This window comes from Azospirillum sp. 11R-A, from assembly GCF_049472615.1.
Lineage (GTDB): Bacteria > Pseudomonadota > Alphaproteobacteria > Azospirillales > Azospirillaceae > Azospirillum > Azospirillum palustre.
On the sequence record NZ_JBCEBL010000015.1, the window covers coordinates 1 to 175,449 of the forward strand.

Below are 175,449 nucleotides of genomic sequence, written 5' to 3' on the forward strand. Positions count from 1 at the left end.
ACTTCCGCACCGTCTCGTGGCTCACGGTGATGCCGCGGGCCGCCAGCATCTCTTCGACCATGCGCAGGCTCAAGGGGAAGCGGAAGTACAGCCACACCGCCGTCGCGATGACCTCGGCGGGAAAGCGGTAGCCGGCGTAGCGGCGATCACGGGGCGTCGTCATGACGACCCTATACCCATACCTTTTCCGCCATGCCACCGTCGACTTGACGGTGCCATCGACACGGTGCAAAGCTCGATCAGCCACACCCTGCTGGCCGATTTCGAGAACCTAACCCTGACCGGCTCGGCCGCCCTCACCGGCACCGGCACCGGCACCGCGGCCAACAACCTGCTGATCGGCAACAGCGGCGCGAATCTGCTGACCGGGCTGGAGGGCGATGACACGCTGAATGGCGGTAGCGGGCCCGATACCCTGGTCGGCGGCACCGGCAACGACCTCTACGTCGTCGATAGCGCGGGTGACGTAGTGGTCGAGCTGGAGGGCGAGGGCACCGACACGGTGAACGCCTCGGTCAGCTGGACCCTGGGCGCCAATGTCGAGAACCTGACACTGACCGGCTCTGCCGCCATCAATGCCAGCGGCAACGCGCTCGACAACCTGCTGACCGGCGGCCTCGGCAACGACACGCTCAGCGGCGGCGATGGGGCCGACACCCTGGATGGAGGAGCGGGAAGCAACCTGCTGATTGGCGGGGCCGGCAACGACGTCTATCTCGTCGGCGGCTTTGGCGATCAGGTGGTCGAGCTGGCCGGCGAGGGCATCGACGAGGTGCGGACCGCCCTGACCGGCTACATCCTGACCGAGGGGGTGGAAGCCCTGACCTATACCGGCATGGCGGCGTTCGCCGGCACCGGCAATGTGCTGGACAACCTGATCGCGGGTGGTGCGGGCGCCAACACGCTGGATGGCGGGTTCGGTGCCGACACCCTGATCGGCGGGCTCGGCGATGATGTCTATGTGGTCGACAGCGTCGGCGACACGGTGATCGAAGGCGCCGACGCTGGCATCGACGAGGTTCGCACCACCCTGTCGGCCTTCACGCTGGCCGACAACGTGGAGCGGCTGGTGCTCCAGGGCGGCGGCGACGCCAGTGGCATCGGCAACGGGCTGGACAACTGGCTGGTGGGGAATGCCGGGAATGACACGCTCGACGGCGGCGCCGGCAACGACACGCTTCTGGGCGGTTTGGGCAACGACGTGCTGACCGGCGGCAGCGGCGCCGATCTGTTCGCGTTCGTCTCGGGGGACAGCCAGGACACGATCACCGACTTCGACGCGGCGCAGGGCGACCGGATCGGTCTGGCGGCCGGCCAGAGCTACAGCGTGGACACCAACGGCAACGGCGACGCGGTGATCGTCTACGGTACCAGCGACATCGTCACCCTGGCCGGCATCCAGCCCGCTGCGGTGTCGAGCGCCTGGTTCGTGACGCTCTGAACCGGCAGGGGGGAGGTTCCGGCCTCCCCCGCTTGTTGGCTCAGGCCCCAACTCCTGCCGGTTGTCCGTCAAAGAGTGATAAAGCGAACATTCTGATCTGGAAATATCAGAATGTCGCGGAGGTGAGAGACAAATGCCTGAAGCGGCAAGCTCGCCATCAATCAGAAATGTGGGAGTATGCAGCTGAAATACTCTAATTGACCATACTGGTTTCCGACGGTTTTGGCGTCACTGAACTTACGATTGGTCATTGCGTCAAAGACGACGATAAGGTCATTGCCTGCGCTAGAATCATTCTGGAATGAAATGGCAAAGTTCTGATACGCTAATCAATGATTTTGTGCCTTTACAGCCGTCAACGCTCGGGACAGAACTCGCGCTCTGGGTGTATAAAAACACTCACAAAATATACAGCCTGCCATCGTTGTTTCCAAGTTTTCACTGAACTAATTTATGGTTCCAAAACGGCCTCCAGAGACTATTTTATGGTTCCAGCGTTGCGTTTTATGGTTCCAGATTTCGCCGATTCCCCAATGAAATCAAAGGGCCGGAATTGCATTTTATGGTTCCTTCCAGACAACATTCTGTTCCTGAATTTCAGTCGTCCAGTTTTGGCTCACCTATGTTTCAAGGGCCGTAGAAGAAAATTGAACTGCATTTGAATATCACCATAATAAATTTGAATCAATAAAAGTTTCACTGAGAGAAAGTCCACCAAAATTCCGTGATCTTAATTACTATATTCCCATCAAAAAATCTGTAAGTTAGAATAATCTGGACCCAGTATGCCAAATTCTGGTGATAATTCCCATAAGTCTATCACTGATGACCAGTTTGTTGCGGAGAAAAATCAACTATCCTTCCGATAAGTGCTTTTTGCGAGAGGCTGCTATGGGATGTGACGCGCACATTGCGTGTCTCTGGTGCTCGGGCCTGCTTTTTATGCGCTGAGTTCAAGACTGAGCGTTTCTCCTATCCGGTCATCACGCCATCTGCAGCGCGCGGAATTTTTGAGGCTGTTTATTGGCGTCCCAGACTGCTTTGGGTCATCGACCAAATTCATGTGCTCAAACCGATTCGCTTTCAGTCGCTGACAGGCAACGAGATCGGTGACCGCGTCTCGGCTATTTCCGTACGCCATGCAAAGCAGAGCGGTGATATTCAAAGTTTGCCGTAGAACGCCGCGGACATCCGGCAGCGCCGTGCCACGACTTTCTTGGTTGACGTCGATTATTTGATTTCCGCTCGCCTTCGTCTGACGGATGATGCGCCAAGCAGTGACAGGCTGGATGAACCCCTTACCATCTTTCGTTGCCGGGCCCGGCGCGGCCAGTATTTCCGCTCGCCTTATCTTGGCACCCGCGAATTTCCGGCCGACGTTGTGCTGTGGGAAGAGCGGGTGCCTGAGCATCAGTTGCCCGATGACCAGCGCGACCGTGATCTCGGCCCGATGCTGCTCGACATCGACTACGCCAACAATCACGCCGCCCGGTTTTTCCACGCTATTCTGCGCGACGGCGTCATCAGCGTTCCGCCCTTTGTCGCGGCGGTACGGCCATGACGGTCCTCGCCTCTCTCACCTCCCATTACGGTCGGCTGGAACGTCGCTGCGATGTCCCCTCCTTCGGTTTCACGCGTGAGCGCATTGCCTTCGGGCTGGTGCTGTCGGCAGACGGTGAGCCCGTCGCCTGTGACGACCTCCGCCTTTCCACTGACGGACGGAACCGCGGCGGCGGGCAGGCGATGACGGTCCCACGCTCCTTCACGCGATCCGGCATCAAGCTCCGGCCCTTCTTCCTCTGGGACAACAGTCACTTCGTTCTCGGGCTCGGCAGCCCGCCGAAGGGCACGGAACCATCCGCTCACCCTGCCCGTACCGAGGCCTTCCGTGATTGGCACGAGCGGCTGCTGGATGGCACCGAGGATCCTGGCCTCCTGGCGGTCTTGCGCTTTCTGCGTGTCAATCGGCTTGAGATAGGGACCCTGGATCGGCACGGAAAAGGGACCCCCTGATCTGGCGAGGACTTGTCGTCCAGGTAGTCCATGGAGGGGACCCGCGCGTGCCGCGCAGTGCCCTCATCTGCGACGGAGCGGCACGCGTGGGGAGGCGCTGTGGATCCACCTGGGCGACATCGGGGGGGGAAGTCAGGCGCGGTTCTTGAAGCGCCAGCTTTCGTTGCCGGTCTTGAGGATCTCGCAGTGGTGGGTGAGGCGATCGAGCAAGGCGGTGGTCATCTTGGCGTCACCGAAGACCGACGGCCATTCCCCGAACGCCAGGTTGGTGGTGACGATCACGGAACTGCGCTCGTAAAGCCTGCTGATCAGGTGGAACAGCAACTGGCCGCCGGATTGGGCAAACGGGAGGTAGCCGAGTTCGTCGAGAACGATGAAATCCATGCGTGCGAGGTGGTCGGCCAAACGGCCCTGCCGGCCAGCCCGGGTTTCGGCTTCCAGGCGGTTGACGAGGTCGACCACGTTGAAGAAGCGCGCCCGGGAGCCGGCCCGGATGCAGGCCCGGGTGATCGCTACGGCGAGATGGGTCTTGCCGGTCCCGGTGCCGCCGACCAGGACGACGTTACGCTGCTGGGCGAGAAAAGCGCCGCCGGCGAGATCGCGCACCAGGGTTTCGTTGACCGGCGTATCGTCGAAGACGAAATCGTCGATGTCCCTGGCGAGCGGCAGCTTGGCGATGGTGATCTGGTACTTGATCGAGCGCGCCTGTTTTTCGGAGATTTCGGCAGCAAGCAGGTCGCCGACCACCCGTTGCGGCTCGTGCTGGCGCTTGACGGCGGTGGCGATGAGTTCGTCGTAGGCGGCCTTCATGCCGTAGAGCTTGAGTTCGCTCATGGTGGCCAGGATCTCGGAACGCTCCATCATAGGGGTCTCCTCAGGCTGTCGTAGCGGGCGCAATCGGCGGCCGGCTCGTGCCGGAGCCGCAGGACGTCGGAGGTCATGATCGTGATCGGCGCCGCCGGTTCCCGGCGCCGGGCCAGGATGTTGAGAATGACGGCAGCGGAATGGACGCCCTCGCGCAAGGCCTCGGCGCAGGCCGCCTCGACGGCCGGCAGCCCGTCGCTCAGCACGGCGCCGAGAATGTCCACCATCTGCCGGTCGCCGTCCTCGACGGCGGCGAGCTTGCGCTGAACGCGCTCCAGACCGGCCGGCAGGACCCAATCCTTGAACGGTGCCCCATTGCGCAAGGCCCCCGGTTTGCGCGCCAGGACCGGAACATAGTGCCAGGGATCGAACACCGTTCTGTCGCGCCCGAAGCACCGGGCGTGTTCACCGACAATTCGTCCATCCTGGCGCAGTTCGATCCGCTCGGCATAGGCGCGGATTTCCACCGGACGCCCCACCGCGCCGGCCGCGACCGAATACTTGTTGTTGTCGAAGCGCACCAGACAGGTCTTGGAAACCGAGGCTGGCACGGCATGGAAGCCGTCGAACCGTCCGGCATAGGGAACAAGGCTCGGCCGTTCTGCCTCGAACATCTCCCAGACCGTCCGCTCCCGTATTTCGGGATGGCGATGCGCCTTGGCGTGGGCGACGCAGCGGTCCAGGAGCAAGCCGTTGAGTTCCTCGTAGCTCTTCACCCGCAGCCGGGGAGTGAAGAAGCGCTCGCGGACCAAGCCGACCTGGTTCTCGACCTGTCCCTTTTCCCAGCCCGACGCCGGGGTGCAGGCGACCGGATCGACCAGATAGTGGCTGCACATCTGCAGGAAGCGCCGGTTGTAGACACGCTCCTTGCCGGCGAAGATCGTGTCGACCGCCGTCTTCATGTTGTCGTAGATGCCCCGCGTACAGGCTCCCTTGAAGAAGGCAAAGGCCCGGTCGTGGGCGTCGAACACCATCTCCTGGCTTTCGCGCGGATAGGCCCGCACGAACAGCATCCGGCTGTGGCACAGGCGGACATGGGCCACCTTCACCGTGACTGTCGTTCCGTTGATCAGGACGACCTCATGGCTCCAATCGAACTGGTAGGCCTCGCCTGGCGCAAAGCTCAACGGCACGTAGGTCTGGGCGACGGAGGGGCCCTGCTCCTGCCGCCAAACCCGGGCATAACGACGGACAGCGTCGTAGCCGCCTTCATAGCCGCGCGACCGTAACGTTTCGAACAGCCGGACCAGCGTCAGACGCTCCCGTGATGCTTTCCCCTCGTTGGCCAGCAACAGAGCATCCAGTTCTTCACGCCAGGGGCCGATCTTCGGCAAAAGCTGGTTCGTGCGCGTGTAGCGGAACTCCGTGGCCTCCGACCGGACACCTTCCGCACGACCTTCCGGGACAGCCCGAACTCCCGGCAGATCACCTCGATCGGCTTCTGCTGCACGAAGTAGGCACGACGGATCTTCGCGATCGTTTCCACAATCAGCATCCCTCGACAGGCCTCCATGTCCTCCATGGCGGCCAGTGTGGACCAAAAGCTTCGGGGGTCCCGTTTGGATGCCGATCACCCCCTATACGGGGTCCTTATTCCATGCCGATTCACACGCAAGGTCGCCTGAACGAGAACTTTTCAGGGCGGAGCCCGTCAACGCGCACAGTTCTGCACCAACGTCACACGCCATTCAGGAGGAGCTGGAAGACCGGGCAAGGCGCCGATGCTGAGTTCTGGAGCGTGGTGAAAGATGCGGCCGGTTGTGGTCCGGCTCACATCGGCGGCGGGCGGGGTCGGCTAGGGTCATGTCATCGAGACAACCCGCCGGATGCACCGCACCGGCCCCACCCAGGAGACCACATCATGATCCGCACCTCCCTGCTCGCCGGCTTCGCCACCCTGGCCCTGCTCGCCGCCCCCGCCATGGCGCAGAATGTGTCCAACCTGTCGAACACCGCGGCCGGCATCGGCAATGGCGCCACCCAGAGCGTCACGACGATGCAGCGCAGCGGCGGGCTGTTCGGCGGTCCGAACGCGGCGAACGTCTCGAACCTCGCCGCCGGTATCGGCAACACCGCCAGCCAGGGCGTGCTGGTCGGCCAGCGCAGCAGCGGGCTGTTCCCCGGCGGCTCGGCCGCCAACGTGTCGAACACCGCGGCGGGCATCGGCAACTCGGCGATGCAGGGCGTGACGGTGCTCCAGCGCTCCGGCGGCCGGACGCCTTTCGCCGCCCCGAACCTTGCCAACGTGCAGAACCTCGCCGCCGGCATCGGCAACTCCGCCGGCCAGGGCGCCCTCGTCCGCCAGCGCTGAGCACCGGGTTACGTCTCATTCCTCCCCGACTTTGGCCCATAACCTCGGCCCACGGCCTCGGCCCCGAGCGGTTCACCCGCCGGGGCCTTCTCTTTGCCTGCTTCAGGCAAGGCCGGTCAGTTCTTCAGCTTGTAGCCCGTGCGGAAAATCCACCACACGACGGCAAGGCAGATCGCCAGCAACAGGGCGGTCATGCCGAGGCTCAATGCGACGGGCATATCGGCGGCGCCGTAGAAGCTCCAGCGGAAGCCGCTGACCAGATAGACGACCGGATTGAACAGGGTGACCGTCTGCCAGAACGGCGGCAGCATGTTGATTGAATAGAAGCTCCCGCCCAGGAAAGCGAGCGGCGTCACGATCAGCATCGGCACGATCTGCAGCTTTTCCCAGCCGTCGGCCCAGATGCCCAGAATGAAACCGAGCAGGCTGAAGGTCACCGACGTCAGCACGAGGAAGGCGATCATCCAGACCGGGTGCGCGATGGAAAAATCCACGAACAGCCGCGCCGTCAGCAGGATCAGCGTTCCAAGGATGAGGGACTTGGTCGCCGCCGCGCCGACATAGCCGATCACCGTCTCGAAGGCGGAGACGGGGGCCGACAGCAGCTCGTAGATCGTGCCGGAATAGCGTGGCATGTAGATGCCGAAGGATGCGTTCGATACGCTTTCCGTCAGCACCGACATCATGACGAGGCCGGGGACGAGGAACGCGCCGTAGCTGACGCCCTCGATCGATGCGAAACGCCCGCCGATTGCCGCCCCGAAGACGACGAAATACAGCGAGGTGGAGATCACCGGGCCGGCGATGCTCTGCGCCAGCGTGCGCCAGGTGCGGGCCAGCTCGAAGAGATAGATGGCCTTGATCGCATGAAGGTTCATGCCCGCTCCCTCACCAGATTGACGAAGATCTCCTCCAGGGAGCTCTCTTCGGTGCGCAGGTTCGTGTAGGTGATGCCGTGGTCGCCCAGCTTGCGGAGAAGCCCGGCGATGCCGGTGCGCTCCTGCTGCGTGTCGAAGCTGTAGACCAGTTCCCGCCCGCCCTCCGACAGGGTCAGGGGATAGTCGGCGAGTTCGGCCGGGATGGCGTTCAAGGGGCTCTGCAATTGCAGGGTCAGCTGCCGCTTCCCCAGCTTCTGCATCAACGCGGCCTTTTCCTCCACCAGGACGATCCGGCCGCCGGAGATCACGCCGATGCTGTCGGCCATCTCCTCCGCCTCCTCGATATAGTGGGTGGTCAGGATGATGGTGACGCCGCTGTCGCGCAGGCGCCCGATCATCTCCCACATGCCGCGGCGAAGCTCCACATCCACGCCGGCGGTCGGCTCGTCCAGGAACAGGATGCGCGGCTCGTGCGACAGCGCCTTGGCGATCAGCACGCGCCGCTTCATGCCGCCGGACAGCGCCATGACCTTGGTGTCCTTCTTGTCCCACAGGGACAAATCCTTCAGGATCCTCTCGATCACCGCGGGGTTGGGCGGCTTGCCGAACAGGCCCCGGCTGAAGCTGACGGTCGCCCGGACGCTCTCGAACGACTCGGTCGTCAGTTCCTGGGGGACCAGACCGATCAGGGACCGCGCGGCGCGCCAGTCGCGCCGGATGTCGTGGCCGTCCACCGTCACGCTGCCCGATGTCGCCCGGACGATGCCGCAGACGATGCTGATCAGCGTCGTCTTGCCGGCACCGTTCGGACCGAGCAGCGCCAGGATCTCGCCGCGGCGGATGTCGAGATCGACTCCTTTCAGGGCCTGGAAGCCGGATGCGTAGGTCTTCGTCAACCCACGAATCTCAATTATAGGATGCATATCTTTCCTCGGCTTGGGGCCAATTCCCGGCTGCGGACGCCACCAGGGCGGGGCCACCATAGCGCCGTGCGGCGCCCGGCGGAATTTTACCTGAGTGGTAGGACCCGGCGCAGGGCGACCTCGAACAGGGCGCCGCGTTCCGACGGCAGCAGGGCGATGCGTCCGCCATGCGCATCCACCAGCCCCCGCGCGATGGTGAGGCCAAGACCGGTGCCGCTGCGGTCGCGCGCGGTGGTGAAGAAGGGGACGAAGACGCGGTCGGCGTTCGCCGGCGAGATGCCCGGCCCGTCGTCGGCGACCCGCAGGATCGCCCGCCCGCCCTCGGCCCGCAGGGTGACGGTCACCCGCGCATCCGCGCCGGCATGGTGCCTCGCATTCTCGATCAGGTTCGCCAGAACGCTTTCCAGCGACTCCTGACCCATGGCGACCGGCAGCGACGCCGGCAGGGACGTATCCGCGCCATGGCGCTCGGCCAGACGGGCGGCGACCGGAACGGCGTCGGTCACCGCATCGTCGGTCACGGTCATCACGTCGGCACGGGCCAACTCCAGCAAGCGGCGGACGAGGCGGGACAGCCGCCCGGCCTCGGCGTCCATGTTGGCGAGGAAGCGGTCCCGGTCTTCGGGAGGCATGCTGTCCATATGGTCGCGCAGCAGCTCGACGGTGCCGCGGATGGTGGTCAGCGGAGTCTTGAACTCGTGCGAGACATGGGCGGCGAAGTCGCGGATGTAGTCGGCCCGCTCCTCCAGCGTCCTGGCCATCCGGGTCAGCGCGTCCGACAGTTCGGCGACCTCGCGCACCACCGGGCGGGGCAGCGGGACCATCACGCCCCGTTCGCCGTCCGCCGTGCGCTTCGCCAGCTCCGTGACCGCCCGGAGCGGGCGGGCGATGGCGACCGTCCCCAGCCGCGCCAGCACGCCCACCGACACCAGCAGCAGCACCGCCAGTCCGGCGAGGTGCCAGCGCTTGCCGTAGAGGGTGTCGGCGATGCTGCGCGGCGTGCGCGACACCACCACCACGCCGACGACGCGCCCGTCGTCGAGCACGGGCTGGGCGGTGAAGACCCGCACCGACCGGCTGCGGTCCGGCACGGCCGGGCTGTCCGAACCGGACCGGTAGCCGATTCTCTCTTGGCCGGGGCGGTCATGGCTCGTGCGTTCGCGCAGGACGCTGGCGGCCTCGCCGGTCAGGGCGCGGCGGACCTCGTCCTGCCGTTCCAGGGACAGCCCCATCTCCTCGCCGGTGCTGGCGACGACCACCCCCTGGCGATCGGTGACCCTCATGCCGGCCAGGGTGATGCGCTGCGCGTCGCGCAGGATCGGGCCGAGCGTCGATCCGGCAATGGCGGCGGACGGGTCGCTCGCCGCCGCCGGGACCGGATCGGGGGCGGGGGGAAGGATCGGATCCTCGGCCAGATCGAGGCTGGCGAAGCGGGGCGTCCAGGGCGGATCGAAGCCCGGCGGGCGTGTCCAGGCCGGATCGACCGGAGGGCCGAGGTCCTCCGCACGTCCGCCGGCCCGGCGCCAGGCGTCGCGGTAGAAGGCCGCGACCACTCCGGCCTGGGCGATCAGTTCGGATTCGGTCTGGCGGATCAAGGCGCTTTCGTAGAGACGGAGGATCCACAGGCCGCTCAGCGGCAGGACCAATGCCGCCACCGTCATCACCAGCAGAACGGTCGCAATCGACGGCCGCCGTCCGGACGGCGACCTCCCGAATGGCGATTTCATCGGCAGTCCGACAGCTTGTAGCCCAACCCATGCACGGTCTCGACCGGAGCGCCGCCAACGGCCTGGAATTTGGCCCGGACCCGGCGGATGTGGCTGTCCACCGTGCGGTCGGCGACATAGCGTTCGGTGGCATAGGCGCCGTCCATCAGGGCGTCGCGGCTGAACACCTTTCCCGGCCGGTCGGCGAGGGTGCGCAGAAGACCGAACTCGGTGGCGGTCAGCACCACCTCCGTCTCGTCCCAGAAGGCGCGCACGCCGTCCAGGTCCAGCCGCAGGCGGTTGTGGCGGAGGACCGGGTCCGGCACCTCCTGCACCGTGGGCTCCGGCGGGACCGTCCGCCGCAGCACCGCCTTGACCCGCGCCGTCAGCTCGCGCGGCGAGAAGGGCTTGGTGACGTAATCGTCGCCCCCCAGTTCGAGGCCGAGAATCCGGTCGATCTCGTCGTCGCGCGACGACAGGAAGATGATGGGGACCCGGCTGTCCCGGCGCAGCCGGCGGCAGACCTCGGTACCGTCCATCTCCGGCATGCCGATGTCGAGCAGGATCAGGTCGGGGGAGTCCGCCTGGGCCAGCGCCAGCCCCTGGACGCCGTCCCCGGCCTCGACCACGGCGAAGCCCTCCCGGTTCAGGGCAAAGCGGACGATGTCGCGGATGTGGGGATCGTCGTCGATCAGCAGGATCTTGGTCATGGCAGCGCAAGCCTATCCGATAATCTGCACAAGTTCTGCACAGAGATTCCTTCCCGCCTGCACGGCCGCGTCATCACTGCGGCATGCCGGGACGCCACGCTGTGGGCCTGTTTCCCATCCCCCCGTGGAGTGTCCGAATGACCGTGCCGTCCGACAACCCGGCCGCTTCTTCACTTGGCCCCGCAATAGCGGGAGCCAGCCCCCCACCCGCACGCCGGAACCGCCGGTCCGCGAAGTTCCTGCAGATCGTCCTGCTTCTGGTGGTGACCCTCATCGCCGGGCTGCCGGTCTCCGGCATCATCGGCGAACGCTCGGATAGGCAGGCCGAGATGCAGGAGGAGCTGGCGCGGAGCTGGAGTCCGGAACAGACCGTGCGGACGCCGGTCCTGGCGGTTCCCTATCTCGCCGCCGACGGCAAGACCCGCGGTTACCTGAAGATCGTGCCCGCGACCCTGGCGACGCAGGCGGCCCTGGCGCCCGAGCGCAAGAAGCGCGGCCTGTTCTCCGCGACCGTCTACACCGCGGCGCTGGAGATGACCGGCAGCTTCGCGGTCCCGTCCGCGTCCAGCCTGGAGAAGCTGGTCGGGCGCGGCGGCTCCATCTCCTGGCAGGACAGCGTCTTCCTGCTCCAGCTGTCGGGGCTGGCCGGCATGACGACCGAGGACCGCGTGGTCTGGAACGGAGAGACCATCCCCTGGCGCGGCTGCCACGAGCTGGTCGCCCGCGCCGAGGACTGCTGGGGCGCCGCGCTCGCCGCCCGTCCAACCATCGCGGCTGCCCCCGCGGCAAGTGTGGAAATGAAGTTCCAGGCGACGGTGACGCTGCGCGGCACCGGGGCCTTCCATCAGACCCTGGACGGCCGGCAGGCGACGGCAGCCATCAAGGCGCCATGGCCGACGCCGAGCTTCGTCGGCACCGTGCTGCCGTCCGACCCGACCGTGACCGCCGATGCCTTCGAGGCGCGGTGGACCGTTTCCGACTATTCCAGGCCGCCGCTCCGCTCCGACGCGGCGCTGCTGGACTCCGCCGAAGCCCAGTATCTCCCCTCGGTCGGTGTCGAGCTGCTGGAGGCGGTTCCCACCTACCGCATGATCAACCGCGCCTCGAAATACGCCAGTCTCTTCGTCGTGCTGTCCTTCACGGTCTATGGGCTGTTCGAGCTTCTCTCGAGCGTGCGCATCCACATCGTCCAGTATGGCCTGCTCGGGCTGTCGATGACGCTGTTCTCCCTTCTGCTGGTGTCCTTCGCCGAACCGTTCGGCTATGTCGCCGGCTACTGGATCAGCGCGGCACTCGTCCTGGTCCAGGCGACGGCCTACACCGCGGCGGTCACCCGGCGCGCGAGGTCAACCCTGGTCTTCGCGGCGGCGCTGGCCAGCCTGTTCGCCTTCCTCCACCTCCTCATCGGGCTGGAAAACTACTCCCTGCTGGTGGGGACGATCGCCCTGTTCCTGGTCCTGTCGGCGGTCATGGCCGTCACCCAGCGCGTGGACTGGCAGGGAGATGAGTCGTGAGGGCTTTTGCCCGGTGGGTCGGCGGCCTGCTGGCTCTCGCCAGTGCCAACATCCACGATCCCTACCTGACCCCGGTCAAGGGCTAGGCCCGGCGCTTCCCGCCGAACCGCGTCAGCCCTTTATGGCTCCTTTCGGACGCGCGCGGTATGATCGGTGCCCGGCTTGTGAGAGAGCATCGATGCGCATACTGGTTATCGAGGATGCCGAGGACTTGGCCGACGCGGTCGTCGACAGCCTGCGCGGTCTCGGGCATGCCGTCGATTGGGCGGCCGACGGCCATCAGGCCGAGGATCTTCTCCGCACCGAGACCTATCAACTGGTCATACTGGACGTGATGCTGCCGGGACCGGACGGGCAGGCACTGCTCGGCCAGATGCGCCGCCGGGGGAATCGGACGCCGGTGCTGGTCACCACGGCACGGTCGCAGATCGACACCAAGATCCACATGCTCGATCTCGGCGCCGACGATTACATCGTGAAGCCGTTCGACCTGCGCGAACTGGAGGCGCGGTGCCGCGCCCTGCTGCGCCGGTCGCACGGGATGGCCTCGTCCGAGACCGTCATCGGCAATCTGGCGTTCGACACGGCACGGCGGACGGTCTCCATCGACGGCCGGCCCCTCGACCTCAGCGCGCGGGAGTTCAGGCTGCTGGAACTGTTCCTTGGCAACATGGGGCGCGTGCTGACCAGGACCGCGCTCATCGACCAGCTCTTCGACCTGGAGCAGGCCGTCACCCCGAACGCGGTGGAGATGTCGGTTTCCCGGCTGCGGCGCAAGCTTGAGGGCGCTTCGGTGGTGATCCGCACCGTCCACGGCGTCGGCTATGTGGGTGAAAAGCAAAATGCCGAATGAGGGTCGCGCCGTGGCGGGAGGCTCGCTGCGCCGACGCCTGCTGACCCGGATGTTCGTGGTTCTCGGCGTCGTAACGCTGATCCTGTTCCTGTTCGTCCGCACTTACGCGCGCGAGGCGGCGGACAGTGCCTATGACCAGCTCCTGTCGGCCTCCGCCCTGTCCATCGCCGACGCCGTGCGGGTGGAGAACGGCGCCATCACGGTCGATCTTCCCTATTCCTCGCTCAGCGTTCTGGGCACGGCCCGGCACGACCGCGTCTTCTACAAGGTGATGGCGCCGGGCGGCCTGATCGTCACCGGCTACGAGGATCTGCCCGGCGCCACGGTGCACGACGACACGCCGGTGTTCCAGAACGCCGTCTACAGCGATGCTCCGGTGCGGATCGCGGTCACAGGGCGTTTCATCAGCGGCGTGGCCCGGTCGGGATGGGTGACGGTGGTGGTCGCCCAGACCCGCGAGGCACGCGATCTGCTGGCCTCCCGTCTGGTCGCCAACTCCTTCGCCCCCATCGCCTTCGCCGTGGTCGTCGGCGCCCTTCTGCTCTGGTTCGGCGTCCGTCAGGCGCTGGTGCCCCTGGGCTTCCTTGAATCGCTGATCCGCGCCCGGCCTCCACAGGATTTCTCCCCGATCGACGCTCCGGTGCCGACCGAGGTCGGGCAACTGCTGGCCGCGATCAACCAGCTGATGATCCGCTTCAAGGCCAACCTGGATTCCACCCAGTCCTTCCTGGCCGACGCGGCGCATCAGATCCGCACCCCCCTGGCGGCGCTGCGGTCGCAGGCCGAACTGGCGCGGCGCGAGGCGGATGTCGAGCGGCTGCGGAACCGCGTCGAGCGCATCCACCGCAATGCGGTCGAGGCGAGCGAGCTGACCACACAGCTGCTCAATCATGCGACCGTCGTCCATCGCGCCGAGGCGGTCCAGCCCCAGGTGGTGGACCTCGACGCGCTGCTCCGGCAGATCGTCCAGCAGATGGCCGGCCGGCCCGACGCGCCCCCCATCGCCCTGGCGCGCGAGCCGGCCGAGGGGGACGCGCTGCTGCACGGCGACCCCGTGACCCTGCGGGAAGCCCTGACCAACCTGCTCGACAATGCAGTCAAATACGGCGGTGCCAACCCCGTCGAGGTGCTCGTGCGGCCGGGAACCGGCGATTACGGCCCGCTGGTGGAGATCGCCGACCGCGGTCCTGGCATACCGGACGGGGAGAAATCCAAGGTGTTCGAGCGCTTCAGCCGCGGGCGGCTGTCCAAGGGGATCGCCGGCAGCGGCCTCGGCCTTTCCATCGCCGCGGCAGTGGCGGAGGCCCATCATGCGGCCCTGTCGCTGCACGACCGCCCCGGCGGCGGGCTGGTCGTCCGGCTGGAATTCCCGGCCCCCGCCCAGCCCGGCGAGGGAGCCGCGAACGGCATCCCGGCCGGGCGGCGCCTGCTTCCCCTGATCCTGTTGCTGGCGGTGGCCTTGCCGCTGGTCGCCGCTGGGCCTGCGCGGGCGCTGGAGCCGGTCCTTTATCCTGCACCCGCGGGCCCCACCCCCGCAGGCGGCACGGAGCGCCTGCGCATCGACGCGGCGACCGACCGGCCGGCGATCGAGCCGCTGATCCGGGATTTCCAGCGGGAGAACCCGACGGTCACCATCGAATTCCGGGAGATGAACACCGGCGAGCTGTACGATTCCGTCGTCAAGCGGGCCGCCGGCGACGTGCCGGACCTCGTCATCAGCTCCGCCTCCGGCCTGCAGGTGAAGCTGGTCAATGACGGGCACGCGCGCCGCTACAGCTCCCCGGCGACGCAGGCGCTTCCGGACTGGGCGAACTGGCGCAGCGCCGCCTTCGGCTTCACCCAGGAGCCGGCGGCCATCGTCTACAACCGCGATCTGGTGCCGGCGGAGGACGTGCCGCGTTCCCGCGAGGATCTGATCCATCTGCTGCGCGACCGCAAGGAGCGCTACCGCGGCCGGGTGGTGACCTACAATGTCGAGGAGAGCGGCATCGGCTATCTGTTCGCGACGCAGGACTCCGTCCTGACCAGCCAGTTCTGGCAACTCGCCGACGCGCTCGGCGAAAATCAGGCCAGGCAGATGTGCTGCACATCGGACATGGTCGACGCAATCGAGCGCGGCGAGACCTACATCGGCTACAATCTGCTGGGCTCCTACGCGCGGGAGCGGCAGATCCATGGCGCCCACATCGGGATCGTCCTGCCGTCCGACTACACGCTGGTCATGACGCGCGTCGCCCTCATCCCGCAGCGGGCGAGCGCTCCCGAATTGGCCGGGCGCTTCATCGATTACCTGCTGTCGGAGCGCGGGCAGTCGGTGGTCGCCGGCAGCACCGCCTTCTACTCGATCCAGCCGACGGTCGGCGGCCCGATGTCGGCGACCCATCTCCAGGAGGAGATGCGCGGCCCGACACAACGGATCGGGCTCGGCCCCGCCCTGCTGGTCTATATGGACCATCTGAAGCGCGCCCGTTTTCTCCAGCAGTGGAAGGCGTTCCTGCATCAGCCCTGAAGGCAAAGACACGGGCGCAGGCAAAAAAAGGCCCGGGGACGACCCGGGCCAGTTCGTGCCGATGCGGGACCCGCCGGGCGGTCAGCTTCCCGGCAGCGAATGGACGTTGGCGATGAACAGGTCCTGCCAGTTCGCCGGCTTGGTCTTGATCGAGCCGACGCGGCCCATGAAGTTGGCGAACTGCATGACGCCGTTGGGGGTGGTCGAGAACTTGGTGTCCGGATCCTTGATCATCCGTTCGACCTCCTCGGCCGACAGCTTGGCCTTGGCCGATTGGACATAGATCGTCGCGGCGCGTGCCGGCTCGTCGGCGATCAGCTTGTCGGCCTCCTCCAGCGCCGCGAGGAAGGCGGCGGTCAGCTTCGGGTTGGCGTCGATGAAGCGCTTGGGCGCATAGACGAGGTCGAGCGAGATGTTGCCGAGCACGTCGACCGAGTTCATCACCCGATGCACCTGCGGGTTTTCCAGCTCCATGAAGGAATAGGGCGGCGAGCCGAGATGGCTGTTCACCTCGGTCTTGCCGGAGACGAGCGACGTGTAGGCTTCCGGATGCGGCAGGCCGACCGTCATCGGGTCGAGCTTGGCGTAATTGTCGTCGCCGAACTCCTTGGCGACCGCCATCTGCAACACGACCGCCGACAGCGAGGTCTTGATGCCCGGCAGGGCGATCTTGTCCTTCGCGGTGAAGTCCTTCAGCGACTTGATGTTGGGGTTGTTGGTGTTGAGGTACAGCGAGGTGGCGCTGAGCCCGGCCAGCCCCGACACCTCCAGCTTGGCATTGCCCTTCACCTTCGCCCACAGCGTCAGGAAGCCGGGCACGCCGATGGCGGCGATGTCCAGATTGCCGGAGATCATGGCGTCGTTGATGACGTTGCCGCCGTCCAGCTCCAGCCAGCCGACCTTGACGTCGCCGAGGCCGGCCGCCTTGGCCTGCTTCTCCAGGAGCTTTTCATGCTCCATGACGATCATCGGCAGGTAGAGGATGCCATAGCCCTTGGAGATGTGGAGTTCCGGGGCTTCGGCGCAGGCCGGGCCGGTCGCCAGCACCCCCGAAGCCAGGGCGACGAGCGCCGTCGCCAGGACGCCGGCCCGGCGCAGGGTCGCGAATGCGGTCATGAAGAGTCCTCCCATAAGAATTCTTGCTGTTGGGATCAGTGCTGCATGCCCCAGCGGCGGATGGTGCGCCGCTCGATGGTGGCGAAGACGCCGTTCTCGACGACGAGACCGATCAGGATCACGGTGAACAGGCCGGCGAAGACGTTGGCCGTTTCCAGCTGGTTGCGGTTCTCGAAGATGTACCAGCCGAGCCCGCCGGAGCCGGAGCTGACGCCGAACACCAGTTCCGCCGCGATCAGCGTGCGCCAGGCGAAGGCCCAGCCCACCTTCAGGCCGGTCAGGATCGACGGGAAGGCCGCCGGGATCAGGATGTGGCGGACCAGCCCCAGGCCGCTCAGCCCATAGTTCCGGCCGACCATGCGCAGCGTGTTGGAGACGGAGCGGAAACCGGCATGGGTGTTGAGCGCGATGGCCCACAGCACGGAATGGACCAGCACGAAGATCACGCTGCCGGAGCCGAGCCCGAACCAGATCAGCGCCAGCGGCAGCAGGGCGATGGCCGGCAGCGGGTTCAGCATGGAGGTCATCGTCTCCAGAAGATCGGTGCCGATCTGCGAGCCGATGGCGACGGTGGTCAGCAGCGCCGCCAGCAGGATGCCCATGGCATAGCCGATCACCAGCGTCTGCAGCGAGACCAGCGTGCGCGCCGGGATGATGCCGTTGCCGAGGTCGGCGACGAAGGCCTCCAGCATCGCCGTGAAGGGCGGAAACAGCAGCGGGTTGTCGAGCCAGCGGCCGTAGACCTCCCAGATCACTGCGAGCGCCAGCAGGATCAGCCCCTTGCGCAGCAGCGGCACGCGGTACAGCCGCTCCCACGCGCTCAAGGGCTTTTCGACATCGGCGATGACGGTCGAGCGGGAGACGTCGCGGACGATCTCCGGACGCTCGACGAGGATGGACTGCATGGTGGACTGCATGGTCATGGCGGGCCTCAGTGGACGAACAGCATGTCGTTGATGCGGGCTTCCAGCTCCGCCTGGGCGGCGGTGCCGAGCTGCTCCGGCGGGATGCTGTTCAGTTCGGCCTTCACCTGTCCCGGATGCGGCGACAGCAGCAGGATGCGGGTGCCGACGCGGATCGCCTCCTCGATGGAGTGGGTCACGAACAGGACGGTGAATTTGGTGTCGTCCCACAGGCGCAGCAGTTCGTCCTGCATGCGGCGGCGGGTCAGGGCGTCGAGCGCGGCATAGGGCTCGTCCATCAGCAGGACGTCGGGCTCCATCGCCATGCCGCGGGCGATGGCGACGCGCTGCTTCATGCCGCCGGACAGTGTGTGCGGGAAGCTGTGCGCGAATTTCGCCAGACCGACCTTGTTGATGTAATGGTCGGTCCGCTCCGCCGCCTCCGCCCCCTTGGCACGGCCGCTGGTGGTCAGCGCGAACAGCACATTCTCGCGCACGCTCTTCCAGGGCAGCAGCTGGTCGAATTCCTGAAACACCATCATGCGGTCGGGACCGGGCTTGGTCACTTCGTGCCCGTTCAGCCGGATGGCGCCCTCCACCGGCTCCAGATAACCGCCGATGGCTTTCAACAGGGTGGATTTTCCACAGCCGGAGGGCCCGAGCAGAACATAGCGGTCGGATTTGAAGACCTGGAAATCGACCCGGTAGGTCGCGGTCACCAGATGATCCGTGGTCTTGTACTGCAAGGTGACGCCGGATACCTCCAGCAGCGGGGTAGCCGGAACCGTGGCAGCCACCGGATCGGCCGGGGCACCCACGGCACCCACTGGGGCGGGACGGACCGTCTGCGACGTCCTGCTCATCGTTTCCTCCAACACAGCCTGTCGTTTTGCTGATGCCGCGCATTGCGGCTCTTGCTGACAGTATGTGGGCGAAACCTGACAGCTTCCTGACGTGACCGGTGGTGTCAGGATGGCGAGCGGGAGGGCTTTGTCACGAAAACTGGGCCGGCGCGCAGCAAACTTCTATTTCCCGACAGGCTCACGCCGCAGCGGTCTCTGGTGGCGAACATACGAGATCGGCGTCTTCGGAGGAACGTACCCTCATCGCCTGGCCGCCGCCAAGGTTGGCGTGACAATGCCCCCGCCACTTCATCGCACATCCGGTGCGCTGCCTGCCGGGCGCGCCGTATCATCCTCCCCCCAGGTTTGCGCCGACCTACCGGCCGTCCATTTACCGGCCATTCAGCGCCCGCACCGCCATCGCGGCGGCGGCGGCCCGGTTCTCGACGCCGAGCTTCGCATAGATCTGCTCCAGATGCTTGTCGACCGTGCGCGGACTGAGGCCGAGGATTTCGGCGATGTCGCGGTTCGGCTTGCCGTTGGCGACCCACATCAGCACCTCCGCCTCGCGCGGGGTCAGCGACAGCTTGTCCTTCAGAAGCCTGTCTTCGCCGGCACCGGATTCCTCGGCCAGCTGCAGCAGGATCTCGTCGGGGCCGGTCTGGCCGACCGGGCTGAGGCGCAGGCGGCGGCCGTCGGCAAGGGTGGCGATCACCACGCTGTCCGGCTTGCGCCCGGCGCCGCCGGCCTGACGGTCGGCCAGCCAGCGGCGCGCCTCCTCCGGCAGCGAGACGCCGGTGGCGTGGCCGTCGGCGGAGGAGGTGCCGAAGGCGGCCTCCAGCATGCGGGTGGTCTGCGGCGTGCACCACAACACCTCGCCCCGGTGGTTGGCGGCCAGCAGGGTGCGGCCGGTGACGTCCAGCGCCGCCCGCGTGCTCTGGGCGACACGGGCGTTGGCGAGATGGGCGTACATGCGGGCGATCAGCGTTTCGGCGACGATCGGCTTGGTGACGTAATCGACCCCGCCGGCGGCGAAGCCCTTCAGGATATGCTCCGTCTCGGTGAGGCCGGTCATGAAGATGACGGGGACATGGGCGACCTGGCTGCTGCGCTTCAGCTGGCGGCAGGTCTCGAAGCCGTCCAGCCCCGGCATGATGGCGTCCATCAGGATCACGTCGGGGGTCACCTGCTCCAGCAGGGCCAGCGCCTTGCGGCCGTCCAGCGCGACCAGCACGGTCACCCCGGCCTCCTCCAGCGCGTCGGTCAGGAAGCTGAGGGCTTCGGGCGAATCGTCGACGACGAGGACGACGTCACGCGGTCTGGTTACGGATTTCATCGTCATGGCTGGCATCGTCATGGCTGTCATCGCGGTACACCGCCTCCAGCGCGGCCATATACTGGTTCAGGTCGTAATTGCTGACGAGCGTGCGCATGCGGCCGACGAAGCGCTCCAGCTCCGGATGGGCGGCGGCGATCTCGGCCAGCTTGGCCTGCATGCCGCGGACATAGCCGATGCGGCCCAGATGGATCAGCTCGGCGATGTGGTGCTGCGGCGGCAGTTCGGACGCGGCGAAATCCGCCGGGCCGTCGTCCGCGCCGGCCGGCGCGTCATACTCCCAGTCGATGCCGCGCAGCCGGCCGATGCAGGCGAGCAGCTTCGGGATGGACACCGGCTTGGCGACGAAGCCGTCATGCGGCTGGCTCCTGTCGGCGCCGGTCCCGGCCCCCTCGCCTGTGGCGGGACGGTCCTCCCGCGTGTCGGCCGACACCAGGACGATGGTGGTGTCGCCATGGCCGGAGGCACGCAGGCGCTTCGCCACCTCCAGCCCGTTCATGCCGGGCATCGAGATGTCGAGCAGCAGGATGTCCGGCCGGTGCCGCTCCGCCATGGCGAGGCAGGTCGGACCGTCTGTCGCCTTGAAGACGGTGAAGCCAAGCTCCGCCAGCAGATCGGCCAGCAGGTTGCGGTGGGCGAGGTCGTCGTCGGTGACCAGCACGGTCAGGCGCCCCCCGCGATAGCCGCGGATCGGAAGATCGGGCTGGGACGAGGCGGTCGACAGCATCGCCGCCGACATCATCAGCCGCACCCGGAACAGGCTGCCGGCGCCGGGCGTGCTGGTCACGGTGATCTCGCCGCCCATCACCTGGGTCAGCAGCTTGGTGATGGTCAGGCCGAGCCCCATGCCGGGCACCATCGGGTTGGCGGCCGAGCCGCGTTCGAAGGGCTGGAAGATGCGCTCCAGATCGGCCGCGGCAATGCCGGGACCGGTGTCCTCGACTTCGAACTCGGCGATCTGGCTGCGGTGGCGAACGCGCAGGCAGACGGCGCCGCTGTCGGTGAACTTGATGGCGTTGGACAGCAGGTTGATCAGGATCTGGCGGATGCGGCCCTCGTCGGTGAAGACCACCGGCGGCAGATCCTCCGGCGCCTCGAAGCGGAAGGCGATGCCCTTGGCCTCCGCCTGGAGGTGGAACATGCCGACGAGCTGGTCGAGCAGATCGCCGAAGCGCACCTCCGCCCGGTTCAGCTGCAACCGGCCGCTCTCGATCTTCGACACATCCAGCAGCCCGTCCAGCAGTCCGGACAGATGCTCGGCGCTGCGGCGGATGACGCGCACCGCATCCACCCGGTGCGGCGGCATGGCCGGATCGCGCTCCAGCATCTGCGAATAGCCGAAGATGGCGCTCAGGGGCGTGCGGAACTCGTGGCCGATGCCGACCAGATAGCGGCTCTTGGCGAGGTTCGCCGCCTCCGCCGCCTCCTTCGCCTTCTGAAGCTGGGCGTCGGTGCGCTCGTGCGCCTCGATCTCGCGCATCAGCAGGTCGGTCTGCCTGTGCGTCTCCTCCTGCGCCACCTTGCGGCTTTCACGCGCCAGCACGAACAGCCAGGTGGCGACGCCGGCCACGATCATCAGGATGAAGAAGACCTTCCACAGCGTGCTGCGGATCAGCGCCTGCGCCTCGGCATTGACCGACGCGACCTCGACATAGACCAGCGACAGCACGGCGCCGATGGCGAGCGCCAGCATCAGCAGGACGCCGAGATAATGGCCGAGCCGGGCCTTCAGCGCCGTGGCGGCGCGCGGCGGCAGGATGGCGTCGAGCGCGTGGCGCAGCTGCACGCCCAGCCGCGCGTCCTTCTTGCAGCCGTCGCCGCAGCGGGCATCCAGCGAACAGCAGAGCGAGCAGATCGCCCCGGCATAGACCGGGCAGAAGGCCATGTCGTCGGGTTCGAAGGCGTGCTGGCAGATGCGGCAGCGGATCGCCTCCTCGCCGTTCCAGTCCTCGAAGGGGCGGCGGGCGATGTAGTAGCGGCCGCGGGTCGCCCAGGCGATGGCGGGGGCGGCGAGGAAGGCGGCGGCGAAGGCGAGGAAGGGGGCGCAGACCTTCAGCGTCGTCCCCAGCCCGCCCAGGAAGGCCAGCATCGACAGCACCGTCGCCAGCAGCATGGCGCCGACGCCGACCGGGTTGATGTCGTAGAGATGGGCGCGCTTGAACTCGACATGGCGCGGGCTGAGGCCGAGCGGCTTGTTCACCACCAGATCGGCGACCAGCGCGCCGATCCAGGAGGCGGCGACGCTGGAATAGAGCCCGAGCACCGGCTCCAGCGTCTTGTAGATGCCCAGCTCCATCAGCATCAGGCCGATGACGACGTTGAACACCACCCACACCACCCGGCCGGGGTGGCTGTGGGTCAGGCGCGAGAAGAAGTTCGACCAGGCGATGGAGCCGGCATAGGTGTTGGTGACGTTGATCTTCAGCTGCGACAGCACGACGAACAGGCCGGTGAGGCCCAGCGCCAGCTGCGGCGACGGCGTCACATACTGGAAGGCGACGAGATACATCCGCGTCGGCTCCGCCGCCAGCTCCAGCGGCACGGCGTTCTGCAACGCCAGCACCACCAGGAAGGAGCCCAGCAGAAGCTTGATCGTGCCGATGACGATCCAGCCCGGCCCGGCCGCCACCAGCGCCGTCCACCAGTACAGTTTCTTGCGGCCTTTCGCGTCGGGGTCGTAGGGCAGGAAGCGGATGAAGTCGACCTGCTCGCCGATCTGCGCCAGCAGCGAGAACACCACCGACGCCGCGGCGCCGAACAGCATCGGGTCGAAGCCCCCGCCACCCCCGCCGGCGCCCGCATCCGGCGCCCGGCCGGGAAAGCGGGTCCAGGCGGCGAAGGCCTCGCCGTCCTGGACGGCGATGAACAGGAAGGGGAGGGCGTGCAGCGCCAGCCACAGCGGCTGGGTCCAGAGCTGGAGGCGGCTGATGACGGTGAAGCCGTAGGCGACCAGCGGAATCACCAGCAGCGAGCTGACGACGTAACCGGCGGCCAGCGGCAGGCCGAACGCCATCTCCAGCGCCGTCGCCATGATCGCCGCCTCGATGGCGAAGAAGATGAAGGTGAAGGAGGCGTAGATCAGCGACGTGATGGTGGAGCCGATATAGCCGAAGCCGGCGCCGCGCGTCAGCAGATCCATGTCCACGCCATAGCGGCTGGCGTAATAGCTGATCGGCAGGGCGCTGGCGAAGATCAGGGCGGCGGCGGTCAGGATGGCGAGGAGCGCGTTGGTGAAGCCGTAATTCAGGGTGACCGCCCCGCCGATGGCCTCCAGCGCCAGGAAGGAGATCGAGCCGAGCGCGGTGTTGGCGACGCGCAACGGAGACCAGCGCCGCGCCTTCCGCGCGGTGAAGCGCAGCGCGTAATCCTCCAGCGTCTGGTTGGCGACCCACCTGTTGTAGGTCCGCCGGACCGCGATCACCCTCTGGCGCCCCGCCATCGGCCCCATTCGCCCTCCGTGAAATCAGTTTGCGGTACAGATTGTTTTAAGATTTCCCCTGATTCGCCGCTCTCATAGTAAAATCGGCTGTTCCGCCAGTCTGTCAGAAATAAAGGCACCGAACAACAAGGGCTGAGGATCGGTATAGTCTGCGAGAGGACACGGAGGCGTCACTCGCTTTTGGGTGGTTGCGAGCGCCGGATCGAATTCGGACTGTCGCGATTTTATAACGATTTGCCGCCCGCCACCCCTATACGCAAATCCACGTATTGCTGCACCGCACCGTTCGGCCAACCATCGGGGCGTCCTGTCGCGGATGGTTCCGCCAACTCCCCCCGAAAAAAAGCGCCTTTCAAAACAGCCGTCCCCCGGTTGCGGGCGGTCTTTGCAGGGCGACAACGGCCAACATCAGGAGGTTTCATGTCCTCGGACAAGATCGATGCGGACAAGCTCACCGGCGGCGCTCACTCGCCGCTCCGCCGCAAGCTCCTCCTCGGCATGGCGGCGCTGCCGGCCATCGGCCTGCTGCCGCGCGGCGCGCTGGCCCAGGCGCTGCCGACCGACGCCGTCAACACGACGAAGCTGGCCGTCACCGACAGCACGGTGAAGGTCGGCATCCTGCATTCCACCACCGGCACCATGGCGATCTCGGAGACCGGGTCGGTGCAGGCCGAGAAGCTGGCCATCGCCCAGATCAACGAGATGGGCGGCGTGCTGGGCCGCAAGATCGAGGTGATCCAGGAGGACGGCGCCAGCGACTGGCCGACCTTCGCCGAAAAGGCGCGCAAGCTGCTGGTCGAGGACAAGGTGGCGGCGGTGTTCGGCTGCTGGACGTCCGCCTCGCGCAAGGCGGTGCTGCCGGTGTTCGAGCAGTATAACGGCATGCTCTATTACCCGACCTTCTACGAAGGGCTGGAGCAGTCGAAGAACGTCATCTACACCGGGCAGGAAGCCACCCAGCAGATCCTGGCCGGGCTCGACTGGGTGACGAAGGAGAAGGGGGCGAAGAGCTTCTTCCTGATCGGCTCCGACTATATCTGGCCGCGCACCTCCAACAAGATCGCCCGCAAGCACATCGAGATGCATGGGCAGAAGGTGGTCGGCGAGGAGTATTTCCCGCTCGGCCACACCCAGTTCAATTCGGTCATCAACAAGATCAAGCTGACCAAGCCGGACGTGATCTACGCCTCGGTCGTCGGCGGGTCGAACGTCGCCTTCTACAAGCAGCTGAAGGCGGCCGGCATCGACCTGAACAAGCAGACGCTGATGACCATCTCCGTCACCGAGGACGAGATGCTGGGCATCGGCGGCGAGAACATCGCCGGCGCCTATGCCTGCATGAAGTATTTCCAGTCGCTGAAGAACCCCAACAACGAGAAGTTCGTCGCCGCCTTCAAGAAGATGTGGGGCGGGGAGAGCGTGATCGGCGACGTCACCCAGGCGGGCTATCTCGGCCCCTGGCTGTGGAAGCTGACGGCGGAGAAGGCCAAGAGCTTCGACATCGACAAGATCGCCGCCGCGTCGGCCGGCATCGAGTTCACCGGCGCGCCGGAAGGCTATGTCCGCATCCACGAGAACCATCATTTGTGGAGCAAGACGCGCGTCGGCCGCGCCCGCACCGACGGCCAGTTCGACGTCGTCTTCGAGACCGCCGACCTGATCGAGCCGAACCCCTTCCCCAAGGGCTACCAGTAAGCGGCGGCGGGGCTGGACCTGCCCCCGCTCCGGCTTTTCCCCGTCCAACGGCGGCGGGCCGGAGCGGGGGTCTCTCTGACGGGAGTTCCCATCATGTTCGAGGGCTACAGCCTGGCCGAGCTCGGGTCGATCTTTGCCATGCAGGGATTCGCGGGGCTCATCCTGTTTTCCGTTTTCGTGCTGATGGCGCTGGGCCTCGCCATCATCTTCGGGCAGATGGGCGTCATCAACATGGCGCACGGGGAGTTCATGATCCTCGGCGCCTACGTGACCTATCTCTGCTCCAACTTCATCTCCAGCACCGCGCCGGCGCTGTTCCCGGCCTATTTCTTCATCGCCATGGCGCTGGCCTTCCTCGCCAGCGGGGCGCTGGGGATGCTGGTGGAGTGGGCGATGATCCGCTTCCTCTACCGCCGGCCGCTCGACACGCTGCTGGCGACCTGGGGGCTGAGCCTGATCCTCCAGCAGATCTTCCGCTCCGTCTTCGGCGCGCGCGAGGTCGGCGTGGTGTTGCCCGACTGGCTGATGGGCTCCGTCGCCGTCACCGACACCATTGAGGTGCCGATCAACGGCCTGTTCGTCATGGGCCTGACCATGACCATCACCGTCGTGATCTATGCCGTGATGTTCCGCTCGCGCTGGGGCCAGGGCGTGCGGGCGGTGATGCAGAACCGGGTGATGGCCGGCGCCGTCGGTATCAACACCGAGAAGGTCGACCGCTACACCTTCGGTCTCGGCTGCGGCATCGCCGGGGTGGCGGGCAGCGCCTTCACCATGGTGGGCTCCACCGGGCCGACCTCCGGCCAGCTCTACATCGTCGACACCTTCCTGGTGGTGGTGTTCGGCGGCGCCCAGAGCCTGATCGGCACCATCGCATCTGCCTTCACCATCAGCCAGGCGCAGTCGACGATGGAGTTCTTCCTCAGCGGTTCGACCGCCAAGGTTCTGACCCTGCTGACCGTCGTCGTGATCCTGATGCTGCGCCCGCAGGGCCTGTTCGTCCTCAAAGTCCGCCGCTGAGGAGGCATATCCATGACGCGCACCCCACACAGTCTCCCTCGGGGCCGCCTTCTCGGGCGCATCGACGGCGACATCGCGGGCATCCTGCTGCTGGCCGCCCTGCTGATCGTCGTCCTGCCGCTGGGGCTCGACATCTTCCGGCTGAACATGGTCGGCAAATACCTGACCTACGCCTTCGTGGCGCTCGGCCTCGTGCTGTGCTGGGGCAGCGCCGGCATCCTGTCGCTGGGGCAGGGCATCTTCTTCGGCATCGGCGGCTATTGCATGGCGATGTTCCTGAAGCTGGAGGCCTCCAGCCCGGAAGCGACCAAGATCCAGTCCACCCCAGGCATCCCCGACTTCATGGACTGGAACCAGCTGAAGGCGCTGCCCTGGTTCTGGGAGCCGTTCCACAGCCTGACCTTCGCCACCGTCGCGGTGGTGGCGGTCCCGGCGCTGCTGGCCTTCATCGTCGGGCTGGCGATGTTCAAGCGGCGGGTCGGCGGCGTCTATTTCGCCATCATCACCCAGGCCTTCGCCGCCATCCTGACCATCCTGATCGTCGGCCAGCAGGGCTACACCGGCGGCATCAACGGCATCACCGATCTCCGCACGCTGAAGGGCTGGGACATCCGCACCGACGAGGCGAAGCTGGTGCTGTACTTCGTCAACGCCGCCTTGCTGATCGGCTGCATCCTGCTCTGCCTCTATGTCCGCCGCTCCAAGCTGGGCCGCATCCTGGTGGCGCTGCGCGACAAGGAGGACCGGGTCCGCTTCTCCGGCTACGACGTCGCCAACTTCAAGATCTTCGTCTTCTGCTTCGCGGCGGCGCTGTCGGCGGTGGGGGGCGCCATGTTCACGCTCCAGGTCGGCTTCATGTCGCCGTCGTTCGTCGGCATCGTGCCCTCCATCGAGATGGTCATCTACTGCGCGGTCGGCGGCCGGCTGTCGCTGCTGGGCGCGGTCTACGGCACGCTGCTGGTCAACTGGGCCAAGACGATGCTGTCGGAGAGTTTCCCGGAGCTGTGGCTGTTCGCCATGGGCGCCCTGTTCATCGGCGTGGTGATGGTGTTCCCCAACGGGCTGGCCGGGCTCTACCAGCAGTTCATCGCCCCCAGGCTCGGTCGCCTCCTGCCCCGCACGGGGTCCGGTGCCGGCGCGCCGATCATCCCGCCGCACACCGCCGCCGACTGAGGAGGGACGGATCCCATGGCGAACCCCACCGATTACCTGCTGGCGGTCGAAGGGCTGACCGTCTCCTTCGACGGGTTCAAGGCGGTCAACGACCTGTCCTTCTACGTCGACAGCAACGAGATCCACGTCATCATCGGCCCGAACGGCGCCGGCAAGACCACGGTGCTCGACCTGATCTGCGGACGGACCAGGGCGTCCGGCGGCTCCATCAAGTTCCGCAACCGGGAATTGACGGCGATGAAGGAGCACCAGATCGTCACCGCCGGGGTCGGGCGGAAGTTCCAGAACCCGTCGATCTACGACGACCTGACGGTGTTCGAGAATTTGGAAATCTCCTATCCCCGCGGCCGCAGCGTGTTCGGCGCGCTGGCCTTCAAGCGCGACGCCGCGGTGCGCGAGCGGGTGGCCGAGATCGCCGAGATGATCTTCCTGGCCGACCATCTCGACCAGCGCGCCGAATATCTCAGCCACGGCCAGAAGCAGTGGTTGGAGATCGGCATGCTGCTGATCCAGGACCCCGAGCTGCTGATGCTGGACGAGCCGGTCGCCGGCATGAGCGTCAACGAGCGCAAGAAGACCGCCGAGCTTCTCAACAAGATCATCCAGAACCGGTCGGTGCTGGTGATCGAGCACGACATGAAGTTCGTCGAGGACATCGCCCACCGCGTCACCGTGCTGCACCAGGGGAAGATCCTGTCGGAAGGCAGCATGGAGCGGGTGAAGAACGACCCCAAGGTCGTCGAAGTCTATCTCGGGCATTGATTCATTCGGGCCAGAGTCATTTGGGCCATTGACCGGAGGAACCGACATGCTGTCCGTCAATCAACTGCGCGTGTCCTACGGCGAGAGCGAGGTTCTGCACGGGCTGGACTTCACGGTGGCGCCGGGCGAGATCGTCGCCGTCATGGGCCGCAACGGCATGGGCAAGACGACGCTGATGAAGTCGCTGATGGGGATCGTGCCGGCCCGGTCCGGCGCCGTCCGCATCGGCGGGACCGAGATCACCGGTCTCAAGAGCTACGAGCGGGTGGCGAAGGGCGTCGCCTATGTCCCGCAGGGCCGCATGATCTTCCCGGCGATGACCGTGCAGGAGAACATCGAAACCGGCCTGACCGTCCATGGCGGGCGCAGCGTGCCGGGCGATCTCTACGAGCTGTTCCCGGTGCTGCTGGAGATGAAGGGCCGGCGCGGCGGCAACCTGTCGGGCGGCCAGCAGCAGCAGCTCGCCATCGCGCGCGCCCTGGCGACCAAGCCGAAAGTCCTGCTGCTGGACGAGCCGACCGAAGGCATCCAGCCGTCGATCATCCGCGAGATGGCCCGCACCCTGCGCCGCATCCGCGACGAGAAGGGGTTGAGCATCGTCGTGTCGGAGCAGGTGCTGAGCTTCGCGCTCGACATCGCCGACCGCGTGCTGGTGATCGAGAACGGCGAGATCGTCCACGAGGACAGCCGCGACCGCATCGACGAGGCGAAGGTCGCGCGGCTGCTGTCGGTCTGACCGCCCGGCAGGTTGCCGTCCCTCCGCCTTTCCGCATCCCGCCTCTCCACCGCAGAGGGAAGCGCCATGACTCCCGCGAAGTCCGCATCCACCGCCTGTGCCGTGGTCGCCCTGTTGTCCGCCATGGCGGTGCCGCTGACCGGTTCGACCGGCGTGGCGACCGCCGGCCTCGTCGTTTCCGCGGCGCTGGCCGCCGCCGCCGCTACCTTCGCGCACCGGCGGGACGCTGCGCTCGGCTCGCTCGGCACCCGCGCCGCGGCACTGTCCGGTTCGGGCGGTGGCACAGGCGGTGGCGCGGGCGGCGACCCGGTGCGGGAGCTTGCCGACGCGCTCGACCGCATCGCCGCCGCCGCGGAGCTGCGCGACGCGCGGGAGGCGGAGCGCGAGGCCGAACGCAAGGCGACCGAGGAGCGCGCCGCCCGGCTGGAGGCGCTGACCCGCGCCTTCGAGAGCAAGGTCGGCCGGCTTGTGCAGACCGTCTCGTCGGCCGCCGCCGAGATGACCGGCACCGCCACGGCGATGAGCGAGACCGCCGGGCGCAGCAACCGGCTGTCGGCGGCGATGTCGCAATCCTCGGCCCAGGCGTCGATGAACGTCCAGACCGTGGCGACGGCGACGGAGGAGCTGTCGGCCTCGATCCAGGAGATCGGCCGGCAGGTGGCGTCATCGGCCGCCATCGCCGGCAAGGCGGTCGCCGACACCCGCCGCACCGACACGGTGGTGCAGAGCCTGGCCGACAGCGCCGGGCGGATTGGGCAGGTGATCGGGCTGATCCAGGGCATCGCCGGCCAGACCAACCTGCTGGCGCTGAACGCCACCATCGAGGCGGCGCGGGCGGGGGAGGCCGGCAAGGGCTTCGCCGTCGTCGCCAGCGAGGTCAAGACGCTGGCCAACCAGACCGCCAGGGCGACGGAGGACATCGCCACCCAGGTCGGCGCCATCCAGTCGGCGACGGCCGAGGCGGTGGCCGCCATCCGCTCCATCGCCGGCACCATCGCCGAGATCAACGAGATCGCCGCCGCCATCGCCGCCGCGGTCGAACAGCAGGGGGCGGCCACCGGCGAGATCGCCCGCAACGTGCAGGAGGCGGCGCGCGGCACCGAAAGCGTGGCATCCAACATCGCCGGCGTCTCGGAGGCAGCCTCCGACACCGGCGTGGCGGCCGGGCAGGTGCTGGGCGTCGCCTCCCAGGTCGCCGGCCATGCCGACGAGCTGAGCCGCGAGGTCAACAATTTCCTGGCGGAGGTCAGCCTGCAAGCGGCGCTGCGCCGCCGCGCCTCGGTTGCCGGGCGGATGGCGGTGGCCACGGTGCGGCGCACCCAGGGGTTGGCGCCCGGTGCACCGGCCACCGCCGCGGTGAACAGGAGCGGCATCGCCGTCACCGACGAGGCGGTGAAGGTCGGCATCCTGCATTCCGTCACCGGCACCATGGCGCTGAGCGAAGGCGGGTCGATCCAGGCCGAGATGCTGGCGATCCAGCAGATCAACGAGGCCGGCGGCGTGCTGGGCCGGCGGATCGAGATCGCGCAGGAGGACGGCGCCAGCGACTGGCCGATCTTCGCCGCCCGCGCCGATAAGCTGCTGGCGCAGGACAGGGTGGCGGCGATCTTCGGCTGCTGGACCTCCGCCTCGCGCAAGGAGGTGCTGCCGGTGCTGGAGAAGCACGACGGCCTGCTCTACTACCCGACCTTCTACGAGGGGCTGGAGCAGTCGAAACACGTCATCTACACCGGGCAGGAGGCGACGCAGCAGATCCTGGCCGGGCTGGACTGGGTGATGCGCGAGAAGGGGGCGAAGAGCTTCTTCCTGATCGGGTCCGACTATATCTGGCCGCGCGCCTCCAACGCCATCGCCCGCCGCCACATCGAGGCCAAGGGCTGCCGCGTCGTCGGCGAGGAGTATGCCGAACTCGGCGACACCCGTTTCGAGACCATCGTCGCACGGATCAAGGCGGCCAAGCCCGACGTGATCTACGCCATCGTCGTCGGCGGCTCCAACGTCGCCTTCTACAAGCAGCTGAAGGCGGCCGGGATCGAGCTGGACCGTCAGATCCTGATGACCAACAGCGTCACCGAGGACGAGATGATGGGCATCGGCGGCGAGAACATCGCCGGGGCCTTCACCTGCGCCAAATATTTCCAGAGCCTGGAGCTGCCGGCCAACCGCGCCTTCGTCGCCGCCTTCAAGGCGATGTGGGGGGCGGACAGCGTCATCGGCGACGTCACCCACAACGCCTGGCTCGGCCCCTGGCTGTGGAAGCTGGCGGTGGAGAAGGCCGGCAGCTTCGACGTGGCGCGCGTCGTCGCCGCCTCGCCCGGCATCGAGTTCGCCGGAGCGCCGGCCGGTCCCCTGCGCATCCACGAGAACCATCACCTGTGGACCCGGACCCGCATCGGCCGCGCCCGGCGCGACGGCCAGTTCGACGTGGTCTTCGAGACCCGGGACCTCATCGAGCCGAACCCCTTCCCGGACGGCTTCCGGGAGCTGGCGGCCTGAGTTCCGCACTCCGCGTCCTGCCGCCTTTCCCCGTCACCCATCAGTCCATCGATAAGGAAGAGCAAACCATGGCTGACACCCTGATCAAGGCCGACCTGTCGCAGTCTCCCTACGAGAACGACATGATCCACAACCGCTGGCATCCGGACATCCCGATGGCGGTGACGGTGAAGCCGGGCGACGACTTCATCCTGGAATGCTACGACTGGACCGGCGGCCAGATCAAAAACGACGACGATGCCGCCGACGTGCGCGACGTCGACCTCAGCCAGGTCCATTTCCTGTCCGGCCCGGTCGGGGTCGAGGGGGCGGAGCCGGGCGACCTGCTGGTGGTCGACCTGCTGGACATCGGCGCCTTCCCGCAGCAGCAGTGGGGCTTCAACGGCTTCTTCTCCAAACAGAACGGCGGCGGCTTCCTGACCGAGCATTTCCCGCTGGCCCAGAAGTCGATCTGGGACTTCGAGGGCATGTTCACCAAGTCGCGCCACATCCCCGGCGTGCGCTTCGCCGGGCTGATCCATCCCGGCCTGATCGGCTGCCTGCCGTCGCACGACCTGCTGGCCAAGTGGAACAAGCGCGAGCAGGCGCTGATCGACACCAACCCGACCCGCGTCCCCGGCCTCGCCAACCCGCCCTATGCGCCGACCGCCCATATGGGCCGGCTGAAGGGCGACGCCCGCGACAAGGCGGCGGCGGAGGGCGCCCGCACCGTGCCGCCGCGCGAGCATGGCGGCAACTGCGACATCAAGGATCTGTCGCGCGGCTCGCGCATCTATTTCCCGGTCTATGTGAAGGGCGCCGGCCTGTCGATGGGCGACCTGCATTTCAGCCAGGGCGACGGCGAGATCACCTTCTGCGGCGCCATCGAGATGGCGGGCTGGGCGCACCTGAAGGTGAACCTGATCAAGGACGGCATGGCGAAGTACGGGATCAGGAATCCGATCTTCAAGCCGAGCCCGATCGTCCCGACCTACAACGACTACCTGATCTTCGAGGGCATCTCGGTCGACGAGGCGGGCGAGCAGCATTACCTGGACGTCCATGTCGCCTACCGTCAGGCCTGCCTGAATGCCATCGAATACCTGAAGAAGTTCGGCTATTCCGGCGCCCAGGCCTATTCGATCCTCGGCACCGCCCCGGTGCAGGGCCACATCAGCGGCGTGGTCGACGTGCCCAACGCCTGCGCCACCCTGTTCCTGCCGACGCAGATCTTCGATTTCGACATCACGCCCAACGCCGACGGCCCGACCAAGTTCATCAGCGGCGACGTCGACATGCCGGTCGCGCCGGACCGCGTGTAACCAAGCAAGGGGAGGCGGCGCCATGCCGATGTACGACTACGAGTGCCCGACCTGCGGCGACTTCACCGAGATGCGGCCGATGGCGGAAAGCAGCCTGCCGCGGCCCTGCCCCTCCTGCGAGGTGCCGTCGCGGCGGGTGATCCGCAGGACGCCAGCCTTCTCCACCGTCTCCGCCGCGACCAGGACGGCACACGCCACCAACGAGCGCAGCGCCGACCGGCCGAGCCTGCTGTCCGAGGTCGGGCCTAAGCATAAGCATGGCCCGGGCTGCGGCTGCGGAAGCGGCGGCGGAAAGGGGCGGTCGGTGCTGCGTACCTCCGACGGGGCGAAGGGGTTTCCGACGGCAAGGCCGTGGATGATCAGCCACTGACCCATCGGGAACGGAGGCCCCGTCAACCTGTCGGCCGACCGGTTGACGGGGCCTCCGATGGAGACACGGAAAGAGCAGGATGGCAGCCCGCTGCCCGTGCAATCACCGGATCGTCCGGGATGGCGTCGGTGCGAAAATCGGTTGGCGGTTGGCGAGAAATGGCTTTCCGGGTAACGATCACTCCCCCGCGAGTACGATCACCCCAGCCACGATGATCGCCGTTCCAACCAAGCGGCGAACGGTCATCGGCTCGCCGAGCACCCACCAGCCGGCGAAGGCGACGAGAGCGAAGCCGAATGCGAGAAAAGGATAGGCGAATGACGCATCCGCCCTGCTCAGCACCCGCAGCCAGACGAGCAGACTGAAGCCGTAGCAGGCGAGCCCGCCGAGGATGGCCGGGTGCCGGATCATAGCGGCAAGGCTTCCGGTTCCCAATGGATCGCTTACGCCGAATCCCTGCCGGGCGCCCCACCGCAGCATAATCTGCGCGGACGCGTTGAGCGTCACGCTGGTCAGGATCAGACCGAGCAATATGCTGCGGCTCATGGGAGGCGCACCATGGTACCGGGAGACGCAGGGTCGAGATGGGCGAGTTCCGCCATGCCCTCGGCGAACCCGATGCGCGGGCGCCAATCGAAGCGGTTGCACAGCCGCGAGGAATCGGCGGTGATGTGACGCACGTCGCCCAACCGGTACTGCCCCGTCACCACGGGAGGCGGGCCGTTCAGCGCCCTGGACAGCGCCTCGGCCATGTCGCCGACCGTGCGTGGCGTGCCGGATCCCACATTGTAGGCCGCGACCCCGGCCGTCTGTCCTTCGCAGGCGGTGACGGTGGCGGAGGCCACGTCGCGGACATGCACGAAGTCCCGTCTCTGCCGGCCATCCTCGAAGACCCGCGGCGCCGCGCCGCGCCGCAGCGCGGAGGTGAAGATGGAGGCGACGCCGGCATAGGGGGTGTCGCGCGGCATGCCGGGCCCGTAGACGTTGTGATAGCGCATCATTGCGACCGTACCGCCTGTCGACCGCGCCCAGTTGGCGGCGTAGAATTCCTGCGCCGCCTTGCTGGTGGCGTAGGCGTTGCGCGGGTCGAACGGCGTGTCCTCGGCGACCAGCAGGTTTTCGAGCGGTTGGCCGCAGAGCGGGCAGGGCGGTTCGAACCGCTGCTGCACCAGCGCGCTTTCCAGCCGCGGCGCCGGCCGGACCCGTCCATGCTCGGCACAATGGCCGAAGCCCTCGCCATAGACCACCATCGAACTGGCGAGCGTCAGACGGGATACGCCGGCGCGGGCCATCGCCACCAGAAGCTCGGCCGTGCCGACCTCGTTGGAGGAGGCGTAGTCGGGCATGTCGCCGATGGCGACGCCCAGCCCGACCTTGGCGGCGAGATGGATAACGGTGTCGACGCCGGCGACGGCCCGGTCGAGAATCGCGGCGTCCCGCACGTCGCCGATCAGCGCCTCGACGCCAGCCGGCGCGGCCCAGGCCGTTGGGGTGGGGTGCACGTCGGGACGCAGCGAGTCCAGGACACGCACCTCGTGGTCCCGGCGCAGAAGCTCGGCCAGCACATGCCCGCCGATGAAACCGGCCCCGCCAGTGAGGAGAACGCGCATGTCTTTACCTCCGAACCATGGTCTGCGTCGGCCGGCCTCCGGCGTCGGCGGGCTTGGCGTTCACGGGCTTGGCGTTGTCGGGCTGCCGCCATGCAAGGCGGAGGAAGGTGGTCCCGATCTTCCAGGCGGCGGACAGGCTGGCGGCGAGGTTGCCGGACACCTTCGACCGGCCGCCGCGCCGGCAGCGGTGATCGACCGGGATCTCCCGGCAACGCAGGCCGGCCGCCGCCCGCATCTGCATCTCCAGGTTCCAGCCGTAGGTTTCCTCGGTCATGCCCAGCGCGCGCAGGCGGTCGACCCGCATCGCGCGCAAGGGCGACATGTCGGTGAAACGGACCCGGTAGGTCAGCCGCAGCAGCGCCCCGGCGATCCATCCCGCCACGATCTGCTGCGGCGTCATCGAGCCGCGCTCGCGTCGCCCGCGCAGGCGCGAGCCCATGACGAAGTCCGCCTCGCCGTCGGCGACCGGCCGGATGACCTGCGGGATGAAGCCGGGCACGTCGCTGCCGTCGCCGTCGAGGAAACAGACGATCTCCGTTCCGGGCCGGACGGCGGCCAGCCCGGCGGCGCAGGCGCGGCCGTAGCCGCGCACCGGCTGGATCACGACACGGGCGCCCGCCGCGGCGGCCCGCTCGGCGGTCCGGTCGGTGGAACCGTTGTCGACGACGATGACCTCGCCGACGCCCTCGGCCATCGCCTCCCGCACCACGTCGGCGATGGAGTCCTCCTCGTCGAGGCAGGGGATGACGACGGCCACGGTTTCAAGCGGCTGGGCGCTGCTCATGACGCCATCGCCGTCTGGCGGCGTCGCACGAACGCGCGGGTGCGTGGCGCCTCCTGCATCGGCCAACCCGCGGCGGAGAAGGGCGGTGGCCGGCCGTCGAGTTCATCCTCCAGCATGGCGTAGGACCGGGCATCGTCCACGTCGTACCAGGGGTCGAGCGCGATCACCGGAATGCCGAGCGTGCGCGCCCGCTCAAGCGTCAGGCTGTAGACCGTGTCGGTGCTCCAGGGGATGTCCACGAACAGTCCGGGATGGGGCCGCGACAGGCCGATGAGCGTGTAGCCGCCGTCGAGTGCCGGGCTGATGACGGCGTTGTCGCCGGACTTGAGCGCCTGGACCGCGGCGCGGAGGATGTGGCGCGGCAGGGTCGGGCTGTCGGAGTTGACGAGGATGGCGCCGGCATGGCCCTGCGCCAGAAGGTCGGTGATGCCCCGGTCCAGCCGCCGGCCCAGATCCCCCTCGCCCTGGAGGACCAGCCCGAATCCGTCGGGAAGCAGGTGCCGCAGCTCCTCTTCGGAGCCCGCCGGGGTATAGACCGCATAGCCGGGCGCGTCGCCCCCCTCTGACAGGCCGGCGATGGTCGCGGCCAGATCGGCGATGAAGCAGCCGGAGATTTCGGCACAGTCCTCCGGCGGCAGGGGCGGCGACAGCCGGGTCTTGGACTTGCCGGGGCTGGGCGTCTTGCAGATGATGGCCACCGCTATGGTCGTCATGGGTCGGGTCTCCGCCGGAATGAGGGAGGACTGATCAGCTGATGGGGGCGAGCGCCTGCTCCAGGTCGCCGAACAGGTCGTCCGGGTCTTCGAGCCCGACCGACAGGCGCAGCAGATCGTCGGGGCAGGGCGATCCCTCGCCCTCGATCGAGGACCGGTGCTCGATGAGGCTTTCGATGCCGCCGAAGGAGGTCGCCCGCCGCCAGAGATGGACATTGGCCGCCACCTTCACCGCCGCCGCCGCCCCGCCCCTGACGCGGATGGACAGCATGCCGCCGAAGCCGCCGGACATCTGGCGGGCGGCGATGGCGTGGCCGGGATGGTCGGCAAGGCCGGGATAGAGCACGGTGGACAGCGCCGGATGGCTGGCCAGCCGGCCGGCCAGGGTCGCGGCGCTGCGGCTCTGCTCGCGCACCCGCAGGTCGAGCGTCCGCAGGCCGCGCATCAAGAGCCAGGCGTCGAACGGACCGGGCGTCGTGCCGTGCTGGTCGCGGATGGCCGCGATCCGGTCCCACAAACCCGATGGGGCCGAGGCCGCGAGGGCGCCGGCGACCACATCGGAGTGACCGTTGAGGTATTTGGTCGCGGAATGCATCACGATGTCGGCGCCGCAATCGAGCGGCCGGGTCAGCACGGGCGTGACAGCCGTGGAATCGACGCAGACCAACGCACCCGCGCGGTGCGCAAGTTCGGCGACGGCGGCGATGTCGGTGACGGTCCAGAGCGGGTTGCTCGGCGTTTCGATCCAGACAATGCCGGTGCGGCCCGGCCGGATGGCGCGGCCGACGGCGTCGAGGTCGGCCATGTCGGCGAAGGTCACCTCGTGCCCGTAGCGATGGGCCTCGGCGAGCCAGACATGCAGCCCCCAATACATGTGCCGCGGAGCGACGATGTGGGTGGGCGACGCCGCCAGGAACAGGGTGGTGGCGGCCGCCATGCCCGAGCCGAAGAGCAGCGCCTCGCGGGCGTGTTCCAGGTCGGCGATCTGACGCTCCGCCTGCTGGACCGACGCGTTGTCCTTGCGCCCGTAGACGTGGCCGGAGCTGTAGCCGTTGTCCGCGTCGCGCACGTAGGTGGCGCTCACGTCGATGGGCGGCGTCAGCGAGGCGGCCAGGGAACGGCCGGCGCCCAGGGCCCGCGCTGTCAGCGTGCGTGGCATCGGTGTGCGTGGCGTCAAGATTGAGGGCCTCAGGATGTTGCTCCGGTGGTCGCCGATGGGGGGGATCGTGGGGCGAAACGGATGGCTCATGGGGGGATACGGTGGTTGGCGGCCCGTCGTTACAGCCCGGTCGGATTTATTTCGGGGCCGTGTTCAGTTGCCTGCCATCCGGGGGTCGGCACTGTAGATCCGCCACAGGCCGGGTTCGGTTTCGGCGAGGCGGTAGAAGGGGCTTGCGGCGAAGGGGTCATGGCTCCAGGCGCCGTCGAAGACCGTGACCGCCACCACGTCGCAGCGATGGGTCCGTGCGAGTGCCCGGATGTCGTCCGGCGTCCCGTCACCGGCGAAGACCCGTCGGAACTGGTCGGCGACCGCCGTCCGCCGCTCGGACGACAGGGCGGCGAAGGCGATGGCCAGTTCGTTCCCGGCGAAGCAGGATCGGCGGTTGGCGAACAGCGCCCAGGACAAATTCACCGGCCAGGGCGTCATGTCGGCGAACAAGGCGGGGTTGCTGGCGACCCGGGCGTCGGGCGGCGCATGGCGCCGGACCGCCTGCCACAGGGCCGGCGACCGCGCGAACGCGGCGGCCGAGGGGGAGGGCTTGCCCACCAGATTCTCGGTGGCGAGGCGCAGCCCGTCGGGCAGCGTCGCCGTCGCGGCGGCCATCGCCAGGACCAAAGGGAGCGCCGCCCGCCGCTCCATGCAGCGGGCCAGCCCGGCCGCGGCGGCGGCCGTCAGCACCATCAGACCGGGCAGCACGGCACGCCAGCCGAGATCGTTGTTCACACCGGTTGTGCTGACGAGCAGCCAGCCCGTGCCGAGGCTGGCTGCCGTCAGGATGGCGAGGGCGCGGACGAGCGGGCCATCCGGCGGCGCGTCCGGCCGTGCCGCCATCCGCGCGAGCGTGATGGCCCCCGCGAGATAGACGAGCGGAAACTCGACGACCAGCAGCACCAGCCAGTAGGCCGGCACGTCGAGCACCCGGCCGAGCGGTTGGGGCAGGGCAGGCCCCAGCACTTCGAAGGGATCGATGGCGATGAGACGGCCGCCACCCCGGGCAACGGCGCTGCGATACTGCTCGACCAGAAGCGGGGAGGCGATGGCGATGGCGACGACCGCCGCGATGCCGCCGAGCAGGAGGAAGGTCCCCGCCCCGCCGGCCGGGTGGGAGCGAGCCGGGCGGGAGCGTGCCAGGAAAAGGGCGCATCCGGCGGCGGCCAGGGCGAAGACCACCCCGCCGACCCAGATCGAACTCTGGTAGGCCGCCGCCGCCAGCAGCGCCAGGGTGACGGTCGTGAGCGCTCCGGGCTGCCGGGCGAGCCGGACCATGGTCATCACCGCCACCACGACGCAGCCCGCGGCCTGGACATGGTGCGGGCTCCAGCTTGTCTGGAACAGCCATCCGGCGAGCCCGGTGGCAGGCTGCAGCCAGTGTTCAAGCGTCTCCTCACCGACCATTGCGGCCAGGACCGGCCGCAGCGAACCAAGGCCGCTGAGGCCGATCGCGAGGAAGGGGGCGAGGCTGCTGCCGCTGAAGTGACAGGCGAGCCCGGCCATCAGCAGCAGGGTCGAGAAGGCGGTCAGCCAGCTTGCCGCCGCGTCGGCCTCCCAGCCGGTCGCGCCGGTGAGTTGGGCAAGCTGCGCGGCGCCGAACTGCCAGAGATAGTAGTAGGCGACCCCGGCCGGCGCCTCCGCCCCGCCATAGACCGGGTTGACCGGCGGAACGCCCTCCCGGACGATCTGGTCGATCAGCGCGATCTTCGCGTGATCGAAGAGTGCCGGCGCCACGGCGACGCCGTCGCCGGTGAATTTCGGCAGCACCGCAAGCGCCGGTCCGGCCGCCATGATCGCGGCGGCGAGACAGACCCACAGGGTGAGGGGCGGGATGCTTTGGTCGCTCCCGCTGCCGTCTCGACGGCCCCGCAGGAGCCCGGCCGCACAGATCAGGGCCACGGCGCCGACGGTCGCAACGGGCGAGAATCCGACGACGAGCGAGAGCAGCAGGGCCAGGGCGTTCTGCACCGCCCAGCCCAGGACGGGCGCCAGCGCCAAGGCGACGGCACGGTCGAACGCCAGCGACCGCGCGAGCGCGTAGCCGCTGGCCATCCACAGGACAAGGCCGGTCGCGATGCAGAGGGCGGCGAGGGACAGCGAAGGCACGATTTATCCGGCTTCCGGCATGGTCAAAGCCCGCTGAACCAGTTGAAGCCCTGCTTCTCCCAGAAACCGGGTGAGTAGCTGTTGGTGACCTCGATGGCACGGATCCATTTCGGGTTCTTGAAGCCGAGCTTCACCGCCGTGCGCAGGCGCAGAGGAAAGCCGAAGGGATCGGTGATCGGCTCGCCCGCGTATCTGGTGGCCAGGATGGTCTGGGGGTGCAGAGCCGAGGGCATGTCGATGCTCTCCATGTAATCGTCGTTCCCGTGGAAGACGACGTATCTGGCGGTCAGGTCCGCCCCCACCCGTGTGAGGAAGTCGCGGAGGTTGGGTCCCGACCACTGGCCGATGTAATCCCAGCCCTCGACGCAGATGTGCTTGATGATTTCTTCCTGTTCCGGCAGGGCGTAGATCCGCTCCAGGCTCCAGGGCCGCTTGTCGGCGATCAGTCCGCTCAGCTCCAGGTTCCAGCCGTCGATGTCGACCGGCTTCAGGTCCTCGATCTCGTAATAGGCGTTGAAGCGCGGCGGCTTCACGACCTGGGACGCGGCATAGGTCGGTGCCAGCTTGTTCGGATCGAACAGCAGGGCCTGGACCCCGTCGTTGAAGCCGGACACAGCCCGGAGAACGGTTTGGACGGCATCGCGGTCGGAGATGTTGCAGCCGGTCAGCATCGTCAGGGCGCCGAGGCTGAGGGTGCCGCGCAGCAGCTTGCGGCGGTCGATCGTCTCGACGAGTCCGCGGTGTTCGGCGAGGATGCTCCGGTCCGGTCCGCGTTGCGGCCGGAAGAGCGAGGTGAAGGGGCGGCGCAGAGGCATGGTCGGCATCCGTCACGGGTTCGAGGCTTGGGAGGGCGTCACCGGAGTCTCCCGGTCGGCATCGAGGCGCGGTCCGCCGGTCAGCATGCCGAGAAGGGTCCGCGGCACCAGGATCGCCAGCGAGACATGGACCAGGACGAACAGCAGGATGGCCGTCATTCCGGCGAAATGGGCCAGACGCGCCCCCTGGAAGTCGTAGAAGAGCGTCACGAGGAAAGAGAATTGCACCGGCTTCCAGATGGCGAGGCCGGAAACGACCTGAAGCGCCACCACGAGGATCACGCCGACATAGAGACTCTTCTGGACGGCGTTGTAGTGGGTGAGGTCGGCGTGCTTGAGGCGGAATCTCAAGGCGGCCACGGCCTCGCGGACCAGTTCACGCGGAGATATCGGGAAAAACAGCCGGCGGAACCGGCCGGACAGGATGCCGTAGGTCAGATAGGCGAGCCCGTTCAGCACCAGGATCCACATGCCCAGGAAATGCCATTGCAGGGCGTGCTGCGCCCATATGCCGAGCACGATCTCCTCGGGGAAATGCAGAAAGCCGAACAGAACCTCGTCGTTGTAGATCTTCCATCCGCTCATGATCATGACGATCATCGCCGCCGCGTTCGTCCAATGCATCAGCCTGACCACAAGCGGATGCATGATTCTTGAAGATTTCATTTTCGGTTATCTCCTTATTTATTTGGAAGATATTTATATTCTACGTCGAATATTGACGTAGATCGTTGGATGATCTATTTCTTTGTTCAAATCTTCCAGTTTTCCATGAGGCATCATCATGCGATCCGCCATGGCTGTCCTTTTTCTCGCTGCGATGACTCTGGGCCCGATCCGAAGCCCGGCCCATGCCGACGATGCCAAGCCCAAGCGAGCGGAGGGAGGAGCCCACACCCAGATGCAGCCGGAGACGGACAGCTCGACGCCGGAGGAGCGGATGAAGCGGCGCTTCCCGCAGAAAGTCCGGGTCGGCGATCTGCGGGGACTTCCCCTGCTCGACGAGGACGATCGTACGCTTGGCCATGTGACGGAGGTGGTTCGGATGCCGAACGGCAGGATCGTGCTGGTGTCGCGGTGCGACGACTGGTTCGGCCACGGCGGGCGTCTGGTCGGCATCCCCATCGAGACGGTGGCGATCCTCGCGCGGCACCTGAATGTCCTGGACATTCCCAGGAAGGATTTCCCCTCGCTTCCCAGCTGGAAAGAGGCGGACGGCGCCGTGATCGCCGACGACGACATCATCCGCATCGCCATCTCCCGCCGTTGAGGACGGGCGCCCCCCGTTGCGCCGTGCGCCATCAATGTGTCCGGTCGGCATTCCCGATCTCCGCGTTCCCTGGGGCGGGGAGACCGGTCCATCGAGGCCGGGAGTATCCCCCTTCAGGTCCTTACGCCGCGAAGCACGGGTTCGTTACAAAGCCTGCGTTGGCAAAAACACACGGAAACCGGAAGCTGAAAGCCGTACGAGCGCGCAGGCCGGCTTTCTGCCGATCACGCCTTTGTGACCGACGGTGATTTCGCGATTCGGATCGGGTGCAATACAATGAAGCCTCGGCCTGACCGCCATCGCATCCGGACCGGGGGACGAGCATGTGGAACCAGGGATTGGAGCAGGAATGGGCGGACCTGATGCGTATGGCGCTGGCAGGCGATTCCGGTGCCTACCGCCAGTTCCTGCTCTGCATCACTCCGCATCTGCGGGCGATGGCGCGGTCGCGCTGCCGGGCATTGGGGGCGCCGGACAGCGAGACCGAGGACATCGTGCAGGAGGTTCTGCTGGCGATCCATCTCAAGCGTGGGAGTTGGGATTCGTCACGGCCGATCGGTCCCTGGATTGGGGCGATCGTCCGCAATAAGATCATCGATGCGCTGCGCCGGAGGGGCCGGCGGACGAATGTGCCGATTGAGGACGTCATGGACACGTTAGCGGCCGAGGAGCAGGCCGGGGGCTTGGCGCAGCTGGACATCGACAGCCATCTGGCCACCCTGAAGCGGCGCCAGCAGGACATCGTCCGCTCGATCTCTATCGATGGCGACAGCATCCGCGAAACGGCCAACCGCTTCAAGATGACCGAGGGCGCAGTGCGCGTCGCGCTGCACCGGGCGCTGAAGTCCCTGGCGCAGCTGTGCCGGATCCAGTCGACATGAGGACGGAGGATTTGATCGACCGGCTGGCGCTCGACCCGCCGCCGCGTTTCGGCTTCGGTACGGCCTTCCTGACGGCGACCCTGCTGAGCATTCTCGTTGCCGGCGGCGTCTTCCTCGCCGTGATCGGGATCCGGCCGGACATCGGACGGGCGGCGGAGAGCGCACGTTTCCTGTTCAAGTTTGTCGCGACGATGCCGTTGGCCCTGGGTGCCCTGGGCGTCGCCCTGCGCCTGAGCCGGCCGGGAATGGCGGCTGGCGGTTGGCGGCTGGTGCTTGGCGCCGTTCCGGTCCTCCTGGCGGCTGCGGTCGCGCTGGAGCTTCATCAGGTTCCGGCGACCCTTTGGCAGTCGCGCCTCGTCGGCGCCAACGCCGGCTTCTGCCTGAGCCTGATCCCTCTGATGGCCATTGGGCCGCTTGCCCTCCTGATCGGCGTGATGCGGCGGGGCGCTCCGGAGCGGCCGGCGCTGGCGGGCGGGTTCGCCGGTCTGGCAGCGGGCGGCATCGCGGCCACCTTCTACGCGTTGCATTGCCCCGACGACAGCCCGCTTTTCGTGGCGGCTTGGTATTCCGCCGCCATCCTCGTCATGGGGGTTGCGGGCTGTCTCGCCGGACGCCGGTTCCTGAAATGGTGAACCGCACCGGCGGTTCTGCGCAGGCACACGGCTTGGTTCGTCGCTTAGAGTCTGTCTGATGCTTATTGAAGCACCAGACAGACTCTAACCTTTTGGTTTTCCGTGTGATTCACGCTTCAAGCGATTCCGCTTGAACCGATCACACTCTAAAGGACGAGGTTGTGATCGCCGGAGATCAGGCGGCCGCCGTCCGGCTGGCGCCGCGCAGGGCCGGCAGCATGTCCTCGGGTTCGGGGCGGCGGGTGTAGTCCGGATTGACCTCGGCGTAGAGGATCGTGCCATCCTGGCCGATGACGAAGCGGGCCGGCATCGGCAGGGTCCAGCTCGGGTCGCCGTTGAACGCCGGCAGGTCGTTCTTCAGCCCCTTGTAGAGTTCGACCAGATAATCGGGCAGCGCAAAGCGCAGGCCGAACGCGGCGGCGACGTCGTTGTGCGGATCCGAGAGGATCGGGAAGCCGAGCGCGTTCTGGCGCACCGACTTGCGGCTGTTCGGGGCAGTCTGTGGCGAAATGGCGAGCAGGTTTGCTCCGAGCGATTGGAAGGCGTGCCGCGGACTCCGGCCGACCTCGCCGATCATGATGCGGTGGTCTATAGCCAGCTCAGCAACGGCTGGGCATTCCGGCAGGGCGGGACCGAAGCGTCGGTCGTGGTGCGCGGCCGCCTACGGGTCAGCGCGGCGGAAGGGATCCGGGCAGCGGTTCTGGCCGATCTGGGGCTGGCGGTCGCGTCCGACTGGATGTTCGGTCCCGAGCTGGCCGACGGGTCGGTGCGGCGCGTGCTGGAAGACTGGACGCTGCCGCCGATCGATTTGTGGGCGGTGTTCCCCACCGGCCGGCTGGCCAGCACCAAGGCGCGCGCCTTCGCGGAGTTCGTCGCCGGCATCGTGAACGGCGAAGGGGCGCCGGCGGAGGAAGCGGACTTGTGTGGAGGTCATTCCCAGCAGGATCATTCCCAGGAGGCATAGGCATTAGTCGCGCGGCCCGCCTACGCGCCGCCCCCGCAATGGGTCAGGGTCCGTCCCGTCGGAACAAGGAACCGTCACCATGACCCAGTTCACCAGCCACACCCTCGACACCGCCCCGGATGCCGCAAAGCCGATTTTCGAGAGCGTGAAGGCCGCTTTCGGCTTCGTGCCCAACCTGCAGTCCTATATGGCGGAATCGCCGGAACTGCTGGCCGGCTACACGGCGCTGTGGGACCTGTTCTCCAGGACCACGCTCACCACGTATGAGCAGCAGGTCGTCTATCTGACCGCCAATTTCGAGAACGAGTGCCACTACTGCATGGCCGGCCACACCACGCTCGCCCGGATGCAGAAGATGGGCGAGGACGTGATCGCCGCGCTGCGCGCCGGCAGCGAACTGCCCGATACCCGGCTGGAGGCGCTGCACCGCTTCGCCACGCTGGTGGTGCGCAATCGCGGCTGGGTCGCCGACGCGGACGTCGATGCCTTCCTGGCGGCCGGCTTCACCCGCCGCAACGTGCTGGAGGTAGTGCTCGGCGTCGCCACCAAGGTGATGAGCAACTACACCAACCACATCACCCACACGCCGCTCGACGCCTTCATGAAGGGCAACGAGTGGAGCAAGCCCGCCGTCGCCCGACGCAAGGCACAGCGCTGTTCCTGTCCCCATCCGACAGGTCCCATTCCCACAATCGATCCATACGGAGCTGACATGATTCTCTCTGGGAAACCCGGCCTGTCGCAGTCTCAAGCGCCGGAGGTGTCGATCGGGTCGGCTGATTCCGGTTTGTTCAATCCGGTGAGCAGATGCTCGATGAAGCTGCGCACCTTCGGCGAGACGTGGCGGGTCGCCGGGTAGACGACATGGATGGCCTCGTCCGTCACCTCCAGTTCGGACAGGAGCGGGACGAGGCGGCCGGCGCGGATGTCCTCCTCGACGATGAAGTCGGCCAGCCGCGCCAGCCCCAGCCCGCCCACCGCGGCATGGCGCAGCAGCCACAGGCTGTCGGCCTGGAAACTGCCGGACGGCCGCAGGATCTCGCGCCGGTCGCCGGCCATGAATTCCCATTCCGTCCGTCCGGAACCCGACAGCAGCGTCAGGCACTCATGACGGACGAGATCGGCCGGCGACTGCGGTACGCCACGCCGCTCCAGATAGTCCGGACTGGCCACCACATGGCGGCGCAACGGCCGCAGCCGGCGGGCGATCAGGCTGGAGTCGGCCAGCCGTCCGGCGCGGATCGCCAGATCGAACCCCTCCTCGACCAGCCGCTGCACGCGGTCGTTCAGGCTGACCTCCAGCGACACGCCGGGGTAACGGCGCAGATAGGAGGCCAGCAGCGGCGCCACCCGCATCTGCCCGAACAGCACCGGCATGGTGATGCGCAAGGTGCCGCGCGGCTCCTCACCCATCTCGGTCAGCGACTGTTCCGCTTCGTCCAACGCCGCCAGGATGGCGCGGGCCCGCAGGCAGAAGGTGGCGCCGGCGTCGGTCAGCGCGATCCGCCGCGTCGTGCGCGCCAGCAGGCGGGTGCCCAGCCGGTTCTCCATCTGGGCGATGCGCCGGCTGATCGCCGACGCGGAGAGACCCAGCCGCTCCGCCGCCGCAGACAGGCTGCCGCTGTCCACCACCTCGACCAGCACCGTCAGATCATCCAGCCGGTCCATGCGTCCTCCGCGTCCATTAGGCCCGTGCGCATTCTTGCGTTCTGCGCAAAGATATTGTGCGTGTCCCCATATGTTTCACAAGTCCGGCTTTTGACAGGATCGGAGCAACGGACACGCCGGCAGGGAATTGCCCAATGCGCCTTCAACGCCAACTCCGCAACATCCGGGCGCAGGCCGGCAAGACCCTGCCACCGCGGGTGATGGCGATGATGGACCGGGTCATTGCCGATCTGAAGGCGCGCGGGGTCGAGCTGGGGGCGTTGCGCCCCGGACTTCAGGCTCCCGACTTCGCCCTGCCGAACCATTTGGGCCGCACGGTCTCCCTCTACGAGACGCTGGAACGGGGGCCGGTCATCCTGCTGTTCTATCGCGGCGAGTGGTGTCCCTATTGTTGCGCCCAGCTCAGGGCCATGCAGCTGGCGCTGCCGCAATTGACCGCCGGGGGCGCCCGGCTGGTGGCGGTGTCGCCCGAATTGCCCGACCACAGCCTGACGCTGGCGGAGCGCAACGCGCTGGATTTCGACATCCTGTCCGACCAGGGGGCGATGGTGGCCCGCAGCTACGGCCTCGTCTTCCGTGTGCCGGACGAGCTGCGCGATCTCTACCGCGACCGCGGCCTCGACCTCAACGCCCGCCAGGGCCGCCCGCCCGGAGAGCCCTGGCAGCTGCCGATCCCGGCGACCTACCTGCTGTCGCCAAGCGGCGTCGTGCGCTTCGCCGCCATCGACGCCGACTTCACCCAACGCCCGGAGCCGCAGGCGCTCGTCGATCTGCTGCACGACCGCGTCCCGGCGTCCTGACCGGCGCCAGCCTTTCCAAAACCCCAGTCATCCCGCAACGGAGGAACACGACCATGACCGCCACCAAGACCCCCGCGAAGACGTTGGCCCTGCTCCCGATCGCCGGCGCCCTGGCCGGCGCGCTTACCGGTGCCATGGCCCTGATGGCCGGCCCGGCCGCCGCGCAGTCCAACATGGAGAAATGCTATGGCATCTCCAAGCCGGGCGAGAATGGCTGCGCCCATGCCAAGGGCCTGCATTCCTGCGCCGGCAACAGCAACCTGACCTTCGACGGCGGCGACTGGAAACTGGTGAAGGCCGGCTCCTGTGCCGAGGAAATGGGATCGCTGAAGCCGTTCGACGGCGCCAACACCAAGAAGAAGGGCTGAGGCGATGGCCGCGGCGGCGCCCTCCACGCTCCCCCGGCCGGTGCCGGTCGCCGCCGGCATCGGCCTGCGCGAGCCGCATCGGGAGGCGTTCGTCGCGGCCGGCTGTCCCATTCCCTGGCCCATCCCCTGGGTCGAGATCCATCCGGAAAACTATCTGGTTCCCGGCGGCCCGCGTCTGGCCGGCATCTTGCGGGTCCGCCGCGACATGGCCGTGAGCTGCCACGGCGTCGGCCTGTCGCTGGGCAGTGCCGGCGGTCTCGACCCCGACCATCTGATGCGGCTGCGTGCCCTCTACGACCGGCTGGAGCCGGGGCTGATCTCCGAACATCTGTCCTGGAGCGTCACCGACGCCATCTACCTCAACGACCTGCTGCCGCTGCCCTATACCGAGGACAGCCTGGACCGGGTCCGCCGCAACATCGACCACGCCCAGGACGCTTTCGGCCGGCGCATCCTGGTCGAGAATCCGGCGGCCTGCCTCGCCTTCGCCGACAGCCTCATTCCCGAAGCCGAATTCCTGGCGGAACTGGCCGCCCGCACCGGCTGCGGCCTGCTGCTCGACGTCAACAACCTCTACGTTTCCTCGGCCAATCTCGGCTTCGACCCGTCGGCATGGCTCGACGCCATCCCGGCGGAGGCGGTCGGTGAACTGCATCTGGCCGGTCACGCCCGCATGACGCTCGGCGGCGAGGAGCTGCTGATCGACGACCATGGCAGCGCGGTCGGCGAGCCCGTGATGGCGCTCTGCGCCGAGGTGCTGGACCGCATCGGCCCGCGGCCGGTGCTGATCGAATGGGACAACGACCTGCCGCCGCTCGACGGGCTTCTGGCCGAGGCGGGCAGGGCGCAGCGGCTGCTCGATGCCCGGATGCGGCAAGTTCAAACGCCGGCAAAGATCGCGGAGGTCCATCGTGCCGGCTGACGCGAAACTTGCTGGTTTTCAGCGCGACTTCGCCGCCTATCTGCTGCGCGGCGATCCGGCGGTCGCCGGGGCCCTGCGCCCGGATTTGCCGGCCGGGCGGCTGGCGGTCTACCGCAACACGGTGATGGGGTCGCTGGCCGCCGTTCTCGGCCATGCCCATCCCACCCTGCGTCGGGTACTGGGCGCCCAATCGGGCGAGCAGCCCTTCACCATGCTCGCCTGCCGCTTCGCGGCGGAGGCACCGCCCCGCCTGCCAATGCTGTGGAGCTACGGCGCCGGCTTCGCCGATTGGCTTGCCGATCTTGAACCGGCCGCCGAAATCCCAGCCTGGGCGCCCGACCTCGCCCGGCTCGACTGGGCGATGCACGAGGCGCTGTTCGCCGCCGACGCCGAACCGCTCGACCTCGCCCGCCTCGCCGCCATCCCGCCGGACCAGGCGGGCTCCCTGCGGCTGGCGCCGCACCCGTCGCTGCGGCTGGTGCGGTCGGGCTGGAACATCCATGCGCTGTGGAAGGATGCCGCCGCGACACCGGCGCCCCTGCCGGAAGCGGTCCTGATCGGCCGGGTTCCCGGCGACGGAGACGATTGCGGCGAAGGCGAGGTGCGCTGCACCCGGCTGACCGCGGCCGACGGCGCGCTCGCCGCCGGGCTGCTGGCCGGTGCCACCCTGGATGAGGCCACCGCGGACGAGGCGGCCGCCGGCGCCGACCTCCAATCCCTGCTGGCGCTGCTGTTGCAGAACCGGCTGCTGGCCGGCTTCGCGCTGGACCGGCCTCCCTCCCTCACCGGACGCGAAGGGAACGACCCATGACGTCATCGCCCGCAAGTCCCCGGACGCCTTCCTGGGCGCAGCATCCCTCCGGGCTCGCCCGGCTGTCGGACCTCCGCGACCATGGCGCCGGATGGCTCGACCGGTATGCGGCCCCCCTGCTCGACCTTGCCGTCCGGCTGACGATGGCGCCGATCTTCTTCCGCTCCGGCCTGCAGAAGGTCGGCGACTGGCCGGCCACCCTCTTCCTGTTCCAGGAGGAATACCGGGTGCCGCTGCTGCCGCCGGATATCGCCGCCCTGCTGGCCGCCGCCACCGAGCTGACCATGCCGGTCCTGCTGGTGCTGGGTCTGGCGACGCGGCTGGCGGCGCTGCCGCTGCTGGCGATGGCGCTGACGATCCAGTTCGTGCTGGGTGCCGCAAACCCGGCCTTCAGCAACCCGCAGCATTATTTCTGGATGCTGCTCCTCGCCGGCCTGATCGTTCGCGGCGGCGGACGGCTGTCGGTCGACCGCTGGCTCCTTCACCTCAGCCGCCGCCGGATGGGAGACCGTCAATGACCGCCGTCGAAAACAGGCACCAGAACAGGTTTCCGCTCTCCGCTCACCGGCGGATCGCCCGGCTCGGCTGGCTGCTGTCGTCCGGGCTGGTCGCCGTGCTGGCGCTGGTGCTGGCGGTCAGCCTCGTCACCGTGCAGGGCATCCGGCAGGTCGACGAGCGCTGGAACGCCTACGACCTGGGCGCCGCGGCCAAGGCCGACGCCCTGTCCGACCTGCGCGGCGCGCTGGGCTTCGGCGGGGTGATCCACCGCTTCGGCGACTATCTGCTGACGGGCGATCCCGCCCGCGCCGCCGACGTCCGGCAGAGCCTGAAATCCGCTGCCGCCAATCTGGAGGTCTACCGCTATGCCGGCGAGCTGAGCGTGGCGGAAGAAAAGGCCCTCGACAGCATCGCCGCGGCGATGGCGCAAATGGACAGCAAGCTGACGGAGGCGGAGGCCGCGGTGGCGGCGCACACCCCGCTCGACCGGCTGGCCCGCACCGCGGCACTCGACACCGCGCCGGCGGTGGCGGCGATGCGGACGCTGAACGGCGAGCTGACGCGGGCGCGCGCCGCTCTCGGCGAGGCCAACCGCCAGGGAATCGCCGGGCTGACCGGCACGGTGCTGACCGGCGGCAGCGTGGCGCTGGTGCTGCTGGTCGCCATCGCCGGCCTGTTCCTGTGGTTCACCCATCACCGCATCGTCCGTCCGCTGGCCCGGCTTGCCGCCCATATGCAGCGGCTGGCCGGCGGCGATCTGGACGGCGCCGTGCCGCTGGTCGGCCGCCGCGACGAAATCGGCGCCATGGCCGGCACCGTCGAGGTGTTCCGCGACGGGCTGGTCCGGCTGCGCGCCGCCGGGGATCGCGAACGTGCCGAAGCCGAAGAGGCCCGCCGGCGCCAGGAGGCGCTGGAACGCAACCTTCGTTCCTTCGAGGCGGAGATCGGCACGCTGGCCGCCGCGCTGGCCGGGCGGGCCGGCACGCTTCACCGCACCGGGCAGGATCTGGCCTCCTCCTCCAGCCGGACCATCGGCAGCACGCAGGAGGTCTCGGCCGCCGCCGCCCGCACCGCCGGAACGGTCCAGGCGGTCGCCGCCGCCACCGAGGAGCTGTCGGCCTCCATCGCCGGGATCGGCCAGCGGGTGCAGGGCTCGGTCGCCATGACCACGGCGGCGGTCGAACAGGCCGACCGCTCCTCCGCCACCGTCGCCAGCCTCGCCGAGGCGGTGCAGCGCATCGGCGAGGTGGTCGGGCTGATCAACGCCATCGCCAGCCAGACCAACCTCCTGGCGCTGAACGCCACCATCGAGGCCGCCCGCGCCGGCGAGGCCGGCAAGGGCTTCGCCGTGGTGGCGCAGGAGGTGAAGAACCTCGCCAACCAGACCGCCCGGGCGACCGAGGACATCACCCAGCAGATCGCGACGATCCGCAGCGCCACCGACGGCGCGGTCGACGCCATCCAGGGCATCGGCGGCAGCCTGGGGCAGGTCTGCCGCATGGCGCAGGAGATCGCCGACGCCGTCACCCAGCAGGACGAGGCGACGCGCGAGATCGCCCGCAACATCCAGGAGACCGCCGGTGCGGCCGGCGCGGTCAGCGCCGCGATTTCCGAGGTTGCACAGGCAGCCGAACAGGCCGGAATGGTTGCGGAAAGCATGTTCTCCTCCGCACAATCGCTCGGCAGCGAGACCAAGCGGCTGGAAGGGGCGGCGCACAGCTTCTCCCAGGCGTTGCGCGCGTGATTTCCAGAGGGTGGGGGGAAGACCGGGGTGACCGACATCGTCAGTGAAGAGTCCGGAGCCCTGCCCGGTGGCATGCATGACAGAGCAGGCCCCGGAAGCGGCTCCGGAACGGGCCGCCGGACCCTGACCATCGCCCGCTCGGCGCTGCTGCTGGCGGCGGCCCTGGTCGTCTGTCTGGCCGTGATGCTGGCGGTCGGGCTGCAACTGATGCAGGGCATGGACAGGGTGGCCGACGGCTGGCGCGATTACGACCTGCAGGCCGCCACCAAGTCGGACGCGCTGTCGGAGGTCCGCGGGCATCTCGGCCTGGGCGGCGTCATCGACCATTTCCGCGAGGGCGCGCAGGCCGGCACGGCAGGCCATGCGGCAGGCGACCATGCGGCGCTGGACCGCGCCCTGGCGCTGTCGCGGGCCAATCTTGCGATCTACCGCGACATCGTCACCCCCGGCGAGGACGAGGCGCGGGCCATCGCCGCCATCGCCGCCTTTCTCGACGCCATCCAGGTGCAGATGGAGGACCCGGCGGCGGCCATCCCGGCGGAGGCGTTCGACGCCTGCCGCCGCGACGCGGTCAGAGGGCTGGCGGCGCTGAACAGCCATTTGAGTGCGCAGCGTGCGCGGCTGACCGCCGCCACCCTGACCGACATCGAGGACCTGCAACGGCTGATGGCGGTCGGCGGCGGCATCATCGCCGCGCTGGTCCTGGCGTTGGCCGGGACCGCCGTGTGGTTCACCCGCAGCCGCATCGTCGGCCCGCTCGGCCGTCTGGTGGAGGACGCCCGCCGTCTGGCCCGCCGCGACCTCGACCGTCCGTTCCAGGGCTGGGGCCGGCGGCGTGAACCGGGCTTCCGGCGGGACGAGCTGGGCCTGCTCGGCCGCAGCCTGGAGGACAGCCGGACCGCCCTGCGCGACCTGTTCGCCGCCATCGAGGAGAAGACACGCCGGTTGGGCGAGAGCGAACGCCGCTATGCCATGGCCGCCGCCGCGACCAACGACGGGCTGTGGGACTGGGACCTGGAGAGCGGAGACTTCTACCTGTCGGCCCGCCTGCGCCAGATGCTTCATCTGCCGGCCGACAGCGGCGATCCCGGCCTCGCCGCCCTGCTGGCCCACATCCATCCCGACGACCGGCATGCCGTGCTCGCCGCGATCCGTCAGGGCGAGCATGGGGCGGACGGCGCCAGCTTCGACGTGGAGTTCCGCGTCCTGCCGCCCAACCCGAAGCCGGATGGTCCAACGCCGGAGGACGCCACCCGCTGGCTGCATCTGCACGGCATCGTCGCCGCCGGTCCGGACGGCCGGTCGGCGCGGCTGGCCGGCTCCGCCGCCGATGTCAGCGACCGCAAATCCTACGAGGCTCGGCTGGTCCATCAGGCCACCCACGATTTCCTGACCGGTCTGCCCAACCGCGCTTATCTGATCCACTGGCTGCGCGGGAGCCGGGCAGCGGAGGGTATCGGCCGCAGCGACCTGGCGCTGCTGTTCCTCGATCTCGACGGCTTCAAGGTGGTCAACGACAGCCTGGGCCATGCGGTGGGCGACCGCGTGCTGGTCGCGACGGCGGAGCGGATCGCCGGCCTGATGGAGGCAGGGGAGTTCGTCGTCCGGCTGGGCGGCGACGAATTCGTCGTCGCGGTCCCGTCCGGGCGGGAGGCGGCGATCGCCCGCGCCCAGGGGCTGGAGACCGCCTTCCAGCGCCCGCTCTGCGTCGGCGGCATGGAACTGCGGGTCGGACTCAGCATCGGGCTGGCGGTCGACGACGGCACCAGCGACGATCCCGATGGCCTGCTGCGCGACGCCGACATCGCGCTCTACCGTGCCAAGGAGCATGGCAAGGGGCGGACCGTGCTGTTCGACGCCTCCCTGCGCGAGGCGATCCTGATCCGCAGCCGCCTGCAACGCGATCTGACCCCGTCGCTGGAGGCCGGCGACATCTTCCTGGTCTATCAGCCGATCGTCTCGCTTCCCGACGGCCGGCTCACCGGGTTCGAGGCGCTGGTGCGCTGGCGCCACCCCGACCTCGGTCCGGTCAGCCCGGCCCAGTTCATCCCGATCGCCGAGGAGACCGGCCAGATCCTGCCTCTCGGCCGCCATGTGCTGGAACGGGCGGTGGAGCAGCTCGGCCGCTGGCGCCGGATGGCCGGGGGTGCCGCCCTGACCGTCAACGTCAACCTGTCGGCCCGCCAGATGTGGGACGAACGCTATGTCGACGACATGCTGGCGTTTCTGGCCGGCGGCCGTGCCGACGGATTGAAGGTCGAGGTGACGGAGAGCATGACCGTCGCCGACCATGATCAGGCCCGCGCCATCCTGGAACGCTTTCATGCGCTGGGCGTGGCGCTGTGCATGGATGATTTCGGCACCGGCTATTCCTCGCTGTCGCACCTCGGCAGCCTGCCCTTCGATATCGTGAAGATCGACAAGAGCTTCGTCAGCGCGCTCGGCAGCGATCCCAGGCAGGAATCGCTGCTGCGCGGCATCGTCGAGCTGGCCCACCGCATCGGGCTGGAGGTCGTCGCCGAAGGGGTCGAGACCGAAGAGGAGCGGGCGGTCCTGACCCGGATCGGCTGCGACTATGCTCAAGGCTACCTGTTCGCCCGCCCGCTGTCCGTGGCCGACGCCGAGGCGCTGCTGCTTGCCGCCGGCCGACCTTGATTGGTCCATCCGAGCCGCAAGCTCCTTCGACATGGTGCTTCCAGGTTCCGCGTCTGCAAACACGCCACGGCGCGGAACGGTCCGACCGGGGTGAGCGTGGATCACGTCTTCCGGAATTGAGGCATGAACGGCACTCCACCGTCCGCGATGGAGGAACCGGCGATGACACGGGTCAGGAATGGGGTTACGAGTGTCCTGGAACCGGCCGTTTCTCCGGCTGTGCGTAGCGAAGCAGCAGGGCTCCGGCGGTTGCCGAGAGGAGCGAGCCGGCGAAGACCCCGACCTTGACCGCATCCCCAAGCTCCGGCGCGGTTGGGAAGGCCAGGGCGCCGATGAACAGGCTCATGGTGAAGCCGATGCCGCACAGCAGCGCCACGCCGAAAAGCTGGGTCGTCGAGGCTCCCGCCGGCATGTCGGCGAAGCCGAGCCGGACGGTGATCCAGGCAGTGCCGAACACGCCGACCATCTTGCCCGCAAACAGGCCGAACGCGATGCCCAGCGGCAGCGAGCCGGTCAGGATCGAGCCATCCATGCCGGCGAAGGACACGCCGGCGTTGGCGAAGCCGAAGAGGGGGACGATGAGGAAGGCGACCCAACCATGGATGCCGTGCTCCAGCCGGTGCAGCGGGGATTGCATGTCGTCCGGCCGGCCGGGCGCGGGGCGAAGCGGAATGGTCAGCGCCAGGACGACGCCGGCCAGCGTCGCGTGGATGCCGGAAAGCAGCACGGCTCCCCACAGCCCGACGCCCAGGATCAGGTAGAGCCAGAGCCTTTCGACGCCGGACCGGTTCAGCAGAACCAGGGCGGTCAGGATGGCCGCCGCGCCGCCGAGCGCCGGCAACGACAGGTCGGCCGTGTAGAACAGCGCGATGATGAGGACGGCGCCGAGGTCGTCGATGATGGCGAGCGCCGTCAGGAAGATCTTCAGTGATGTCGGGACCCGCGGCCCCAGCAGGGACAGCACGCCCAGGGCGAAGGCGATGTCCGTTGCGGTGGGAATGGCCCAACCGCTCATGGTGTCGGGATTTCCACGGTTGAAGGCTGTGTAGATGAGAGCCGGAAACAGCATGCCGCCCGCCGCCGCCAAGCCGGGCAGGATGCGGCGGGGCCAGGTGGAGAGCTGGCCGTCCAGCATCTCGCGTTTGATCTCCAGACCGACAAGCAGGAAGAAGACCGCCATCAGCCCATCATTGATCCAGTGACCGACGCTCAGGCCAAGAAAGTAAGCATGGAGACTTCGGAAATAGATATCGGACAATGGAGAATTTGCAACGGCAAGAGCCGCCGCGGCAGCTCCCATCAAAAGCAAACCACCAGACGCTTCGCTTTCCAGAAATTCCCGGAACACGGAAAGGGGCCGGTTGCGACTGTCGGCTTTCCTATTTGTCATATATCCAGTTCTCCAGACAATGGTCTCAGCGACTATTACCACAGTGAGGAGATCGAGGCGTCCGAAAACGATCTGTTGCTGAATATATAGGCGTTGGCCTTGAGGTGCCCGTGCGCTTCCCGGTTGTCGGTGGCAGGGTCGGAAGCGGCTGGCGATGCGTTGCAGAGGGGGATGCCGTGGGTTGTGGACCGGGCGTTCCAGCGAAGGAGGACAGCATTGGAACCGTCTCAGCCACTGCGCTCCTTCTCCGGCATCGCACAAAAACAGCAACCGGACCAAGGAATGCCGGAATGCAATCTGGAGCTTGGCAATTCGATGCGGCCAGCCTGCATGGAAAAATGTCCCCGGAAACTGGCGATGCCCAATGGGTGATTTCCCGATGCTTATTATCCTATGTTATTGCAGGGGCGTTTTTTTCTCCGAGATGCGCTCGATATAGGACACGGAATGGGTTTATTCGATTTGCATAGGGCTAAATTCATAGTTTTATTTCTGTAATCTGTGTCACACCTTGACATGCGACCACGAGTAGCTTTCGATGGGACCATGCCATTTCGTAAAACCATGAATGTCTCGCTCACTCCGGAGCTGGAGCGCTTTGTCGTCGGACGCGTCGCCACCGGCCGCTATGGCAGCGCCAGCGAAGTGGTCCGCGCCGCGTTGCGCTTGCTGGAGCGGGACGAATGCGTCATGTCGCGCCGTCCTGCCCCCGTGGATCGGGACTCTGCGCGCCAAGCCTCTCACGCGTGACGCCGTTCCTGCCGAGGCGGCGCTTGTACCGCTTTTCGTCCACAGTGATCGCTCGGGGCCTCCGTGACCGCAGACACCAGCCGCGCCTTCCTGAACGGTCCCGGAGACATGGCCGCCCTGATGCGTGCCAAGGATTGGGCGGCAACGCCGTTCGGCCCGGTCGAGACATGGTCTCCCGCCCTGCGTTCGGCCATCGGCATCTGTCTCGGCTCGCGTTTCCCCATCGTCCTTTACTGGGGGCCGACGCGGGCTCTGATCTACAACGACGCCTGGAGCCCGGTGCCGGGGAACAAGCATCCCTGGGCTCTCGGCCGCCCCGGCCGGGAGGTGTGGGCGGAGATCTGGGACATCATCGGCCCGATGTTCGACCATGTCATGACCGCAGGCGAGGCGACGTGGTCCGAGGATCAGCTGCTACCGCTGAACCGCTTCGGCTATGTCGAGGAATGCTATTTCTATTACAGCTACAGCCCGGTGCGGGGCGAGGACGGCCGCGTCGAGGGAATCTTCACCGCCGTGACCGAAACCACCCAGCGGGTGCTGGCCGAGCGGCGAGAGCGCCTGCTGCGCGGTGTGTCGGAAGCAACCTCGCGCGCCCGTTCGGCGGCCGAGGCATGCAAGGCCGCGGTCGGATGCCTTGTCACCTTGCCGGAAGAATCGCCGTTCGCGCTCGCCTATCTGCGGGACGCCTCCAGCGGAGCGTTGCAGCGTGTCGCCAGCGAGGGATTGCCGCCCGGCGGCGATCTGGCGCCGGAACGGACTTTGCCGGACTGCAACCCGACCCCCTGGCCGTTCGCCGAAGCCCTGGCGACCGGAGCGCCGGTGACGGTCGAGGGATTGACGCTCCGCTGTCCCGGCCGCCTGCCGGGCACGCCCTGGCCCGAGGCGGTCGAGCAGGCGCTCGTCGTGCCGATCCTCAGCGCGCGCGCCGACGCGCCGCACGGCTTCCTGGTCACCGGGATCAGCCCACGCCGGCGCATCGATGCGCCCTATGTCACCCTGTTCGAGCGGGCCGCCGGCCATATCGCCACCGCGATCACCAACGCCGAGGCCTATGAGGAAGAACGACGCCGCGCCGAAATGCTGGCGGAACTCGACCGCGCCAAGACGGCTTTCTTTTCCAACGCCAGCCACGAGTTCCGCACGCCGCTGACCCTGATGCTCGGGCCGGTGGAAGACATGCTTCAGCGCTCTCCGGCGGAAGACCGGGCGGCGGTTCCGGTCGAACGGGATGCGCTGGAACTGGTCCACCGCAACGGACAGCGCCTGTTGCGGCTGGTCAACGCCTTGCTCGACGTCTCGCGCATCGAGGCCGGCCGGATGAAGGCCCGCTTCGAGCCTGTCGATCTGGCGGCTTTCACCGCCGAACTGGCCAGCAGCTTCCGCTCGGCCATGGACCGGGCCGGGCTGGATTACCGCATCGATTGCCCGCCTCTGCCGGAGCCGGTCTGGATCGACCGCGACCTGTGGGAGAAGATCGTTCTCAACCTCATATCCAACGCCTTCAAGTATACCCTGAGCGGTGGCGTTGCGGTGGCGGTCCAGCCGGTCGGCGAGAGGGCCGTGCTGACCGTGCGCGACACGGGCGTCGGCATCCCGGCCGAGGAACAGCCCCGCGTGTTCGACCGCTTCCATCGCATCGAAGGCCAGAGCGGGCGCACCCATGAGGGCACCGGGATCGGTCTGGCCCTGGTGAAGGATCTGACCCAGCTTCACGGCGGCACCGTTGCGCTCGACAGCGATGTCGGCCGAGGCTCCACCTTCACCGTCACGCTTCCCTTCGGCAACGCGCATGTTCCCGCAACGGAAAGACCGGCCGGGCCGATACCGGCCTCCACCGCGACCCGCGCCGACGCTTTCGTCGCCGAGGCTCTGCACTGGTTGCCCCAGGAGCAGGGAGAGCAGTCCGCGCCCGCGTTGGTCGACGGTGCGTCCAGCGGACCGGCACCGGAGCGGATGCGGAACGCGACCATTCTGCTGGCGGACGACAACGCCGACATGCGCAGCTATGTCGAGCGGCTGCTGACCGCTGCCGGCTATCGGGTCGAAACGGTCGGTGACGGGGTCGCCGCCGTCGAGACGGCAAAGGCGGCGCCGCCGGATCTGGTGCTGTCCGACGTCATGATGCCGCACCTGGATGGCTTCGGCGTGATCGCCGCGTTGCGCGGGCATCCCCACACCAGGGATTTGCCGATCATCCTGCTGTCGGCCCGGGCCGGCGAGGAATCCTCGATCGAGGGGCTGCAGGCCGGAGCCGACGATTATCTGGTCAAGCCCTTCAGTGCCCGAGAACTGTTGGCCCGCGTCGAAGGTGCGCTGCGCTTGGCGGAACTGCGTCGGGAGACGGCCGAACAGCTGCGCCAAGCCAACGAGGCGCTGGAGCGCCGCGTCGAGGAGCGCACCCGGGAGCGTGACCGCTTCTGGCGGCTGTCCCGCGATCCTTTTCTCGTCGCCGACCGGGAGGGCCGCTGGCTGAGCGCCAGCCCGGCCTGGACCGAAATCCTCGGCTGGACCGAGGCGGAGATGCTCGGCCGCACGTCGGAGTGGATGGAGCATCCCGACGATTGCGACAAGACGCGCAGGGAGGTGCGCAAGCTGGCCGGTGGCGGCAGCACGTTTCGCTTCGAGAACCGCTTCCGCACGCGGGGCGGGCACTATCGCGACTTCGCCTGGACTGCCACTCCGGCGGATGAGTTGATGTTCTGCGTGGCCCGCGACGTGACCGAAGAGAAGGAGCGGGCGGCGACGCTCAGGAAGACCGAAGAACAGCTGCGCCAGTCGCAGAAGATGGAAGCGGTCGGCCAACTGACCGGCGGCATGGCGCATGACTTCAACAACCTGCTCCAGGCGATGTCCAGCTGCCTCCAGCTGGTGAGCCGGCGGGTCGGCCATGCCCCGGAGGTGGAGCCTATCCTCGACGCGGGACGTCAGGCGGTCGACCGCGGCGCCAGTCTGATCCGGCAGCTGATGGCGTTTTCCCGTCGCCAGAGCCTGCAGCCGGAGGCATTCGATGTGCGCGACCGTCTGCTCGGCCTGCGCCTGTTTCTCGACCGGGCTCTGCGCGCCGACATCGGGCTGGAATTCGCGCTTCAGGGCGGGCTGTGGCCGGTGATGGCCGACCCGGTGCAGTTCGACCTGGCGGTGCTGAACCTTGCCACCAACGCCCGCGACGCCATCGATGCGGATGGGGCGGTGGTGGTCGGGGCGGATAACGTGGTGCTGGATGGAATGGACGGTTTGTCGGGAGAATTCCTGAAGGTGTTTGTGCGGGACAGCGGTCGCGGCATCGCGCCCGACGCCCTTGGCAGGGTGTTCGAACCCTTCTTCACCACCAAGGCGGTGGGCAAGGGCACCGGACTGGGCCTGGCGCAGGTCTACGGCTTCTGCCGGCAGTCCGGTGGCACCGCGACCGTGGAGAGTGTCGAAGGCAAGGGCACCGTCGTGTCCCTGCTGCTGCCCCGCGCCGAAGCGACGGTGGCATCGGAGACGCCGAACGCGCCGCCGGTTCTGCCGTCGGCCGCCGACATCCATGTTCTGCTGGTCGAGGACGACCCGGTGGTGGCGCCGGTGGTGACCGCAGCCCTGGAGGATCTTGGCTATCGGGTGACCCGCGCGGCCACCGGCGAGGAGGCGCTGCGCCGGCTGGAAGAGGCGGCGGTCGATCTTCTGTTCAGCGACGTCGTCATGCCCGGTTCGATCAACGGCGTCGCTCTGGCACAGGAGGCGCGGCAACGCTGGCCGGACCTCGGCATCCTGCTGACCACAGGCTACAGCGAGGATCTGGCGGCGACGAAGTCCGTGCGGGTTCTGTCCAAGCCTTACCGGATCGAGGACTTGGCACACGCCATCCAGGAGGAGCTGGAAGACGGTGCGAGGCGCCGAGGCTGAATCCGGTTTCGGCAGTCGATGGGAAGGGATGGCCGATCGCAATGGCCGTCCGGGGAAGCCGTGGCGTCGCCTTGGCCGGCACGGAGGAAGGACCGCTCCGCCGGATACGCTTCCCCGTCATCGGCTCCGTCCTTTTCCCTTGTGATCGATCGCACGTTCCGGTTGCTTCATGCCGCGTTAACGGTCTCGTGTCATTGTCGATCCATGTATTATTAGCCAGAGATCAAAGCACTTCATTGGGCGAGACTTATATGCGCGTCTTGATTGCAGATGACACTATCGTTATGCGCATGATGTTGTCGCATTGTGTTGAAGAGATGGGGTTTACTCCAGTTGTTGCACAGGATGGTGCGGAAGCGCTGCAGCTTGCTTTCCATGGTGGCTTCGATATTGCGATCCTGGACTGGGAGATGCCGAAGCTGACCGGAATGGAAGTCATCCGGCAATTGAAGGAACATCCAAGAACGAGCTACGGGCATCTGATCCTGGTGACTGGCCGTGACGACCAGAGCAGCCTGATCCAGGCGTTGAACGGTGGTGCCGATGATTTCATTCGCAAGCCTTTGATCCCGGCGGAGCTTATCGCACGTCTTCGTGCGGGCGCTCGGATCGTGGAAATGCGCAACCGGATCATTCGCTTGGCAGAGACCGATTCATTGACTGGCGCGATCAACCGACGTTGCTTCCTGGAGCGTGCACGGATCGCTGTCGGCGAGGCCGATCGGCATCAGCGCTCGTTGTCGATCCTGTTGCTGGATATCGACCACTTCAAATCGGTCAACGATACCTGGGGTCATGCAGGCGGCGATGTGGCGTTGACGCGTTTTGTCGAAGCCTGCGAGACATCCCTACGCCCGAACGATCTGCTCGGTCGGTTTGGCGGCGAAGAATTCGCTGTGCTGTTGCCGGAGACGAACCCCTACGTCGCGGTCACCATCGCCGATCGCGTTCGTGCGGCGATTGAGACGACAAACATCGATCACAATGGCTCCACCTTTCGGATCACTGCCAGCATAGGGATTTCCGGGATCGGAACCGATGGCCTGGACGCCGCGCTCTCAAGAGCCGATGCCGCATTGTACGCCGCCAAACGGACGGGGCGGAACCGGGTCGAACTTGCACGTTAATTGATCGATTTTCTTGATTGAACCGCCCCGGATTTCCTGGGGACGGTTTGTGTTGAGTCACGCCGCCATGGCGTCGGCCTCGGGCTCGACTACACGCTTGGCCGGAGCCTGCAGGGCGGGCTGAGCGTCGGCGTCGCCCTGACGGACGGGCCGGAGACGGACCGCGGCACCGTCACCGCCCAGGCCCGGCTGCTGATGTCGTTCTGACCGCCAATGCCCTCTGGCCGCGTCAGCGGGCCAGTTCGAAGCGGATCGGCTGCGCGCCCTGCCACAGGGTGCGCTTGCCGAGTTCCGCCAGGTTCTCCAGCCCGTCGGTGATGGTGATGAAGTGGTTGCCGGCGAGCTGGCCCATCTTGCTGGAGAACTGGACGCCGCCATAGGCCAGCAGGATCTCGGTCTCGCTGATGCCGCCCGGATAGAGGATGAACTGGCCCGGCGCCGGGTGGCTGGTGTGGTTCTCGTAGCCGAGGCCGAAATCGGTGTCGCCCAGCGGAATCCACACCCCTTCGCCGCTCCAGCGGACATGGACGATCTGGCCCTCGTAGGGCAGCAGGCTGCGGAACTTGGCGCAGGTCTTCGGCGCGGCGGCCGTCTCGAAGCGGGCGCCGAAGGTGAAGGGGCCAGCGGTGATGGTCAGGGTGTCCATGGTCGGTGATCCTCGTGTCTGAAATTCAGGAAAGGGCAGTCGTCTCTTCAGGCGGCGCCGACCTTCGGCCGTGCCAGATCCGGCGTGTCGCAGCGCAGGAAGGCGCCGCGGCCGGGCTGGGCCACACAGGCGCCGCCCTCCACCACCACCTCGCCGCGCGACAGCACGGTCTCCGGCCAGCCGGTCACCTCCAGCCCCTCGTAGGGGGTGTAGTCGACATTGTGGTGCAGCATGGCGTTGGTGATGGTGACTTTGCGGTCCGGATCGTAGATGACGATGTCGGCATCGGCGCCGATGGCGAGGCTGCCCTTGCGTGGGTGCAGGCCGTACATCTTGGCCGGGTTGGTCGAGGACAGCTCGACGAAGCGCTGGAGGCTGATGCGGCCCTTCTTCACCCCTTCGGAGAACAGGATCGGCAGCCGTGTCTCGATGCCCGGCACGCCGTTGGGGATCCAGTTGAAGGGCGTGTCGGCGCCGTGCAGCATCTTGCCCTTGGGGTCCTGGTAGCGGAAGGGCGCGTGGTCGGACGACACGATGTGGAAGGTGCCGCCGGCCAGCGCGTCCCAGACCGCCGCCTGGTTGGCCTTGTCGCGCGGAGGCGGCGAGCAGATGCACTTGGCCCCCTCCATGCCGTGGCCGTGCAGGTCGTGCTCGGTCAGCACCATGTATTGCGGGCAGGTCTCGGCGTAGATGCGCATGCCGCGGCCCTGCGCCCAGTGGATCTGCTCGATGGCCTCGCGGCCGGAGACATGGACGATCAGGATCGGCACGTCGGCCAGCTCGGCCATGGCGATGGCGCGGTGGGTCGCCTCGCGCTCCACCAGCATCGGCCGGGAATCGGCGTGGTAGCGCGGCGCGGTGTGGCCGGCGGCGAGCAGCTTGTCGGTCAGCCAGCCGATGAAGTCGGCGTTCTCGGCGTGGATCATCGCCATGGCGCCGTCGCGCCGGGCGACGCTGAGCAGCTCCAGCACCTGCCGGTCGTTCAGCTTCATGTCGTCGTAGGTCATGTAGATCTTGAACGACGTGTAGCCGTCATGGATCAGCGCCGGCAGATCCTGGCCCAGCAGCTGGTCGGTCGGGTCGCTGACGATGAGGTGGAAGGCGTAGTCGATCACCGCCTTGCCGTCGGCGCGGCGGTGGTAGTCGGTCACCGCGTCGCGCAGCGACTGGCCCTTGAACTGGCAGGCGAAGGGGATGACCGTGGTGGTGCCGCCGTAGGCCGCCGAGCGCGTGCCGGTCTCGAAATCGTCGGCCGACTGCGAGCCGTCGCTGGTCGGCTGGTCGAGGTGGCAATGGCCGTCGACGCCGCCGGGCATCACCAGCCTGCCGGTCGCGTCGATCTCGCGCGCTCCCGGCCCCAGCCCGGCCCCGATGGCGGCGATGCGGCCGCCGATCACGCCGAGGTCGGCGGCGAACACGTCGGACGCGGTGGCCAGCGTGCCGTTGCGGATTACGGTGTCGAACTGCGGCATGGAACTCTCCCTCGGTCCCGAAGGACGGGTCTTGCGGTTGCCGGGATCACAAAAAACCGGAATTACAGGAAATAGCCGCCCGGATTGGCCTCGGCGGCGATGGCGCGGCGGGCGTCGTCCTGGAGGTTGCGCAGATGCGCCAGCATGGCGGCCTTGGCGGCGGCAGCGTCCCGCCGCTCCACCGCGTCCAGCACCGCCCGGTGCTCCGTGTCGATCTCGCCCTTGCGGTGGAAGCTGCTGGAGATGCGGAACAGCCGGGCGACCACCCGCATGCGCGTGATGGTCTCGGCCAGCGTCGCGTTGCCGCTGACATGGGCGAAGAAGCTGTGGAAATGGTTGTCGTAGAGCCAGTGCTGCATGTCGTCCTCGCCGTCCTCCAGCGCCTCGAGCCCGCGCCGCAGCCCGGCCAGATCGGCGTCGCCGACCAGCGGCACCGCGGTCTCGATGGCGTGGCACTCCAGCAGCTCGCGCATCTGCATGCATTCGAAGAACTCGCGGGCCGAGACGATGCGGACGCGGTAGCTGCGCTCGCTGGTGCGCTCCAGCAGCCCCTCGCCGACCAGCCGGACCAGCGCCTCGCGCATCGGCGTGCGCGACACGTTCAGCCGCTCGGCCAGCCGCCCCTCCGGCACCTCGGCGCCGCCGGGGATCTCGCGGCTGAGGATCAGCTCGCGCAGATGCGCGAAGGCGCGGTCGCCAAGGTTGGCGGTCCGGGAGGATGGCGGGAAGGCCGGGGGGAGAGGGGGACTCATGGCCGAGCGCCCTTCACTGGCCGTCGACGATGGCGATGTTGCGGTAGGCGCGGCCGAAATGACGCTCGATGCGGCGCTGGACGATGTCCCACAGCGAGGTCATCAGCAGGTAGTAGAGGGCGGCCACCGTGAACAGCTCCAGCACCATGAAGCGCTCCTGGATGAGCAGCTGGGTGCTGCGCAGCAGCTCCTCCATCGAGATGACCGAGGTCACCGAGGTCGTCTTCAGCAGCCCGTTCACGCTGTTGCCGAGTGCGGGAATGATGATGCGGACGGCCTGCGGCAGCACGATGTAGGCCATCACCTGGGCCGAATTCAGGCCGAGCGCCCGGCCGGCGTTGCTCTGCCCGGCGGCGACGCCGAGGATGCCGCCGCGGATGATCTCGGCCAGATAGGCGGCCTCGTTGAGGATCAGGCCGATCAGCGCCGATTCCGTCACCGACAGCTTGATGCCGATCTGCGGCAGGCCGGTGTAGATGATGATGAGCTGGACCAGCAGCGGCGTGCCGCGGAACACCCAGATGTAGGTCTGCGCCACCCGCGCGACCCAGCGATAGGGCGACAGCCGCAGCAGCCCCAGCACGCAGCCGACCACGAGGCCGCCGGCGATGCCCGCCAGCGTCAGCCACAGGGTGGTGATCGCTCCGCTGAACAGGTACCCGTTGAACAGGTACTCGAAGAAACCGTCCCAGTTCCAGCCGCTGGTCATTCTGTCACCCTTTCACTCTTGTCCGATGCGCGGGCGGCGGCGGGGGACAAGCCCGCTGCCGCCGCCCGCGTTACGCGTCTCACATGCCGGGGCCGTTGACCTTGAAGGCGCCGTCGTTGGGCAGCAGGCCGTATTCGTCCATCAGCTTCTTGTACGAACCGTCCTTCTGCATGTCGTTGAGGACGCCCACCACGGCCTCGCTCAGCGTCTTGCTCTTCATCGCCAGGGCGACCGGGGTCGGGAACAGGCCGTGCAGGGCGCGCTCGAAATCGCCGCGCTTGGCGTATTCGGCCGCCGTCGGGTCGATGGCCACCGACGCCTCGGTCTGGCCGGCGCGCAGCGCCTGATAGGCCGTGGCGAAATTGTCGAAGGTCTTGATCTCGATCGGCTTCAGACCCTTGGCGACCACCATCTTGTCGAGTTCGCGCAGCTTGCGCTCCTCGAAGCCGCCCAGCTCGACGCCGACCGGACGGCCCGACAGATCCTCCGGCTTGGCGATCTTCAGCGGGTTGCCCTTGGTCACCGAGATGCTGATCGCCTGCGATTCATAATTGATCATCGGCATCATCTTGGCCCGTTCCTCGGTCCAGAAGATGCCGGTGTTGATCAGGTCCCAGCGGCCGGCCTGGAGGCCGGGGATCATCGCCGAGAACTCGATGCGGACATATTCCGGCGTCAGGCACAGGCGCTTGGCGATCTCGTTGCCCAGCGTGATGCGCATGCCCTTCAACTGGCCGCTGCTGTCGACGAACTGCATCGGCGGCAGGGTCGGGTTGGTCGACATCACCAGCGTGCCGGGCTTGACCAGCTCGGAATCGGCGACCGCCGGCTTGCAGGCGGCGGTTTGGGCGGCGGCAGGAAGGGCGAACAGGGTCAGGCCGGCGGCGATCAGCAGCGTGCGAATGGTCATCGTAAACCCCTTCTCTCGTGTTCGGATCTTGGATTCGGGCGAAGCGATCAGGCGAGGGAATCGATCAGGCCGTAGGCCGCCAGATCGGCGCGCAGGGCCAGGGCGTCGGCCTCCGGCAGCGGCAGGCGCGGCGCGCGGGGGTCGCCGACCGGCAGTCCCATCATGCCCAGCCCGGTCTTGGAGGCGGCGACGTAGCGGTGGCCGCCGACCCAGCGGACGATGGGCAGCATCTTCTTGTAGAGCGCCAGCGCCTGATCCTTGTCGCCATGGTCGGCCACCAGATCGAACAGCCGGGCGGAATCGCGCGGGATCAGGTTGGAGCAGACGGCGACCCAGCCCTGGGCGCCGAGCCAGAAGGATTCGTAGCCGAGGATGCCGGCGAACACCGTCATGCGGTCGCCGCACAGCTCGATGATGTCGCGGACCCGCGTCACCTCCAGCGTCGATTCCTTGATGTAGAGGACGTTGTCGATCTCGCTGAGCCGCGCGACGATGGGCGGGGTGAGATCGACGTTGGCGGTCGCCGGGTTGTTGTAGATCATCACCGGCAGCGAGATCGCCTCGCCGATGCGGCGGTAATGCTCGAACAGCTCGTCGGGCGTCGGCGAGCTGTAGTAGGGCGGGATCACCATCACCCCGTCGGCGCCCATGCTTTCCGCTTCCTTGGCCAGCGCGACGGCGTCGCGCGTCCATTCGGCGCCGGTGCCGATCAGCACGGGCACGCGGCCCGCCGATTCCTGGACGCAGATCTCGATGACCTGCGCCCGCTCCTCCGGGGTCATCGACAGGAACTCGCCGGTGCTGCCGAGCGGGATCAGCCCGTGGATGCCCTGCTCGATCTGCCAGTTCACCAGCTTCTTCAAGGCCGGAACATCCACCGCGCCGCCATCGGCGGTGAAGGGGGTGATGAGGACCGTGTAGGTGCCGCGCAATGCCGTCATGGGTTCCCCCAAGCTCCTGCCTAATTTTTGACCTTGCCTAAATACTACTCGTATACTACCTGTATACAGGAATCCAGCGCTAATTGACGCAGCCTCGAAAAGCGCTTTCCACCGCATCCGGACAAAGCCGACCGCCCATGCGCCTCGAACATCCAAGCGTCCGCCGCACTGGCGCCCCCATCGAGATCACCTATGACGGCGAGCGGATTCCCGCGCTGGCTGGGGAGACGGTGGCGGCGGCCCTGGCGGCGCACGGCGTCGCCACCTACCGCCACAGCCGCGACGGCGGCCGGCGCGGCCTCTATTGCGGCATGGGCGCCTGCTTCGAATGCCTGGTGACGGTCGACGGCAAGGCGAGCCAGCGCGCCTGCCTGACCAAGGTGGCCGACGGCCAGACCATCCGCTCGCAGCCGCCGGCCGGTACGCCGGAGGATCCGCTGGTCCCGCTGGTGCCGCCGCCGGTGGGCGACGCGCCGGAGGAACGGGCGGTCGACCTGCTGGTGATCGGTGCCGGCCCGGCCGGTCTGGCGGCGGCGGAAGCGGCGGCGCGGCGCGGTGCCGACGTGGTGGTGCTCGACGAGCGGCCGCAGAGCGGTGGGCAGTATTTCAAGCCGCTCGCCCCCTCGCACCGCGCCGACCGGCCGACCGACCGCCAGTTCCGCGCCGGCCTCGCCCTGCTCGACGCGGCGAAGGCGGCTGGCGCCGCCATCGTCCAGGAGGCGACGGTGTGGGGTGCCCATGCCCCCGACGAGGTCGTCGCCGTCGTTGCCGGGCGCGAGACCGTCTACCGGCCGCGCCGGCTGGTGATCGCCGGCGGCGCCTATGAGCGGCCGGCGCCTTTCGCGGGCTGGACGCTGCCCGGCGTGATGACGACGGGGGCCGGGCAGACCCTGGCCCGCGCCTACCGCGTCGCCCCCGGCCGCCGGGTGGTGATCGCCGGCAACGGTCCGCTCAATTTGCAGCTGGCCTGCGAGCTGGTGGAGGGCGGCGTCACGGTGGCCGCCGTGCTGGAGAGCGCGCCGCGCCCGTCGCCCGCCCAATGGCGGCAGATGCTGACCGCGCTGCGCGCCGCTCCCGGCCTGATCGGCGACGGCGCCCGTTATCTGCTGAGGCTGCGGCGTGCCGGGGTGCCGGTGCTGTGGGGGCACGGCATCGTTGCGGCGGAAGGGGCAGTGGAAGGGGAGGAGCGGCTGGAGCGGGTGCGCTATGCGCCGCTCGGCGCCGACGGCGCTCCCCGGCTGGGCGAGGCGGTCACCGTCGCCGCCGATGCGCTGTGCCTGGGCTACGGCTTCATCCCCTCGACCGAGATCGCCCGCGCGCTCGGCTGTGCCCACCGGCTGGTCGAGGATCGCCATCTCGGCTATCTCGCCACCGAGATCGCGGTGGACGGCGCCACCAGCGTGCCGGGGGTCTTCGCCGTCGGCGACGGTGTCGATCTCGGCGGGTCGAAGGTGGCGCAGGCGCGCGGACGCCTCGCCGGCATCGCCGCCGCCACCCAGATCGGCCTGAGCGACAGCGACCCCGAGGAGGGCCGGCGGGCGCTGGCCGATTTGCAGCGGGCCGAGGGCTTCCAGGCGGCGCTGTGGTCGATCTACCAGGCCCCGCCGCCGCGGCTCGACACCGTGCCCGACGAGGCGATGCTGTGCCGCTGTGAGGAGGTCACCTTCGGCCGGGTCCGCGCCGAGATCGCCGCCGGCCATGACAGCCTCGCGGCGCTGAAGCGCAACACCCGGCTCGGCATGGGGCGCTGCCAGGGCCGCTATTGCGCGGCGACCGCCGCCCTGCTGCTGGAGCAGACGACCGGCAGGAAGCGGGCGCCCGAGCAGTATCTGGCGCCGCGCCTGCCGGCCAAGCCGACGCCGGCCGGCGCCCTCGCCTTCGAGAAGCCGGAATGGGGCGGCCACCAGCGCGCCATCACCCCCAACCTCGCCCGCCCGCTGGAGGACGGTCCGCTGCCCGACCAGGAGGCCGAGATCCTGATCGTCGGCGGCGGCGTGGTCGGCTCCTGCCTCGCCTACTACCTGACCCAGGCCGGGCGCGACGTGCTGGTGGTCGAGCGCGGCGACACCAATTTGCAGGCCTCGGGCGCCAATGCCGGCAGCCTGCATGTCCAGCTGCTGTCCTTCGACTTCGGCGCCAAGGCCGAGGCGGGCGGCGGGCCGGCGGCGGCGACGCTGACGCTCGGCCCGCGCTCCATTGCGCTGTGGCGGGAGCTGGAGGCGGCCTGCGGGGCGGACTTCGAGCTGGCCGTCACCGGCGGGCTGATGGTGGCGGACAGCCCGGCCGGCATGGAGTTCCTGCGCGCCAAGGCGGCGCTGGAGCGGCGCTACGGCGTCGAGAACGCCATCATCGACGCAGCCGAGCTGCGCCGCCTCGCCCCCGCCTTGTCGGGCGGGCTGATCGGCGCCGAATACGCCCCGCAGGAGGGCAAGATCAACCCGCTGCGCGCCACCTATGCGGTGCTGGAGCAGGCGCGCCGCCAGGGCGCCCGCTTCCTGCGCGGGGTGAATGTCACGGGCATCGCCGCACTGCCGTCCGTCGAGGGCGGCGGCTGGCGGGTCGAGACCTCGCGCTGCCGCATCCGCGCCAAACAGATCGTCAACGCCAGCGGCCCGTGGGCGCGCGAGACCGGGCGGCTGGTCGGCATCGACGTGCCGGTGCACAGCGCGCCCTTGCAGATGATCGTCACCGAGCCGGCGCCCAAGCTGGTCGGCCAGCTCGTCGCCCATGCCGACCGCCATCTCAGCCTGAAGCAGGCGGTCACCGGCGGGCTGATCATCGGCGGCGCCTGGACCGCCGTCTTCGATCCGGCGCGCCGCTTCAACACGGTGTCGCGCTCCAGCATCGAGGGCAACCTGTGGGTCGCCCGCCATGTGCTGCCGCAGATCGCCGGGCTGCATGTGGTGCGCGCCTGGGCGGCGATGAACATCAACATCGACGGCGCGCCGATCCTCGGCCCGGTGCCGGGGTTGCCGGGCTTCTTCAACACGGTGACCTCGAACGGCTTCACCCTGGCACCGGTCGTCGCCCGCATGACCGCCGACCTGCTGCTCGACGGCCGCACCGACATCGACCCGACGCCTTTCCTGATCGACCGGTTCGGCTGACCCGTTTCCTCATCCATTCAACGCCCGGCGCCATGGCGCCACCCATCGCCAAGAGAAGTCCCCATGATCGCCATCGAGAATGTCAGCAAGAACTACGGCACCTTCCAGGTCCTGAAGGACTGCACGACCACCGTGCGGAAGGGCGAGGTGGTGGTGGTCTGCGGCCCCTCCGGCTCGGGCAAATCGACGCTGATCAAGTGCGTCAACGGGCTGGAGCCCTTCCAGTCGGGCCGCATCGAGGTGGACGGCATGGATGTCGGCGCGCCGGGCACGAAGATGTCGGCGCTGCGCGCCCGCGTCGGCATGGTGTTCCAGAATTTCGAGCTGTTCCCTCACCTGACCATCATGCAGAACCTGACCTTGTCGCAGCGCAAGGTGCTGGGCCGCCAGACCGCGGAGGCCGAGGCGAAGGGCGAGGCGTTGCTGGCGCGGGTCGGGCTGGCGACCCAGGCGCACAAGTTCCCCGGCCAGCTGTCCGGCGGTCAGCAGCAGCGCGTCGCCATCGCCCGCGCCCTGGCGATGGACCCCATCGCCATCCTGTTCGACGAGCCGACCTCGGCGCTCGACCCCGAGATGATCAACGAGGTGCTCGACGTGATGGTCGAGCTGGCGAACGAGGGCATGACGATGATCTGCGTCACCCACGAGATGGGCTTCGCCCGCAAGGTCGCCCACCGGGTGATCTTCATGGACCATGGCAGCATCATCGAGGACTGCACCAAGGCCGAGTTCTTCGAGACCCAGCGGTCGGAGCGCGCCGCCCAGTTCCTCGCCAAGATCCTGCAGCACTGACTCCTGCCCGGGAGGGGCGTCGGACCCTATCCCGCCGGTCAGGCCGATCAGAACCTTTGCAGGACAACGGTTCGTCTGCTTTGTTAGGGGAAGATCAGCGTCAGGTGGCAGGACTTGGTATGAGCATGGACATCGAAGCCTCCAAAGCCGCGACGCCGGCCGCAGCCGGCGTGAATCTGGCGAGCATGGCCTACCGCACCATCCTGGAGATGATCCTCGACCGCCGCATCCCCAGTGGCGAGGTGATCGTCGAAGACCGGCTGGCCACCGCGCTCAGCATCTCGCGCACGCCGATCCGCGAGGCGCTGGTGCGGCTGGCCAGCGAAGGGCTGATCCGCAAGGAGTTCAACCGCCCCTACCGGGTGCGCGAGGTCTCCAACCGCGAGTATTTCCAGAGCATGCGGCTGCGCGAGATCCTGGAGGGGGAGGCCATCGCCGCCGCCGCCTCCAGGGTCGATCCGGTCCGCTTGCAGGCGATGAAGACCGAGATGCTTCGCCTGCGCGACGAGCCCAAGATCCGTTTCGAGGATCATTGGGCGGCTGACGAGGAACTGCACACCCTGATCGCCGAGGCGTCCGGCAACGCGGTGCTGGCGCAGATCATCCGCGACCTGCGGGTGACGACGCGCCTGTTCGAGCTGTCCGGCCTGCCGTCGCGCATCCGTCCCGACTGCGACGAGCATCTCGACGTCATCGCCGCGCTGGAGAGCGGCGACCCGGCGGAGGCCAGAGCCGCCATGGAGCGGCATATCCGCAGCCTCGCCAAGGATGTGCTGGGCGAGATCGCCAAGAGCTGAGCGGTCCCCCCTGGGCGGTTCCTCTGGGCGGTTCACTCAGCCGCTCACTCCGCCGCCAGACGCTGTGGCGTCGTGGAGCGGAACTGCGCCAGCCAGTCGCGCAAATCCATCACCGCCTGGGCCATGGCCTTGTCCTTCACATGGCCATATCCGCGTATCCGGTCCGGGAGGTTGGCGATCCGCACGGCCAAATCCAGCTTTTCCGGGGTGAGGCCGGCCAGCATTTCCGCGATGGCCCGTTCGTAATCCCCGATCAGCCGGCGTTCCGCCCGACGCTCCGCGGTGCGCCCGAACGGATCGAGCGGCGTTCCGCGCAGTCCTTTGAGTTTCGCCAGCACCTTGAACACGGGCAGCATCCAGGGGCCATAGGCACTCTTCTTCAAGTGGCCTGTCCGCTCGTCGCGCCCCGCAAGCAGGGGCGGAGCCAGATGGAAGCGCAGGCGGAAGCCGGCCTCGAACTGCCCGGCCAGCTGCGCGAGGAAGGCGCCGTCGGTGTAGAGGCGGGCGACCTCGTACTCGTCCTTGTAGGCCATCGCCTTGTAGAAGGACCGGGCCACCGCCGCGGTCAGCCGGCTGCTGCCCGGCACCGCCGCCGTCTCGGCCCGGCGGACCCGGTCGACCAGCAGGCGGTAGCGCTCTGCATAGGCCGCGTTCTGGTAGGCGGTCAGCTGTTCGACGCGCCGGGCGATCAGCCCGTCGAGATCGTCGGGTGGCGGAGCGGCCACGCTCGAAGGCTTGGCCGGGTGCGCCGCCGCGAGCGCACCGGGATCGGCAGCCGCGCGCCGTCCCCAGGCGAATGCCGACCGGTTGCCGGCAACCCCGGTGCCGTTGAGGACGATGGCCGTGTCGATGGCCGCGGCGGACAGCGGGATCAGCCCCTTCTGCCACGCGTAGCCGAGCAGGAAGAGGTTCGCCATGATCGCGTCGCCGAACAGCGCGGTGGCGATGGCGGTGGCGTCCAGCGCATCGACCGCAGCCGGGCCGCCGCAGGCGTCGGTGACCCGGCGCACCAACAGCGGCAACGGCAGCCGTTCCTCCGGATTGCGGGTGAAGGCGCCGGTGACGGTCTCATGTTTGTTGAGCACCGCGCGGGTACGGCCGGCCTGCATACGGCTCAGCCCATCCTCGCCGGCCGCGACCAGCAGATCGCAGCCGAGAACGGCATCGGCGCCGCCGGGGGCGATGCGGGCGGCATGGATTTGGTCGGCCCGACGCGCCAGCACGATGTGCGACATCACCGCACCGCCCTTCTGCGCCATGCCGGTCTGGTCGAGGATGGAGCAGGCCAGCCCCTCCAGATGTGCTGCCATGCCGAGGATCGCGCCGATGGTCACCACCCCGGTGCCGCCGACCCCGGTGACCAGCAGGCGGTAGGGCTGGTCGAGCGGCGGTGCCACCGGGTCGGGCAGGGCGTCGGCACCTGAGTTGGCATCGGCCCTGGCCTTGGCGTCTGGCGTCGGGGCGGCGCCCGGGCGCGCTTTGCGCAGCGTGCCGCCCTCCACCGTCACGAAGGACGGGCAGAAGCCGCTCAGGCAGGAGAAGTCCTTGTTGCAGGAGGACTGGTCGATCGTCCGCTTCGTCCCGAACTCGGTGTCGACCGGCACCACCGACAGGCAGTTCGATTGGGTCGAGCAGTCGCCGCAGCCCTCGCAGACCCGCTCGTTGATGACGACGCGGCGGCCGGGGTCGGGCAGCTTGCCGCGCTTGCGGCGGCGGCGCTTCTCGGCGGCGCAGGTCTGGTCGTAGATCAGCGCCGACACGCCCGGCACCTCGCGGAACTCGCGCTGCACGGCGTCGAGGTCGTCGCGGTGGTGGATGGTGACGTAGGGCGGCAGGCCGGAGGACAGGCCGTACTTCTCCGGCTCGTCGCTGACGACGGCGATGCGCTGCACCCCTTCGGCCCGCACCTGCCAGGCGATGGCCTGCGGGGTGAGCTGGCCGTCGTGGGACTGGCCGCCAGTCATGGCGACGGCGTCGTTGAACAGGATCTTGTAGGTGATGTTGACGCCGCCGGCGACCGCCGCGCGGATGGCGAGCAGGCCGGAATGGAAATAGGTGCCGTCGCCGATGTTCTGGAAGATGTGGCGGGTCGGCACGAAGGGCGCCAGCCCGACCCAGTTGGCACCCTCCGCCCCCATGTGGGTGTAGGTGGCGGTGTCGCGATCCATCGCCTGCGACATCCAGTGGCAGCCGATCCCGGCATGGGCCCGCGAGCCCTCCGGCACCTTGGTCGAGCTGTTGTGCGGGCAGCCGGAGCAGAAATAGGGCGTGCGCTTGGCAACCGGGCCGCCGGGGCGGTTGGCGGTGCCGGTGGTGTTTTGAAGGCGGGCCAGCGCGTCGGCGTCCACCTCCACGCCGCAGCGGGCGAGCCGCCGTGCGACCGCCACCGCGATCTCGGCGACCGACAGCTCGTCGTGGGAGCGCAGCAGGGGCGCGCCGGACTCGTCGTGCTTGCCGATGACGCGCGGGCGCCGATCCGCCGGCAGGCCGTAGAGGATGTCCTTGATCTGGCCCTCGATCAGCGGCCGCTTTTCCTCCACCACCAGGATCTCGTCGAGGCCGGCGGCGAAGCTGCGCAGGCTGTCCGGTTCCAGCGGCCAGGGCACCGCCACCTTGAAGACGGCGATGCCGAGCGCCGCGGCCCGGTCCTCGTCGATGCCGAGTTCCGCCAGCGCCTGCCGGACGTCGAGATAGGCCTTGCCGGCGGTGACGATGCCGAAGCGCGCGTCCGCACCCCCGCCGCCACTGCCGAGCGCCACGCGGTTCAGGCCGTTGGCGCGGACATAGGCCAGCGCCGCCGGGATCTTGTGCAGGTGCAGGCGGGCCTCCTGCTCCTGCGGGCTGTCGGGCCAGCGGATGTTGAGGCCGCCGGGCGGCAGGACGAGATCGGTCGGCAGCCGGATGACGGGGAGGGCCGGGTCGAGGGTCATCGAGACGCTGCGGTCGGTCAGGTCGGCCGTCACCTTCATGGCGGTCCAGCAACCCGACAGGCGCGACAGCGCCCAGCCGTGCAGCCCGTATTCGATCATCTCCGGGATGCCGGACGGGCTCAGGATCGGCATCATCGCATCGACCAGCGCATATTCGCTCTGGTGCGAGGTCGTCGAGGATTTGCAGGTGTGGTCGTCGCCGGCCAGGACGAGGACGCCGCCCCGCCCGGCCGAACCGGCAAGGTTGGCGTGGCGGAAGGCGTCGCCGGTGCGGTCCACCCCCGGCCCCTTGCCGTACCACAGGCCGAAGACGCCGTCCCAGTCCGGCTTGTCCTGCAGATGGATCTGCTGGCTGCCCCACAGCGCGGTGGCGGCCAGATCCTCGTTGACGCCGGGAACGAAGCGGATGTCGTGGGCGTCGAGGAAGCTGCGCGCCCGGCCCATCTCCATGTCGATGGTGCCGAGCGGCGAGCCGCGGTAGCCGCTCACCAGTCCGGCGGTGCGCAGGCCGGCGGCGCGGTCCCGCCGTTTCTGGAGCAGCGCCATCCGCACCAGGGCCTGCGTGCCGTTCAGGAAAACGCGGCCGTGTTCGGCCAAATACTTGTCGTCCAGGGTCACCGCGCCCGTCATCGCCACGCCGTCCGGCATGTGCGTCCTCCCTCGGTGTCATTGTGTGTTCTGAAGTGTACACACTTTGCGGCGAGGGTCAACGGCGGTTCTGGGGCCGGTTCTGGAGCCGGTTCCGGAGACGGCATTCCCGCAGCGGATCCTGCCGCTGTCCGGGCCGGCTCAGCTGGCCATGCGGCCCATGTAGATGCGCGCAAGCCCTTCCTTCATGGCGGCCACCGCGTCGGCCACGCTGATGCCGATATGGTCCGACATGCAGGCCACGGCGCGGCCGCGGTCGCGCGCCTTCAGCGCCTCGGCAATCGCCAGATGCTCGTCGAAGGTGGTGGTGCGGCGCAGCGGGTTCTCGATCTCGATGCGGCGGACGAAGCGGATCCGCGCGTTGATGCTCTCCAGCATGCGGACCAGTTCCGGATTGCCGCCCATCGCGGCGATGCGGATGTGGAACTCCTCGTCGCGGCTGGTCAGCTCCTCGGCGTCCATCGCCGCGCGGCTCGCCCGCACGCCGTTCCAGAAATCCATCAGTTCGGCGATGCGGACGTCGCTGGCGCGCTCGGCGGCGAGTTCGACGCTCAGCCGTTCCAGCGACGCCCGCACCTCGAACAGGCCGATGATCTGCTCGGCGTCGAAGGGGCGGCAGTAGAAGCCCTTGTTGGGGACCAGCGTGATCAGTCCTTCGATCACCAGCCGGTTCAGCGCCTCCCGCACCGGGGTCCGGCTGACGCCCAGGGTGGCGGCCAGTTCCACCTCGTTGATCCGCTGTTCCGGCCGGAATTCGAAATTCACCGCCATGCGCTGGATCGCGGCATAGACGCGGTTGACGCTGTCGGCGGCGCGCGGCGCGGGCGCCGCCTTGGGAGCCGCCTTGATGGTCTTCTTGCGCGGGGTTCCCGCCATGATCGTCCTATGTGCTTCCTGCGGTGCCGGTGGGACAACACCCGAATACCGATGCCGGGTTCCGGCGATGGAGTGCCCGGCGACGCACCGTTGCGGCGCGTCGCGCGGGACCATAACACCGGTGGAATATGCAGGCCAGTATACACAACTGCGACCGATTCGGCGGGACGGGGAGAGTCAATGCGCCGGGCCGGCCCCCAGATAGAGTTGGCCGACCGTTTCGTCCTCCAGGATCTCGCGGGCGGTGCCCTCGCGGTGGACCCGCCCCATCACCAGCACATAGGCGCGGTCGGAGACCTCCAGCGATTCCGCCGCGTTCTGCTCGACCATCAGGACCGAGACGCCCTCGCGGTCGCGGATGCGGCGGATGTGGGCGAACAGCTCGTCCATCATCAGCGGCGACAGGCCGGCCGACGGCTCGTCGAGCAGCAGGTGGCGCGGCCCCGGCATCAGCGCGCGCGCCAGCGCCAGCATCTGCCGCTCGCCGCCCGACAGGCTGTCGGCCCGCGCCCCGGCCTTGCGGCCGAGGTTGGGGTAATGCTCCAGCAGCTGTTCCAGCCGGGTCCTGCGGGCGGCGGGCGCAACGAACTGGCCGCCCAGCTCCAGGTTCTCGCGGATGGTCAGCGGGCCGAAGATGTTGTCGAGCTGCGGCACATAGGCGACGCCGCAGTCGCGGATCCGCCGGTGCACCGGGATGCCGGCGAGGTCGCGGCCGTCGGCGACGACCCGGCCGGCGCGCGGGCGGAGCTGGCCGACGACGGTCTTCAGCAGGGTCGATTTGCCCGACCCGTTGGGGCCGAGGATGGTGACGATCTCCCCCGGCTGCACCGTGATCGACAGGCTGTTCAGGATGTCGGCGTCCGGCACGTAGCCGGCGCGCACCTCGTGCACGGAAAGCGTCATGCTCTGGCTCCACTGGCTTTGGTGCCGGCCGTTCCTCCCACCGCTCCACCGGCAACGATCCGAAGCGGGACGCCGGGGCGGCGGCGGCCGAGATAGGCTTCGACCACCTGCTGGTTGCCGCTCAGCTCGTCGGGGCGGCAGTTGGCGATCACCGCTCCCTTGTCCAGCGCGAGGCAGCGGTCGCACAGGTCGCCGATGAAGCCCATGTCGTGCTCGACGATGACCAGCGCGGTGCCGCCCTCGCGGATGCGGCGCAGATGGTCGGCCATGCGCCGGCGCAGCGATGGGTTGACGCCGGCCGTCGGCTCGTCGAGCAGCAGCACCGCCGGGTCGTCCATCAGCGCCGCCGCCAGCCCGAGCAGCTTCTGCTGGCCGCCCGACAGGCCGCCGGCCGGGTGGTCGGCAAGGCCGGCGAGGTCGACCTCGGCCAGCAGTCCCATCGCCTTGCCGATGAAGGCCGCCTCCTCGCGCCGCACGGCTCCCGGCGTCAGCAGCGAGCGCCAGGGCGAGGCGCCGGCCGGCAGCCGTCCGCCGGCCAGCATCACCTCCAGCACCGACATGCGGGCCGGCAGCTTGGGAAGCTGGAAGGTGCGGCGCAGGCCGAGCCGGCTCGGCTGCCAGGCGCGCCGCGCGCGGACCGCGGTGCCGTCGAAGCGGATCTCGCCGCTGGTGGGGGCGAGGAAGCCGCTCAGCAGGTTGAGCAGGGTGGTCTTGCCGGAGCCGTTGGGGCCGACCAGACCGACGATCTCGCGGGGCCCGATCTCCAGGCTGACATGGTTGACCGCGGTCAGCCCGCCGAAGCTGCGGGTGACGTCATGGGCGCTGAGCATGGAACCTCCGCAGCCGTTCGGGGACCAGCCCCTGGGGTTTCAGCATCAAAACGGCCAGCACGATCGAGCCGATGGCGAAGACGCGCAGGCTGCCGGTCAGGTCGGACGGAAGGGCGACGACATCCTTCAGGAAGGGAATGCCGGCATAGAGCGCGGTGACCAGCAGGGCGCCGACCACCGCCCCTGCCACGTTGCCGAGCCCGCCGAGAACCACCATCGTCCAGATCAGGAAGGTTTCGAAAGGCAGCAGCTGGTCCGGGCCGATGAAGGCGAGGTAGAGGGTGTAGAGCCCGCCGGCCAGCCCGGCCATCGCTCCGCCGATGGCCAGAACCTTGACCTTGCAGGCGACGATGTCGTGGCCGAGCGCGGTGGCGAGGTCGGGATTCTCCCGCATCAGCCGCAGCACGCGGCCGAACTGGGTTTGCCCAAGCCGCCGCGCCGCCAGCGCGGTGCCGAGCAGCAGCAGCGCCGCCAGCGCCAGGGTGGCAAGCGCGCGCGCCACGCCGTCGAGGCCGGGGAACAGGCCGGCGATGCCGCCGATGCCCTGGGGACCGCCGGTCAGCCAATCCTCGTTGAGGGCGACCAGCCGCACCAGCTCGGCGACCGCCAGCGTCGCCAGCGCCCAATATTCGGCGGCGAGGTCGCGGCCGAGACGGCCGATGGCGAAACCGCCGAGTGCCGCGGCGCCCATGCCGGCGAGCAGGGCGGCCGGCCAGGGCAGCCCGGCGCGGGTCAGGATGGCGACCGCGTAGGCGCCGATGCCGAACAGGGCGATCTGGCCGAAATTCAGCAGGCCGCCGGTGCCGGCCTGGAGGTTGAGGCTGACCGCGGCGATCCCGAAGATCGCCGCCATGATCAGCACATGCAGGCAGAACTCAAGCACGGCGTCCTCCCCGGCTCAGCAGCCCTTCCGGGCGGTACACGAGGGTCACGACGATGAGCGCGAAGCCGATGCCGGTCAGGTAGCCGAGCGGCAGGTAGCGCGGCCCGTCGGCGGCGAGCAGGCCGAAATCGATGCGCATCACCAGCGTCTCGGCGAGCGCGATGGCGAAAGCGCCGATCACGGCACCCGGCAGGCTGCCGAGCCCGCCGACGATGGCGGCGGCGAAGACCGGCAGCAGCAGCATCTGCCCCATGCCGATGTCGAGCTGGGTGACCAGCGCCAGCAGGATGCCGCCGATGCCGGCCAGCGTGCCGCCGAGGAAGACGGTGATCAGCGTGACGCGGCGGGCGTCGATGCCCGATGCGGTGGCCAGCGCCGGATTGGCGGCGATGGCGCGGATCGAACGCCCGAGCGGCGTCAGCCGCAGCATGGCGAAGAAGCCGATCAGGCAGACGGCGGTGATGGCGATGGCGGCGATCTGCAGATCGGACAGGATGGCGCCCCACAGGTCGTGCGGTGGGGTCAAGGGCGTGTCGAACTGCTGCGGCCGGGTGCCGAAGACCGCCTGGAGGCCGGCGCGCAGCATCATGGCGATGGCGAGCGAGCCGATCAGCGCGCTGGCCGGACCGGCGCCGGCGAGCCGTTCGAAGGCGAAGCGGTGCAGCAGCATCGCCGCCAGCCCGGCGGCGAGCGCCCCGGCGACGGCGGCGCCGACCAGCCCGCCGCCGGGAAACAGGGCGGCCACCGCCAGCGCCACCGCCGCACCGAGCGGGGCCATCTCGACATGGGCGACGTTGGGAAAGCGGCTGACGCCGTAGGACAGGTTGAGGCCGAGCGCGATCAGGGCGAGGTCGCTCGTCCGGATCAGGGTGTCGATCAATATCTGAATCAAGGGACATATCTCCGGTCGGGCGGGGCAGAGCCCCCGGCCGGGCGGCCGGGGAACCCTTCGCGTGCGGGAGGTCCGATCTGGGGCGGCGGGGCCTACTTGGCGGCCGTCTTCAGCTCGCCGCCTTTGTAGGAGACGACGATGTAGGGCTGGGCCTTGCGCTGGCCCTGGGCGTCGAAGGCGATGGGACCGGTGGCGCCGGCATAGTCGCCGAGCGCGGCGAGCGCCTCGCGGATTTTGGCGGGTTCGGTGCTGCCGGCCCTGTTGATCGCGGCGGCGGCCATCATCACGGCGTCGTAGGTGTAGCCGCTGAAGGTGGTGGCGAACTCCTTGCCGAACTTCTTTTTGTAGGCATCGCGGTACCAGGCGCCGTCGGGGCCGACATAGTTGACCTCCATGCCCATCTGGCCCTCGACCGTCTCCGGCCGGGAATCGGCGGTGCACATCGACAGGTAGATGCCGAACCAGGGGGTCTTCGACAGGCCCAGCTCGAAGGCCTCGCGGTTGATCGTCGCCGCCTCCTGGCCGTAGCCGGAATAGATGATGACGTCGGGCTTGGCGGCGGCGATGCGCTGCAATTCGCGCCGGTAGTTCGACTGCCCCTCGGTGAAGAGCAGGTTGGCGACGATCTGGCCGCCCAGCGCCTCGAAGGCCGCCTTGGTCTCGCTGTAGACGCCCTGGCCGTAGGCGTTGTTGGGGGCGAGGAAGACCGCCTTGCGGTGGCCCATCCCGTAGACCGCCTGGGCGGTGAACTTCCCGGCGACGTCGTCCAGCCCGATGGTGCTGAAGGAGCGGTCGCCGATGGTCTTGATCGCCGGCGAGGAGGAGCCGGGGTTGATGTGGACGATCCCCTCGCGCTGGAGATACTGGCCGACCGGGATGGTGTTGCCGGAGGAATATTCACCGATCACCACCGGGGTCTTCGACACCGACACCAGCTTGCGCGCCGCGTCGACGGCGCTCTGCGCCCGGCCGCCGGAATCCTCGACCGCCACCGCCAGCTTGCGGCCGAGCACGCCGCCGTCGGCGTTGATTTTCTCCACCGCCAGCTCGATGCCGCGGCGCTGGTCCTCGCCGATGGTGGCGCTGGCCCCGCTCAGCGGCAGGACCGCGCCGAGCGTCACCGTGTCCTGCGCCCGCGCCGCACCGCTGCTCAGCATCGCCAGCGCCATCGCGCCCAGCAGCGCGCCCCCCGCCGAGCGCCGCGTCATGCCGTTCATCCTCGCCATCGCACATCTCCCTGCCGGTGAATGTTAAGCTGAATGACAATCTGTATACACTTAAGCGTATCGTCGTCCGCAAGGGGGCGTCAACGACTTTGTTGATGGGGCGAACATTTGTGCAGTTGCACAGGAATCGGGCCCGATTTTTGGGCGGTGCAGCATCGAAAAAATTCTGTGGACTATTCTGTATACAGTTACGTATCGTGTGAATGGAGGGCGGTGCCGCCTCCCGGCCCGCCGGCTTTTGGGGAGAGAATCATGAGCATCCAGCGTATCGAGGTCGGCCCGCGCATGAGCCAGGCCGTCGTCTGCGGCGGTCTGGTCTACACGGCGGGCGTGGTGGCGCTGCGCGCGCCGGGCGCCACGGTGGCCGAGCAGACCACCGACATCCTCGGCAGGATCGACGAGCTGCTGGCCGCCGCCGGCACCGACAAAACGAAGCTGCTGACCGCCACCATCTGGCTCGCCGACATCGCCGGTTTCGCCGAGATGAACGGGGTGTGGGACGCCTGGGTGGCGCCGGGCAACACGCCGGTGCGCGCCTGCGTCGAGGCCAGGCTCGCCGCCCCGCAATTCACCGTGGAAATCCAGGTGACCGCGGCGCTGTGACCGCTCCAGCCAGGAGGCGCTCAGGCCAGGGAGGAAGGAGGCGTTCATGAAGGTCATCGTGATGGGCAGCGGGGTCGTCGGCGTGACGACGGCCTACTGCCTTCTCAAGGATGGACACGAGGTCACCGTCGTCGAGCGGCATGACGGCGCCGCCGACGAGACCAGCTTCGCCAATGCGGGGCTGGTGGCGCCGGGGCACGCCTACACCTGGGCGTCGCCGAAGGCGCCGAGGATCCTGCTGAAGTCGCTGTGGCGCAACGATCAGGCATTGCGCTTCCGGCTGCGGCTGGACCCGGCGCTGTGGGCCTGGTCGCTGAAGTTTCTCGGCAACTGCCGGTCCGACCGGGTGGCGGTCAACACCGCCCGCAAGGTGCGGCTCAGCCTCTATTCGCAGGACATGCTGCATCGGGTCGTCGAGGACACCGGCGTCGCCTTCGACGGCGCCAAGGGTGGGCTGCTCTACCTCTACCGCAGCCCGGCGGCCTTCGATGCCGGTGTCGCCAAGATGAGGATCCTGACCGACAACGGCCTGCCGCTGGAGGTGGTCGACCGCGACCGCGCCGCCGCCATCGACCCGGCGCTGTCGGCCACCAAGGACCGCATCGTCGGCGGCATCTACGCCCCGTCCGACGAGAGCGGCGACGCCCGGCTGTTCACCCGCAACCTCGCGGACTGGTGCGCGGAGCGGGGCGTCCGCTTCCTCTACGGCACGACGATCCGCGGCGTCGAGACCGCCGCCGGCGAGGTGACCGCGCTGGTCACCGACAAGGGCACGCTGACCGCCGACGCCTATGTGCTGGCGATGGGCTGCCAGAGCGCGGCGCTGGCGAAGCCGCTCGGCCTGTCGCTGCCGATCTATCCGATCAAGGGCTATTCGGTCACCGTGCCGGTGGCCGGGCGCAACAACACGCCGCGCATCGGCGGGGTGGACGAGGAGAATCTCGTCGCCTACGCGCCGATGGGCGACCGGCTGCGCATCACCGCGACCGCCGATTTCGCCGGCTACGACAAGCGCCACAGCCCGGCCGATTTCCAGGCCATGCTGGCGGCGGCACAGGACCTGTTCCCCGATGCGGCCGACTACAGCCAGCCCAGCTATTGGGCCGGTCTGCGGCCGATGACGCCGGAGGGAACGCCGATCTTCGGCCGCGGGCGCCAGCGCAACCTGTTCCTCAACACCGGACACGGCCACATGGGCTGGACCATGTCCTGCGGGTCGGCCCGCATCACCGCCGACCTGATCGCCGGCCGCACCCCGGCCATCCCGCTCGACGGCATGCAGGCCGTCCACTGACAGGCGCGCGGGCGGCGTCACAGCCCGTGCCGGTGCGTCCGCGCCACTCCTCCGCGATACTGGGAGAACCCCCGACATGGATACCAACGTCACCGTCGCCGAGGATGGCGCCGCTTCCCCGGCCGCCACCCTGGTGCTTCCCTTCGCAACCGATGGCGGCCTCGCCGCCCGCGCCGCCATCGGGCTTCTGGTGCTCGCCACCGACCAGACCATCGAGCATGAATGGCGCTTCCTGCTCGGGGAGCCGGGGGTCGCCGTCTACAACGCGCGCCTGTGGAACGACAAGGAGATCGCGCCGGAAACGCTGGCGCGGATGGAGCAGGACATCGCACCGACGACCCGGCTGATCCTGCCCGGGCTGGAACTGGATGTCGTCGCCTTCGGCTGCACGTCGGGCAGCATGGTGATCGGCCCGCAGCGCGTCCGCGAGCGCATCCGCGAGGCGCGGCCGGGCATCGCCACCACCACGCCGGTCGAGGCGGTGGATGCCGCGCTCGGCTCCCTCGGCGCGCGGCGCATCGGTCTGGTCGCGCCCTACCAGCGCCGCGTCGGCGAAGCGATGCGCGATTACTTCGTGAAGGCCGGTTACGAGGTGCCGGTGCTGGCGATCTTCGACGAACCCGACGACACCATCGCGGCCCGCATCGCCCCGGACTCCATCGCCGCGGCGGTGGCGCAGGCCGCCGCCCACCCGGAGGTGGACGCCGTGTTCGTTTCCTGCACCAGCCTGCGGGTCGCCGAGGCGGTCGAGGCCTTGGAGGCACGCAGCGGCAAGCCGGTCACCTCGAGCAACCATGCGCTGGCGTGGCACAGCCTGCGCCTTGCCGGCGTTACGGAGGGGCTGGAGGGCCGGGGGAGGCTGTTCCGCACCCCGCTGCGCTAGACAAAGCGGTTTGGCGCGCCGCGGATGACGGCGCGCGAAGCGGTTTGCCGGCGGTCTCCGCTTGCGGCAGTGTGGCCAGGGACGAGTGGCCCGGGACGACTTGATGGGAAAGGCGGCGGACCAACCTCTTACGCCAGGGGCCACCAACCCGGGGCCGCCCAAGAGGAGAACCGCTGCAATGGCCGAAACCGCCGTAGGCCGCTTCACCACCGGTTCGCCGATGCGCCATGTGATGGTGATGACCGCCACCGGCTCGGTCGGTCTGATCGCGGTGTTCGCGGTCGATCTGCTGAACCTGTTCTACATTTCGCTGCTGGGCGAACGCGAGCTGGCGGCGGCGGTGGGCTTCGCCGGCACCGTTCTGTTCCTGCAATCGTCGCTGTGCATCGGGCTGTCGATCGGTGCCGGAGCGCTGGTCGCCCGCGCCATCGGTGGCGGCCGGCGCGCGGAGGCGGCGAGGCTGGCGGGATCCAGCCTGATTCTGACAGCGCTGGTCTCCGCAGCGGTCGGCCTGCTGACCCTGCCGCTGCTGGGACCGGCGATGGATCTGCTGGGCGCCAGGGGAGCCACCAGGGATCTTGCCGTCGGCTACCTGACCATCCTGTCGCCGACCCTGCCGCTGCTCGGCCTCGGCATGGGCTGTTCGGCGATGCTGCGGGCGCAGGGCGATGCGCGCCGCGCGATGACCGTCACGCTCTATGCGGCGCTGTTCACCGCGGCGCTGAACCCGATCCTGATCTTCAGCCTGCGGCTGGACCTGACCGGTGCGGCGGTGACGGTCGTGCTGTCGCGCTGCCTGCTCGCCGCCGTCGGCTGGCATGGCGTGGCGCGGGTGCACCGGCTGGTCGCCGCCCCGGGCTGGACCGGTCTGCTGACGGATTCCGGGACGCTGGCCGGCATCGCCGGTCCGGCGGTCCTCACCAATCTCGCCACCCCGGTCGCCGGCGTCTATGTCACCACCAGCATGGCGCGTTTCGGCGATGCGGCCATCGCCGGGGCGGCCATCGTCGACCGCCTGGTTCCGGTCGCCTTCGGCACCATCTTCGCCCTGACTGGTGCCGTCGGCCCGATCCTGGCGCAGAATCTGGGGGCCGGCCGCCCCGACCGGGTGCGGGCGACCCTGCGGGCCAGCCTAGTCCTGATCGTCGTCTGGGTGCTGGCGGTCTGGCTGGGCCTGTTCCTTGCCCGCGATCTGGTGGTGGGCGCCTTTTCCGCCGAGGGCGTGTCGGCCGATCTGGTCCGCCTGTTCTGCACCGCGGTGGCCGGCGGGTTCCTGTTCGTCGGCTTCCTGTTCGTCGGCAACGCCGCGTTCAACAATCTGGGTTTTCCGCTGCTGGCGACCGGGTTCAACTGGGGCAGGGCGACGCTGGGGACCATACCGTTCGTTGCGGTTGGCGGCTGGCTGGGCGGGGCGCCGGGGGTGCTGATCGGACAGGCGGCGGGATCGGTGCTGTTCGGCATCGCGGCGGTCCTGGTGGCGTTCCGGGTGACCGGGCGGCTCGGCCGGAGCGGAGGCGGCCCGGCACCGGAGGCCGTGGCGGTGCCGGCCGACGTTCCGCTGTCCGGCAAGGCGGCGGTCGCGCTGGCCGTGCAGGTCAACCGGCCGTGAGGCGGCGGCCGGGGGATCTCCACACTCTCCTGCACGTCGGCTCAGCTATCGCGACAAGGCCGACAGCTTCGCCCTGCGCTGGGTGAAATATTGTGCCGGCGTGCTTCCCAGGGCCTTCTTGAACATCGTGATGAAGGCGTTGACCGACTCGTAGCCGAGCGTGTCCGCCACCGTCTGCACCGCGGCCCCACCGGCCAGTTCGCGAAGCGCCACGACAAGGTGCAGCTGCTGCCGCCAGCGTCCGAAGGTCAGGCCGGTCTCGCGGAGCATCAGACGGGCCAGCGACCTCTCGCTCATCGCGACGCGTCTGGCCCAGTCCCCCAAGGTGCTGCGGTCGGACGGTTCGAGCGTCAGGGCATCGGCAATCGCCCGGATCTTCGGATCGTTGGAGATGGGCAGGTTGAAGTGTTCGCGCGGCATCCCGGCCAGCTCGTCCAGCGTCACCCGTGCAAGCCGGGCGGCGTGGCTGTCCGGCGGATAGTCCAGAACCTCACCGGTCAGCCGGTTGACCAGTTCCCGCACCAGCGGAGAGATCGACAGGGTGCAGCAGACCTCGGGCAGGTTTGCCGCTCCCGGCTCGACGAACAGGTAGCTGAGCCGGGCATTCGCCGTCGTTCTGACGCTGTGCGGCATGCCGCCCGGAATCCACACGCCGCAATCGGGCGGCACGATCCAGATCTCGTCGTCCGCGGTGCAGGTGACGGCGCCATGCAGCGCCAGAATCAGCTGTCCCCGCCGATGCACATGCACCGGCACCTCCGCCTCGTAGTCCGCGAAGTCGAGCAGGCGTGCGACGGCAGGCCGGTCCGCAAGATCGGGGTCGAAGACGGAAACGGCGGACCGTGACCCGGACATCGCATTCGGCATGATCGGTTTTGGCATGATTGAGGGATTTTTTGACAGGATACCTAATTTATCTGGCCGCGCAACGCGCCGATACTCGGGGGCATGAGAACCCACCATGCTTCGAACCGGCTCCTGACGGCCACCGGGATCGCGCTGCTGCGGACGGATGCGGACGCGCTGCTCTTCTCGGCGAAAAGCTTCGCCGCGGCGATGCTGGCCTATTACATCGCGCTGCGCGCAGGGGTGCCGAAGCCCTCCTGGGCCATCGTCACCGTCTACATCGTTTCGCAGACCTCGGCCGGCGCGTCGCTCAGCCGCGGCGTCTACCGCTTCGCGGGCACGATTGTCGGTGCGGCGGCAACCGTGGCGATCATCCCCTGTTTCGTGAACGATCCGCTTGTCTGCAGCGTGGTCCTCGCCGGCTGGATCGGCCTGTGCCTCTATCTCTCGCTGCTCGACCGCACCGCGCGGGCCTATGCCTTCGTTCTGTCCGGCTACACCGCCAGCCTGATTGGCTTTCCCGGCGTGTTCAATCCCGCCGCCATCTTCGATACGGCGTCGGTGCGGGTCCAGGAGATCTCCATCGGCATCCTCTGCGCCGTCCTGGTGCATCGCTTCGTCCTGCCGAAGCGCATGACCGGCCAGTTCACCGCCAAGCTGTCGGCGACGCTGCGGGATGCCCGCCGGCTGGCGGGCGATGCGCTCCATGGAAGCTCCGGGCCGGAGATCCGCCGCGACCGCGACCGGCTCGCCGGCGATCTACTCGCCCTGCAAGGGCTGGCCGGTCACCTGCCCTACGATCCGGTCCCGGTGACGCCGAGCCGCGAGACGCTGCACCTGATCCATGACCGGCTTGCACGGCTGCTGCCGCTCGCGACGGAGGTCGGGGACCGCATCCATGCGCTGCGCGACGGAGACCGCAGCCTGCCCAACGAGCTGGACAACGAACTGGCCGCACTGCTGGATGAGGCGGGGCATTGGCTCGCAGCCGCCGATGCGGCTGGGCGGGATGCCGTCGCGATCCGGCTGATCGACCGCGCCCGGACGCTGCGGACACGCATTGCCGCGGAGGCCGCGACGGCCGGCGACAGGCTTGCGGCCAACCTCGCCGGCCATCTCGCCGAGATGATCGGCCTGCTTCACGAGTGCGACCGGCTGGGACGGATCGTTGGACGGAGCAGCGCGCGGACCGCCATTGCCGCCACCATGCCGCCGGACGCCGCAGCGCACCGCCGCGCCGGGCACGCGACAGGCTATGTCTATCACCGCGACCCCTGGATGGCGGCCCGGAGCGCGCTGGGCGCGGTCGCCGGCATCGTCATCGGCTGCGCGTTCTGGATCTGGTCGGCTTGGCCGGAGGGCGGGCTGGCGGTGTCGATCCTGGGCGTCTGCTGCGCCCTGTTCGGCAACGTCGACACGCCGGCGCCGAATGTCGTCAAATACATGACCGGCTCGCTCGTCGGGGTGGCGGTCAGTCTGGTCTACGGCTTCGCCATCCTGCCCCGCGTGACGGATTTCGCCGGTCTCGCCGCGGTGCTCGCGCCGGCCTTCCTGGTCGCCGGCTCGCTGCAAGCCCGGCCGCCGACGACCTACATGGCGCTCGGCATCACCCTGACGATCCCGATCCTGTCGGGGCTGGGCGCCAGCTATGCCGGCGACTTCGCCGGGTCGCTCAACAGCGTCGTCGCGCTGTTCGCGGCGACAGGATTTGCCGTCGTCAGCATGAGCCTGTTCCAGACCATCCCGGTCGATGCGGCAATCGGCCGGCTGCTTCGGCTGAACCGGCGGGATGTCAGGCGGCGGGCCCTGGGCGGCGCACCCGACGAGTCGCTCTGGACGAGCCTGATGATCGACCGGACGGCGCTGCTGCTGCCGAGGCTCCGGCTGTCCGGGGCATCCCACCCGGATGTGCTCGACGACACCCTGCACCATCTCCGCGTCGGTCACGCCGCCGGCCGGTTTCATCGGGCGATCCGGCATCTCGACGCCAGTGACGGCGCCAGTGACGGGGAGATCGCTTATGACGGGTTCGAGCTTCTCACCGCGATTGCCCTGCGCTTCGGCCCCGGATACCGGGCGGGACCTTCCGATGCCACGGCACTGCACCGGCGCATCGAAGCGCTGACGGCGCGGATCGCCGAAAGCCCGATTGCCGACCGTGCTCTGCTGCTCGACCTGCTCATCGACCTCCGGTTCGCCCTCGGTTTGGGCGGTGCGGTGGCTTGGGAGAACGACCGATGATCCTCGATCTCGATTTCGGGGGCGTCTTCCTCCCCGGTCTGCTGGTGCTTGCCCTGGCGGCGCTCGCCGGCACCGTCGCGCTGGTCCGTCTCTTCGCGGCTGCGGGGCTCTTCCGCCTGGCCGCCAGCCGGCCGCTCGTCGAACTCGCCACCTTCGCCCTCCTCTACGGCCTGCTTTTGCAGGCTCTGCCCTCCAGCGGAACATTCCAATGAAAGCTGTGCTGTCCCTGCTCGGGCGCTATGCCCTGACCCTTTGCTTCGGCACGGCTGCCGCCGTCGTGGCGTTGCAGGTGTGGAACCGTCACGAGCAGACGCCGTGGACGCGGGATGCCAGGGTGAGCGCGGAGGTGGTTCAGATCGCGCCGGAGGTTTCCGGGACCGTGGGTGCCGTCTCTGTCGCCGACAACCAGTATGTGCATCGGGGCGATGTCCTCTATGCGATCGACCCCAGGCGGTTCTCGCTCGCGGTGGCGTCCGCACAGGCGGAGGCCGAAGCCCGGCGCCAGGACATGCTTGTCCGGCAGGCGGCGGCGCGGCGGCGAAGCCAGCTCCGCGAGGTCATCTCGCAGGAGGATGTGCAGCAGACGGCCGGTGCCGCAGCACAGGCGGCGGCGACCTATGACGGCGCGGTGGCGGCGCTCGATCTCGCCAAGCTCAACCTCGCGCGGGCGACGATCCGGGCGCCGGTCGACGGGTATGTCACCAATCTGCGGCTGCGGCCCGGCGACTATGCCACGGCCGGCGTGACGAAGATCGCCATCCTCGACGCCACCAGCTTCTGGATCACCAGCTATTTCGAGGAAACGAAGCTGCGGCGTATCCGTGTCGGCAGCCCGGCGCAGATCATGCTGATGGGCTTCGACGAACCGCTGTCCGGCCATGTCGAAAGCATCGGCCGGGGCATCGAGGACAGCAACGGAACGCCCGGCCACCTCGGCCTGCCGAATGTCGAGCCGACCTTCAGCTGGGTCCGCCTCGCCCAGCGCATACCGGTGCGCATCCGCATCGACCGGGTGCCGCCCGGCGTCGAACTGGCGGCGGGCATGACGGCGACCGTCGCCATCGGGTCCGCAACCGCTGCCGACGCGCTGTGACCGGCCGCGTCGGATGTCGCGTCGGACGGCGCGACTGCCGCTCAAGGCGGCGGGGGCCGCCGGCCGCGGGCGATTTCGACCGGGTAATCGGCGAAGAAGACCGGAAAGGTCCCATGCTCCGCTTGCCCCAGCATGGCGACATACCAGCCGGCATAGGCCCAGTCCGCACCCTGGCCGTCGCGGGCGATCTCGGGAAACCGCTCGACGAACTTCGCGGCGAGATGGCGGGCGGAATCCTGCGCCGAATCCTCCCATCCGAAATAACGGTCCTTCTGGCCCGTGCTGTAGCTGGCGACCTGCCAGCTCCAATCGAGCGGCTCCCACCCGTTCGGGGCCACATTGCCCGCCGGCGTGACGTGGCAGCGCCAATGGCATCCGGACGGGGCCATGCCGGGCGCGATCCTGAGGCGCTGGTACCCGACCTTGTGAAGCTCGCCCACCATGGCGAGCAGGCGGCCGGCCCAGCGGATGGCCGGATCGGTGGGCGGAGACAGCGACACCGGCATGACCTGCACCCCGTCCATCCGCATCTCCTCCCACTATTGACCGATCATCGATTCAGCCATCGCCGTGCCGGCCTTGCAAGCGTCCCGGGACAGCCCGGCCCCCGCGGCGTCGCGGTGTTCCGGAGTTCAGCCGGCCTCGGCCATCCATGCTTCGGCATCGGCGCCTGCGGGGATGCGCAGGGGCGCCGAGGGATCGGTCGCGGTGCGCCAGATCGCTTGCGCGACATCCTCGGCATGGGTCACCGGACCCGAGTTGCTGCGCATCCCCGTCAACATGCGCTCGATCAGCGGCTGGTAATCGGGGTCGTCGAGGCCGCGCAGATGCTGGCGCGCGCTTTCGCCGAACTTCGTTTCGGGCGAACGGCCGGGCATCACCAGATGCACCCGGATGCCGAAGGGCTCCAGTTCGACCGCCAGGGATTCGGTGTACGCATCCACCGCGGCCTTGCTCGCGCGATAGACGCCGATCAGCGGAAGCGGCTTGAGGAGGGCGGCCGAGGTGACGTTGATCACCACGCCCGCACGGCGTTCGCGGAACTGCGGCAGTGCGGCCTGGAGCATCGCCAGCGTGCCGAGCGTGTTGGTCTCGAAGAGGGACTTCGCCGTTTCCGGGCTCGTCAACTCCACCGGGACGGGTGCGCCGAAACCGGCATTGTTGACCAGCACGTCGATTGGACCGGCATCGCCGATCAGCCGATCGATGCTGCTCCGGTCGGTGATGTCGAGCGGCAGGACGCGCAGACGCTCGGACGCGGGCAGCATGTCCGCGCGCCCGCTGCGCGTCGTCGCGATGACAGTCCAGCCGCGGTCGAGGAAGAGCCGGACGGTCTCAAGGCCGAAGCCGGACGAGCAGCCGGTGATGAGGATGGTGGACATGCGAGGCCTCGTTTCATTGGTGTGGCCTGCATACTAGCCATGGAGAGCAGGACGGTATACGGTTGGGCGTCCTCATTTCTACGCAGATGGTCCTGATTTGCGCGTCGATCCGCTTGCCGAAGTTGTCAGCCTCCTGAAACCCGCCGCGCGGTTTTCAAAATTCGTGGAGTGCGCCGGGTCCTGGCGCATCCGGCGCGAAGGCACCGGGGAGCCGTTCTATTGCGCGATCCTGGAAGGCAAATGCCGGATGATGGTGAACGGCCACACGCCGGCGGTGCTCGAAGCCGGGGATTTCGTCATGGTCCCGGCCATGCAGGAATTCATCAACGAGAGTCCGGTGCCGCCGCCGCCCGGTGTGTTCGAAAGGCCGGCGGAGATCGGACCCGGTCAATTCCGGGCGGGCCAATTCCGGGCCGGATGTGCGGAAGGGTCTCCGGATTTGCGCATGCAGGTCGGGCACTGCGTTTTCGATTCGCCCGACGCCCCGCTTCTGGTGCCCCTGCTGCCCCGCACCGTGATCGTCCGGGGCGAACCCCGTCTTCTGACGGTGATGCAGCTCGTCAGCGACGAATCGCAGGCGCGCAGGTCGGCCCGCGACCTTGTCCTGGAGCGGTTGCTGGAGGTGCTGCTGATAGAGGCGTTCCGCTGTGCCGGCAGCGTGGATGGCGCACCGGGCTTGGCGCGCGGGCTTGCGGATCCGCGGCTGGCCGACGCGTTGGGCGCGATGCACGCCGAGCCGGGCCGCAGCTGGACGGTGGCGGAACTCGCCGCCGAAGCGGGAATGTCGAGATCCGCCTTCTTTGCCCGCTTCGACCGGGTCGTCGGCGTGGCGCCGATGGAATATCTGCTCTCCTGGCGCATGGCGCTGGCCAAACAGCTTTTACGCGACAGCGAATTCGGGGTCGAGGAGGTTGCGGAGCGTGTCGGCTACAGCTCGGCCAACACGTTCACCGTCGCCTTCACGCGCTTCCAGGGCGTTTCGCCGGCACGCTACTCACGGTCGCCCGAGACCGGCGAAGGCCCGATGCCGGTGGGGGATCGACGCTGAGTTTTCAAATCCGCGCGACACTCAGCTCCCGCTCCAGACCGGGGGGCGTTTTTCCAGGAACGCGGCGATGCCTTCCTGATAGTCGGCCGACAGGTAGCAGCGGCGCAGCAGGTCGCCGTCGATGTCGCGCGGCAAATCGTGGTCGCGCAACCGGCGCAGCCCCTCGCGCGTCGCCCAAAGGGTCAGGGGGGCCAGCGCGGCCAGCTCCTCCGCCACCTGCTGCCCATGGGCGGTCAGCTCGTCCTCGCCGGCGACGACGGTGCGCACCGCCCCGGCCGCCGCCAGATCGGCAGCGCTCAGCAGGCGGGCGCTGAAGATCATCTCCCGTGTCCGCGCGGTGCCGAGCAGCATCGACAGCCTCGCCAGATTCTTGACGCTCAGGCAGTTCCCCACCGTGCGGGCGATGGGAAAGCCGAAGCGCACCGACGGCGAGGCGATGCGCACGTCGCAGCTGGAGGCCAGCAGCGCCCCCTCGCCGATGCAGGGGCCCGAGAGAACGGCGACCGTCGGCACGCGCACTCCCTCCAGGGCCATCGCCGCCGCCTCGGCGCGGGTCTCCAGGATGGTGAAATCCTCGGGCGAGGAGACGCTTTGCAGGCAGGACAGGTCGGCCCCGGCCATGAAGGCCGGCTTGTCACCGGCCGCACCGGTCAGGGCAAGCGCCTTCACGGTGGGATCGGCATCGACCGCCCGGCAGATCTCGATCAGCCGATCCTCCATCCAGGGGGTCATGGCGTTGCGGGCGCGCGGACGGTTGAAGATCACCCATTCCACGGCACCGCGCCGCTCCGTCAGGATTTCGGGGGCAGCGCCCGTCGGGGTGCTAGGCGGGGCGCCGGTTGTCGGATCGGTCATGATCGAGGATATCCTTGAAGGGTTTTCAGGCGGAGGGGGCCAGGATCTGGCAGGCGTCGATGGGGAGATGGACTGTCGTCACCGCACCCGGTCCGTAACGCCGCTCCGGCGGCACGAAGGCGCGGATCGTCCGTCCCTCGCCGATGTCGACCAGCACGTCGCGATGCTCGCCGAGATAGGCGGAACGGACGATTGTGCCGGGCAGGCTGTTGCAGGACAGGCCGCCGTCATCGTCCAGCCGCACCTTGGAGGGGCGCACGCAGAGCGAGACGGAACCGCCGCGCGCCACCCCGCTGCGGTCGGGCGCGGTCAGCACGCGGTCGCCGATGCGGATGCTGCCCTCGCCCTCGCCAGTGCCGGGCAGCTCGTTGTTCGAGCCGATGAAGCGGGCGACGAAGGCGTTGGCTGGCCGCTCGAACACGTCCTCGGGCGTGCCGAACTGCTGGACCGCCCCCGCCTTCATCACGGCGATGCGGTCGGCGGTGACCAGCGCCTCCGACTGGTCGTGGGTGACATAGACGGTGGTGATGCCCAGGAGGTCGTGGACCTGCCGGATCTCGAAGCGCATCTCCTCGCGCAGATGGGCGTCGAGATTGGACAGCGGCTCGTCGAGCAGCAGGATGGAGGGCTCCACCACCAGCGCGCGGGCCAGCGCCACGCGCTGCTGCTGGCCGCCCGACAGCTCGGACGGGTAGCGGTCGCGCAGGGCCTCCAGCCGGACGGTGCGCAGGGCGCGGGTCAGCCGCTCGGCGATCTCGGCCTTGGGCAGGCGGCGGATGCTCAGCCCGAAGGCGACATTCTCGGCCACCGTCTTGTGCGGCCAGACCGCGTAGTTCTGGAAGACCAGCGAGATGCCGCGCCGCTCCGGCGGCAGCACCCCGCGCGGCGAGGAGAGCAGCACGTCGTCGGCCCAGATCTCGCCCTCGGTCGGGCTTTCGAAGCCGGCCAGCAATTGCAGGGTGGTCGATTTCCCGCAGCCCGACGGTCCCAGCAGCGCCAGCAGCGTGCCGTTGGGAACCTGGAGGTCGATGCCGCGTAGCGCGGTGTAGCTGCCGAAGGACTTGCGCAGATTGGTGATGCGGATGCCGCTCATGAGGGAACTCCGGCCGCCGTGGCGGTCTTGCGGGAGGTGCGCCGGGCGCCGGTCAACCCGGCGAGCGGGCGGGCCACCGCCACGAGGAACAGCGTGATCAGGAGGAGAAGGACGCTCATCGCGCAGACGGCTTCGTAATTGCCGCCGTCCTTGGCGTTGTAGATCAGCGTGGTCATCACGTTGGTCTTCGGCGTGATCAGGAAGACGGCGACCGACAGCTCGCGGATGATCGGGATGAAGACCAGGAACCAGCCCGACACCAGCCCGCCGCCCATCAGCGGCAGGGTGATCGACAGGAAGGTCCGCGCCTCGCCGGCGCCCAGGCTGCGGGCGGCGCGCTCCAGCTCCGGCCCGATGCCCTTCAGGATCGACCCGCCATGGGAATAGGCGATGGGCAGGAAGGTGGCGGCGAAGGCGGCGATCAGCAGCAGCGGCGTGCCATAGAGGTTGAGGGGCGCGCGGGTGTAGGCGGCGAAGAAGCCGACCGACAGGACGATGCCGGGGATGACGATGGGCACCGTCGCTACCGCCCCCAGCAGGGAGGCGCCGACCATCAGCCGCCGCTCGACGATGTAGGCGACCAGCGTGCCGAGCGCCACGCACAGCGTCGCCCCCAGCGTCGAATAGACCAGCGAGTTGACGATGGCGGTGTGGGTTTCCGAATTGCCGAAGATCGCCCACCAGTACCAGTAAAGCGACAGGTTCTCCCAGCTCAGACCCTGGCCCCAGGCGCGGGTCAGCGACACCGTCAGCAGGGCGGCGTAGGGCAGGAAGACCGACACCAGCGGCACCAGCAGGGCGAGGAACAGCGCGGGCCAGCGCCAGCCGCCGAGCCGGATCTGCCGCCCGGCGCGCGTCTTGCCGGAGATGGTGACGTACTGCTTGCGGCCGAGATAGCGGCGGCGCATCCAGAACAGGGCGCCGGTGACCAGCAGCAGCGGCATGCAGTAGGCGGCGGCCAGATAAATCTCTGGCGGGAACAGCTGGTAGAACTCGGCCAGCTTGGTGGTGACCACCGGGATGCCGGTCGGCGTCAGCAGGAAGGCCGGGACGCCGAACAGCGTCAGACCCTGGATGAAGGACAGGATGAAGCTGGCGATCACCGCCGGTGCGGCCAGCGGGATGGTGATGCTGACCATCGTCCGCAGCACGCCGCAGCCGAGCGTCGTCGCCGCGTCCTCCAGCTCCACCGCCATCTCGTCGAGCGCGCTCGACACCATGGTGAAGCTGTAGGGGACGGTGTAGATGCCGCAGACGAAGATGGCGCCGGCCATCGAATAGATGTTCAGCGGCGCCCCGGCGCCCTCGCCGGCCAGCCAGCGCCACGCGGTGTTGAGCCAGCCCGAATTGGGCGCGGCCAGCAGGATCCAGCCGGTGGCGCCGATGAAGGACGGAGTGACGAAGGCGGTCAGCGTCAGGACGCGGATGGTGCGGCGAAACGGCAGGTCGGTGCGCGACACCAGCCAGGCCAGCGGCACGCCGATGCCGACCGCGATCAGCGCCGTGGCGGCGGCCAGGATCAGGGAATTGACCAGCGGCTCGACCAGCTCGGCCGACTGGACGACGCGCGCGTAGTTGTTCAGGGTCCAGGCGCCGGTCGCGTCGTCGTGCAGGCTGTTGAACAGCACCCAGCCGAAGGGCTGGACCACCAGCAGCGCCAGGAGAAGGATGACGGCGCCGAGGACCGCCGCCTTGACGAGCGGCACCCGCGCCATGACGGGCCGGGATTCGGCGTCGCGGGAACTGGTTGAAATGACCCCCATTGGGTCCGCCTCCCGTTGCCAGGGATGGGCCCTGCGGCCCAGCATGATGGAGTGTTCCCGAACCTGCGGCCGGGTGGCAACCGCCGCCGGTCCGGGATTTGGAACCTTTCGGGGAGGCTAGCGCACCAGCTCCTTCCACTTGGCGATGCCCTCGGCCACTTCGGCGGCGAGGTCGTCGCCGCTGTTGCGGTACCATTTCAACTGGTCCAGCGAGCGGCCCTCGGCCCAGGCGACGTCGGTGCGCAGCGTCGGCCAGTAGTTCTTCGACAGGATGTCGGAGACCTCCCTGGAATAGAGGAAGTTGGTGAACAGCCGGGCGGCGTTGGGGTGGGGCGCCTTCACCGGGATGCCGGTCAGGCCGAGGTTAAGGATGGCGTCGTCGGTCGGCACGCTGACGTCGATGGGGTTGCCCGCCGCCTTCTGGGTCAGCGTGTAGCTGAAGGGCGCGCCGGATCCGACCACGCGCTCGCCGGCCAGGATGTCGGTGACGGTGTCGACGTTGGACTGGCCGACCTTCGGCTTCTGCTGGCCGAAGCGGCGCAGGTAGTCGTCGCCGTACTTGCGGCGGATGGCGACCACCCAGCTCGCCACGTCGCCGGAGAAGGCGGGGCTGCCGGTGGTGATCTTGCCCTTCCACTGGTCCTCCAGCAGCGCCATCCAGCTCGTCGGCGGGGCGGAGACCTTGCCCGGCGCGTAGTTGATGCTGGTCAGGCTGATGGCGCCGACATGGTACATGGCGTCCTTGTCCAGCCCCTTGAAGGCGGCGGGCAGCATGGCCGCGTCGGGCGGGTCGTAGGCGGCGAGCGCGCCGATCTTCTTCAGTTCGGTGTAGTGCAGCAGGTTGGTGGTGCCCAGGGAGTCGCATTCGGCGACGCCGTTCTGCAATTCCAGCCGCAGGCGGGTGTAGACGGTCTGCGAGGCCTGGCGGAGAAGCTGGACCTCGATGCCCGGATACTTCGCCTTGAAGGCGTCGCGGATCGCCTCCATCGTCTGCTGCTCGTAGGAGCCCCAATAGAGCGTCAGCGCGCCTTCCTTGCGGGCGGCGGCGTAGAGCGGATCGTCTTGTGCTGCCGCCAGCCGGGCGAAGCCGGTTCCGGCGAGGCCGCCGGACAGCAGCGCCGCCCCGGCCAGTCCACCCGTCTTCAGAAGCCCGCGGCGAGAGATGTCCGTCATGTTCGTCGTCCCTGTTCGGTGTTGCGAGTATGCCGTTTTCGGCTTGGTTGGTTTTCGTGCTCAGTAGTCGCCGGTGGTGGCGCCGCCGTCGGCGACGATGGTCTGGCCGGTGATGTAGGAGGCATCGTCCGACGCCAGGAAGGCGACGATGGCGGCGATCTCCTCCGGCTTGCCGAGGCGGCCGATGGGGGTCTTGCCGACCCATTGCGCTCGGATCGCCTCCGGCACGCCCTCGACGATGCTGGTCTCGACCACACCGGGGGCGACGGCGTTGACCAGGATGCCGCGCCGGGCGCCTTCCAGCGCCGCCGTCCGCGTCAGCCCGACCACGCCGGCCTTGGAGGCCGAGTAGTTGGCCTGCCCGAAGGTGCCGAGCATGGCGGTGGAGGCGATGTTGACGATGCGGCCCCAGCCGCGGTCGCCGACCAGCCTGAACGCCGTCTGGCAGCCGAGCCACGTGCCGCGCAGGTTGACGTCGAGGACGGCGCTCCAGTCCGCGTCGCTCATCTTCACGAGCGAGCGGTCGCGGACGATGCCGGCGACGTTGACCAGGATGTCGACGGCGCGGAACGGCTCGGGCAGGGCGGCGACGGCCGCCTCCCAGCTCGCCCGGTCGGCCACGTCGAGCTGTACGGCAAAGGCGTCGGCGCCGCCGTCGCGCAAGTCCGCGGCGACCCGCCCGGCCGGTTCCAGCCCGATGTCGGCGACGATGACGGCGGCGCCCTCGGCCGCCAGCCGCCCGCACACCGCGCGGCCGATGCCGCCGCCGCCGCCGGTCACGAAGGCCGTGCGGCCCGTCAGACGATCCTGCATGCTCATGCCGTCACCTGCCCCTTGGCCTGGCGTCCGATGGAGAAGACATCCTCCCCCTCCTGCACGGTGTCGCCCGTCTGGTTGCGGACGGTGATGCCGACGCGGACGATGCCGCGGTCGGGCTTCGACGCGCTGGGGCGGACCTCCAGCACCTCGGCCTCGTATTGAATGGTGTCGCCGGCGAAGACCGGGCCGACGAAGCGGCGGCGGGTCTCCAGGAAAGCCAGGATCGCCCAGTCGTCGATGGCGGAGCGCAGGCCGGTGCTCATCGAATGGGTCAGCATGCCGTGGGCGATGGTACGGCCGAAGCCGTTTGCCCTGGCCGCCTCGGCGTCCATATGCAGCGGGTTGAAGTCGCCGGTCAGCCCGGCGAACCAGACGATGTGCGCCTCGGTCACGGTGACGCGGCTGGACAGCGCGCGGGCGCCCGGTTCGATGTCGTCGAGGTGGATGGTCTCGGTCATGCGTCGCTCCCTGATGCGTCGCCGGGGGGGCGGAAGATCGGCAGGCTGATGGTCTCGTCCAGGCGATGGAAGGCGACAGCCAGCGGCAGACCGGCGCGAAGATCGCCTTCGGCGATGCCCTCGACCCGCGAGAAGATTGTGACGCCCTCCTCCAGCCGGACCAGGGCGCAGGTGTAGGGATTGCCACGCGTGTTGCCGCGATGGACGACGGAATAGCTGAGAAGCTCGCCGCGTCCGCTCGCCTCGACCCATTCGGGGGTGGCGTGGGGGGCGTGGATGGAGTGGGCGCGCGGGTACCACTGGTACAGCCCGGTCTCCGGGCAGCGTTGGATCAGGAAGCGTCCCTCGCGCGCCGCCTCCCAGAAGGGGGCGGAGGTTTCGTCGGGGATGGGCAGAACGGTCATGGCGGTTGTCGTCACGTCGGTCATGGATGCCCCCTTACACGGCGAGGATGGCGGTGGCGGCGGAACAGAAGGTGCCGCCCAGTCCATGGGCCAGCGCGACCTTGGCGTCCGGCACCTGGATGCCCGGGGCGTCGCCGCGCAGCTGGCGGACGCTTTCGATCAGGGTGAAGATGCCGCGCTTGCCCGGATGGTTGGAGGACAGGCCGCCGCCGTCGGTGTTGGTCGGCAGGCTGCCGCCATCGGCCGCCAGATTGCCGGCCGCGACGAAGGGGCCGCTCTCGCCGCGCCCACAGAAGCCCAGATCCTCCAGCGCCAGCATCGGCGTGATGGTGAAGGCGTCGTAGATCTGCGCCACGTCGATGTCGGCGGGGGTCATCCCGGCCATGGCGAAGGCGCGCGGGCCGGACAGGGCGGCGGGGGTGGAGAGGTCGTCGGGGATCTGGCTGTTCTGGGTCCGGGCGACGGCGGCGCCATAGCCGGCCAGATAGACCGGGCGGCGCTTCAAATCGCGCGCCCGTTCGCGGCTGGTCATCACCAGCGCGCCGCCGCCGTCGGTGACGACGCAGCAGTCCAGCCGGTGCAGCGGCGAGGCGATCGTCGGCGAGGCCAGCACGTCCTCCACCGTGATCGGCTTGCGCAGCCGGGCCTGGGGGTTGGCGGCGGCGTGGCCGCGGAAGGTGACGGCGACCTGGGCCAGCTGCTCCGGCGTCGTGCCGTAAAGGTCCATATGGCGGCGGGCGAACAGGCCGTAGGTGGAGATCAGCGTCGGTGCATAGGGGATCTCGTACTGGCCCGGCCCGGCCGGGAAGACGAAGGGATCGAAGGACGGGGTGGAGAGCGGCCACCAGCGCGGGCAGGCGGCATAGCTGATGACCACGACCTCGGCCAGCCCGGCGGCGATGGCGGCGGCGGCCTGACCGGCCTGCAAGATGTAGGAGCAGCCGCCGACGTCGGTGCTGTTCACGTAGGTCGGCTGGATGCCGATATATTCGGCCAGCTCGATGACGTCCATCGTGCCGCCGCCCTCGGCCCAGTCGCCGGACGCCGCGCAAAGCCCGTCCACATCCGTCAGCGTCAGCCCGGAATCGTCGAGCGCGCCCAGGATGCACTCCATCTGGAGGGCGAAGGGATGGACGCGCGGTGCGTCCCGGCGGGGGGACTCATAGGCGCCGACGATGGCGGTCTTGCCCGAAAGCTGCTTCACGCGCTGGTCGTCCTTTCACGGTTGCAGGAGCCCTGGCGCCGGCGGCGGAGCGCCGGCGTGCAAAGAGGGGTCCATCGAACAAGTATTGGAAGACGAGGCGATGGGGCGGCACGGGGAACGCGAAGATGTCCCGGCATCCATCATAGAACTCGATCGCCGCCGGTGCGCTCCCGGCAAGATCGAGAATACCGGACACCCTCCGTGTCACAAGCAGAAAAAAGTGTGCGCTCCGGTGCATGGAGCGCACCAATGGCCGGCGGCCGTCCGGTGCGTTTGCTGCACCGGATTGGGCCAAACTAAGCGATTGTTTTCGGAGCGCCGCGGCGCAAGCCTTTGGGCATGCCTTTCCCGTCCAAACCCTGGTCGGCGCCTTGCGGCGCGGCCATCTCCGGCCCGGACCACCGGCGTCCGGCAGCCCCGAAGGACCGCTCATGACCAACACGGAAACCCAACGCCGGGACGGCCCGCTGGCCGGCGTGCGCGTTGTCGATCTCACCCACATGTTGGCCGGCCCCTACAGCACCTGGCTGCTCGGCGCGCTGGGCGCCGACGTCATCAAGATCGAGCGTCCGGGCAAGGGCGATTTCACCCGCGTCATCGCCCCCTTCAGCGACGACGAGAGCATTTACTTCATGAGCGTCAACCGCAACAAGCGGAGCCTTACGCTCAACTTGAAGGAGGAGAAGGGAAAGGAGATCTTCAGGCGCATCGTCGCCACCAGCGACGTGCTGGTGGAGAACAACCGGGCCGGCACGATGGACCGGCTGGGGCTGGGCTACGACGACCTGAAGCCGGTCAACCCGAAACTGGTTTACGCCTCGATCTCCGGCTTCGGGCAGGACGGCCCCTACCGCCACCGGCCCTGCTTCGACGTGGTGGCCCAGGCGATGTCCGGCATGATGAGCATCACCGGCGAGCCCGGCGGCCAGCCGGCCCGCGTCGGCGCCTCCATCGGCGACATCGGGTCGAGCCTGTTCGCCACCATCGGCATCCTGTCGGCCTTGCAGAAGCGGGCCGCCACCGGGGAGGGCAGCTTCATCGACGTGGCGATGCTGGATTGCCAGCTGGCGCTGATGGAGAACGCCATCGCCCGCTATCTGAATGCCGGCGACGTGCCGCGCGCGCTGGGCAGCCGCCATCCGCTGATCGCCCCCTTCCAGTCCTTCCCCACCGCCGACAAGCCCATCGCCGTCTGCGTCGACACCAACGAACAGTGGGAGCGGCTGGTCGGCGCCATGGGGCTGGAACATCTGCTCGCCGACCCGCGCTTCCTCACCGGCTCCCTGCGCAACGCGCACCATGCGGAGCTTGAGCCGCTGCTGATTCCGGTCTTCGCCGGACGCACCCGCGACGAGTGGCTGGAGCGGCTGGAGGCGGCGGACGTGCCGTCCAGCCCGATCAACAGCGTGGCCGACGCGCTGGTCGACCCGCAGGTGGTTCACCGCGGCATGGTGGTGGAGGTGCCGCCGAACTCCGGCAAGCGCTTCGCCGCCGTGCCGATCCACATGCAGGGCGCTCCCCTGGCGGCCGAGGCCCCGGCGCCGCGGCTGGGCGAGCACACCGACGCCATTCTGGCCGAGCTGGGCTTTGCCGCCGCCGACATCGAGGCGCTGCGCAGCGCCGCGGTGGTGTGAGGATGGGCGGGCGGGTGCCGAAGGAAATGGCCGGAAACGGGGCGCGTGCGGTGCTGGCGAAAATGCTTCATGATGGCATCGGATCCGCCCCGTTGCACACCGCTCCGCCTTATACCGCCCCAATGACCCAGCCCCGCATGGCGCGCCGCCTTCCTCCGCTCCTCGCGCTTCGCGCCTTCGACGTCTTCGCCCGGCTGGGCACCGTGCGCGCCGCCGCCGACGAACTGGCGGTGTCGCACACCGTGGTGTCCCGCCACATCCAGAACCTGGAGCAGTCCGTCGGCGTCAAGCTGGTGGCCAAGTCGGGGCGGGGCCTGTCCCTGACCCGCGAGGGCACCCGCTTCGCCGCCCAGATGCACCGCGCCTTCGATCTGATCGCCGACGCCAGCAACGAGCTGCGCAACGGCGGGATCGAGGCGGTGCACATCTGCTGCCTCGCCGGTCTGGCCTCGCGCCGCCTGCTCGGCCGGCTGCCGGACCTGGAGGCGGCGATGGACGGGCGCGAGGTGATCCTGCAACCGACCTCCGCCCGGCCCGATTTCAGCCGCGGCGAGGCCGATGTCGAGATCATGTATCTGGAGGACGGTGCCGCCACCGTCGCCGAGGGGCTGCGCGCCGAGATGTTCGCCAAGCCGCGCATCCTCGCCATCGCCAGCCCGGAGTTCAAGGCGCGCTATCCCGACGTGCGGACCGCCGCCGATCTGGTCGGGCTGCCGCTGATCCACGAGCAGTCCACCGGCATGTGGGAGGCGTGGCTGGAGGAGGCCGGCGTCGGCGACCTGCCGCGGCTGCGCGGTCCGCGCCTGTGGCAGGCCCATCTGACCATCGAGGCCGCCCGGCTCGGGCGCGGGGTGGCGCTGGTCAGCGACCTGCTGGTCATCGACAATCTCGCCAGCGGCGAACTGGTGGAGATGGTGCGCAGCGACGTCACCATCGGCGGCTATTACCTCATCGCCCCGGCGCAGAAATGGAACACGCCGGTCATCGCCGCGATCCGGCAATGGCTGCGCGACGTGTTCCCGCCGTCGGAGGCCCAGTCGACCTCCTGATAGCCCGATCTCCTGAATTTCACCATCCGGGGCGGCGCCGCCCGGCTCCCGGCCATCGCGGAACCCGACCATGTCCCACACCTTGCCCAACCACACCCTTTTCGACCATCTGCTGAACCCGGTCATCGATCAGTCCCGCCTTGCCATCGAGACGGCGGACGGCGGACGCCTCTCCTATGGCGCTCTGCGCGCCGCCACCGGCCGCATGGCGAACGCGCTGGCCGCCGCCGGTGTGCGTCCCGGCGACCGCGTCGCCGTGCAGGTCGAGAAGTCGGTCGAGGCGCTGGTGCTGTATCTCGCCTGCCTGCGGGCCGGGATGGTCTATCTGCCGCTGAACACTGCCTACACCCCGGCGGAGCTGAGCTATTTCGTCGGCGACGCCGAACCGGCCCTGGTGGTCTGCGACCCGGCGCGTCTCGACGCCATCACGGCGCTGGCCGGGGCCGTCGCGGTGCGCACGCTGGACGCGCGCGGGCAGGGCAGCCTGACCGAGGCGGCGGCCGGACAGCCGGAGGAGTTCGCCACCGTCGCGCGCGGGCCGGACGATCTGGCCGCCATCCTCTACACCTCGGGCACCACCGGGCGGTCGAAGGGGGCGATGCTGACGCAGGAGAACCTGCTGTCCAACGCGCGGGTGCTCCAGTCCGAATGGCGCTTCGGGCCGGACGACGTGCTGCTGCACGCCCTGCCGATCTTCCACACCCACGGGCTGTTCGTCGCCTGCAACCTCGTGCTGCTGTCCGGCGCCTCGATGGTCCTGCTGCCGCGCTTCGACCCGGCCGACGTGCTGGCCCGGCTGCCGGCCGCCACGGTGATGATGGGGGTGCCGACCTTCTACACCCGCCTGCTCGGCCAGGAGGGGTTGACGCCCGAAGCGTGCCGGACGATCCGGCTGTTCGTTTCCGGCTCCGCCCCGCTGCTGGCCGAGACCCACCGCGCCTGGGAGGAGCGCACCGGCCACCGCATCCTGGAGCGCTACGGCATGACCGAGACCGGCATGCTGACCTCCAACCCCTATGACGGCGACCGCGTGGCCGGCACCGTCGGCTTCCCGCTGCCGGGTGTCGGGCTGCGCATCGCCGACCCGGCAACCGGCGTGCCGCTGCCGGGCGACGCCATCGGCGCCATCGAGGTGCGCGGCCCCAACGTCTTCAAGGGCTACTGGCGCATGCCGGAGAAGACGGCGGCGGAGTTCCGGCCGGATGGTTTCTTCATCACCGGCGACCTCGGCCGTGTCGACGGGCGGGGCTATGTCCACATCGTCGGGCGCGGCAAGGACCTGATCATCAGCGGCGGCTTCAACGTCTATCCCAAGGAGGTCGAGGGCGAGATCGACGAGCTGCCCGGCGTGCTGGAAAGCGCCGTGATCGGCATTCCCCATCCCGATTTCGGCGAGGCCGTCGTCGCCGTCGTGGTTGCGGACGGCACCGCACCGGTCACCGAGGCCGCCATCGCCGCCGCCCTGAAGGACCGGCTTGCCCGCTACAAGCAGCCCAAGCGCGTGGTGGTGGTGGACGAGCTGCCGCGCAACAGCATGGGCAAGGTGCAGAAGGCGCAGCTTCGCGATACCCACGCAGGGGTGTTCGGATGAGCGGTCCCGCCCTGCCGCCGCTTCCCACCGAAATCCTGACCTCCGGACCGTTGCGGGTCGCGGAGGAGTGGATCGACCTCTACGGCCACATGAACATGGCGCGCTATGTCGCCCTGTTCGACGAGGTCGGCTATGTGCTCCAGGAGCGCTGGGGGCTGGGGGAAACCTACACCGGCGAGACCCGGAAGGGGCTGTTCGTGGTCGACGTCGCGGTCAGCTACAAGCGGGAGCTGATCGCCGGCACGCCGCTGACGCTGGCGCTGCGGCTGCTGGAGGCCGACGCCAAGCGTCTCGTCAGTCTGATGGAACTGCGCCGCGCCGACGACGGCACGCTGGCCGCGACGATGGAGCAGCTGTCCGTCCATGCCGACCTGACGACGCGGCGGGTCGTCCCGTTCGAACCGCCGGTGGCGGAGCGGTTGCGCGATCTGGCGGCTGTCCATGGCGCGCTGCCGTTGCCGGCCGGTCACCGGCGCCGGCTGACCTGCCGGGGCTGAGACCGGACTCCGGTATCGGCCGGAATTTTGCTGGCTATCAAAACAATACTGCCGCATGCAAGCTGTCCCGCATTGGGAACTCGTTGTCGGTGGACGCAGCATGGTCGGTCGTCTTGGCGTTTGGGCAGTGCGGACGGTGGCGGGCATGGTCCTGCTGCTGCCGGGTGCCGGGGCTTCCGGCCAGGATCTGCCGGGCGGGGCGGAGGCGATCACCGTCCTGACCTCCTTTCCCGCCGCCTTCTACGAGCCGGTGCGCGACGCGTTCGAGCAGGCCTATCCCGACCAACGCCTGCATGTGATTAACACCAAGACGACCGCGGCGATCACCCAGTTGCAGGATCGCGTGGCGAAGGACGTCGACATCTTCTGGGCCTCGGCCCCCGATGCCTTCGAGGTGCTGAAGGCCGCCAGGCTGCTGGCGCCGGTGGCGCCGCGTCCGACCGGTGCTCCGGCGACCGTCGGCAACCAGCCCATCGACGACCCCGACGGCCTCTATCTCGGCTTCGCGCTGTCGGGATACGGGCTGATCTGGGACCAGTCCTATCTGGACCGCCATGGCATCGCCGCCCCGCGCCGCTGGGAGGATCTGCGCCGGCCCGGCTATGCCCGGCATCTCGGCATCACCTCGCCGTCGCGCTCCGGCACCATGCATCTGATGGTGGAGACGGTTCTGCAACTCCATGGCTGGGAGCGCGGCTGGGCGACATGGCTGGAGATCGCCGGCAATCTGGCGACCGTGACGGCGCGCAGCTATGGCGTGGTGGAGGGCGTCGGCAAGGGGCGCTTCGGCATCGGGCTCGCCATCGATTTTCTGGGGCAGGGGACAAGGCAGGAGTCCGGGCCGCGCGAGGGCGGGGGATTGGGGGGCACCACACCGGACAGCGGCGGCCTGCGGTTCGCCTATCCGGCCGACGGCGTGTTCCTGCCGGCCAGCGTGGCGATCCTGCGCACCGCCCCCAATCCGGCGGGAGCGAACCTGTTCATCGATTTCCTGCTGTCGCCGGCCGGGCAGGCCCTGATGCTGCGTCCCGACATCGGGCGCCTGCCGGTGCGCCCTGACGCCTACGCCGCGGCACCCGCCGGCTATCCGCTCCCGTACGCGCGGGAGACCGGCGACGACCTCTTCCTCTTCGACCGCGCCCTGTCCGGCCGCCGCTATGAGCTGGTCAATCTGCTGTTCGACGAGTTGATCACGTTCCGCGTGAAGACGCTCAACCGTGTCTGGCACCTGATCCATCAGGGCGAGAGCCGTCTCGCGGCCACGCCCGATCCGACCGCGCGCGACCTGCTGCGCACCGCCCGCGAGGCGGCGACGGCGGTCCCGGTCGACGCCGCCCAGGCCATCGACCCGGCCTTCTCCACCGCCCTGCGCCGGCCGGCGCGCGGCATGCCGGTGTCCGCCCGGCAGGGCGAGCTGGAGGAGGAATGGCGCGCCTTCTCGCAAGCCCGGCTGGAAACGGCACTGTCGGCGGCCGAACGCGCGCTGGTGATCCTGCGCGCCGCGGCCGGCGAAGGGGTCTGGCCGTGAGCGCGCTGGCGACGCCCTCTCCCGGTGGCCTGTCGGCCCGGCCGGGCGACGGTGCGGGCAGGCCGCGCTTCGGCATCCGGGCCCGGCTGTTCCTGGCCTTCGTCGCGGTGGCCACCTTGTCGGTGGTGGCCTGCGCGCTCGGCTGGCTGTCCTACGACCGGCTGGGCGGCACGCTGGACGAGTTCGCCGAAAGCCACCTGCCGGCCCTGGGCGTCGCTGCCAAGCTGGCGGAGGAGGGCGGCGCCATCATCGCCACCGCCCCCATCCTGGCCGGCAGCCGGACCGAGGACGAGATGGACGCGATCCGCGACGCGCTCGGCCGCCGCCTGACCACCCTGAGGGCGCTGACCGACGCCATCGAGGGCGGCGTTCCCGGCCTGCGCCCGGTGGTGGACTCGCTGGGCCGCAATCTGGCGGCGCTGGACGGCACGGTGCGCCAGCGGCTGGCGCTCGCCCGCCGGAACCAGGAGGCCATCGAACGGCTGCGCTGGCTGCATGCCGATTTCCTCGACGAGATCGATCCGCTGGTCGCCGACGCCCGCTTCAACATCCAGAGCGCGCTCGCCTCGGTGGAGAGCGGGAGGCCGTCGGCCGATGCCGTCCGCATCCTGCGCGAGGAGAACCGGCGCAGCGAGGCGCTGTTGCAGATCGGCGCCAACGGAAACCTCGCGGTCGGGCTGGTCGCGCGGGCGGCGACGCTCGCCACGGCGGAGCTGCTCGACGACAATGCCGGCTTCCTGGACGAGACCGCCGACCGGCTGCAACGCGACCTGACGGCGCTGGCCGGCTGGGCGGACGGCGTCTCGCTGCGGCAGCTGGTCGGCCAGCTTCTCGACCTCGCGCGCGGGGCCGACGGCAGCGTGCCGGCGCTGCGCCGGGAAGAGCTGGAGACGGCGGCGCGCGGACAGGCCCTGCTGGCGGAGAACCGCGACATCGTCGCCCGGCTGAACGGGCTGATCGCCCGGCAGGTCCAGGCGGTGGAGCGGGATTCCCGCGCCGCCGCCGCGCGCTCCGCCGGGGCGGTGGCGTTCGGCCGCTCCGCCCTGCTGGCGAGTGCGCTGGTCAGCCTGCTGGTGGCGGTGCTGGTGGCCTGGCTCTACGTCAACCGCAACCTGATCTCCCGCCTGACCCGGCTGGGCGATGCCGCCCGCGCCATCGCCGCCGGCGACCTCAAGGCCGACATTCCGCTCGGCGGCGGCGACGAGCTGTCGGACATGGCGGCGGCGCTGCTGGTCTTCCGCGACACCGCCATCGCGGTGGAGGAGGCCAACGCCCAGGCGATCATCGACAATGCCCAGGCCGGGCTGGCGATCACCGACGCGCAGGGCGTGATCGAGTTCGTCAACCCGCTCGCCGCCGCGCTGATCGCGCCGCCGCCCGGCGGCCAGGAAGGAGAGGCAGGGGAGGCCGGGCGCCTTGCCGACCGCCTGGATGCGGAGGCCGCCGCCCGCCTCGCGGCCTTCTTCGCGCAGGCGCCCTTCGCTCAAGTACCCGACGGTGCCGACGGTCCGGCGCCCACCCTGTCGATCCTGGCGACCGGGCGCCGCCCGGACGGCGGCGCGGTTCCGGTGCAGGTCGGCGTCCGTCCCTTCTGGCGGCGCCAGCGGCAACGCTTCATCGTCACCCTCACCGACATGACCGAGCGGCTGGAGGCCCAGCATGTGCTGGAGCGCACGGTGCAGGAGCGCACCACCGACCTGCGCGCCACCAACGACCGGCTGGAGCGCGCCATCGCCGAACACCAGCGCACCGAACGCGAGCTGCGCGAGGCGCAGGCGGAGCTGGTGCAGGCCGGCAAGCTGGCGGCGCTCGGCCAGCTCGCCGCCGGGGTCGGGCACGAGCTGAACCAGCCGCTGGCCGCCATCCGGTCCTACGCTCACAACGGGCGCAAGCTGATCGGGCTGGGCCGGGTCGAGGAGGCCGAGGGCAATCTCGGCAAGATCGCCGACCTGACCGCCCGCATGGCGAACATCACCAACCATCTGAAGCGCTTCGCCCGCCGTCCCGACAGCCGGCTGGGCGCGGTGGAGCTGGCGCCGGTGATCCAGGGCGCCCTGTCGCTGTTCGGCAACCGCCTGCGCGAGGAGGCGGTCGCGGTCGAGCTGGCGCTGCCGGACGCCGGTCCCGCCTCCGGCATGCCCTTGCGGGTCCGCGCCGAGGAGGTGCGGCTGGAGCAGGTGCTGGTCAATCTGCTGAGCAACGCGCTGGACGCCGTGGCCGGCGCGCCGGTCCGCCGCATCCTGATCCGCGCCGAGGTTGTGGAGGAGGGCGATGAGGGTGGTGCCGTCCGCATCGAGGTGCGCGACAGCGGGTCCGGCATCGCCGCCGATCCGGTCGCCCAGATCTTCGATCCCTTCTTCACCACCAAGCCGGTGGGGACGGGGCTGGGTCTCGGCCTGTCGATCTCCTACAACATCGTCCGCGACTTCGGCGGCGTGCTGTCGGTGGCCGAGAGCGGCCCCGATGGAACGGCCTTCGTCCTCACATTGACCCGTGCGTGAAAGCCTCTGCCATGACCGTCCTGCTGATCGACGACGATCCGGAAGTGCTCGATTCCAGCCGCCAGACGCTGGAGCTGGAGGGCTTCGCCGTCGAGGCGGTGACGGAGCCGGAGGCCGGGCTGGCCCGGCTCGGCGCCTCCTGGCCCGGCGTGGTGGTGACCGACGTGCGCATGCCGGGGATGGACGGCTTCGCCCTGCTGGAGCGGGTGCGCGCCGCGGATGCCGAGGTGCCGGTGGTGCTGGTCACCGGCCATGGCGACATCGCCATGGCGATGCGCGCGGTCCGCGAGGGCGCCTACGACTTCATCGAGAAGCCGGCCGAGCCCGACCATCTGGTCGAGGTGGTGCGGCGCGCGCTCGCCCATCGCGGGCTGGTGCTGGAGAACCGCCGCCTGCGGGCGCAGCTGGCGGAAGGCGGGCCGAAGGGGCGGATCATCGGCCGTTCGCCGGTCATCGAACATCTGCGGGCCGCCGTGGCGAACCTCGCCGACGCCGAGGTCGACGTGCTGCTGTTCGGCGAGACTGGGACGGGGAAGGAGCTGGTCGCCCGCAGCCTGCACGAGGGCGGCCGGCGGCGCGCCGGCAATTTCGTGGCGCTGAACTGCGGCGCCATGCCCGACACCATCATCGAGAGCGAATTGTTCGGCCACGAGCCGGGCGCCTTCACCGGGGCGCAGGCGCGGCGCATCGGCAAGCTGGAATATGCGGCGGGCGGCACCCTGTTCCTCGACGAGATCGAGAGCATGCCGATGCATCTCCAGGTCAAGCTGCTGCGCGTGTTGCAGGAGCGGGCCATCGAGCGGATCGGCGGCAACCGGACGATCCCGCTGGATCTGCGGGTGGTGGCGGCGACCAAGGTGGATTTGCTGCGGCTGGCGGCGGAGGGGAAGTTCCGCGAGGATCTCTATTACCGCCTGAACGTCGTCACCGTGCCGCTGCCGCCCCTGCGCGAACGGCGCGGCGACGTGGCGCTGCTGTTCCGCCATTTCCTCGACGCGGCCCTGGCGCGGTCGCGCCGGACGCCGCCGCCGCTCGACCCCGCCCTGCTGGCGCGCCTCGCCGCCCATGGCTGGCCCGGCAATGTCCGCGAGCTGCGCAACGTCGCCGAGCGGGTGGCGCTCGGGCTGGGTGACGGGCTGGCACCGGTCGGCGTCACCGCCGGCACTGCCGGCATGGCCGGATCGGCGGAGATCGAGCCGTTGGCCGACCGGCTCGACCGCGTCGAGAAGCAGCTGATCGAGGACGCGCTGGCTCGCTGCGGCGGCCGGGTCGGCGAGACGGCGGAGCAGCTGGGCATCACCCGCAAGACCCTCTACCTGAAGATGCGCCACCACGGCCTGAGCCGGGACGATTTCGCGGAGGAGTGAAAAACGGGGGGCGGGGATGTTCCCCGCATTACCCAGGCAAGCCGGGCGATGTTCCCGTCCTGACCCATCGATGCCGTGCAAAGCCAGAGCGTGCAAGGGCTGACCGTCTGGCACGCCGATTGCTGAATAGGCGAGCATAAGACATCAAGGGAGGGACAACACCCATGCTTCGCACCTCGCTCAACCTGCGCAACGCCGCCGCCGCCCTGGCCGTCCTGCTGCTGTCCGGCACCGCCGCCTTCGCGCAGGATGCCAGCGGCAAGCTCGTCATCGTCACCTCCTTCCCGAAGGACATGACGACCGCCTTCCAGCAGGCCTACCAGAAGGCCAATCCCAAGGTCACGGTCGAGATCCTGAACCGCAACACCAACGCGGGCGTGAAGTATCTCCAGGAAACCGCGTCCAACAACGGCGTCGACCTGTTCTGGGCGTCGGCCCCCGACGCCTTCGAGGTGCTGAAGGGAGCCGGGCTGCTCCAGCCCTACAAGCCCAAGGTGGAGGGCATTCCCGAGAAGGTCGGCGCCTATCCGGTCAACGATCCCGAGGGGATGTATGCCGGCTTCGCCGCGTCCGGCTACGGCATCATGTGGAACAGCCGCTACATGAAGGCCAACGACCTGCCGATCCCCAAGGAATGGGCCGACCTGACCAAGCCGGCCTATTACGACCATGTCGCGATCTCCGCCCCGTCGCGCTCCGGCACGACGCACCTGACCATCGAGACGATCCTCCAGGGCGAGGGCTGGGAAAAGGGCTGGCGCACCAACAAGGAGATGGCCGGCAACTACCGCACCATCACCGAGCGCAGCTTCGGCGTGCCGGACGGGGTGAATTCCGGCGCCTTCGGCGTCGGCATCGTCATCGACTTCTTCGCGCTGTCGTCGCAGGCCTCGGGCTTCCCGGTCGAGTTCGTCTATCCGACCGTCACCACCATCGTCCCGGCCAATGTCGGCGTCGTGAAGAACGCCCCCAACAAGGCAGCCGCCGAGGGCTTCGTCGATTTCCTGCTGTCGCCCAAGGGGCAGGAGGTCCTGCTGGAGCCGGCGATCCGCCGCCTGCCGGTCAACCCGGTCACCTACGAGAAGGCTCCCGCCGGCTATCCCAACCCGTTCAAGGACAAGTCGCTGGGCGCGCAGGTGAACTTCGACGTCAACGTCTCGCAGGCCCGCTACAATGTGGTGGACGCGCTGTTCGACCAGCTCATCACCTTCCAGCTCGACGACCTCAAGGCGGCGACGCAGGCCATCCACAAGGCCGAGGCGGCGCTCGCCAAGAAGCCGAACGACAGGGCCAAGGCCCTGCTGGCCGAGGCGCGCGACCTCGTCGCCGCCATGCCGGTGACGGCGGAGCAGGCCGCCGACCCGCAGCTGGCCGGCGCCTTCACGGTGGAGCGCAAGTCGGCCAAGGACGCAGTGCCGGAGCGCCAGGCGCAGGTCGAGCAGAAGTGGGCCGCCTTCGCCAAGGAGAACTACGCCAGCGCCCGCAAGAAGGCCGACGAGGCGGCTGCCCTGGCGCGCTGACGCGCTGGCGCGCCGTGCATGGGGGACGCGCCGGTCGCGTCCCCTCCTTCCTCCCCAGTTCACGGGCCTTTCCATGACGTCACTTGCGCTCACGCGCGACCGCATCGCGCGCGTGCGGCCGGGGCCGGCGCTGGCCGCGCTGCTGATCGCCGCATTCCTGCTGCTGTTCCTGGTCGTTCCGGTGGTCCAGGTCATCTTTGTCGCCTTTCAGGACAAGACGACCGGCGCCTTCACCCTGGTGAACTTCGCCGACTTCTTCCAGAATGACCTGTTCATGCGGTCGTTCGGCAACTCCTTCTACGTCTCGGCGATGTCGGTGGTGGTGGCGAGCCTGCTGGCGCTGCCGCTGGCCTACCTGACCACGCGCTTCGAGTTCCGCGGCTCGGTGCTGATCCAGAGCCTGGGCATCATCCCGCTGATCATGCCGCCCTTCATCGGCGCGGTGGCGATGCAGCTGCTGTTCGGGCGCAACGGCTCGGTTAATTTGCTGCTGCGCGACCATTTCGGCTTTTCGATCCCCTTCATGGAGGGGCTGAACGGCGTCATCTTCGTCCAGAGCATCCATTATTTCCCCTTCATCCTGATCAATCTGTCGGCCAGCCTGAAGAACATCGACCGGGCGATGGAGGAATCGGCGCAGAATCTCGGCTGCCACGGCTTCCGCCTGTTCCGCCGCATCGTCTTCCCGCTGGCGATGCCGGGCTACGTCGCCGGCGCCTCGCTGGTCTTCATCAAGGTGTTCGACGATCTCGGCACGCCGCTGCTGCTGAACGTCAACGACATGCTGGCGCCGCAGGCCTACCTGCGCATCTCCTCCATCGGCATCGCCGACCCGATGGGCTACGTCATCTCCGTCGTGCTGATCGCCTGCTCGCTGCTGGCGCTCTGGGTGTCGGCGCTGGCGATGCGCGGCAAGGACTACGCCACGGTGCAGCGCGGCGGCGGCGGTCTGGCGAAGCGGCGCCTGAAGCCGCTGGAGATGGTGGCGGCCTACGGCATCGTGCTGCTGATCCTGGTGCTGGTGCTGGCGCCGCATGTCGGGCTGGGGCTCCTGTCCTTCGCCACCATCTGGTCCTTCAGCCCGCTGCCCGATGCCTTCACGCTGAAGCACTACCACACCGTCTTCTCCGAGAGCGGGCAGTACATCACCAACACGCTGCTCTACGCCTCGCTGGCGGCACTGCTCGACGTGGTGATCGGCACCGCCATCGCCTATCTGGTCCTGCGCACCAAGCTGCCGGGCCGGCAATGGCTGGACTACATCGCGATGGCGGCGCTGGCGGTGCCGGGCGTCGTGCTGGGCATCGGCTATCTGCGCAGCTTCTACGGCGTGCCGATGCCCTTCACCGGCCAGCCGCTGTCGAACTTCTGGCTGATCCTGGTCTTCGCGCTGGCGATCCGCCGCCTGCCCTACGCGCTGCGCGCCTGCACCGCCGCCTTGCAGCAGGTCAGCTCCTCGCTGGAGGAGGCGGCCGAGAATCTCGGCGCCACCAAGCTGCGCACCGTCGGGCGCATCGTCGTGCCGCTGATGTCCGGCGGCATCCTGGCCGGCTTCGTCACCAGCTTCGCCACCGCGGCGGTCGAGCTGTCGGCAACCATCATGCTGGTGCATTCGCAGAGCGACGCGCCGCTGGCCTACGGCCTCTACGTCTACATGCAGTCGGCGGCCGGGCGCGGTCCGGGGGCGGCGCTGGGCATCTTCGCCGTCATCATCGTCGGGCTTGGCACCTACCTGTCGCACGTCGTCATCGAGCGCGGCCGCCGCGACCGCGGCCAGGACCACTGAGGGAAACCATCGTCATGAACCACCAGTTTTCCCCGGCAGCGCTCGCCGCGCAGATCGAGAGCGTCGGCGTCGACATCGAGGGCGTCAACCTGTCCTACGGCAGCAACCATGTGCTGAAGGATGTGAACCTCGCGATCAAGCCCGGCGAGTTCTTCGCCTTCCTCGGCCCCTCGGGCTGCGGCAAGACCACGCTGCTGCGGCTGATCGCCGGCTTCAACACCGCCCAGCGCGGCGAGGTCCGCATCGGCGGGCGCGACATCTCCACCCTGCCGCCGCACCGGCGCGACGTCGGCATGGTGTTCCAGAGCTACGCCCTGTGGCCGCACATGACCGTGCGCCGCAACGTCGCCTTCGGGCTGGAGGAGCGCCGCGTCCCCCGCGCCGAGATCGAGCGGCGGGTGGATGCCGCGCTGGAACTGGTCGGGCTGAAGCATCTGGCCGACCGCCGCCCCTCGCAGCTGTCGGGCGGCCAGCAGCAGCGCGTCGCACTGGCGCGCACCGTGGTGATCGAGCCGAAGATCCTGCTGCTCGACGAGCCGCTGTCGAACCTCGACGCCAAGCTGCGCGTGCAGATGCGCCAGGAGCTGCTGAGCCTCCAGCGCAAGCTCGGCCTGACCACCATTTTCGTCACCCACGACCAGGAGGAGGCCAACACCATCTGCGACCGCATCGCGGTGATGGAGGATGGGCGGGTGCAGCAGGTCGGCACCCCGCAGGATCTCTACGACCATCCGGCCAACCTGTTCGTCGCCGGCTTCCTCGGCACCGCCAACGTGCTGGACGGCACGGTGCGGGACGACGGGGCCGGGAGCCGCGCCTTCGTCGGCACCGGCTTCACCCCGGTGGCACTGCCGGCGGTGGATGCCGGAACCGGGGGCAAGCTGATGTTCCGGCCGCAGAACCTCGCCATCCGTGCCGACGGCCAGCCGCCGGTGCCCGGACATGCCCGGCTGACCGGCACCGTCCGCCACCGCGAGTTCCTTGGCGCGTCGATCCGCTATGCGGTGGATGTCGGCGGGCAGCTGGTTCAGGTGGACGCGCCGCATCAGGCGGGCGATGCTCTGCTCCCCCCGGATGCCCCGATCATCCTCGACCTCGCGGCCGACAAGGCCCGCTTCCTTCGCCAGTAAGGTGCCGCAATCGTGACCGATACCGCCGACAGCCTCAACCGTCCCGCCATCCGCGCCGTCGCCTTCGACCTCGACGGCACGCTGGTGGACAGCGTGGCCGACCTGATGCATGCCTCCAACGCCCTGCTCGCCGAGCTGGGACGCCCGCCGGTCGATCTGGCGGCGGTGCGCTCATTCGTCGGCGACGGAGCGCCCAAGCTGGTGGAGCGCGTGCTGGCCGCCACCGGCGGGGTTCCGGCTGCGGACGAGGCCGCCCGCTGTCTCGAACGCTTCCTGGCGATCTACGGGGCCGACCCCAGCGCCCACAGCACGCTCTACCCCGGCGTCGCCGAAACGCTGGGCCGGCTGGCGGAGGCCGGGCTGCGGCTCGGCGTCTGCACCAACAAGCCGATGGCGGCCACCCTGCGGCTGCTCGACGATCTGGGCATCGCCGGCCGCTTCGCCGCGGTGGTCGGCGGCGACAGCTACCCGTCCCGCAAGCCGTCGCCGGAACCGGTGCTGGGGCTGCTGGAGCGGCTGGGTGTCGCACCGGCGCAAACCGTCTTCGTCGGCGACAACGAGCATGACGTGGCCGCCGCCCGCGCCGCCGGGGTGGCGCAGGTGCTGGTGGTTCCCTACGGCTATGCCCGCGTCCCGCTCGACGGCCTGCCGCATGACGGCATCCTCGACGGCTTCGCCGATCTGGCGGAGCGGCTGTCATGCTGAGGTCGGTGATCTTCTGCCGGCATGGCGAGACCGAGAGCAATCTCGGCGGCTGGCTCGCCGGCTCGAAGGACGTGGCGCTGACCGGGCGGGGCCGGGCGCAGGCGCGGGAGGCCGCCGCTGGCCTGCTCGCAGGGGGACAGTCAGTGACTGCGGTCCACAGCAGCCCGCAGCGCCGGGCGCTGGAGACGGCGGGCATCCTGGCGGAGGCGCTGGGCGTTCCGGTGATCCCGGTGGCCGGGCTGGAGGAACGGCGCTGGGGCGATCTCGAAGGCGGGGCCATCCCGGCCGACCTGCTGCGGGAGGAGGTGCCGAACGGCGAAAGCCTGACCGGCTTCCGCGCCCGCGTCACCGCGGCGCTCGACGGGCTGCCGGTGCCCGGCGATGGCGGGCCGCTGCTGATCGTCGCCCATGCCGGCACCTGGCCGGTGCTCTGCCGCTGGATGGGTGTCGAGTCCGACCTGCTGTGGCCGCCCAATGCGTCGCCCGTCACCCTGACGCGGGAGGGGGTGGCGGCCCTGTGAGCGGCCCCGTGAGCGGAGGCCGCGCAAAACAGGAGTCGCCAAACAATCCGGCCTTGTCATAGTATGGACGGACATATCTGTCCGACGTCACGCCAGGGGGCCGCAGCTGGGTTTCAGCAGGGGTCCCGACGTGATGGAGCGGGCCGGAGCAATGGCGCTCCAATCAGGGCCGACCGCCCTGATTGGAGCTTTTTTTGTTCTATTTTCAACCGGATCGCCACCGGTTGGCCGTTGGCTGGTTTGGGCGGCGGGTTTTTGCGCGGATTACGGCTGCGAGCGTGACGAAGAGGTGGATGCAGATGGATTGTACCCCCAAGAGCGGTGAACCGTGGAGAGTCGGCGTGCTGTTCTCGCAGACCGGGGTCACGGCGGGAATCGAACGCACCCAGCTCCAGGGCACGCTGATGGCGATCGAGGAGATCAATGCCGGTGGCGGGGTCAACGGCCGGGAGATCCTGCCGGTCGTCGAGGATCCACGGTCCGATCCGGCGCTGTTCGCGGCGCTCGCCGAGCGGCTGATGACCGAGGAGCGGGTCAGCGTCCTGTTCGGCTGCTACATGTCGAGCACGCGCAAGGCGATCCTGCCGGTGGTGGAGCGGCGCAACGGGCTGCTGCTCTATTCGACCCTCTATGAGGGCTTCGAATGCTCGCGCAACGTTATCTACACCGGCGCCGCCCCCAACCAGAACGGCCGGCAGCTGGCCGACTATCTGACGCGGGAATATGGCAGCCGCGTCTACATGGTGGGGTCGGACTACATCTATCCCTATGAATCCAGCCGGATCATGCGGGAGCTGGTGCTCCAGCGGTCGGGCAAGATCCTCGCCGAGAAATACCTGCCGCTGAATGCGACGCAGAAGGCGTTCGCCCCGGTCATCCGCGACATCCGGCGCAAGCAGCCGGACTTCATCTTCTCCACCGTGGTCGGCGCCGCCACCGCCCATCTCTACCACGCCTATGCCGAGGCCGGGTTCGATCCGGCGCGGATGCCGATTGCCAGCCTGACCACCAGCGAGGCGGAAATCAGCGACATCGGCGTCGCCGCCTCGCGCGGGCATGTCACCGCCGCCCCCTATTTCGATTCCATCGACAGCGAGGCGAACCGCCGGTTCGTCGCCCGCTACCGCGAGCGGTTCGGGGAGCAGGAGCGGACCAACGCGTCGTGCGAGGCCGCCTATTTCCAGGTCCATCTGTTCGCCCAGGCCCTGCGCATCGCCAACTGCATGGACACCGACCGGCTGCGCGACGCCATCTTCGGGCAGGAGTTCGATGCGCCCCAGGGGCGGGTGCGGATCGATCCCGACAACAACCACACCTACCTGTGGCCGCGCGTCGGCCGGGTCGATGCGGATGGCCGGTTCGAGATCGTCGCGGACTCGCCGGTGGCGGTGAAGCCCGATCCGTATCTGGTCGATCACAATGCTGCCGACGAGGCGGACATCCGCTGGCGGCGGCAGGCCGCGGTCTGACTGCAAACGGGGCGAACGCCGCATGTCGATCAACCTGCTCCGCGACATCCGCTCCTTTCGCGTGGTGGTCATCCACCCGCAGGACGCCGAGGCGGAGGAGCTGCTGCGCCAGCTCCACCGCATCGGCTGCCAGGCCCGGTCCGAATGGCCGCCGCCCAAGGACCGCCCCAGCGGCGTCGATCTGATCTTTCTCGACATGACCCAACTGCTGTCGGGACAGGGACGGCTGTCCTGGTCCACCGCCGACGACGGGCCGCCCATCGTCGCCGTGCTCGACTATGAGAGCCCGACCGTGCTGAAGGCCCTGGTCGATTACGGGGTGCGCGGCTTCGTCAGCAAGCCGATCCGCGCCTTCGGCCTGCTGACCACCATGTTCATGGCCCACCGCGCCGCGGAGGGCGAGCGCGGCATGCGCAAGCGCCTGCATAAGGTCGAGCAGCGGCTGGACGGCATCAAGAAGGTGAGCAAGGCCAAGGCGATCCTGATCGAGCAGCGGCGGATCACCGAGGAGGAGGCCTACCGCTTCATCCGCGAACGCGCCATGGCCCGGCGGACGACCATCGAGGCGGTCGCCGCCGCCATCATCGACGCCAGCGAAATGCTGATGGCGGAAAATCCGACTCGCTGAGCATTTTTGTTATTGACGGTAAGGCGGCGCACTGTGCATCTTACTGAGCAACCGAAGCAAATCGCCCGCGTCCGCCAATGATGTCGGATCGACGGGCAGGCGATGAAGCCCCTGAAGGTGTGACAGCCTTGCCGGGGCTTTTTTTGTGTTCGAACCTGACGTACCGACGCGCACTCCGGCACCACAGATGCGAGGGACGCCGATGGATGGGTTTGTGCAGGGATAGATCCGACCGTTCGATGCTTATGGTCCGACGCGGCTAGTCCATTGCCGCGCAGCGGATCATTTTATCCGGCGCCCGATCCATTCAGGGCCGGCCGAATCGATATTGTATAATCGACGCCACCATTCGTTGAATATTTTAAAATCAGCTCACACGACTTGAGACCGCACCAGGCACACCCCCGCCGATGACGCCGGGAGTTCGTGCCGAGGCAATGAAGCCCCAGCAGGCCGCCGGCCTGGGTGGGGCTTTTTTTGTGCGCTCTCCTGTCCGTGCCGAAGAACTGCAAAGAACAGGCAAACGAGGAGGAAACACGTCATGACCTTCACACGGCGTAATTTTCTGAAATCGACGGCTGTCGCCGGGGTGGCCGGATCGGTCGGCTTCCCGCACATCTGGATCAAGGACAGCGGCGCCGCCTGGGCCGCCAGCGGCGAGATCAAGGTCGGCGTCCTCTTCTCGCTGACCGGCACCACCGCGGTCGTCGAGAAGTCGATGCACAACGCCACCCTGATGGCCATCGACGAGATCAACGCCGCCGGCGGCATCAACGGGATGAAGCTGACCGCCGTTGTCGAGGATCCGGCCTCCGACCCCGCCACCTTCGCCGACAAGGCCAACAAGCTGGTGCTGAACGACAAATGCGTCAGCGTCTTCGGCTCCTACACCTCCGCCTCGCGCAAGGCGGTGCTGCCGGTCTTCGAGAAGCGCAAGAACCTCTACTGGTATCCGACGCTCTATGAAGGCCGCGAGTGCTCGAAGAACGTCATGTACACCGGGGCGGTGCCCAACCAGCAGCAGAAGGACTTCATCCCCTGGCTGGTAAAGACGTTCGGCAAGAAATTCTATCTGATCGGCTCCAACTACATCTATCCCAAGGAAGAGAACAACGTCTGCAAGATCCTGCTGAAGGAGCTGGGCGGCGAGGTGGTCGGCGAGGAGTATGTGCCGCTCGGCCATTCGGAGTTCGGCTCGGTGCTGAACAAGTTCCGCGAGACCAAGCCGGACGTGATCTTCTCCACCGTGGTCGGCGACAGCGTGATCGCGCTGCACAAGCAGTACAAGGCGGCCGGGTTCAGCCCGGACAGGATGCCGATGGCCAGCCTGACCACGTCGGAGGTCGAGATCGCGGCGATGGGCGGCGAGTATGCCGCCGGCCATTTCACCTCCGCCCCGTACTTCATGGGCCACCAGTCCAAGGAGAACGAGGTCTTCGTCGAGAATTACCGGAAGCGCTTCGGCAAGGAGTCGGTGACGCACTTCGTGTCGGAGGCGGCCTATTTCCAGATGCACCTGTTCCGCAAGGCGGTGGAGGCCATCGGCAAGGGCGACATCAGCCCCATCGCCGTCCGCGACGCCACCGCGGGGCTGGAGATCATGGCGCCGCAGGGCAAGGTGAAGGTCGATGGCGACAATCTGCACTGCTACCTGTGGCCGAAGATCGGCCAGGCCCAGGCCGACGGCCAGTTCAAGGTCATCCAGCAATCGTCGGATTGGGTGAAGCCGGAACCCTACTGGGCCTATCCGGGCCAGAGCTGCACCAAGGACGGCCTGAAGGGTGCGTGAGCAATGAACGGGCAGGGGAGGGCGTCGCCCGACGCTCTCCCCGTCGGAGGGGCTTATGGATATTTTCTTCGGTCAACTCTTCACCGGGCTCAGCATCGCGTCGATCCTGCTGCTGGTGGCGCTCGGGCTTGCGATCATCTACGGCGCGATGGGCGTCATCAACCTCGCCCATGGCGAGTTCGTCATGCTGGGCGCCTACGGCACCTGGTTCCTCCAGTCGCAGTTCGGCCTGCCGCTGATCCCCTGCCTGCTGCTGGTGTTCTTCATGGTGGCGGCGGCCGGCTGGGTGGTCGAGAGCACGGTGGTCCGCTTCCTCTACCACCGGCCGCTCGACACCATCCTGGCTACCTGGGGCATCGGCATCATGCTGCAACAGGCGGTGCGCCTGTCCGCCGGGGCCGAACTGCGCTATGTCCAGACGCCGGAATTCCTGTCCGGCAGCATCGACATCGCCGGGGTCGGCATCCCCAGCTACCGCCTGTTCATCCTGGCGTTGACCGCCGCCCTGCTGGCGCTGACCTGGTTCGTCATCCAGCGGACCGAGTTCGGCATGAAGCTGCGCGCCGTCACCCAGAACCGCGAGATGGCCAGCTGCTACGGCATCAACAGCGCCAGGATCTACAGCCTGACCTTCGCCTTCGGTTCCGGCCTCGCCGGGCTGGCCGGCGCGCTGGTGGCGCCGATCAAGAGCGTGGCGCCGGACATGGGCACCAACTTCGTGGTCGACGCCTTCATGGTGGTGGTGGTCGGCGGCGTCGGCAGCCTGATCGGCACGGTGGTCAGTTCCGGCCTGCTCGGCAGCGGCACCGCCGGCATCGCCTTCCTGCTGAACGACACGCTGGCCAAGGCGCTGGTCTTCCTGGCGGTGGTGGTCCTGGTCCGCTTCCGTCCGCAGGGACTGTTCGTCGATCAGCGGCGCCGGTGAGGGGGGCCAAGCCGATGACCAGCCTCCAGTTTCCCGACGACCAGCCGGCCAGCCTCGGCCAAGCGAATCTCAGCCAAGCGAACCTCGGCCAACCCGATCCTCAAAGCCGGGCCGGTTCCCCGGTCGGTCCCGTCGCCCGGAGCCCGCTCATGTCAAAATCGACCCTGTCGCGCAGCAAGCCCTACGCCCAGCTCGCCGCCTATCTGCTGTTCTGCGCCGTCATCCTGGCGGTTCCCAGCTTCGTCACCGATGCCTTCCTTTTGAACAAATTCGCCCGCTATCTGGCGCTCGGCCTCGCCGCCGCCGCGCTGGCGCTCAGCTGGGGCTATGCCGGCATCCTCAATCTGGGGCAGGGGGTCAGCTTCGGCATCGGCGCCTATGCCATCGCCATGCATCTGAAGCTGAAGACCAGCCCGGTCCACACCGGGTCGGCCGGGCTGCCGGACTTCATGGTGTGGAACAACCTCGACCACCTGCCCTGGTTCTGGCAGCCCTTCCATTCCAGCCTGTTCGCGGTGGCGGCCGGCATCCTGGCCCCGGTGGTGGTGGCGCTGCTGCTGGGATCCTTCATGTTCCGGGCGCGGATCGCCGGTGTCTATGTCGCCATCATCACGCTCGCCATGCTGGCGGTGGTCAACTTGCTGTTCATCGACCAGCAGGCCTACACCGGCGGCTTCAACGGCATCACCGATCTGGCGTGGCTGGAGGCCGGCAGCGTCACCTTCGACCCCTACAGCCCAGCCTTCTACTATCTGTCCGCCGGGGCGCTGTCGCTGTGCCTGCTGCTCGGCCTCGCCTTCACCCGCAGCAAGGCCGGGCTGATCCTCCAGGCCATCCGCAACGACGCCGACCGGGTGCGCTTCTTCGGCTACGACGTCGCCGCCTACCAGTCGCTCGCCTTCGCGGTGTCGGCCGGCATGGCCGGGCTGGCCGGCATGCTCTACGCCATGGTGCTGGAGTTCGCCTCGCCCACCTTCATGGGGGTGCCGCTCAGCCTGTCGATGGTGATCTGGGCGGCGGTCGGCGGACGCGGCTCGCTCCTGGGGGCCGCCATCGGCGCCATCCTGGTCAACTTCATGCAGGGCAGCCTGTCCGAGAGCTTCCTCGACACCTGGCAGCTGATCCTCGGCGGCATGTTCATCCTGGTCGTGGTCTTCCTGCCCAACGGCCTGTCGAGCCTGATCGGCATCCTGGCCGACCGCCTGAGCCGACCGGCCGGTCCCAAGGCGGACGCCGCCCTTACCGATGCCCTTTCCGAGGCGCCGCATGCCGGCCGCACGCCGAGCTGAAGGAGACGATCCCCATGGCCTATCTCGAACTCCACGGGCTGGAAGTCAGCTTCGACGGCTTCAAGGCGGTCAACGGCCTGGATCTGGCGGTCGAGCGCGGCGAGCTGCGCTGTCTCTTGGGCGCCAACGGGGCCGGCAAGTCCACCACCCTGGACCTGATCTGCGGGCGCACCCAGCCGACCGGCGGGCGCATCCTGCTCGACGGACAGGACATTACCAGTGCGCCGGAATACCGGCGCGCCCGCCACGGGGTGGGCCGCAAGTTCCAGGTGCCCAGCGTGTTCAAGGAACTGACGGTGCGCGAAAACCTGGAGGTGGCGCAGTCCCGCCATCCCAGCCCGGCCCGGACGATCCGCCTGTTCCCCGGCCTCCGCCTCGACCGGCGCATCGCCGAGGTGCTGGAGATCGTCGAGCTGGCCGACGAACTGGACACCAGGGCCGCCTTCCTGTCGCATGGCCAGACGCAATGGCTGGAGATCGCCATGCTGCTGGTCCAGGACAGCGCCCTGATCCTGATGGACGAGCCGACCGCCGGCATGACCATCCAGGAGACCGGCAAGACCTCGCGCATTTTCCAGCGGCTGCGCGGCCGGCACACGCTGATCGTGGTCGAGCACGACATGGGCTTCGTCCGCGAGATCGCCGAGACCATCACCGTGCTGCACCAGGGCAAGCGCCTGTCCGAAGGATCGATCCGGCAGGTGGAGGAGGATCCCAAGGTGCGCGAGGCCTATCTTGGAAGCGGGGGCATTTCCCATGCTTGACATGACCGACGTCTATTCCTTCTACGGCAGCAGCCCGGTGTTGCAGAATGTCAGCTTCGCCGTGCCCAGGGGCAGCCTGCTCAGCGTGCTGGGCCGCAACGGGGTGGGGAAGACCACGCTGATGCGGACCGTCATGGGGCTGACCGACCGGGTCACCGGCCGGATCGGGCTGGGCGGCAGCGACATCCGCAGCGAGCCGACCCACCGCCGCGCCGGCCTCGGCATCGGCTATGTCCCGCAGGGGCGCGGCATCATCGGCAAATTCACCATCCGCGAGAACATCCTGATGGGCAGCTTCGCCCGTCCGGACGGCAAGCGCGAGATCCCGCCCCTGGTGTTCGAGATGTTCCCCTACCTGCGCGACAATCTGAACCGCAAGGGCGGCGACCTGTCCGGCGGGCAACAGCAGCAGCTGGCGATCGCGCGGGCGCTGGCGGCAAATCCGCAGGTCCTGCTGCTGGACGAGCCGACCGAGGGCATCCAGCCCAACATCGTCGAGCAGATCCAGAACGTGATCATGACCCTGAACCGCCAGTACGGCATCACCGTCGTGCTGGTCGAACAGAATGTGAGGTTCGCCCGGCAGGCCTCCGACCTTTTCCTGATGCTCGACAAGGGGCGCGTCGCCGCCCACGGGCCGACGGAGAGCCTGACCGACGATCTGGTGCACCGGCACATGGCGGTCTAGGCCGCAGCTCCGGTCCCGTCTCTCTCAAACCCCCACACACGGGTTCGCCGTCCAGCCTCGCGCCGGGACGGGACGCCCCCTCCTTATCGATCCACAGACCAGAAAGGGAACGCACCATGTTGCACGGCGATATTTCCAGCAGCAAAGACACCGTCGGCGTCGCGGTCGTGAACTACAAGATGCCGCGCCTGCACACCAAGGCCGAAGTCCTCGACAACGCCCGCAAAATCGCGGAGATGGTCCAGGGCATGAAGGTCGGCCTGCCGGGCATGGATCTGGTGATCTTCCCGGAATATTCGACCCACGGAATCATGTACGATTCCAAGGAGATGTACGAGACCGCCTCGTCGGTTCCCGGCGACGAGACGCAGATCTTCGCCGACGCCTGCCGCAAGGCCAAGGTCTGGGGCGTCTTCTCCCTGACCGGCGAGCGGCATGAGGAGCACCCGCACAAGGCGCCCTACAACACGCTGATCCTGATGAACGACAAGGGCGAGATCGTCCAGAAATACCGCAAGATCATGCCGTGGGTGCCCATCGAAGGCTGGTATCCCGGTAACTGCACCTTCGTCACCGAAGGGCCGAAGGGGCTGAAGATCAGCCTGATCATCTGCGACGACGGCAATTATCCGGAGATCTGGCGCGACTGCGCCATGAAGGGCGCCGAACTGATCGTCCGCTGCCAGGGCTACATGTATCCGGCCAAGGAACAGCAGGTCATCATGTCCAAGGCGATGGCCTGGGCAAACAACACGTACGTCGCGGTGGCGAACGCCGCCGGCTTCGACGGGGTCTATTCCTACTTCGGCCATTCCGCCATCATCGGCTTCGACGGCCGGACGCTGGGCGAATGCGGCACCGAGGAGAACGGCATCCAATACGCCCAGCTCTCCACCTCGCTGATCCGCGACGCGCGCAAGAACATGCAGTCGCAGAACCATCTCTTCAAGCTGGTCCACCGCGGCTACACCGGCAAGATCAACTCCGGCGAGGATTCGAAGGGCGAGGCGGCCTGCGCCTACAGCTTCTACCATGACTGGATCAACGATCCGGAAGGCACCCGCGCGCGGGTCGAGGCGATGACCCGCGGCACCGTCGGCACCGAGGAATGCCCCATCGACGGCATCCCCAACCCGGAAACCGCCCTGCATCGCTGAAGAGCAGGATGGACGGAGCGGCGGGGGTCGGGAGACGCCCGCCGCCTTATCTCCGGGGCGAGACCAAAGATAAGGAGATGCGCCGATGGCGCTGGATGCACACCGGATTCCGGAGGAGCCCTATTACCGGCCGGTCGCCGGGGAGGTGGCGCTGTTCGAGGCCGCCTATGCGGCGCGCATGCCGATGATGCTGAAGGGCCCCACCGGCTGCGGCAAGACCCGCTTCATCGAGCATATGGCATGGCGGCTCGGCCGGCCGCTGGTGACGGTGGCCTGCCACGAGGACATGACCGCGTCGGATCTGGTCGGGCGCTTCCTGCTCGATCCCGGCGGCACGGTCTGGCACGACGGGCCGCTGACCCAGGCGGTGCGGCATGGCGCCATCTGCTATCTCGACGAGATCGTCGAAGCCCGCCAGGACACCACCGTCGTCATCCACCCGCTGACCGACGCCCGCCGCATCCTGCCGCTGGAGAAGCGCAACGAGCTGGTCCAGGCCCATCCCGACTTCCAGCTGGTGATCTCCTACAACCCCGGCTACCAGAGCGTCCTGAAGGACTTGAAGGAATCGACCAAGCAGCGCTTCGCCGCCATCGAGTTCGGCTATCCCGCCGCCGCGGTGGAGGCGGAGATCGTCGCCCATGAATCGGGTGTCGCCGCCGGCACCGCGGAGCTGCTGGTCCGCATCGCCGCAAGCTCGCGCAACCTGAAGGGCCATGGGCTTCACGAGGGGGTGTCCACCCGCATGCTGATCCATGCCGGCCGGCTGGTCGTGCAGGGGATCCCACTGGAGACCGCCTGCCGGATCGCGCTGGTCCTGCCGATCACCGACGACGCCGACGTGCGGGATGCCTTCTCCGCCGCCGTGTCGGCGGCGATTGCCTGACCCATCCCCCGTTCGGGGAGAGGAAAGAGGACCGGAGGCCACATGCCCGACGACCAGTCGCGTCAATGTCCCGCAGATCAGTTTCCCGCCGACACCGCCTTCTCCACCGTCGAGCGCCGGCTGGTCGCCTATCTGGTCGCCCTGTGGCGGCTGCGGGTTCCGATCCGCCATGCCAAGCCGGATGCCGCCGGCAACCCGCCGCGGCGGGTCAGCCTGTCGGACGGGCTGATCTGGATGCCCGGAACCTTCCGCGGCGTCGATGGCCGCCGTTCCGGCGCGCTGTTCCGCGCCGCCCTGGTCCATGCCGGGGCGCATCTGCGCTTCACCGGCCCGCGCTTTCCCACCGCCGGGCTGAAGCCGTTGCAGCTGGCGCTCGTCTCGCTGATCGAGGATGCGCGGGTCGAGCAGTTGGCGATGCGCGAACATCCCGGCCTGCTGCGGGTCTGGCGGCCCTTCCACGTCGCCGAGCCGGACGGCGCCGGCACCGCGCCCGCCCTGATGGCGCGGCTGGCCCGCGCGCTGATCGACCCCGACTATCGCGACGACGACGCCTGGGTCGCCAAGGGCAGGCGGCTGTTCTTCGCGGCGGAGCCCGAGTGGGACAGCCCGGCGCTCAGCCGCCGGATCGGCGGGCTGCTGGGTAACGATCTCGGCCAGATGCGGGTGCAGTTCAACGCCAAGGACCATGTCGTCGAGCCGGCCTACCGCGACGACAACCTCGGCCTGTGGGACCATGGCGAGGCACCGCCATCCCCGCCCAGCGACGCCGAGACGGTGTTCGAGGCCTTCCGCACCGAACAGCAGGAGCGCGACGACGGCCGGCCCGACGAGCAGCTGGGGGAGGGGGCCACCCCGGTGCGGCTGTCCGCCACCGATGTCCCCGCCCGCGCGGTGGGGGAGGAGGAGATCACCGCCCCGCCGCTGCGCTACCCGGAATGGGACTACCGCATCGGCATCGACCGTCCCGACTGGGTCGTGCTGAACGAACGGCGGAGCGAGCCCAGTGACCCCGCCGCCATCGCCCGCATCGTCGAGCGTCATCAGGCGACCGCCGACCGGCTGACCGCGCTGGTCCGCTCGGCCAAGGTCAGCCGGCCGGTGCGGCTGCGCCGCCAGCCGGAGGGCGACCGCATGGATCTGGACGCCTGCATCGACGCCATGGTCAGCCACCGCCGCGGCGAGGCTCCCGACCCGCGGGTGCATGAGGTGCTGGTCCGCCGCAACCGCGACCTCTCGGTCCTGCTGCTGCTCGACGTCTCCGCCTCCACCGGCGATCCGGTTGCCGGGGGCGGGCGCAGCGTGCTGTCGCTGGAGCGGGAGGCGGCGACGCTGTTCGCCCAGGCGCTGGATGGGCTGGGCGATCCCTTCGCCATCCATGCCTTCCGCTCCAACGGGCGGCAGGATGTCAGCTATTACCGGATCAAGGCGTTCCGCCAGCCTTACGATGACGCGGCCAAGGGGCGGCTGGCCGGGCTGAAGGCGGGGCTGTCCACCCGGCTCGGCACCGCGCTGCGCCATGCCGGCCGGCTGCTGGAACGGCAGGCGACCCATCGCCGCCTGCTGCTGGTGGTGACCGACGGCGAGCCGTCGGACATCGACGTCGCCGACCGCCGTTATCTGCTGGACGACGCCCGCCGCGCCGTGCTGGCGCTGGCGGCGCGCGGGATCGACTGCTTCGTGATTGGGCTTGATCCCCAGGGCCGCGATTACCTGACCCGGATGTTCGGGGCGCGCAACGTCATGGTGATCGACCGCGCCGAAAAGCTGCCGGAGGTGCTGCCGACCTTCTATCTGCGCCTGTCGACATGACCAGGCCGAGGGGCGGGGGCTCCACGCCGGGCTGCGAGCGCAACGGCGATTGCGCCATAGAGCCCGGCCAGCGCCCACAGCGTCAGGAAGGGTTCGGCAACCTCGGAGAGGGGCGCCCCGAGCTGGGCCACGCGGACGAGCCCGTCGATTGCCGATGTGCTGGGCAGCAGCCGGGCGACCAGACGAACCGCGTCCGGCATCGATTCCTGCGGCCAGGAAAAGCCCGCCAGGAAGAAAAAGGGCAAGCCGACCGCCGCGGTGGCGAGCTGGACCGCGAGCGGGGTGCGGAAGACCGCCGAGGCGATCAGGCCAAGCCCGTTGACGGCGAGGGCGAACGGCAGCGCGAAGAGGAGAACGGTCGCGGGCGAGCCCAGGCGCGGGATGCCGTACAGATAGGGCAGGGCGATCAGGTAGAAGGGCAGGATCAGGGCTGCCGGCACCAGATAAGCCATGTATTTGCCGGTCACCGTCGCCAGCGGCCCCGCCCTCGGCCGGCTGGGGTCGGGGATGGTGCCGAGCAGGCCGGTTCCGATCAGCAGGAGCTGTTGCAGGATCAGGATGAACGCCGCCGGCAGCAGATAGGTCGCATAGCCTCCCTGCGGATTGAACAGCGGCACCGCCGTCAACGGCATCGGGTCGACGACGGCACCGGCCAGGGCCGGATCGACGCCGGCAGCGACCAGCCGCGCGCTTTCGACCTCCGCTCCGAGCGTCCTTGCCACCGCCGAGATGGCCCCGGCGATCCGCTGATAGATCAGGAAATAGCTGGCGTCCGCATAGAGAGCGACCGGGGAGGGCCGTCCATGCAGCAGGTCGCGTTCGAAATTCCCGGGGATCAGCAGGATGCCCGACACCGCGCGTTCATAGACGGCGCGCTGGGCGCTGGGGAGGTCGGGCAGCACCAGGGCGACGCTGACGTCGGAGGTCGCGTCGAGCCGGCGGATCATCTCCCGGCTGCTGCTTGTCCCGTCGCGGTCCACCACCACGATGGGGACGTTGCGCAGCGCCTCGGTGAGGTAGGGCTGCGGATAGAACACGGCATAGATCGCCGCCGCCAGGATGAACACGGAAAAGACCGGGCGCACCGTGAAGATGCGGCGGAGTTCGTGGCGGAAAACGGTGAAGACCGCTCTCATGACGCTGCCCCACCGTGAACCGCTGCGGTGGGCCCTGTGCCCGCCCGCCGGCGCCGGGCGCGCAGCCCCTCCAGACGCCATGCGGTCAGCCCGGCCAACCCGATCACGAAAGCGGCGAGGACCAGCACCGGCGGCCAGGACAGGTCGGACGGCGTGCCGCGGACGGTCTGGTCGATCCGTGCCGTCAGGTACCAGGTTCCCGGCAGCAGCGCCCCATAGCCCTGGGCGAAACCGCCCATGCCGAGGCGCGGAAAGCCGATGCCCATGAAGCCGAAGGCCGGTGCGGTCAGCAGCGTCCCGATGCTGACCGCCATCGCGGTGGAGCGCAGGAGCAGCGCCAGCAGGATGCCGAGCAGTTGGCAGGCCAGCAGGAACAGGATGCCCGCGAGCAGCAGAATCCCCCGCTGGCCGCGCAATGGCAGATCGAGCAGGCCGAACAGGACGGAGTCGGCGAGGCCCAGAACCATCACCGACAGGATCGTGTAGGGCAGGACCTTCCCCGCCAGGGCCGGCCACAGGCCGCCGCCAAGCCTGCGCAGGATCGCCAGCCGGTGCCGCGTCTCGACATCCAAACCCACCGAATAGGCGGACGCCACGACCACCACCACCTGAAGCAGGCTGGGCAACAGGGCCGCCAGCAGGAAATGGGCGTAATTCATGGTGGGGTTGAACAGGCCGTGGACCTGCACCGGGATCGGTGCCAGCGAGGCCTGGGCGGCATCCATCGGCTGGCCTTGGGCCGTGCGCAGCGACAGGCGGATGCCGGCCGCCACCGTCGGCACGGCATTGCTGATCCCGCGCAGGACGAGGTTGCCGGTGCTCAGCGTCTGGGCGTTGTAGAAGAACACGACCTCCGGCCGCCGGGCGGCCTTCACGTCCCGTTCCAGATCGCGCGGGATCATCAGCAGCCCGTGGACGGCACCGGACAGGATCAGCCGGCGCCCCTCGGCAAGGTCGGCGACGCGCCGCGCCACCGCGGCATCGGGCGTGGCGTCGACGGTGCGGACGATGGTGCGCGACAGGTCGGAGCCGTCGAAGTCGAGCACGGCGACCGGCAGGCGGGTGGCGAGGCCGGCGCTGAAAATCGCCATCAGCAGCCCCATCAGGCCAAGCGGCAGAAGGGTCACCAGCACCAGCAGCCCGGGACGGCGCCGGCGCAGCCAGACCAGTTCACGCTGGAAAACCAGCAGGAAGCCCGGACGCAACCCGGTGCGGGGCCGCATCTCAACGCTCCTGCCGGACCCAGATGGCGCTCATTCCCGGCCGCAATCCCTCCACCGGCTCGGCCGGCACGGCCCGGACCTCGAAGGTCCGCAGATCGAAATCGCCGGTGGCGCGGGTCGCCCGCCACGTCGCGTATTGCCCCTGGACGTTGATCGTCGTCACCCGCACCTGGATCTCCGCCGAGCCGAGGGCAGGAACGGTGACCCGGAAACCGTCGCCGACGCTGAGCCCGGCCAGCAGATCTTCGCGCAGGTTGAAGGTGAACCAGGGGCGGGCGATGTCCACCATGGAGAACAGCGGCGCGCCGGCGCTGAAATTCTCGCCCGGCTCGGCCACCCTGGTGGTGATCTGGCCATCCATCGGCGCGCGGACGACCAGCTCCTCCACATCGACGGAGCGCTGGCGAAGGGCGGCCTCCGCCTGCTTGACCTGGGCGGCGGCGAGGGCGCGCTCCTCCGGGCTGGCGCCGGTGACGGCGAGATGCAGGGCGGCCTCTGCCGATTCACGCTTGCGGACGGCGGCCTCCAGATTGCGCGCCGCCTCGTCGAGCCGGGCCTGCGGGGTGTTGCCCGAGCGGATGAGCTGGGCCTGCCGGCCGTAATTGTCCTGATAGAGGGTGACGTCGGCCTCCGCCGAGGCCAGATCGGCCCGTCTCGCGGTGATGGTCTCGGCCCGCGTGCTATTGACCCGGTCGAGGTCGGCCCTGGCCACGCCGAGCGCCGCCTGGGCGGCGGACAGCGCCGCCACCAGCTGCGGGCTTTCCAGTTCGACCAGCACGGTCCCGCGCGCCACCCTGTCCCCGGTGTCGGCGCCCAGTCTGGCGACGCGGCCGGAAACGCGGGGGCTGATGTCGACCCGGTCGGCCGACACCTCCCCCTGGACGGTCAGCGGCGGCGGCCGTGTCGCAAACCACAGGGTCGTGCCGAGCGCCGCGATGGCGGTAATCCCGATCATCCAGCGAAGAGCCCTCATTCCGGTCATCCCCCAGCCTGCCCCCAACCTGTCCCGGACCAGACGCCGGTCCCGTTTCCCTGTGTGTTCAATGGGCCGATGTATCCGGTGAGAATACAGCGCGAACCCGCACCAATGGATCGCCGTCATTCATTGGCGGCTGACGAGCATATTCCGGCTTCAACGATGAAGAGGCGCTTCCGGTGTCGAATAGCTACTTTGAAATTCCCGGATCCGGCAAATGAAGTTTATACAGCGCCATGATGAACGACGTTCAGTGTGTCCGGGTCGGCCATCGCGGCGGCAATCTGCCGGATCAGCCAGCAGGCGCCGGGATCACGCTCGGCACGCTGGTGCCGGATCATGTCCAGGTTCACCCGCTGCGGTTCATAGGGAAGGTCGAGAATCGCCAGGCCGGACTGTTCCACGGCCCGGAGGGCCAGGAGCCTCGGCAGGGTCGCCACCATGTCGCTGACCTGCAGCAACGGAGGGACGGCGGCATAATGCGGGACCGAGACGGCCACCCGCCCGGTCAGACCCCTGTCGCTGTCGGCCGCTTCGAGGATCAGCCGTTCGACCCAGACCCGCCGGGATACACCGCGGTCGTCGATGAACCCGTCGGTCGCCCCCTCTTCGCTGCCGGTCAACTCCACGACGACATGGGGAAACTCGAACAGGCGCTCCCGCGTCACCGGCCCGGCGGCCAGCGGATGTCCGCGGCGGACCACCACGGCTTCCGATTCCTGGAGAAGCGTGGTGCGGCGCATGCGGTCCGGCAGGTCGGCAAACCAGCCGATCACGAAATCGACCCGGCCGTCGTCGAGTTGACGGACGACGTCCATGCGGTTGACAGGGAAGACCCGCAGATCGATCTGCGGCGCCAGCGGAGCGATCCGCGCGACGATGCGCGGCAGGACGATCACCGCCGCATAGTCGGTTGCGGCGATGCGGAAGGTCCGCACCGCCTCGGACGGGACGAAGGCCTTCGTGCTCATCGCGTCGGCGATCCGTCCCAGGCCATCGGCGATGCCGGACGACAGCTGGAGGGCGCGGGCGGTCGGTTCCATCCCGGAGGTGCCGGGGACGAACAGATCGTCCTCCAGCGACTGACGCAGCCGGGCGAGCGCGTGGCTGACCGCCGAGGGCGTGATCCGCAATTCCCTGCTGGCGCCGATCACGCTGCGATGCTGCATGACGGCTTCGAACACCCGAAGGAGATTCAGGTCCAGTCTGCGGATCGGCACGGCGTCGGTCCCATCCATGTCGGTTGAGGGGGACGGTTGAGGGGGTGCGCCGGGTCCGGTCGCTTCGCACCGCCACACATCGCCGCCGGTCCGCATGCTGACGCGAATATGGCCGTCCGTCAAAGGGCGGCACGGCGCTACAGAATTTCCGCGCATCGCGGCGATGGGGAGGGTAGACTCTGCCGGACCGGAGGATGCCCCTCCCGTCTCCTCGAAGGAAGTCCGTAAGCCCCATGCCACCCTCCAGGCCCCGCGTACCAGTGCCGCGACCGAACTTCAGCAAGTCCCGCTCCAACACCGGCGCATCGACCGGGGTCCGCCCGGCACCCGCCCGTGTGAACGGATCGGCGGTGCAAAAACAGACCCAGTGGCTCGCCCGCGCCACCGATGCCGAACGCACCGGCGACAGTGTGGAAGCGGAACTTTGCCGGCAGTATGCCGAGCATTGGTTTCGCGTCTCGCGCGGCCAGGATTGAAGCCAGGCTGTCGCGAAGGCGAGCGAATGGACGCCTCCACCCGAAAAAGCCGGTTGCCGGCGTCTTCCCCGGGGCGTGAGCCGACCTTGTCCGGGACAGTCCCACCGTCTATAAACAGGCATGCCTCAACGGAAGACTGTTCCAGTCCCGCCCGGTCCCGAACATCGAGCCGTTGCCGGACGATTGCCGGCTGAAAGCCACTCGCGCAGGCAGGGCAGAGGGTCAGTGACCGCATGAGCGCCACCCTGCCGGACCTCGAGGCGTGCGATTGGAGCGCAACCCCGCTCGGACCGCGTGAGGGCTGGAGTCCTGCCCTCGATGCGATCTTCACGATGATGCTCGCATCCCCCTTCGCCATGTGCGCGACCTGGGGACCGGAACAGACGCTGCTCTACAACGCCGCCTATGTTCCCTTTCTGGGAAAGCGCCACCCGGCGGCGCTGGGGCAGCCGATTGCCGCCGTCTGGTCCGAGGTGTGGGACACGATCGGCCCGCTCATCGCGCGCGTGCTGGAGGGCGAGGCGGTAAGCTTCACCGACATGCACCTCGTGATGACCCGCAACGGCTGCGAGGAGGACACGTGGTGGACCTTCGCCTACAGCCCGCTGCGCGACGGCGGACGGGTCGTCGGCATGCTCGACATCGCGACGGAAACGACGGCAGGGGTCATCGCGGCCCGGCAGCGCGACGCCGTCGAGGCGGAGCTGCGGGCGCGCAACGTGGCGCTGGAGCAGGAGGTGGCCGCCCGCACCGAAGCCGGCAACCGCTTCTCCACCCTCATCCAGCACCTTCCGGTCGGAGTGTGCCTGCTCGATGGCGATGGGCGGGCGCTGTTGTCCAGCCCGCTCTATCGCGAACTTCTGCCCGATGAACCTGTCCCGTCCAGAATGACGAACCGGGAAGAAGCCGACCGCTGGCGCAGCTTCGACGCGGACGGAGAGCGCCTTCCGCCCAGCCGCTATCCCGCCGCACGCGCCCTGCGCGGCGAGGTGGTCTCGCCGGGCATCGAATTCCTCCACCGGAAGATGGATGGGACCGAGTGCTGGTTCGCCGTCAGCAGCGTGCCGCTGACGGACGGCGCCGGACAGGTCAGCGGCGCCATCGCCATGCTCGAAGACATCGACCATCGCAAGCGCGCCCTGGAGACCGCCCGCACCGATGCCGAGCGGGTCCAGCTGGCCCTGTCCGCCGGTGCGATCATCGGCACATGGTTCTGGGACCTCCCGACCGACCGCTTCACGGTCGACGAGGCGTTCGCCGCGACCTTCGGGCTCGATCCGGCGCTCGGACGCGACGGCATCAGTCTGGCGCAGGTGGTCGAGACCGTCCATCCGGACGACCGAGCCGGTCTGGCCGAGGCGATGGGCGAGGCCATCGCGCGGGGCGGCCGCTATGCCCATCAGTATCGCGTCCGCCGGCATGACGGGCGCTATTACTGGATCGAGGCCAACGGGCGGGTCGATCTGGATGCCGACGGGACGCCGCGGGGCTTTCCCGGCGTGCTGATCGACGTGGAGGAGCGGCGCACCATCGTCGCGGAGCGCGACCGGGCGATTGCGGAACTGCGCTCCCTCAACGACACCCTGGAGCAGCGCGTCGCCGAACGCACGGCCGAGCTGATGCAGGCCGAGGAGAAGCTGCGGCAGGCGCAGAAGATGGAGGCGGTCGGCCAGCTGACCGGCGGCATGGCGCATGATTTCAACAATCTGCTCCAGGCGATGTCGGGCTGCCTTCAGCTGGTCGGGCGGCGCGCCGGCCATGTCGCCGGGGTGCAGAAGGTCCTGGAGTCCGGCCATCAGGCGGTGGACCGCGGCGCCAGCATGATCCGGCAGCTGATGGCCTTCTCGCGCCGTCAGAGCCTCGAACCCGAAGCCTTCGACATCCGCGACCGCCTGCTGGGGATGCGCAGTTTCCTCGACCGGGCGTTGCGCGCGGACATCCGGCTGGAATTCGATCTGGAGGGCGGGTTGTGGCCGGCGATGGCCGACCCGGTGCAGTTCGAACTTGCGATCCTGAATCTCGCCACCAACGCCCGCGACGCCATCGCCGGAGCCGGCCGGCTGATGATCGGTGCCGGCAACGTCGAGCAGTGCGGCGAGCATGGCCTGCACGGCTCCTTCGTCCGGATCTGGGTGCGGGACAGCGGCCATGGCATGGCCCCGGCAATGCTGGAGCGGATCTTCGAGCCCTTCTTCACCACCAAGCCGGTGGGGCAGGGCACCGGGCTGGGTCTGGCGCAGGTCTACGGCTTCTGCCGGCAATCCGGCGGAATCGCGACCGTCGACAGCGTGGAGGGGCAGGGCACCAAGGTGACGCTGCTGCTGCCGCGCGCCGAGACGATGCCTGTGGCGGCGGTCGATGTCCAGCGGGCCATGGTCGATGGCGGCGGCGCCAGCGTGCTGCTGGTCGAGGACGACCCGGTGGTGGCGCTGGTGATCGTCGCGGCCCTGGAGGAGATTGGGTATCAGGTCAGCCGCGCCACGACCGGGGAAGAGGCGTTGCGCCTGTTGCGGGACGGGGAAAGGCCGGATCTGCTGTTCACCGACGTGGTGATGCCGGGCGAGATCGACGGCGCGGCCCTGGCGGCGGCAGCGCGGGTCCTGCTGCCCCGGCTGGCGGTGGTGCTGACCACCGGCTACAGCGAGGACCGCGCCGCGCTGAAAGGCTTCCCCGTGCTGTCGAAGCCCTACCGGATCGAGGATCTGGCGCTGACCCTGCGCCAGGAGATCGACCGGAGCGCGAGGCTTTAAAGCGTGCTGTCTATTTTCAAAAGAACGGGAGGGGGCCGGGAAAATCGCCGACGGGCACGAGATGGGTGACCAGCCCTGCGCCCTCCTGCCAGCGGTGAAGCAGGAAGGCCGGCGGCTCGACGTAGGAGGCCGGGTCGGCATCCGGCGCGAGCCGCAGCGCGATGGCCGTCGTCGTGCTGGGGGCCGTGACCAGCACCGTCCCGGCGAAGCGGGCCAGCATGAAGCGGTGGACATGGCCGCACAGAAGCCGCTCGACCTGGGGATGGGCGGCCAGCACCGCCGCCAGACCCACGCCGTTCCGGCACTTGTACGCGTCGATGCAGGCAATGCCGCTTTCAAGGGGTGGCTGATGCAGCATGACGAGCGTCGGCCGCTCCGGCTCCTCCGACAGGCGCGCCGCGAGCCAGGCGCAGGCTTCATCGCTGGCCTCCCCATGATGCTCGCCGGGAACGGTCACATCGAGGCCGACGATGCGCAGCGGCCCCTTGTCGCCCACGGCGAAGTGGAGAGGCCCCGTTGCCGGCAGGTGGGAGTGATCGGCGAAGGCGGTCCGGAAGGCGTCCCGGTCATCGTGATTGCCCGGCAGCAGCAGGACGGGCTGGCGGATGGACCGCAGAGCGGCGCGCGCCTGCGCATACTCGGCCGCCGTGCCGCGGTCGACGATATCGCCGGTGACGATCACAAGGTCGGGCGCGGGATCGAGCGCGTTCAGCTGACGGACGGCCGCGTCGAACATCGCATTCGAGTCGACCAGACCCTGGTACAGCTCGCCCCGCGGGCGGATGTGGGGATCGGACAGATGGGCGATCAGCAAGGCGGCGGTCCCCGGTCGTGGTTCGGATCAGCCTAGAAGGTCGCGGCCGTTTTTCAAAAGCCGATGAGCCAGATTCTTTCCGAAGGCATGATGACAACGTTGTCATTGCAACGGGCCTGCAATATGATAACGTTGTCATCGGACGTTCGACGCTTCGTCCCCAACAGGCTGATCAGGATTGCCGCCCATGAGCATGTTTCTCGACGCCCTGCTCGACAGCAGTTTGGACGACAGCATCCGTGGGGTGCCGCCGGGAACGGCGCCGCTGCGGCTGCGGGACGTCGGCGCCCAGGGCTGGCGGCCGGCTGCCGGTGACATGGCGCTGCCGGTTCTGACGCTCGACGAGGACGCCTTCGCCGCCAACCGCGACCTGATCCTTGCCTATGCGCGGCACCACGGTGTGGCGCTCGCCCCGCATGCCAAGACGCCGATGGCGCCGCAGATCGCCGCCGCACTGGTGGAGGCCGGGGCCTGGGGCGCCACCGTCGCCAATCTGCAGCAGGCCGCCGTGCTGCTGCGCGCGGGCGTGACCCGGCTGATCCTCGGCAACGAGATCGGCGGCATCGCCAGCGGCAGGCGGCTGGGCGCGCTGCTGGCCGCCCACCCCGACGCCGACCTGCGCGCCTTCGCCGACTCCCCGGCGGCGGTCGAGACGCTGGCCGCCGCTGCCCGGACCTCCGGCCGTCCGCTGGCCGTTCTGGTCGAGGTCGGCGCCGGCCGCGGCGGCGCCCGCGACCGCGCGGCGGTGGAGGCGATCCTCGCCGCGGTCCGCGGACATCCCGGCCTGCTGGTGCTCGACGGCGTCGCCACCTATGAGGGGGCGGTCGCGACCTCCGACCCGGCCCAGACCGCCGCCAACATCGCCGCCCTGATGGAACGGACGGCGGAGGCCTTCGCCCTGGTGCGCGCGCTGGCGCCGGACCGGCCGCTGATGCTCACCGCCGGCGGATCGGCCTTCTTCGACATGGTGGTCGCCGCTCTGACCCCGGTCGCGAAAGCCGACGGCAACGCCACGCTGGTGCTGCGCAGCGGCGCCATCTTCTTCCATGACCACGGCACCTACGAGCGCGCGCTCGGCGCGCTCGACGCCCGGAAGGGCTTCGCCTGCGGCGGCGCCACGGCCGCCGATTTCCGCCCGGCCCTGCGCCTGTGGGCGGAGGTGCTGACGCGGCCCGAGCCAGATCTGGCCATCTGCGGCTTCGGGATGCGCGATTCCTCGTTCGACCAGGATCTGCCCCGCCCGCTGCGGATCCACCGCGACGGCATGGCACTGCCTGCGGAGGGCCTGCGGGTGACCCGGCTGAACGACCAGCACGCTTTCGTCGCCGTACCGGCCGGCCAAGAGCTTGCTGTCGGCGACATCGTCGAGTTCGGCATCTCGCACCCCTGCACCTGCATCGACCGCTGGCGGGTGCTGTTCGGCCTTGGCGCCGACGGCCGGGTGCGCTGCGCCTACCGCACCTTCTTCGGCTGACCCGAGGCGGCCAGATCCCCATGCAGACATTGAATTTCCAGCAGCTCTGGCGCTATCAGGACCAGCTGATCGACGGCACGCTGCACACGCTGCTGCTGACCTTGGTCGCCGCGGCCATCGGCACCGCCATCGGCGTCGCCGCGGCGGCGGCGGTGCGCAGCGGGCCGCGTCCGGTGCGCTGGGCGATCCGCGGCTATGTCGAGCTGATCCGCAACACGCCGTCGCTGATCCAGCTCTTCGTGGTCTTCTTCGTGCTGCCGGGCTTCGGCCTGCGGATGGGGGCCTTCGAGGCGGCGTCCATCGCGCTCGGCCTCTATTTCGGCGCCTACTGCACCGAGATCGTCCGCGCCGGGCTCGACGCCATTCCCGGCAGCCAGGTCGAGGCCGGCCAGTGCCTGGGGCTCACCCGCTGGCAGGTGTTCCGCCACATCGTGCTGCCGCCCGCCCTGCGCAGCGTCTATCCCGCCTTCACCAGCCAGTTCGTCCTGCTGCTGCTCGGCACCTCGCTGGCCTCGCAGATCTCGGCGGAGGAGCTGTTCCACACCGGCGGCTTCATCGAGACGCGCACCTACCGCAGCTTCGAGGTCTATGCCGTGATCTGCGGCATCTACTTCGCCCTGGTGATGACCTTCAAACTGCTGTTCGCCGCGGTGGGGCACCTCGCCTTCCGCTGGCCGGTTCGGCGCTGACGGAGACACCGGCCATGCGTTCCTTCTCCCTCGCCGATTTCCTGTCGCTGCTGAGCGCCCTGCAATGGACGGCCGTCCTCGTCCTCATCGCGCTGGGCCTCGGCGCGCCGCTCGCCCTGCTGCTCGCCCTGATGCGGACCAGCGCCAGCCGCGCGCTGCGCTGGACCGCCACCGCCTTCCTGCAACTGGTCCAGGGCGTGCCGCTGCTCGGCCTGCTGATGTTCTTCTATTTCGGCATGCCGGTCTTCCTCGGCATCGAGATGCCGCCGCTGGTCGCCGTCGGCATCGCCATGACCGTCTACACCGCCTCCTTCCTCGGCGAGATCTGGCGCGGCGGCATCGAGGCGGTGAAGCACGAGCAGTGGGAGGCCGCCGCCTGCCTCGGCCTGTCGACCTGGCACCAGTTCCGCTACGTCATCGCGCCGCAGGCCTTCCGCATGGCGCTGCCGCCGACCGTCGGCTTCCTCGTCCAGCTGATCAAGGGCACCTCGCTGGCCTCCATCGTCGGCTTCGTCGAACTCGCCCGCGCCGGCCAGCTGGTCAGCGCCGCCACCTTCCAGCCCCTGCTGGTCTACTCGATCGTCGCGGCGATCTACTTCGCCGCCTGCCTGCCGCTCACCCTGTGGGCCCGTTCCCTGGAGGTCCGTCTCAATGGCGCTCGTTGACATCCGAAACGTTACCAAGAGCTATGGGTCGACCCAGGTGCTCAAGGGGGTGTCGCTCGACATCAAGGAAGGCGAGATCGTCACCATCATCGGCAAGTCCGGCTCCGGCAAATCGACCCTGCTCCGCTGCATCAACGCGCTGGAGCGCATCGACGGCGGCGAGATCACGGTGGAAGGCCAGCCGGTGCGCACCGACATGCCGAACCTGCGCGACTTCCGCCAGCGCGTCGGCATCGTCTTCCAGGCCTTCAACCTGTTCCCGCACATGACGGTGGAGCGCAACATCACGCTGGCCCCGGTCCTCAACAGGCGGATCGCCAAGGCCGACGGCCGGGCGCTGGCGCTGGACGTGCTGGAGCGCGTCGGGCTGGCCGACAAGATCGATTCCTATCCGGCCCAGCTGTCCGGCGGGCAGCAGCAGCGCGTCGCCATCGCCCGCTGCCTCGCCATGCGCCCGCACCTGATGCTGTTCGACGAGGTGACCTCGGCGCTCGACCCCGAACTGGTCGGCGAGGTGCTGAAGGTGATGGAGGACATGGCGCGCCAGGGCATGACCATGGTGCTGGTCACCCACGAGATGGGCTTCGCCCGCAACGTCGCCTCCAAGATCGTCTTCATGCACCAGGGCCGCGTCTGGGAAGAGGGGCCGCCGGCCGAGCTCTTCGCCAACCCGCGCACCCCCGAACTGCAGAGCTTCATCGCCTCCGTCCGCTGAGGCGCGGCCGGGCGATTCGCCGAACCAACCACCGGTTCCCCCCGAGGACCGGACAACCACCAGAACAGAGGAGCAATGTCGTGAGACTCTTCCGGACCCTCGCCGCCGCCGTGGCGGTCTGCGCCACCGTCGCGCTCTCCGCCGCCCTGCCGTCCGCCGCCAAGGCGGATGCCCTGCAGAACGTGCTGTCGGCCGGCAAGCTGCGCGTCGGCGTTCTGATGGACGCGGCCCCCTGGGGCTTCAAGGACGCCAAGGGCGAGGCCGCCGGCCTCGACATCGATCTGGCGAAGCTGATGGCCGCCGACATGGGCGTGAAGCTGGATCTGGTGCAGGTGACCGGCGCCAACCGCATTCCCAGCCTGCTCGCCAACAAGGTCGACGTGCTGATCGCCGCCGCCGGGGCCACGCCGGAGCGCGCCCAGCAGGTGACCTTCACCCAGCCCTATGCCGCGGTCAACCTCGGCGTCTATGGGCCGAAGTCGATGGCGACCGCCAGCGATCCGGAAGGGCTGAAGGGCCGCAGCATCGGCGTCGCCAAGGGCTCGACGCTCGACATCTGGCTGACCGACAACGCCCCCGGCGCCAAGCTGGTGCGCTTCGAGGACACCCCCGGCGCCATCGCCGCCTATCTGGCCGGGCAGGTCGACACCTTCGCCGAGAACAGCGCCATCGCGCTGAAGGTCGCGCAGGACAATCCCGGCAAGGAGGTCGAGCTGAAGTTCCTGATCCGCCAGTCGCCGGCCCATGTGGCCGTCCGCCATGGCGAACAGGATTTGGTCAACTGGATCAACACCTTCCTGTTCTACAACCGCCTGAACGGCAAGCTGGGCGCCCTGCAGATGACGTGGTTCAAGGAAAAGCAGACGCTTCCGCAGATGTAACCCGCCGTTCGGCATCCAAGAGAGGTTTTTTCGATGATCACGAGGTTCCAGGTCGGTTCGCGCATGAGCCAGGCCGTCGTCTGCCAGGGCATGGTCCATATCGCGGGTCAGGTCGCCAACAACCGCACCGGCTCCATTCACGAGCAGACCCGCGACGTGCTGGCCAAGATCGACGCCCTGCTGGCGGAGGCCGGCAGCGACAAGTCCAAGCTGGTCGCCGTCAACGTCTTCCTGCCGCACATCACCGACTTCGACGCCATGAACGAGGTCTACGATGCCTGGATCGATCCGGCCAACCCGCCGGCCCGCGCCTGCACCGAGGCGCGGCTGGCCGACCCGGACCTGCGCGTCGAGATGACGGCGCTGGCTGCCCTGTAAGCGGGCTTCCTCGGTGAACCGGACGGGGCGCCGGGCAGCCGCTTGCCTCGGCAAACGCTGAAGGCAAGCGCCGCTGAAGCGCCCCTCCGCCAGAAGGTTTTTGGAATGCACACTGGCCTCTACCACGCGCTCGATTTCACCGCCGACGGCAAGTCGCTGGATTTCCTCAGCATCCCGTTCTCGGTGGATCGCTCCCCCTATTATCAGGTGAAGGTCCCGGTCTGCCGCGTGCGCAACGGGACGGGCCCGCGCGTGCTGCTGATGGCAGGCAACCACGGCGACGAATATGAAGGCGAACTGCTGCTGGGCCGGCTGTTCCGCCGCCTCGATCCGGCGCGCATCCGCGGCGAGGTGACGATCCTGCCGGCCGTCAACGCCCCGGCGGTGATGGCGGCGCGGCGCCGGTCGCCGCTGGACGAGGGCAACCTCAACCGCGCCTTCCCCGGCGACCCCGCCGGCACGCCCACCTTCCGGCTGGCGCATTTCCTCGAACATGAGCTGTTCCCGCGCCATGACGTGGTGTTCGACATCCATTCCGGCGGCACCTCGATGGCTCACCTGCCCTGTGCCCTGATCGAACGGCAGGGCACGCCCGACCGGCTCGGCCGCGCGCTGGAGCTGATGCGGGCGCTCGGCATGCCCTACGGCTTCGTGGCGGAGAACGGCGCCACGGCACCGACCTCGATGGCCGCCGCCGCACGGGCCGGCGTCATCGGCATCAGCGGCGAGTTCGGCGGCGGCGGCACGGTGACGCCGGAGACCATGGCCTACACCGCCCGCGCCATCGACAGCCTGCTGATCGCCATCGGGTTGACCGACGCGCCAGTTCTCTCGGTTCCCGCCCCGGTTCCGACGCCGATGCAACTGCTTCAGCTTGACAGCCACCGGCAGGCGATCTACGCGCTGCGGCGCGGCTGGTTCGAACCGGCGGTCGATGTCGGGGCGCGGGTCGCCGCCGGCGATCTCGCCGGCTGGTTCCACGACCTGACGCGGCTCGACCAGCCGGAGGAGGAACTGCGCTTCCAGGAGGCGGGCATCGTCATCTCGCGGCGCCTGCACAGCGACAGCGAGGCCGGCGACTGCCTGATCCAGGTGGCGCGTCCGGTGGAGGAGGCGGGCATCCTGGGGCGCGCGGCCTGACCGGGCGGCATCGCATGGAGAGGCGGCCAAGGAGACGGGCGACATGAGTGAGAGCAGCGCGGCGAAGCGTCCGCCGACCATCGACGACGTCCTCCGCCTCCGGGCGGCGGAACCGGTGGTGTCGGCGGCTGGGGAGGCAGACGGGGACGGGGGAGCGGCTCCGACGCGCATCGTCGAGATCGCCCGGCTGGCCGGGGTGTCGCCGATCACCGTGTCGCGCGCCCTGCGCCAGCCGGAGAAGGTGGCCGAAGCCAAGCGCCGGAAGATCCTGGAGATCGTCGAGCGCACCGGCTACGCCACCAATCCGCATGCCCGCGCGCTGCGGTCGGGCCAGTCGAACATCGTCGCCGCCTTCGTCTCCAACCTGCAAAGCCAGCAGTTCTGCCTTGCCGTGCAGGGCTGCGGCGAGGTGCTGGAGCCGCAGGGCTACCAGCTGATGATCGGGCAGACCTCCTACTCCTACGCCAAGGAGACGACGATGATCCAGTCGCTGCGCGAGATGCGGCCGGCGGCGGTCATGTTCACCGGCGTCATCGAGATCGAGGAGAACCGGCGGGCGTTGCGGGCGCTCGGCATTCCGATCATGGAGACCTGGGCCTATCCCCGCGACCCCATCGACATGCTGGTCGGTTTCTCGAACATCGACGGCGGCCGGCTGGCGGCCGAGCATTTCGCCGGGCGGGGCTATCGCCGCGTCGCCTACATCGGGCGGCGCAGCGGCCGCGGCGCTTTGCGCCTCACCGGTTTCCGCGAGGGCGCCCGCGCCGCCGGGCTCGACATCGTCGCCGAGCTGTCGGTCGACAGGGTCACCAGCATGGTCGACGGCCGCCGCGCGCTCGCCGAGCTGCTGTCCCGCAACGCGGCGGTCGAGGCGGTGTTCTGCGCCAACGATCTGCTGGCGACCGGCGCGCTGCTGGAGGCGCGCCGGCTGGGCATGCGCCTGCCCGACGACATCGCCATCCTCGGCTTCGGCCACAACGACGTGGCCGAGGAGTTGCCGCCCGGCCTGACCACCATCGGCATCGACAGCCGCGACCTCGGCCGGCAGGCCGGATCGATGATCCTGCAACGGATGCGCGGAGACATGCCGCCGGAGCCGATCCGTGCCGTCGAGCTGACGCTGACCCATCGCGGGAGCAGCTGAGACGGGTCCGCCGGACTGCGTGCCGATCTGCCCGCCGTGCCATGAGGACCGTCTTCATCGGGGGGCGGTTGGAGCGTTCGCTATCCTCATCGCTCTCCCGAACTCAGCCGAACGCCCCGGTCCTGACCATTCGCGCCCAGGCAGGCGCAAGCGCCACGGCCTATCTGTCTGCCCTGCCTGTCATCGAATCGAAACGATCGGACCCCGCTTATGGAAGCTCTGAATCAACATCTATTCCTTCTGCTGAACGCTCCACCCGCTCCGCCTGCCGGGCTTCTCATGCTGGCGCGTTTTCTGGCGGACGACGTGGTGGTGCTGGTCGCGGCCCTGGTCGCGGCGCTGTGGGTGTGGGGACGGCAGGACGGACGCGCCGTCCTGGTCGGTGCCGGCTGCGCTCTGCTGACGGCGGCGCTAGTCAACTCGGCGATTGGCGCGCTCTGGCTTCATCCGCGCCCCTTCATGATCGGGTTGGGGCATCAGCTGATTCCGCATGCCGCAGATTCATCCTTCCCCAGCGACCATGCGACCTTCATGTGGACGATCGGGATCAGCCTGCTGCTGCGAGGGTCCTGGCAGCGGCTGGGCTGGGGGATGATGGCCTTCGGGATGGGTGTCGCCTGGGCGCGCATCTATCTTGGCGTTCACTTCCCCCTGGACATGGCGGGCGCGCTTCTGGTCTCCGCCACCGCTTCCCTGCTGGTCATTCCGGCACGTCCCATCGTCGATGGGGTGCTGACGCCGGCCATCGTCCGGCTTTACGAGGGAGCGGTGCGGCTGCTGCATCTGCCCGCCGCCCTGTTCCCGCTGGACCGCAAGTGAGATTCTGATGGGATCATGCTCCCGAACCGCCTGGATCGGGAGCCGGACCCGTGCCGACCGGCCGCGCTCCGCCCTCGGCGGCATGGCTCGAACCTGAGCGGAGCCTGGCGATGCCGACAAGCTGTCTGGGAAACGGGGATCAGCTCGGACCGACCCTTTTGGGGAAACTTCATCCGGTCTTTACAGCATCCTGCCTCGGACACCGCAAAATTGGCCAAAATCCAGATTTCATCTCAGATCAGCTGGACAACAACCTTACCCTTGGCGCGCCCGCCATCGAGATAGGTCAGTGCCTCCTTCGCTTGATCGAACGCAAAAACCCTGTCGATCACCGGACGAATATGTCCTGCATCGATGAGACCGCCGATTTCCGCCAGCTGCCCACCGTCGGGGCGAACGAACAAAAAGGAGTAGCGAAGATCGCTTCTCTTTGCGAGGCGCCGGATTTTCCAACTCATAAGAGAGAAAATAGCCTGGAACACCGGATTCATGTGCCGGGCTCGTGCGAAAGCGGCATCAAGGGGGCCGATCAGAGAGACAATGGAGCCCTTTGGCTTGAGGATCCCGATCGACTTCTCGATGCCATCCCCTCGGACGGTCCCAAGCACCATGTCGTAGGCGCGCAGAACGGTTTCGAAATTCTGCTGCCTATAGTCCACGACCTCGTCCGCGCCGAGCCCTTTGACCAGTCCGAGATTCCCGGTGCTGGTCGTTGTGCCGACAGTCGCGCCGAGATATTTGGCGAGTTGGATCGCGAATGTGCCGATCCCGCCCGAACCGGCCGGGATGAAAATCTTCTGCCCGCACTTGAGGCCCGCCCGTTCCTTCAGTGCCTGCCAGGATGTCAGGCCAACCATCGGAATCGAGGCGGCTTCGTTGAAATCGAGCTTTGCAGGTTTGAACGCCGCAACACGCTCCGGAACGGCGACGAAATCGGCAAGCGTGCCCCGGCCCAGGTCGAACACGCTGGCGAAGACGGCATCGCCCACCTTGAAGCGTGTCACGCCGCTGCCGACCTCCGCGACGACGCCGGCGACGTCGCTGCCGATGGTTGCCGGAAGCTCAAAGCTGAGCACTGGCTTGAAAGTGCCCTTGGGGATGATGTTGTCGATGGGATTCAGTCCAACGGCATGGACCTGAACGAGGATTTCGTCCGGACGGATGGTGGGACGTGGGATGTCGGCGTATTCGGGTTGGGCGGATTTGCCGTAGCGCTTGAAGACGAGAGCTTTCATGGATTGACCTCGAAAAATGAATGTGTGGCCTGACGAACAGAGCCGTCACCTTGGAAATGCCTGCCAGGACGCCCCGAGTTCTCGCGCCGCATTCGAAGAAGAATGCCTGCATACGGCCCAAGCCGGCGATAAGCGAACCGCGTACCGACCACCTCGACATGCTGGGCGGATCCTTGGATGCGGTTCCGATGGGCGGCGCCCCGGCTGAAACGCCGCCCGATTTCCGTCAATCGGCGAGGGTCGGGTAGTCGGTGTAGCCCTTGGCGCCGCCGCCATAGAGGGTCGTCGGATCGAGGGGGTTGAACGGCGCACCCGTCTTCAGCCGCTCGACGAGGTCGGGGTTGGCGATGAACGGCCGGCCGAAAGCGAACAGGTCCGCCTTGCCGCCTGCGAGATGCTGTTCGGCCAGCGTCAGATCGAAGCCGTTGTTGGCGATGAAGGTCCGGCCGAAGCGTTGGCGAAGCGCGCTGTAATCGAAAGGCGAGGCGTCGCGCGGGCCGCCGGTCGCGCCCTCGACGACGTGGATATAGGCGATGCCGAGCTTGTCCAGTTGCTCGACCACATAATTGAACTGCGCCTGTTCGCTGTCCGAGATGACGATGCCGCTGGCCGGCGAAACCGGCGACAGGCGGACGCCGGTGCGATCCGCCCCGATCTGCGCCGACACGGCGTCGGTCACCTCAAGCAGCAGGCGGGCGCGGTTCTCGACCGAGCCGCCATAGGCGTCGGTGCGGGCGTTCGCCGTCTCGCGCAGAAACTGGTCGAGCAGATAGCCGTTGGCGCCATGCACCTCGACTCCGTCGAACCCCGCTTCGATCGCGTTGGCGGCGGCCCGGCGGAAGGAGTCGACGATTGCGGGGATCTCCCCGGCGTCCAGTGCACGCGGTTCGGAAACGTCGGCAAAGCCGTTGTTCACGAACGTCTTGGTTTTCGCGCGGATTGCCGATGGCGCGACCGGCGCCTCGCCGCCGAGCAGATCGACATGGCTGACCCGGCCGACATGCCACAACTGGACGAAGATGCGTCCGCCCCTGGCATGGACCGCGTCGGTCACCGTTCGCCAGCCCGCGATCTGTTCCGGCGTGTAGAGGCCGGGCGTGTCCTGATAGCCTTGCGCCTGTGCCGAGACCTGGGTGGCCTCGGTGACGATCAGGCCGGCGCTTGCGCGCTGGGCATAATACTCTGCCGCCAACGCCCCCGGCACCAGGCCGGCGCCGGCGCGGTTCCGGGTCAGCGGCGCCATGACGATGCGGTTGGAGAGCGTGAGAGGGCCGAGTTCATACGGCCCGAAGAGGGTTTTGTCGCTCATGGAGCGGTCGCCTTTCGTACGGCTGGGGCGTTCGGTCGGAGAATTCGCTGCCCGAAGACTCAGTCCGCCGTCCGATAGCGCGCCGCGGCCTGGTCCTGACGGGTGTTCGGAAGCATGGCCTGACGCGCCGCCTGATAGGTGTTCCATTGCTCCACATCGGGCAGCGGCGGAATCGTGACCGTCTCGCGCCTGTCGAAGCCGACCAGCGCCGCATCGACGAGGTCATCGACCTCCATCACCCCGGTCATGCTGTTGACGTCGGCGCCGGCATGCTCCCAGATTTCGGTGCGCGTCGCGGCGGGAAGCACCGCCTGGACATAGACGCCCTTCGGGCCGAGTTCGATGCTGAGCCCCTGCGACAGGAACAGCGCGAACGCCTTGGTCGCGCCATAGACGGTCATGGCGAATTCAGGGGCCAATCCGACCACGGAGCCGACGTTGACGATCGCACCTTCGCCAGCCTGCGCGAAGCGGGGAGCAACGGCGCTGCAAAGCCGCAGCATGGCTGTGGTGTTGAGGGCGAGGAGCTGCGTGACGACATCCGTCGATTGCTCGATGAAGCTGCCGCCAATGGCGGTTCCGGCATTGTTGATGAGGATGCCGATGCGCGCATCGTCGCGCAGCCGCGCCTCCACCACCGCAAGCTCGCCGGCCTGCGTCAGATCGGCCTCGACGATGTCGACCGCCACGCCGGTTTCCTGCCTCAGGCGTGCGGCAAGCGCCTCCATGCGCTTCCGGTTGCGCGCGACCAGCACAAGATCGTGGCCGCGACGTGCGAAACGGTCGGCATAGACGGCGCCGATGCCGGTGGAGGCTCCGGTAACCAGGACCGAGGGAAGGGTTGCCATGGGATTGCTCTCTGCTCTGCTGAAACCTATAATCATGATCGTCGTCATGATTGCCTAATTATGATGACGATCATGATTGTGTCAATGGGGCCGGTGGAGAAATTTGAAATGAAGGTCAGTCGAGAGAAGATGGCGGAGAATCGCGATCGGATCCTGGATGTCGCCAGCAGACTGTTCCGCGAGAAAGGGTTCGACGCCGTCAGCGTGTCCGAGGTGATGAAGGCCGCCGGTCTGACGCACGGCGGATTCTACGGTCATTTCAGCTCGAAGGACGATCTTGTCGCCGAGACGATTGACCATGCCCTCTCAAGGGGCGACAGCAGAGGCCTCGATCTCCGGGCTTATCTTGCCGACTATCTTGCGCCCCGGCATCGCGACAATCCTGCCGCCGGCTGTCCCACGGCGGGCCTTGTCGCGGATATCCGCCACCAGACGCCGGCTGCCCGCGCCGCCATGACGGCCGGCCTGCGGTCACAAATCGAGCGTGTGGCGAAAGCCCTCCCGGATATCGAGGCGGAGGACAGGCGCCGCGCGGCGATCGGATCCTGGGCTGCGATGGTGGGGGCGGTGATCCTTGCGCGCGCAATCGACGACAGGGCGCTTTCGGATGAGGTTCTGGAGCAGACGCGTGCTTGGATCGAGGCCGCGTTGGATCCGGCATCTGCCAAATAAACGATGCCCGCATTCACATTGTGCCAGCCATCGGCGGCTTCTTGATCACGCCGGCACTCAGCAAGGCGTTATAGCAGGCCGCGGAAAAACGGGCGTCTTCAGCGCCCTTGCCTTCGCTGAAGCTTCAAAATGGCGTTTCCATCGCCCGTTCCGGTCTGGATGGAGCGCTTTTCCACGCTCCGAGGCTCCCGGAGCCGCCTTTCGGGCGGACTCCGGGCGTGATTATGCCGCCAGCAGCTGATCTCCGATGCCCATGGCGGCATCAAAGCCGTCGTCACCCGGGTCTTCCAGGCGACGTGGCAAAGGTGCCGGGTGCATTTCTCCAGGACCGCCCTTCCTTGTGGAAGAGGGCGATCCTGTCCTCGTCGAACGGGTAACGGCGGCGAGCCATGGCACCTCCGGGGTACGGCTACCTCTTTCGTTGGTGCGCCGAATCCCCAGACGGTGCAAGGTCATCCACTATAAGACTTTATTCTCCGTGGACATTTGTCCACGGTGTTTGCGGAGAATAAAGTCTTATGCTCAGTGACCTTGCACCGTCCGGGGAATCGGCAGGGCAATCGCTTGTAGGAAGCGCTTGTAGGATTCCCGTACTGCCGCGGATGTGATTCATAGGACCCTCCGCATGGAGGGATTTTTAGATGGAGGGAGAAGAAGCGGTTCGCGGCCTTCTGGGGCATCTGGGTGCTCTGGAGGACCTGCGCCAAGCGTGCAAAGTGGTGTATCCGCTACGGGACGTATTGCTGGTGGTGCTGTGCGGCACCTTGAGCGGCTGCGACGATTTCGTCGAGATGGCCGCCTGGGGACGTCAGCATCTCGGCTTTCTGCGCGGCTTCGCACCATTCCCCCACGGGGTTCCCAGCCATGCCACGCTCAACGACGTGATCAACGCGCTTGACGCCGATGTGTTCGAAGAGTGTTTCGCCGCTTGGGTGGACGAGGTGTGTGGCGGCGCCCCGGACATCGTCGCGCTGGATGGGCGGAATCAAGCTGAAGTGCGACGACACGCTTTTGTTGATCTGGTGGCCCGCTTTTTAGCTATTGGCGCAGGGGGATGAGAACTCGTGCCGGTAGTCCACAGGCTTGATCCGCGCGCCTCCATCGCGAAGGCGGATCAAGCCTGTGGACCCACCCCCTACCTCTACCGGAACCGCAACGTCATCGAGCGCATGTTTGGACGCCTTAGCATTACAGTTGCGATGGATTGGCCTCCTGCCTGTTGAGCAGAGTTTGGGAGGTCGCCATGTCCGGTGTCGCGGTCGAAGACCTGCTGGGGCTATGGTCAGAGGAGCTGCATGGAGCCAAGGCCCGGCTCCGGCCGCTGTTCTTGCAGTCCGGCACGGCGGCCTCAGCCGGCGCGTTCCTGGACGGGCTGCTCGGGCCGGAGCGGCGCAAGACCGGGTGGATGCGCGCCGAAGCTGCAGGTGATACGGGTCCCTGGCGTCAGCAGGCGGTACTCGGCCGTACCTCCTGGAATGCCGACGCGCTGCGCGACGTGGTCCGTGACTACGCGCTCGATGCCTTGGCAGAGCCCGATGCCACGCTCGTCATCGACGAAACCGGCTTCCTCAAGCAGGGTAGAGCCTCCTGCGGCGTCGGGCGCCAGTACACCGGCTCGGCGGGAAAGATCACCAACTGCCAGATCGGCGTCTTCGCCGTCTACACCTCGTCCAAGGGCCACGCCTTCATCGACCGACGGCTCTACCTGCCCAAGGACTGGACGGGCAACCAAGACCGCCTCGCCAAACCCCACGTGCCCGAGGACGTGCGCTTCGCCACCAAGCCGGCCATAGCCGCCGCGATGGTGCGCCGGGCGATTGACGCGGAGGTGCCTTTCGCTTGGGTGGCAGCCGACAGCGTCTATGGCGTCGGTGAACTGGAGATGGTGTTGCGCCGTGCCGGCAAAGGCTACGTGCTCGGCGTGACCGGCAGTCACCATTTCAATTCCTGGAGCCCGATTTTGTCGGTGTCTGGCACCGCCGAGAAGATCGCCAGGGACCTGCCAGCGGAGAAGTGGATTCGCTTGTCGGCGGGCGATGGCACCAAGGGGCCGCGGCACTATGACTGGGCCTACCTGGAACTGGCCGATTTCGATCCTGAGATGGTTGGAGCGCCGCCCGGTCTGGGGCTCTGGACGCGCGGGCTGCTGGTACGGCGACGCCCCGTTGATGGGGAACTGGCCTTCTTCACAACCTGGTGCCGGCACGGTACGTCGGTAGACACATTGGTCCGCGTCGAGGGGCAACGCTGGTCGATCGAGGACGCCTTCGAGACGGCGAAGACCGAGCTGGGATTGGATCACAACGAGACGCGGAGTTGGCACGGCTGGCACCGACACGTCTCGCTGGTCATGCTCGCCTTCGCCCTGCTGGCCGTGGTCCGGCACAAGGCCGATACCCTTGCCACGCCCCCAAAAACGATGAGGAAAGTTCCTCGCCCATGGTCCGTTGGTCGATGCAGGAGATCCGTCGTGTTGCCGACCGCCTGACCCAACGGCGGATCGAGCCCGCCGACGTCATCGCATGGTCAACTTGGAGGCGATGCCATCAAGCACTCGCCTGCCAAGCCCATCGTAGAAAAGCGCAACTGTAATGCTAGGGCGGCATTGTCAACAATCAGTCAGCAAACCTGTGTCTGTCATATAGCTACGATCCGGATTCATAACCAGTAGGCGACGGTTGCCGCGATGTGTGTCATTGTAAGCAGAGTCGACCACATGCTCGATGTAGATCAGGACATCGCCAGCGGCGTCGCCACCGACCGCTGCGCCGGTGGCAAGGTTGACCGACACCGCGGCGGCCGAGCTGCGGTAGTCGGCGGTATCGCCACCAGCATCACCATCCAGCGTGTCGGCACCGGCGCCGCCGGCAAGCAGATCGTTCCCGTCGTTGCCGCTAGTTGTTTGGTTGCGAAACGTTGTTGGGACGTGAGCTGTTGGGTTGTCTGGGAATACGGCGCGTGGTTCGAGCGACGCCTTATGACGTCGTGTGTGGGCGCGCCGGAACTCGGCGCAGACCTGTCCGTCGACGCCATGATGAGCAACGCCGACCCGGCGTCCCTCCCGCTGTCAACCCCGTGAGCCGCCGTAAGGCGGTGGCCCGCCAGGGCCGGCGGGGCGGCGACTGGTAACCTCTGCCATGGCAACGACGGCGGGTTTCTTCCCGGCCATGGAGAGCCGTCATGTACCAGATCCATCCCAACGCCCGCACCACCCCGGCCGTGCGCGCCACCATCGCCTCATCCACCGAGCCCTCGGGCGTGCTGCCCAAATGCTACGGCGTTAGCACCGAAACCATCCGGAAATGGCGCCGGCGTGGAGGATTGCCAGGATCATTCCGCCCGCCCGAAGCATCTGCGGTGGCGGGCTTCCGAGGAGGAACGCGCCATCGTCTGCGAGCTGCGCCGGATGACCGGCTTTGCGTTGGACGATCTCACCTTCACCCTGCGCCACTTCCTTCCGCATCTGAACCGCGACGCCATCTACCGCATTCTCAAGGCTGAAGGGCTGGGCCGACTGCCACCGCCTCCATCGACCAAACCGGTGAAAGAGGTGAAGAAGTTCAAAGAGTATGACCTCGGCTTCCTCCACATCGATATCAAGCATTTGCCCAAGTTGCAGGTCATCGGCGGCGTGCCGCGCAAACGCTACCTTTACGTCGCCATCGACCGCGCCTCACGGCGGGTTCACCTAGCGGTCAAGGACGAAGAGACCGAGGCCTGCGCCACTGCCTTTCTGAAGGAGGCAGTCGCAACCTTTCCCTTCACGATCACCCACGTCCTGACCGATCGCGGCAGTTGCTTCACCGCCGACGTGTTTGAGGCGGCCTGTCGTGCACTTGCCATCGAGCACCGGAAGACCAAGCCCTACACCCCCAAGACCAACGGCATGGTCGAGCGCTTCAACGGCCGCATCGGGCGGGAGGTGCTGGTGATGTGTATCGGCACCCATCAGACCTTGGAGTGCCTACTGAAAGGCTACAACCTCGCCTACAACGCTCGCCGCCAACGGGTCTTGGATGGCCGATCCCCCGACGAGGTCGTGAGCGAGCGCCTGAAAGCAAGACCAGAGCTGACCAATCCATCCTATCGACCTCCCGATCCCTGCTCCCTGACCAAAACCAAAATCGCGGCGCAGCTGAAGGTTTTTACCGCCAAGGAGGTGTCGCAACCTGACACCACCAATCAGTATGATACTTTGTTTTTTGATCTCTCATAGCACATACGGAAAATCAGACAGCTACTCATCGATCAGTATGAAACTTTATTCTCTGCGAACACACGGAGAATGCCCCGCTTACTCCACCGTCACGCTCTTCGCCAGATTGCGCGGCTGGTCCACGTCGGTGCCCTTCAGCACGGCCGTGTGATAGGCCAGCAGCTGCACCGGGATGGCGTAGAGCAGCGGGGCGACCAGCGGGTCGCAGGCGGGCAGCTCGACCGACCAGCGGACCTTGTCCTTCAGCTTGTCGATGCCCTTCCGGTCGGCCAGCAGCAGCACCTTGCCCGACCGTGCGCAGACCTCCTGCACGTTCGACACCACCTTTTCGAACAGGGCGTCGGACGGCACCAGCACGATCACCGGGACATTGTCGTCGATCAGCGCGATGGGGCCGTGCTTCAGCTCGCCGGCGGCATAGCCCTCGGCGTGGATGTAGCTGATCTCCTTCAGCTTCAACGCACCTTCCAGGGCCAGCGGATACATGGCGCCGCGGCCGAGATACAGCACGTCGCGGGCCTCCGACACCTCCTGCGCCAGCTCCTTCAGCCGCTCGTCATGGGCCAGCACGTCGGCGGCGCGGGCCGGCACTTCGCGGAGCGCGTGGGCGATCTGCTGCATCCGCTCCTGGTCGATGGCGCCGCGGGCGCGGCCGACGGTGACGGCAAGGCAGGCCAGCGTGGTCAGCTGGGTGGTGAAGGCCTTGGTCGAGGCGACGCCGATCTCCGGCCCCGCCATGGTGTAGAGCACCGCGTCGGATTCCCGGGCGATGGTGCTTTCCGGGGCGTTGACGATCGACAGGATCTTCTGGCCCTGGCGCTTGCAGTAACGCAGAGCTTCCAGCGTATCCAGCGTCTCGCCCGACTGCGAGATGAACAGGGCGATACCGCCCGGCGGCAGCGGCGCCTCGCGGTAGCGGAACTCCGAGGCGATGTCGACCTCGACCGGGATGCGGGCCAGCGTCTCGAACCAGTATTTGGCGACGAAGCCGGCGTAATAGGCGGTGCCGCAGGCGACGATGGTCAGCTTCGACGCGCCGGCCAGATCGAAGGGGAAGTCCGGCAGGGTGAAGGTGCCGGTCTCCGGGTTGATGTAGGCGTTCAGCGTGTCGCCGATGACCTGCGGCTGCTCGTAGATTTCCTTGAGCATGTAGTGGCGGTAGCCATCCTTGCCGATCAGGGCGCCGGACACCGCCGTGGTCTTCACCGGACGCTCCACCACCGCGTCGCCGGCATCGTGGACGATGGCGGCGGTGCGGCTGACCTCGACCCAGTCGCCGTCCTCCAGATAGCAGATGCGGTTGGTCAGCGGCGCCAGCGCGAAGGCGTCCGACGCCAGATACATCTCGCCGTCGCCATAGCCGACGGCCAGCGGCGTGCCGTGGCGGGCGCCGATCATCAGCTCATGCTCGCCAGCGAAGATCAGCACCAGGGAGAAGGCACCGGTGAAGCGCTTGAAGGCGGCGGCCGACGCCTGGACCGGGGTCATGCCCTGCTGGTCCAGGTAGTAGGTGACGAGATGGACGATCACCTCGGTGTCGGTGGCGCTTTCGAAGACGTAGCCGTGGCCGGTCAGCTCGTCCTTCAGCTCCTGGTAATTCTCGATGATGCCGTTGTGGACGACGGCGACACGCTTGGTGGCGTGCGGGTGGGCGTTGTTCTCCGTCGGACCGCCATGGGTGGCCCAGCGGGTGTGGCCGATGCCGACCGTCCCGGACAGCGGCTGGTCGCGCAGCTTCATGTCCAGGTTGGCCAGCTTGCCCTCGGCGCGGCGGCGCTCGATATGGCCGTTCACCAGGGTGGCGACGCCCGCGCTGTCATAGCCGCGGTATTCGAGCCGGCGCAGGCCCTCCACCAACCGGGGGGACGCGTCGTGGATGCCGTTGATGCCGATGATGCCGCACATGGACCTGATGCTCCTGAAAAAAGGTACCGGCTGACGAGCCGGAGAGAAACGGATCCCGGACCGATCCTACGCCTTTTTTGCTTTCTCGTTTTGCTTCCGTTCGCGGAAACGCTTTGCCCAGCCGGCGTACGCCTTCTGGTTGCCGCGGGCGACCACCAGCGCGTCCGCCTCCACCGCCATCGTCACCACGCTGCCGGCGCCGACGATGGCGCCGTCGCCGATGACGACCGGGGCGACCAGCGCGCTGTTCGAACCGATGAAGGCCCCGGCGCCGATCTCCGTCCGGCTCTTGGAGAAGCCGTCGTAATTGCAGGTGATGGTGCCGGCGCCGATGTTGGCCTTGGCCCCGACCCGCGCGTCGCCGATGTAGGTCAGGTGGTTGGCCTTGGCCCCGGCCTCGATCACCGCGTTCTTCACCTCGACGAAATTGCCGATGTGGGCGTCCGGGCCGATCTCGGCCCCTGGCCGCAGCCGGGCATAGGGGCCGATGACGGCGCCGCTGTCGATGCGCACGCCCTCCAGATGGCAGTAGGGCTTGATCTCCACCCGGTCGCCGACCGTCACGCCGGCGCCGAAGAAGCAGCCGGGGCCGACCACCACGTCGCGGCCGAGCCGGGTGTCGACGCTGAGGAAAGTGCTGTCGGGATCGATCAGCGTGGCGCCGTTGTCCATCGCAGCCTTGCGCAGGCGGCGTTGCAGCAGCTTCTCCACCTCCGCCAGTTCGGCGCGGGAATTGACGCCGACCACCTCGGCCGGAGCGGCCTCCACCACGGCGCAGGCCATGCCGGCGCGGCGCGCGATCTGGACCACGTCGGTCAGGTAATATTCGGACTTGGCGTTTTCGTTGCCGACGCTGCCGATCAGGTCGAACATGCGCGCGCCGTCGAACGCCATCAGGCCGGCATTGCACAGGGTGACCGCGCGCTCCTCCTCGCTGGCGTCGAGATACTCGACGATCTTCTCCAGCCCGTCGCGGGCGTTCAGGATCAGGCGGCCATAGGCGCCGGGATCGTCGGGGCGCATGCCCAGCACCACCACGGCCGGGTCGGCCGCCTGCCGGCGCGCCTGCACCAGCGCGCGCAGCGTGTCCGGCGTGACCAGCGGCGTGTCGCCGTACAGCACGATGACGTCGCCGGTGAAGCCCTCCAGCAGGCCGAAGGCGGCGCGCACGGCGTCGGCGGTGCCGCGCTGCTCGTGCTGGACCGCGGTGGGGTAGGGGGCGACGGCGGCGGCCACGCTGTCCATGCCGGGGCCGACCACGACCACGACATGGTCGGGGTCGAGCGTCTTCACCGCGGCCAGCACATGCCCGACCATCGGCCGGCCGGCAACCCGGTGCAGCACCTTGGGCAGATCGGATTTCATGCGCGTGCCCTTGCCGGCGGCGAGGATCACGCAGGCGAGCGGACGATGGGCCATGGTGATGTTCCTGGTCGAGCCTTGAAGTGGAAGGGAAAGCCGGTCGATGAAGGCGACGTACTTGAGCCGGTAAAGGTTAAGACATCACTGCTGGAGAGGACGGCGCTTCTCCGGGAGTGGGCGCCGCACCATCCGCATTTCCGAGAATGGTGTGCCACAGCACAGCATGGAAGCCCAAGTCAACTTTTGTTTCAATCTGCAATAAATGAATGTTTCCAACAGGTTGCCCGCTCAATTTCTTGTGGTTTCCGTCTGCCGTCTTGCCGCTTGGCGATGGCTGCGGTCACCCGGTCCCGCCGGTCTGCCCGGCATGAGGGGGCTCGGGATCTTTCAGTGACATGTATCCGATGCCGGCCGCAATCTCCAGGGCAGGACGGCCGAATTCTGCCGGCAGAGAGGATGACGTCTTTCACAGGTCATGGAAATTTATCCTTTCGGTTCCGGCTAATCTTTTATTTTCAAGATCAGGGCGCCGCCAAATCCTATTCTGTCCCTGGGCCGTTCGGGGGCGAAGTTGAACAGTATTGTCACCGAAGTAGCGTTTCGCTTGCCCTGCGTCAATTCGGCCTTTAGGTCCGCGCGTCACGGTACCCACAGCCGGCTACCGGTCTTTTTCTGAGTAGCCTGGATCGCAGAGCCGTCATAGTCATCCCGCCGTCCAGCCGGCGAGGTCCGATGACGTCTGGCCGGGGGCGCCATGCAGGGCCCAGCCGGAAGCCTGACCGGAGCCGGGGCGCGCGGTCAGGCGGGCTGTCTGGGGTTGGTCCTGTCTGGGGCCGGCCCTGCACCAAGGGCCGATATCGCGATGCCCGGTGCAGGTGGTTTTCAGGCTGTGGGGTGGCCGGAAGAGTCGTGCTTCTGCCGCAGCGCCTTGAGCAGGGCAGCCCGGAGCGTCTCGGGCGAGCAGGGCATCTCCAGCAGGATTCCGCTGAACGCGCCGGCTTTCCGGCGCTGGAGAAGGCTGGAATCCCCCGTGATGCCAATCCATGGCAGGGGATAGCCGATCTCGGCTTCGAAGCGGCTGGCCAGCTGGTCGCCGGTCTCCTGGCCGTTCGTCGGAGGAAGAAGCAACACCGTCGGACGGAGATTGTCTGCCCTGGTGTCTGCAATGATGTCATCCAGGTTGTCGCCGGAAACGACTTGGCATCCCCAGGACTCCAGCAATGCTTCGATGCCAAGACGCAGAATCGCGTTCTGCTCCAACACAACCACAGTGTTCCCTTCGATTGCCGGCACTGTGCGACGCCCTCCAGCCATGAGTGGTCCGGAACATTTCCAGAAACGGTAACTCGTGGGCTGATGCGACATTGCACGCGGTCTCAATTTTGTCATTAACCTGTGATGGGTTCAACCGTCGGTAGGTTCTGGCCGTGCCGCTCACCAACACAGGGGCGATCTATATCCCGATGCCGTCGGATACATACGCCGATACTATCCCTTTGACCGGAAGGGGTATCCCTCAGGACCCGCGTGCCGGAACCGCAAAGCCCCTAGACTGGCAATGGTCGATCCGGCGCTGCCGGGCGACGGGACGCCGATCCGGGGGAGGACGCGCCATGATGCAGGACGATGCCCTGACGGCCGGTTCGCTGGCTTTCGCCGTCCTGCTGCTGACGTTGGCCGCAGCCGGCAGGCACGACAATCAATCAAAAACCTGCCGGGTGCGGGTCGGACGGCGGCGTGCTTCGCGGCCGTCCGGCCAGCGTCACGGCAGCAGCCGATGGGAAGGAACTCCACCATGGCCTCTCACATGGCTCGGATCGTTCATATGGGCAAACTGGGCGGCTTTGCGGCGTTGCTGGACGGCAGGATGCTCGAGCTGGAAGGCTGTTTCCTCTGGCCGTCGGCGGCGGCACTGAGCGGCGCGGCGCGGCGGGCCGGCATCGCGCTGTCCGACCTGATCCTCGACACCCGCTCCACAACGGGGCCGGCCGGGCCGGCCGCCGCGGTCAGCGCACAGTCTGCGGCGAGGTTCCGGCCCGGCGGTCTGCTGCTGGCGGCGTGACCCCGGTCAGGTGGACCACCACGCTGCCGAAATCGCTGTCCGTCTCCAGCCGGACGGGCAGCGGTGGAGAGCCGGCGGCGACCGGAGCCAGCCACAGATTGACCGGCGGCCGGTCGGCAGGGTTGTTGCGTTGCCAGAAGCGGCCGCCCGACGATGACCGGGCATAGCCGGCCACCGGCTTGTAGTTCACCCGGCATTGCTGGGCGACACCGGAGAAGATCGAGTAGCGCGACGGGTCGACGATCCGCCGCCCCACCTCGCTGAATACCATGTCGTAGCGGCGGCGGCCGTCGAACACCGGCAGCGACCGGTCGCAGCCCTCGCTCGCCCCCACCGCGAACAGCAGGTCGAGCACGGCGGTCAGCGGATCCAGCGTGCCGCGCTGCAGGTCCGGCGGCACCGGCTCGCGGTCGTCCTTGTCCGCCGGCGGCGTGACGCTGGTGGAGACGTCGCCCTGCGGTCCGTAGGTCAGCGTGACGTTGCGCGGTTCGCCGCGCAGCAGGCTGGTCTGGCGGTGGCTGTCCGGCCGAAAGTCGTCGCCGCGGACATGGCCGTCGCTCTCGGAGTCCGTGCGCCAGCTGAACAGCTGGCCGATGGTGCCGCCGGTCACCGCCGACACGGCGATGCGGTAGCGGTCGCCGGTCACGTCCAGCGTCGCAGTCACATCCAGCGCGGTCACCCCGCCGACGAAGACCCGGTAGGTCGCCTTCACCGGCTCCGCCGACGCCACGGCCGTTGCCAGGGGAAGCAGGGGCAGGGAAAGGCCGGCCGCAATCAGGGCTGTCCGGGCAGGGTGGAGAAGATGGCGGGGGAGATGGCAGGGAAGGCGGCGGGGGCTGGGCTGGGGCACGGTCCAAAGCTCCTGCGGTCGTCGGGACATTTTCGGGGGCGGCGTTTTCGGGGCGTCATTTCGGGTGGGCAATCTTTTTTAAGATGGGGATGAATCTGACGCTTGACACCCGGTGGGGAAGGCCGTAGAAACCCGCCCACCGCAGCGGCGGGGCCGACGAAAGACGGTCGCGGCGCAAAAGAGTTCGGTACAGAGTTTCACGGTTCGGGCGCGTAGCTCAGCGGGAGAGCATTCGCTTCACACGCGAAGGGTCACAGGTTCAATCCCTGTCGCGCCCACCATTAAAAAAGGCTTCGGACGATTGTCCGGGGCCTTTTTTGCTTTCCACCCCGCCCGACGGGAATTGCGCACGCAGGGGCGAACCGGAACGGCCAACATCGAAAAATTCTTATGTGACGGGCGATCCCGCGGTCGATTGACGCAGATCAGCCCCTTTTGCGCTGCAATAGGCTAGACAGGGCATCATTCCTGTCACCCGCTTCGGAAAGCCAACTCACATGGACGATACCCGTATCGCTTTGCTGTCTCTCGCCCTGCTGGTCGCCGTCCTGGCCGTCATCATCGGTTCGGTGATCCTGGTGCCGTCCTTCACCGCGCTGCTGGCGACGCTGCTGGCCTGGGCGAACCTGGCCTATCTGGTCGGCATCACCTTTAAGCGTTGATGGCCAAGCGCCGATCCGAAACCGCGGCGGAGAGGGAGGTCGCCCTCTCCGCCGCGGGTGCCGAACCATGATAGTTCGGCAATAGTCTGTCCTGCGGAAAGCTTTTCTGGACAGGAACGGTCCGTCGGGGTATCCAGCGCCCGTTTCGCTGTGCCAAGGACCGACGCCATGACACCGACCCCTGCCCCGTCGTCTTCCAATCCGATCGGCACCCTGTCCGCCGGCACTCTGCCGATCCTGCAGACGGTCGAGGATCTGCGGTCCCAGGTCGCCGCCTGGCGCCGGGAGAGGCTGACCGTCGCACTGGTGCCGACCATGGGCGCCCTGCATGACGGCCATCTGGGCCTCATCCGGCGCGGTCGCGAGCTGGCCGATCGGGTGGTCGCCAGCGTCTTCGTCAACCCGACCCAGTTCGCCCCGCACGAGGATTTCGACCGCTACCCGCGCGATGAAAGCGGCGATGCCGCCAAGCTGGCCTCGGCCGGCTGCCACACGCTCTACGCGCCGACCGTGCCCGCCATGTATCCGCAGGGCTTCGCCACCGCCATTTCGGTCGGCGGTCCGGCGGAGGGGCTGTGCGGGACCTTCCGGCCGCAGATGTTCGGCGGCGTGGCGCTGGTGGTGACCAAGCTGTTCCTCCAGGCCCTGCCCGACGTGGCGGTGTTCGGCGAGAAGGATTACCAGCAGCTGATGGTGATCCGCCGCTTCACCCACGATCTCGACATTCCCGTCCGGGTCGAAGGGCTGCCGACGGTGCGCGAGGCCGACGGGCTCGCCATGTCTTCGCGCAACGCCTATCTCAGCGCCGACGAGCGTGCCCGCGCGCCCGAACTGAACCGGGCGCTGACCGCCGCCGCCGCCGCGCTGGCGGCAGGGGCGGAGGTCGACGGCGTGCTGACCGGCATCCGCGGCCGCATCGCCGAGGCCGGCTTCGGCGCTATCGATTATGTCGAGCTGCGCGACGCCGAGACGCTGGAGCCGGTGAGCGCCGTTACCCGGCCGGCCCGCCTGCTGGCCGCCGCCTGGATGGGCAAGGCCCGGCTGATCGACAATGTGCCGGTGATCCCCGCCGGCTGACCGGCCAGAGATTGGGGCCCTAACATTGGGGCCCCAACATTGGCAGTTGCCGGCATGATCGGCATTTGACCGGCATTTGTTGTGCGCCTAGCATTCCCGGACGGGCAGGATCCCCGATGGTTTCATGGCCCCCGCGATGGGGGCGGAAAGGCCACTTTGCGGCTCGTTCGTCGCAACCAGCAGGGGGAAACGGTTTCCCTGATGCCAATCCTTCTGACCGGCCTGCTGCTGGTGCTGGCAGCGCTGGGGGGCACCGCAGCTTATGTCGCCACCCGCAACCGCGCCCCGGCCTCCCAGACACAGCTGGGACCCGACAAGAAATACGCGTCGCTGCCGCTGATGACCTTCAGCCTGGGCGGCAACGATGCCCGGATGGTCGACGTCAAGGTTCTGCTGGAGATCGACCCGTCGGTGGACGGCAAGGTGGCCGACCCCTATGTCCCCCGCATCACCGACCGGCTGTCCGACCGCATGCGCCAGCTCGACCCGCAGCAGCTGACCGGAGCCGACGGGGCGATGCTGATGAAGAGCACGATTGCCGGGGTCCTCGACCGCGAACTGCGCGGCGTGCGGGTGAGGGAAATCCTGCTCGACCGGATGGTGGTCAGGTAGCACGCTTCCAAAAAAGAGGCCGCCCGGCCCGGGGGGATTTCCGCGGGACCGGGCGGCTCTTGAAACTACGCCTTGGTTCTCAGTCGGCCAGCCGGGTGGTCAGGCGCGGGGCGGCGCTGGTGGCCGCCGCGACATAGCGGGCGCGCAGCGGCTTCAGGACGAACAGGGCGAGGAAGGCGGCCAGCGCGTTGACGATGGCGACGCTGTAGAAGACGGTCTGCCAGCTCCCGGTCGCCTCGACCATCAGGTTGCCGACGGGCACCAGCAGCGCGGCGACGCCCTTGGCGGTGTAGAGAAGCCCGGCGTTGGTGGCGGCGAAGCGCGACCCGAAGGTGTCGCCGCAGCAGGCCGGGAACAGGCTGAAGATCTCGCCCCAGGCGAAGAACACCAGACCGGTCAGGATGACGAAGGCGACCGGGTCGGCGCCGTATGCGCTGAGCGCCATCACGCCCACCGCCTCGATGGTGAAGGCGATGAACATGGTGTTCTCGCGCCCGATATGATCGGACACCCAGCCGAAGAAGGGCCGCGTGATGCCGTTCATCACCCGGTCGATGGACAGCGCGAAGGTCAGCGCCGGCAGAGTCAGGCCCAGGATGCTGACCGGGGCGTCGATCAGCCCCATGTCGGTGGCGATGGGGCCGAGCTGGGCCGTCACCATCAGGCCGCCGGCGGCGACCATGGTGAACATGCCGTACATGATCCAGAAGACCGGCGTCCGCAGCATCTCCTGCGGGGTATAATGGCGGCGCTGCGGGGCGGTGCCGCCGCGCGCCTGCCCATAGCCGTGCTTCGGCGGGTCGGCCATGAACCAGGCCAGCACCAGGATGACCATCCCCTGGCCGAGACCGAAGGTCATGAAGGTGTTTTCGAAACCGGAGGTCTCGATCATGGTGGCGATCGGCACGACGGTGAGGGCGGAGCCGGCGCCGAAGCCGGCGGCGGTCAGGCCGGCGGCCAGCCCGCGGCGGTCGGGAAACCATTTCAGCGCATTGCCGACGCAGGTGCCATAGACGCCGCCGGCGCCGATGCCGCCGATCACCGCGGCGAGATAGAGCAGGGTCAGCGAATCCGCCACCGCGTTCAAGGCCCAGGACAGGGCGCACAGCGCGCCGCCCACCAGCACGACGATGCGCGGACCGAACCTGTCGACGAACCAGCCCTCGACCGGCACCAGCCAGGTTTCGGTGACGATGAAGATGGTGAAGGCCACCTGGATCGCGGTGCGGCCCCAGCCATGCTTGTCGTCGATCGGCTCGACGAACAGTGTCCAGCCATATTGCAGATTGGCGATCATCGACATGCAGACGATGCCGATGGCCAGTTGCATCCAGCGCCCGCCCCAGGGTGCGACCTGGGCCGTATTGCCGTGCGTGTTACGCACCATGTCCTTCCTCCCCATTGCACCCGACATGTTCTGTTCGGCGACATGTTTCGTTCGGATTGCCGGACCTTGGGCTCGCGTTTGGCCGCATCGTTGGCTTCTGATGTCCGGTCCGGAAAAAAGGCGACGGGCTGAGGCTCTCTGCCACCAACTTGGGGTTGCTGGCATGCCAAATGCCCCATGCCCGCCTCTACGATCATCAGTTTGACGGATGATGTCAATACGAACCATTTATCGGACGGACAACAGACATGCGGATTGTCGATTTGTATCCGCTGGATTTCCGCAGAATGGGAAAATGACCGTCCCGGGACTGGCCGGAAGAGACAGGCCCTGCGATGATGAACGGCCCAACCGAAGGACGCGGTCCCATTTCACGCCCCACACCATTGCCTGAGCCGCCGCTGCTGGCGATCACCGACCGCAGGCTGGCCGACCGGCCGCTGCCGCAGGTGGCGGAGCGTCTGTTCGCCTGCGGCGTGCGTTGGCTTTCCTTGCGGGACAAGGACTTGCCCGATAGGGAAAGGCTGGATCTGGCTCGCGCATTGATTGCGTGCGCCCGTCCGTGGGGAGCCCGCGTCACCCTGCATGGCGACCCGGCGCTGGCCGCCGCGGCCGGTGCGGACGGGGTGCATCTGCCGGCCGGCGGCGATCCGGCGGCGGCGCGTGCGCTGCTGGGGGGCGGGGCGCTAATCGGGCTGTCGCTCCACGACTCGGACAGCGCGCAGGCGATGGCGCGGGCGGCCGGGCAGGCCGATTACGTGACCGTCTCGCCGGTTTTCCCCTCCGCCAGCAAGCCGGGCTACGGGCCCTGTCTGGGCGAGGCGGGCCTGCGGCGATGGGTGGATCTCGGAGTGCGCTGCGGCATGCCGGTGATCGGGCTGGGCGGTCTCGACCGGGCGGATGCGGTGGCCGGATGCCGGGCGGCCGGGGCCGCGGGCGTTGCAGTGATGGGGCTGGCGATGCGCGACGCGCAGGCGCTCAAGCCTCTGCTGGCGGCGCTGGCGCCGGAGGGGGACGATCTGCCGCGCTGAGGCCGGCCGTAGGCGCAATTCACGCCTGTCCCCCTGGACATCTCAACGGCTTGCATGCATCTGGTATGTAGGATACGAAAACGCCGAAGGTCCCGAACCGGGGACCCGCCCGGCTGCGCCGCAACGTCCGGCGAGACATGAGGACATCCACTCCATGACCTTTCCCGCTCTCAACGTCCAGCCCCTCGACACCGGAACCACCTTCCGCAGTCAGGTCTATCACGCGCTGAAGCAGGCGATCACGGAGATGGACATCTACGACCATGACCGCGAGATCCGGCTGGACGAGCGGCAGCTCAGCGACAAGCTCGGCGTCAGCCGCACCCCGATCCGCGAGGCGCTGACGCTGCTGGAGCAGGAGGGCTTCATCCGCCTGCAACCGCGCCGCGGCATTTTCGTCGTCCGCAAGACCAAGACCGAGATCGTCGAGATGATCCAGGTCTGGGCCGCGCTGGAAAGCATGGCCGCCCGCATGGCCGCCGAACATGCCCCGGCCGCCGAGATCCACAAGCTGTGGGACCTGTTCGGCAGCTTCGAGCAGCGCAGCCCGAAGGACCATGTCAGCGAATATTCCGACGCCAACATCGCCTTCCACAAGAGCATCATCCAGCTGAGCGGATCGAAGCTGATCCAGGACGTCACCGACAACCTGTTCATCCACATGCGGGCGATCCGCAAGCTGACCATCGGCCAGGAGGATCGGGCCGAGCGCTCCATCCACGACCACCGCGCCATCATCAAGGCGCTGGAGGACCGCGACGCCAACCTCGCCGAACGGCTGGTGCGCGAGCACACCATGGGTCTGGCCGCGCATGTCGAGAAGCACTGCGATTTTCTTGAGTAAAGAACGGATCAGGGCGGTTTATGCCGCCCTGAACGCAGCGGGCCTCAGACCGTCACCGCCTCCTTATGCGCCGTCTCCAGCTTCGGCATATCGTCGCCGTCGATGGTCACCACCCGCAGGGAGTTCGTCTTGCCCGGCGTCCCGAACGGCACGCCGGCGGTGACCACCAGCGACTGGCCGGACTTGCCGATGCCGGTCTCCGCCGCCGCCGTCAGCGCACGGCCGACCATCTCCGAGAAATTCGCCACGTCGTCGGTCAGCACGGCATGGACGCCCCAGGCCAGCGACAGCCGCCGCGCCGTCGCCTCGTTGGCGCTGAGGCCGAGGATCGGCACGCTGGGCCGCTCGCGCGAGGCGCGCAGCGTGGTCGAGCCGGTGGTGGTGTAGGTGACGATGGCCGCAGCGCTGATGGTTTCCGCCACCTGTCGCGCGGCGGCGGTCAGCGCGTCGGGGGCCGTCGCCTCCGGGCTGGGATGGTCGGCATCCATGATGCGGCGGTAGAGCGGGTCGCCCTCCACCCGGCGGACGATGCGTTCCATCATCGCCACCGCTTCCACCGGATAGCGGCCGGAGGCGGACTCCGCACTCAGCATCACCGCATCGGCCCCGTCATAGACGGCATTGGCGACGTCGGACGCCTCGGCGCGGGTCGGAGTCGGCTCCGACACCATGGATTCCAGCATCTGGGTGGCGACGATCACCGGCTTGCCCATGGCGCGGCTGAGCCGGATCATCTTCTTCTGCAGGCCCGGCACGTCCTCCGGCGGCAGTTCGACGCCGAGGTCGCCGCGCGCCACCATCACCGCGTCGGACAGTTCGATGATGCGGTCGAGCGTCGGCAAGGCTGCCGGCTTCTCGATCTTGGTCATCACATGCGCGCGGTTGCCGATCAGCTCGCGCGCTTCCAGGATGTCCTCCGGCCGCTGGACGAAGCTGAGGCCGATCCAGTCCACCCCGAGGTCGAGCCCGAAGGCGAGGTCGCTGCGGTCCTTCTCCGACAGGGCGCTGAGCGCCAGCGCCGCACCCGGCACATTGACGCCCTTGCGGTCGGACAGGGTGCCGCCGGCCACCACCTCGGTCTCCGCGAAGTCGGGGCCGCAGTCCAGAACGCGCAGCCGGATGCGGCCGTCGTTCAGCAGCAGGTCCAGGCCGGCTTCCAGGCTGGCGAACACCTCCGGATGGGGCAGGCAGACGCGGCGGCTGTCGCCCGGCCGGCGGTCGAGATCCAGGCGGAAACGGTCGCCGATGGCGAGATCCACCGGCCCGAAGCCGAAGGTGCCGACCCGCAGCTTCGGCCCCTGGAGGTCGAGCAGGACGCCGATCGGCCGGCCAACGGTCTTTTCGGCGGCACGGATGCGGGCGAAGCGCTCCGCATGTTCGGCCTGGGTGCCGTGGCTGGCGTTCAGGCGGAAGACATTCACGCCCGCCCGGGCGAGCGCCGTGATCTGGCTTTCCGACGAGCTGGCGGGACCCAGCGTGGCGACGATCTTTGTGCTGCGGTGAAACGGCATGACGACAGCCTTCCTCCGCCCGGCCCTTTGCGAAAAGGGGCGGGACTGGCGAACGATGATGAGTTGGGGTTCGGTGTTGGGCCGATGCTGGAAGTCCTAGGCCGGACGGTCAAACGGCGCCCGATCCTTATTCCGCATCGTGAGAGTGGTTCCACCCGCGGCACATGGACAGCCGGCCGGCCCGTCGGCGACACTGGGGCATGCCCGAGACCGCGCCGCAAAGCCCCGTTCCAGCCCATCCCGCCGCCACGCTGATCCTGCTGCGGGATGGGCCTGAGGGGCTGGAACTGCTGGTGATGGAACGCCATGCCGGCCTGCGTTTCGCCCCCGGCGCCACCGTCTTTCCCGGTGGGCGCATGGAGGCGATGGACCATGACCCGCATTGGCGCCGGTTCTGGCCGGATGGGGACCCGCCGGCCGATCTGGCGCACCGCGTCGCCGCCTTGCGGGAGTGCGCGGAGGAATGCGGCGTTCTGCTGTCCCGCGATCCCCTTGCGCCCGGCGCTCTCGACGAGCTGCGCCGCGCCCTGGCGGCGGGGGAGGGGTTCGCCGCGGCGCTGGCGCGGGCGGGCGCCGTCCCCGCCCTCGACCGCATGGCGCCGCTGGCGCGCTGGGTGACGCCGGAGATGCTGCCGCGCCGCTTCGACACGCTGTTCTATCTGGCCCCGGCACCGGAGGGACAGCAGCCGGTCTGCGATGGCGGTGAGGCGGTCGGCACCCTGTGGGCGAGCCCGCGCCGCCTTCTGGCGGAGGCCGGGGCCGGACAGCGGCGGCTGGTCTACGCCACCCGGATGACCCTGCTGCGGCTGGCGGGCTGTGCCGACAGGGCGGCGGCGATGGCCCTTGCCTGTCCTGTCCAGGGCCCCGGACAGGGAATCCCGCCGCCGATCGTGCCGCGGCTGGTGGAAACCCCGTCCGGTCCCGTGCTCCGCATTCCGGAGGGCTGCGGCTTTTCGCCACTGGAGACCCCGGCCGAACATGTTAGGCTTGGGTAAGATTAGGTAAGTCGGGACGGGTTTCCGCGATGTGAAAATTGCGCGATGGTGCTATTGTGCGACGCGGAATGCGCAATCAATCTCCAGACTGACGCACGGCGCCGGATCCCGCCGAGGGAAACGGCAGCGGGGGCGGAAGCAGGAGGATCGCGCAATGGATGTCGGGTTCGTCGGAAACGGGGAGATGGCCGATGCGATCATGGACAGGCTGCGGCAGGCCGGGCACCGGCTGCACCACGACCGCCATGGCCGCGGGGCGTTCCGTCACCAGGCCGGGATGTGCGACGTCGTGATGCTGCTGTTGCCCGATGCCCGCGCGGTCGAGGCCGCCCTGTTCGGCGACGCCCGTTTCGCCAATGACGGCTTTGCCGGCGCCCTGCCGCCGGGCACGCTGGTGATCGACCTGTCCCGCATCCCGCCGTCCGAGGCTTCGGCCAACGCCGCGCGGCTGTCCGGCATGGGGGTCCTGACGGCCGATGCGCCGCTGGCTCCCGGCTTTACCCCCGGCTTCACCATCGATCTCGGTGGCAGCGATGCGGCCTGCGCGCGGGCCGAACCGCTGCTGCGGCTGTTTAGCGATGGCGTCGTTCGTGCCGGCGGACCCGGTGACGGGCAGCGGGCGCATCTTGCCCGGACTGCGGACAGGAAGAACGACGATCCGGATGGACTGCACCGGCTGCTGCGTCTGATGGCCTTCGACGGGCCGGCCGAACCCATGTTGAGTGCATCATGAACAGCTTGACCGCTCCCGACATCGCCCCGCTCCGCCATCCGGCCGCTGTCCTCCTGTCGGCCGTACCGGACGTGATCGTTCCCTTCGGTGCCGGACTCGGCGCGGGGTTGGGCGATGGCCGGGCCGATGTCGGGCGGCTGGGCAACAAGGGGGCGCGTCTGGTGGAGATGGCGGCGCTGGGCATCCCGGTGCCGCCGGGCTTCGTCATCGCCGCGGAGGCCGGGCGCGGGCTGGGCGCGCAGGATGCGCTGCCGGCCGGCCTGATCGAGCGGATCGACGGCGCCATCCTGGCGCTGGAACGGCAGGCCGGGGGGCGTTTCGGCGATGCCGGGCGTCCGTTGCTGCTGTCGGTCCGCTCCGGCGCCGCGGTGTCGATGCCCGGCATGATGGACAGCATCCTCAATCTCGGCCTCAACGACCGCAGCGTCGAAGGGCTGGCGGCGACGTCGGGCGACGCGCGCTTCGCCTATGACTGCTATCGCCGGCTGGTCCAGTCCTTCGGCTGCGTGGTGATGGGCGTGCCCGGCCACCGGTTCGAGGCGCTGCTGGACGAGCACAAGGAGGAGCGGGGGCTCCAGCGCGACGGCGACCTGACGGCGGAGGACTGGCGCAGCCTGCTTCCGTCCTTCCTGCGGCTGGTGGAGACCCGCTGCGGCCGGCCCTTCCCCCAGGACCCCGCCGAGCAGCTGCGTCTGGCGGTGGCGGCGGTGTTCCGCTCCTGGATGAACCCGCGGGCGGTGGCGTTCCGCGCCCTGCACGACGTTCCGGAGGATCTGGGAACGGCGGTGACGGTCCAGGCGATGGTGTTCGGCAACCGCGGGCCGGATTCGGGCACCGGCGTGCTGTTCACCCGCGACCCCTCCACCGGCGTGCCCGGCCTGTGCGGCGAGTTCCTTGCCGACGCCCAGGGCGAGGACGTGGTGTCCGGCACCTGCGACCCCGACCCGCTGAGCGCCGGCCAGCTCAACCCCGACCGCTCCATGGAGCGCCGCCTGCCGGCCGTTTATGCCGAGCTGTGCACCGTGGCGGAGCGGCTGGAGCGTGCCTTCGCCGACATGCAGGACATCGAGTTTACGGTGGAGGGCGGACGCCTGTTCATCCTGCAATCGCGCAGCGGCAAGCGGTCGTCCGAGGCGGCGGTCCGCATCGCCGTCGATCTGGCGGAGGAGGGGATCGTCACCCGCGACGAGGCGGTGCGCCGCGTCGATCCGCAGGCGCTGGACGAGCTGCTGCGCCCGACCCTGACGGCCGATGCGCTGGCGGCGGCCATCGCCACCGGCCTGCCGGCCTCGCCCGGAGCGGCCACCGGCCGGGCCGCCTTCACCACCGACGACGCGGTGCGGCTGGCGCGCGGCGGGGCGCCGGTGATCCTGTGCCGGCCGGAAACCTCGCCGGAAGACATCCACGGCATGCACGCCGCCGTCGGAATCGTCACCGCCCGCGGCGGCTTCACCAGCCACGCCGCCACGGTGGCCCGCGGCATGGGCCGGCCCTGCGTCTGCGGCGCCCGCATGCTCCGCATCGATGTCGAGGAGGGGGTGATGCGGGTCGGCGAGGTGACCGTCCGCACCGGCGACCTGCTGACCATCGACGGCAGCAACGGCGCCGTGGTTCTGGGGGCGGCCCCGTTGCAGCGGCCGGCGCCGGACGGCGCGACCGCCCGGCTGCTGGAGTGGGCGCGGGAATGCGGGGTGGGGCTGGCGACGGATTGAGGGGAAGAGGACCGAGAGGAAGGCGTCGGGTTGCGAACGCCTTCTCCCTGGACAGCGCCCGTTAGGCCCGCATGAGCGCCGTAAGATGGGCGGCGCAGCCTTCCGCCAGACCGGTGGCGTCATAGCCGCCCTCCAGCGCCGACACCACCCGGCCGCCGCAGACGCGGTCGGCAAGCTCGACCAGCTTGCGCGTCACCCATTCGAAATCCTCGTTGGTGAGGCCGAGCTGCGCCAGCGGATCGCGCTTGTGCGCGTCGAAACCGGCGGAGATCAGCAGCAGTTCCGGCTGGAACGCCTCCAGCGCCGGCAGGATGACGCGCTCCACCGCCTGGCGGAACTCGACGGAGCCGCTGTAGGGCTCCAGCGGCAGATTGAGGATGTTGCCGTCGACGCCGCGCTCCCAGGAATTGCCGGTGCCGGGATAGAGCGGCGACTGGTGGGTCGAGGCGAAGAACAGGTTGGGATCGTCGGCGAACATCGCCTGGGTGCCGTTGCCGTGATGCACGTCGAAATCGACCACCGCGACACGGGTCAGCCCATGGACCTTGCGGGCATGCTCCGCCCCGACCGCGATGTTGTTGAAGACGCAGAATCCCATGGCGCGGGCGGGTTCGGCATGGTGGCCGCAGGGGCGCACCGCGCAGAAGGCGTTGGTCGCCTCGCCGGCCAGCACGGCATCGACCGCGGCGCAGACCGACCCGGCGGCGCGCAGGATCGCACCGCGCGATCCCGGCGACAGCAGCGTGTCGCCGTCCAGCCGCTGATAGCCGTCGGTCGGAACCGCGGCCAGGACCGCATCGACGTAAGAGCGCTCATGGACGCGCGACAGCTGTTCCACATCCGCTTCGGGCGCGGACCGGCGCTCCAAATCGCGGAACTCCGGCCGATCGAGCACCTGCCACACCACGGCCAGCCGTTCCGGCGCCTCCGGATGGCCGGGCCCGGTGTCATGTGCGAAGCAGTCGTGATGGGTGAAGATCAGGGTGGTCACAGAGGGTCACTCCCATGGCAAAGGCGCCGCCGGACTCGATGTGCCGGCGGCGCCGCAGTCGGGTGGGGCGGCCTGGGTAGGGCGGCCGGGTGGGACGGATCAATGGGCGTAGGTGGCGGCGGCCGGCGGTTCCGCGACCCCGGTGACCGTGCCGTCCAGCTCCTGCAATTGCAGCCGGGTGAAGTCGCGGGCGCTGACGACGCCGACCAGATGTCCGTCCTCCAGAACCGGAAGATGGCGGATGTGGTGCTGCTCCATCAGTTGCAAGGCCTGCCGCACGCTGTCGGACGGGGCGCAGGTCACCGGCTGGCGCGTCATCAGCTGCGACACCGGCATCGCCATCAGCGAGCTGCCGCGCTCCAGCAGGGCGTGCACGATGTCGCGCTCCGACAGGACGCCGGCCAGCGTGTTGCCTTCGGTGCGGCAGACGTCCTTGACGACCAGGGCGCTGATGTTCTCCGCCTTCATCAGGCGGATGGCGTCGGCGACCGTCGCACTGGTCCGCACGGCGACGACGCGGGCTTGCTTGGTGCGCAGGATGTGTTCGACCTTCATGGCGGGACTCCTGATCGGCTGCGGCTGGCGGGAAAGCCATCTGTGGGGCGGCCCGTCTTCAGGGCCGGCAGGGCGCCCGGCCGGGCGTCGTGCTTTGAATATGGTATGCCAAATACTGTACGCCAATCAAACAATTTCGATGGCCAATTTTGGCGGCGGCCCCAATTTTCAGGCCGCCTCATACGATGGTGCAGCGCAACGGGCTTCGCCCTGTTGGCTCATGATACCAACGCAGCACAGCCATACTGTTCGTAATGCGATATGTTTGTTATGCATGCAAATGAGCTTAGGCATGCGGTATGTGCATGTCCGGCATCATGTACCTTGTATACCAAAAAACTTGAACCAATTGCTGCATCGCGTCATAACGGAACTGTCACGCCGAAGCCGACCAAACAAAAAAGCACCCCACCGAGACACTGGAGCGATGAACATGTTGGAAATGCTGGTTCTGGCGCTTGTGCTGTCCGTCTTCGGCGGCACGGTCCATTATATTCTGTCGATGCAGATCGCCAACGCGGGCAAGTCGCAGCGCGATTTCTCCTCCGCGCCGCTTCGCCTCGCCAACCCGACCGAAGCCGATCTCAAGGAGCCGGAAGACGAACTGCCGCCGGGGCCGGCCTGGGCGAGCTTCCCACGCGCCTTCTGATCCGCGGCTCTTCCTTCCTGTCATCGTGAGAAAGACGGCCTCCCAGGGCCGTCTTTTTCGTTTTCGCCTTCGGTATTTCCACCCGGTCAGGCGAGCGGCAGCACCAGCTGGAAGCTTTTGATGGTCATCCGCTTGCGGTGGTAGAAGCGGTGGGCTTCGCCGCGCTGGATGCCGGAGATGATCTCCATCTGGGCGCAGCCGCGCTCCCGCGCCTCGCCAGCCAGCCAGTCGAACAGCTTGTCGCCCAGCCCGTAGGAGCGCTTGGCGGAGCTGGTGACCAGATCCTCGACATACATGTAGCGGCCGCGCGACAGCGTCTCGTGGACGCGGAAGCCGCCGCAACCGGCGATCTCGCCGTCCAGCCGCAGCAGGGCGAGGTTATAGCCGTCGTCCATCTGACGGCGGATCTGCGCGCGGTAGGCTTCGGGGTCGGTCATGTGGGTCCGCAGCTCCTTCATGATCGGGTAGCTGGCGGCGATATCGGCATCGTCACGCGCCACGACGATCTCGATGTTCTGCTGCTGGTCCATGGCGGTCGACTCCTTATCAATATGGGTTCTGCCCGGATGGGCGCCGGCGCCGACGGTACGTCCCCGGTGCTGGCATACCATATGCCAGAAGATTGTCAGGCCAAAAGCTGGCCTGCCACACTTTCCGCGTACCGGAAAACCAATGGCCGGGCGTAGGCCCCGCAACGGCGTGAATGCAGCCTGCGGAAACAGTTCGTGCCTTCCACTAATCGCTTGCACGGCATTCGGCATCTGGTATACCATATTGATAATTCCAGATCGGATCAGGACCGCACCGATTTGGCGGGGGGTGAAAACCCGCCTCCCACAGCAGTGAAGCGCCCCGGGGCCGCATCCCCGCCGCGCTGCCACTCACAGCAAACAACAGCATCAAATTCCGAAGCATCTCAGAAGACACCCAAAGAAAACGCCTAAAGCATCAAAACAGAAGCGACGCCCGAATCGGCAGAGAACCGCTTCCTAGGAGGAGATAGAAGATGCAGCATACGAATTCGGAGGCGCAGGGAGCACCGCTCGGCGGCCGCTGGATGCAGTTGGTCATCGGCGTGATCTGTATGTCGATGATTGCAAACCTGCAATATGGCTGGACGCTGTTCGTCAACCCCATCGATGAAAAGTATCATTGGGGCCGTGCCGCCATTCAGATCGCCTTCACCATTTTCGTCGTGACCGAAACCTGGCTGGTGCCGGTCGAGGGCTGGTTCGTCGACAAGTTCGGTCCCCGCATCGTCGTCGTGGTCGGTGGCATCCTGTGCGCCCTGGCCTGGGTCATCAATTCGTTCGCTGACTCGCTGGCGCTGCTCTATATAGGCGCGGCCGTGGGCGGCGTCGGTGCCGGCGCCGTGTACGGCACCTGCGTCGGCAACGCGCTGAAGTGGTTCCCGGATCGCCGCGGCCTGGCCGCCGGCCTGACCGCCGCCGGCTTCGGTGCCGGTTCCGCCCTGACGGTCGTTCCGATCGCCAACATGATCCAGACCTCCGGCTTCGAGCAGACCTTCCTGGTGTTCGGTCTGGGCCAGGGCCTGATCGTCTTCGCGCTGGCCTGGTTCCTGAAGGAAGCCGACCCGGCCCTGCTGCCGAAGACCAAGAGCAACATCGCTCAGAGCCGCCGCAACTACACCCCGCAGGAGACGCTGAAGTCGCCGGTCTTCTGGGTGATGTACCTGATGTTCGTCATGGTCGCCGCCGGCGGTCTGATGGCCACCGCCCAGCTCGGCCCGATCGCCAAGGACTTCCACCTCGACGGCATGCCCGTCAGCATCATGGGCCTGACCCTGCCGGCGCTGACCTTCGCGCTGACCATCGACCGCGTGCTGAACGGCGTGACCCGTCCGTTCTTCGGCTGGGTGTCCGACCATATCGGCCGTGAAAACACGATGTTCGTCGCCTTCGCCATCGAAGCGGTCGGCATCCTGGCGCTGAACCAGTGGGGTCAGCACCCGGTCGCCTTCGTCGTCCTGACCGGTCTGGTGTTCTTCGCCTGGGGCGAGATCTACAGCCTGTTCCCGTCCTGCTGCGCCGACAGCTTCGGGTCGAAGTTCGCCACCACCAACGCCGGCCTGCTCTACACCGCCAAGGGCACCGCGTCTCTGGTCGTTCCCTTCGCCAACGTGATCGTGTCTTCGACCGGCAGCTGGCAGGCGGTGTTCTTCTTCGCCGCCGCGGTCAACGCCATCGCCGCCTTCATGGCCCTGTTCGTCCTGAAGCCGATGCGTGCCCGCCAGATCGCCGAGGACACCACCCAGCCGGTCGGCAAGCTGGTGACCGAGGGCGCCGACTGAAAGAACCGCGGACTTTCCGCCGACAGGGTTCCCGTTGACCGGGGGGCCAGCCGGAACTCCAAGTAACGGCGGAACAGTGTAAGGGCGGACAAGATACCGCCGGAAAAACGACAAACCGGCATCGGGACCACCGCATTGGTCCCGGTGTCGGTTTGTCGCGTTTTGGGAGGCCGGCCGTGAACCGCATTCACGACCCGCGCCCCCCGACCGACAGGTCCGGGCAGAGAACGCTCGGAGACTGATATTCTGTATACAGAATACGGCTGGTGCCGTCAACACGGATCGAAAGGGGTGGGTCGATCATGTTGGGTATTCTCGTCCTGATGCTGGCGGCCTTCTGTTCCGGCGCGCTGAACGCCGTCGCCGGGGGTGGCGCCTTCATCACCTTTCCGGCCCTGCTGTTCGCCGGGGTGCCGCCGGTGGCCGCCAACGCCTCCAGCACCGTGGCGCTGTTTCCGGGGCAGGCGGCCAGCAGCTGGGCTTATCGGCGGGAGATCGCGGCCGGCGGTCAGGTGAATGTGCCGGTCTTCGCCGCCCTCAGCCTCGTCGGCGGACTGGTGGGCGCGCTGCTTCTGCTGGTGACGCCGAACGCGACCTTCGCCCGCTTCGTGCCCTGGCTTCTGCTGTTCGCCACTTCCGTCTTCGCCATCGGCGCCTATGCGCCGGGCATCGTGTCCCGGCTGCGGCTGGGCGGGCGCAGCGTGCTGGTGGTGCAGTTCCTGATCTCGATCTATGGCGGCTATTTCGGCGGTGGCATCGGCTTCCTGATGCTGGCGGCGCTGACTCTGTTCGGGCTGCGCGATATCCACGCCATGAACGGGCTGCGGCTTCTGCTGGCGATGCTGATGAACGCGGCGGCGGTCGGCACCTTCATCGTCGCCGGCGCGGTGTCCTGGCCGGAAACAGTGGCGATGGCCCTGGCGGCGGTGGCCGGCGGCTATGCCGGCGCCATCGGCGCGAAGCGGGTCGATCCCAAGCTTTTGAAGACCTTGGTGGTCATCATCGGAGCGGTGCTGACCCTGTACTTTTTCGCGAAGGGAGCCTGATCCGAACGGGGTGTATCCGGCGTCCGCAATCTCAACCGAGCCCCCACATTCCGCATTGACATACGGTATGTGGTATACCAAACTCCAGACACAGTTTGCGCGACAGACTGTTGGATGCCGCTGCAAAGCGACCGGTCAGCCGATGGATGCGGCCGGTGCGGGCAGGCTGGCGTCGTCCAGCCCCACAGCATTCAAAAAGTGAAATCGGGGGAGAGGGGAATCCGGCATGAAGATCTGCATCTACGGATCCGGGGCCATCGGCGGCTACCTCGGCGTTCGCCTGCATCAGGCAGGTGCCGAAGTCAGCCTGGTGGCGCGTGGCGCGCATCTGGCGGCGATGCGCGAAAACGGCGTCACCTTGCTGATGGGGGAGGAGAAGACCGTCGTCCACCCCCGCTGCACCGACAACCCGGCCGAACTCGGCCCGCAGGATTATGTGATCGTCGCGTTGAAGGCCCACTCCGTCCCCGGTGTCGTGCCTGCGATGCAACCGCTTCTCGGTGACCACACCGCCGTCGTCACCGCGGTCAACGGCATTCCCTATTGGTATTTCTACGGCACCGGCGGCGAGTTCGACGGCCGCACGCTGGAAACCGTCGATCCGGGGTCCGTCCAGTGGAAGGGCCTTGGTCCGCAGCGCGCCATCGGCTGCGTCGTCTATCCGGCGACCGAGGTGGTGGAGCCGGGCGTCATCCAGCATGTCTATGGCGACAAATTTTCTCTCGGCGAGCCGGACGGGTCGAAGTCGGACCGCGTCGTCGCCCTGTCGAAGGCGATGGAGGCTGGCGGCCTGCGCGCGCCGGTGCTGGACCGCATCCGCGACGAGATCTGGCTGAAGCTGTGGGGCAACCTCTGCTTCAACCCGATCAGCGCGCTGACCCATGGCACGCTGGAGGTCATCTGCGGCGATGCCGACACCCGCGCCGTCGCCAAGTCGATGATGCTGGAGGCCAAGGACATCGGCGACAAGCTGGGCGTCCATTTCCGCGTCGATGTGGAGCGCCGCATCAACGGCGCCGCTGCGGTGGGGGCGCACAAGACCTCGATGCTTCAGGATCTGGAGCGCGGCCGGCCGATGGAGATCGACCCGCTGCTGTCGGTGGTGCAGGAGATGGGCCGCATGGTGGGCGTGCCGACGCCGACCATCGACGTGGTGCTGGCGCTGGTGAAGCAGCGCGGCGAGACCGCCGGCTGCTACAGCAGGCCGCAGTCCGCCGCTCCCGCCCGCACGCCGGAAGCGGTGGCGGCCCAGTAGGCAAAACCAGAAATCGAGTCAGGCGACGCGGCCGGCGCAAACCAGGACTGGGTTCGCGCCGGCCGCCTCAAGGGGGGTGGAGCGTCATGAAGGTCGAGGACATTCTCCGCAAGAAGGGCACGCGCATCGGCATGGTGCGCATCAATGAAACGGTGACCACGGCGCTGCGCCTGATGAAGGCGGAGAACACCGGCGCGCTGGTGGTCAAGGACGTCTGCCGCACCGAAGGCAACACGGTGGTCGGCGTCATTTCCGAACGCGATGTCGTCCGCGCCCTGGTCGACCGCGGTCCCGCCATCCTGGAGCAGGCGGTTTCGGCGCTGATGACGCGCGATCCCTACTGCTGCAGCCCGTCGGACTCCGTCCGTCATGTGCTGAGCCTGATGGACGAACACGGCATCCGCCATGTCCCGGTTCTGGAAGGCTCCACCCTGGTCGGCGTCGTCAGCGTCCGCGACCTGATCCGCCGCCAGTTGGAAGAGCTGTCGGGCGAGGGCGTTCCGGTGGCCGCCGCCACGGCTGCCGCCACAGCCGCCGCCACAGCCGCCGCCACGGCGGCGGAAGGCTGGGACTTCCCGGTCGTTGCCAACCAGTGAGTGCTGCGGGTGGGGCCGGCGCATGTCCGCCGCCCCACCTGAGTTGCCGCTTCGGCGCTTGCCCGCCCTGATCCGGCCCTGACCGGGAGCCTTGACCCAGGGGTGGGCCGATTATTGCCCGCCGCCAAGGCCGGCCTTCGAAAGCAAACGACATGAAGATCGCGATACCCAGGGAGCGCCGCCCGGGCGAGCGCCGCGTCGCCGCGTCTCCCGAAACCGTCAAGAAATTCAAAGCCCTCGGTCTGGACGTGGTGGTGGAGAGCGGGGCCGGCCTCGGTTCCAGCATCACCGATGCAGCCTATGAGGCGGCGGGGGCCGCCATCGCCGCCGACCAGGCTTCGGCGTTGGCCGATGCCGACATCGTCCTGAAGGTGCAGCGTCCGCTGATCGCTTCCGAGGGCGGTGAGGACGAGCTGGCGCTGATCCGCAAAGGCGCGCTGCTGTTCGCTATCCTCAATCCCTACAACAGCCGCGACCATGTGAAGGCCTACGCCGATGCCGGCGTCAACGCCTTCGCCATGGAGTTCATGCCGCGCATCACCCGCGCCCAGGTCATGGACGTGCTGTCCTCCCAGGCCAACCTCGCCGGCTACAAGGCCGTCGTCGATGCCGCCAGCGAGTATGGCCGCGCCTTCCCGATGATGATGACCGCCGCCGGCACCGTGCCGCCGGCCCGCGCCTTCATCATG

153 protein-coding genes, 1 tRNA gene and 6 pseudogenes are annotated in these 175,449 nt (G+C 68.2%); 95 read left to right on the plus strand and 65 right to left on the minus strand.

The annotated features are described in order from the left end of the window. A pseudogene (locus VH569_RS19740) lies at positions 1–163 on the minus strand (IS6 family transposase); the annotation flags it as partial. 63 nt (positions 164–226) lie between these two features. On the opposite strand from VH569_RS19740, the gene VH569_RS19745 reads away from it, so the two are divergent. The 3 genes and pseudogenes from VH569_RS19745 (at position 227) to VH569_RS19755 (ending at position 3,454) form a co-directional block, all read left to right on the plus strand. After that, positions 227–1,441, plus strand: coding sequence for a calcium-binding protein (locus VH569_RS19745; protein ID WP_423317213.1), 1,215 nt, complete (start codon positions 227–229; stop codon positions 1,439–1,441). A gap of 898 nt (positions 1,442–2,339) precedes the next feature. After that, a pseudogene (cas5c, locus tag VH569_RS19750) lies at positions 2,340–3,002 on the plus strand (type I-C CRISPR-associated protein Cas5c). Further along, positions 2,999–3,454, plus strand: coding sequence for a type I-C CRISPR-associated protein Cas8c/Csd1 (locus VH569_RS19755; RefSeq protein WP_423317214.1), 456 nt, complete (start codon positions 2,999–3,001; stop codon positions 3,452–3,454). The pseudogene cas5c and the gene VH569_RS19755 overlap by 4 nt, the downstream one beginning before the upstream one ends. A gap of 132 nt (positions 3,455–3,586) precedes the next feature. On the opposite strand, the gene istB is transcribed toward VH569_RS19755, so the two are convergent. Next, complete coding sequence (istB, locus tag VH569_RS19760) at positions 3,587–4,318, minus strand: IS21-like element helper ATPase IstB (protein WP_423317216.1); 732 nt, start codon at positions 4,316–4,318, stop codon at positions 3,587–3,589. 5 nt (positions 4,319–4,323) lie between these two features. After that, positions 4,324–5,813: pseudogene (istA, locus tag VH569_RS19765) on the minus strand (IS21 family transposase); the annotation flags it as partial. Positions 5,814–6,179: 366 nt separating this feature from the next. Between istA and VH569_RS19770 the strand changes: the two are divergent. Continuing rightward, a complete protein-coding gene (locus VH569_RS19770) occupies positions 6,180–6,629 on the plus strand; it encodes a hypothetical protein (RefSeq protein WP_423317218.1) in 450 nt (149 codons plus the stop codon). Between the two features lie 116 nt (positions 6,630–6,745). Here the strand turns inward: VH569_RS19770 and VH569_RS19775 are convergent, their stop codons facing one another. The 4 genes from VH569_RS19775 to VH569_RS19790 form a co-directional block, all read right to left on the minus strand. Further along, positions 6,746–7,507, minus strand: a complete 762-nt coding sequence (locus tag VH569_RS19775) for an ABC transporter permease (protein WP_423317220.1) — start codon at positions 7,505–7,507, stop codon at positions 6,746–6,748. Then, positions 7,504–8,403 (minus strand): ABC transporter ATP-binding protein, encoded by a 900-nt coding sequence (locus VH569_RS19780; protein ID WP_423317221.1) that lies wholly within the window; start codon positions 8,401–8,403, stop codon positions 7,504–7,506. Before VH569_RS19780 ends, VH569_RS19775 begins: the two co-directional genes overlap by 4 nt. A gap of 113 nt (positions 8,404–8,516) precedes the next feature. Continuing rightward, the gene (locus VH569_RS19785) at positions 8,517–10,157 is read right to left on the minus strand and encodes a sensor histidine kinase (RefSeq protein WP_423317223.1); all 1,641 of its coding nucleotides are present in this window, start codon (positions 10,155–10,157) and stop codon (positions 8,517–8,519) included. Continuing rightward, positions 10,154–10,846, minus strand: a complete 693-nt coding sequence (locus tag VH569_RS19790; protein ID WP_423317224.1) for a response regulator — start codon at positions 10,844–10,846, stop codon at positions 10,154–10,156. Before VH569_RS19790 ends, VH569_RS19785 begins: the two co-directional genes overlap by 4 nt. 137 nt (positions 10,847–10,983) lie before the next feature. Here VH569_RS19790 and creD point away from each other — a divergent pair, with 137 nt between their 5' ends. From creD to VH569_RS19805, 3 genes are all read left to right on the plus strand, one after another. Further along, positions 10,984–12,360 carry a cell envelope integrity protein CreD gene (gene creD, locus VH569_RS19795; protein ID WP_423317226.1) on the plus strand — a complete coding sequence of 459 codons (1,377 nt, stop codon included), beginning with the start codon at positions 10,984–10,986 and terminating at the stop codon, positions 12,358–12,360. A 178-nt stretch (positions 12,361–12,538) separates the two neighbouring features. Then, on the plus strand, positions 12,539–13,213 hold the full coding sequence (locus VH569_RS19800) for a response regulator transcription factor (RefSeq protein WP_109050818.1): 675 nt from the start codon (positions 12,539–12,541) through the stop codon (positions 13,211–13,213). Next, positions 13,203–15,722, plus strand: coding sequence for an extracellular solute-binding protein (locus VH569_RS19805; protein ID WP_423317227.1), 2,520 nt, complete (start codon positions 13,203–13,205; stop codon positions 15,720–15,722). Before VH569_RS19800 ends, VH569_RS19805 begins: the two co-directional genes overlap by 11 nt. Positions 15,723–15,803: 81 nt before the next feature. Here the strand turns inward: VH569_RS19805 and VH569_RS19810 are convergent, their stop codons facing one another. From VH569_RS19810 to VH569_RS19830, 5 genes are all read right to left on the minus strand, one after another. Continuing rightward, a complete protein-coding gene (locus VH569_RS19810) occupies positions 15,804–16,838 on the minus strand; it encodes an ABC transporter substrate-binding protein (RefSeq protein WP_423317228.1) in 1,035 nt (344 codons plus the stop codon). Positions 16,839–16,873: 35 nt separating this feature from the next. Beyond that, complete coding sequence (locus VH569_RS19815) at positions 16,874–17,761, minus strand: ABC transporter permease (protein ID WP_423317229.1); 888 nt, start codon at positions 17,759–17,761, stop codon at positions 16,874–16,876. 8 nt (positions 17,762–17,769) lie between these two features. Further along, positions 17,770–18,603: an ABC transporter ATP-binding protein gene (locus tag VH569_RS19820; RefSeq protein ID WP_423317231.1), complete on the minus strand. Its 834-nt coding sequence runs from the start codon at positions 18,601–18,603 to the stop codon at positions 17,770–17,772. A gap of 370 nt (positions 18,604–18,973) precedes the next feature. Then, complete coding sequence (locus tag VH569_RS19825) at positions 18,974–19,924, minus strand: response regulator transcription factor (RefSeq protein ID WP_395455443.1); 951 nt, start codon at positions 19,922–19,924, stop codon at positions 18,974–18,976. Further along, complete coding sequence (locus VH569_RS19830) at positions 19,893–23,357, minus strand: ATP-binding protein (protein WP_423317233.1); 3,465 nt, start codon at positions 23,355–23,357, stop codon at positions 19,893–19,895. The genes VH569_RS19825 and VH569_RS19830 overlap by 32 nt, the downstream gene beginning before the upstream one ends. A gap of 420 nt (positions 23,358–23,777) precedes the next feature. On the opposite strand from VH569_RS19830, the gene urtA (VH569_RS19835) reads away from it, so the two are divergent. From urtA (VH569_RS19835) to VH569_RS19870, 8 genes are all read left to right on the plus strand, one after another. Then, positions 23,778–25,052: an urea ABC transporter substrate-binding protein gene (gene urtA / locus VH569_RS19835; RefSeq protein WP_423317234.1), complete on the plus strand. Its 1,275-nt coding sequence runs from the start codon at positions 23,778–23,780 to the stop codon at positions 25,050–25,052. Between the two features lie 93 nt (positions 25,053–25,145). Then, on the plus strand, positions 25,146–26,072 hold the full coding sequence (gene urtB / locus VH569_RS19840; protein ID WP_109050810.1) for an urea ABC transporter permease subunit UrtB: 927 nt from the start codon (positions 25,146–25,148) through the stop codon (positions 26,070–26,072). 12 nt (positions 26,073–26,084) lie between these two features. Further along, the gene (gene urtC / locus VH569_RS19845) at positions 26,085–27,245 is read left to right on the plus strand and encodes an urea ABC transporter permease subunit UrtC (protein WP_423317237.1); all 1,161 of its coding nucleotides are present in this window, start codon (positions 26,085–26,087) and stop codon (positions 27,243–27,245) included. Between the two features lie 15 nt (positions 27,246–27,260). Continuing rightward, complete coding sequence (gene urtD, locus VH569_RS19850; RefSeq protein ID WP_423317239.1) at positions 27,261–28,007, plus strand: urea ABC transporter ATP-binding protein UrtD; 747 nt, start codon at positions 27,261–27,263, stop codon at positions 28,005–28,007. 46 nt (positions 28,008–28,053) lie between these two features. Next, entirely contained in the window at positions 28,054–28,743 is a 690-nt protein-coding gene (gene urtE, locus VH569_RS19855) for an urea ABC transporter ATP-binding subunit UrtE (RefSeq protein WP_109095587.1), read from the plus strand. 66 nt (positions 28,744–28,809) lie between these two features. Continuing rightward, positions 28,810–31,239: an urea ABC transporter substrate-binding protein gene (urtA, locus tag VH569_RS19860; protein WP_423317241.1), complete on the plus strand. Its 2,430-nt coding sequence runs from the start codon at positions 28,810–28,812 to the stop codon at positions 31,237–31,239. A gap of 68 nt (positions 31,240–31,307) precedes the next feature. Beyond that, entirely contained in the window at positions 31,308–32,540 is a 1,233-nt protein-coding gene (gene fmdA / locus VH569_RS19865) for a formamidase (protein WP_423317243.1), read from the plus strand. 22 nt (positions 32,541–32,562) lie between these two features. Continuing rightward, a complete protein-coding gene (locus tag VH569_RS19870; protein WP_423317245.1) occupies positions 32,563–32,910 on the plus strand; it encodes an FmdB family zinc ribbon protein in 348 nt (115 codons plus the stop codon). A gap of 177 nt (positions 32,911–33,087) precedes the next feature. Here VH569_RS19870 and VH569_RS19875 read toward each other — a convergent pair whose 3' ends face one another. The 8 genes from VH569_RS19875 to VH569_RS19910 all read right to left on the minus strand — a co-directional run bounded on the left by VH569_RS19875 (position 33,088) and on the right by VH569_RS19910 (position 40,817). Then, positions 33,088–33,456: an EamA family transporter gene (locus VH569_RS19875; protein WP_423317247.1), complete on the minus strand. Its 369-nt coding sequence runs from the start codon at positions 33,454–33,456 to the stop codon at positions 33,088–33,090. Beyond that, entirely contained in the window at positions 33,453–34,520 is a 1,068-nt protein-coding gene (locus VH569_RS19880; protein ID WP_423317249.1) for an NAD-dependent epimerase/dehydratase family protein, read from the minus strand. Before VH569_RS19880 ends, VH569_RS19875 begins: the two co-directional genes overlap by 4 nt. Before the next feature lie 4 nt (positions 34,521–34,524). Further along, positions 34,525–35,304: a glycosyltransferase family 2 protein gene (locus VH569_RS19885; protein WP_423317250.1), complete on the minus strand. Its 780-nt coding sequence runs from the start codon at positions 35,302–35,304 to the stop codon at positions 34,525–34,527. Continuing rightward, positions 35,301–36,017, minus strand: coding sequence for a TIGR04282 family arsenosugar biosynthesis glycosyltransferase (locus VH569_RS19890; protein ID WP_423317252.1), 717 nt, complete (start codon positions 36,015–36,017; stop codon positions 35,301–35,303). The genes VH569_RS19885 and VH569_RS19890 overlap by 4 nt, the downstream gene beginning before the upstream one ends. A 34-nt stretch (positions 36,018–36,051) precedes the next feature. Next, on the minus strand, positions 36,052–37,194 hold the full coding sequence (locus tag VH569_RS19895; protein ID WP_423317254.1) for a trans-sulfuration enzyme family protein: 1,143 nt from the start codon (positions 37,192–37,194) through the stop codon (positions 36,052–36,054). Positions 37,195–37,329: 135 nt separating this feature from the next. After that, positions 37,330–39,336: a hypothetical protein gene (locus VH569_RS19900; RefSeq protein ID WP_423317256.1), complete on the minus strand. Its 2,007-nt coding sequence runs from the start codon at positions 39,334–39,336 to the stop codon at positions 37,330–37,332. 23 nt (positions 39,337–39,359) lie between these two features. Further along, positions 39,360–40,151, minus strand: a complete 792-nt coding sequence (locus VH569_RS19905) for a molybdopterin-dependent oxidoreductase (protein WP_423317257.1) — start codon at positions 40,149–40,151, stop codon at positions 39,360–39,362. Between the two features lie 12 nt (positions 40,152–40,163). Next, on the minus strand, positions 40,164–40,817 hold the full coding sequence (locus tag VH569_RS19910) for a cytochrome b/b6 domain-containing protein (protein ID WP_423317259.1): 654 nt from the start codon (positions 40,815–40,817) through the stop codon (positions 40,164–40,166). Between the two features lie 235 nt (positions 40,818–41,052). Here VH569_RS19910 and VH569_RS19915 point away from each other — a divergent pair, with 235 nt between their 5' ends. The 3 genes from VH569_RS19915 (at position 41,053) to VH569_RS19925 (ending at position 42,934) form a co-directional block, all read left to right on the plus strand. Next, positions 41,053–41,421: a PRC-barrel domain-containing protein gene (locus tag VH569_RS19915; RefSeq protein ID WP_423317261.1), complete on the plus strand. Its 369-nt coding sequence runs from the start codon at positions 41,053–41,055 to the stop codon at positions 41,419–41,421. Positions 41,422–41,744: 323 nt separating this feature from the next. Continuing rightward, a complete protein-coding gene (locus VH569_RS19920; protein WP_423317262.1) occupies positions 41,745–42,302 on the plus strand; it encodes a sigma-70 family RNA polymerase sigma factor in 558 nt (185 codons plus the stop codon). Beyond that, positions 42,299–42,934 carry an NrsF family protein gene (locus tag VH569_RS19925; protein ID WP_423317264.1) on the plus strand — a complete coding sequence of 212 codons (636 nt, stop codon included), beginning with the start codon at positions 42,299–42,301 and terminating at the stop codon, positions 42,932–42,934. The genes VH569_RS19920 and VH569_RS19925 overlap by 4 nt, the downstream gene beginning before the upstream one ends. Before the next feature lie 175 nt (positions 42,935–43,109). On the opposite strand, the gene VH569_RS19930 is transcribed toward VH569_RS19925, so the two are convergent. Then, entirely contained in the window at positions 43,110–43,511 is a 402-nt protein-coding gene (locus VH569_RS19930; protein WP_423317266.1) for a peroxiredoxin-like family protein, read from the minus strand. Here VH569_RS19930 and VH569_RS19935 point away from each other — a divergent pair. Continuing rightward, positions 43,479–43,898, plus strand: a complete 420-nt coding sequence (locus VH569_RS19935) for a LysR substrate-binding domain-containing protein (RefSeq protein WP_423317268.1) — start codon at positions 43,479–43,481, stop codon at positions 43,896–43,898. The two genes, VH569_RS19930 and VH569_RS19935, sit on opposite strands and share 33 nt — an antisense overlap. A gap of 79 nt (positions 43,899–43,977) precedes the next feature. Then, a complete protein-coding gene (locus tag VH569_RS19940; RefSeq protein WP_423317269.1) occupies positions 43,978–44,757 on the plus strand; it encodes a carboxymuconolactone decarboxylase family protein in 780 nt (259 codons plus the stop codon). Here the strand turns inward: VH569_RS19940 and VH569_RS19945 are convergent. Then, positions 44,646–45,566, minus strand: a complete 921-nt coding sequence (locus VH569_RS19945; protein ID WP_423317271.1) for a LysR family transcriptional regulator — start codon at positions 45,564–45,566, stop codon at positions 44,646–44,648. The two genes, VH569_RS19940 and VH569_RS19945, sit on opposite strands and share 112 nt — an antisense overlap. A 134-nt stretch (positions 45,567–45,700) precedes the next feature. On the opposite strand from VH569_RS19945, the gene VH569_RS19950 reads away from it, so the two are divergent. The 7 genes from VH569_RS19950 to VH569_RS19980 are packed head-to-tail and all read left to right on the plus strand — an operon-like array spanning position 45,701 to position 53,364. Then, the gene (locus VH569_RS19950; protein ID WP_423317273.1) at positions 45,701–46,366 is read left to right on the plus strand and encodes a peroxiredoxin-like family protein; all 666 of its coding nucleotides are present in this window, start codon (positions 45,701–45,703) and stop codon (positions 46,364–46,366) included. A 53-nt stretch (positions 46,367–46,419) separates the two neighbouring features. Beyond that, positions 46,420–46,734, plus strand: coding sequence for a DUF2282 domain-containing protein (locus VH569_RS19955; RefSeq protein ID WP_423317274.1), 315 nt, complete (start codon positions 46,420–46,422; stop codon positions 46,732–46,734). Between the two features lie 4 nt (positions 46,735–46,738). Further along, complete coding sequence (locus tag VH569_RS19960; RefSeq protein ID WP_423317276.1) at positions 46,739–47,656, plus strand: DUF692 domain-containing protein; 918 nt, start codon at positions 46,739–46,741, stop codon at positions 47,654–47,656. Continuing rightward, complete coding sequence (locus VH569_RS19965; protein WP_423317278.1) at positions 47,646–48,467, plus strand: putative DNA-binding domain-containing protein; 822 nt, start codon at positions 47,646–47,648, stop codon at positions 48,465–48,467. The genes VH569_RS19960 and VH569_RS19965 overlap by 11 nt, the downstream gene beginning before the upstream one ends. Continuing rightward, positions 48,464–48,985: a DoxX family protein gene (locus VH569_RS19970; RefSeq protein ID WP_423317280.1), complete on the plus strand. Its 522-nt coding sequence runs from the start codon at positions 48,464–48,466 to the stop codon at positions 48,983–48,985. The genes VH569_RS19965 and VH569_RS19970 overlap by 4 nt, the downstream gene beginning before the upstream one ends. Then, entirely contained in the window at positions 48,982–50,709 is a 1,728-nt protein-coding gene (locus VH569_RS19975; protein WP_423317282.1) for a methyl-accepting chemotaxis protein, read from the plus strand. The genes VH569_RS19970 and VH569_RS19975 overlap by 4 nt, the downstream gene beginning before the upstream one ends. A gap of 27 nt (positions 50,710–50,736) precedes the next feature. Further along, positions 50,737–53,364: a putative bifunctional diguanylate cyclase/phosphodiesterase gene (locus tag VH569_RS19980; protein ID WP_423317284.1), complete on the plus strand. Its 2,628-nt coding sequence runs from the start codon at positions 50,737–50,739 to the stop codon at positions 53,362–53,364. 184 nt (positions 53,365–53,548) lie between these two features. On the opposite strand, the gene nhaA is transcribed toward VH569_RS19980, so the two are convergent. Then, positions 53,549–54,754, minus strand: a complete 1,206-nt coding sequence (gene nhaA, locus VH569_RS19985; RefSeq protein WP_423317447.1) for a Na+/H+ antiporter NhaA — start codon at positions 54,752–54,754, stop codon at positions 53,549–53,551. Positions 54,755–55,318: 564 nt separating this feature from the next. Here nhaA and VH569_RS19990 point away from each other — a divergent pair. From VH569_RS19990 to VH569_RS20000, 3 genes are all read left to right on the plus strand, one after another. Then, entirely contained in the window at positions 55,319–55,504 is a 186-nt protein-coding gene (locus tag VH569_RS19990) for a type II toxin-antitoxin system ParD family antitoxin (protein WP_423317449.1), read from the plus strand. Positions 55,505–55,567: 63 nt separating this feature from the next. After that, positions 55,568–59,392 carry a response regulator gene (locus VH569_RS19995; RefSeq protein WP_423317285.1) on the plus strand — a complete coding sequence of 1,275 codons (3,825 nt, stop codon included), beginning with the start codon at positions 55,568–55,570 and terminating at the stop codon, positions 59,390–59,392. Between the two features lie 251 nt (positions 59,393–59,643). Continuing rightward, positions 59,644–60,519, plus strand: coding sequence for a GGDEF domain-containing response regulator (locus VH569_RS20000; RefSeq protein WP_423317287.1), 876 nt, complete (start codon positions 59,644–59,646; stop codon positions 60,517–60,519). 229 nt (positions 60,520–60,748) lie between these two features. Here the strand turns inward: VH569_RS20000 and VH569_RS20005 are convergent, their stop codons facing one another. The 6 genes from VH569_RS20005 to dapA form a co-directional block, all read right to left on the minus strand. After that, on the minus strand, positions 60,749–61,165 hold the full coding sequence (locus VH569_RS20005; protein WP_423317289.1) for a DUF3830 family protein: 417 nt from the start codon (positions 61,163–61,165) through the stop codon (positions 60,749–60,751). A 47-nt stretch (positions 61,166–61,212) separates the two neighbouring features. Then, positions 61,213–62,637 carry a dihydropyrimidinase gene (gene hydA / locus VH569_RS20010; RefSeq protein ID WP_423317291.1) on the minus strand — a complete coding sequence of 475 codons (1,425 nt, stop codon included), beginning with the start codon at positions 62,635–62,637 and terminating at the stop codon, positions 61,213–61,215. A gap of 62 nt (positions 62,638–62,699) precedes the next feature. Beyond that, positions 62,700–63,389, minus strand: coding sequence for a GntR family transcriptional regulator (locus tag VH569_RS20015; RefSeq protein WP_423317293.1), 690 nt, complete (start codon positions 63,387–63,389; stop codon positions 62,700–62,702). A gap of 13 nt (positions 63,390–63,402) precedes the next feature. Then, entirely contained in the window at positions 63,403–64,098 is a 696-nt protein-coding gene (locus tag VH569_RS20020; protein WP_423317295.1) for an amino acid ABC transporter permease, read from the minus strand. Between the two features lie 79 nt (positions 64,099–64,177). Beyond that, positions 64,178–65,008 (minus strand): ABC transporter substrate-binding protein, encoded by an 831-nt coding sequence (locus tag VH569_RS20025; protein WP_377811065.1) that lies wholly within the window; start codon positions 65,006–65,008, stop codon positions 64,178–64,180. Positions 65,009–65,055: 47 nt separating this feature from the next. Next, positions 65,056–65,949: a 4-hydroxy-tetrahydrodipicolinate synthase gene (dapA, locus tag VH569_RS20030; protein ID WP_423317297.1), complete on the minus strand. Its 894-nt coding sequence runs from the start codon at positions 65,947–65,949 to the stop codon at positions 65,056–65,058. 137 nt (positions 65,950–66,086) lie between these two features. Here dapA and VH569_RS20035 point away from each other — a divergent pair, with 137 nt between their 5' ends. The 3 genes from VH569_RS20035 to VH569_RS20045 all read left to right on the plus strand — a co-directional run bounded on the left by VH569_RS20035 (position 66,087) and on the right by VH569_RS20045 (position 70,645). Further along, positions 66,087–69,056 (plus strand): FAD-dependent oxidoreductase, encoded by a 2,970-nt coding sequence (locus VH569_RS20035; RefSeq protein WP_423317299.1) that lies wholly within the window; start codon positions 66,087–66,089, stop codon positions 69,054–69,056. A gap of 63 nt (positions 69,057–69,119) precedes the next feature. Next, positions 69,120–69,848, plus strand: a complete 729-nt coding sequence (locus VH569_RS20040) for an amino acid ABC transporter ATP-binding protein (RefSeq protein WP_423317301.1) — start codon at positions 69,120–69,122, stop codon at positions 69,846–69,848. A 119-nt stretch (positions 69,849–69,967) separates the two neighbouring features. Beyond that, entirely contained in the window at positions 69,968–70,645 is a 678-nt protein-coding gene (locus tag VH569_RS20045; RefSeq protein ID WP_423317303.1) for a GntR family transcriptional regulator, read from the plus strand. Positions 70,646–70,689: 44 nt separating this feature from the next. Here VH569_RS20045 and VH569_RS20050 read toward each other — a convergent pair whose 3' ends face one another. The 7 genes from VH569_RS20050 to VH569_RS20080 form a co-directional block, all read right to left on the minus strand. Beyond that, positions 70,690–74,223: an indolepyruvate ferredoxin oxidoreductase family protein gene (locus VH569_RS20050; RefSeq protein ID WP_423317305.1), complete on the minus strand. Its 3,534-nt coding sequence runs from the start codon at positions 74,221–74,223 to the stop codon at positions 70,690–70,692. A 141-nt stretch (positions 74,224–74,364) separates the two neighbouring features. Further along, on the minus strand, positions 74,365–75,099 hold the full coding sequence (locus VH569_RS20055; RefSeq protein WP_423317306.1) for a GntR family transcriptional regulator: 735 nt from the start codon (positions 75,097–75,099) through the stop codon (positions 74,365–74,367). Positions 75,100–75,276: 177 nt separating this feature from the next. Then, a complete protein-coding gene (locus VH569_RS20060) occupies positions 75,277–76,002 on the minus strand; it encodes an ABC transporter ATP-binding protein (RefSeq protein ID WP_423317307.1) in 726 nt (241 codons plus the stop codon). Then, on the minus strand, positions 75,999–76,832 hold the full coding sequence (locus VH569_RS20065; RefSeq protein WP_423317309.1) for an ABC transporter ATP-binding protein: 834 nt from the start codon (positions 76,830–76,832) through the stop codon (positions 75,999–76,001). The genes VH569_RS20060 and VH569_RS20065 overlap by 4 nt, the downstream gene beginning before the upstream one ends. After that, the gene (locus VH569_RS20070) at positions 76,816–77,715 is read right to left on the minus strand and encodes a branched-chain amino acid ABC transporter permease (protein WP_423317310.1); all 900 of its coding nucleotides are present in this window, start codon (positions 77,713–77,715) and stop codon (positions 76,816–76,818) included. Before VH569_RS20070 ends, VH569_RS20065 begins: the two co-directional genes overlap by 17 nt. Next, positions 77,708–78,607 (minus strand): branched-chain amino acid ABC transporter permease, encoded by a 900-nt coding sequence (locus tag VH569_RS20075; RefSeq protein WP_423317312.1) that lies wholly within the window; start codon positions 78,605–78,607, stop codon positions 77,708–77,710. The genes VH569_RS20070 and VH569_RS20075 overlap by 8 nt, the downstream gene beginning before the upstream one ends. 92 nt (positions 78,608–78,699) lie before the next feature. After that, positions 78,700–79,833: an ABC transporter substrate-binding protein gene (locus tag VH569_RS20080; protein ID WP_423317313.1), complete on the minus strand. Its 1,134-nt coding sequence runs from the start codon at positions 79,831–79,833 to the stop codon at positions 78,700–78,702. A 252-nt stretch (positions 79,834–80,085) separates the two neighbouring features. Here VH569_RS20080 and VH569_RS20085 point away from each other — a divergent pair, with 252 nt between their 5' ends. The 4 genes from VH569_RS20085 (at position 80,086) to VH569_RS20100 (ending at position 84,222) form a co-directional block, all read left to right on the plus strand. Beyond that, a complete protein-coding gene (locus tag VH569_RS20085; protein ID WP_423317314.1) occupies positions 80,086–80,436 on the plus strand; it encodes a RidA family protein in 351 nt (116 codons plus the stop codon). A gap of 46 nt (positions 80,437–80,482) precedes the next feature. Continuing rightward, positions 80,483–81,730: a D-amino acid dehydrogenase gene (locus VH569_RS20090; RefSeq protein WP_423317315.1), complete on the plus strand. Its 1,248-nt coding sequence runs from the start codon at positions 80,483–80,485 to the stop codon at positions 81,728–81,730. 76 nt (positions 81,731–81,806) lie between these two features. After that, positions 81,807–82,613 carry a maleate cis-trans isomerase family protein gene (locus tag VH569_RS20095; RefSeq protein WP_423317316.1) on the plus strand — a complete coding sequence of 269 codons (807 nt, stop codon included), beginning with the start codon at positions 81,807–81,809 and terminating at the stop codon, positions 82,611–82,613. Between the two features lie 178 nt (positions 82,614–82,791). Then, a complete protein-coding gene (locus VH569_RS20100; RefSeq protein WP_423317317.1) occupies positions 82,792–84,222 on the plus strand; it encodes an MATE family efflux transporter in 1,431 nt (476 codons plus the stop codon). A gap of 45 nt (positions 84,223–84,267) precedes the next feature. Here VH569_RS20100 and VH569_RS20105 read toward each other — a convergent pair whose 3' ends face one another. After that, the gene (locus tag VH569_RS20105) at positions 84,268–85,077 is read right to left on the minus strand and encodes an AraC family transcriptional regulator (protein WP_423317451.1); all 810 of its coding nucleotides are present in this window, start codon (positions 85,075–85,077) and stop codon (positions 84,268–84,270) included. Positions 85,078–85,170: 93 nt separating this feature from the next. On the opposite strand from VH569_RS20105, the gene VH569_RS20110 reads away from it, so the two are divergent. From VH569_RS20110 to VH569_RS20120, 3 genes are read left to right on the plus strand one after another with little or no spacing between them, the layout of a single operon-like run. After that, entirely contained in the window at positions 85,171–87,309 is a 2,139-nt protein-coding gene (locus tag VH569_RS20110) for an FUSC family protein (RefSeq protein WP_423317318.1), read from the plus strand. Then, the gene (locus VH569_RS20115; protein WP_423317320.1) at positions 87,306–87,521 is read left to right on the plus strand and encodes a DUF1656 domain-containing protein; all 216 of its coding nucleotides are present in this window, start codon (positions 87,306–87,308) and stop codon (positions 87,519–87,521) included. Before VH569_RS20110 ends, VH569_RS20115 begins: the two co-directional genes overlap by 4 nt. Then, entirely contained in the window at positions 87,518–88,402 is an 885-nt protein-coding gene (locus VH569_RS20120) for an efflux RND transporter periplasmic adaptor subunit (RefSeq protein WP_423317322.1), read from the plus strand. Before VH569_RS20115 ends, VH569_RS20120 begins: the two co-directional genes overlap by 4 nt. 41 nt (positions 88,403–88,443) lie before the next feature. Here the strand turns inward: VH569_RS20120 and VH569_RS20125 are convergent, their stop codons facing one another. Together VH569_RS20125 and VH569_RS20130 are read right to left on the minus strand one after the other, a co-directional pair. Then, positions 88,444–88,926, minus strand: coding sequence for a hypothetical protein (locus tag VH569_RS20125; protein ID WP_423317324.1), 483 nt, complete (start codon positions 88,924–88,926; stop codon positions 88,444–88,446). A gap of 108 nt (positions 88,927–89,034) precedes the next feature. Continuing rightward, on the minus strand, positions 89,035–89,784 hold the full coding sequence (locus VH569_RS20130; protein ID WP_423317326.1) for an SDR family oxidoreductase: 750 nt from the start codon (positions 89,782–89,784) through the stop codon (positions 89,035–89,037). Between the two features lie 97 nt (positions 89,785–89,881). On the opposite strand from VH569_RS20130, the gene VH569_RS20135 reads away from it, so the two are divergent. After that, positions 89,882–90,832: an AraC family transcriptional regulator gene (locus tag VH569_RS20135; protein ID WP_423317328.1), complete on the plus strand. Its 951-nt coding sequence runs from the start codon at positions 89,882–89,884 to the stop codon at positions 90,830–90,832. Between the two features lie 21 nt (positions 90,833–90,853). Here the strand turns inward: VH569_RS20135 and VH569_RS20140 are convergent, their stop codons facing one another. From VH569_RS20140 to VH569_RS20175, 8 genes are all read right to left on the minus strand, one after another. Continuing rightward, positions 90,854–91,687 (minus strand): enoyl-CoA hydratase, encoded by an 834-nt coding sequence (locus VH569_RS20140; protein ID WP_423317330.1) that lies wholly within the window; start codon positions 91,685–91,687, stop codon positions 90,854–90,856. 25 nt (positions 91,688–91,712) lie between these two features. Further along, positions 91,713–92,780 (minus strand): ABC transporter ATP-binding protein, encoded by a 1,068-nt coding sequence (locus tag VH569_RS20145; RefSeq protein WP_423317332.1) that lies wholly within the window; start codon positions 92,778–92,780, stop codon positions 91,713–91,715. After that, positions 92,777–94,543: an ABC transporter permease gene (locus VH569_RS20150; RefSeq protein WP_423317334.1), complete on the minus strand. Its 1,767-nt coding sequence runs from the start codon at positions 94,541–94,543 to the stop codon at positions 92,777–92,779. Before VH569_RS20150 ends, VH569_RS20145 begins: the two co-directional genes overlap by 4 nt. A gap of 117 nt (positions 94,544–94,660) precedes the next feature. Next, positions 94,661–95,716 carry an extracellular solute-binding protein gene (locus tag VH569_RS20155; protein ID WP_423317336.1) on the minus strand — a complete coding sequence of 352 codons (1,056 nt, stop codon included), beginning with the start codon at positions 95,714–95,716 and terminating at the stop codon, positions 94,661–94,663. Positions 95,717–95,776: 60 nt separating this feature from the next. After that, the gene (locus VH569_RS20160) at positions 95,777–96,535 is read right to left on the minus strand and encodes an SDR family oxidoreductase (protein WP_423317338.1); all 759 of its coding nucleotides are present in this window, start codon (positions 96,533–96,535) and stop codon (positions 95,777–95,779) included. Beyond that, positions 96,532–96,993, minus strand: a complete 462-nt coding sequence (locus VH569_RS20165) for a MaoC family dehydratase (protein ID WP_377811038.1) — start codon at positions 96,991–96,993, stop codon at positions 96,532–96,534. Before VH569_RS20165 ends, VH569_RS20160 begins: the two co-directional genes overlap by 4 nt. Beyond that, a complete protein-coding gene (locus VH569_RS20170; protein ID WP_423317340.1) occupies positions 96,990–97,421 on the minus strand; it encodes a Zn-ribbon domain-containing OB-fold protein in 432 nt (143 codons plus the stop codon). Before VH569_RS20170 ends, VH569_RS20165 begins: the two co-directional genes overlap by 4 nt. 10 nt (positions 97,422–97,431) lie before the next feature. After that, positions 97,432–98,601, minus strand: a complete 1,170-nt coding sequence (locus tag VH569_RS20175; protein ID WP_423317342.1) for a thiolase C-terminal domain-containing protein — start codon at positions 98,599–98,601, stop codon at positions 97,432–97,434. A 431-nt stretch (positions 98,602–99,032) separates the two neighbouring features. Between VH569_RS20175 and VH569_RS20180 the strand changes: the two genes are divergently transcribed. The 22 genes from VH569_RS20180 to VH569_RS20285 all read left to right on the plus strand — a co-directional run bounded on the left by VH569_RS20180 (position 99,033) and on the right by VH569_RS20285 (position 125,834). Further along, positions 99,033–100,235 (plus strand): CaiB/BaiF CoA transferase family protein, encoded by a 1,203-nt coding sequence (locus VH569_RS20180; RefSeq protein ID WP_423317344.1) that lies wholly within the window; start codon positions 99,033–99,035, stop codon positions 100,233–100,235. 137 nt (positions 100,236–100,372) lie between these two features. Further along, positions 100,373–101,284, plus strand: a complete 912-nt coding sequence (locus VH569_RS20185) for a LysR substrate-binding domain-containing protein (RefSeq protein ID WP_423317345.1) — start codon at positions 100,373–100,375, stop codon at positions 101,282–101,284. Between the two features lie 70 nt (positions 101,285–101,354). Beyond that, on the plus strand, positions 101,355–102,875 hold the full coding sequence (locus tag VH569_RS20190; protein WP_423317346.1) for a malonate--CoA ligase: 1,521 nt from the start codon (positions 101,355–101,357) through the stop codon (positions 102,873–102,875). Next, positions 102,872–103,372: a thioesterase family protein gene (locus tag VH569_RS20195; protein ID WP_423317347.1), complete on the plus strand. Its 501-nt coding sequence runs from the start codon at positions 102,872–102,874 to the stop codon at positions 103,370–103,372. The genes VH569_RS20190 and VH569_RS20195 overlap by 4 nt, the downstream gene beginning before the upstream one ends. A gap of 100 nt (positions 103,373–103,472) precedes the next feature. Then, positions 103,473–104,900 (plus strand): ABC transporter substrate-binding protein, encoded by a 1,428-nt coding sequence (locus tag VH569_RS20200; RefSeq protein ID WP_423317349.1) that lies wholly within the window; start codon positions 103,473–103,475, stop codon positions 104,898–104,900. Then, entirely contained in the window at positions 104,897–107,401 is a 2,505-nt protein-coding gene (locus VH569_RS20205; RefSeq protein WP_423317351.1) for an ATP-binding protein, read from the plus strand. Before VH569_RS20200 ends, VH569_RS20205 begins: the two co-directional genes overlap by 4 nt. Before the next feature lie 11 nt (positions 107,402–107,412). Further along, on the plus strand, positions 107,413–108,768 hold the full coding sequence (locus tag VH569_RS20210; RefSeq protein ID WP_423317352.1) for a sigma-54-dependent transcriptional regulator: 1,356 nt from the start codon (positions 107,413–107,415) through the stop codon (positions 108,766–108,768). Positions 108,769–108,932: 164 nt separating this feature from the next. Further along, the gene (locus VH569_RS20215) at positions 108,933–110,288 is read left to right on the plus strand and encodes an extracellular solute-binding protein (RefSeq protein ID WP_423317354.1); all 1,356 of its coding nucleotides are present in this window, start codon (positions 108,933–108,935) and stop codon (positions 110,286–110,288) included. 73 nt (positions 110,289–110,361) lie between these two features. Continuing rightward, on the plus strand, positions 110,362–112,074 hold the full coding sequence (locus VH569_RS20220; RefSeq protein WP_109446916.1) for an ABC transporter permease: 1,713 nt from the start codon (positions 110,362–110,364) through the stop codon (positions 112,072–112,074). A 14-nt stretch (positions 112,075–112,088) separates the two neighbouring features. Continuing rightward, a complete protein-coding gene (locus VH569_RS20225) occupies positions 112,089–113,204 on the plus strand; it encodes an ABC transporter ATP-binding protein (RefSeq protein WP_423317356.1) in 1,116 nt (371 codons plus the stop codon). A gap of 12 nt (positions 113,205–113,216) precedes the next feature. Beyond that, positions 113,217–113,909 carry a phosphoglycolate phosphatase gene (gph, locus tag VH569_RS20230; RefSeq protein ID WP_423317358.1) on the plus strand — a complete coding sequence of 231 codons (693 nt, stop codon included), beginning with the start codon at positions 113,217–113,219 and terminating at the stop codon, positions 113,907–113,909. Further along, entirely contained in the window at positions 113,903–114,430 is a 528-nt protein-coding gene (locus VH569_RS20235) for a histidine phosphatase family protein (protein ID WP_423317360.1), read from the plus strand. Before gph ends, VH569_RS20235 begins: the two co-directional genes overlap by 7 nt. A gap of 299 nt (positions 114,431–114,729) precedes the next feature. Further along, entirely contained in the window at positions 114,730–115,899 is a 1,170-nt protein-coding gene (locus tag VH569_RS20240) for a transporter substrate-binding domain-containing protein (protein ID WP_423317362.1), read from the plus strand. A gap of 22 nt (positions 115,900–115,921) precedes the next feature. Then, positions 115,922–116,527: an ANTAR domain-containing response regulator gene (locus VH569_RS20245; RefSeq protein WP_376960478.1), complete on the plus strand. Its 606-nt coding sequence runs from the start codon at positions 115,922–115,924 to the stop codon at positions 116,525–116,527. Positions 116,528–117,068: 541 nt separating this feature from the next. Beyond that, on the plus strand, positions 117,069–118,316 hold the full coding sequence (locus tag VH569_RS20250; protein WP_423317364.1) for a transporter substrate-binding protein: 1,248 nt from the start codon (positions 117,069–117,071) through the stop codon (positions 118,314–118,316). A 55-nt stretch (positions 118,317–118,371) separates the two neighbouring features. Then, a complete protein-coding gene (gene urtB, locus VH569_RS20255; RefSeq protein ID WP_109446928.1) occupies positions 118,372–119,241 on the plus strand; it encodes an urea ABC transporter permease subunit UrtB in 870 nt (289 codons plus the stop codon). A 149-nt stretch (positions 119,242–119,390) separates the two neighbouring features. Continuing rightward, a complete protein-coding gene (gene urtC / locus VH569_RS20260) occupies positions 119,391–120,530 on the plus strand; it encodes an urea ABC transporter permease subunit UrtC (RefSeq protein WP_423317367.1) in 1,140 nt (379 codons plus the stop codon). Between the two features lie 14 nt (positions 120,531–120,544). Beyond that, a complete protein-coding gene (gene urtD / locus VH569_RS20265; RefSeq protein ID WP_423317369.1) occupies positions 120,545–121,294 on the plus strand; it encodes an urea ABC transporter ATP-binding protein UrtD in 750 nt (249 codons plus the stop codon). Further along, positions 121,287–121,982 (plus strand): urea ABC transporter ATP-binding subunit UrtE, encoded by a 696-nt coding sequence (urtE, locus tag VH569_RS20270; RefSeq protein WP_423317371.1) that lies wholly within the window; start codon positions 121,287–121,289, stop codon positions 121,980–121,982. The genes urtD (VH569_RS20265) and urtE (VH569_RS20270) overlap by 8 nt, the downstream gene beginning before the upstream one ends. A 116-nt stretch (positions 121,983–122,098) precedes the next feature. Further along, on the plus strand, positions 122,099–123,139 hold the full coding sequence (locus VH569_RS20275) for an aliphatic amidase (protein ID WP_423317373.1): 1,041 nt from the start codon (positions 122,099–122,101) through the stop codon (positions 123,137–123,139). Between the two features lie 85 nt (positions 123,140–123,224). Further along, the gene (locus VH569_RS20280) at positions 123,225–124,025 is read left to right on the plus strand and encodes a CbbQ/NirQ/NorQ/GpvN family protein (protein WP_423317375.1); all 801 of its coding nucleotides are present in this window, start codon (positions 123,225–123,227) and stop codon (positions 124,023–124,025) included. Between the two features lie 42 nt (positions 124,026–124,067). Further along, entirely contained in the window at positions 124,068–125,834 is a 1,767-nt protein-coding gene (locus tag VH569_RS20285) for a nitric oxide reductase activation protein NorD (RefSeq protein WP_423317377.1), read from the plus strand. Here the strand turns inward: VH569_RS20285 and VH569_RS20290 are convergent. The 4 genes from VH569_RS20290 to VH569_RS20305 all read right to left on the minus strand — a co-directional run bounded on the left by VH569_RS20290 (position 125,813) and on the right by VH569_RS20305 (position 130,389). After that, the gene (locus VH569_RS20290) at positions 125,813–126,970 is read right to left on the minus strand and encodes an ABC transporter permease (protein ID WP_423317379.1); all 1,158 of its coding nucleotides are present in this window, start codon (positions 126,968–126,970) and stop codon (positions 125,813–125,815) included. The two genes, VH569_RS20285 and VH569_RS20290, sit on opposite strands and share 22 nt — an antisense overlap. Next, positions 126,967–128,193: an ABC transporter permease gene (locus VH569_RS20295; protein WP_423317381.1), complete on the minus strand. Its 1,227-nt coding sequence runs from the start codon at positions 128,191–128,193 to the stop codon at positions 126,967–126,969. Before VH569_RS20295 ends, VH569_RS20290 begins: the two co-directional genes overlap by 4 nt. A gap of 1 nt (position 128,194) precedes the next feature. Continuing rightward, positions 128,195–129,166, minus strand: a complete 972-nt coding sequence (locus tag VH569_RS20300) for an HlyD family secretion protein (RefSeq protein ID WP_423317383.1) — start codon at positions 129,164–129,166, stop codon at positions 128,195–128,197. Between the two features lie 227 nt (positions 129,167–129,393). Continuing rightward, positions 129,394–130,389, minus strand: a complete 996-nt coding sequence (locus VH569_RS20305) for a LysR family transcriptional regulator (protein WP_423317385.1) — start codon at positions 130,387–130,389, stop codon at positions 129,394–129,396. Between the two features lie 233 nt (positions 130,390–130,622). On the opposite strand from VH569_RS20305, the gene VH569_RS20310 reads away from it, so the two are divergent. Continuing rightward, positions 130,623–130,865, plus strand: a complete 243-nt coding sequence (locus tag VH569_RS20310) for a DUF4167 domain-containing protein (RefSeq protein WP_109046895.1) — start codon at positions 130,623–130,625, stop codon at positions 130,863–130,865. 233 nt (positions 130,866–131,098) lie between these two features. Continuing rightward, on the plus strand, positions 131,099–133,615 hold the full coding sequence (locus tag VH569_RS20315) for a PAS domain S-box protein (protein ID WP_423317388.1): 2,517 nt from the start codon (positions 131,099–131,101) through the stop codon (positions 133,613–133,615). Positions 133,616–133,631: 16 nt separating this feature from the next. Here VH569_RS20315 and VH569_RS20320 read toward each other — a convergent pair whose 3' ends face one another. Then, a complete protein-coding gene (locus VH569_RS20320) occupies positions 133,632–134,429 on the minus strand; it encodes a phosphodiesterase (protein WP_423317390.1) in 798 nt (265 codons plus the stop codon). A gap of 187 nt (positions 134,430–134,616) precedes the next feature. Between VH569_RS20320 and VH569_RS20325 the strand changes: the two genes are divergently transcribed. The 9 genes from VH569_RS20325 to VH569_RS20365 all read left to right on the plus strand — a co-directional run bounded on the left by VH569_RS20325 (position 134,617) and on the right by VH569_RS20365 (position 142,334). Then, the gene (locus tag VH569_RS20325; protein ID WP_423317392.1) at positions 134,617–135,903 is read left to right on the plus strand and encodes an alanine racemase; all 1,287 of its coding nucleotides are present in this window, start codon (positions 134,617–134,619) and stop codon (positions 135,901–135,903) included. A gap of 20 nt (positions 135,904–135,923) precedes the next feature. Continuing rightward, positions 135,924–136,592 (plus strand): amino acid ABC transporter permease, encoded by a 669-nt coding sequence (locus tag VH569_RS20330; RefSeq protein ID WP_174475027.1) that lies wholly within the window; start codon positions 135,924–135,926, stop codon positions 136,590–136,592. Positions 136,593–136,606: 14 nt separating this feature from the next. Further along, positions 136,607–137,257, plus strand: a complete 651-nt coding sequence (locus VH569_RS20335) for an amino acid ABC transporter permease (protein ID WP_174475026.1) — start codon at positions 136,607–136,609, stop codon at positions 137,255–137,257. After that, the gene (locus VH569_RS20340; RefSeq protein WP_423317394.1) at positions 137,244–137,972 is read left to right on the plus strand and encodes an amino acid ABC transporter ATP-binding protein; all 729 of its coding nucleotides are present in this window, start codon (positions 137,244–137,246) and stop codon (positions 137,970–137,972) included. The genes VH569_RS20335 and VH569_RS20340 overlap by 14 nt, the downstream gene beginning before the upstream one ends. A gap of 80 nt (positions 137,973–138,052) precedes the next feature. Next, complete coding sequence (locus VH569_RS20345; RefSeq protein WP_423317396.1) at positions 138,053–138,853, plus strand: transporter substrate-binding domain-containing protein; 801 nt, start codon at positions 138,053–138,055, stop codon at positions 138,851–138,853. A 33-nt stretch (positions 138,854–138,886) separates the two neighbouring features. Continuing rightward, positions 138,887–139,231, plus strand: a complete 345-nt coding sequence (locus VH569_RS20350) for a RidA family protein (protein WP_098737421.1) — start codon at positions 138,887–138,889, stop codon at positions 139,229–139,231. 105 nt (positions 139,232–139,336) lie between these two features. Continuing rightward, positions 139,337–140,371: a deacylase gene (locus tag VH569_RS20355; RefSeq protein ID WP_423317398.1), complete on the plus strand. Its 1,035-nt coding sequence runs from the start codon at positions 139,337–139,339 to the stop codon at positions 140,369–140,371. 43 nt (positions 140,372–140,414) lie between these two features. Further along, positions 140,415–141,515: a LacI family DNA-binding transcriptional regulator gene (locus tag VH569_RS20360; protein WP_423317400.1), complete on the plus strand. Its 1,101-nt coding sequence runs from the start codon at positions 140,415–140,417 to the stop codon at positions 141,513–141,515. A 279-nt stretch (positions 141,516–141,794) separates the two neighbouring features. After that, positions 141,795–142,334 carry an undecaprenyl-diphosphatase gene (locus VH569_RS20365; protein ID WP_423317402.1) on the plus strand — a complete coding sequence of 180 codons (540 nt, stop codon included), beginning with the start codon at positions 141,795–141,797 and terminating at the stop codon, positions 142,332–142,334. A gap of 233 nt (positions 142,335–142,567) precedes the next feature. On the opposite strand, the gene VH569_RS20370 is transcribed toward VH569_RS20365, so the two are convergent. From VH569_RS20370 to VH569_RS20380, 3 genes are all read right to left on the minus strand, one after another. Continuing rightward, positions 142,568–143,569 carry an NADP-dependent oxidoreductase gene (locus VH569_RS20370; protein WP_423317403.1) on the minus strand — a complete coding sequence of 334 codons (1,002 nt, stop codon included), beginning with the start codon at positions 143,567–143,569 and terminating at the stop codon, positions 142,568–142,570. A gap of 226 nt (positions 143,570–143,795) precedes the next feature. Then, on the minus strand, positions 143,796–144,878 hold the full coding sequence (locus tag VH569_RS20375) for an alkene reductase (protein WP_423317405.1): 1,083 nt from the start codon (positions 144,876–144,878) through the stop codon (positions 143,796–143,798). Positions 144,879–144,937: 59 nt separating this feature from the next. After that, on the minus strand, positions 144,938–145,774 hold the full coding sequence (locus VH569_RS20380; RefSeq protein ID WP_423317407.1) for an SDR family NAD(P)-dependent oxidoreductase: 837 nt from the start codon (positions 145,772–145,774) through the stop codon (positions 144,938–144,940). Between the two features lie 12 nt (positions 145,775–145,786). Between VH569_RS20380 and VH569_RS20385 the strand changes: the two genes are divergently transcribed. From VH569_RS20385 to VH569_RS20400, 4 genes and pseudogenes are all read left to right on the plus strand, one after another. Next, positions 145,787–146,398: a TetR/AcrR family transcriptional regulator gene (locus VH569_RS20385; RefSeq protein ID WP_423317409.1), complete on the plus strand. Its 612-nt coding sequence runs from the start codon at positions 145,787–145,789 to the stop codon at positions 146,396–146,398. 237 nt (positions 146,399–146,635) lie between these two features. Beyond that, positions 146,636–146,734: pseudogene (locus tag VH569_RS20390) on the plus strand (transposase); the annotation flags it as partial. A 305-nt stretch (positions 146,735–147,039) separates the two neighbouring features. Next, positions 147,040–147,456, plus strand: a complete 417-nt coding sequence (locus VH569_RS20395; RefSeq protein ID WP_423317411.1) for an ISAs1 family transposase — start codon at positions 147,040–147,042, stop codon at positions 147,454–147,456. A 185-nt stretch (positions 147,457–147,641) separates the two neighbouring features. Next, entirely contained in the window at positions 147,642–148,886 is a 1,245-nt protein-coding gene (locus tag VH569_RS20400; RefSeq protein WP_423317413.1) for an IS701 family transposase, read from the plus strand. Between the two features lie 120 nt (positions 148,887–149,006). Here VH569_RS20400 and VH569_RS20405 read toward each other — a convergent pair whose 3' ends face one another. Continuing rightward, complete coding sequence (locus VH569_RS20405; protein WP_423317453.1) at positions 149,007–149,273, minus strand: hypothetical protein; 267 nt, start codon at positions 149,271–149,273, stop codon at positions 149,007–149,009. A gap of 305 nt (positions 149,274–149,578) precedes the next feature. Here VH569_RS20405 and VH569_RS20410 point away from each other — a divergent pair. Continuing rightward, positions 149,579–150,614: pseudogene (locus tag VH569_RS20410) on the plus strand (DDE-type integrase/transposase/recombinase). A gap of 78 nt (positions 150,615–150,692) precedes the next feature. Here VH569_RS20410 and glmS read toward each other — a convergent pair. From glmS to VH569_RS20425, 3 genes are all read right to left on the minus strand, one after another. Next, the gene (glmS, locus tag VH569_RS20415; RefSeq protein WP_109046906.1) at positions 150,693–152,519 is read right to left on the minus strand and encodes a glutamine--fructose-6-phosphate transaminase (isomerizing); all 1,827 of its coding nucleotides are present in this window, start codon (positions 152,517–152,519) and stop codon (positions 150,693–150,695) included. A gap of 66 nt (positions 152,520–152,585) precedes the next feature. Then, complete coding sequence (glmU, locus tag VH569_RS20420) at positions 152,586–153,938, minus strand: bifunctional UDP-N-acetylglucosamine diphosphorylase/glucosamine-1-phosphate N-acetyltransferase GlmU (RefSeq protein ID WP_423317415.1); 1,353 nt, start codon at positions 153,936–153,938, stop codon at positions 152,586–152,588. Positions 153,939–154,763: 825 nt separating this feature from the next. Beyond that, complete coding sequence (locus tag VH569_RS20425; protein ID WP_423317417.1) at positions 154,764–155,144, minus strand: hypothetical protein; 381 nt, start codon at positions 155,142–155,144, stop codon at positions 154,764–154,766. A gap of 532 nt (positions 155,145–155,676) precedes the next feature. Between VH569_RS20425 and VH569_RS20430 the strand changes: the two genes are divergently transcribed. After that, positions 155,677–155,943, plus strand: a complete 267-nt coding sequence (locus VH569_RS20430; RefSeq protein ID WP_423317419.1) for a hypothetical protein — start codon at positions 155,677–155,679, stop codon at positions 155,941–155,943. Here VH569_RS20430 and VH569_RS20435 read toward each other — a convergent pair. After that, entirely contained in the window at positions 155,888–156,793 is a 906-nt protein-coding gene (locus tag VH569_RS20435) for a DUF3108 domain-containing protein (protein ID WP_423317421.1), read from the minus strand. The genes VH569_RS20430 and VH569_RS20435 overlap by 56 nt on opposite strands. A 206-nt stretch (positions 156,794–156,999) precedes the next feature. Between VH569_RS20435 and VH569_RS20440 the strand changes: the two genes are divergently transcribed. The 4 genes from VH569_RS20440 to VH569_RS20455 all read left to right on the plus strand — a co-directional run bounded on the left by VH569_RS20440 (position 157,000) and on the right by VH569_RS20455 (position 159,144). Further along, positions 157,000–157,074: transfer RNA gene (locus VH569_RS20440), tRNA-Val, on the plus strand. 216 nt (positions 157,075–157,290) lie between these two features. Further along, a complete protein-coding gene (locus tag VH569_RS20445) occupies positions 157,291–157,455 on the plus strand; it encodes a sugar tyrosine-protein kinase (protein WP_098737443.1) in 165 nt (54 codons plus the stop codon). 168 nt (positions 157,456–157,623) lie between these two features. Continuing rightward, positions 157,624–158,532 (plus strand): pantoate--beta-alanine ligase, encoded by a 909-nt coding sequence (panC, locus tag VH569_RS20450; protein WP_423317423.1) that lies wholly within the window; start codon positions 157,624–157,626, stop codon positions 158,530–158,532. A 201-nt stretch (positions 158,533–158,733) separates the two neighbouring features. After that, positions 158,734–159,144: a flagellar basal body-associated FliL family protein gene (locus VH569_RS20455; protein WP_423317425.1), complete on the plus strand. Its 411-nt coding sequence runs from the start codon at positions 158,734–158,736 to the stop codon at positions 159,142–159,144. Positions 159,145–159,223: 79 nt separating this feature from the next. Here the strand turns inward: VH569_RS20455 and oxlT (VH569_RS20460) are convergent, their stop codons facing one another. Next, positions 159,224–160,531 (minus strand): oxalate/formate MFS antiporter, encoded by a 1,308-nt coding sequence (gene oxlT, locus VH569_RS20460; protein WP_423317427.1) that lies wholly within the window; start codon positions 160,529–160,531, stop codon positions 159,224–159,226. 386 nt (positions 160,532–160,917) lie between these two features. Between oxlT (VH569_RS20460) and VH569_RS20465 the strand changes: the two genes are divergently transcribed. Both VH569_RS20465 and VH569_RS20470 read left to right on the plus strand, forming a co-directional pair. Further along, positions 160,918–161,562, plus strand: coding sequence for a thiamine phosphate synthase (locus VH569_RS20465; protein WP_423317429.1), 645 nt, complete (start codon positions 160,918–160,920; stop codon positions 161,560–161,562). 154 nt (positions 161,563–161,716) lie between these two features. Then, entirely contained in the window at positions 161,717–162,406 is a 690-nt protein-coding gene (locus tag VH569_RS20470) for a GntR family transcriptional regulator (protein ID WP_174475202.1), read from the plus strand. Positions 162,407–162,450: 44 nt separating this feature from the next. On the opposite strand, the gene pyk is transcribed toward VH569_RS20470, so the two are convergent. Then, complete coding sequence (gene pyk / locus VH569_RS20475; RefSeq protein WP_423317431.1) at positions 162,451–163,917, minus strand: pyruvate kinase; 1,467 nt, start codon at positions 163,915–163,917, stop codon at positions 162,451–162,453. Positions 163,918–164,117: 200 nt separating this feature from the next. On the opposite strand from pyk, the gene VH569_RS20480 reads away from it, so the two are divergent. From VH569_RS20480 to VH569_RS20490, 3 genes are all read left to right on the plus strand, one after another. Then, the gene (locus VH569_RS20480) at positions 164,118–164,912 is read left to right on the plus strand and encodes an NUDIX hydrolase (protein WP_423317433.1); all 795 of its coding nucleotides are present in this window, start codon (positions 164,118–164,120) and stop codon (positions 164,910–164,912) included. A gap of 184 nt (positions 164,913–165,096) precedes the next feature. Further along, on the plus strand, positions 165,097–165,645 hold the full coding sequence (locus VH569_RS20485) for an NAD(P)-binding domain-containing protein (RefSeq protein WP_423317435.1): 549 nt from the start codon (positions 165,097–165,099) through the stop codon (positions 165,643–165,645). After that, positions 165,642–167,357 (plus strand): pyruvate, phosphate dikinase, encoded by a 1,716-nt coding sequence (locus VH569_RS20490; protein WP_423317437.1) that lies wholly within the window; start codon positions 165,642–165,644, stop codon positions 167,355–167,357. Before VH569_RS20485 ends, VH569_RS20490 begins: the two co-directional genes overlap by 4 nt. Before the next feature lie 61 nt (positions 167,358–167,418). Here the strand turns inward: VH569_RS20490 and VH569_RS20495 are convergent, their stop codons facing one another. Next, complete coding sequence (locus VH569_RS20495; RefSeq protein ID WP_423317439.1) at positions 167,419–168,348, minus strand: histone deacetylase family protein; 930 nt, start codon at positions 168,346–168,348, stop codon at positions 167,419–167,421. Positions 168,349–168,447: 99 nt separating this feature from the next. Continuing rightward, positions 168,448–168,903, minus strand: a complete 456-nt coding sequence (locus VH569_RS20500; protein ID WP_377810978.1) for a CBS domain-containing protein — start codon at positions 168,901–168,903, stop codon at positions 168,448–168,450. 427 nt (positions 168,904–169,330) lie between these two features. Here VH569_RS20500 and VH569_RS20505 point away from each other — a divergent pair, with 427 nt between their 5' ends. Further along, positions 169,331–169,552: a hypothetical protein gene (locus VH569_RS20505; RefSeq protein ID WP_098737466.1), complete on the plus strand. Its 222-nt coding sequence runs from the start codon at positions 169,331–169,333 to the stop codon at positions 169,550–169,552. A gap of 86 nt (positions 169,553–169,638) precedes the next feature. Here VH569_RS20505 and VH569_RS20510 read toward each other — a convergent pair whose 3' ends face one another. Continuing rightward, positions 169,639–170,082: a GNAT family N-acetyltransferase gene (locus tag VH569_RS20510; RefSeq protein WP_085084000.1), complete on the minus strand. Its 444-nt coding sequence runs from the start codon at positions 170,080–170,082 to the stop codon at positions 169,639–169,641. A 476-nt stretch (positions 170,083–170,558) separates the two neighbouring features. On the opposite strand from VH569_RS20510, the gene oxlT (VH569_RS20515) reads away from it, so the two are divergent. The 5 genes and pseudogenes from oxlT (VH569_RS20515) to VH569_RS20535 form a co-directional block, all read left to right on the plus strand. Beyond that, positions 170,559–171,863 carry an oxalate/formate MFS antiporter gene (gene oxlT, locus VH569_RS20515; protein ID WP_376960846.1) on the plus strand — a complete coding sequence of 435 codons (1,305 nt, stop codon included), beginning with the start codon at positions 170,559–170,561 and terminating at the stop codon, positions 171,861–171,863. Positions 171,864–172,165: 302 nt separating this feature from the next. Further along, on the plus strand, positions 172,166–172,909 hold the full coding sequence (locus VH569_RS20520) for a sulfite exporter TauE/SafE family protein (RefSeq protein WP_423317442.1): 744 nt from the start codon (positions 172,166–172,168) through the stop codon (positions 172,907–172,909). A 226-nt stretch (positions 172,910–173,135) separates the two neighbouring features. Next, the gene (locus VH569_RS20525; protein WP_423317444.1) at positions 173,136–174,164 is read left to right on the plus strand and encodes a 2-dehydropantoate 2-reductase; all 1,029 of its coding nucleotides are present in this window, start codon (positions 173,136–173,138) and stop codon (positions 174,162–174,164) included. A gap of 86 nt (positions 174,165–174,250) precedes the next feature. After that, the gene (locus VH569_RS20530; protein WP_423317445.1) at positions 174,251–174,760 is read left to right on the plus strand and encodes a CBS domain-containing protein; all 510 of its coding nucleotides are present in this window, start codon (positions 174,251–174,253) and stop codon (positions 174,758–174,760) included. A 152-nt stretch (positions 174,761–174,912) separates the two neighbouring features. Further along, a pseudogene (locus VH569_RS20535) lies at positions 174,913–175,449 on the plus strand (NAD(P)(+) transhydrogenase (Re/Si-specific) subunit alpha); the annotation flags it as partial.

Coding starts and splice junctions, on each gene's coding strand:
- VH569_RS19755 (WP_423317214.1), top strand. CDS start 2,999: ATGACGGTCCTCGCCTCTCTCACCTCCCATTACGGTCGGCTGGAACGT.
- istB (WP_423317216.1), bottom strand. CDS start 4,318: ATGATGGAGCGTTCCGAGATCCTGGCCACCATGAGCGAACTCAAGCTC.
- VH569_RS19770 (WP_423317218.1), top strand. CDS start 6,180: ATGATCCGCACCTCCCTGCTCGCCGGCTTCGCCACCCTGGCCCTGCTC.
- VH569_RS19775 (WP_423317220.1), bottom strand. CDS start 7,507: ATGAACCTTCATGCGATCAAGGCCATCTATCTCTTCGAGCTGGCCCGC.
- VH569_RS19785 (WP_423317223.1), bottom strand. CDS start 10,157: ATGAAATCGCCATTCGGGAGGTCGCCGTCCGGACGGCGGCCGTCGATT.
- VH569_RS19790 (WP_423317224.1), bottom strand. CDS start 10,846: ATGACCAAGATCCTGCTGATCGACGACGATCCCCACATCCGCGACATC.
- creD (WP_423317226.1), top strand. CDS start 10,984: ATGACCGTGCCGTCCGACAACCCGGCCGCTTCTTCACTTGGCCCCGCA.
- VH569_RS19800 (WP_109050818.1), top strand. CDS start 12,539: ATGCGCATACTGGTTATCGAGGATGCCGAGGACTTGGCCGACGCGGTC.
- VH569_RS19805 (WP_423317227.1), top strand. CDS start 13,203: ATGCCGAATGAGGGTCGCGCCGTGGCGGGAGGCTCGCTGCGCCGACGC.
- VH569_RS19810 (WP_423317228.1), bottom strand. CDS start 16,838: ATGACCGCATTCGCGACCCTGCGCCGGGCCGGCGTCCTGGCGACGGCG.
- VH569_RS19815 (WP_423317229.1), bottom strand. CDS start 17,761: ATGACCATGCAGTCCACCATGCAGTCCATCCTCGTCGAGCGTCCGGAG.
- VH569_RS19820 (WP_423317231.1), bottom strand. CDS start 18,603: ATGAGCAGGACGTCGCAGACGGTCCGTCCCGCCCCAGTGGGTGCCGTG.
- VH569_RS19825 (WP_395455443.1), bottom strand. CDS start 19,924: ATGACGATGAAATCCGTAACCAGACCGCGTGACGTCGTCCTCGTCGTC.
- VH569_RS19830 (WP_423317233.1), bottom strand. CDS start 23,357: ATGGCGGGGCGCCAGAGGGTGATCGCGGTCCGGCGGACCTACAACAGG.
- urtA (WP_423317234.1), top strand. CDS start 23,778: ATGTCCTCGGACAAGATCGATGCGGACAAGCTCACCGGCGGCGCTCAC.
- urtB (WP_109050810.1), top strand. CDS start 25,146: ATGTTCGAGGGCTACAGCCTGGCCGAGCTCGGGTCGATCTTTGCCATG.
- urtC (WP_423317237.1), top strand. CDS start 26,085: ATGACGCGCACCCCACACAGTCTCCCTCGGGGCCGCCTTCTCGGGCGC.
- urtD (WP_423317239.1), top strand. CDS start 27,261: ATGGCGAACCCCACCGATTACCTGCTGGCGGTCGAAGGGCTGACCGTC.
- urtE (WP_109095587.1), top strand. CDS start 28,054: ATGCTGTCCGTCAATCAACTGCGCGTGTCCTACGGCGAGAGCGAGGTT.
- urtA (WP_423317241.1), top strand. CDS start 28,810: ATGACTCCCGCGAAGTCCGCATCCACCGCCTGTGCCGTGGTCGCCCTG.
- fmdA (WP_423317243.1), top strand. CDS start 31,308: ATGGCTGACACCCTGATCAAGGCCGACCTGTCGCAGTCTCCCTACGAG.
- VH569_RS19870 (WP_423317245.1), top strand. CDS start 32,563: ATGCCGATGTACGACTACGAGTGCCCGACCTGCGGCGACTTCACCGAG.
- VH569_RS19875 (WP_423317247.1), bottom strand. CDS start 33,456: ATGAGCCGCAGCATATTGCTCGGTCTGATCCTGACCAGCGTGACGCTC.
- VH569_RS19880 (WP_423317249.1), bottom strand. CDS start 34,520: ATGCGCGTTCTCCTCACTGGCGGGGCCGGTTTCATCGGCGGGCATGTG.
- VH569_RS19885 (WP_423317250.1), bottom strand. CDS start 35,304: ATGAGCAGCGCCCAGCCGCTTGAAACCGTGGCCGTCGTCATCCCCTGC.
- VH569_RS19890 (WP_423317252.1), bottom strand. CDS start 36,017: ATGACGACCATAGCGGTGGCCATCATCTGCAAGACGCCCAGCCCCGGC.
- VH569_RS19905 (WP_423317257.1), bottom strand. CDS start 40,151: ATGCCTCTGCGCCGCCCCTTCACCTCGCTCTTCCGGCCGCAACGCGGA.
- VH569_RS19910 (WP_423317259.1), bottom strand. CDS start 40,817: ATGAAATCTTCAAGAATCATGCATCCGCTTGTGGTCAGGCTGATGCAT.
- VH569_RS19915 (WP_423317261.1), top strand. CDS start 41,053: ATGCAGCCGGAGACGGACAGCTCGACGCCGGAGGAGCGGATGAAGCGG.
- VH569_RS19920 (WP_423317262.1), top strand. CDS start 41,745: ATGTGGAACCAGGGATTGGAGCAGGAATGGGCGGACCTGATGCGTATG.
- VH569_RS19925 (WP_423317264.1), top strand. CDS start 42,299: ATGAGGACGGAGGATTTGATCGACCGGCTGGCGCTCGACCCGCCGCCG.
- VH569_RS19930 (WP_423317266.1), bottom strand. CDS start 43,511: ATGATCGGCGAGGTCGGCCGGAGTCCGCGGCACGCCTTCCAATCGCTC.
- VH569_RS19940 (WP_423317269.1), top strand. CDS start 43,978: ATGACCCAGTTCACCAGCCACACCCTCGACACCGCCCCGGATGCCGCA.
- VH569_RS19945 (WP_423317271.1), bottom strand. CDS start 45,566: ATGGACCGGCTGGATGATCTGACGGTGCTGGTCGAGGTGGTGGACAGC.
- VH569_RS19950 (WP_423317273.1), top strand. CDS start 45,701: ATGCGCCTTCAACGCCAACTCCGCAACATCCGGGCGCAGGCCGGCAAG.
- VH569_RS19955 (WP_423317274.1), top strand. CDS start 46,420: ATGACCGCCACCAAGACCCCCGCGAAGACGTTGGCCCTGCTCCCGATC.
- VH569_RS19960 (WP_423317276.1), top strand. CDS start 46,739: ATGGCCGCGGCGGCGCCCTCCACGCTCCCCCGGCCGGTGCCGGTCGCC.
- VH569_RS19970 (WP_423317280.1), top strand. CDS start 48,464: ATGACGTCATCGCCCGCAAGTCCCCGGACGCCTTCCTGGGCGCAGCAT.
- VH569_RS19975 (WP_423317282.1), top strand. CDS start 48,982: ATGACCGCCGTCGAAAACAGGCACCAGAACAGGTTTCCGCTCTCCGCT.
- nhaA (WP_423317447.1), bottom strand. CDS start 54,754: ATGACAAATAGGAAAGCCGACAGTCGCAACCGGCCCCTTTCCGTGTTC.
- VH569_RS19990 (WP_423317449.1), top strand. CDS start 55,319: ATGAATGTCTCGCTCACTCCGGAGCTGGAGCGCTTTGTCGTCGGACGC.
- VH569_RS20000 (WP_423317287.1), top strand. CDS start 59,644: ATGCGCGTCTTGATTGCAGATGACACTATCGTTATGCGCATGATGTTG.
- VH569_RS20005 (WP_423317289.1), bottom strand. CDS start 61,165: ATGGACACCCTGACCATCACCGCTGGCCCCTTCACCTTCGGCGCCCGC.
- hydA (WP_423317291.1), bottom strand. CDS start 62,637: ATGCCGCAGTTCGACACCGTAATCCGCAACGGCACGCTGGCCACCGCG.
- VH569_RS20015 (WP_423317293.1), bottom strand. CDS start 63,389: ATGAGTCCCCCTCTCCCCCCGGCCTTCCCGCCATCCTCCCGGACCGCC.
- VH569_RS20020 (WP_423317295.1), bottom strand. CDS start 64,098: ATGACCAGCGGCTGGAACTGGGACGGTTTCTTCGAGTACCTGTTCAAC.
- VH569_RS20025 (WP_377811065.1), bottom strand. CDS start 65,008: ATGACCATTCGCACGCTGCTGATCGCCGCCGGCCTGACCCTGTTCGCC.
- dapA (WP_423317297.1), bottom strand. CDS start 65,949: ATGACGGCATTGCGCGGCACCTACACGGTCCTCATCACCCCCTTCACC.
- VH569_RS20035 (WP_423317299.1), top strand. CDS start 66,087: ATGCGCCTCGAACATCCAAGCGTCCGCCGCACTGGCGCCCCCATCGAG.
- VH569_RS20040 (WP_423317301.1), top strand. CDS start 69,120: ATGATCGCCATCGAGAATGTCAGCAAGAACTACGGCACCTTCCAGGTC.
- VH569_RS20045 (WP_423317303.1), top strand. CDS start 69,968: ATGAGCATGGACATCGAAGCCTCCAAAGCCGCGACGCCGGCCGCAGCC.
- VH569_RS20050 (WP_423317305.1), bottom strand. CDS start 74,223: ATGCCGGACGGCGTGGCGATGACGGGCGCGGTGACCCTGGACGACAAG.
- VH569_RS20055 (WP_423317306.1), bottom strand. CDS start 75,099: ATGGCGGGAACCCCGCGCAAGAAGACCATCAAGGCGGCTCCCAAGGCG.
- VH569_RS20060 (WP_423317307.1), bottom strand. CDS start 76,002: ATGACGCTTTCCGTGCACGAGGTGCGCGCCGGCTACGTGCCGGACGCC.
- VH569_RS20065 (WP_423317309.1), bottom strand. CDS start 76,832: ATGCTCAGCGCCCATGACGTCACCCGCAGCTTCGGCGGGCTGACCGCG.
- VH569_RS20080 (WP_423317313.1), bottom strand. CDS start 79,833: ATGGCGAGGATGAACGGCATGACGCGGCGCTCGGCGGGGGGCGCGCTG.
- VH569_RS20085 (WP_423317314.1), top strand. CDS start 80,086: ATGAGCATCCAGCGTATCGAGGTCGGCCCGCGCATGAGCCAGGCCGTC.
- VH569_RS20090 (WP_423317315.1), top strand. CDS start 80,483: ATGAAGGTCATCGTGATGGGCAGCGGGGTCGTCGGCGTGACGACGGCC.
- VH569_RS20095 (WP_423317316.1), top strand. CDS start 81,807: ATGGATACCAACGTCACCGTCGCCGAGGATGGCGCCGCTTCCCCGGCC.
- VH569_RS20100 (WP_423317317.1), top strand. CDS start 82,792: ATGGCCGAAACCGCCGTAGGCCGCTTCACCACCGGTTCGCCGATGCGC.
- VH569_RS20105 (WP_423317451.1), bottom strand. CDS start 85,077: ATGTCCGGGTCACGGTCCGCCGTTTCCGTCTTCGACCCCGATCTTGCG.
- VH569_RS20110 (WP_423317318.1), top strand. CDS start 85,171: ATGAGAACCCACCATGCTTCGAACCGGCTCCTGACGGCCACCGGGATC.
- VH569_RS20115 (WP_423317320.1), top strand. CDS start 87,306: ATGATCCTCGATCTCGATTTCGGGGGCGTCTTCCTCCCCGGTCTGCTG.
- VH569_RS20120 (WP_423317322.1), top strand. CDS start 87,518: ATGAAAGCTGTGCTGTCCCTGCTCGGGCGCTATGCCCTGACCCTTTGC.
- VH569_RS20125 (WP_423317324.1), bottom strand. CDS start 88,926: ATGGACGGGGTGCAGGTCATGCCGGTGTCGCTGTCTCCGCCCACCGAT.
- VH569_RS20130 (WP_423317326.1), bottom strand. CDS start 89,784: ATGTCCACCATCCTCATCACCGGCTGCTCGTCCGGCTTCGGCCTTGAG.
- VH569_RS20140 (WP_423317330.1), bottom strand. CDS start 91,687: ATGACCGATCCGACAACCGGCGCCCCGCCTAGCACCCCGACGGGCGCT.
- VH569_RS20145 (WP_423317332.1), bottom strand. CDS start 92,780: ATGAGCGGCATCCGCATCACCAATCTGCGCAAGTCCTTCGGCAGCTAC.
- VH569_RS20150 (WP_423317334.1), bottom strand. CDS start 94,543: ATGGGGGTCATTTCAACCAGTTCCCGCGACGCCGAATCCCGGCCCGTC.
- VH569_RS20155 (WP_423317336.1), bottom strand. CDS start 95,716: ATGACGGACATCTCTCGCCGCGGGCTTCTGAAGACGGGTGGACTGGCC.
- VH569_RS20160 (WP_423317338.1), bottom strand. CDS start 96,535: ATGAGCATGCAGGATCGTCTGACGGGCCGCACGGCCTTCGTGACCGGC.
- VH569_RS20165 (WP_377811038.1), bottom strand. CDS start 96,993: ATGACCGAGACCATCCACCTCGACGACATCGAACCGGGCGCCCGCGCG.
- VH569_RS20170 (WP_423317340.1), bottom strand. CDS start 97,421: ATGACCGACGTGACGACAACCGCCATGACCGTTCTGCCCATCCCCGAC.
- VH569_RS20180 (WP_423317344.1), top strand. CDS start 99,033: ATGACCAACACGGAAACCCAACGCCGGGACGGCCCGCTGGCCGGCGTG.
- VH569_RS20185 (WP_423317345.1), top strand. CDS start 100,373: ATGGCGCGCCGCCTTCCTCCGCTCCTCGCGCTTCGCGCCTTCGACGTC.
- VH569_RS20190 (WP_423317346.1), top strand. CDS start 101,355: ATGTCCCACACCTTGCCCAACCACACCCTTTTCGACCATCTGCTGAAC.
- VH569_RS20195 (WP_423317347.1), top strand. CDS start 102,872: ATGAGCGGTCCCGCCCTGCCGCCGCTTCCCACCGAAATCCTGACCTCC.
- VH569_RS20200 (WP_423317349.1), top strand. CDS start 103,473: ATGGTCGGTCGTCTTGGCGTTTGGGCAGTGCGGACGGTGGCGGGCATG.
- VH569_RS20210 (WP_423317352.1), top strand. CDS start 107,413: ATGACCGTCCTGCTGATCGACGACGATCCGGAAGTGCTCGATTCCAGC.
- VH569_RS20215 (WP_423317354.1), top strand. CDS start 108,933: ATGCTTCGCACCTCGCTCAACCTGCGCAACGCCGCCGCCGCCCTGGCC.
- VH569_RS20220 (WP_109446916.1), top strand. CDS start 110,362: ATGACGTCACTTGCGCTCACGCGCGACCGCATCGCGCGCGTGCGGCCG.
- VH569_RS20225 (WP_423317356.1), top strand. CDS start 112,089: ATGAACCACCAGTTTTCCCCGGCAGCGCTCGCCGCGCAGATCGAGAGC.
- VH569_RS20235 (WP_423317360.1), top strand. CDS start 113,903: ATGCTGAGGTCGGTGATCTTCTGCCGGCATGGCGAGACCGAGAGCAAT.
- VH569_RS20240 (WP_423317362.1), top strand. CDS start 114,730: ATGGATTGTACCCCCAAGAGCGGTGAACCGTGGAGAGTCGGCGTGCTG.
- VH569_RS20245 (WP_376960478.1), top strand. CDS start 115,922: ATGTCGATCAACCTGCTCCGCGACATCCGCTCCTTTCGCGTGGTGGTC.
- VH569_RS20250 (WP_423317364.1), top strand. CDS start 117,069: ATGACCTTCACACGGCGTAATTTTCTGAAATCGACGGCTGTCGCCGGG.
- urtB (WP_109446928.1), top strand. CDS start 118,372: ATGGATATTTTCTTCGGTCAACTCTTCACCGGGCTCAGCATCGCGTCG.
- urtC (WP_423317367.1), top strand. CDS start 119,391: ATGTCAAAATCGACCCTGTCGCGCAGCAAGCCCTACGCCCAGCTCGCC.
- urtD (WP_423317369.1), top strand. CDS start 120,545: ATGGCCTATCTCGAACTCCACGGGCTGGAAGTCAGCTTCGACGGCTTC.
- urtE (WP_423317371.1), top strand. CDS start 121,287: ATGCTTGACATGACCGACGTCTATTCCTTCTACGGCAGCAGCCCGGTG.
- VH569_RS20275 (WP_423317373.1), top strand. CDS start 122,099: ATGTTGCACGGCGATATTTCCAGCAGCAAAGACACCGTCGGCGTCGCG.
- VH569_RS20280 (WP_423317375.1), top strand. CDS start 123,225: ATGGCGCTGGATGCACACCGGATTCCGGAGGAGCCCTATTACCGGCCG.
- VH569_RS20285 (WP_423317377.1), top strand. CDS start 124,068: ATGCCCGACGACCAGTCGCGTCAATGTCCCGCAGATCAGTTTCCCGCC.
- VH569_RS20290 (WP_423317379.1), bottom strand. CDS start 126,970: ATGAGAGCGGTCTTCACCGTTTTCCGCCACGAACTCCGCCGCATCTTC.
- VH569_RS20295 (WP_423317381.1), bottom strand. CDS start 128,193: ATGCGGCCCCGCACCGGGTTGCGTCCGGGCTTCCTGCTGGTTTTCCAG.
- VH569_RS20300 (WP_423317383.1), bottom strand. CDS start 129,166: ATGAGGGCTCTTCGCTGGATGATCGGGATTACCGCCATCGCGGCGCTC.
- VH569_RS20310 (WP_109046895.1), top strand. CDS start 130,623: ATGCCACCCTCCAGGCCCCGCGTACCAGTGCCGCGACCGAACTTCAGC.
- VH569_RS20315 (WP_423317388.1), top strand. CDS start 131,099: ATGAGCGCCACCCTGCCGGACCTCGAGGCGTGCGATTGGAGCGCAACC.
- VH569_RS20325 (WP_423317392.1), top strand. CDS start 134,617: ATGAGCATGTTTCTCGACGCCCTGCTCGACAGCAGTTTGGACGACAGC.
- VH569_RS20330 (WP_174475027.1), top strand. CDS start 135,924: ATGCAGACATTGAATTTCCAGCAGCTCTGGCGCTATCAGGACCAGCTG.
- VH569_RS20335 (WP_174475026.1), top strand. CDS start 136,607: ATGCGTTCCTTCTCCCTCGCCGATTTCCTGTCGCTGCTGAGCGCCCTG.
- VH569_RS20340 (WP_423317394.1), top strand. CDS start 137,244: ATGGCGCTCGTTGACATCCGAAACGTTACCAAGAGCTATGGGTCGACC.
- VH569_RS20350 (WP_098737421.1), top strand. CDS start 138,887: ATGATCACGAGGTTCCAGGTCGGTTCGCGCATGAGCCAGGCCGTCGTC.
- VH569_RS20355 (WP_423317398.1), top strand. CDS start 139,337: ATGCACACTGGCCTCTACCACGCGCTCGATTTCACCGCCGACGGCAAG.
- VH569_RS20360 (WP_423317400.1), top strand. CDS start 140,415: ATGAGTGAGAGCAGCGCGGCGAAGCGTCCGCCGACCATCGACGACGTC.
- VH569_RS20365 (WP_423317402.1), top strand. CDS start 141,795: ATGCTGGCGCGTTTTCTGGCGGACGACGTGGTGGTGCTGGTCGCGGCC.
- VH569_RS20370 (WP_423317403.1), bottom strand. CDS start 143,569: ATGAAAGCTCTCGTCTTCAAGCGCTACGGCAAATCCGCCCAACCCGAA.
- VH569_RS20375 (WP_423317405.1), bottom strand. CDS start 144,878: ATGAGCGACAAAACCCTCTTCGGGCCGTATGAACTCGGCCCTCTCACG.
- VH569_RS20380 (WP_423317407.1), bottom strand. CDS start 145,774: ATGACGACGATCATGATTATAGGTTTCAGCAGAGCAGAGAGCAATCCC.
- VH569_RS20385 (WP_423317409.1), top strand. CDS start 145,787: ATGATGACGATCATGATTGTGTCAATGGGGCCGGTGGAGAAATTTGAA.
- VH569_RS20395 (WP_423317411.1), top strand. CDS start 147,040: ATGGAGGGAGAAGAAGCGGTTCGCGGCCTTCTGGGGCATCTGGGTGCT.
- VH569_RS20400 (WP_423317413.1), top strand. CDS start 147,642: ATGTCCGGTGTCGCGGTCGAAGACCTGCTGGGGCTATGGTCAGAGGAG.
- glmS (WP_109046906.1), bottom strand. CDS start 152,519: ATGTGCGGCATCATCGGCATCAACGGCATCCACGACGCGTCCCCCCGG.
- glmU (WP_423317415.1), bottom strand. CDS start 153,938: ATGGCCCATCGTCCGCTCGCCTGCGTGATCCTCGCCGCCGGCAAGGGC.
- VH569_RS20430 (WP_423317419.1), top strand. CDS start 155,677: ATGGCCTCTCACATGGCTCGGATCGTTCATATGGGCAAACTGGGCGGC.
- VH569_RS20445 (WP_098737443.1), top strand. CDS start 157,291: ATGGACGATACCCGTATCGCTTTGCTGTCTCTCGCCCTGCTGGTCGCC.
- panC (WP_423317423.1), top strand. CDS start 157,624: ATGACACCGACCCCTGCCCCGTCGTCTTCCAATCCGATCGGCACCCTG.
- VH569_RS20455 (WP_423317425.1), top strand. CDS start 158,734: ATGCCAATCCTTCTGACCGGCCTGCTGCTGGTGCTGGCAGCGCTGGGG.
- oxlT (WP_423317427.1), bottom strand. CDS start 160,531: ATGGTGCGTAACACGCACGGCAATACGGCCCAGGTCGCACCCTGGGGC.
- VH569_RS20470 (WP_174475202.1), top strand. CDS start 161,717: ATGACCTTTCCCGCTCTCAACGTCCAGCCCCTCGACACCGGAACCACC.
- pyk (WP_423317431.1), bottom strand. CDS start 163,917: ATGCCGTTTCACCGCAGCACAAAGATCGTCGCCACGCTGGGTCCCGCC.
- VH569_RS20480 (WP_423317433.1), top strand. CDS start 164,118: ATGCCCGAGACCGCGCCGCAAAGCCCCGTTCCAGCCCATCCCGCCGCC.
- VH569_RS20485 (WP_423317435.1), top strand. CDS start 165,097: ATGGCCGATGCGATCATGGACAGGCTGCGGCAGGCCGGGCACCGGCTG.
- VH569_RS20490 (WP_423317437.1), top strand. CDS start 165,642: ATGAACAGCTTGACCGCTCCCGACATCGCCCCGCTCCGCCATCCGGCC.
- VH569_RS20500 (WP_377810978.1), bottom strand. CDS start 168,903: ATGAAGGTCGAACACATCCTGCGCACCAAGCAAGCCCGCGTCGTCGCC.
- VH569_RS20505 (WP_098737466.1), top strand. CDS start 169,331: ATGAACATGTTGGAAATGCTGGTTCTGGCGCTTGTGCTGTCCGTCTTC.
- VH569_RS20510 (WP_085084000.1), bottom strand. CDS start 170,082: ATGGACCAGCAGCAGAACATCGAGATCGTCGTGGCGCGTGACGATGCC.
- oxlT (WP_376960846.1), top strand. CDS start 170,559: ATGCAGCATACGAATTCGGAGGCGCAGGGAGCACCGCTCGGCGGCCGC.
- VH569_RS20520 (WP_423317442.1), top strand. CDS start 172,166: ATGTTGGGTATTCTCGTCCTGATGCTGGCGGCCTTCTGTTCCGGCGCG.
- VH569_RS20525 (WP_423317444.1), top strand. CDS start 173,136: ATGAAGATCTGCATCTACGGATCCGGGGCCATCGGCGGCTACCTCGGC.
- VH569_RS20530 (WP_423317445.1), top strand. CDS start 174,251: ATGAAGGTCGAGGACATTCTCCGCAAGAAGGGCACGCGCATCGGCATG.